This window comes from Agrobacterium sp. 10MFCol1.1, from assembly GCF_000381165.1.
Lineage (GTDB): Bacteria > Pseudomonadota > Alphaproteobacteria > Rhizobiales > Rhizobiaceae > Agrobacterium > Agrobacterium tumefaciens.
Window position 1 is genome coordinate 1 of sequence record NZ_KB906074.1, and the last position, 227,229, is coordinate 227,229.

Here is a 227,229-nt window from a genome sequence, read left to right on the forward strand (position 1 = left end):
GCCTTTTTGCATTGCGGAACATGAAAACATAAGGAAAACGCCTCGTGCGTCCCTTAAAGGAGACAAATCGCCTTCGGCAATTTGATCCGGAACTATACATCACAGCGTCCCTGTGATGCAGTCGCGATAAATCCAATAGGATTTACGCTGGTCGCGATAAATCCAATAGGGATTTACGCTGGTAACGCGGGGTGGAGCAGCCCGGTAGCTCGTCAGGCTCATAACCTGAAGGCCGCAGGTTCAAATCCTGCCCCCGCAACCATCTTCAAGACTATCAACAACAAAGCCCTCCCATCCCGGAGGGCGCTCTGCGTTTAGCGCCTTGGATACCGCAAATGACTTGCTGGCGGTATAGCCACGTGGGGCTCTGATAGCGTGCAGCGGTCGATCCTGCTCGCGGAGCACTCTGCAACTATCTAACGATTGGTTCTGAAGATCACGTTCTGTTTTGGCGTATCCCAGTGAAAAACGAGGGCGCAAATCCAGAGTTGCTCGCGCCAATTCAAACCCCCATAGTTTAGCTTTTCTAAACAAAAACCCATCTGTGGCGGGATTGTCTCTCTTTGTTGACGCGCAAATAATGAGATTTGTCAGAGGGATAAATTGAGGTGAGGCCTTGGGGCTGCAAATTGGTGAAGACCAAATTGCCAGCGAGTTTTTGAGGAAGTTCTGCCTCCCGCGAAAACCTTTGATCGTCTGCAGGTTGACGCAAGCCTTGAGCGATCTCACGGGGAGAGCTCTCGAGGCGATCTGTAGATTTCCGGATATTGAAATCATCAGGACAAGCAAATCATGACGACCCGCCTGGATCCACGTTTTCGCCCGTTCGAGGTAAAGCGCAAGGTGCGCGAGAGTGCCACGATCACGTCATTTTACCTCACGCCTGTCGATCCTGCGGATTGGTGTACTTTTGAGGCGGGCCAGTTTCTGACGATCCAGATACCGCATCCCGAAGGCAAAGAACCGCTTGTCCGGAATTACACGGTTTCGTCAGGACCAAATGAGATCGGGGTCTATCGTATTACCGTGAAACGGGAGGCCGCTTTAGCGCCCGATATGGCCGATGGTCTTGTTTCGTGCTGGCTCCATGACGCCGTAGAAGAGGGTGCGGTTATCCATATTGACAGGCCGCGTGGTGCCTTCAAACTCGACAAGGCCAGTCAGCGACCGGTTATTCTCTTGTCCGGTGGCGTCGGGCTGACACCTACGATTTCCATGTTGAAGGTCCTGGTTGCGGAAAGCGATCGGCCCGTTTGGTTCGTCCATGCCTGCGACGGGGCTGCTACCCATGCGCTGCGTGAAGAAGTGCGGGTGCTCGCTGAACAGCGCAGCAACGTCCATATTCATTACTGTTATCGTTTTCCGACCGACGAGGATGCCAATGCCGGGCTATTCCATTCCGCCGGTTTCATCACGCGGGAGACCTTGCAGTCGTTTCTGCCGCTGGACGATTACGAAGTCTATATGTGCGGACCACCGCCGTTCATGCAGGCGATGTATGACCTGCTCCTCTCCCTCGGCTTGGAGAAAAGCAAGATTGCCTACGAGTTTTTCGGGCCTGCCTCCCTGCTTTCGCCTTCGCAGCCGAAGAAGGGAGCAAACCTCAGCCTCCCTGTTGCTCCGGTGGCGTCAGAGTCTGAGTACTCCGGCGTCGAGATCGTTCTTGGAAAGTCAAATGCCAGATTCGAGTGGGATTCAGCCTCGGAATCCATCCTGAGCTTTCTGGAGAGCCGGGGTATTGAGCCAGCATTCTCCTGTCGCGCGGGTGTCTGCGGCAGCTGTGTCCAAAACCTTGTGTCCGGCGACGTTGAATATGTGGAAGAGCCGCTGGATGACGTGCCGTCCGGGCAGATTCTCCTCTGTTGTTCCAAGCCCGTGAGTTCAGTCGTACTCGACCTCTGAAACCAGATTCCAGCGTTTATCCAAATCAGCGAGATCAACCCATGGCCGATACACTCAGACTCAACCCGCACGTTGCTGAACTCCCGCCTTATAATGCTGGAATGAATATCGCCGTTGCGCGAAGCAAGACGGGTTTGACCGATATTGCGGCCCTTGCCAGCAATGAGAATCCATATGGTTGCTCTCCGAAGGTAACCGCTGCGCTGGCCAGTCTCGACCCTTCACGCTATGCGGATCCTGCCTGTGTGATCTTGCGTGATGCGCTTAGTCGAAAGCTCGGCGTTGCCGGAAACCGGATTGTCATTGGAAACGGCTCCGAAGAGATGATCGCTGCCGTTTGTCGCGCGGTCCTGCGTCCGGATGCTAACGTGGTCGCGATGATACCTGGTTTCGGCCTTCACGAAATCGAGCCCAGAGCAAATGGTGCGAAAATCATCAAGATACCGATGACGAAGGATCTTCGGTTCGATCTTGAGGCGATGACGACCGCATTGCGCGAAAAGCCATCGATATTCTTCATCTCCTCGCCTTCCAATCCCGTGGGCCCTGCGTTGCGACAGGATCAGCTCTCAGGCCTCATTGCAGCTGTCCCGAAAGAGACGTTGCTTGTTTTCGACGAAGCCTATTTCGAATTCTGCGATGGGAATACGCCAGATGGGCTTAAGATACTGGCTGACAGCGCAATCTCCTGGGTCGTGCTCAGAACCTTCTCGAAGGCCTATGGGCTGGCTGGGTTGCGCGTCGGATATGCCGTGGCTTCCGATGAGCGGCTGGCACAGGCCATGTCATCTGCAAAAACACCGTTCAACGTCAATGCAGCCGCGCAATTGGCCGCAGTTGCCGCGCTCGATGACGAAAACTGGATGCGGGTTTCAGTCGAAAGCGTCGTCAAGGAGCGCAGGCGCATGGCTGCGGCAATCGCCTCGCTTGATCTTTTCGTTCCGGACTCTCAGACGAATTTTCTTTTCATCGATGTTGGTTGCGACAGTTCGATCGCTTTCGATCATTTCCTGTCCCATGGCGTCATCGTCAAACCCTGGAAAGAACCGGAGTTCGCCAGCTTCATTCGTGTGACCGTCGGGCTTCCTGCGGAAAACGACCGTTTTCTCGAAGCGTTACGCTCACTCAAAGATAAGCTTCCTGAGGCAAAAGTCGCGTCATGATCGAACACAATACCGCCTCAACACGGGATTTGTCCGCCGCGTTTCTCAATGAAATCGACCAGATTATCGGCCTGTCGAACCTGAAACGCGGTGATGCCGTTGCCAATCTCGATTATGGCGTAACGCCTGCGAATTTCGGTGCGGATGCGGTTGCTTTCCCTTCATCTCCGCACGAGGTTGCGTCGATCATAAAAACTGCGGTTGCCCATGGTATATCGGTTGTACCACAGGGTGGCCGAACCGGGCTTGTTGGCGGGGGTGTGTCCGTCCCCGGTCAAATCGTGGTGTCGACCGCCCGGCTGAACCGGATCGTGGAAATCTATCCAGATGAGCGGGTTGCCGTTGTGGAGGCGGGCGTTACGCTTCAAGCGTTGCAGGCGGCCGCATCGGAGCATCGTCTCGAGCCAGGCATCGACTTGCCATCGCGTGGTTCTGCCACGATTGGCGGAATGGTCTCGACCAATGCCGGCGGGATTTCTGCCTTTCGATATGGGGTGATGCGACATCGCGTGCTCGGACTGGAAGTCGTATTGCCTGATGGCTCGATATATTCCGACCTGACACGCGTGGTGAAGAACGCCGCAGGATACGATCTGAAGCATCTCTTCATCGGGGCCGAGGGTACGCTTGGTATTGTGACCAGGGTTGCCATCAAGCTTGAACCTGTTCCCGCAGCAACCGCCACCGCACTTTTTGGGCTTCCCTCCGTTGAAGCGGCTCTTGAGGCAACCAGGCTGGGGTTGTCCGTGAGGTATGGCCACATGTGTGCGGCGGAAGCGATCTGGAATTCGTTTTTCGCCCTGACGGCGGGCGAGCACCTTTGGTCGGCGGCAGATTATGCCCCTGACTATCCCGTCAACCTCATCATGTCTCTGGGCGGCGGTGACGAGGAACAGCTTCAGATGGAGCTCGGCCGGATTTACGAGGAGCTGTATGAAACCTATCCGAACGTGTCCGCTGTCGTCGCAACATCGAAGGCGCAGGAAGCAGAGTTGTGGCGTCTGAGGGAGGACACGGACCTTATCTATCGCAGATATCCGGCTGCGCCGTCCTTTGACGTCTCCGTCCCCTTGTCGCAGATCGGAGAATATGTGGCTCGCTGCGTACCGGAGCTTCGGTCAATCGATCCTCTCCTCGATCCCTACCTCTTCGGCCACATTGCCGATGGCAATCTTCACATTGTTCTCAATGCAGCCGGGGCAGCTCTGACGCCCGCCAAGATTGCTGCCATCGAATCCGTTCTCTACCGCGACCTGGCGCAATCGGGTGGTTCGTTCTCGGCGGAACATGGGATCGGCTCCAAACGCATTCATTCGTTGCGAGAGACAGCGAACCCGGTAAAATTTGCCCTGATGACGCAGATCAAGGCCGCAATCGATGGCGGATGCACTCTTAACCCCGGCAAAGTCACCGGCTGACATGACAACGCCGCGCTCTTTAGGCGCGCGGCGCTGACACGACATAGGCGACTACGTTTCAGTTCGCCAGAACGCCATTTTTTGGCTGTCCAAGTGGCGATATAGTCCATCAATGCGGATGACAGGCAGTCGTAAGGTTCGAGACTACTGGCCTTCAGCGCGCTTCGTGTCGCATCAGATGTGCCTCAAGCATGCGGATGAGCATGACGAGGGTGAGGTTGATGACGAGGTAGATGGCACCGGCCAGGGCGAAAACCTCGAAAATCGCGAATGTCTGGCTCATCAGGCGCTTTGCATATCCCGTGATCTCGAGAACCGTGATTGTCGAGGCAAGGCTCGTACCCTTGACGACGAGGATCAGCTCATTGCCGTAAGCAGGCAGAGCCTGGCGAATGGCGAGCGGGAATTCGATCCGGCGGAAACGCATAAATGGTGACATTCCCGTGGCTTTGGCCGCTTCCTTGAGACCCGCGGGAACCGATAATAATCCGCCTCGCAGAATCTCCGATGTATAGGCGGCTGTGTTGAGCGCCATCGCCATGACCGCGCAGCGCGCACCATCACTAATCACCCACCACGTTATGGCATTGCCTTTGATAAATCCAATTTGGCCAAGCCCGTAGTAAAACAGGAACAGTTGTACAAGCAGCGGCGTACCGCGAAAGACCATGCTGTAATATTTTGCAAACCCGGCAAGGAAACGGTTTTCGGACAGCCGCATGAGCGCAAGACCAAGGCCGAGATTGAAACCGATCGCGACAGATATCGCGGTTATGGTCGCCGTTGTGGAAAGCCCTTTCAAGAGGAAAGGCATCGATGTTTTCAGGAATTCGATATCCATCGCGTTACTTCCTCGCCCTTAGTCTCATCAGGCGTTCGACCCTGTCGAATCCAGCCTGGCTTATGATGGTGATCGCGAAATACACGACGGCTGCGATAAGAAAGAAAATCAGGGGATTGCGGGTGCTACCGGCGCCAACCGAGGCGGCGCGCATCAGTTCCTGCAGCCCGACAACCGATACCAGTGCCGTGTCCTTGATGGTTGTCTGCCAGACATTGTTCATGCCGGGGATGGCAATGCGTAGCATTTGCGGGATGATGATGCGCCTGAAGATGCGGCGCCCGGGAATCCCCAGTGCGCGCGCAGCTTCGATGTGTCCCGTCGGGATGGAAGCCAATGCTCCCCTGATAACCTCGGTCGAGTAGGCGCCTGAAATCGTACCAATGGCAATGATGGCAATGATGAAGGCATATCCGCTGTCCGCAAGGGCAGCATATCCGAAAGCTGTGGCAACCTGTGTCACGAATTGCACGGAAGAAAAGAACAGCAGATAGATGATAAGCAGTTCAGGCACCCCCCGCACGAGAGAGGTATAGGCGTCTACCACAAGTGTCAGCGGGAATATCCGCGCCCACTTGATGACCCCGCACAAGGTTCCGATCAACGCACCGACAAGCATGCTGACCGTACCGACGGCAATCGTTATTGCGGCCCCCTGCAGAATGGCTCTTATCCAACCACCCTGCCAAACTAGGATCAGACTAGACTCCATTGGATTTGCCTTGGTTTTGCTGCGCACTCACTTGCCTTTTTGGCAGCAGGCATCGTCAGCGTCTTCGACCGTGCGCACCCTGTCAGGTTGCGATTGAGTGGTTGCCCCGCACTTCTGGGAAGAGCGGGGCAGGGGTCTTAGTTGCAGGGTCTGGAGATATCCATCTTGAACCACTTCTGGCTCGCTTTGCCGATCGAACCATCCGCGACGAGCTCGCACAGTGCCTTGTCGATCTTCGTCTTCAGCTCGGTGTTCTCCTTGGCAATACCGACGCCGATCCCTTCGCCGAGGGTGGAATCGAATTTGCTCTGAACTTTCACGTCGACAAACTGAAAGTCCTTGCCTTCGGGCTTGGCGAGAAAATCCTGAAGTGCAGAGGCGTCTGCAAATGCTGCCTCAACGCGGCCGCTTGCGAGATCGATCTGCATATTGTCGAGCGTGTCGTAGGTTTTGAGATTGGCATTCGGCACCCGCTTTTCGATGAAATGGGCGTGCGTCGTGCCGGTTTGAACGCCGATCGTCTTGCCGTCCAAGCCCTTCAACAAAGTGTCGATATCCTTGATGCCGGCGAGATCGGACGTCTTGGGAACGAGGAACATGTTTGCCAGCTCAGCATATCCGACCGAAAAATTGATTTCCTTTTTTCGATCCTGGGTAATCGACATCCCGGAGATGATGACGTCGAAGCGCTTCGCCTTGAGGGCAGGGATCAGGCCATCAAAGGCCTGCACGACGAACCGGCACTTCACGGCGAGCTTCGTGCAGAGCAGGTTGCCGACATCGGCGTCGAAGCCGGTTACATTGCCGGCAGCATCGGCCATGCTCCATGGTGGATAGGCACCTTCGGTGCCGATCGACAATTCGCCTTCGGCAGCGTGCGCCGTGCTGACGCCTGCAAGAAGCAGGGCGAGTGACAGGACTTTCAGATTCATATGCGAATTCCCCTATTTGGTTATTTGTTAGGTTTGATTTGCCGGACACAGCGCCGGCACAGCGGATCACGTCATAACGTTCGCGACAGAAACTGACGCAGGCGTTCCGATCGCGGATTGGTGAACAATTCCGCCGGGGTACTCTCTTCCTCCACCTTTCCTTTGTGTAAGAAGAGAATCTTGTGAGATACCTCGCGCGCAAACTGCATTTCATGCGTCACGAGGATCATGGTATTGCCCTCTTCTGCCAGCTGACGGATCACGCGCAGGACCTCTCCCACAAGTTCGGGGTCGAGAGCGGATGTCGGTTCGTCACAGAGGATGACTTTTGGCCGCATGGCCAGTGTTCTTGCGATGGCCGCACGTTGCTGCTGGCCGCCGGAAAGCTGCCCGGGATATTGGGCATGCTTTTCCGACAGTCCCACTTTCTTCAACAACTGATGGGCATGGTCGACTGCATCCTGGCGACGCTCGCCAAGAACATGGACGGGAGCCTCGATGATGTTCTCAAGCACGGACATGTGGGGCCAGAGGTTGAAGTTCTGGAATACCATTCCCACGCGGGCGCGAATTCTTTCGACCTGGCGCATGTCTGCTGGCTGCGAACGGCCATTCGCTCCACCCTTCATTCGTATTTCCTCGCCATCAACGACGATCGTTCCACTGCTGGGCTGTTCAAGCAGGTTTATGCAGCGCAAAAAAGTGCTCTTGCCGGACCCTGACGAGCCGATCATGGAAACGACTTCACCGGGATCGGCACTCAGCCCCACGCCCGACAGGACTTCGTGCGTGCCGAAGCTTTTGTGGAGATCATGAACTTCAACCGCTGGCCGTTCATGGCGTTTGGTGTTGACAGGCACGGCCGGTGGCCAGTCGCTCACCAAAGCCGGAGCGGTTGCGCCCTTTGAATCCTTGGGAGTAACCGAGGCAAGTGCGTTCAGCGCGCGGTCGAAATATCGCAAGCTTGTCCCAAGACAGTTCTGCTGCCATTCGGGATCGTCAGGAATGAACGCCGTTCTCAGCGTCTTCTTGATTTTCTGCCCCAGCGGAGATTCGATATTCCCGAAAAGATGCAGCCAGTTATCGGCCTGCACGGCGTCCATCACCACCGGGCCTTCAAGGGTTCCGCATTCGATTACCAGCGGCAATACGCGGCTCTCGGGCAACGATTTGCAGACCGCTGCTGAAACGTAGCCCGTAGCCGTTGCCGCAATGCCGGTATCGGTCGTTGCGCCCTTGCCGGTCATCACGACCGCGAGTGCGTGCCCATAGGTTTTCCTGCCCCATTCCAGACCGGCATGGTCCTCTTCCGCCACGGATAGCAGTGCGGGATATCCGTAAGGGCCTGCACCGGTGTGAAGATCGAAGACGACGACATCCGACGCGCCACTGACGAAAGTGCTCAAGATATCGTTGAGGGTGCGGTTCGACCATGTCGGGCCGTTGCCGCCATAAAACAGTCCGTCTGGAAAGTCGTATTGGCCTGCTTCGATAATCGCGGCGATCCCGGCGTGACCATTTAAAGCGGCCTTGGCATCTCTCAGCAGTTGATCGGCACGGTCACGATCGGGCCCATCCCATTCGGCGCAGACAAATGCATTATGGAGTGGGGCGTATCGTTCGTTTCGTGGAACGGCTCTCTTCCAGTCAACGAAGTTTCGGTTGAGATCGACATTGTCCTCGTTGACCCGTCGGCTCCATGCTGTTCCCCACGGGTTGATCAGATGGATCATCACCACAGCCGTATCGGGAGGAAGCGGTAAAGGGTTATTTGCGGCAAGCCATTCAGCCTGGCAAGCCGATCCGAATTGCCCCTCAACTCCGTGCGTGCCGGACAAGATGACGAGTTTTTTTGACGCGTTGCGTTCGCCCAGATATGCAACATCCGTGAAAAGGTGCTCTCCACCTGGGCCATGCAATGGATGCTTATATTCGAACAACGCAGCATTCGACCGGCGCGCGGCGGACAGAAAACGTTGCCGCAGCAGATTATAGTCCACCGAATAGAGCTCAGGCTGCCTGATGTGGCGCATCAAGGATACTCCCGATTTGTGGCGGGCGTCGGCTTTTGCCGATCACCAGCTATGTTCCCGGTTATTATTTTTTTGCCATCTCCGCCTGACCATTTGAGCAGGCGAAGACCATATCGTTAGTCATTCCGGCGCAGGCGCTTACTCCGCGGCAGCGACGACATTCATGGTCTCGCTATCGATCATCTGTGAAAGCTTGCGTCTGAACCGCAGCGGTCCGACATCGATCTTCAGATCGAGGTTCGGAGTCTTCTTGTTCGCGATCCCGTGGTGAACCGCCTCCAGCACGACACGGTCTTCCTCGAATGCGCCGCGTACGGATGTTGCGAAGCGCGCTGAAACGTCCGGGTCGTCGGGCGCGAAATTTCGCATCTGAAACCAATAATACTTCGTGCGGTTCTCATCGACTGGCGTCATGAAATTGTAGCTGTCCATCAAGAACGTATTGGCTGGCAATTCGCGGCCTTCGCCGCCGGAGCCTGATGGTGCAAAGATGGCCTTGATGATGGCATTGCTGGGGTAGCGAACCTCGTAATGCTGTTTTCGATCGCATTTCCCCTCAAATTGCAGGAACGGTGCGTAGAAGGGGGCTGGATCTGAATCCAGCATCCAGCGCCAGACGACGACGCCATCGCTTTTCACCGTTGTTTCCAATGGCGTTTCTTCGCAGGCGGAACTGGCGAACGAGCTCTGATGTACCCATGCGACGTGGGATGGGTCCAGCAGATTGTCCGTCATGTAGAGGTAATTGCAGTTGATCGTCATCGACTCGCCGCGATTGACGCCCCAGGACGGATCACCAAAATGTTCGACATGGAAAATCTCTGCGGGATCGGCTTTCGCGGCCTCACCCATCCAGACCCAGACGAGCCCGTAACGTTCCTCCACCGGGTAGGAGCGGACGCAGGCCACATGTGGAATACGCTCTGCACCCGGTACGCGGGTGCAGGCGCCGGAACAGTCGAAGGTCAGTCCGTGATAGCCGCATTCGACGTCGTCGCCCTTGATACGCCCCATGGACAAGGGGAGCTTGCGATGGGGACAGGCATCTTCGAGCGCTGCAAGCTTGCCATTCTGAAGACGATAAAGAACGATATTTTCGCCGAGCATCGTTACGGGTGTCAGGTCTCGTCCGATTTCGTGATCCCAGGTGGCGACGTACCAAGCATTCTTGAGAAACATTTTCTTCCCCCGTTCTCGCTTTAATCGGAACAGTATTTTCCTTGTTGCGATGCGGGACAAGCGGATTTTCGTTGCGTTTTTGTTTAGAAAAACTTAACAAAAAGCATAACTGGAGATACTCTATTGGCTATGCCCCCACTCCATGCCCTGCAAGCTTTCGAAGCCGTAGGACGGTGCGGTACGATGAGCACGGCTGCCAAAGAACTGGGCGTAACACCCAGTGCCATCAGCCAACAGGTGCGCAAGCTTGAGAACCATCTCGGCGTTACGCTCCTCGAACGTATCGGACGCCGTGTGGAACTGACGTCGTGGGGTGTTCTTCTTCACAAGGAAGTCGCCAAAGGCTTCAGCCAGCTCAATCATTCCGTCGATGTTCTCGAACGGGCGCGGAGCCAGACCGGCATCGTGCTGACTGCGCTCAGCTCGGTTGTGAACAAGTGGATCGGCCGCAAGATCTTCGAGTGGCAGGCTCTCTATCCGGAAGCCAATGTCCGTATCATCGGCAAGGATGACGAACCCAGCCTGTCGGGCGGCCAGAGCGATTTTCGCATAACCTATGGAAAGCGGGCAGAGGTGCACGCGCATTTCGTGCCGCTTTATACGGATTGGGTGGTTCCCGCATGTTCGCCGCGTTTGCTCGGGGGACGGACATTATCGGCGCCCGCCGACCTTCTCAAATTCCCTTTGCTCAATATCGAGTGGGAAGCCCATTACAGCCGTCCGCCACAATGGAGCGAGTGGGCGCAGCTGGTTGGCGCGACCGTGAATGAAAAACTCTCGAGCCTGTTTTTCGCGCTGTCGAGCAACGCAATCGACGCTGCGGTCAACGGACACGGCTTCGTGCTGGCTCAGGTCTCGATGATCGAGGACGAGTTGCAGGCCGGTACACTTGTTGTTCCTTTCGACATCCGCCTTCCGCTTCCCGAGAGCTACTATCTGGCATGGGATCGTTCCGTTTTCGATAAGCCCTACGGAAGAGAATTTCATATGTGGGTAATGACGATCGCGAAAAAGCAGTCTGTCGCATCGTCCCCGAACCGCAGTGCGTGACTAAGAGCCTACCGCTCGGGATATCACCTTCTGATGTGTTGATATTCTCCGCGCCAGTACAGAAGTGGCCGGGCATCGTCATGCGTCCTTATCGACCGGACGAGGCCGATCAGGATCACATGGGATCGATGGATGATCGCGTCTTCGAGTTCGCAGTCCAGACTTGCCAGAGCGCCATCCAGCGCAAGGCCGCCTGACGCCATCGTGTGCCAGACGGCGCCATCGTAGCGGCTGGCACCCTTAAGGCCATTAAAACCCGAGAATGAGTGGGCGACGTTTTCCTGACCTTCAGCGACGACGTTGACGCAAAACCGTCTGGCTTTCTCGACGATTTCCCAGGACGAGGATCCACGATTGAGTGCGACCATCACCGTCGGGCCATCCGCAGAAAGTGCTGTGACGGATGTGGCGGTGAAGCCGGTTCGTGTTTCACCCGTGCCTGTCGTGATGACGCAAACGGCACCCGCCAGATTCCGCATGGATGATTTGAAGAGGTCAGCGCCCGGAGACGGCACCTGCATTTTCATCTGGTCCACCATGATCGGCTCCTTCAGATGCGCTCTTTATCGCCTTTGGCGGCCGTGTAACGGTTGGCAGGCATCGAAAGCCCCAGGTTCTCGCGCAGCGTCGATCCTTCATATTCCTCACGAAACAGTCCGCGCCGCCGCAACTCCGGCAAGACAAGGCGGACGAAATCTTCCAGGCTTGCGGGAAGTGTCGGGAACATAAGAATAAAACCGTCGGCGGCACGGGTTTCGAACCACTCTTCCATGTAGTCTGCGATCTGTTTTGGTGTCCCGGTTATTCCGTTTCCGGTGTGGCGTTCTGCGTAGTGGCGGATCAATTGTCCCACTGTCTGTCCTTGTTTGACGAACTCGACGAGCTGGTCAAACATCTTGCGCGAGCCTTTCGGCTCGGCGGGCAGCCGGTCCATCGGAAATGGTTGATCGAGGGGAACGCCACGAAGGTCGGCTTCGAGGAACTCCGAAAGCATCAACCGACCCACGTCCGGATGCAGGCTGTCGATGAGAAAATCGACTTTTGCCTTTGCCTCGGCCTCGGTTTCCCCGACATTGACGACAATTCCCGGCATGACCTTGAGATCGTTGGGATCGCGACCGAATGCCGGCATACGTCCTTTGACGTTCTGGTAGAAAGCCCTGTTGCTCTCGATGTTGGATGCCAGGCTGAAGACGATTTCAGACGTCCGTGCAGCAAGGTTCATTCCGGCCTCGGAGCCTCCGGCCTGAGCAATAACAGGCCGCCCCTGCTCGGAAGGCGCAATGTTGAGGGGGCCGCGCACCTGAAAATGCTTGCCGACATGATTGAGGGTATGGTGCTTGGCCTTGTCATAATAAACGCCGCTTTCGCGATCGAGCAGCAAGGCGTCGCGTTCAAAGCTGTCCCATAGGCCGAACACTACGTCGATGAATTCCTGCGCGCGCTCGTAACGGACGGCGTGAGGATCGAGACCCTGACGATTGAAGTTGTAGCCGGTCTCGTCATGATCGGAGGTGACGACATTCCAGCAGGCGCGTCCCCGGCTCAGCTGATCGATAGACGCGAAAATCCGGGCGACATTGAAGGGTTCATAATAGCTCGTCGATACCGTCGAGACCAAACCCAGTCTTTCCGTCATCACCGAAAGTGCCGAGATGAGAGAAAGCGGTTCGAACCGGTTCTGCTTGGTCGGGCTGCGCGCCAGGGCGTCGGGGTCACCAACGGCAGCCGCAGCGGAATCGGCGAGGAACATGAAATCGAATTTGGCAGCTTCAGAAATTCTGGCCACATTCAACATGTGGCTGAAGTCGGTTGCTGCCGTTACCTTGCTTGCCGGGTGCCGCCATGCGGCTGCATGGAAGCCGAACGTGTAAACAAAGGTCCCGAGCTTGATCTTGTCCTGCCGTTTCGACATCGTTCCCTCTTTTGACTGATACCAATTCTGGTCTCAGGCTATTCGAGGATCAACGCTGCAACAATCGGCCGAAATCTTCTCCGTAGGTTAGAAATACTAACAAGGATTAGTGGCGCGTCTACGCATCAGCCCGAGAGGCTGCGGCGCCACGCAAGGATCACATTCCCGTTGGAAGGCCTGATGATGGCGCTTCACTATAAGTATTCATAAGTCACACTTAAGCCGCTGTTAACCAACATCTGGTCAATTTATTCATATAAGAAGTTGTCTTCGCAGGCGAATTTCGCGCAGGCGCTTCATTTTTATGACCACATGACGCGGTCGTCTTTTCCCAGAAAAATGTTTCCAGATCCGTAGAATTCGTTCGGTGAAAGCCGAGGAGTTCGCGCGTCTATTCGCCCGCAATCCAATGATAGCGAGGACAAGTGCAAATCGTATTGGTCGATGACAGCAAGTCGATTCTTGTTGCCCTGAAAGCGACGGTCCGCGGGCTTCCGGATGTCGGCACCATCGTGGGCTTCACCGATCCCACGGAGGCGTTGGAATTCAGCCGCAACAATGCGGTCGATCTGCTTGTGGTGGATTATACGATGCCGAAATATAACGGCATACAGCTCCTCAAGGCACTGAATACATATGAGCATTTCGCGCATGTGCCTGTCATCATGATCACATCGGAAAGAGGCCGGCCTGTCCTTATCGAAGCGATAGAGAGCGGTGTCACGGAATTCATCCACAAGCCATTTGACCCGGTGGAGCTGAAGGCGCGGGTGCGCAACCTTCTCGCCTTGCGCAAGGCGCAGCGCGATCTTGCCGGACAGGCGCGCAGCCTTGTGGATGAGGTGCGCAAGGCCACCCGGCAACTCGCGGCCCGCGAAGAGGAAATCATCTGGCGCCTGGCGCGGGCCATCGAATTCCGCGACGGCCACACCGGCGACCATATTTCCCGCGTCGCGCAAATCAGCATGCTGATGGCAAAGGATCTCGGCCTCGATGACGAGCATTGCCGCATGATCTATCTCGCGGCACCCTTGCACGATGTCGGCAAGATCGGAATTTCCGACAGCGTGCTGCTGAAGCCGGGTCGCCTGACGCCTGATGAGATCACCGAAATGCGAAAACATGTCGGTATCGGCGTGCAGATTCTCGAAAACGGTTCATCCGATCTGCTGCGCATAGCCGAGGCGATTGCAGGCGGCCATCACGAAAAATGGGATGGAACGGGATATCCGCACGGCTTGTCGGGCGATGGCATTCCGCTGGAAGCCCGTATCGTCGCCATTGCGGACGTCTTTGAGGCTCTCTGCTCCGAGCGTCCTTACAAGAAGGCGTGGTCGACCCAAGAGGCCTATGCGCATGTTGTCGCGCAGAGCGGCAGCCATTTCGATCCCGCTTGCGTCGCGGCGTTCCAGCGCCAATGGACGCTGATCGAGAGGCTCATGACGGGCCACGGCGTTCTGGAGATCGAAGTGCCGAGCCTCGAAACACCGGAAGAACAACCGATCAGGGCGGATGGCGGCATGCAAGCCGCAGCCGTTCGGGAGACTCCCCATGTTTGATGAAACCACGAACGAGACACTGAAGATGCCGCAAGCGCTTTCCATACGGTCGATTGCGTCGGCACACAGTCTTCTTCTCGACCGTCTCAAAGACACCGACAGGCTGGTGGTCGAGGTGCCCAAGGATGCGGATGCGGATTTGAGCTTCGTGCAGCTGATGGAAGCCTCGCGCAATTTCGCGGCGCAGAACAACAAGACGATAACATTGAAAGAGCCGGCTGACGGTCAGGTTTTGCAGACATTGCGGCGGGGCGGTTTCCTGTCGCGGATGGATGAAGCCTCCCGCCAGTTCTGGTTGCATGGAAAGGACATATCATGAGCGCACATATTTTGACGGTCGACGATTCTGCCAGCATTCGCATGACGACGAAGATCGCCCTCACAGGCGCGGGCTACCAGATTACCGAGGCCGCTGATGGGCAGGACGGTCTTGCCAAGGCGAAGGCCGAGAATTTCGACCTCATCGTCACTGATCTCAACATGCCGAACATGAATGGTCTCGAGATGATTGAGGCGCTTCGGCAATCTCCGGCTCATACCGGCATTCCGATCATCTTTTTGACGACGGAATCCGATGCGGACATGAAGGCGCGCGCCAAGGCCGCCGGTGCCACCGGCTGGCTGACCAAGCCCTTCGATGCCGAACATCTGGTCAAGATCGTCAGAAAGGTCCTCGGAAAATGACGACGCTGGACCCTATTCAGGTTTTCAGAACGGAGGCTGCGGAGCTTTTCGAGCAAATCGAGGGTGGCCTTCTCGATCTGCTTCACGATTTGACCGATCAGGATCAGATCGACGCCGTTTTCCGCGGACTGCATACATTGAAGGGGTCCGGGGCAATGTTCGGGTTCGAGGCGCTTGCCGCCTTCACCCACCATTGCGAAACCGCCTTTGACCGGGTGCGCAAGGGCGAGGTTCCGGCAACCAGCGAACTGGTCGCAGCCGTTCTTGAAGCGCAGGATCATATGCAGGCGCTGGTCGACAATCCGCACGGTGTGCAGGGTGATGTTGGAGAGCAGCTGCTCGCCAAGCTTCGTGCGGCAGTCGGCACTCGTGGCGATGGCGGTGTCCTGACACATGTTCCGGCGCAGAATCTCGCCAGGAAGCAGGCAAAGGCAAAAGCTGCCACTTGGGAAATCCGGTTCCGGTTGCCCGTCAATGCCATGGCAAACGGAACCAATCCCCTTGGTCTGCTGGATGAACTGGCCGAACTCGGCGACTGTGAAATCGTTGCCGACACCTCGACGGTGCCGTCTCTCGATGCACTCAATCCGAGCGATCTCCATCTGGGCTGGACAGTCCGGCTGACGACCGAGCAGCCGCAATCGGCAATCGACGACGTTTTCATCTTCGTGATGGATGACATGGAGATCGATATCCGCGCAATCGAAGCGGTTGTCGAAGAAGAGCTCCCCGTTTCCGAAATCCTGCCGGAAGCCAGAAAGGTCGCCGCCGATCCGAAGGGCGGCAAGGCGGCCGAAAACGTACGGGTGCCTGCTGAAAGACTTGACGAGTTGATGGATCGGGTCGGTGAACTCGTCATTGCCCAGTCCCGCCTTTCGCAGCTGGCGGGTAGCAGCGTCGATATTCTTTTGCGCTCTGTTTCAGAGGATGTCGAACGTCTTTCCGGAGAACTTCGCGATACGATGATGGTCCTGCGAATGGTGCCGATCGCCCAGCTTTTTGGTCGGTTCCGCCGTCTGATCCATGACCTGGCGCGGGAAACGGGCAAACAGATCGAGCTGGAGACCGAGGGCGAAGGCACAGAGGTCGACAAGGCGGTGATCGAACGCCTGGCTGATCCACTCGTGCACCTTGTCCGCAACTCCTGCGACCATGGTCTCGAAAAAAGCGATGAGCGTGTGGCGGCCGGCAAACCGGCGACGGGGCGGATCACCCTCATTGCCCGCCAGTCGGGCGGTGATGTGACGATCACCATCCGTGACGATGGCCGTGGCATCGATCGCCAGCGCGTCCGGGCAAAAGCGGAGGCTTCCGGCCTTCTGGCTCCGAACGCGCAGGTCAGCGATCAGGAACTGCTGCAGATGATCTTCCAGCCGGGCTTTTCGACAGCCTCTGAAGTTACCAGTCTTTCCGGCCGTGGTGTCGGCATGGATGTGGTGAAAAAAAGTGTCGAGGCCCTTCGCGGCACGATCAGCGTTACCAGCACGCCGGGCGCGGGTTCGGAAGTTTCGCTGGCGATCCCGTTGACTCTGGCCATCATCGACGGCCTGCTGGTGCGGGTCGGCAATGGTTGCTACGTCATTCCGCTGCCGGCGGTGGAGGAATGCCTGGAACTGTCGCCTGACGACGATATTCGTTCGCGGGGCCGGTCCTTCATTTCATTGCGCGAGAGCCTCGTTCCCTTCATTCGCCTGCGCGAATTGTTCAACACCGGAACCAAGCCGGATCAGTTCCAGAAGATCGTCGTCATTTCCACCGGCTCCGAGCGGGTCGGGCTTGTGGTTGACCAGATCATCGGTGACCACCAGACGGTCATCAAGGCCATGTCGAAACTGCACCATGACGTCGCGACATTCTCCGGCGCGACCATCCTCGGTGACGGCAATGTCGCCCTTATCCTCGATGTCGCACATCTGGTGATGGCGGGGCAACAACAGGAGGCGCGATTGCGGGCCGCGGGATGAACCAGTCTCTCTTGAAGCAGACGGACGAGTTTTGGGGCGTGTCCGACGCCGTGGAAGTTCTGACCTTCAACATCGCGGGCGAGACCTTCGCCATCGAGGCGGTGAAGGTTCGGGAAATTCTGGATCTTCTGCCCGAAACCGCCGTTCCCGGTGCTAAAGCCTTCGTGGCGAGTGTTATCAACTTCCGGGGCAAGGTCATCCCTCTGGCTGATATCCGTCTTGCCTTCGGCATGGAAGCCACCGAGCGAACCATTGATAGCCGTATCGTCGTCATAGAACTGCCGTTTGATGGCGAGCCGGCATTGATCGGCATCAGGACCGATAAGGTCAACGAGGTGACCACGTTCAGCCGGGCAGCCAGCGAACCGCCGCCGAGCGTCGGCATGCGGTGGCGGGCGGATTACATCCATTGCCTCATCAAACGCGGCAGCGAGTTCGTCATTCTTCCAAATCTGACAGCAATTTTCACGGGGCATCGCGAGTCCGGACCGGTTTCGTCCAGCGCGCGTGGCAACGTCATCGAACTTTCCAAGGAGCATTGAGATGCGATTTACAATCAAGATGAAGCTGGCGGTTGCCTTCGGCTTTCTGATCCTGATGCTTGCCGGAACGGCCGGCTACGGCATCTACAGCCTCGGTATCGCCAAGAATGCCATGGACGATGTGGTCGACGGTACTGTCGTGCGCCTCGACAAGGTTCACCAGATGAACGCACTGGCGCTGGCAACCGTCCGGTCGCAGAAGAATATCATCCTTGCTGCTTCGCCGGAGGAAACCCAGCTTTTCAAGGCGGCCGGTAACGAAACTCGCGACCAGTTGACGGCCATGCTGAATGATATGGCAGCCACCGCCAGCGCCGAGACGCGTGCGTTCTGGACGGATCTGCAGGCCATCACCAAGGCTTTCGAGGCCAGTGATGATCACGTCCGGGAACTGGTTGCGCAGGGTAATACGTCGCTCGCCGCGTCGTACTCGTCCGGCAAGGGCCGTGACGCTGCCAATGCCCTGACCGGGAAACTGGGCGAGGGCGTCAAGATGAACCGCGACCGTCTTGAAGAATCGAAGCAATTGGCGGCTGATGACTATGAGCAGACCCGCACCCTGCTGGTCAGTGCATCGGTCGTTGCCGTACTCATCGCCATCGCGACAGCATTCTGGATCGCGCTCGGCATCAGCAGCGGATTGCGCAAGATCATGACCGTGGCTGAGGCGGTTGCGATCGGCGATCTCGATCAGAATGTCGAGATCAAGACCAATGACGAGATAAAGGATCTCGTTGCGCGCATCAACACGATGACGGGCAATCTGCGCAATACCGCAGGCATTGCCGACCGGATTGCTGATGGCGATCTTACCGTCATGCCGAAACCCCTGTCCGACAGGGATACTCTCGGCCTTGCGCTGGAACGGATGGTTGAGCGCCTGCGTGGCATTGTCGCCGATGCGCTTTCCGCTTCCGACAATGTGTCCTCCGGCAGCCAGGAACTGTCGGCCAGCTCTGAACAGCTGAGCCAAGGCGCGACCGAGCAGGCATCGTCTGCCGAAGAGGCTTCGGCCTCGATGGAAGAGATGGCTGCCAACATCAAGCAGAATGCCGACAATGCCGCGCAAACGGAAAAGATCGCGCGTCAGTCGTCCAAGGACGCCGAAGCCAGCGGTGAAGCCGTCAACCGTGCCGTGGTCGCCATGCGCACCATCGCCGAGAAGATTTCCATCGTGCAGGAAATTGCCCGCCAGACCGATCTTCTGGCGCTGAACGCCGCCGTTGAGGCGGCGCGCGCTGGAGAACACGGCAAGGGTTTTGCTGTCGTGGCATCGGAAGTGCGCAAGCTCGCCGAACGCAGCCAGGCTGCTGCCAGCGAGATCAGCTCGCTTTCCGGCGAGACCGTGCAGGTGGCAACCGAAGCGGGCGACATGCTGAACCGTCTGGTGCCGGACATTCGCAAGACTGCCGAGCTGGTCGCCGAAATCTCCGCCGCCTGCCGTGAGCAGGATATCGGCGCCTCCCAGATCAACGAGGCAATCCAGCAGCTTGACAAGGTGACGCAGCAGAACTCCGGCGCTTCGGAGGAAATGTCTGCGACTTCGGAAGAGCTGGCCGCACAGGCCGAAGAGTTGCAGAGCAGTATCGCCTTCTTCAAGGTGGATGCCTCAAGCGTCTCGTCGCGCCCCGCACAGGCTGCACATCGGCCTGCCGCAAAGCCTGCTGCGACGCGTCCGGCGATGAAGCCGGCCCCGGTTCGCAAACCGCAGACGGGCAATACCGTCAGCGCCCAGCAAGCCCGCGTCAAAGGTTTCGCACTGGATATGTCCATGGGCGGTCCCGATGCTGACGACGCGGATTTCCGCGAAAGCGCCTGACCATGACCAGCACATCTTCAGAAGGCCAGTTCGTGACATTCAGCCTCGGTGAGGAGGTCTTTGCGGTATCCGTCGCGGTCGTCCGTGAAATCCTCGACTATGAGGACACGTTCAAGATTCCGCATAGTCCTGAATATCTGCTGGGTCTGAGAGATGTGCGTGGGCAGGGTGTGCCCATCATCGATCTGCGGCTGCGGCTCGGAATGAGCCGCAGCGTGCGGACACCCCATACCCGCGTGCTGGTGCTGGATATTCCGTTCCCATCCCGCACGCTAGCGATAGGTCTCGTAGCGGACAAGGTATTCGAGGTGACGCCGTTCCGTCGCGACCAGATGGAAACCGCACCCGATATCGGCGTTCACTGGAACTCCGACTACATTGCAGGTGTGGTTCGCCGGGAAGGTGATTTCGTCGTCATCATCGATCTTGCAAAGCTTTTCTCGAACGAAGAAAACGCCATTGCCCGGCAGGGCGGCACACCGGTTCAGGCGGCATGAGGAGAGCCCTTTCCGTGGATGCCTCCATTGCTGCCAACTCCGCGCATGATGGCCTGAGTCAGCGGGATTTCCGGCTGCTCGCCGAATACATCTACAATTACAGCGGCATAAAGATGCCGGACAGCAAGCGCACTATGCTGGAAGGGCGTCTGCGCAAGCGTCTTCGCGCCACGGGGCATGCCACCTTCGCTCAATATTGCAATTTCCTCTTCCGCGAAGACGGGCTGGAAGAGGAAGCGATCTACCTGATTGACGTGGTGACGACCAACAAGACGGATTTTTTCCGTGAGCCGAACCATTTCGACTACATGGAGAAATTCGCTTTGCCTGCACTTGCGGGTGAAGGCCATGGGCGTATCCGCGCCTGGAGTTCCGCCTGTTCGACGGGTGCGGAACCCTATACCATGGCGATGGTGCTGGCCGAAGCGGCCGAGAAACAGGTCATCAACAATTTCAGCATCCTTGCGACCGACCTTTCCACTGATGTGCTCAGGAAAGCCCATAGCGGTATCTATGCCCGTGAACTGCTCGAACCGGTTCCGGCCGACATGATGCGCAAATATGTCATGCGGTCGGTCGATGCCGGACGACGGGAGGTTCGTATCGTGCCGCGGCTGCGTTCCAAGATCGGTTTTGCCCGCCTCAACCTCATGGACCCGACCTACCAGATCGGCGATGCGGTGCACCTTCTCTTCTGCCGTAACGTTCTCATCTACTTTGATAAAAAAACGCAGGTGCACGTCCTGACCCAATTGTGCAAGCGCCTGGTGCCGGGCGGTTACCTTTTCATCGGTCATTCCGAAACGATAACCGGTATCGACCTGCCCCTGCGGCAGGTCGCCAATACCGTTTTCAAGAAGCAATAGCGGCAGAGAGCCATGTCGAAAAAAATCCGCGTTCTCATCGTCGACGATTCCGCCAGCGTCCGGCAGACCCTGACGGAGGTTCTCGAAAGCGATCCCGGCATTGAGGTGATCGGGGCCGCTGCCGATCCGTTTGTTGCGGCCAAGCGCATCCAGGAAGAAATTCCCGATGTCATCACGCTTGATGTGGAAATGCCGCGCATGGACGGCATCACCTTCCTGCGCAAGATCATGTCGCAGAAACCGATCCCTGTAGTCATGTGCTCGTCGCTGACCGAGGCCGGATCGGAAACCCTGCTTCAGGCACTGGAGGCGGGGGCGGTCGACATCATCCTCAAGCCGAGGATAGGCGCTGCGGATCATCTGGCGGAGCAGGCCACGCGCATCTGCGAGGTCGTCAAAAGTGCGGCGCACGCCCGCGTCGGCAATGCGCGGGCGGTGCTGCGTTCGGCTGCCGCAAGCGGTCCGCAGGCCAAGCTGACCGCCGATGCCGTGCTGCCGCCGCCTTCGGGCAAGGCCATGGCGCGCACCACTGAAATGGTGGTCTGTGTCGGTGCATCCACCGGCGGCACGGAAGCGTTGCGCGCAATGCTGATGAAGCTGCCGGCCAATTCACCCGGCATCGTGATCGTTCAGCATATGCCGGAAAAATTTACCGCCGCATTTGCAAAACGCCTGAACAGTCTCTGCGATGTCGAGATCAAGGAGGCCGAGGACGGCGATCCGGTGCTGCGCGGCCATGTGCTGATTGCGCCGGGCGACAGACATATGCTGCTGGAGCGGCAGGGTGCACGTTATCGCGTTTCGGTCCGCACCGGGCCACTGGTTTCGCGACACCGGCCTTCGGTGGACGTTCTGTTTCGTTCTTCCGCGCGTGCCGCCGGTGCCAACGCCATGGGCATCATCATGACAGGCATGGGTGATGATGGCGCACGCGGCATGCTGGAAATGCATCAGGCCGGCGCCTTCACGGTGGCACAGGACGAAGCATCCTCTGTTGTCTTCGGCATGCCGAAGGAAGCGATCGCCCATGGCGGTGTCGACAAGGTTCTGCCACTCGACAGGATCGCGCTGGAAATTCAGGCCGAAGACCGCCGCCGCTGATGGCGCGACCCTTTTTTACCCGGCATTAACCAAACTCGCCAATGATGGCGGTAACACCATGCGACAGGTGCGTTCCGCGAGGCATGACCGTCTCCGCCCAGTTTTCCGGATCATGCCATGCCAGTTATCACCTTCGCGAACACCAAGGGCGGCGCCGGGAAAACCACGGCGGTTCTTCTCCTGGCGTCCGACTTGGCGCGGCGCGGATCGCGGGTTTGCGTCATCGATACCGATCCACAGCGCTGGATTTCCCGCTGGCGTGAAAAGGCCGATGCGCGTGTCGATTTTTCAGTCATCACCTATGTGACGGCGGCGACGTTACAGCAGCATGTCATCGACAGCCGCCGTGCATTCGATCATGTCATCATCGACCTGCCCGGTGCGCAATCGCCCCTGCTCGCGACTGCGATCGGTCTCTCCAACCATGTGCTGATACCCGTTCAGGGCAGCACCATGGATGCGCAGGGCGGGGCGCAGGTGCTGGAGCTGCTGCGTTATCTCGATGAAAAGGCGAATATCCGGATCGAACATTCCGTCGTGCTGACCCGCGTCAATCCGCTGGTCACGACCCGCGCGCTTCTGGCCGCACGGGAACTGCTGGCGCAAAGGAATGTACGTGTTCTCGATACGCCGATTTTCGAACGTTCTGCGTTTCGCGATATGTTCGAATTCGATGGATGCCTGCATATGATGAAAGCCGGCCATGTCAGCAATCTCGACAAGGCTCTGCAGAATGCCGAAGCTTTTGCCGCCGAGGTTCTCCGTCTCCTTGAGGCCTCCAGCAAAAAAAGCCCTGGCAAACTGATGCAGGCGGCCTGACGCCGGGAACCCTGCGCAGTAAAAGCGCCCCATCGATCCCGTTTAGATCGAATACGCTCTAGAAAAGCGCGTCGGCAAACAGATCGTCGTCATCTTCGACGGCGGCGGGTGCTTTCTGCCCGGGCGCAAGATCGACCGGCAAGTAGCGAAGATGCACGTCGCGCTCCTGCGCCATCGTGTAGATCTTGTAGATGCGTGTCGAAAACGGCTGGATTTTCTCTGCGAAGCCGGAAATGTCTCCGGCGCCGCCGGCGGCCAGCCCGCTTGCCACGTGATGGCATTCTTTCAGGACATCGCCGAGTTCGCTCTCGAAATCGAGCTTGATCACGGCGGCACTGATGCGGCTGAAAACGGCCTGACCTTCCGTGGCGAGATTCTGCAGACCGGTTTCCATCTGACCCTTGGCGTGGCTTATGGCTTCCAGTGCTTCGCTCAATGGTTCCCGCAGGTCACCGGCGCTCCGGTTCTCAGCCGTCTTCAGATTTGTAATGACGCTTTCGATCCGGTGGAGATCGGCAACGATCGAATCCGCCGGGCTTTCCAGCTTGTCGGCAAAGACCCGCAGCTCGCCGCTGACGACATTGACCGACCGGCCTTCGTCGCCCAGTTTCGAGCAGCGCAGGTTTGAGTTCAGCGCCATATAATGGATTTCAGTCTTGATCGAGCGCAGCACTTCAATGCCGTGCAACAGGTCCTGTGCGGTACCGGTAACGGAAGCGACGACCGCATTGGCATCCGCCATGCCTTCCTGAACGCGCCCGGCCAGATCGCACGCCTTTGCTATGTCCTTCTCAAGCAGCTGCAACGCGCTGCCGCCATCATTGGCAGCATCTTCCACCAGGGTGTCGCGCAGTGAAAGAATGGTTGCGGCATCGTCGGCGAAACTTGAGATGCCTGCAAAGATTTTGCGGCAATCCTGCTGGAAGGTGGTTGCCATCTCGTCGATCTGGGCGCTGACCATCTCGAAAACGGTGTCGTAAAGAGCGTCCATTTCGGCGGAATTTAACGCCTGCGCCTCTTCGGAATTCAGATAATCGCTGAACAGGGCGAGTGTCGTCTGCACATGTTCGACACGTTGGCGGGTGATGTCGCCGATCTGGAGGGAGGACAGCGTTGCCGCTATCTTGCCCTGCACGCCCTGCGCGACGGATTTCACCTTGGCCGCCATGGCCGTCATGGCGCGATGCTGTTCGCCGATGCGACCGGAATTTGTCTTCAAACCTCCGACGATGCCGGGGATCGTTACTTCGAAATCGGCGCCGATGACGGATGAGACGTCGCGCGCTCTGGCAAGCTGCTTGTGCATGAGATCGAGATATTGCGCGAATTTGCCGACTTCAGTACCGCCGAAATGGATGCGCTCGCGGATTTCCTCGGCAAAGGAGGAAAATTCGGCGATGCCTGCGCCGGTAATCTTTACTGTGACCGCAAAGGTTTTCAGGTAACGGATCGTCTCGCGGATATCATCGACATGGCCGTTTGCAGACTTGCAAAGGGAACTCATTTCAACGAAGGCGGCCTGTCGCAACTGTTCGGTTTCCGGCAGGCGGACCATGTCCTCAATGGTCTTTTGCATGTTGGCCACTGCCGCATCCGCGGTATCGCCGTCCATCGAACCCGTCATGCGGTCCAATATGGTGATGAGCTGGTTCAGGATGTCCATGACTGAAACGAGCACGGAGCCGCCTTCGAGAAAGGTCTTCTCGATACGAGACTGTGCGGTTGCAAGGCGCGCGGTCAGGTACGCTTGCGGATCACTGGCTTCAGCTTTTGGTTGATTTTTCACGACGGTACTGTTTCCCATACTCGGATGGCGTGATCCTAGAGAGCAGGAAGAAACGGACAGTGAATATTCTGAGTTGATCGGGAGTTAACAACTCAATTGGTTGACGAATTCCTCTCCCCCTGGAAGGCCTTCTCGGGGCTTATCGAATCTGGAGGTGGTCGGTGCCTACCGGAAAAGTCAGTTGTACCCTTGCGCCATCGCCCGGCATCGAGCTGATATGCGCCTCGCCGCCGCTCTGCCGGACGAAGCCGTAGACCATTGCAAGGCCGAGGCCTGCCCCGCCGTGTTCCTGCCGGGTGGTGAAATAGGGCTCGAAGGCCTTGTCCACCGCCTCGGGCGTCATGCCCACTCCCTCGTCGGTGACCGCGATCACAAGTGCATCCTTCTCGGAAGCGGCGCTGATCGAGATCAGGCCACCATCGGGCATGGCCGCTGCCGCATTCAGGCAAAGGTTGAGGATGGACTGCTCGAGGAGGGCAGGGTCTAGCGCAATCGAGGGAAGATCCTCGTCAATCTCCAGCGCAATCCGGCATTTCGGGCCGACTGCAATCTCAAGGATATCGGCCATGCCGCGCAGCAGGTTTGCGACGTTGATGCAGCTCGGATGAATGGGCTGCTGGCTGCCGATGGTCAGCATGCTGCTGGCCAGAGAACGGCCGCGATCCGCCGCCTTCCGGATACGGGCGATGTGGCGTTTCTGGCGATCGTTGAAACCAGTTTCGCGCTCCAGCAGGCCGAGGCTGCCGGTGATGATGCCGATCATGTTGCCCACTTCATGACTGACCTGATGAGTCATGCGCATGATGCCATCAAGCCTCTGGGCTTTTGCGGCCTCCGCCTCCTGACGATCGAGAGAAGTTACATCCCGGGCGAGCAGCACGATACCGCCATCCGGCTGGCGTGACATCGATACTTCGATCACTCGTTGATCTCCGGTGCGATGGCGCACGACTGCCCGGTCCATCAACTCGCCTCGGCCGCTCTCGAAAGGGAACAGTGCGGGATCGATCTCCGGTATCGGTTCGACAAAACGGCGAAGCGGCAGCTTACGCGACGAGCCGGAACGACCGACAAGTTCTATGATCCGGCGGTTCATGGTGATTGGCCGACCGGTCGGATCGAACAGCGCTATTCCCTCATTCATGTTGCGGAAGGTGGAGCGGATGGTTCGGGCCGCCGCTTCCGCCGTGCGCCGCAGGCGGGAGACACGATCGACGCTGTCATGGAAAGCCCGGAAAGCATCGAGCAGGCGGATCAGTTCCGTCTCCGATCCGGTGTAGGATGGCGGGCCGACATCCTTTTCACCCTTGGCGAGCGCGTTCATGCCGTTGGAAAGCGTCGCGATCCCGCGCGAGACACGCATCACTGATCGAATCGAGAATGTTGCCATGACCAGAACTAGAAGCGAAGCGACTGCGACGATGACCAATAGCCGGCTCAGAGCGTCCGAGGTCGAGATCAGGTCCTCGTTGAGGCTGCGGGCAACCGCATCGCTCTGCGTTTCGGTGACATGGGACAGATCGCGCGACACAATGTGAAGCCGCGACACCGAGGCGCGGATCGCAAACATTTCCAAGAGGTAACGGCTCTGCGCTTCAAAGACCCGCTCATAGGGTTGCAGCTCGGCCACGGGGAGCCGCTCTCCGGGATAACCTTCCTGGCGCGCGGTGGTTTCGGCAACATAGCGGCGGCGCAGTTCACCAAGCTGAAAGAGGCTGTCGGATGCGGATGCGGCCTGCACGATGCCGTTCATCCGCCGGCGCAGTTCGGGATCGGTGATGCCGCGACCCGTGGCAATTTCGCCAAGCGCGGCTGCCGCTTCCGCCTTGTGGCCCTGCGCCGCATCTGCATCCTTTGCCAGATCCAGCGTCTGTGTTCTGATCAATTCAAGGAGTTCGACGATGCGCTCGTTGGCAAAGCCGCGGGCGACCCGATCACCGTTGCCTGGCCCTGTCATCTCCAGCAGGATATCGACCTGCTGGACCACGGACCGGCTTTCGCTGGAGACGCGATAGGGCGAGGCGGCATTCATCAGGAAAGGTGCGCTCGAGACGAGGTCGGAGACCTGCCGCGAAACCAGCGATGCCTTGGCAAGGCTGGAAAAGGCCTGCAGGCCGTAGGCGGCCATTTCATCGCGAGCGCGTTGCAGGCCGTAGATGGCGATGGCGGATAGGCTGAAGACGAGGATGCAGATGAAGACGATCGCAAAGGGCAGGCGAAAGGCGATCGAGGAAAGGAAGGAACGGCTGATCACGGAGAAAGCTCGCCCTCGTCGGTGTGGAGCACATAACCCCTGCCGCGCCGCGTCTTGATGTGACGCGGCAGATCGGGGTTTCGCTCGATCTTGCGCCTCAGCCGCAGCACCAGCACATCGACGTTTCTATCGATATAGCGGTCGCTTTCCGAGCCAAGCCTGTCGAGGATCTGGGAGCGGCTGACGGGCTGGTTGGGCGTTTCGGCCAGAATTTCCAGAAGTGCGAATTCGGCACTTGTCAGCGTTCTGCTGCGATCGGTCAGGCAGACGGCCTGTCGGGCATTGAGATCAATCGCCCAGTCGCTGAGGAGCAATGCCGCCCGGCCGTGGTCGCGCTCACTGTCCTTTTCCTGCTTCAAGGAGGGGATCGTCCGGCGCAGAACGGCCTTGATCCGTGCCGTGAGTTCGATCGGTTCGAAGGGTTTGACGACATAATCGTCGGCCGCTGTTTCCAGGCCGAGAACCCGGTCGGCGGCGCTGCCGGCAGCCGTTACCATGACGATGCCGATATCAACCTTGCTGCGTAGTCTCTGGGCAAAGGTGCGGCCGGAGGTGCCGGGCAAGTTGTGGTCTACGAGCACCAGCTGCATCACGTCCTTCGCCAATATCTCGTCCGCTTCCTCGGCGGAGCGCGCGCAGGTGGGCAGCCAGCCCTCGGCCTCGACGAGGTCCGAGATAAGCTCTGCCATATCCGGATCGTCCTCGACGATCAGAATGCGAACCTTCTGATTAAGCACTGCGTATTCCTCCCGCCATCATCATAGGCGCGGCAGACGCGATCTTCAAAGCCTAGCTGGTTATCCGCCCTGTCATATTTGTAATATCTGTAATCTTGTTCGGAAAGATTGGTAACCATTCTTCGATTGCGGTGCGGTCAGGATGTGACATGCTAATGGCGGAGATTGGAACGGGGAGGTTCCAAGCAGGGAGGCTCAGTTGAGAGCATTGACCGCACTTGCGGCGAGCATGGCCTTATGGCTGTGCGGCGCAGGGCATGGCATGGCCGCGACGAAGTTGAACGTCCTGTGCGGCGTCGACGAGGCTTGGTGCGTGACCATGCAGCGGGCTTTCGAAGCGCGGATGGGGGTCGAGATTTCGATGGTTCGCAAGAGCACCGGCGAAATCCTCGATCAGATTCGTGCCGAACGCGCCCATCCGACTGTCGACGTCTGGTGGGGCGGTACCGGCGACACTCATTTGCAGGCGGGTTCGGAAGGCCTTCTGGAAGAGTATCAGCCCGCCCATCAGCAGGATCTGCTGCCATGGGCGCAGAATTTCAATGCGATGTCGGGATCGAAATCGGCCGGAATCTATGCTGGTGCGCTCGGTTTTGCCTATAATTCGGAACTGCTCGCCAAGAACAATCTGCCGGCCCCGACATGCTGGAAGGATCTGGCGAAGGAGATTTATCGCGGCCATATCCAGACCGGCAACCCGAACTATTCGGGCACGGCCTTCACCATGCTTGCCACGCTTGTCCAGCTCTTTGGCGAGGAGGAGGCTTTCAGTTTCATGGGCAGGCTTAACCAGAATGTGGTGAGTTACACCAAGGTCGGCTCGGCGCCCGTAAAGGCGGCGGCGCGGGGGGAGGTTCTGATCGGGATTTCCTTCATGCATGACGCCGTGACACAGAAGATCGAAGGCTTTCCGCTGGTGATCGTCGCCCCTTGCGAGGGAACCGGTTACGAGATCGGTGCGGTCAGCATCGTCAAGGGCAACCACAACGATGCGCTGGCGCAGGCGTTCGTTGAATTCGCGCTGACCCCGGAAGGACAGGCGACCGGGGCAAAGGCGGGGCAGAACCAGGTGCCATCCAACGCCCGGGCGACATTGCCGCTGACGGCGCCCGATATATCGATGATCAAGATGGTGGATTACGACTTCGCCACCTTTGGCCAACCCGAAGAGCGAAGTCGATTGTTAAGCCGCTTCGACAACGAAATTCACCCGACCCAGTAGGGGTCAGCAATCCAAGACCGAAAAGACAGACAGCGTGGCAGCACAAGATGCCGCGACAGGCAGCGCCATGTTTGTGGACTGCCGAACCATTCAGACGCAAGCTACAGGAGGATAACCATGCGACTGACGATACTTTCCACATTGCTTTTTGCCGGTACGGCACTCGGCACCACATCGGTGCAGGCGGCAGGCGAGCTTAACCTGATATGCTCTGCCGATGTCGTCATCTGCGAACAGATGAAGGGCGATTTCGAAAAGTCGCATGACATCAAGGTCAATATGGTTCGCCTGTCTTCCGGCGAAACTTATGCCAAGGTGCGTGCGGAAGCCCGCAACCCGAAGACCGATATCTGGTGGGCTGGCACCGGCGATCCGCACATGCAGGCGGCCTCCGAAAACCTGACGCTTGAATACAAGTCGCCGATGCTGGATCAGCTGCAGGACTGGGCCGTCAAACAGGCGGAAAGCACCGGTTACAGAACCGTCGGCGTTTATGCCGGCGCGCTGGGCTGGGGTTACAACACCGAAATCTTCAAATCCAAGGGTTACAAGGAGCCGAAGTGCTGGGCCGATCTGCTGGCACCGGAACTGAAGGGCGAAATCCAGATCGCCAATCCCAACTCTTCGGGCACAGCCTATACGGCGCTTGCCTCGCTCGTGCAGATCATGGGCGAAGACCAGGCGATCGATTATCTGAAGAAGCTCAACGCCAACATCTCGCAATATACCAAGTCCGGCTCCGCGCCGGTGAAGGCGGCAGCGCGTGGCGAGACGGCACTCGGCATCGTCTTCATGCATGATGCCGTGGCACAGACAGCGGAAGGTTTCCCCGTCAAGTCCATCGCACCCTGCGAAGGTACCGGCTACGAAATTGGCTCCATGTCGATCATCAAGGGTGCCCGCAACCTCGAAAATGCCAAGACCTGGTACGACTGGGCGCTGAAGCCAGAGGTCCAGTCACGCATGAAGGACGCCAAGTCCTTCCAGCTTCCATCCAACAAGACCGCGGAAGTGCCGAAGGAAGCGCCGAAGTTCGAGGACATCAAGCTCATCGACTACGACTTCAAGACCTATGGCGACCCGGCCAAGCGCAAGGCGCTGCTGGAACGCTGGGACCGCGAGGTCGGTGCAGTCGCAAACTGATCTGAACTCCGGCGATCGGCATCCCGGCTTTTGAAAGCCGGGATGCCCGCCGTTCTTTCATCGGCATGAAATAAGCGAGGTCGGCCATGACACGTGGCAATCGCAGGCTGAACATTGTCCTGGCGCTCGGGGCTTTTGCCCTGGTTTTTCTTCCCTGGTATCGCATTGAAGGCGGCTTCTTCAGCTTCCGCTGGCTGTCTGAGTTTCTCTCTTCCCCCAGCAATGCGCCCGGTGTGCTGCAAATATTGGTTTATGGAAAACCCTGGCTTGCCGGTGCCGGCCTGTTTTTCCTTGCCGGATGCCTTGTCCGCCCGATTGGCGATCCGATGCTGCGGGGCAAGCTGCTTGCGTGGATTGGTGCTGCCGGTCTCGTGGTTCTGATTTTGCAGGGATTGGCGATCGGCTTTACCGGCTGGACATGGAGCGTCAGTGAAAACCTGTTCGGCGTGCTTTCCGATGGCCAGCCCGCCATGGGCGCCGGTGCCGTCGTCATGTCGCTGGTCTTTGTGCTTTTCTTTGCCTTCGGGCTTGCCGAACGCGGCGTGATGAAGGGCGATGCCTTTGTCGTCGGCTCGATTTCCATTCTGGCCTTCCTCGTTACCGTTTTCGTGTTCTATCCGATCGGCAGCATGCTGATCGCATCCGTTCAGGATTTCGATGGCTCCTTTAATGCCGATGGCTTCATCCGCAATATTCAGGATCCCGGCATCTGGAGCCTTGGCTGTGTCACGGGTGAAGAGCGCTGCGGCGTTGCCTGGCGAACGCTCTTCCTCGCCTTGATGACCGCCTTCGGCTCCACAGTGCTTGGGTTGGGTTTCGCGCTGGTCGCCACCCGCACCCGTTTTCCGTTCAAGAAGGGCCTGCGCCTTCTGACGGTTCTGCCGATCATAACGCCGCCTTTCGTCATCGGTCTTGCCCTGACGCTGCTCTTCGGCCGCGCCGGTGTCGTCACTGAATGGCTTTCCTATCTCTTCGGCATCGAACCCGGCCGCTGGCTCTACGGCATGACCGGCATATGGATCGCGCAGGTGCTCTCCTTCACGCCGATATCCTTCCTGGTGCTGATCGGTGTCGTCGAAGGTGTCAGCCCGTCGATGGAGGAGGCGTCGCAAACGCTTCGCGCCGACCGCTGGCGCACCTTCTGGCGCGTGTCGCTGCCGCTGATGAAGCCGGGTCTCGCCAATGCGTTTCTCATCGGCTTCATCGAAAGCATGGCGGATTTCGGCAATCCGCTGGTGCTTGGTGGCACGCATGGGGTGCTGTCGACGGAAATCTTCTTTGCCGTTGTCGGTTCGCAGAACGACCCTTCACGCGCCGCTGTTCTCGCCATTATCCTCCTGTGCTTCACGCTTTCGGCCTTCCTCGCCCAGCGTTTCTGGCTGGCCGGCAAGAACTTCGCCACGGTTACCGGCAAGGGCGACAGCGGCGCGCATATCGCGCTGCCACGCGGCCTGTCCATTGGTGTCCATGCCGTCGTCGTGCCGTGGATGGTCTTCACCATCGTCGTGTACGGCATGATCCTCGTCGGCGGTTTCGTGAAGACCTGGGGTCTGGACAATTCGCTGACGCTCGACCACTACATCCGCGCGTTCTCCGTCAGCTTCTCCAACGGCTCGATCGCCTGGACCGGTGTTGCCTGGAACTCGTTCTGGACGACCATGGAGATCGCGCTGGTGTCGGCGCCGCTGACCGCTGCCGTCGGTCTGCTGACGGCCTATATCATCGTGCGGCAGAAGTTTGCCGGTCGGAACATCTTCGAATTTGCCCTGATGATGAGCTTTGCCATTCCCGGAACGGTCATCGGCGTCAGCTACATCATGGCCTTCAACCTTCCGCCGGTGGAAATGACGGGATCGGCGCTGATCCTGATCGCCTGCTTCGTCTTCCGCAACATGCCGGTCGGCGTGCGCGGCGGCATTGCGGCAATGAGCCAACTCGACAAAAGCCTCGATGAGGCCTCGCTGACGCTGCGCGCCGACAGTTTCCGCACGATCAGGAAAGTGATCCTGCCACTGCTCCGCCCGGCGATCACGGCGGCTCTGGTCTACTCCTTCGTCAGAGCGATTACCTCGATCAGCGCCGTCATCTTCCTCGTCAGCGCCCAGTACAACATGGCGACCTCCTACATCGTCGGTCTCGTCGAAAACGGTGAATACGGTGTGGCCATTGCCTATTCCTCCATGCTGATCGTGGTGATGATCACTGTTATCACCGGCTTCCAGCTCATTGTAGGCGAGCGTCGCCTGCGCCGCGAAAACCGCGTCGCGGGACTGCCGTCCGCGTCCTCCGTTCCTCTCGCTCAGGAGAAAACCGCATGATTTCCGTAAAGCCCGGCTCCGTCACCTTTCAGAATGTCCGCAAGACATTCGGCGCCTTCACCGCCATCCCCGACCTTTCGCTCACCATCGAACCCGGCACGCTGGTGACACTTCTCGGTCCCTCCGGTTGCGGCAAGACGACGACGCTGCGCATGCTGGCGGGGCTCGAACATCCGACGGCCGGTCGCATTCTGATCGGCGACAAGGATGTGACCATGCTGCCGGCCAATGAGCGCGATGTCTCGATGGTTTTCCAGTCCTACGCGCTTTTCCCGCATATGACGGCGCTCGACAATGTCGCTTATGGCCTGCAATCCTCCGGACTGCGCAAGGCGGAAGCACGGGAGAAGGCCGAGGAAGGTCTGAAGCTCGTGGGGCTGGCCGGCATGGGACATCGTCTGCCTGCCGAGCTTTCCGGTGGTCAGCAGCAGCGCGTGGCGGTTGCCCGCGCTCTGGTGCTGGAGCCGCAGGTGCTGCTGCTCGATGAACCCCTTTCCAACCTTGATGCGCGTCTTCGCCGCCGGGTTCGTACTGAAATCCGGGAATTGCAGCAGCGGCTTGGTTTTACCGCTGTTTATGTGACGCATGATCAGGACGAGGCGCTGGCCGTTTCCGACCGGATCATCGTGATGAAGGAAGGCGAGATCGCCCAGTCAGGCGCGCCGCGGGAACTCTACGAGGCGCCGGCTTCTTCCTTCATCGCCGACTTTATGGGCGAGGCGAATGTCGTCGGCTGCGAGGTGGTCAGCCTTGAGGGCGCCGATGCGTTGATCCGCGTTGGGGGGATCGATCACCGTGTTGCGGCACGCAACGCCAAACCTGGCCCGGCAAAGCTTGCGGTTCGTCCGGGTTCGATTTCCATCGCCCAATCGGGCGGGCAGGGACTTGCCGGGCGGGTGCTGCACAGTGCCTATCTCGGCGGTCACGTCGAATATGAAGTCGAGACCGATATCGGCACGCTCTTCATCATCGACCATGCGGTCGAGACCAGTCTGCCGCCCGAAAGCGATGTCACACTCGGGTTCAAGAACCGTGGCATTGCCTTGATCCAGGCCTGAGTTTCAAAGCGTATCGCGGCGGCCCTCTCAAATATCCTTTGCGAGACGCAGCGCATCGTAGATCGCCGCATGTGTATTGCGTGCGGCGACCGCGTCGCCGATGCGGAAGAGCCGGTAGGCACCGCCAGGGTTGCGCTCGACGGTTTGGGCGGAGCCCTCCAGCAAGGCGTCGTAGGATATTTCGCCGAGGTTCCTGGAGCCCGGCTTGAGGTCGAAATAGAGATCGTCCAGCGGCACCGTGCCGTGATTGACGACGATCTGGTCCACGGTCCTTGATTTCGTCACGCCGCCATAATCGCTGCCGACGTGGGCGACGAGCTGGTTGCCGTTTCTTTCCGCCGCTTCCAGCCGATAGGTGACGGTGAAGGTGACGTCGAGTTTTTGCAGTGAGCGCATGTAAGGAACCAGGTTCATCGCCATGACTTCCGGCGCGAAGGCGCGATCCGGGGTCATGATCTCCACTTTTGCGCCCGCCTTTGCGAGAAATTCTGTTGCCTGCAAGCCCGCATGGTCGCCGGCATCGTCGAAAACCAGCACATTCGTTCCCGGCTTGACGTCGCCGGAAATGATATCCCACGAGGAAACGACCAGGTCATTGCCGTTTGAAAGCACATCGGTATGCGGCAATCCGCCGGTGGCGATGATGACGACATCAGGGCTTTCCGAGAGCACCGTGTCCGCTTCCGCCCAGCTGTTGAAATGAAAGGTAACGCCGAGCCTTTCGCACTGGCTCATGCGCCAGTCGATAATGCTGATCATTTCGCGGCGGCGTTCGCTTTGCGCGGTCAGGCGGATCTGGCCGCCCGGATCGTTTGCGGCCTCGAAGACGACGACCTCATGGCCGCGTTCGGCACAGACACGCGCGGCCTCCAGCCCGGCCGGACCGGCGCCGACGATCACGACCTTCAGGCTTTCCGTCGCCTTGGTGATCTCGTGCGGCATCGTTTCTTCGCGGCCTGTCGCCGGATTGTGAATGCAGAAGGCGAGGCCGCCCTGATAGATGCGGTCGAGACAGTAATTGGCGCCAACGCAAGGCCTGATATCGTCCTCCCGCTTTTCCATGATCTTGCGCACGATATGCGGGTCCGTCATGTGGGCGCGGGTCATGCCGACCATATCGACCTTGCCGGAGGCGATGGCGTATCTGGCGGTGGCGACATCCTGGATCTTGGCGGCGTGGAAGGTGGGGAAACTGGTTGCCGCGCGGATTTCGCCTGCGAAGTCCAGATGCGGCGCGTTCGCCATGCCCTGAATGGGAATGACGTCGGTCAGGCCGGGATCGGTGTCGATATGGCCCCTGATAACGTTGAGATAGTCGATCAGGCCGCTATCCCGCAACCGGCGCGAGATTTCGAGGCCTTCCGCCTTTCCGGTGCCGCCTTCAAGACATTCGTCGGCGGTATAGCGAACCCCGAGGATGAAATCGTCGCCGACACGTTCGCGCATCGCCCTGAAGACGTCGAAACAGAAACGCATGCGGTTGTCCAGCGAGCCGCCATAGGGGCCATCCAGCTCGTTGGTCAGCGGCGAGACGAACTGGTCGATGAGATGGCCATAGGCTTCAAGCTCCACCCCGTCCATGCCGCCCGCTTTCATGCGTTCCGCAGCGTCGGCGAAGTCCTTGATGATGCGTTCGATATCCCAATCCTCGATCTTCTTCGGGAAAGCGCGATGCGCGGCTTCCCGCTGGTGGGATGGTGCCAGCACCGGCAGCCAGTCGCCCTTGTCCCAGCGCGTGCGGCGACCGAGATGCGTCAGCTGGATCATGATCGCTGCACCCTCTTCATGCACGGCGTCGGTCATTTCCCTGATCCACGGAACGATTTCATCCTTGTAGGCCAAGAGGTTGTTGAAGACGGGCGGGCTGTCTTTCGAGACGGCTGCGGAGCCTGCCGTCATCGTCATGGCGACGCCGCCCTTTGCCCGCTCGAGCGTATAGGCGCGGTAGCGCCCTTTCGGCATGCCGTCCTCCGGATAGGCGGGTTCATGCGAGGTAACGATGATGCGGTTTCGCAGGGTGAGATGCTTTAGCTGGTAGGGCTGAAGAAGGGGGTCATTCGACATGGCGACCGTGCTCCGAGAACGTTTATGGGAGAAGGCTAAGCGGGAATGTACATAGGTGTCAATTAATAAAACACTTGTGTTTATGCATTCGACATGAGTGGACATTCGCCTTGTCGCGACCAGACCGATTTGCTAGGAAATCATCATGGAAGCGACATTGAACGAGACTGGTTGGCGCGGATCGCAGGAGGGCTGGCTTGAGGCCGCCTACCAGGCGCTTCTCGAATCCGGCGTGGATTCCGTGAAAATCCTGCCGTTGGCGAAAAAACTCGGTCTGTCGCGCACGAGTTTCTACTGGTTCTTCCGGGATCGGGAGGAGTTGCTGGCCGCACTCGTCTCCCGCTGGCGCGAAAAGAATACCGGCAGCATCGTCAGGCAGTCGGAGGCCTATGCGGAGACCCTGGCCGAAGCGATGCTGAATGTCTTCGATTGCTGGCTGGATGCCGGCCTCTTCGACAACAGGTTCGAATTTGCGGTTCGCAGTTGGGCTCTTCAGTCCGATGATATTCTTGCCGAGGTGCGTAAGGCTGATCAGACGAGAATGGATGCACTTTCGCGCATGTTCATGCGTTTTGGCCATTCCGAAAATATGGCGGATGTGCGTGCCCGCACCACGTATCTCGTGCAGATCGGCTATATCTCCATGCAGTCGGAGGAAGATATGGCCGTGCGCATGAAAAGGATCCCGGACTATATTGCGATCTACACCGGTGAGGTGCCGCAGCAGCGCGAGCTTGACCGTTTTTATGCAAGACATGGGTACAGGCCGGGATAAGGCATCCAAGGTGTGACGGTCGATTTGCGTCTGGCAGGAGGGTGAGAGAAGGATAGTCCGGCTCCTTGCCTGCAATGTAGCTGTAACATTCACCGACCAGTGGTGAGGACGGCAAGAATTCACCTTTGGGGAAAAGTCATTGCGAATCCTGCTTCTCGAGGATGAACCGGAAATGGCGCGGGCCATGCTCGAAGCCCTGCGACGGCGTGATGTGCTTGCGGATCATGTCAGGACGATTGCCGATGCCGACGCGCTGGCGCGTGACGGCTCTTACGATGTGCTGGTTCTGGATCGTCGCCTTCCGGATGGTGAAGGGTTGAACCTTGTGTCTTCGCTTCGCAAAGCCAGGCATTCGGTGCCGATCCTCGTTCTGACGGCGCTCGGAAGTGTCGATCACCGCGTTGACGGTCTTGACGCCGGCGCGGATGATTACCTCGCCAAGCCCTTTGCGATCGAGGAATTGCTTGCCCGCCTTCGGGCGCTGCACAGGCGCGGCCCTTCGCTTTCCAGCCAATATGTGAGCTTCGGAAATCTGAGCATTGATCCGAAGAGCAATGAAGTCACGGTTGCCGGTGCCATCATCGAGTTTCGGCGGCGGGAATATCTGGCGCTCGAGGCTCTGATGCGACGTCCGAACCGCATCGTGACGCGTTCCAATCTGGTCGAGGCGGTTTACAACCTGGATGATGAGATCGAATCCAACGCGCTTGACGCCCATATCTCCCGCATCAGGAAGAAGCTCGCGCAGGCCGAAGCCACCGTCGAGATAAGAGCCGTGCGAAACATCGGCTATCTCATCCGGGCGAATATATGAAGCAGGAGCGCAACCGATCCCTGCGGTGGGCGCTGATGAAGCGTCTTTTCGCCTTGCAGGCGTTCTTGCTCGTTCTGTTTGTCATCCTCCTCGTCGGCTGGATCTGGATCATTGATCCACGGCTGGAGGGCGCCAATGAAGAGGCTGTCCGCATCGTTGCGGAAAGCGTGACGAAGGATGGGCAGGGCCGGGCGCAAGTTTTGCCCACGCCCGGATTGGTCGAGCTGAAACAGCGCTATCCGAATCTTTGGTTCTTGGTGCGGGACGCCGATGAAATCGTCCTGCGATATGGAGAAATCCCAGTACCGGCTTTGGCGGCAGTTTTTCCGTCAAGCATCGAAAGGGCGCGTCTGGAAGCGGGGGAAACAGTCCGGGCCACCATGGAAAACCGCGATACGCCCGCCGGGCGGCTGCAATTCATTGCCGGTACGGAAAAAGGCATCCCGAATGACGGCCTCAGCCTATGGATCAGTATGCAGTTAGATCTGGAAAAAGATGCCAACGGCGAGATCCGCTGGCTTACTGTCTTGCCGGGTGTGGGCTTCGTCATTCTTATCGCCGTCGTGCCCATGCTGATCCTGACTGGTATCGCGACATTGATCGTGACCCCGAGGGCGGTCGGCCGTTCACTTGGCGGCCTGATGGAAACGGTCAGCCAGGCGCAATCCATCAATTTCGAGAACCGGTCTGCCCGTATCAATCGTTCCAAGGTGCCCAGCGAAATCATTCCCCTGGTAAATGCCTTCAACGTCGCGCTTTCCAAGTTGGATGAGGGATATAATCGCCGTAACCGCTTTCTTGCCGATGCCGCGCATGAGTTGAGAACGCCGATTGCAATCGCGCGGATCAGGGCCGATCTTTTGCCCGATGACGCGCTGAGCCGACAACTTCGGGCCGATATCGATCGCCTCACACGCGTTGCGCACCAGTTGCTGGAGATGCAGGCGGTCGGCGTGGTGGAATTACCCGCCGAGCGGCAGGACCTGAACATCCTTGTCGAGCGCATCGCGACCGATCTCGCGCCGATTGCGATGGATGCCGGTTACGAGTTCGATTTCGAGCCAAGTGAAGGAGAGGCCGTGTTCACGGTCCAGACTTCGATCATCGAGATGGCGGTCGTCAATCTCGTTCGCAACGCAATCGATCATGGCGGCGGCAAGGGTGCTATCACGATCCGGGTCGGTGCTGCGGGCTTCATTGACGTTTGCGATGAAGGGCCGGGCATCCCCGTCTCGGAACGCGAGCAGGTATTCGAGCCGTTTCACCGCGTCAATACGAACTCGCCAGGAGCCGGCCTCGGGTTGAATCTGGTCCAGAAGGCGGCAGAGATTCATTGCGGACGCGTTGTCTTCCTCGACCTCAATCCCGGTTTTTGCGTCCGGCTGGAAATTCGCTCGGTGGCTTCGAAAGATGCTGCGGCTGATACTGTCTAGCTGACGGGATTTTAAGCGATCAGGCATGTTTCCCCGGCTTTATCACCACCAAGTTCTAGGATGGAAACGGCGTCACGGGTGCCGACTGCTGGAACCAGGGCTATCGGGTTGGCGCCGGCGTCGAACAGAGCTTCGGCGGCGGCCTGTCGGCCAAGTTTGGCGAGCGGCAGGTCGAAGTCCGATCCAAATGATCACGTCATCAAGGCCGGCCTGAACTACCGCTTCTGACCGGCCCATCCGATGAGAAATCCCAGGGAGAACGTTCCAACGAAAACCGCCGCTTCAAGCATCAAAGCGGCGGTCAAAAATCTGGGAGGGCTGAGTTTGAAATCCGGGAACAATCACTCGCATTCGAGTGACGGTTGCCGGAAGCTCGTTACATACCATTCGCCGCCGGAATTGCGTGTGTAGAAAGTGTAGAAGCAGTCTATGCGCTCGACATAACCCGGCGTCTCGGACACTTCGTAACGCTCTCCGCGCCGTGTTGTCCGCACTTCGCCACTTGATGATCCGGCTACAGCCTGTGTCTTGTTCTTCCGCCACTGGTAGGCCTGCTGTCCACCGCCAAGGTTATAGATATTGTCCGGCGGCCCATAGTCTAGCATCACGCTGGTGATGGGTGCGCCGATGTAGCTTTTCATGACTGTCGAGGCGCAGGCCGAAACCAGGATCGATGCTGTGACAAGGGCGAGCGTTGTCAGGTAGGCGGGTGACAATCTCTCGGACATGGGCAATTTTCCTCCGCTGTGGTGAGTTGCCACAGGGATAGGAACCAGCCATTACAAGTACATTGCACGCGAAGGTCGTGACGGGTCAGCGGATCCTTTGGGGATCAGAGACCGGCAATGTTGCGGCCGATGTGGCGCAGGATGCTTTTGAAAAGTTTCACTTCGGCCGGGTCGAGGCCTTCGATCGCGGTCTTTTCGAACATGGCGGCGATTGGCATCAGTTCCTCGGCAAGTTCTTCACCCTTTGGCGTCAGCGTGATGCGCACGATCCGCGCATTGTCGACAGGTCGCTCGCGGCTGACGAGGTTGCGTCTCACGAGCAGGCCAACAAGCCGGGAGAGCGTGGAAATCTCCACCGACACGAGGTCTGAAAGCTCGGTCAGCGTTTTGCTTTCCTGTTGTCTCAGCGTTGCCAGCACACGATACATCGGCAGGGTGATGTCATAGGATGCCAGCCTCAGGGAGAAGCGCTCTCCAAGCCGAACACCTACCCAGTTGAGCAGGTAGGGTACCGAGTCAGTGAACTGATAAGACACAAGCAAAACCCCGTTTTGAGAAACACGTGCGCGGATGACGTGGCGCACCCATCGGCTGTACCGGCATAATCTATCAGTTTCAATAGTTTCGCTCCAGAAGACCGGGGACGGCGAGGCCATATCGCAGCTTCCCCCCGCCATTAAACATTTGCATTGACAAATGTTGCAAATGAAAATATTTAAGAATGCAGGATTTGGGAGGATCTCATGACATCAGCACTGTTTGGCCTGAACAATCTTGCGCCTGAAGGCGTCGGCCAGAATTTCCGCACGACGATGCGCCGTTTTCCGGCGACCGTGACGGTCATCACTGCCTGTGCCACGGGTGATCAGCGCGATCACGGCATGACGGTTACCGCCGTCACCTCGGTTTCGATGGAGCCGCCCTCTCTTCTGGTTTGCCTGAACAACCGCACGTTTCTGCACGAATTGCTGCTCTGCCGGCCCGATTTCATCGTGAATGTACTGACGCAGGACCAGATTGCCTTGTCTGATGCTTTCAGCGGCAAGGTTTCACCGGAGGAGCGTTTCCGCAACGGCGAGTGGCAGCGTCATGACAACGGTGTTCTTTATCTGCCCACGGCCCATGCCGCCATCGCCTGCCGCCGTGTCGCGGCAATGCCATATGGAACGCATACGGTGTTTATCGGACAGGTGGTGTCGGCCGATGTAAGCGAGACGACACGACCGCTGCTTTACGAAAATGCCCAATATTGCGCCGCAAGCCCGGCAGGCCTGTCCGCCTGATATTTCCCGGCTAGACTATTCTCGGAGGAGACAATCATGAACGATATGAGCCATGCGCCGCAGCCGGCGCAAACGAACCCGCATGTCCGCCTCGTCGGTCGCGTTGCCGGTGTAGCGGATCTTTTCCGCTCCAGCGCCCGACAAACAGAGGAGGCGCGCCGCGTTCCCGCCAGTCATATCGCGGCGCTGCGCGGCATCGGCTATTTCGACGTCGTCAAACCGCGGGCTTTCGGTGGGCAGGGCGGTGAATTTGCCGAGCTTGTCGAAGCCAATATCGAGCTTTCGGCGGCCTGCGCGTCGACCGGCTGGGTTGCCGGCCTGCTTTCCGCCCATCAATGGCTGCTGGCGATGTTTCCAGAGAATGCGCAGGCGGATGTCTGGGACGAAAACCCTGACGCGCTTCTGTGTGGTTCCTATGCGCCGGTAAAGATGGCGGAGGCCGCTGACGGCGGTTACCGCCTGAGCGGCAAATGGGCCTTTGCCTCGGGCTGCGAGAATGCCCAATGGTCTCTCTGCGCCGCCATCCTGCCGCCGCAGGGCGAAGGCAGGCCGGTTCCGGCCTTCCTTCTCGTGCCTGCAAGCCAATATGCCATTGAAGACACGTGGCATGTGGTCGGACTGGCCGGCACGGGTTCCAAGACGCTGGTTCTCGATGATGTCTTTGTTCCCAAACATCGGGTTCTGACCTTTCCGGACGCGACCAGCGGCCACACGCCGGGCGGGCGGTTTTATGCGCAGGAAGGTCTCTTCAACATGCCGCTTCTGACCGGCATTCCTTCCTGTCTCGCCTCGACTGGCGTCGGTGCGGCCAAGGGTGCCCTGGCAGCCTATGTCGATCATGTCGGTGGCCGGGTGACCCGCGGTGCGGTGGCGGGCGGCAATAACCGCATGGCGGAATTTCCAACCATCCAGCTGCGTGTCGCGGAAGCCGCTGCGAGCGTGGATGCCGCTTGTGAAATCCTGTTGCGCGACGTTGCGCGGGCTCAGGCACTCTCACAGGCAAGGCTTGAAGGGCGGGCGGAATTTTCGGTGGACGACCGGCTATTGAGCCGTCGCGGCCAGTCCTTTTCGGTCTCTCTGGCGCTGCGCGCCGTGCAGGCACTCAACGATTCCACCGGCGGTGTCGGGCTTGATCTTTCCAATCCGGTCCAGCGGGCCTGGCGGGATGCGAATGCGGTGGGCCGCCATATCAGCATGAACTGGGATGCCGTGGGCACCATGATCGGCCAGAGCATGCTCGGCCTGGAACCCAAGGGCCAATATTGACCGCACATGTGGCGGCAACTGAACAGCGATTTTCGGAGGAAATAACATGCAAGGCAAGGTCGCTCTCGAAGAGCATTTCGCAATCCCGGAAACACTTCAGGATTCGGCCGGGTTCGTGCCCGGTGATTACTGGAAGGAACTGCAGCATCGCCTGCTCGACATTCAGGATACGCGCCTGAAGCTGATGGATGCGCATGGCATCGAAACCATGATCCTGTCGCTGAATGCGCCGGCGGTGCAGGCTATTCCCGACAAGAAGAAGGCGATCGAGATTGCGCGCCGCGCCAATGACGTCCTGGCTGAAGAATGCGCCAAGCGGCCGGACCGCTTCCTCGCCTTCGCAGCCCTGCCGTTGCAGGACCCGGATGCGGCGACCGAGGAGCTTCAGCGCTGCGTCAACGATCTCGGTTTCGTCGGCGCACTCGTCAACGGCTTCAGCCAGGAGGGCGATGGCCAGACACCGCTTTATTACGACCTGCCGCAATATCGTCCATTCTGGGGCGAGGTGGAAAAGCTTGATGTGCCTTTCTATCTGCATCCGCGCAATCCGCTGCCGCAGGATTCCCGCATCTATGACGGCCACCCCTGGCTGCTTGGCCCCACCTGGGCGTTTGCGCAGGAAACGGCGGTTCACGCGCTGCGCCTCATGGCATCAGGCCTGTTCGATGAGCATCCGCGCCTCAACATCATTCTTGGCCATATGGGCGAGGGCCTGCCCTACATGATGTGGCGCATCGACCACCGCAATGCCTGGGTGAAGCTGCCGCCGCGCTATCCGGCCAAGCGCCGTTTCATGGATTATTTCAACGAGAATTTCCACATCACCACCTCTGGCAATTTCCGCACCCAGACCCTGATCGATGCCATTCTGGAAATCGGTGCCGACCGCATCCTGTTCTCCACCGACTGGCCCTTCGAGAACATCGATCATGCCTCCGACTGGTTCAATGCGACGAGCATTGCCGAGGCCGACCGGGTAAAGATCGGCCGCACCAATGCGCGCCGCCTGTTCAAGCTCGACGGAGCCTGAGCCATGCAGCCGTTCGTCTATACGACGGCCCCGGCCCGCATCGTCTTTGGCACGGGTAGCTCCGTGGGGGTGGCGGAGGAAATCCGTCGCCTCGGGCTGTCACGGGCGTTGGTGCTTTCCACACCCCACCAGAAGGGCGATGCGGAGGCTTTGGCCGCCCGGCTTGGCCAATTGGCTGCCGGTGTTTTTTACGATGCGGCCATGCACACGCCGGTCGAGGTGGCGAAAAGGGCGGTCGAGGCTTATCGCGCTGCCGGTGCCGATTGCGTCTTGTCGCTCGGCGGCGGCTCTACCACCGGTCTTGGCAAGGCCATTGCCTTGCGCACCGATGCGCCCCAGATCGTCATTCCAACGACCTATGCCGGTTCTGAGGTGACGCCCATTCTTGGCCAAACGGAAAATGGCGTGAAGACCACCCTGCGCGGTCCGGAAATCCTGCCGGAAGTGGTGATTTACGATGCCGAACTGACACTTGGATTACCGGTTGGCATCAGCATGACCAGCGGGCTAAACGCCATGGCCCATGCGGCAGAGGCGCTTTATGCTCGGGATCGCAATCCCATCGCCAGTATGATGGCGGTGGAAGGGTTGCGGGCGATGATCGAGGCGCTTCCCGGTGTGAGGATGGAGCCGCAAGATACCAAGGCGCGCGAAACGGCGCTTTACGGCGCGTGGCTGTGTGGCACGGTGCTGGGCGCTGTTGGCATGTCGCTGCATCACAAGCTTTGCCACACGCTGGGCGGCAGTCTGGACCTGCCGCATGCGGAAACCCATGCGGTGCTTCTGCCGCATACCATCGCTTATGTGGAACAGGCGGTGCCGGATCAGCTTGCGCCGCTGGCCGCACTTGTCGGTGGCAGGGCAGGGACGGGTCTTTACGATTTTGCCGCCCGGCTCGGCGCGCCGGCAAGCCTTGCAGCAATCGGTGTTGGCGGGGAAGATCTCGACGCTATGGCCGAGCTTGCGACCGCCAATCCTTACTGGTGCCCGCGGCCAGTTGAAAAAACCGCGATCCGCGCCCTGTTGCAACGCGCCTTCGAGGGCGCAAGGCCGGAGTGATCCGGCAAGCAGGGAGCGGCAATGATGGGAGGAGGACATTATGGACATGAAAACGACCGGTGACGACGGCTATTTCGTCGAGGAACGTTCGGCCGAAACCGTGATCGCCCGTATGCGTGATTGTGACGATCCGCGTCTCAAGGAGATCATGGCGGTCGTCACCCGCAAGCTTCACGAGGCGGTGAAAGAGATTGAGCCGACTGAAGAGGAATGGATGAAGGCAATCCATTTTCTGACCGAGGTCGGCCGGATCTGCAATGAATGGCGGCAGGAGTGGATCCTTTTCTCCGATATTCTCGGCGTCTCCATGCTGGTCGATGCGATCAACCACCGCAAGCCGAGCGGCGCGTCGGAATCCACCGTTCTCGGGCCTTTTCATGTGGCCGATGCGCCTGAGATGCCGATGGGCGCCAATATCTGCCTCGACGGCAAGGGCGAGGACATGCTGGTCACCGGCCGCATTCTCGACACCGACGGAGTGCCGGTCGCAGGCGCCCGCATTGACGTCTGGCAGGCCAATGACGAAGGTTTCTACGACGTGCAGCAGAAGGGCATTCAGCCCGATTTCAACCTGCGTGGCGTATTCGTCACCGGTGAGGACGGACGCTACTGGTTCCGGGCGACGAAGCCGAAATATTACCCGATACCGGATGATGGCCCCGTGGGGCAGCTTCTGCGGGCCATGGGGCGTCATCCCTACCGACCAGCGCATCTGCACTACATCGTTGCGGCAGAAGGCTTCACTACGCTCGTCACGCATATTTTCGACCCTGATGATCCTTACATTCGTTCGGATGCAGTTTTCGGTGTGAAGGAAAGCCTGCTGGCCGATTTTCAGCGGGTGGAGGATGCGCAGAGGGCGCAGGAGCTGGGGTTCGCCAACGGCTGGTTCTGGTCGGTGGACCACGATTTCGTGCTCGCCCGATGACCGTCGGTAGCGACCGTCCCCGGCTCTATGTGCGTTTTGCGGAAAGTGATCCCGCTGCCGCTGAGCAAAGGTTGACGCAGATGAGTGCCCACAAGGCTCATTTACGCAACGAAGATGGCGTTCCGGAAGGATTCAGAATTCTCGCATCCGGCCCGATGCAGGCGGAAAGCGGAGGGTCTGCCGCAGCCCTCATCATTGCTGAAGCCCGCTGTATCGAGGACGTCATGGCTTTTAGCGACGCCGACCCTTTTGTCATTCACGGCGTCTATAACCGCATCCGTATTTTGAACTGGACGCCGACTTTGTCGAGGATTTCGGAGCTGGAAGGCGACTGAAATCCACGCCTGCAATAGCTGTTGACGATTGTTAATATTTCAATTGCAATTTTTGCAAACGCAACATTTAATCGAAGGCGGGTGATACCGGCGATATGTGTCTTGACAGGAGCGAGACGCACATCAGGGTGGAGCAAGCCGGGCACCCAGGGAGCAATCGCAGGAACGGGAAGACGTCGATCCATTCCGGGTGGCGCGTTCATGCGTGAAAGGGAGGAATATGTCCACGAACTATATGAGCGCCGCCTCGGTGCGGACGAAGAACCCGGCTGGCGTCATCGCGACATGCGGCCTGATGATCATGTTCGACGGTTACGATCTGGTCGTTTACGGCGCGGTTGCACCGGCGTTGCTGAAAGAAGGTGCATGGGCGCTCAATCCGGCCATGGTCGGGCGGGCTGCCGCCTTGACGCTGGTGGGCATGCTGCTCGGCGCGCTGTTTGCCGGCACCATGGCGGACCGTATCGGCCGCCGGAAGGTCGTTCTCATCAGCCTTGCCGGATTTTCAGCGATGATGATTGCCTCGGCCATGACGCCGAACTTTCTTGCTTTCGAAATCACGCGCTTCTTCGCCGGTCTCGGCCTTGGCGCGCTCCTGCCGACGGTTACCGCGCTCGTGCTGGAATTCTCGCCGCCCAAGCGCAGGGCACAGGCAAACTCCCTGTCGTTCCTCGGTTATCTTATCGGCGGCATCATTTCCGGCCTCATGGGTATTTTGCTTCTGGAGAGCTATGGCTGGAGGCCATTGATGCTGATAGGCGGCCTGCCGCTTATTCTTCTGCCGATCTTCATGCGGTTCCTGCCGGAATCGCCGGAATGGCTGGCAAGCAAGGGCCGGCAGGCAGAGGCAGACGGGATTTGCGACACTTACGGCCTGCAACGCATTACGCCGCATGCCAAGATCCAAAAGGGCGGCGTGGGCGCCCTCTTCTCGGAAGGCCGGCTGCTTTCGACGCTGAATGCCTGGGGCATTCACTTTTGCTCGCTTCTGCTGACCTTCGGCATGGTCAACTGGCTGCCCACCATCATGAACAAAATGGGCTACGACATCAGTTCGGCGCTCAGCTTTTCCATCATGCTCAATGTCGGAGCCGCAATTGGCATTCTCATCGGCGGGCGTTTCGCCGACAAGGGTAACGTTAAAGTGGTTGTGGCCGTCCTTTTTGCCATTGGCGCGGCCTCGATCTGGGCGTTGACGGTAAACAAGGGGCCGTTGCTCTATCTCTTCGTTGCCCTTGCGGGTGCGGGAACGATTGGAACCCAGATTCTTGCCAACGTTCTGGTCGGGCGGCTTTATCCTGTCCATATTCGCGGTACGGGTCTTGGCTTTTCCCTGGCCGTCGGGCGGCTGGGCGGCATCGCCGGTCCGATGATCGGCGGTCTCGTACTGCAACGGGGCCTGGCTCCGGAGTGGAACTTCTACATTTTCGGCTCGGTCGCGCTGGTCGGGCTGGCTTTGACCGTATTGACCCTGCTCTACCGCACTTCAGGCGACGGGCGGGTTTGACTAAGATGATGTTGGCCGCAGGGCAAAACCTGCGGCCAGCACTAATAGATGGTCTAACCTCTGCGGCGGCTGCGGAGTTGCCCCAACGTCGCGAGTGTATTGCCGCTGATGGACGTGCTGCCGCTGCCGAATAGAGCGAGACGCGGATCCGACGTTGCGTTGTTCGCTTCGAATGTCAGCAAAAAGCGATTGACCAGTTTTTCGACCTTCTTGGGGTCCTGCAGGTCCTTTATCTTCAGCTTCTTCTCGATCATCTTTGCCTGCGCATCCACCTTGGAGTTTGCGGTTTCTGCGGGAATTCCAAGGGCGGTGCGGGTGAACTCCGCAAGCGCATTGTCGGCGAGTATGTCGTAAGGATTGGAAATGCTGGCGGCCATGCGCTTGAAATAGAGCGCAAGGCGAACGCCGGAATTTTCTTCGCCGACCCGCTGTTCCAGCGTCTGCCGAACATATTTGTCGCGTGTTTCCATGAGGCTGCGGGTGTTCTGCACGCTCTGGCCGGCTTTCGCGACGATATTCCCCTTGGCGTCGAAATTGAAGGAGCCGGCAAGTGCGCGGAAGCGGGCATCCTTTTCGGTATTGGCGAAGCTTTTTGTGTCCTTGAGGTCGGACTTGAAGATCTTCTTGAGGTAGTCGGTGGTGACCGTTTTGGGGTCGATACGCTGCGCAATCAGCATAAAATCGAGAAGGCGGCGGTCGGAGAGCAATTGATCGACGGTTTCAATCGTTTCCATTTTCTGGCGATAATAGGTGACCTCCTTTTCGCCTTTCTCCCTGACCTTTTTGTCCTTGTCCCAACGGGTAACTTCCTTCAGATAATTTCGCGATATTCGGGTGATCTCGTTTTCCGACTGGGCGAGCCGGGGTGAGCCGATCTTGCCCTCGGCATCAAAGTTGAAAGCCTTGGCCAGCCGCACGAAACGCTCGTCTTTCAAAGTATAAACGTAACTTTTCGGGTCTGACAGATCGCTGGTAAATACCCGTTTCAGCGTGAAGGACGAGGCTTCTTCAGCGGTAATATCGAAGGCCTTCAGGGCGAAGTTTCGAATGATGACCGCGCCCTGCGCGTTCGACAGAAAATCCTCGAGATTTTTCGTCAGGCCGATATAGCGCTGGTAGTTCTTGATTGCCTTTTCGTCCGCTGCTTCGTCCTTGTCATCGTAACGGCTGAAGTAGAGGTTCATCATGGTGTTGAGCTGTTCGGCGGTCTGCGCGACCTTGCCGGTCTTGATCTTGCCATCCGCACCGAAATTGAAGGCGCGTGCCAGATCGACAAGACCTTTGTCCTTCTCCTTATGGATAGGGCTTTTCGGATCATTCGGATCCTGCAAGACGGCCCAGCCGATTTTCTTGTCCGTCTCATCATTGTCGGTCAGATTGAAGCTGACGATGAGCATCGTTCTCAGGCGCGCAAACTGCGTCATCTGGCTGGCCTCGGTGATGGTTTTCATCTTGTCCACGAAATACTCGCGGTTGAGAACAGCTCCGGCCTGCGTCAGGCGGGGATTTGAAAGAACGTAGGTTTCGTTAATCAGTCGCCTCTGCGCAGCCGTCTGCGCCGGCATGCCGTCATCTACGCGACCGTCGTCCCGGAAATTAAACGCGGCCGCCATCTCGAACAGTTTGTTGGCGTCGTTGATACGCTTGTTATATTGGCTGATCAGGTAGTCGATCTTTGCGAGCGCCGGTTTGTCGGTGGACGCGACGCCTGCACGTTCTATGCGCAGATCGGCCGCCTTTGCCTTCCACTCCGGGATCAATGACTTGTAGGTCTTGTTGATGTAGCTATCGGCATTGCTGATATCGCTCGTCAGAACGTTTTTGACGTGCTTGTAGCTGAAGGTCTCGGGGTCGATGCCGAAGGATTTGAAGATATAATCCCGAAGCCGCGTGTTCTTGAAGATATCGTCGACATGCCCGACCTTCTCGATGGCAATGTTGTAAAAACGGGTCTCTTCCTTTAATTCGGCGCCTTCCTGTTCGATCGTAGCGTGATAGGTGGCAATCAACCGGTCCTGCTGGGATTTTGTCTGAACCGATTTTTCCGCTTTGATCGTGCCGAAATCGAAAGAGGCAGCGAAGTCGCGGTATCGCGTATCCTTCAGTTTGTTGGCGAAGCTGTTCGGATCGTTGAGATTGCTTTCCAGCACCTTCTTCATGAAGGCGGTGGCATAGATCATTTCCTCCAGTCCATGTGCCTTCATGGCATAGGAATACAGCCGGAAGTCCTTCAGGAACGCGTCGAGGTTTTTGACCTTGCCGATATTATCCGCATAATATTTGGCGTCGCGCGATACGACGGGGTCGTTCGCGACGCGTTTCAGCGACAATTCCATATCACGGTTGTAAAGAGCGTAAGTCGTATATGCGGGCAGCACCATGTGTCTCCGAAAAAACTATGGCAAAATCTGTGCGTGAACCAGTTATGAAGCGGATAATTGCAGTATAGTCTTGCGCGTAGCTGTATAATTAAAAGTAATATTTAGAATAAATATTTTGTATTATTAAATTAGTTGAGATTTATATTGATTCTTTGCTGCGTGGCTGCGTTCAGATCGCGTGCAGGCAGAAGCGGCCCCAAGCGCCAACGCCAACACCACGCCGGCAGACAAAGGGGAAAGACTTGGCAAAAGCTGAGGGCGGCACATTTGTCCGGGCTGTTGGGACAGACATGCGAAAATACCGCTGGCAGCGTGTTCAGCGCTATCCTGAGGCAAGGCCGGATTAGAGGCTTTTTCTAGGGCAGTTCCGGGTACCGCTACGGGTTCTTGCGGGAGACGGGGGCGATGGTCGCCATCTGCAACAAAGTGCGCTCATTCGTGCGTTTGGCTCGCGCCAATGCATCGTCGCGGTCTTCCGGCAGCGTGTAGGTCATGTAGGACAGCGAGGTTTCGAGGTCGTTATTGTTGTGCCCGAGGATGGCCGCGAAATAGCTGTTCTTGGTGACATGGGGCGGCGCGAAATTGTGATACGCCACCTCCGCATAAAGGTGCCGCAAGCCATAGGGCTTGGGCAGTTCTTCCTTCGGCCAGAGATCCTCGAACAGATTAAAAACCGTGTCCCGAAGCAGCAGGCGGGTTTCCGATGAAAAATCGTCGATCGACATGCCGTGCCACAATTTTCCCTGCCCGCTTTCGCGCAGGCGCTGGTAGGCGGACAGAATGGTTGCGGAGCGTGCAAGGACCGGGATCTCGTAGGTAATCCCGAATTTCGTTCCTTCGCCCTGCTTCGTCTTGGCCTGGCCGTTAAACAGGATGCTCCATTTGGAAACGCCCTTGCCATAGGGGGCGGGTGAAAACTCGGCCTGCGTAAAGACCTCGTAGGGGCGTCGCCCCGTCATGCCAATCAGGCCGATGCCGATCATCAGCGGATCGCTGGACTTGAGACAATCCTCGCAGATCTTCAGCACCTGCCGGTAATTTTCGAACGTAATCAGCGCACCATGCTTATTGGCGATCTTCTCCATCTTGACCCGGCGCGCATCGTCGTACATCGCTGCATCGCCGGTGGCGATCTTCAGCATCGGATGGTCGTCACCGAAGGCTTCGCGGATGGCGTTACGATATTTGGTGATGTAGGAAATGATCGTCGTCTGGGCGCGGCCCTTCATGACGGCGATTTCGGCGTCCCACAAGGCCTGCATCTCTTCTTTCGAGCCCAGGCCGTTCATCGCTGCAATAAAATCCGCGATCCGCAAAAGCACTGTCGGCTTGCGGCCAGCGGTGTTGAACTCCGCCCGTTCGATCTTTTCGACAATGGAGGTCGCCACGCCGGTTTTCGGATAGTCGGCCCGCTCTATATAGGTCTTCAGCCGCTCCCGCAGCTTTTTCATGTTGCAGATGGCAAGCGGGGTGCTCTTTGCGCCAAATTCGGCCTTCAGGGCATAGCGATATTTCATGATGTAAAGTTCGAGCGTCTTTTCCGTGCGGCCATTGTCGAAATGGTAGCGGACCTCTGCGTCCCAAAGATCGCGGATTTTTTTGTTTCGCAACGTCTCGCTGCTTTTCATCGCCTCCCTGACCCGACCGACGAACTGGTCGATGCGTTCCACGAGAACTGGAGTTTTGGTCTTTCGTGCGAGCATGCGGCGGCCCCTGAACCGGTCGGGAAATATAAAATCTATGATTGGCAATCAACAGAAGCATGGTTGCGGAAATGCCATGGATATTCGCTGCCAGCATATTTCTTTTGAATAATAGTTTAATCGATTCCGCAAGTATGGCCGTGATGCGTGGACCCTTCAAGGAAGGTTTGCGAGCCGAGATCGGTAAGTCGGGGAGCCGACATCCTGCCGGCGGCGCTTCAGGTGATTGAATTCTGATGGAAGTACGGGCTTCGGGAATTCTCCCGAAGCCGCAGAGGTTGCGACAGCCTATTTCGGTAGCCGGGTTTTCAGGGAGGTCACGATGCGCTTGGCAAGCCCTTCATAGTCCTCATCGAAATGGTGGCCACCTTCGATGCCGACCGTCTCCACGCCCTTTGCCTTCAGGCCGGGGCAGGGGTCTTCATCCTCTTCCTCCGTGCCATAGACGCATTGCACCAGCTTCGGATCGATCTTGACGATGTCGTCGATGGTCTTGCCGCCCTTGCCTTCGCCGGCAACGCCGAGCCAGCCCTGGACGGAAATCTCGAAATCGACTTCGGTCGAAAGTCCAAGCAGCGTCAGCTGCACGACATGGGATTTCGCGCGTTCGGGCAGGAGATTATAGGTGGCGGGAATGATATCGGCGCCAAAGGAATAGCCGATCAGCACGACGTTTCGAACCTTCCATTCCTTGCGGTAGGTGTCGATGATGCGCGCAAGGTCATTGGCCACTTCCTGCGGCTGTTTTTCTTTCCAGAAGTAACGCAGGGCATCGACGCCGATCACAGGTATCCCCTGCTTTTGCAGCGCGCCGCCGACTTCCTCGTCCAGATCGCGCCAGCCGCCGTCACCGGAATAGATCACCGCCATGGTGTCCATCGCCGGGCTTGTTTCGAGAACCGTGATCGGCAGGCCTAGCGGGCTGCTGGTGTCGCCCGCCGCATCGACCTTGTCGGACAGGGTCTGGGACAAAATCTCATCCGCCTTGCCTGTCACATCTGTCACTTCGATATCGGGATGAAGCTTCACCAGGGCGTTAACGTGGTCGCGGCCCTTCTGATCCGCATCGGGCGTGAACAGAACGCTGACAGGAGCTGGCAGCGGGCCATCGGTCAGGCCATAAACCGTTTCACCGTCCACCTTGTCCTTGGTGGCGGGGGTGCAGAGTATCTTCTCAAGCGGCAGGCCAGCCTTGGGGTCAACCGCGATGGCTTCCTGAACGGTGGAGACCGGGCTTTGCGCGATCATGGCGAGCGCCAGCGTTCCGCCCTTGCCGATGCCGGTGAGGATAGGCTGGCGATAGCTGGCGGTCCCGGCGGTGCGCTGGATCTGCTGCGACAGCGACTCGATGTCCGAGATCATATAGATACACTCGTCATCATCGGCCTCGAGTGCCTTCAGATATTCCTTGAAATCGATGCCGACCACCGCGGCACCCTTTTCCACCAGTGCTTTGGCGCGTTCTTCGTCGGTGCCGGTCCATCCGTCCGCATCGGAAATCAGGAAGACGCTGGCGAGAATTTCACCATCCGGCACCATGATGTGCTCGGCGGGGATCATTCCGGTGTCATAGGCTGGCTTGTCCTGCGAAAAGGCGGCACTGGAAGCAAACAACGGGGAGAGGAACAGGGCGGAAGCGGCAAGGGCTGCCTTCAGCATGCTGTATTTTCTCATTTTCCGATCACTCCTCTGACACCGCCACTGATCAGAACCGTCGCGTCCATCAGCGCCAGAGCGGCGTCTGCGCCATTCTGTACGGCGAGGTAACGCGGTTCCCATTTCGGGTGGAACTTCGTCTTGAACGCACGAAGGCCCTTAAAGTTGTAGAAACGTTCGCCATGTTCGAAAAGCGTGCTGCCAATGCGGTCCCAGACCGGTGCCGCATCGCGCTTCGACATGCCGGACATGGGTGCCATGCCGAGATTGAAGCTCTCATATCCCGCCTCGCGCAGGTGCTGCATGATGCTGACGAAGAGGAAATCCATCGAGCCGCGCGGTGCATCCGGTGAAAAGCGCATGAGATCGACGGTGGCTTCCTTTTTGGTGTCCGTCACCATCAGATTGGCGAAGGCGGTGATCTTGCCATCCTTGCGCAGCACGGCGACGGGCTGGGAGAGAATGTAGTTGGGCTCGAACGCACCAAGAGAAAATCGCTTTTCCCTTGTATTGTGGTGGGTGAGCCAGCCATCCGAGACCTGCTTGAGATCATCCAGAATATCGGCAACATGCGATTGCTCGACAACTTCGAAGGTCAGCCCGTCGCGGGCGCCGCGGCTCAGGGACTGGCGAAGGGTTGCGAGCTTGCCGCCCTTCAATTCGAATGCGGTAAGATCGACCAGCGCCAGTTCGCCAAGCTTGAAGGCACGCAGGCCCGCATCGGCGCAATGGGACAGGAGGAAGGGCGAAATCTGGTAGAAGGCGGCGCGCGCACCCGCCGAACGGGCGGATTCCACGAATTGCCAGACCAGATCGGGAAAATCCTCCTCGTTGCCGACGGGATCGGCGAAGGCTATCCATGACCGGCCCTGAATGCCGTACATGATGAAGGCGCTGCCGCTTTCCGAGAACATCACATGCTTGTCGCCCATGCGCACCAGATTGGCATCGGCCGAATCCTGCTGCATGACGATGTCGGTTGCACGTTCAACGTCTTCCGGCTGGATGGAATCCGGCTTGAAAGTGACCGGCCGCATCAGGCTGAAAATTGCAATGGTGGAGGAAGCAAGCACCAGGCCGAGAAGGGCGCGCAGACCGCGCGGGGCTTCTTCGGAGAACTCGAATTCCCACCACAATGTGTGGCTGTAATCGGTGTCGCGGTAGACGAACAGAAGGATCGTTGCCGCGCCGGCGATGATGACGGCCATAGCAGCGAGCCAGCTCGGTCCCAGCGCCTGTTTGACCAGCGAGGCATGACGGTTGAAGCTGCGCATATTGAGGGCGAGCGCCGCGATAAAGATGCCGAGGAAGATTGCCTCGAAAACGGCGATCGCCTTCACCAGCGACAGGATGAGCGCCAGCGATGCGGCGACAAGGGCAATCCACCACGCCCCATCCAGCCGCTGCCCGAGGCCGCGGGAGGCGACAACGAGGCCAAGGCCGAGAATGCTCGTCAGAAAGTGCGCCGCCTCGATGATCGGCAGTGGCACGAAATTCGACAGGAAATCCAGATTGCTGCCGGGCGTCGGCGTCACGCTCGAAAAGATCAGCATGGTGCCGAGAATGATCGCGAAGGTGGAGAGCAGCGGTGGCGCCAGCCGCACGGCAAGCTGGCTGATATCGGAGACCACCGGCTTGGCCGCGAACTGCTTCATTTCGGAAACGATCATCACCAGAATGGCAACAACCAGCGGCAGGACGTGATAGATGACGCGATAAAGAACGAGGCTTCCGAGCAGCTGATCGACGCTGATCGCGTTGCCGAGCCCGGCTACCATGACCGTTTCGAACACACCGAGACCGGCGGGAACGTGGCTGAGAACGCCAAGGCCAACGGCGGTGGCATAGATCGCGAAGAATGTCGGCCAGCCGAGATGCGTCTCGGGCAGGAGCACGTAAAGCACGGAGGCGGAGGCGGCGATATCAAAGGCTGAGACGAGGAACTGGCGCGAGGAGGTGCGGCTGTCGGGAAGGCGCAGTCGCCATTTGCCGAGCCGGATCGCCTTGCCGTTGCGGCCGACGTAGGCGGTGGTAACGAGAACGGCAATGACGGCGAGCGCTCCGCCCCTTAGAACAGTCGGGTCGAGACCGATGATGGCGGCGATGCGTGGTGCGACGATGAAGGTCGAAAGGGCGCTGACAGACAAAAGCCCCAGCCCGAACGACAGCGTGACGAAGGCGATGACACGGGCGATGTCACCCGGCGAAAGTCCCAGCCTGGAATAGGCGCGAAAGCGTATGGCGCCGCCGCTCAAGGGGCCAAATCCAGCAGTGTTGCCGATGGCGTAAGCGGCAAAAGCGGTGGCCGCCATGGACGGGAAGCGCACCTTTTTGCCGACATATTCGATTGCGTTGGCGTCATAGAAAATCAGCGACAGGAAGCTCAGCGCCGTAAAGACCATTGCAAGAAGAATGGCCGGAAGCGAAGTGTCCAGAAGGGCTGCGATCACATCATCGTACCGCACTTCGGATGTGAGGCGGTAAATCGCAAACGTCATCATCACGAAGATGAGCGTAATGGCGATGGCCGTCAGATAGGGCCGGTTTCTGGCAAAGAAGCTTTCAACCGGGGATTCGGTAATATCGGTCTGTATAATTTCGCTCTTGTCTGCCATTTGCTTTTTCCAGCGCCAGTCCCTTGGTTGGCGAACCACAGGATTGTGTCGCTAATTCGTTTCGGTTGAGGAAATTTGCTTAGCAGAAATGCGTGACGTGTCGATGTGAAGTTTGGCGACAAACCAACGAGATTTTCGCCGTTAAAATGAAAAATGCAACCAAAAAGAGCGATGTTCAAATTTTAGATCAAAAACTCCGTGAATTAAACGTTCCGATTGCTTGGAGGCGATGTTTGATGTGATTAAACGCTTCTTTCAATTGAAGGAAATGCAAAATGAACATGCCTACAAGAATAGTAATTTCGCTGATCGCAGCCCTTTTGGTGGGCGGCGCCTACATGGCTTATGACAAGATGCGGGGCGCCGAATGGGTTGTTTCGCCGCAGCAGATCGCTGATGCGAAGGCCGGCGGGCAGGCCGGATATGAATCGCGTCCGGGAACAGTGACCGTTCTGCCGATCCGTAGCGAGACGGCGGATGTACTGCCGATCAAATGGGCCATTGCTGGTCTGGTCGCAGGCCTGCTGGCGTTTCGGTCCACGGGCAAAAAGAAAGCGGCAAAAGCCTGAGGCCTGCCGCTTCATGTCTCCGGCACGGAAGTCCGGGGAGAATGCCAAAGTCGGGGCGCGTTACGCGCCCCACGTTTTCTCCAGCACGCGTACCCAGTTGCCATGGCAGATCTTGGCGAGTGCGGCGTCGTCATAACCGCCGTTGCGCAGGGCTGTGACCAGCAATTGCAGATCGGCCGCATCCTTCATGGCTGCTGGAATGGTGGTGCCGTCGAAATCCGAGCCGAGTGCGACGTGATCGATGCCGATGCGGTTGACGATATAGTCGACATGGCGGACCAGTTCGCCAAGATCTGTAGCCGGGTTCTTCACGCCGTCCTGGCGCAGGAACAGAACGCCGAAATTGATGCCGGCAAGACCGCCTGTGTCGCGGATAGCGTCCAGCTGGCGGTCCGTCAGGTTGCGGCTGTGGTTGCACAGCGCATAGGTGTTGGAATGGGACGCCACCAGTGGTGCGTCCGAAATCTTCGCGATGTCCCAGAAACCCTGCTCGTTCATGTGCGACAGGTCGACCATGATCTTCAGTTCGTTGCAGGTCTTTACCAGCCGTTTTCCGGCATCGGTGAGGCCGGGGCCGATATCCGGTGTCGACGGGAAGCGGAAGGGAACGCCGTAGGCGAAGATGTTCGGGCGGCTCCAGACCGGGCCGAGCGTGCGAAGGCCAGCCTCGTGGAGAACATGCAGCGCATCCAGATCGGCGCCGATCGCTTCTGCGCCCTCGATATGGAAGACGGAGGCAAAGGCGCCCTCTGCCATCGCGCTGCGGATCTCGGCGGCCGTGCGGCAGACTTTCAGCGCACCGCCTGATTGTTTCTCGGCGCGGAACAGCAGGGCCGCCATGCCAAGCGTCGCCTTCAGCGCGTCCGCTTCAGCCGGTGTCGTGAAGTCGCCGTTCGCGTCCTTCTCCATGCTGGGCGAGGGGACGTAGATGGCGCAGAGGCCACCGGCCAACCCGCCCTTCCTGGCGCGCGGCAGGTCGATGTGGCCGACCGTATCACCCTCGATGAGAAGCGTTTCGGGAGAGGTATTGCCCGATCGCCATAACCGCAGAAGCACGTCGTTGTGGCCGTCGAAGACGGGTACGGTTTTTTCATCGGTCATGGTCATTCACCTTTGGATACGGGCGGGGCGCGGGCGCGCGGTCGTCAGACTTTTGAGAATTGGTAGATGAAAGGTCAAGGTCGGAGCAAATGCAATCCGTGCATAGGCTCTGCCAAATTTGGAATTGGTCGCGCCTCGTTTGCTCGTGGTAATCGCGGGAAAACATAAAAAAAATGACTGGATTGGGGCGAACCCATACCGTTTCCGAAAAATAAGGTCCGAAAGGGGATTTTCGATGATTTCAAGACGCAACCTGCTGATTGCCGGCGCTGCCGTACCGTTCCTGTCCTATGCGCACATTCCGGCATTTGCTGCGACGCCCAAGGATATTCTGGTGGTCGCGCAGCAGCTGGACAACATGACGAGCCTTGATCCGCATGAGGGTTTCGAAGCCGTCGGCGGTGAAATCATGTCCAACATGTACCAGAAGCTGGTGCGGGCGAACCGTGAAGATTCCACCAAGGTCGATCCGGTCATCGCGAAGTCCTGGGAAGCCGATGCGGAAAGCAAGGTTTTCACCTTTGTGATCGGTGACGATGCGACCTTCTCGAGCGGTGCGAAAGTGACCGCGGAAGACGTGGCCTTTTCTCTGCAGCGCGCCATCAAGATGAACAAGAGCCCGGCCTTCATCATCGGCCAGTTCGGCTTCACGCCTGACAATGCCGAAACTACCATCGTTGCCGCCGACGAAAAGACGGTGAAGCTGACGACGGCAAAGCCGACCGCAATCTCGTTCCTGCTCTATTGCCTCTCCGCCAATATCGGCGCGATCGTTGAAAAGAAGGCCGTGCTGGCAAATGCCTCGGGCGAAGACCTCGGCAATGGCTGGCTGCAGAAAAACAGCGCCGGTTCCGGCGATTTCATGTTGCAGGCCTGGAAGCCGAGCGAGAGCGTAGCGCTCACCGTCAACCCGAATGGCCCCTACAAGGGTAACATCAAGCGCGTCATCCTGCGCCATGTCACCGATCCGTCTTCCCAGCTTCTGATGTTGCAGAAGGGCGATATCGACATTGCCCGCGACCTGACCTCGGAACAGCTGCGTACCGTCCAGAACGACGCCAACATCGAGTTGCAGCGCAAGAGCATCGCCTCGCTGGTGCTGATCTCGCTTAATCAGGGCAATGAGAACCTTGCCAAGCCACAGGTCTGGCAGGCCATCAAATGGGCGCTGGACTACAAGGGCATGCAGGAAAACATTGTGCCGCTGACGCACAAGGTTCACCAGAGCTTCGAGCCGGAAGGTTTCCCCGGCGCCGTTAACGACACGCCGTACCAGCGCGATGTCGAAAAGGCCAAGGCGCTGATGGCGGAAGCCGGTCTTGCCGACGGTTTCGAAATCACCATGGATCACTATTCCGCCCAGCCTTACCCGGATCTGGCGCAGGCCATCCAGGCAAATCTTGCCGATATCGGCATCAAGGTGCGTCTGCAATCTGCCGAGAACCGTCAGGTTCTGACCAAGATGCGCGGCCGCGAACACCAGATGGCGCTTTCCGCATGGGGCACGGATTATTTCGATCCGCATTCCAATGCCGATGTCTTCAACATCAACAAGGACAATGGCGACGACGCCAAGTCCAAGCCCTTCCTGTGGCGTTCGCGCTTCAAGAACGACGACTTTGCCGCGAAGGCAGAAGCCGCCCGCGACGAGAAGGACCCGGCAAAGCGCATCGAGCTTTATGAAGCGCTGCAGCGCGAGCACATGGAAAACAGCCCCTTCGTCTTCATGTTCCAGACGACGAAGACGGCCGCGTTCCGCAAGGGCGTTTCCGGCTTTGAACTCGGCGTTCTCTCCGAGGGCAATTCCTACCACGATGCTAAGAAAGCGTAACATTGAACAAGCGCGTCAAAAGCATATCGTCGACACTGAGCAGCGTCATTCTGACGCTGTTCGGGTTGATGGTCATCACCTTCCTGATCGGGCGCGTCATGCCTGTCGATCCTGTCATCGCGGCAGTTGGCGACAACGCGCCTGAAGACGTCATTGTGCGGGTTCGGGCCGAAATGGGCCTGGACCAGCCACTGGTCGTTCAGTTTTTCCACTATGTGTCGCAGGTGCTGCACGGTGATTTCGGCAATTCCATCCTGACCCGCAACCCGGTTTGGATCGATATCAAGCGCGTTTTCCCCGCCACCTTCGAGCTTGCTACGGCAGCACTCATTCTCGCTGCGCTGATCGGCATTCCGCTCGGCGTATGGGCCGCCGTGAAGCAGGGCAAGTTGACGGATCAGATCATCCGCGTCGTCTGCCTTGCCGGCCATTCCGTGCCCGTCTTCATGCTGGCGCTGATTTCGCTGCTGGTATTTTACGCCACGCTTGGCGTCGCACCCGGACCGGGCAGGCAGGACATCATCTATGACGGCATGATCTCGCCGGTCACCGGCCTGATGACGGTCGATACGCTGCTTGCCGGCGACTGGGACGCGTTTTACGACGCCATCGCCCATATGGTGCAGCCCGTCTGCATCCTTGCCTATTTCAGCATGGCCTATATCACCCGCATGACACGCGCCTTCATGATCGATGCGCTGAAGGGCGAATATGTCATTACCGCCCGTGCCAAGGGGCTTTCGGCAATGACCGTCATCTGGGGGCACGCCTTCCCGACGGTTGCCGTACAGCTCGTCACGGTTCTCGCACTCACCTATGCCGGCCTTCTGGAAGGTGCCGTGGTGACGGAAACCGTCTTCAGCTGGCCGGGCCTTGGCCAATATCTCACCGTCTCGCTCATGAACGCGGACATGAACCCTGTCGTCGGAGCGACCCTGTTGATCGGCCTGATCTATGTCGGCCTCAACCTGCTCGCAGACGTACTTTACCGAGTAATGGATCCCCGCGTTCGATGATGTTAGCAACTTTCAGAAACTGGGCTCTGGATGAGACGCCGCATTCCCGCAGGCAGGCTGCCTGGGGAAACCGGTACCGCATCTGGCTGAACCTCAAGTCCAATCCGCTGGCGGTGGTCGGTCTCACGATCATCATCGTCTTCATTGCGCTGTCGCTGCTGGCGCCGTTCATCGCGCCTTACGATCCGGCCGCGCAGAACCTCGGCAACCGCCTTGCCTTCCCGAGTGCCGAGCACTGGTTCGGCACGGATGAGCTGGGTCGCGACATTCTTTCGCGCATTCTTTATGGCGGTCGCGTCACGCTCGGCATGGTCATTGCCGTCGTCGTTCTCGTTGCGCCGATCGGTCTCGCCATCGGCTGCATCGCCGGTTATTTCGGCGGTATCGTCGATACGGTGTTGATGCGGGTGACCGATGTGTTCCTGGCCTTCCCGCGCCTCATCCTGGCGCTTGCCTTCGTCGCGGCGCTGAAGCCTGGTGTCGAAAGCGCCATTCTCGCCATTGCGCTCACCGCCTGGCCGCCCTATGCGCGTCTCGCTCGGGCCGAAACCATGACGGTTCGCGGCAGCGATTTCGTTGCGGCCTACCGGCTGACAGGCGCTTCCGCCTGGCGCATCATCGCCCGTCACATCGCGCCGCTCTGCGTGCCGAGCCTCATCGTGCGCATCACGCTCGACATGAGCTCGATCATCATCACCGCCGCAAGCCTCGGCTTCCTCGGCATGGGCGCGCAGCCGCCTTCGCCGGAATGGGGTGCGATGATTGCGACGGCCAAGCGCTTCATCTTCGAACAATGGTGGGTCGCCACCATTCCGGGCATCGCCATCTTCCTCGTCTCGCTCGCCTTCAACTTCCTTGGCGATGGTCTGCGCGATGTGCTCGACCCGAAGGGACATTGAGCCATGCTGGTCGAAATCGAAAATCTGAAGATCGCGTTCCAGACCCGCACCAGCCGCTTCGAGGCGGTGCGCGGTGTTTCCATGAAGCTCGGAACAGAAAAGCTCGGCATCGTCGGTGAATCCGGTTCGGGCAAGAGCCTCACGGCGCGCGCGCTGATGAAGCTTCTGCCCTCCAATGCTGATATCAGGGCCGACAAGCTCTCCTTCGACGGTATCGACGTGCTTTCCGCCAGTGAAAAGCAGATGCGCCAGATCCGAGGAAAACGGGCAGGTTTCATCCTTCAGGATCCGAAATATTCGCTGAACCCGGTCAAGACCATGGGTGCACAGATCGCGGAAGCCTGGCGCGCCCACAAGGGCGGCAGCAAGCGTGCGGCCATGGAGGCGGCAATCGCTCTGCTCGATCAGGTGAAGATCCGCAATCCGCGCCAGGTCGCTTCGTCCTACGCTCACGAGGTTTCCGGCGGCATGGGCCAGCGTGTCATGATCGCCATGATGCTGGCGCCCGATCCCGAGCTTCTGATCGCCGACGAACCGACGAGTGCTCTCGATGCCACGGTGCAGGCGGAAATCCTGCGGCTGATCGAGGAGCTGGTATCGGAACGCGGCATGGGTCTCATCCTCATCAGCCACGACCTGCCGCTTGTCTCGCATTTCTGCGACCGCGTCGCTGTCATGTATTCCGGCCGGGTGATGGAGGAACTGAAGGCTTCCGAACTCCTGAAAGCCCAGCATCCTTACACGCAGGGTCTCTTGAACTGCATTCCCTCGCTGACGCATCCGCGCGAGCGTCTTCCCGTTCTCAACCGTGATGCAGCGTGGTCCAGCCTATGATCGACGTCGAAAATCTCCGTATCAAGTTCGGCGACCGTGAAGTGGTGAAGGGCGTGTCCTTTTCGGTCGAAAAGGGCGGCAGCTTCGGCATCGTTGGCGAAAGCGGCTCGGGCAAGTCCACCATCCTGCGCGCCATGGCTGGCCTTAATGAAAGCTGGGAAGGCCGCATCGCCTTTGCCGGCAAGGATGCGCCGCTGAAGCGCACGCCGGAATTCTTCCGGCAGGTGCAGATGGTGTTTCAGGACCCCTATGGTTCGCTGCATCCGCGCCAGACCATCGACCGTATCCTCAGCGAATTGCCGTTGGTGCACGGCATGGACAATATCGAAAAACGCATCCAGCAGGCGCTATCGGATGTGGCCCTGCCGCAGGCGGTGCGCTTCCGTTACCCGCACCAGCTCTCCGGCGGCCAGCGTCAGCGCGTGGCGATTGCGCGTGCGTTGATTGCCGATCCGCAGGTCCTGCTGCTCGATGAGCCGACTTCGGCGCTCGATGTTTCGGTGCAGGCGGAAATCCTGAACCTGTTGCAGGATCTGCGGGCGGCGCGCAACCTCACCTATATCCTCGTCAGCCACAATCTGGCTGTTATCGCGCATCTGTGCCCTCAGGTGGGCGTGATGCTGAATGGTGAAATGGTCGAGCAGCTGAATGCAGGCGATCTACGCGAAGGCCGCACGAAACACCCGCATACCGAAGAGTTGCGCAGCCTGAGTATCCGGTTGGAAGAGCCGGCTTGAGCCCCCGTCGCACATAGATCGAGCGGATGCTGCTCGCTTCCTCTCCCCACCGGGGAGAAGGTCGCGGCAGCGGTATGAGGCTTCCCACAGGACCCACGAAGATACGAGACCGAACAATGTCACAGCAATTCGACTGGAACGCCGCTTCGACGCTTGCCGAGAGTTTCGTCTCCCAATGGGCCGGCAACGAGCCAGGCGGAGCGGTGATCGGTTTCGATCTAGATGGTATCCGTTTTGCCCATGCGGGTGGGGTTGAGAGCCTTTCGACGTTTGCGCCGTTCACGCCGAAAAGCGTGGTGCGTTACGCTTCCGTCACCAAACATGCCTTCTGTGCCATGGTGCTTGCCCATTCCGATCTGATCGGGCTTGACGATCCGCTCGGAAAGCATCTGCCGGAGCTGCAATCGCCACTCCGCGACGTCACTGTCGGGCAGGCGCTGGATATGAGCGGCGGGTTGCCGGACACGCGCGAATGCCTCTCGCTGCTTGGTCTTTCCGTCTACACCGAAACGAAGGCCGGCCCGCTTCTCGACTATCTGTCGCGGCTGACCCGGCTGAACTTTCCGGCCGGCAGCGAGGTTTCCTATTCGAATACCGGTTATCGTCTGGTCGAGGCGGCGCTGGAGCGCCATGGCTTCCGTTTTGACGATTTCGTGCAGACGCAAATTGCCGGACCGTTCGGTGTTTTCCTGAAGGCGCCGGACGTCTGGAACGATCCGGTGGACGGATTGGTGCCGGGTTACTGGAAGGCTGAGAGCAACTGGCAACTTTCGGCGGCGGGCCTGCATATTTCCGCTTCCGGCAGTCTTGCCGGCAGTGCCGAAGCGCTGACCCGCTGGCTGCAGGGGCTGATGCGGGGAGAGGGCAGCTTTGCCGGCGTTCTGGACGGGCTTTCCACCGAGCGGCGGCTCGCCGATGGACGGATGAGCGAATATGGTCTCGGCCTGCGCTGGTCACATCTCGGCGACAGACGTTTCGTCGGTCATGGCGGTTCGCATCCCGGCTACAAGACGTACTTCCTTCTCGACCCGGAAAACGGCACGGGTTTCGTCGTGGTATCGAACCGCGAGGATACCAACGGCTTCAAGATTGCGCTGGAAAGCATGGCGGCCCTGACCGGTCTGCCTTTACCCAAACCCGCCGCCAGCTTGCCGGAAGGCCTCTATGTCACCGAAAGCGGACCGTGGTGGCTGGAGATCAAGGGCAGTACCTCGACCTTCATCGATGGCGACGACACGCTTTATGAAGATGCCGATGGCTGGGTGTCATCGCGCTCCGCATCCTCTCCGATGCTTCTGAGGCTCGAGGGCGACGCGATCGTCGGCGAGGCAGGCCACGCCGCTCGTCGGTTCCTGCCGGTTGGCGACCATGCGGTGCCCGATGAGCTTTCCGGATCTTGGCGCTCTACCGAAGGGGCGGAATTTACGATTTCCGGTTCGTCGCTGACCATGGGTATCGGTCCCACGCGCCGCTCCATGCCTTTGACGGCGCTCGGCAATGGTCGCTTCCTCTTCACGCTCTCGGACGGGCCGTGGACGAAGCGCATCTGCCTCAATCAATTGAGCGACAGCCGGATAGAGCTTGTGGCGAGCCGGGCGCGAATGATCGAATATTCAAGAAGCCTTTAAGAGGGTTTCAATCAGCTGCTATTGCTCCTAATAAAGACCCTTGTTCCAGCTAAAGGCCGGTTCAACATCTTTGTGGGAGAACAGGCCCTTGGAAGTCAAATGGCTCGAGGATTTCCTGGCGCTGGCCGGAACGCTCAATTTTTCGAAGGCGGCGGAAGAGCGGCATGTGACGCAATCCGCTTTCAGCCGGAGGATCAAGCAGCTGGAAGCCTGGGTGGGCGCGACGCTGGTCGATCGCGCTTCCTATCCCTCACGACTGACCGAGGCCGGGGTGAAGTTCGTTCCGGTGGCGCAGGAAACCCTGAAGCAGCTTTACCACGCCCGTCGCACCCTGTTGCAGGAAGACGGTGAGGATGCCAGAACAGTGCGGCTGACGGCGCTGCACACGCTGTCTTTCACCTTCTTCCCGGACTGGCTGAAACGGGTGAACGAGAAGGCGGGACCGCTGTTTTCGGTTCTGCGGCCTGATTCCGGCAGCATGGAGGAGAACCTCAATTCGCTGGTGGACGGGCAGAGCGATTTCCTTCTGACCTACGCCCACCCCGAAGTGCCGATGCTGCTCGATGCGCAGACCTTCGAATTCCGCATGCTTGGCGCGGAAAACATCATTCCCGTTTCCGCCCCCACAGAGGACGGCGCACCGCTGCACAGCCTGACGGAAAGCGCGAAAAAACCCTTTGCGTATCTGGATTACGAAAAAGCATCGTTCTTCGGGCCGCTGTTGCGCGATCTCCTGAGTGCGCGCCTGCCGAAATTCGAGCGGGTGCATGAGGGCAGCATGTCGGTGGGGCTGAAAGCCATGGCGATGGCGGGATGGGGTGTTGCCTGGGTGCCGGAAAGCCTGATGCGGCACGAGCTGGATAGCGGCGCGCTGGTGCGTGCCGCCGATCACAGTTTCGATATTGCCGTGGATATCCGGCTTTATCGTTCCAAGGAGAACCGCCGTCCCGTTGTCGAGCGCATATGGGCGGTTCTCGAAGATTGATCCTGGTCAGATCGCGGTGCGGTGGGCGTTTTCGAGATAGAGCGCGCGCAGGCGTTTCACCATCGCGCCTGGTTTGCCATCACCCACCGGCTTGCCATCGATCTTCGTCACCGAAACCACGAAGTTGGAGGCGCTGGTCAGGCAGGCTTCGTCTGCGTTCATCGCCTCTTCCAACGTGAAAGGCCGTTCTTCCAGCGTGAAACCGGCCTCCTTGGCCAGTTGCAGGGCGGCAAGGCGGGTGCAGCCGGGAAGGGTCTTGTTGCTGTTGCCGCGGGTGATGATCTTCCTGTCGCCGGTGATGATATAGGCGGTGGAGGATGCGCCTTCGGTGACGAAACCATCCTCGATCATCCAAGCCTCATCGCAGCCTTCAGCCTTGGCGATGCGTTTTGCCATCACTTGCGGCAGCAGGCAGACGGTCTTGATATCACGGCGCGCCCAGCGCTGGTCGGGAACGGATTTGACCGCAATGCCGGCCTCTTCCACGGCGGTGCCGACGAGTTTCTTGGCCTGCGTGAACATCACCAGCGTCGGCTTCAAATCGGCGGAAAACAGGAAGTTGCGGTCTTCCGCGCCGCGCGTCAGTTGCAGGTAGATCATGCCTTCAACGAGGTTGTTGTCGGCAATCAGGCGACGTTCGGCCTCTACGATTTCCTTTGTTGTGACCGGCAGCGGCACGTCGATTTCGCGGGCGCTGCGTTCCAGCCGCGCCATGTGCAGGTCGCTGTCGATCAGCTTGCCTTCGAGAACGGAGGTGACTTCATAAATGCCGTCGCCGAACAGGAAGCCGCGGTCGAAGATGGAAAGGCGGGCTTCCGCCTCGGGCAGGAATTCGCCGTTGAGGTAAACGATGCGACCGGATTGGCTAGTCATGAAAACTCCGTCTGGAAAAGTCAGGCTGAAAGAAGGGTTTTAAGGGTATCGATGCAAATGGCCTCAACCGTTGCGGCCTTGCCGGTTCCAGCGTTGAAGCCTGATGTCGTTGTTGCCGCGCAGAGCGAATTGAGGATCGCCTCCTCGGTTGCCTCTATTGCGGCTTCGAACAGTGGCGAGATCGCATCGTTGGAAAGCTCAGGAAAATCCGCCACGGCCTTGCGGCGTGCGGGTGTTTTGCGAAGCCGCTCGTTGGTCGAAAATGCCAGCGCGTAATCGCCGGAACCATTGCTCAGTGCCGCACCGGTGCGCGAGAGGCCGCCGAAGCTCCTAGCGGCCAAGCGCTTCAAATTGCGCGACGACAGCGGCGCATCGGTTGCGATGATGATGACAATCGAGCCGTCCTTGTCCTTGTGCTCCGGGCTCACATAGGGTTTGCCGCAGACGAGAAGATGGCCGCCATAATTGGACTGCACGAGAACGCCGAGCGTATAGGCCTCCCCCGCGACGGTGACGATGCGGGATGCGGTTCCGATGCCGCCCTTCATGCCGAAAGCCACCGTGCCGGTTCCAGCACCAACGCCACCCTCGGCCACCGGGCCTGTGACAGCGTTTTTCAGCGCGGCCGAAATTTCCTCGACGGTCGGGCGTCCAGCGCGGATGTCGTTGAGGCGGGAATCGTTGGTCTCTCCGACGACCGCATTGATCGACACCACTTTTTCGTTACCCGGCTGCGCCAGTGTGTGGCGGTTGATCGTCTCGATTGCCCGGCCGGTTGCAAGCGTATTGGTGAGGATGACAGGCGTTTCGAGTTCGCCGAGTTCCTCGATCTGGGTCGAGCCTGCAAACTTGCCGAAACCATTATAGACGGCGAAGGCGGCGGGCACCTTGTCCTGAAAAAGATTGCCGCCATGCGGCAGGATCGCGGTTGCGCCGGTGCGGATCGTGTCGCCTTCGATGACGGTCGAATGGCCGATCGTCACGCCTTCGACATCGGTGATGGCATTGAGCGGGCCGGTCTCGAAATGGCCGGGCGGCAAGCCGATATCGCGCAGTCTCGGGCGGGTCGTCTGATGCATCGGGCGATCACTTTTGCGGAATGCAGGCTCAAGGTGGAACAAGCGCGGCTTGCGAAAAGCTTTGCTCTGACTTGACGTTAGCCTAGTTCGCCGGGAAACGGCATCGCAAAAATGGAATAGTTTTATGCGGGCAATGGATGCGCTCAGAAGGCGCGTAGCGCCGGTCCCCGTTCACGCTCCAGCCATTGCCGCATCGCGTCTTCGGTCTCTTCGCGTGTGGGTGCGCCGATGCGGCCACCGAAGACGGTGCATTTCAGGGCAGCGGCAACGGAGGAGAGCCGGATGGCGGCGCGGCTTTCCATGCCTTCGGCAACTGCAAGCGCAAAGGTGCCGTGGAAAATGTCGCCTGCCGCCAGCGTATCCACCGCCTTGACCTGCATCGTTTCCTGAAAATGGACAGTGGGATCGCCAGCTTCCGTCCACCAGCAGCCTGCCGGTCCGGCGGTGACGGCGATGAAGGTTTGCGGGTAGCGGGCGTGCAGCACCGGCAGCATGTCCTCTACCGTCTCAAGCCCCGTCAGCCGGGCGGCGGCGGGTTCGGAAAAAACGATGTGGGTTGCGGCGGGTGCGAGCTTTTCGAGGGTTTCGACCGGCGCGACGTCGCCGTCGAGAATGGCGTGTTTGCCGAGTGCGCGTGCCACATCAAGAACATCGAGCGCCAGTTCCGGCCAGCGCACATCCACCAGCACGGCGTCGTAAGCGGCGAGGTCCGCTGGTGTGCAGGAGCGCTTTTTCTCATGCAGCCTGTGATCATAAAAAGGCACGATCAGCCGCTCGCCGCGATCATCGATAATGATCGTGGAGAGTGCGGAGCGTGCGCCGGCGGCGACTGTCATGCCTGTGGTGTCGATACCGCTTTCGGCGAGATCGCGCAGGATGCGGGTTCCGGTCTCGTCGTCACCCACCGCACCCCAAAGGCTGGCGCGCCCGCCCATGCGGTGCACCGCATAGGCTGCGCTGGATGCCATGCCCTCAGCGATCTGCAACATTTCGTAGGGCAGGACCTTGCCTTCGCCCTTTGGCATGTCATGGACGCGAAACAGGGTGTCGAGCACGGCTGCACCCACGCACAGCACATGTTTGCGGCTCTCGTGTTGGCTGTCCATGCCCGTCACCCTATGTCTTTGTCTTACGCAATTTTACTCGGCATGCGCCTTAGATGCGCTTGCCGGTTGCCTTGTCGAAAAGGTGAACCATTTCCGGGTCGATGGCGATATGGATCGTATCGCCGAACCTCACGTCCAGCCGCTCACGGAACAGGCAGGCAATCTCGTCGCCCTTGCAGTTCAGCTTGGCATAGATTTCCGAGCCTGTGCCTTCGACCAGTTCGACCCGGCCTTCGATACCGCCGCTTGCTGCACGGATATGTTCCGGGCGCACGCCGTAGACGAGGTCGCGGCCGCCCAGTGCGGCAATATCGCTGTTGGCGGGCAGGGGAAGGCTTAAGCCCTTCACGGTGCGGAACACGCCTTCTTCGACGCGTCCACGAATGAAGTTCATCGCAGGCGAACCGATGAAACCGGCAACAAAGAGGTTGGCCGGCCGGTCATAAAGCTCGAGCGGCGCGCCGATCTGCTCGATCACGCCGTCATGCAGCACCACGATCTTGTCGGCCATGGTCATGGCTTCCACTTGGTCGTGCGTGACGTAGATGGTGGTGGTGCCGATGCGCTGGTGCATGGCCTTGATCTCGCCGCGCATCTGCACGCGCAGCTTGGCGTCGAGGTTTGACAGCGGTTCGTCAAACAGGAAGACCTGCGGATCGCGCACCAGCGCGCGTCCCATGGCTACACGCTGGCGCTGGCCGCCGGAAAGCTGGCGCGGATAACGGTCGAGCAGCTTGTCCAGTCCCAGAATGGCGGCAGCCTTGTCGACCTTGGCCTTGGTTTCGTCGGCGCTCACCTTCTTCAGCTTCAGCGCGAAGCCCATATTATCCTTCACCGTCATGTGCGGATAAAGGGCGTAGTTCTGGAAGACCATGGCGATATCGCGGTCGCGGGCGGGCAGGTTGCTGACCTCGCGTGTGCCGATGTGGATTTCGCCGTCGCTGACTTCCTCAAGCCCCGCAATCATGCGCAGCAGGGTGGATTTGCCGCAGCCGGACGGGCCGACCAGCACGACGAATTCGCCATCCTTGATATCGATATCGATGCCGTGGATGATATTGACCGCGCCGAAGCGCTTCTGGACGTTTAGAATATTGACCGGTGCCATGTTTTTGGTTCCCGTATTTTTAATTGGTTGATTCAGCCGCCCTTGACGGCGCCGGCGGTCAGGCCCGCCACGATCTGTTTCTGCGCGAACATGGTGAGCAGCAGCACCGGCAGCGTCACGATCAGCGCGGCTGCGGCAAGCGGTCCCCAGCTCACCTGTTCGAAGGACAGCATGTTGTAGACCGCCACCGGCAGGGTGCGCGTTTCACGGCTGGCCAGCACGATGCCGAAGACGAAGTTGTTCCACGAGAAGATGACCGCCAGAATGAAGGAGACGACGATGCCGGGCTTGGCAATCGGCAGCGCCACCAGCCGGAACACCTGCCAGGAGGATGCGCCATCGATGCTTGCCGCTTCTTCCAGTTCCTTCGGCGTGGTTTCGAAATAACCGATCATGATCCAGACCACGATCGGAACCGTCACCACGAGATGGATGATGATCTGCGGCCAGAGCGTGCCGAGCAGGTTCAGCCATTGGAACAGCAGGAATAGCGGAATGAGGAAGGAGAGGCCGGGCGTCATACGGGCGATCATGATGACGACAGCCGACTTTTCCGCCTTCAGCCGGGCGATGCCGTAACCGGCAGGCACGCCGATCACCAGCGCCAGAATGGTGGCCGCACCGGTGACGAGCACCGAATTCCAGAAATAGAGGAAGAAATTATTCTCCTCGAACACCTTCACATAGTTCGACCATGCGAAACGCTCGGGGATGAGGATCGGCGGATAGGCGCCGTTGTCGATTTCATATTTCAGCGATAGCGAAATCATCCAGATGAAGAACAGGATGACAGGCGAAATCATCACCAGCGCCACGAAAAACAGGCCGATGCGGTCGAGGTTTTTACGTTTGAGCAATTGGCGAGCCATCAGCGATCCTCCATCTCGTTCCATTGCGCACGCTGGCGCACCATCAAAAGCACAAAGGACAGCGCCACGATGATGATGAAGAAGACGACGGCCATGGCCGAGCCGTAACCGATGTCGTAGTAGGAAAACGCCGTGTTGTAGAGGTAGATGTTGATGGTTTCCGAGGCCGTTCCAGGGCCGCCCTGCGTCATCGCGTAGATGATGTCGAAGCTTTTGACGGCATCGATGGAGCGGATGATGACGGCGATCATCAGGAACGGCGCGATCATCGGCATGGTCAGGTAACGAAACTTCTGCCAGGCGTTGGCACCGTCGATTTCGGCGCTTTCATAGGGTTCGCGGGGTACTGCAGCCAGCCCGCCGAGCACGATCAGCATGACGAGCGGCGTCCATTGCCAGGTTTCCACCAGCACCAGCGAGGGGATGACTGTGGACTGGTTGTAGATCCATTCCAGCGGTCCGATATGGATGAAGGACAAGAGATAGTTCAGAACGCCGAGCTGCGGGTGGAACATCATGGTCCAGACGAGCGCGATGGCGACCGGGGTCGCCATCATCGGCATCACGAACACGCCGCGCAGAAAACCGCGCAGCGGAAACTGCGCATCGAAAACCAGCGCCGCCAATGTTCCCAGAAACAGCGGAGCGACGACCGACAGCACGGTATAGATGAGGGTGTGCCAGAGCGATTCCCAGAACCTCACGTCGCTTGCGAGCCTTATATAGTTATCGAAACCGATAAAGCTCTGCTCCTGTCCGAGCGTCCAGCGATGCACGCTCATCCACAGGGTGAAGACCCACGGAAAAACGATCACCGCCGAGATGACGACAAGTGCCGGTATAACGAAAGGCCAGTAGTTGGGAGCAAGCCTTGCGGGCCTGCTCCTTTCTTTCCGGCTGACGCCTGTTTTGGTGTTTTCGATGCTCACGGAGGCCATTATCCCTCGCTACGCGCCAGAACGGGTGCGAACTGTTCCGTCGCTTTTTTCAGCTCAGCTGCCGGGTCGGCGCCGCCGATCATGTTGGTGAGGCCGACGCCGTAGATGTCGCGGAATTCCGTGACTGGAATGATGACCGGCAGGGCAAGCTGCGAGACCTTGCCGGAACCGACGACCGCATCCAGCCAGGCGGCCGGCATCTTCACGCCCTCACGCACCTTCTGGTCTTCCAGGATGGACTGGCGGAACGGAACGCCTGCACCCGCCTGCAACAGGCGCGCGCCCATGTCGTGCGAAATCGCCCATTGGCAGAAGAGGTAGGCCGCTTCCTTCTTGCTGCTGGCTTCGACGACACCGAGGCCATCGCCGAAGGTGCCGGCCGCCTGTACTGCCGGGCCCTTCGGCATGACACCGTAACCGACCTTGCCGACAACGCGGGATTTTTCCGGGTTTTCGATCGGCGGTGCAAAACCGACGCCATCGAACCACATGCCGATCTTGCCCTGAAGGAAGGCAGACTGCGCTTCGGCCCAGTTGAAGCCGGAAACGCCGGGAGGGGCGGCTTTGGTCATCAAGCGTTGATAGAGTTTCGCGGCCTCGACCGCTTCCTTGGATTCGGTGTCGACCTTTCCGTCCGCGCCGATCGGCTTTGCGCCGTAACCCAGCATCAACGAAGTCCAGACCGGGGTGTTGGCGTTCTTCAGGCCGCGGGCGACGAAACCGTAGGTGTTGGTTGCGGGATCGGTGATCTTTTCCGCTGCCGTCACCAGTTCCTCGAAGGTCTCAGGGTATTTCAGGCCCTTGGCTTCGAAGAGTTCCTTGTTCCAGTAGACGATCCAGTAATCCACCGAGAATGGCAGCGAGCGCAGCACGCCGTCGCTATCCTTGGCAAACAGCATGCCGGCTTCGGCAAAATCCTTTTCGACGAGGGACGGATCGGTCAGCGACGGGTCCTTCAGGAAGCCGCTGATATCGGCCAGCCACTTGCCCTTTTCGAACTGTCGCTTCTGCACGTGGTAGCTCAGATGCACAACGTCGAAGCTTGGCTTGCCGGAGGAAAGCTCGATTACCACCTTCTGGCGCTGCTGCTGTTCAGGCGTTGCTTCGGCATTGACCTTGATGCCGGTCAGTTCCTCGAATTCGCCCAGATATTTGATCAGCGTTTCGCTGCGCGGGCTTTTAACCAGGTTGACTTCAAGCGTGGTGCCGGCGTGTTTTTTCCAGTTCACCGCCGCCGATGCGGAGCGGATGCCGAGCACCGCGCTGCCACCGATCGCTGCCGTGCCTGCCAGAAAGGCGCGACGCGTGGGGTTGAGCAATGAATGCGTCATGTCAGTTCTCCTCCAGTTAGCCGGAAATTCTCCTCACCTCCGGCTTGTTGCTTATTTTCATGCAATTCCGGCCAGGACCTTTCTTCTGCCCTACCGGAATTGCCCTATACTGCCAGCGCCCTGTCCCTTGCGTTGCGGATATGGGCGGTCAGCCGCTCCACGGCGTCTTCGACGGATCGCTTCTCAATGGCTTCGAGAATGGCGAGGTGTTCTTTCATCACCGATTTGACATGGCCTGCGATGCGAAAGCGCTCCTGATTGATGAGGCGCATCTTGATGGAATTGACCCTGTAGGCGTTCGAGATGATCGAATTGCCGAGACTATCGATGAAGGCGTCGTGCATGCCCCAGTCCACCTGCTGCGCGTGCTGGTCCAGCTCCGGCGATTCCCCACCGTTTTCCGTCGCCTCGACGATATCGCGGTGCTGTTTCAACAGCTTGGCGATGGTCTCGTCCGAGGCCGAACGCGTAAAGAGCGCCACGGCCTCCTTCTCGAGAAAGATCCGGAACTGGAACGCCTCGCGGATGAGGTTGATGTCGATATGGGCGACCTGCAATCCCCGCTGCGGCACAGTCTTGATCAGACCTTCCGCCTCAAGCCGTGGAATTGCTTCCCGGATCGCGCCCAGCGGCAGACCCGTCAATTCCACGAGGCGGCGTTGCGAGATGAATTGCCCAGGGCGAACGTCGCGCGAGAGAAGGTGATGCGTAAAGCTTTCATACGCCCGTTCCCGCAATGTCTGTTCGCCGGTATCGTCCATGCTCAACCTTTCAAGGTCTGTTCAGGCGGCCTGTTTGCGAAACAGCGCGTCGAAAGCGCCTTCGATCTGCCGCCGGCCCTCCGGTGAAATGGCAACGAGCGGCGCGCGCACGTCAGACCAGATATTTTCCCCTGTCGTGTGTGATACCAGCACCTTGACGGCGGGCGTAACCGGAAATTTCAGAAGTTCCACAACAAGATCGACGATGCGCGCATCGTCCTTGCCGTCAACGGCCATGGCGCGGACTTCCTGCGTCAGGAAATTGGCAACGCCGGAGATGGCTCCCTGACCGCCCAGGCGAACGCCCTTGGCCAGATCACGCTCATCGCCGATCAGAATGGCGAGATCGCCGTGTTCTTTCAGCAGGCGCTCTGTGTGGCTCCAGTTGCCTGAGGAGTCCTTCACGCCGGTGACGATGCCCGGAAACGCTTGTCTCAGCCGCCCCACCAGTTCGACCGACAATGTTACCATGGTTACGGAAGGGATGTTATAGACGAGAATGTCGCGCGCGCCCTTGCCGATCTTTTCGAAAACCGCCGAGAACCAGGCAAACAGGCCGTCATCGCTGACATTCTTGAAATAGGATGGTGGGGCGAGAAGAATATTGCGGGCACCTGCGTTCAGGGCCTCGGCGGACTGGTCGGCTGCATCCTCGATGGAATCCACGAGAACGCCGGTGACCAGACGGGAAGGCGCAATGCCTGCCTCAATGAAGCGGGAGAGAATGACCTGCCGTTCGCGGCTGCCGACGGAGCATCCCTCGCCGGTGGTGCCGAAGAGTGTCACGCTGTCGCAACCATTTGCAAGGCAACGGCGGGCATGCGCGATCATGGCGTCTGTATCGACGGTTCCGTCAGTTTTGAAAGGGGTCGTCAGTGCTGCCGAAAGGCCGAATTTCTGGGTCAATTAAGATGCTCCTCCAAGATGGCTGCAGATTGATGGCACACTGACATGTTAGTTGTAAAGCGGTAATTACAGAATGATTGTTCGGTAGGCTGGAACGGGGGGAATTGGCTTCTAAAGCTGCCTCAGGATCTTTGTTGCGCCCGGTGGGGCATGGAATGTTTACACCGGTTTACGCGAATGCCATTTTTTAGCGATGCACAGGAAAAATGCTAAAATAAATTTGACTGTTTAAGTAAAGATTTTTATCAGGCAATCTGAATATGGGATAAAGGGAAGCGTCATGACCATTGTGGAGCCATCAGCGCCTGTGGAAGAGATCGAGCAGAGCCGCGTGAAGCGCCTGAGGGCTGCCACGCGTGGCGCGCATGGTGGTCTCGATACCTTCATCATGGCAGCGAAGCCGTTCGAGAGCCGGGAGAACTTCGGCAAATTCGTGGAAACGCAATATCTTTTCCATCGCGACCTCGATGCGTTTTTCTCCAATGAAACGCTTGATGGCCTGCTGCCTGATCTTAAGGGTCGTCGCCGTCTCTCCATGATAGAGCAGGACCTTGCCGATCTGGGACACGCCATTCCTGAAACAAACGAGCCGCGCTTTACCAGCGAAACGCCGTTCGATCTACCTGAGGCCATGGGCTGGCTTTATGTGGTCGAAGGCTCGAACCTCGGCGCGGCTTTCCTTCTTAAAGATGCAGCCAAGCTTGGCCTCACCGAAGAATTCGGCGCGCGCCATCTGGCCGGCGCTCCGGAAGGGCGCGGCCTGCATTGGCGTACCTTTACGGCCGCGCTCGATGAAATTTCGCTGACCATCGAAGAAGAGGAGCGGGTCGTCGCCGGCGCCGAAGCCGCCTTCAGGGCCGTGCATGCCTACGCGCAGCAACGCCTCGGTTGAAGTTTTGGCATAGCTTGTCGCTGGTTGTCTTTACAGCGCTTGAAATGCCTCGTTGCACACTCGTGCTGACCCCGTCTTAGCATCCTCACGCCGTCACCCCGGGCTTGGTCCGGGGTCTATTGCGATCAAGTGTTTGATCGCGCGGGGCTCTATTGGCGGCGCGGACGGGCCGCGGCTGGATACAGGATCAAGTCCGGCGTGACGGAGGAGTGGTTTTCCGCTGTCGTGCAATGCTTCAGAACCATTGTGAGAGCCACTCGTTTCCCGCACATTGCGTTCGATATTTGCCGAATAAACAGGCATATTAATTTACCAAATGATAAAATTTTTATCTTTTGGTAAAAAGAAATTCGCCTCCAAAAAATTATCCAATTGATAAAATTATTTTTTTTCGTCTGGCACGGAACCTGCTACTCTTTCTTCAAATCAGGAAAACGCCTGATGCCAAAAAAAGGGAACAGCAAGATGGAAGTTGGTGTTTTTATACCGATCGGGAATAATGGGTGGCTCCTTTCCGAGAACGCGCCGCAATACAAGCCAAGCTTCGACCTGAACAAGGAAATCACGCTGAAGGCGGAAAAGTACGGCTTCGATTTCGCGCTGTCGATGATCAAGCTGCGCGGCTTTGGCGGCAAGACCGAGTTCTGGGATTATAATCTGGAATCCTTCACCCTAATGGCGGGCCTCGCCGCCGTGACCTCCAAGATCAAGCTGTTCGGCACCGCCGCCACGCTTGTCATGCCGCCGGCCATCGTTGCGCGCATGGCGACGACGATCGATTCCATTTCCGGCGGGCGTTTCGGCATCAACCTTATTACCGGCTGGCAGCGTCCTGAATACAGCCAGATGGGGCTATGGCCGGGCGACGATTATTTCGGTGATCGCTATGAATATCTCGGCGAATATACCTCCGTGCTGAAGGAACTACTGACGGAAGGGCAGTCGGACTTCAAGGGCAAGTTCTTCCAGATGGATGATTGCCGCATGAAGCCGGTGCCGCAGGGGGATGTGAAGCTCATCTGCGCTGGTTCCTCCAATTCCGGCATGGCGTTCTCTGCCAAATTCGCCGATTACAGCTTCTGCTTCGGCGTCGGCGTCAATACGCCAAAGGCTTTTGCACCCACCAATGAGCGACTTCTGGCGGCAACCGAAAAGTCTGGTCGCGAGGTTAAATCCGTCGTGCTGACCATGATCCTCGCGGAAGAAAAATCCGAGGATGCCTGGGCGAAGTGGGAGCATTACAAGGCGGGCGCGGATGAAGACGCGATCAAGTGGCTCGGCCTGCAGAGTTCTGTCGACACCAAGTCCGGCTCCGACACCAATGTCCGGCACATGTCCAATCCCGTCTCGGCCGTCAACATCAACATGGGAACGCTGATTGGCTCCTATGAGGAAGTAGCGGCGATGCTGGATGAAATGAGCGAAGTGCCGGGAACGGGTGGCGTGATGCTGACCTTTGACGATTTTCTCGAAGGCGTCGAAAAATTCGGCAAATATGTACAGCCGCTGATGAAGAGCCGCCAGCATGTGCTGGCCGAACTGGAGGCAGCGGAATGAGTGAAGCCGTCGTGGCGGGTTACAAGGGGCCGGAAAGCCGTTCGGAAAGTGTCACACTTCCCGCAAGGCCGGAGCCGATTACCCTCAAGCCCAGCGAGACCGCCGTTGTCGTGGTCGACATGCAGAACGCCTATTCGACCGAGGGCGGTTATGTCGATCTTGCCGGGTTCGATATTTCCGGCGCCAAGGGCACCATCGCCAACATCAAGAAGACGCTGGATACAGCGCGGGCGGCAGGTGTTCAGGTCATCTATTTCCAGAATGGCTGGGACAAGGATTATGTCGAGGCCGGTGGGCCGGGTTCGCCCAACTGGCACAAGTCCAACGCGCTGAAAACAATGCGCAAAAGGCCTGAATTGCAGGGCCAGCTGTTGGCCAAGGGCACATGGGATTACGCCATTGTCGACGAGCTGCAGCCGCAGCCCGGCGACATTCTGGTGCCGAAGACGCGTTACAGCGGTTTCTTTAACACCAATATGGACAGCGTCCTGCGTGCCCGCGGCATCCGCAATCTGGTGTTCGTCGGCATCGCCACCAATGTCTGCGTCGAAAGCTCGCTGCGCGACGCTTTCCATCTCGAATATTTCGGGGTGATGCTGGAGGATGCCACGCATCATCTGGGCCCGGACTACATCCAGCAGGCGACGGTCTATAATGTCGAGAAATTTTTCGGCTGGGTGGCGACCGTCAATGATTTCTGCGGCGTCATCTCGCAGGCCGCACCCGTCAGGGATTGATCCCCAAACACAAAGAGGAGAATGAAATGCCGAAGAAGATCGTCGTGCCTGCCGGTACAAGCAAACCCATCGCCCCTTTTTCGCCGGGAACCCTTGCCGATGGCGTGGTTTACGTTTCCGGTACGCTGCCGTTCGACAAGGACAATAATGTCGTGCATGTGGGCGATGCCAGCGCCCAGACACGCCATGTTCTGGAAACCATCAAATCCGTTATTGAGACCGCCGGCGGCACGATGGAGGACGTGACGATGAACCACATCTTCATCACCGACTGGGCAAATTACCAGGCCGTGAACACGGTCTATGCCGAATATTTCCCCGGCGACAAGCCCGCGCGTTATTGCATCCAGTGCGGCCTCGTAAAGCCTGACGCGCTGGTGGAAATCGCCACCGTCGCACATATCGGCAAGTAAGGCGAAACGGCAAAATGATGCATTTCGAGGTTCATGGCCGGGCCGAGCCTGAGGCGCCCACTATCCTGCTGTCATCGGGGCTGGGTGGATCGGGCGCCTATTGGGCGCCGCAGATCGAGGCCCTTTCCAGCCATTTCCGGATCGTTACCTATGACCATCGCGGAACTGGCCGGACCGGCGGCGAGGTGCCGGCAGATGGCGGCATATCGGCGATGGCCGATGATGTGCTTGAGATCGTCTCGGCGCTGAACCTCGAAAAATTTCACTTCATGGGCCATGCGCTTGGCGGTCTGATCGGACTCGATATCGCGCTTCGCAAGCCCGGCCTCATCGAAAGGCTTGTTCTTATCAATGCCTGGAGCAAGGCCGATCCGCATTCCGGGCGCTGCTTCGATGTGCGGATCGAGCTTCTGGAAAAATCCGGTGTCGAGGCTTTCGTGAAAGCCCAGCCGCTGTTTCTTTATCCGGCGGCCTGGATGTCAGAGCATCAGGAGCGGCTGGCACGTGACGATGCGCATGGCGTCGCGCATTTTCAGGGCAGGGCGAATGTGCTTCGGCGCATCGCGGCGCTCCGGGCCTTTGATGTCGACGCGCGCCTCGGCGAGATCGGCAATCCGGTTCTGGTAGTGGCAACCAAGGACGATCTTCTGGTGCCCTATACCCGGTCGCTGCGTCTTGCGGAAGGTTTGCCGCAAAGCGAGCTTTGCCTTCTCGATTTCGGAGCGCATGCGGTCAATATCACCGATTCTGACCTTTTCAACGCGCGGCTTTTGCAGTTTCTGCTACCGGCAACACAAACATTCTGACGGGATTTGAGAGTAAAATGACGAGAGCATTGGACGACGCTGCATTGGCAACACTTTTCACCGAGGCACGCACCCACAATGGCTGGATGGACAAGCCGATCGGGGATGAGACGCTGACAGCGCTTTATGACCTGACGAAGATGGGGCCGACCTCGGCCAATTGCTCGCCGGCGCGTTTCGTTTTCGTGCGCAGCCCGGAAGCCAAGGAAAAATTGAGGCCGGCGCTTTCTTCGGGCAATCTGGAAAAGACCATGGCAGCACCCGTCACGGTCATCGCTGCCATCGACAGCGAATTTTACGAGAAGCTGCCGGTGCTGTTTCCCCATGCCGATGCGCGTTCCTGGTTCACCTCCAGTGCGGCGATGGCCGAGGAAACGGCATTCCGCAATGCCACGCTGCAAGCCGGTTATCTCATTCTTGCCGCCCGCGCGCTCGGGCTTGATACCGGAGCCATGTCCGGTTTCGACAAGGGCAAGGTGGATGCCGCATTTTTTGCGGGTACGACGTGGAAATCCAATTTCCTCATCAATCTTGGTTACGGCGATCCGTCGAAGCTGTTCGGCCGCCTGCCGCGACTTGCGTTCGAAGACGCCTGTGTTCTGGCTTGAGGGCCTGTTAAGGAAGGATGGTTTAGATGCGGATGATGTCTCTTGAAAAGGAAGCGGAAATGGAGACGAAGACTGCACAGGAACGCAGCCTCGATTATAGAAATGCCATGGCGCGGCTCGGTGCGGCAGTCAACATCGTCACCACGGACGGTGCGGCAGGCCGTGCGGGATTTGCAGCGACGGCCGTTTGCAGCGTTTCCGACAATCCGCCCACGCTTCTCGTCTGCCTCAACCGCGGCTCTTCCGCTTATAATGTGGTGAAGGGCAATGGCGTCATCTGCGTCAACACGCTTGCTTCCAAGCACGAGGTGCTGAGCACCCTGTTCGGCGGCAAGACACCGGCGGAAGAACGTTTCGCTGCCGGAAGCTGGGGCGTGCTCGAAACCGGCGCGCCTGTTCTGGAAGACGCACTGGTCTCCTTCGATTGCCGCATTCGCGAGGCACATGATGGCGGCACGCACGATATCCTGATCTGCGATGTCGTCGATATGAAGATCAATGAGGGCGACGAAGCACTGATGTATTTCAACCGGCGTTACCGGGTGCTTTGAGAGCGGTCTCTGCGGCCGGTTGATACCCTTAACTCACGATCAGCTATTTGCGCGCCGTCATCCTCGGGCTTGTCCCCAGGATCTGCAACCGGGACAAGCCCGAGGATGACGGCGGAGCTTTCTTTTAACGTCAGTAAGAAGGGCGTTTCCGGTCTCCCGGAAACGCCCTTTTTCATTACTTGATCAGCGGCAAAAGATCGTTGATCGACTTCTTCGCATCGCCGTAGAACATGCGGGTGTTGTCCTTGTAGAACAGCGGGTTCTCGATGCCGGAATAGCCCGTGCCCTGGCCGCGCTTGGAAACGATGACCAGCTTGGATTTCCATACTTCCAGAACCGGCATGCCGGCGATGGGCGAGTTGGGATCGTCCTGTGCCGCCGGGTTGACGATGTCGTTGGAGCCGATGACGATGACGACGTCGGTATTGGGGAAATCGTCGTTGATCTCGTCCATTTCCAGCACGATGTCGTAGGGCACCTTTGCTTCGGCGAGCAGCACGTTCATGTGACCGGGAAGGCGACCCGCAACCGGGTGGATGGCGAAACGCACGGTCTTGCCGTCGGCGCGCAGCTTGCGGGTCAGTTCGGAAACGGCCTGTTGCGCCTGTGCCACCGCCATGCCGTAACCGGGCACGATGATGACGCTGTCAGCGTCGTTCAGCGCTGATGCCACGCCTTCGGCATCTATTGCCACCTGCTCGCCCTCGATTTCCATCGCCGGACCCGTCGTGCCGCCGAAGCCGCCGAGGATGACCGAGATGAAGGAGCGGTTCATGGCCTTGCACATGATGTAGGACAGGATCGCACCCGAGGAGCCGACAAGCGCACCGGTAACGATCAGGAGATCGTTGCCGAGCGTGAAGCCGATGGCGGCCGCCGCCCAGCCGGAATAGCTGTTCAGCATCGAGACGACGACAGGCATGTCTGCGCCGCCGATACCCATAATCAGGTGATAGCCGATGAAGAAGGCGGCAAGCGTCATCAGCACCAGCGTCCATGCGCCAGCACCGTTGCAATACATGATGAGCAGGACGAGCGACAGGATCGCGGCACCGGCATTGAGGACGTGTCCGCCCGGAAGCTTCTTCGCCTTGCCGTCCACCTTGCCGGCAAGCTTGCCGAAGGCGACGACGGAACCGGTGAAGGTGACGGCGCCGATGAAGACGCCGAGGAAGACCTCGACCTTCATGATTGCCAGTTCTACCGGCGTCTTGTGGGCGAGGAGGGCGGAAAAGCCTGTCAACAGGGAACGCGCCGTCTCATCGAGCGAGGCGACGTGCGCTTCCTCGATATGGGCGTTGAAGCCGATGAAGACGGCGGCCAGACCGACAAAGGAGTGAAGTGCTGCAACAAGCTGCGGCATCTCGGTCATCTGCACGCGGTTTGCGACGAAGTAGCCGAGAACGGCGCCACCCGCCAGCATCAGAAGTACGATGAACCAGTTGCCGACATCAGGTCCGAAGACCGTGGCGACAATGGCAAGACCCATGCCTGTTATGCCGTACCAGACGGCGCGCTTGGCGCTTTCCTGCCCGGAAAGACCACCGAGGGAGAGGATGAATAGAACGGCTGCGGCAACATAGGCCGCGGAAACGATACCAATGGTCATTATGTGTCCCCTACACGGCTCAGGACTTCTGGAACATGGCGAGCATGCGCCGTGTCACAAGGAAACCGCCGACGATGTTGATCGTCGCGATCAGGACGGAAAGTGAGGCAAGGATCACCACCAGCCAGTTGCCGGAACCGATCTGCAGCAGCGCGCCGATAATGACGATGCCGGAAATCGCGTTCGTCACCGCCATCAGCGGCGTGTGCAGCGAGTGGCTGACATTCCAGATGACGGAGAAGCCGATAAAGCAAGCGAGCACGAAGACGATGAAATGGCTCATGAAGCTTGCCGGCGCGTAAAGGCCGACGAGAAGCAGGGCCGCCGTACCGATGACGAGCAGACCGACCTGGCTTTTCGTCTGCGCCTTGAACTCGGCCCGTTCCTTGGCGTGCTTTTCCTCAGGCGTAAGCTCTTTTGCTCGTTCCTTGGGTTTCTGCGCGGCGATGGCCTGGATCTTCGGTGGCGGTGGCGGAAAGGTGATGTCGCCCTGATAGGTGACGGTCGCACCGCGGATGACGTCGTCTTCCATGTTGTGAACGACCTTGCCGTCCTTTGCGGGCGTCAGATCGGTCATCATGTGACGGATGTTGGTGGAATAGAGCGTTGAGGCCTGCGTGGCCATGCGGCTCGGGAAATCCGTATAGCCGATGACGATGACGCCATTGTCCGAGACGACGCGCTGGTCGGGCACCGTGAGATCGCAATTGCCGCCGCGCTCGGCGGCGAGGTCGATGATGACCGAACCCGGCTTCATTGCCGCTACCATGTCGGCCAGCCACAGCTTCGGGGCGTCACGGCCGGGGATCAGCGCCGTGGTGATGACGATATCGATCTGCGGTGCCAGCTCGCGGAATTTCTCAAGCTGCTTTTCGCGGAATTCCGGCGAGGAGGGGGCGGCGTAACCGCCGGTCGCTGCGCCATCCTGGCTCTGGTCGGCGAAATCGAGATAGACGAATTCGGCGCCCATGGATTCGATCTGTTCGGCCACTTCCGGGCGCACGTCGAAGGCATAGGTAATGGCGCCGAGCGAGGTTGCCGTGCCGATGGCGGCAAGACCGGCAACCCCGGCACCGATGACCAGCACCTTGGCGGGCGGCACCTTGCCGGCGGCGGTTACCTGACCGGTGAAGAAGCGGCCGAAATTATTGCCGGCCTCGATGACGGCGCGATAGCCGGCGATGTTGGCCATGGAGGACAGCGCGTCCATTTTCTGGGCGCGGGAAATGCGCGGCACCATGTCCATGGCGATGACATTTGCGCCCTTTTCCTTCGCCTGCTCCAGAAGGTCCTTGTTCTGTGCGGGATAGAAGAACGAGATCAGCGTCTTGTCCGAAGACAGGCGATCAATCTCCGACGTTTCCGGCGGACGAACCTTGGCGATGATGTCGGCACCGGTATAAAGCGCATCGGCGCTATCGACGATGGTGACACCGGCTGCGCGATAGGCGTCGTCGGAAAATCCCGCCGCCTTGCCCGCGCCTGTTTCGAGGATGCAATCATATCCGAGTTTCTGCAGGCCTTGCGCGCTGTCGGGCGTCATGCCGACGCGCGCCTCGCCATCATATAATTCCTTAGGCGTCCCGATTTTCAAAATGGCTCTCCCTTTTCCGCACGATACGGCGTCATAGCCTATTTCGAGCGTTTTTGTCTTGTTTTTGGCGGTTTCTACCTGCGGCGGATTGACAGCCTGCGAAAGGCCAGTTCGGGCACTGGCGGTACTGCGGCAATAAAAAACCCGGCGCGTCAGCGCCGGGTCTCTATCGTCGGGAGCGAAACCGCTCACTCCATGGTGTGGATGTCGCGATCCTTGGTTTCCGGCAGGAACAGCAGGCCGATGACCAGTGTGATGCCTGCGAAAACGATCGGGTACCAGAGGCCGTAATAGATATCGCCCTTCGCCGCGCTCATCGCAAAAGCGGTGGCGGGCAGCAGGCCGCCGAACCAGCCGTTGCCGATATGGTAGGGCAGCGACATGCCGGAGTAGCGGATGCGGGTCGGGAACAGTTCGACCAGCAGTGCCGCAATCGGGCCGTAGACCATCGTCACGTAGATCACGAGGACGGTCAGGACCGCGATGATGACGACCCAGTTCACGGCAGCCGGATCGGCGACCATGGCGAAGGTGCCGCCACCGGCAATGCTGTAGACGGCCATTTCCGCCGCTCCGGCGGTCTCGGCCGGCGTCAGCAACTTGTCGGCCACCAGCTTGTCGGTCGCCACCATCTTCTTGTCGGCGGCGCGAACGGCTTCCGCATTGAGGTTGAGTTCCGGGTTGGCGGCAATGAAGGCATCCAGTTTTGCGTCCGGCACCTGTGCTACGCCGCGCACCAGCGGGTAGCCGCCGTCATGCAGCGCGATGTTGACCTGTTTCTGGAAGGCCCTGTCTTTTGCGGCAGCATCCGCACCGGCTGCGATGGCGTCGTAGCTCGCAATGGTGGCGTCGCCGATTTTGACGCTTGCCGGCGTTCCAGCCGCTCCAGCAACGACGTCATAGGGAACGGAGTTGCGTGTCAGGAACGAGGTGGCGATATCGCAGGATGTGGTGAATTTCGCCGTACCTGTCGGGTTGAACTGGAATTTGCAGTCGCCCGGAGCAGCGGTCACGGTGGCGCGAACGCTGGCCTGCGCTTGCGCCAGTGCCGGGTTGCCCGCCCATGTGAGCGCCTTGAACAGCGGGAAGTAGGTCAGCATCGCGAGAACGAGACCCGCCATGATGATCGGCTTGCGGCCGATCTTGTCGGAAAGCCAGCCGAAGAGCACGAAGAAGCCCGTGCCGAGGATGAGGGCCGCCGCGACCATGATGTTGGCCGACTGGCCGTCCACCTTCAGAATGCTCTGCAGGAAGAACAGCGCATAGAACTGGCCCGTATACCAGACGACGGCCTGACCGATGACGGCGCCGACGAGGGCAAGCAGGGCGATCTTTGCGTTTTTCCACTGGCCGAAGGCTTCGCTGAGCGGTGCCTTTGAGGTCTTGCCTTCTTCCTTCATCTTCTTGAAGGCAGGAGATTCGTTCATTTTCAGACGAATCCAGACCGATACGCCAAGCAGCAGAACCGAAACGAGGAAGGGAATACGCCAGCCCCAGGCGGCGAAGGCTTCCTTGCCGAGTGCGAACTGCACGCCGAGAATGACCATCAGCGACAGGAAGAGGCCGAGCGTCGCCGTCGTCTGGATCCATGAGGTGTAATAGCCTCTGCGACCGTTGGGCGCGTGTTCGGCCACATAAGTTGCAGCACCGCCATATTCGCCGCCAAGCGCCAGACCCTGAAGCATGCGCAGGATGATCAGGATGATCGGGGCTGCGATGCCGATCTGCGATGCACCGGGCAGGACGCCGACGAGGAATGTCGAAACGCCCATGATGAGAATGGTGATCAGGAAGGTGTATTTACGGCCGACAATGTCGCCGAGACGCCCGAACACCAGGGCGCCGAAGGGACGCACGAGGAAGCCGGCGGCAAATGCCAGAAGCGCGAAGATGTTACGTGTCGTTTCCGGATATTGGCTGAAGAAGTTCGCGCCGATATAGATCGCGAGCGAGCCGTACAGATAAAAATCGTACCATTCGAAGACTGTTCCGAGAGAAGAGGCGAAAATCACCTTCTTCTCCTCACCCGTCATGGGACGGGCGGCGCCGCTCACGGCTGCTACGTTTGCCATTGTCTGTCCTCCACAGATGTCAAATGAGCGCATTGCAGAGCCCTGTCTCTCCTCCGGACTCCCCCGTAAGGGTGCAATGCGCGTAATGTTAGAGTGACAGAAAATTAACCCCAATGAGAGCGATGCTTTCGGATTATGACTTTAGTCTAATGCATAACGTGCAAAAATGTCGCGAGGTGGCATTTGCGCTTGTGCGCCGGGTCGCTCGCAACGTGCCTTTTTTCTTGACACGAACACCAAACCTTCTAATAGCTTCTCGCGAAGAAGGAGCATCACCTTGCGCAGGCATGTTGCAGACATGATTGTCATGGAAGGACCGGCACAATCCGCCGGCGATGATCCGCGTCTTTCTTATTCTATCCGAATTACGGCCAAAACGACGATTAAAACCGTCTGACGTCTCTGGCCACCGCTCTCTCCCCGGTTTGGCTGGGGATCGAGGAAGCCGCAATGCGATGCGGGTTCCCCACCTCACCCAAAAGAGGAGAGACAGAAAGAGAGCTTGATCATGGGTTTCAAAGTTGCAATTGTAGGCGCCACCGGCAATGTCGGTCGCGAAATGCTCAACATCCTGGCCGAACGTGGTTTTCCGGCAGATGAAGTCGTGCCGCTCGCTTCCTCCCGCTCGCAGGGCACGGAAGTCTCCTATGGCGACCGCACGCTGAAGGTTTCCAACCTCGAAAACTACGATTTTTCCGACACGGATATTTGCCTGATGTCGGCCGGCGGCGAGATTTCCAAGAAGTGGTCGCCGAAGATCGGCCAGCAGGGTTGCGTCGTCATCGATAACTCGTCTGCATGGCGCTACGACCAGGACGTTCCGCTGATCGTTCCGGAAGTCAACGCCGACGCGATCTCGGGCTTCACCCGCAAGAACATCATCGCCAATCCGAATTGCTCCACGGCCCAGCTCGTTGTCGCGCTGAAGCCGCTGCATGACTTTGCCAAGATCAAGCGCGTCGTTGTCTCCACCTACCAGTCCGTTTCCGGCGCTGGCAAGGAAGGCATGGACGAACTGTTCCAGCAGACACGCGCCGTCTTCGTGGCCGATCCGGTCGAAACGAAGAAGTTCACCAAGCGCATCGCCTTCAACGTCATCCCGCATATCGACGTCTTCATGGAAGACGGCTATACCAAGGAAGAATGGAAGGTTCTGGCCGAAACCAAGAAGATGCTCGATCCGAAGATCAAGGTAACCTGCACGGCCGTGCGCGTTCCTGTTTTCATCGGTCATTCGGAATCGGTCAACATCGAGTTCGAAAACGAGATCACCGCCGATCAGGCGCGTGACATCTTGCGCGAAGCGCCGGGTTGCCTCGTGATCGACAAGCATGAAGATGGCGGCTACATCACCCCGGTTGAATCCGCCGGCGAGGATGCGACCTATATTTCGCGTATCCGTGAGGATGCGACTGTTGAAAACGGCCTCAATATCTGGGTTGTTTCGGACAATCTGCGCAAGGGCGCTGCCCTCAATGCCATCCAGATCGCCGAACTCCTGGTCAATCGTGGTCTCATCAAGCCCCGCAAGGCGGCGGCTTGATACGATTTTTTAAGGTTCGTTAAGTATAACCCGTCTGTTCTGTGTGGGGCAGGCGGGTTTTCCAATTGGCTATCATCACGGCCAGTTTATTTGCAGGCCTTGCTGCCAAAAGGCAATTTAGGCGGCCAAAAAGCAATTTGGCACCCGAGCCCCTACAGCAGCGACGTTTTGGTTCTCGGGATAAATTCCCCAAAGGATATCGAAGGCAGATTTTGATGCGGGCAATGAAGGCAATTCTGGCTGGTGTGGCCATGGTCTCGGTTTTGGCGGCGACGCCGGTTGTGGCTGCGCAATGCGGCAACACTTCGGCAGGGTTCGACGCCTGGGTCGGTGCCTTCAAGCAGGAAGCGGCGAGCCGCGGTGTCAGCGCCTCGGTGCTTGATCGTGCCTTCTCCGGCGTCTCCTACAATCAGCCGACCATCCGCGCCGATCGCGGCCAGCACAGCTTCAAGCTGTCCTTCGACCAGTTCATGCAGAAGCGTGGCGGCCAGACGATCATCTCGCGCGGCAAGACCATGAAGAAGAACAATGCGGCTCTCTTCGCCTCGATTGAAAAGGCCTATGGTGTGCCGGCCGGCCCGCTGCTCGCCATCTGGGGCATGGAAACCGGATTTGGCGGCTTCATGGGCAACCAGCACACGCTGTCCGCCGTGGCGACGCTTTCTTTCGACTGCCGCCGTTCGGATTATTTTACCGAGCAGCTTTATGCGGCCCTGAAGCTCGTCGGCAGCGGATCGCTGAACGTTAACGCCAAGGGTGCTGCCCATGGCGAAATCGGCCAGACGCAGTTCCTGCCGTTGAACGTTGTGCGCTACGGCGTGGATTTCGACCGCGACGGACGCATCGATCTCGTCGGCTCGCGCGCCGATGCGCTGGCCTCCACGGCCAACTTCCTTGTCGGCCACGGCTGGCAGCGCGGTGCGGGTTATCAGCAGGGGCAGACGAATTACGCGGCCATTCAGGGCTGGAACGCTGCAAGCGTTTATCAGCAGGCGATTGCGTTTATCGGCAAGGCGATTGACGGCCAATAAGGCCGCTTTATCCCAATTGGAACGTCCACTTCCGTGATGCCGGACTAGTTCCGGCATCCAGTCACGGCGCGTCTGCGCCGTGAAAACAATACTAAGCAATCAAAGACTTGATCGCGCTTGGCCCCGGATCACGTCCGGGGTGACGAAGCTTTGAGAAGGTTTCGACAATCACAGGTCCGGGCGGCGAAAGTCGCCCGTTTTGCCGTCCATCACCCACAATTCGCCGGTCGAGATATCGAACCAGGCACCATGCAGCTTCACCTTGCCAGCGGTTTCCTGCGCCTTGACGAAGGGGAAGCCGCGCAGGTTGGCGATGGAGTTGCGAATGGAAACGCGCTCCAGCGCCGTCTGGCGCTCGGAAGCGGTCATGACGTCGTTGCTCTGGATCTGCTCGGCGGCGGATTTCACCATGTTCATCCACTTGCCGATGAAGTCGCCGGGTGACAGAGGTTCAAGATTGGGGTCGAGTGCGGCCTGAATGCCGCCGCAGCGGCCATGGCCCATGACGACGATGTCCTTCACCTTCAGAACCTGCACGGCATATTCGATGGCGGCTGATGTGGCGTGGTACTGACCGTCAGGCTCAAAGGGCGGCACCATGTTGGCGACGTTCCGCACGACGAAAAGTTCTCCCGGTCCGCAGTCGAAAATCGTTTCCGGCGCCGAACGGGAGTCACAACAGGCAATGAACAGGGTCTGCGGTTTCTGTCCGGTATCAGCCAGAACGCGGTATCTTTCGCGCTCGTCGGCATAGCGGCCGCTCATGAAGTTCTTGTAGCCGTTGAGAAGGTTTTCCGGAAAATCTTTCATCTATCGCAGTACCGTTGTGCTTGGACCAAGATCAAGAGAAGAACTCGGTGCGTTGAAGACCAATCCTTTAGCCGCTATTTGCGCTTGCTGCGCGAAGGATGCAAGAGATGGCGCATCTGCACCATCGCCATGGGTGTGGAGAGACTTGAAGAATCCGTCTCCAGCGTCAATTCGTTCATGTCGCGTTTTTTGGTTCGCGCCAGAATTTCGAACACGCTGGCGGTGGCCAGTTGCAGCGCCTTCTCGTCGTCCATGCCTTCCAGCAGCCGGGCAAGGAACAGCGCCGCCATCAGGTCTCCGAGACCGTTCGGTGCGTCTTCTATGGCGCGGTGTTCCGCCATCAGCGCGTGCCGGCCGCTCAAATAGAGATTTCCCGTGCCGCCCGCCATCATCGACACGGCTGAGGTGACCAGCATTTTCGGCGGGCCGAGTGCGAGCGCGGCATCCATGATGGCATTGTTGGTCTCAAGCTCGGCGCCGCTCATCCAGGCCAGTTCATAACGGTTTGGCGTGGCGACGGTGGCAAGCGGAATGAGGTGATCGCGGATGGCTTCTGCAGTCTCAAGGGGAATGTATAGTCCGCCCAGATCGCCCATGACCGGGTCACAGGCATAAATCAGCGACGGGTTCTTTTCCTTGAGATTGCGGATCAGCCTTGCGACGGAGCGCACCTGCGCCGCGCTGCCGAAATAACCGGTCAGGACAGCCTTGACCTCGCCGATCCATTTGGCGTTTTCGAGGTCGGTCATGGCCTTGTCGAAGTCGTCGTCCTGAAAGCGCATCCGGGTGGACGGGCCATGGCCGGGGTGCCAGGGCAAAACGATTGTGGGCACCGCCCATACCGGATAGCCAAGGGTCTCCAGCGCGAAGACTGCGGCACGGTTGCCGACCGATCCACGCATGACGTGGCTGGAAATGACGATGACGGCGCCCTGGGTATTTTCCTGCATCACGGCCTTCTTGCTTTCAAACGCCACAGAAGCCCGCAAGTGCCCCTGCTCACAGATCAAGATGCGCTCTCATGACATATCGCATCGTCACTTTCCACCGTTAATCCCGCAAGGGTCTATCCCGTAAAACGATGGGCGTCCGGTCTTCTTGGCCTTTCCGGTGCCGGTCCGGTATTGCGGGATCGGCGAACTGCCCTACCTTTTTGTTTACGCATCGGGTTTTCCCAAAACCGCGGTACACTTTTCGGCACGATGCCCTATAGTTGCATCATGCTCGATCTCGTCATCGCCTATTGGCCTCATATCCTTGCCGCTCTTTCCATTTTGATGGGAACCGTGGCGGCCGTACATGCCACGATGACGAAGGAAGAGGTCCGCTCCGCGCTTGGCTGGGTGGGCGTCATCGTTCTGTCGCCGATCGTCGGTGCAGTCATTTATGCGATTGCCGGCATCAACCGGATTCGCCGGTCCAGTATCAGGCAGCAGCGGTCTTTCATGCAGGACGAGATCATGGATCGCGTGGCGCGCCTGGATGCGAGCGGCGAGGTGATTGCCGCGCGGTTCGGACGCCGTTTCGAGGCGATGAAGACGCTCGGCGACCGGGTGACGCGCCACGCACTGACGACCGGTAACCGCATCGAGCCGCTTGTCACCGGCGACGCGGCCTATGCCGCCATGCTTGAAGCGATAGGCGAGGCGAAGCGGTCGATCATCCTCGAAACATATATTTTCGACAATGACAGGATCGGTGCGCGTTTTGTCGCGGCGTTGGAAAGGGCGAAGTTCCGGGGCGTGGAGGTGCGGGTGCTGGTGGATGCGGTGGGCGCGCGCTATTCCGTGCCGAGCATCCTGCCAACGCTCCGGGAAAAAGGCATCGTTGCCGATGTATTCAACGGCAATGTCATCATGGGGCTGCGGCTGCCCTATGCGAATTTGCGCACCCACCGCAAGATCCTCGTGGTGGACGGGCGCCTCGCCTTTAGCGGCGGCATGAATATCCGCGAGGGCTTCACCCTTGAATTCGGCGGCGAAAAACAGGCGCACGACACTCATTTCAAGATCAGCGGGCCGGTTGTCTCTGATTTTTTCTCCATTGCGGCGGAGGACTGGAGGTTCACGACGGGGAAGCTTCTGCACACGCCGGTCTGGGATATCGCCATTCCCGATGGTGTGCCGGGTTCACAGATCGTTGCGCGCGTTTCCTCCTCGGGGCCGGATAAGAGCATAGAGACCAATCACAAGATGCTGATGGGGGCGTTTTCCGTCGCCCGCTCCTCCATTCTCGTCATGTCGCCCTATTTTCTCCCCGATCGGGAGCTTATTTCAGCGCTCATTACCGCAGCGAGGCGGGGAGTCGTGGTGGATATCATCGTGCCGCAAAGCAACAATCTGGTGCTTGTGGACAGGGCGATGACGGCGCAATTCGACCAGATGTTGAAGAATTACTGCCGCATCTGGCGGGCGACAGGGCCCTTCAATCATTCCAAGCTTCTGGTGATCGACGAGCGCTGGAGCTACATCGGTTCTTCCAACCTGGACCCTCGTTCATTGCGGCTGAACTTCGAAGTCGATCTGGAAGTTATGGATGAGGAATTCGCCGCGACCATCGGAAACCGCATCCGGGAAGCACGGGCAACCGCTTTACCCGTGCGACTGAGCGAACTGAATGCGCGGCCATTCGTTGTCCGTTTTGTGGAGCGCGTCCTGTGGCTCGCTTCGCCGTATCTTTAGAGCGCCATGCGTCGGAAACGCTCTAAAACTTTTAATTTGCGCATCGGAGGCGTCGCAGCGTGAAGAAAAACAGTTTGCTGGAGCGTGGAAAAACGGCACTGGCGAAAAACAGCAGCCTGCCCGCCTTCGTCATGCAGTCGCTGCGCGACCGCCACCAACGGAAGAATGCCGGGCAGGTGGAGAGAGATCACTCCTTCCCGGTCATCGCGTCCTACAACGTCCATAAATGCGTCGGACGCGACCGCAGGTTCGACCCTGATCGCACCAGCCGCGTCATTCAGGAAATTGGCGCGGATATCATCGCGCTACAGGAGGCGGACAGCCGTTTCGGCGAGCGCACGGGCCTGCTCGATCTTGCCCGGCTGGAGCGGGAAAGCGGGCTTGTCCCCGTGCCTGTTCTGGCGGGTGTGAAGGCGCATGGATGGCACGGCAATGTCCTGTTGTTCAAGGAAGGTGCGGTGCGGGATGTTCATACGCTGAAATTGCCGGGGCTGGAGCCGCGCGGCGCGCTGGTGGTGGAACTGGATTTGAAAAGCGGTGGCGCACTGCGAATAATCGCCGCGCATTTCGGTCTTTTGAGGCATTCCCGTGCCCAACAGGCGAAGGCGCTTATCGGTCTTCTGGAAGCGCGAAACGAATGCGCGACCATCCTCATGGGAGACCTGAACGAATGGCGTCTCGGCAATGGCTCGTCGCTCAATACTCTGAGAGATGCATTCGGCGCCCTGCCGCCGGCAGTGCCCAGTTTCCCATCCAACCTGCCGGTGCTTGCGCTCGACAGGATCATCGCCAACCGCGAAGGGCTGATCGAGCAGGTGGAAGCGCATGACAGTGCGCTGGCGCGCATTGCCTCGGACCACCTGCCGCTGAAAGCCGCGATAAGGACCGATCTGCTTCCAACCTGATCCTGTGGCAGCATCGGATACGGCGACAGACTTCAGAGCCGCTGCGCTACCGTCAGATGGCTGCGCGAACGGGCCTCCAGCAGAGATTTGCGGATGGCTTCCATCAGCCGTTCACGGTTGTTTCTGGTCTTGCCTCTGTCCAGATTCTGCGCGGCAAGCGCTAGATCCAGACCTTCATGCATTACTATCGAATAGGCAATGGTTGTCGCCCAGTTCTCGTATTCCTGCTCCATCATGTCACCCCTGAACTAAATCATTTAGCCCGAATCACCCTGTTCTTGAAATTACCACAAAATGGAAAGCACAAAATAGCATTGTTCCTATACGTATCTGCTGCCTTATGCGGATATAGTTTATTCGTTCTTTCGTTATTGCGGCGCAACATGTATGTGCTTGCTGCTTAAGTCATTGAAACAGATTCTGTTTCAGGCGATGCACATGGACGTTCCAAGCAACAAAAACGCCGCGCATCGTTAGATGCGCGGCGGGCTTTCGTCGAAGTTTGCGGTGGATTGGATCAGGTCTCAGCCGGCCTTTTCGAGCTTGTAGTCCGAATTGGCAGGTTCTTCCTGTTTGTGCTGGATGAGAGGACGGTTACCCGACAGCTTGCGAACCAGCACGTAGAATACCGGTGTCATGAAGATGCCGAAGAACGTCACCCCGATCATGCCGGAGAACACTGCGACACCCATGGCCGCGCGCATTTCCGCACCCGCACCGGTGGAGATGACCAGAGGCACCACGCCCATGATGAAGGCGAGTGAGGTCATCAGGATCGGGCGGAGGCGCAGGCGACTTGCCTCGACTGCGGCCTGAAGCGGCGTTCGTCCTTCGAATTCCAGCTCGCGGGCGAATTCCACGATCAGGATCGCGTTCTTCGCCGATAGCCCGACAAGGACGACAAGGCCGATCTGCGTAAAGATGTTGTTGTCCCCTCCCGTCAGCCAGACGCCTGTCAATGCGGCGAGAACGCCGAGCGGAACGATCAGAATGATCGCGATCGGCAGGGTCAGGCTTTCATATTGCGCAGCCAATACGAGATAGACGAGCAGCAGCGCCAGCGGGAAGACCACGAGGCTGGAATTACCGGCAAGGATCTGCTGGTAAGTCAGGTCCGTCCATTCGTATTCGATCCCGGCCGGCAGGTTTTCGGCAAGGATTTTCTCGATCGCCGCCTGCGCCTGTCCAGAGGAGAAGCCCGGTGCCGGACCGCCGTTGATATCGGCTGCAAGGAAGCCGTTATATCGGTTTGTGCGCTCCGGTCCTGTTGTTGCATCTACCTTCAACAGCGTGGAAAGCGGGATCATCTGACCGGTGGACGAGCGGACCTTCAGGCGGCCGATATCTTCGGCATGTGCGCGGAATTGCGCATCTGCCTGCACACGCACGCTGTATGTCCGCCCGAAGGCGTTGAAGTCGTTGACATAAAGCGAGCCCAGATAGATCTGCAGCGTCTGGAAGACGTCGCTGACCGAAACACCCAGCTGCTCGGCTTTGGCGCGGTCGAGATCGGCGAAGAGCTGCGGCACGTTGATCTGGAAGCTGGAGAAGATGCCTGCCAGTTCCGGTGTCTGGTATGCCTTGGCGATGACCGCCTTGGCCGCTTCGTCAAGCGTCTGGTAGCCGTAACCGGCACGGTCCTCGATCTGCAGCTTGAAGCCGCCCGTCTGGCCGAGACCGTTAACCGGCGGCGGCGGGAACATGGCGATGAAGGCATCCTGAATGCCGGCAAACTTCTGGTTCAGCTGCATTGCGATGGCACCGCCTGACAGTTCCGGCGTCTTGCGGTTTTCGAAGTCGTCGAGAACTGCAAAGACGATGCCGGAATTGGAGCCGATGGTGAAGCCGTTGATCGACAGGCCGGGGAAGGCAATGGCGTGGCTGACGCCCGGCTGTTGCATGGCGATATCGCTCATCCGCTTGATGACACTTTCCGTGCGGTCAAGGGTTGCGCCGTCCGGAAGCTGGGCGAAGCCGATGAGATATTGCTTGTCCTGCGCCGGTACGAACCCGCTTGGGACCGCGCTGAACATGCCGTAGGTGGCAGCCACCAGCGCCATATAGACGATCATGACGAGGCTTTTGCGCGTTACCAGCCCGCCTACGGTTTTGCCGTACCCATTGGAGGCGGCCCCGAAGGCGCGGTTGAATCCACGGAAGAACCAGCCGAAAATCCGGTCCATGAAGCGGGTCAGCCAGTCTTTCGGTGCGTCGTGCTCTTTCAGCAGCAGGGCCGCAAGAGCGGGTGACAGCGTCAGAGAATTGATCGCCGAAATGACGGTGGAAATCGCGATCGTCAGCGCGAACTGCCGGTAGAACTGGCCGGAAAGGCCGGAGATAAAAGCCAGTGGGACGAAAACGGCGACCAGCACAAGCGCGATTGCTATGATCGGCCCGGAGACTTCGCGCATCGCCTTGTAGGTGGCATCACGCGGAGAAAGCCCGTTTTCGATGTTTCGCTCGACGTTTTCCACCACCACGATGGCGTCATCCACCACGATGCCGATGGCCAGCACGAGGCCGAACAGGGTCAACGCGTTAATGGAGAAACCGAAGGCATACATGACGGCGAAGGTGCCGATGATCGACACCGGAACGGCGATCAGCGGAATGATCGAGGCGCGCCAGGTCTGGAGGAACAGGATGACCACCAGTACCACGAGGCCAACGGCCTCGAGGAGCGTATCAACGACCTTTTCGATGGACGAGCGAACGAACTTCGTCGTGTCGTAGACGATTTCATATTTCACGCCATCAGGCATCGCCAGTTGCAGATTGTCCATTGTCGCGCGGACATTATCGGCGATTTCGATGGAGTTGGAGCCGGGAGCCTGCAATACGGCAATCGCCACGGCCGGTTCGCCGTCGAGCAGCGAGCGCAGCGTATAGTCGGCAGCGCCGAGTTCGATGCGGGCGACGTCGCGAAGACGGGTGATCTGGCCGTTCGCGCCGCTCTTGACGATGATGTTGCCGAATTCCTCCGGAGTCGTCAGACGGCCCTGGGCATTGACGTTGAGCTGCAGGTCGACGCCGTTGGGGCTTGGCGATGCGCCGATGACGCCGGCTGCGGCCTGGACGTTCTGCTGACGGATGGCGTCGGATACGTCGCTGGCGGCGAGATCGTGTTCGGCCACCTTTTGCGGATCCAGCCAGACGCGCATGGAATAGTCACCCGCGCCGAAGACCTGCACCTGACCCACGCCTTCGATACGGGCGAGGCGATCCTTGACGTTCAGCGTCGCATAGTTGCGCAGATAGGTGATGTCATAGGCATCGGTCTTCGACACGAGATTGACGACCATGATGAAGTCGGGCGAGCTTTTGACGGTGGTGATGCCGAGTGCGCGCACTTCCGCGGGCAGGCGCGGTTCGGCCTGCGACACGCGGTTCTGCACCAGCTGCTGCGCCTTGTCCGGGTCGGTGCCCAGCTTGAACGTGACGGTCAGCGTCAGCACGCCGTCCGATGTCGCCTGGCTGCCCATATAGAGCATGTCCTCGACGCCGTTGATCTGTTCTTCAAGCGGCGTGGCGACTGTTTCAGCGATGACGGCAGGGTTCGCACCGGGATAGGTGGCGCGGACGACGACGGATGGCGGCACGACTTCCGGATATTCGGAAATCGGCAGGGCGCGCATGCCGAGAAGGCCTGCGACCACGATCAGGATCGACAGCACGCCGGCGAAGACCGGCCTGTCGACAAAAAATCTGGAAATATTCATATCCAGTCCCCTCTCCGGGTAGATTTGGAAATGCAAGGACCGTTCCGGCGGCATCATGGCCGCCGGTGAGGGCCGGTTCTTTGTGAAATGCGTCTCGCCGGAGGCGGGACGGCGTTATTGCGAGGCGGCGACCTTGTCTTCCGCCTGCGGTGCGATGGTTGCACCGGGGCGAATGCGCTGCAGGCCGTTGACGACGATCGTATCGCCGGCTGCAAGGCCGCTGTCGATGATGCGCTGGCCGTCAGCCGGTGCGCCGGGCTTGATCTGGCGGTAGCTCACCTTGTTTTCGGCATCGACGACAAAGACGAACCGCTTGTCCTGATCCGTGCCGATGGCGCGGTCGCTGATGACTATCCGGTTTTCCGGCTTCGGTTCACCCATGCGCACCCGCACGAACTGGCCGGGAATGAGCCTGCCATCAGGATTTTCGAAGACCGCACGCACACCAATGGTGCCGCTGGCGGAATCGACCTGGTTGTCGATGAGGTGCAGGGTGCCCTTGATCGGCGTGCCTTCATCCGAAAGCGTGCCGATTTCCACCGGGATCTGTTCGAGCGCGGGCAGGGCGTCGGTCGTCTTCGGCAGCTCGGAAAGCGCTTTCGCTACCGTTCCTTCGCTGGCGTTGAAGCTGGCATAGATCGGGTTGACCGAAACCAGCGTCGTCAGGGCAGGCGATGTCGAGCCGGCGGCAACGAGGTTGCCGGCGGTGATTTCGATGCGGCCGACCCTGCCGGAAACCGGTGCAACGATTTCGGTGTAACCAAGATCGAGCTGAGCCGTCGTCAGCGTCGAGCGGGCGGCGCGAAGCTGGGCTTCGGCATCCGCAAACGAGCTTTGCCGCTGGTCGAGATCGCTCTGGGAGATCGTGCGATTGTCGGAAAGCCTGCGGCCACGGTCGAGTTCCGTCTTGGCAAGGCTGACCTTGGCTTCGGCGGAGGCGACCTGGGCTTCAGCACCTGCAACGGCTGCCTGATAGGGGGCCGGATCGATGGTGAAGAGGGGGTCGCCTTCCTTCACCAGCGCGCCTTCGCGGAAATGCACGGCCTTGATCTGGCCAGCGACGCGGGAGCGGATCTGCACGCGGTCGACGGCTTCGAGACGGCCGGAAAATTCTTCCCAGCGCATCACATCGCGGCTTTCCACCTTGGCGACGGTGACTGGGATAGCCGGCGTTTCAGCCGGGGTGGAAGCTGCCGTCGCATCACGGCTGGTGGGCAGGTCGAAAATGAGTGCTGCGGCTGCAACGGACATAGCAAGCCCGATACCGGCGCCCGTCAGGGCCCGGCGCTTTGTGGTCAGCGTCATGGGTCTCTCCTTGGCTCGGATCAGGAGCCGGTCAGTTTCTCTATCTGTGTGTTTTGTCGCAAGGTCCGGGCGTAAAACCGCTACGCACTTTTACTGGACATGCTCAAAATGCGATTTCAGTGTTTTATCTGGTCAACGAAGGTCTTGAACTCCGAACAGACGGATGGGACCCATCCGCCGCCCTTTCCTTGATAAAGCCCCGTCCAGCCAATACCGGCGGGGAAAACATGCTGCCGGACGCTGACACCGGAGGCGATGAGCCTGTCGGCATAACCGACCGTTTCGTCGCGCAGAGGGTCGTCCTCGGCGGTAAAGATCAGCGCCGGCGCCACCCGGTTCAGCCGCGTACACTGGCAGGGCGCGGCATAGGGGTGAAAAAACCCGCAGGCCTTGGCAAGGTAATGGCTCCAGCCATCCGCCCAGCGCTGGCGCATGCCGATCCTGTCCGCATCGCGGAAGGATTCCGTCGTCATCATCGGGTCGATCATGGGCGACAGAAGTATTTGACCGGCAAGCTTGCCCGGCATGCGGTCCCGCGCCTTCAGCGCAAGCCCAGCCGCCACATTGCCACCAGCCTCTTCGCCGGCCACAAACAGCAGCGATTTCGCGCCGCCATAATGCTTGCGGTCCCGGCTCAGGTGATCCAGCGCTTCGAAGGCACAATCGATCACCATCGGAAACTCGTTGCCGGACGACTTGCTATAGTCGGCCTCGACGACGATCGCGCCGCTTTCAGCGAGCGCGCGTGCCACCGGAAGCTCCGGGCAATTGCCGCCCTTTTCAAGAAACGAGCCGCCGCGCAAATAAAGGACCACGGGCGGGTTGGTGCACAGGCCGGCACTTTCATATCGGCGCACGGAAAGCTGGGACGCTGAGCCCCCACAGCCTTCGATATTTTCCCAGTGCGCTTTCATCTGATCCGGTCCCGTGCGCCGCCATCAGCAGCTCACCATATTTGCAAAATCTGAAATTCATATTATTGTTCGGGAGAAAACGATCAAGTACATCAAAATGAAAACACTATTCCAAAAAAACGGATAATAGCGACATGGATCAGCTTTCCGCCATGCGGGTATTCACTCGCGTCGTCGAAACCGGCAATTTCAGCCGCGCCGCGACCGCGCTGAACATGCCCAAAACCACCGTCACCAACATGGTCCAGGCGCTGGAGGCGCATTTACATACCACGCTTCTCAACCGCACAACGCGGCGGGTGATGCTGACGACGGACGGCGCTCTATATTATGAGCGGGCCTCGCAGATTCTGTCGGAAATCGAAGAGCTTGATGGCAGCATGTCCAGCGCGCAGGTGCAGCCGTCTGGCCGGTTGCGGGTGGAAATGGCCGGTGTCTTCGCGGACCTCGTGGTTATTCCACATCTTTGCGAATTTTACCAGCGCTATCCGCAAATCCGGCTCGATCTCGGCGTCGGCGACCGTCTGGTCGATTATATCGCGGAGAATGTCGATTGCGCGCTGCGGGTCGGCACGTTGCGGGATCAATCCCTTATAGCGCGCAAGGTCGGCGAGCTGAAATTCGAAACCTTCGCCTCTCCCCTGTACATCGAGAGTTTCGGCATGCCGCAACAGCCGGAAGATCTCGAAAACGGACATCATTCCGTGGGATATTTCAATGCCACCACTGGCCAGATCATGCCGATCTCATTCGACAACGGGCTTCGCAGCGTCGAGATTACGCCCAACTATGTCGTGTCGGTGAATGACAGCCGCACCTATCTCAACGCCGCGCTGGCGGGCATGGGCATGGTGCAGCTGCCCGTTTTCATGGTCAAGGATGCGCTTGCGCGTGGCGAGCTTGTGCCGGTTCTGCCGGAATGGCGGCGCGAACCGATGCCGATCTATGTGGTCTACCCACAGACGAGGCACGTCACCAACAAGGTCCGTGTTTTCGTGGACTGGCTGGCGAAGATGGTTCACAGCCTCGTCTGAGGCAGCTAGTCACCGCCCGACCTTTGCCGCGACAAAATCGATAAAGGCGCGTACGCGGGCGGCCAGGTGATCATGTCCGGCATAAACGGCGTGGATCACCTCCATGTCGCGCGGATTGTAATCCTCCAGCACCGGCACGAGCAGACCGGCCTCGATATCCGGCTCGACATGAAACTCTCCGACCCTTCCCAGCCCAAGGCCCGTCAGGCACAGCCTACGCATTGCCATGCCGCTGTTGACCGAGGCGTTGCCGGTCACGGGAAGGCGGTAGACCTCTGTCGTGCCGGGATCACGGAAAGGCCATTCGTTGAGGCTGCGACTGAAATTGAAGCTGATGCAATTGTGTTGGGCCAGATCGTGCGGCTTTTCCGGCATGCCATGTTTTTCGATATAGGCAGGGGAGGCGACGATGATCCGTCGGACCTCTTTCAGCTTTCTTGCCTTGAGGGACGAATCCGCCATCCCGCCGGATCGTATCGCTATGTCGGTGCGCTCCTCGATCAGGCTGATGACGCCGTCGGTTAGCGAGATATCCAGTTCGATTTCCGGATAAAGAGATAAAAACTCCGGTGCGAGCGGCAGAAGATACCTTTCGCCGAAGCCCAGCGTGGCGTTGACACGCAATAGCCCCCGCGGCACCACCTTGCCGCCGCCTGCTACGATCTGCTCCGTATCGGCGATGTCGGCCAGAATGCGCCTTGCCCGAGAAAGATAGATTTCCCCCTCCGGCGTCAGCGTCACCACGCGGGTGGAGCGAGCGAGAAGGCGGGTGCCGAGGCGGTCTTCAATGCGGGTGACAAGTTTGCTCACCGCCGAGGGTGAAAGCTTGAGCCTGCGCCCGGCTGCGGAAAAACTCCCCAGCTCGGCTGCCGCGACGAAGACTTCCATTTCTCCGGCCCTGTTGTCCATCGCTGCACCACTTGTGAAATTAATTCAAAGGCCTTTATCCAATCTTGCTGATTATCAAGCAAGTCCCCTTCGCCCATATTGCAATCACACAGTTGATCCAACCGGACAGTACCCGCTGTCCATAACGCCCGCGATCCCGCTCCGGGCGAAGAGGTACTCGTCATGCCATTGGCCATATTTGCCTTGACGATCGCGGCTTACGCGATCGGAACCACGGAGTTTGTCATCGTCGGTCTTTTGCCGACGGTCGCCGCAGATCTCCACATTACCCTGCCGCTTGCCGGCCTTATCGTCAGCGTTTACGCGCTGGGTGTCACTTTCGGTGCGCCGATCCTGACTGCGCTGACCGGCAAGATCGAAAGAAAGCCGCTGCTGCTGGGTCTGATGGCGCTGTTCGTCGTCGGTAATGTCGCAGCCGCCGTGTCGCCAAGCTATGAGACGCTTCTGGTCGCGCGGGTGCTTTCCGCCTTCGCCCATGGCGTGTTCTTCTCCGTTGGCGCCACCATCGCCGCCGATCTCGTGCCGGAAAACCGCCGTGGCTCGGCGATTGCCATGATGTTCATGGGTTTGACCGTCGCCATCGTCACCGGCGTGCCGATCGGTACCTATATCGGGCAGATTTTCGGCTGGCGCGCCACCTTCTGGGCGGTTGCAGGTCTTGGTGTCATCGCCTTTGCCGGTATCGCGGCCCTGTTGCCGGGCACGCTGAAGAAAGCGCCGCCCGCCAGCCTTCTCGATCAGGTGCGGGTGCTGGGTTCCGGCCGACTGCTCATCGTTTTCGCCATGACCGCACTTGGTTACGGCGGCACCTTCGTCGCCTTCACCTTTCTGGCGCCGATCCTTCAGGATGTCACAGGCTTCTCCGAAAAGAGCGTCGGCCTGATCCTTGTGCTCTACGGCATCGCCATTGCCGCCGGTAATATCGGTGGCGGCAAAATCGCCAACCACAATCCGGTCAAGGCGTTGATCGGACTCTTTCTGGCACAAGCCATCGTGCTTCTGGTCTTTTCCTTCACCGCCGTTTCGCCGGTTCTGACCCTGATCACGCTGGTGGCGCTCGGCTTCCTGTCCTTCGCCAACGTTCCCGGCCTGCAGCTTTATGTGGTGCAGCTGGCCAAGGAACACCGCCCCGGCGCTGTCGATGTCGCCTCGGCGCTCAATATCGCCGCCTTCAATCTCGGCATCGCGATTGGTGCGTGGCTTGGCGGTCTGGTGGTGGAATCGCCGATGGGCCTTGCCGCAACCCCGTGGGTTGGCGCCATCCTTGTCGCCATTGCCCTCATTCTCACCCTCTGGAGCGGTGCACTCGACCGTCGCGCCTCGCTCTCGCTGAAGACTGCGTGAGTTTTTCATATAAATCCCGGCCATTGCCTAAGGGCTGGCCGGGCGCACCCTGAAAGGAGAAAATATATGTTTGATGTCACCGCCAACGGCGCATCGATCCCGGCGCTTGGCTTCGGTACCTTCCGTATTCCCGGCCCCGATGTTCTTCGGATCGTTCCGCATGCCCTGAAGGCCGGCTTTCGCCATATCGATACCGCGCAGATTTACGGTAATGAGGCCGAAGTCGGCGAAGCCATTGCCGGTTCCGGCGTGGCACGCAGCGATATCTTCCTGACCACCAAGGTCTGGGTGGAGAACTACAGGCACGACGCCTTTCTTGCCTCCGTCGATGAGAGCCTGAAAAAACTGAAGACCGATTATGTCGATCTCCTGCTTCTGCACTGGCCGAACGAAGCGGTAACGCTGGCCGAGCAGATCGGCGCGCTGAACGCGGTTCGCGACGCCGGAAAGGTTCGCCATATCGGCGTGTCCAACTTCAATACGGCGCTGATGGCTGAGGCGGTCAGTTTGTCAAAGGCACCGATCGCCACCAATCAGATCGAATACCATCCCTATATCGATCAGGATATGGTGATCGCGGCGGCCAAGGCTGCCGGCATGTCGGTGACGGGTTATTACGGTATGGCCGACGGCAAGGTTTTTGCCGATCCGGTTCTAAAGGACATCGCCGCAAGCCGGGGCAAGTCGGTGGCGCAGGTGGTGCTGCGCTGGCTCGTGCAGCAGCAGGGTGTGATTGCGCTTTCGAAGACGGTGAGCGAAGCCCGTGTTGATGAAAACCTTGCGATCTTCGATTTCACGCTGTCGGTCGCTGAGACGGATGCGATCCGCGCTCTTGCTCGACCGGATGGCCGTATCGTCTCGCCGGACGGGCTTGCACCGGTATGGGACGCGGCTGCCTGACAGTTGCCAACGGGTGTGGGTGGAATTCCTCCTGGTGCCGTCACCCGGGTCTAGCCCGGCATGACGGAGGAGCGGTTTTCACTGATATAGATAACCTTAAGACACCCGGATAAGCTATCCGGGTGTCGTCTGAGAGAGTGGATCAGAATTCGCCCCATGTCTGATCTTTCGAGGCCGTGGATACGCCGAGCGCTGCGGCCACCTGGCCGATCATGCGACGCGCCGGGGATGGTCTCGGCTGTGCGTTGTCCGCAACTCGCACCGGCGCTGAAGGCTTATATGCGGTTCTAGCCGTGCTGGTGCTGGCCATTGCGCCATCCAGCTTGAACTGGCCGACGATCTGGCGGAGTTTTTCGGCATCACCGGCAAGCGATGCGCTGGAGGCCGTCGCCCTTTCGACCATCGCGGCATTGTGCTGCGTGACCTGGTCCATCTGGTTCACCGCGCTGTTGACCTCGGCCAACCCGACCGACTGTTCCCTTGCGGATGTCGCGATGGCGTCGAGTTGTGTATTGATGGCGATGACGTGACTTTCAATGATCTTCAGGGCGCCGCCGGTTGCGGTCACGAGTTTCACGCCGTTCTGCACTTCGTCGGCGGAGTTGCGGATAAGCTCCTTGATTTCCTTGGCCGCTTGCGCCGAGCGCTGGGCCAATTCACGCACTTCCTGTGCCACAACCGCAAAGCCCTTGCCTGCCTCGCCCGCACGGGCCGCCTCGACGCCGGCGTTGAGTGCCAGAAGATTGGTCTGGAAGGCAATCTCGTCGATGACGCCTATGATGTTGGAAATCTGGCTTGAAGAGCTTTCTATGCGCTTCATGGCATCGACCGCAGTTGCGACGACCTGACCGGATGTCTGCGCGGATCTGTTGGCCTCGACCGCCACGATCCGCGCCTCCTCAGTCCGTCTGGTCGAATTGCTGACGTTGCTGGTTATCTGGTCGAGCGCTGCGGCTGTTTCTTCCAGCGATGCGGCTTGGGTTTCCGTGCGTTGCGACAGGTCGCTCGCACTCGAACTCAACTCGCGAGAGCCGTTGTCGATCGTGGCCGTTACATCGGCAACGGACAGCAGTGTTTTGCTAAGCTGGTTTACGGCGATATTGAAGTCCGCACGCAGGCTTTCGAATTCTGCGGAGAAAGGCGTTTTCAGCTGGTAGGACAGGTCGCCATTGGCCATATGCTTCAGACCTTCGGCAAGGCCGCTGGTTGCTTCCGCCATTTCGGCGGCGCGCCTGCGATCAATTTCGGCGGTTCTTTGACGCTCTGCCTCGGACTGGTTACGCGCCTGCGCCGCATCTGCTTCCAGCCGGCGGGCCTTTAATTCGTTATCCTTGAAGACCTCAACCGCCTTTGCCATCGTGCCGACCTCGTCGCGCCGGTCCGTTCCCTCGACATTGACGGACAGGTTACCCTCCGCAAGCGTTTGCATGGTGCCGACAAGACCGCGGATCGGCGTGACAAGCCAGCTGCTGATCGCGAAATATCCGATGACGACGACAGTGATGAAGCCGAGGACGACCGCCGCGACGGTAATCATTGCAGTCCGTTGGCTTATGTCGCTCAGATCATCGCTCTGCTTGGCGCTACGGTTCGAAATATCAGTGGCTATCTGCGTAAGTTTCGCGCCGATCTTGGCAAAGACTGGCTGGCACTCGGTGCCAAACGCTTTTTGCGACGCAAGTGCCTCATCCACGGTTGATGCGGTTCGTCCCAGGTGCCAGGCGTTCTTGCACGTCACATCATAGAGCGTCGTCACGTCGTCCTTGAGTACGCGCAGGCGGTTGTCTTCGGGGATATTGGCGATGGCTCCATCCATCGATACCATGAACTTGTCGCGTGTGGCCTTCACCTCAGCTTCGGCAGCGGCATTACCCTGTTCCGTAAAGGCGATCATCATATCGGCCAGAGCCGCACGCCCGTTCAGCAGTTCCTTGTTCGCGAGCGCCAAATTCAAGGCCGCTGCGCTGTCACGAGCAATAAGATCACTATAACTTCCATCGATCGATTTGATCTGTATGGCGGAGTAGGCCGCAATCAGGATTGCACATACGCCGAATAGCGCAAATACCGTCAAAAACTTTCCGACAACGGGAATATTTCTCATCGTTATGGCTCCCACAAGAAAATCGAGCCCTTCATGGGTCATATTTCGGCATCATGCGCTTTTCCGGTGATGATTATACTTACAAATTTAAGAAATAATTATTTATTATTAGTAATTACGTATCTTATAATAAGATACTGTACTCTTATATTAAATAAGAATAGTATTTAATACTGACTAATTCTCATGAGAATCCAAATCGGCTGTCATGTCTTGCACGTCCGCAAACGCCTTCCCGAAGCGAATAAGTTTGGTATCTAGGGCACGGGACTATGGTTGGGCGTCAGATCGGCCCAGAACATGCGGGTAGGCTTCGGTTGAAGGGGAGCTATCTGGGACCGGCGGCAAAATCAGGGCGGTGCCTGTAAGCGCTTTGACATTCCCGACGTTTTCCAGGTAAAACTGGAGCGGGCGAAGGGATTTGAACCCTCGACCCCAACCTTGGCAAGGTTGTGCTCTACCCCTGAGCTACACCCGCTCAAAAACCGCTGGTCCGGGGTAGTTCGCTGGACCGCGGGCCGCCAAAGCGTGGCGACGGGTGCTATATCGCTCAATCGTTTTTGGAATGCAACAGTTTCTTTTGCGGTTTCGGTGGAAATCCGTCTGGCCTGTGGGTTTATTCAAAACGGCCGGGCCGATGCGTCGTAAAAAAGGGTGTTGGCGGGCGAAGGTATTGTTTCAGCTGGCCTTTATTTGGGTTGTAAAAGCACACAACCGGCCGGATGGCCAAAAAATAACCTGTTTACATTTGGTTAAAATCTGATTCGACAAGTGATTCGTTCGGGTGTACAAATTTCATGTCCACAAACAAAGAAACGATACTTGGCATGTCATCATCGGGAGGATGAGCCTTGTCGTATGCAGCTTTTGAAAGAGTCGGCGCACAATTGTCGCCCCAGCAGATCACTGATCTGCAGAATATTTTCGACGGCGTATGTTTCGAGTGCCTTCAAGATCGCTGTAGCCACGTCGCCAACGAGTGCGCGGCGGTTTTGATCCGTAGCGCCCAGCGCGGCATTCTCGATCATGAGATGTTGCGCGACATCGGTCTTGCGGTTTTACGTCGGCACTGATTGCGCCATTTCATAAAAAAAGCGCCCGGGCATCTCGGGCGCTTTCGTGTGTGTGGTGTCGGTAGCCGCGTTGCGGGTCAGCTCTTTTCCTGAACGTGCGCCTCGAGGAACCACAGCGCCTTGTCGAGATCGCGCGAGGCGGCGGTGAAGATATCCGCTGTCGTCGGGTCGCCGGCCTCGTCGGAATCATCGATAGCCTTGCGGATCATGTTGGCCACGTCGCCATAACGGGCGATCAGTTCGTCCAAATGATCGTGGATCTTGTAGATATCGGTCGGATAGGCCTTGAGCTTGGTCGTCGAAGAGACGGATTGCAGGCTACCGAGGGCCGTGCCGCCAAGCTGCACCACGCGTTCGGCAATGGTATCGCCGTGATTGTCGAGCTGGGCGCGGAAGGTGTCGAGAAGTTCGTGCACGGCGATGAATTGCGGACCTTTCAGGTTCCAATGCGCCTGCTTGGTCACCAGTGCAAGGTCGATCACCGAAGCGAGCGATTCGTTCAGAATACCCATCACCGTTGATTTGGCGTTGGAAGGCAGGTCGTTCTTCGTCTTGTGCGTCTTCATCGATGTCTCCTGACGTTGCGGACGGAATGCCGTTTGGCAAAATCTCCGCCGATTAACGCCCTGGCCGGTTGCCCTGTTCCGTCGCTCGGACGGCAATGGCAAAAAACCTCTGCAATCGTCGTATCTCACTCATAAAACAGACAGATGCGTCGACCGTCTATGTCGTTGACACTGATGGTCATGTCGTAGATTTCCCGCAGAACCTCCGGACGGATAATCTGTTCCGCCGGTCCCTGGCGGCAGATTCGGCCATCACGCATGGCGATGATGGTGTCGGAGTACCAGGAGGCGAAGTTGATGTCGTGCAGCACCAGAACCACGGTCTTCTTCAGCTCGTCGGCGGCGCGACGCATGATCTTCATCATGCTTGAGGCGTGTTTCATGTCGAGATTGTTGAGCGGCTCGTCCAGGAGCACATAGTCCGTGTCCTGACACAGAACCATGGCCACGAAGGCGCGCTGACGCTGGCCGCCGGAAAGCTCGTCGAGAAAGCGGCCGGAAAGGGTTTCGAGATGGAGATATTCCAGCGCCCGGTCGATATGGACCTTGTCCTCGATGGTGGGACGGCCCTTCGAATAGGGATAACGTCCAAAACCGACGAGATCGCGCACCGTCAGGCGTGACGAGATGTGGTTGTCTTGCCTGAGGATCGAGAGCCGTTTTGCCAGCGTGTCGGAAGGGGTCTTGGTCACATCCAGCCCGTCCACCGTCACGGTTCCCGCATCCATGGACATCAGCCGTGCCACGATGGAGAGCAGCGTGGATTTTCCCGCCCCGTTCGGCCCGATGATGGAGGTGACGCCGCCTGCCGGAATGGCGACGGAGACGCCATCGACAACAACCGTGTCGCCATAGGATTTGCTGATCTGACTGGCGATGATCATCGCGCACCCCGCTTGAGAATAAGACCGATAAAGACGATGCCGCCCAGAAATTCGATGATGATGGAAAGCGCCGTGTTGAAGGCGAAGATCCGCTCCAGCACCACCTGACCGCCGACCAGGCAGATGATGGCGATGAGGATTGCAGCCGGCAGCACATAGGCATGTTTGCCGTTGCCTGTGAGATAATGGGCCAGCGCCGCAACCAGCAGCCCGAAGAACATGACAGGGCCGACGAGTGCGGTGGAAACGGCAACGAGAACGGAGACCAGCACGAGGATGATCGTCACCGTTCGCTTGTAGTCCACGCCAAGGCTGATGGCCGTTGCGCGGCCGAGCGAAAGAACGTCGAGCGTGTGCAGGAGCCGCAACCCTATAATCGTCACCACGCCGACGATGATGGCTGATACCGCAAGAAGGGTGGGATCGATGGAATTGAAGCTGGCGAACAGCACATCCTGCAGCACCGCATATTCATTGGGGTCCAGCACGCGCTGCATGAAGCCCGAGAGGCTGCGAAAGAACACGCCGAAGACGATGCCGACCAGCACCAGAAGATGCAGGCTGCGTTCCGCGCCGACGAAAAGCCAGCGGTAGAGCAGGGCGGAGAAGGTGACGAGCAGCGCGGTTTCGGCAAGAAACTTCAGTTGCGGATCGATCATCACCACGGTTGCCGAGCCAAACACGAAGATCAGCGCCGTCTGCACCAGCACATAGAGCGAATCGAAACCCATCACCGAAGGGGTGAGAATGCGGTTGGTGGTGACCGTCTGGAACAATACCGTCGAAACGGCGATGGCATAGGCCACCAACAGCAGCGACAGAAGCTTGATGCCGCGAAACGGCAGGATGAAGCTCCAACTGCCCTTTGCACCGAGCGTCATGAAGGCAGCCATGGAGATGAGCGCCAGTGCGAGAAGCATCAGCAGCACGAGTTTCGCGCGCCGGTCGGGATGTCTCTCATGCATGGTGGCGTTTCCGGAGCAGGAGATAGAGGAACAACGCGCTGCCGATGACGCCGACCACGGTTCCGATCGGTATCTCATAGGGCGCGCGCACCGTTCTGCCGATGATGTCGCAGGCAAGAACGAAGACCGCGCCAAGCGTCGCCACCCAGGGCACGGAACGGCGCATATTATCGCCGATCATCAGGCTGACCACATTCGGCACAATCAGGCCGAGAAAAGGGATCATGCCGACGGTCACGACGACGACGGCACTGACCAGCGAGACAATGGTGAGGCCGAGCGCCATTACCCGGCGGTAGTTCAGGCCGAGATTGGTGGTAAAGTCGCGCCCCATGCCTGCCACCGTGAAACGGTCGGCGGCGAGATAGGCGGCGATGGCGAAAACGAAGCCGATCCACAGCAATTCATAGCGGCCACGCAGCACGCCGGAAAAATCCCCGGTCATCCACGCGCCGAGCGATTGCAGCAGATCGAAACGATAGGCGAAGAAAGTGGTGACGGCAGAAATGACGCCGCCCAGCATGATGCCAATCAGCGGCACCAGCAGCACATCGCGCAGCGGCACCTGCCGCAGAATACGCAGGAAAAGTGCGGTTCCAGCCAGCGCGAAAGCGGCCGCCACCAGCATCTTGCCGAAGATCGGCGTTTCCGGGGCAAGCAGGGTGACGGTGAGCAGGCCAAGGCCGGCGGATTCGGTGGTGCCAGCCGTCGAAGGCTCCACGAAGCGGTTGCGCACCAGCATCTGCATGATGAGACCGGCAATCGCCATCGAGCTTCCGGCCAGTATGAGCGCCAGCGTGCGCGGAATGCGGCTGACGAGGAGCACGCGCAGTGCATCCGCGCTCGTATCCGGTGCAAAAAGCGTCGCCAGCGAGACGTTGCTCACGCCGACGAACAGGCTGACGATGGCGAGTGTCAGCGCCAGAAGGAGGGCGAGGATGAGGGACAGGGATTTCACGTCAGTGGTTTTTCGAAAATGGTGATGGCTCGCTTCGACCTCGCAGATTGCCCGGAGGACTGAACCTCTCCTTCGTCATCCTCGGGAGAAGCCCGGGGATGACGTCGCGAAGGCAGTTTTTACGACTTCTTCTCGGACACGGCCTCGTAGACCTGATCAAGCAAGGTGGTGAGCGCCGTATAACCGCTGCTGACGATATAGGCCGCCTGCGGGTCGAGATAGACGATCTGCTTTTTCTTCCAGGCGTTGGTCTGGTGGATCAGTTCGTTGTCCAGCACCTGGGCGGCGGCCTTGCCTGGGTCCGTTGCGCGGCCGATGCCGGCATCGCGGTCAATCACGAACAGCCATTCGGGATTGACCTCTGCCAGATATTCGAAGGACACGACATCGCCCCGGTCGAAGCGGTCGTCGATATCAGGAGCGACCGGCTTGAAGCCGATTTCCGTGTGCAGCCAGCCGGTGCGCGAGCTTGGGCCGTAAACACCGACCTTGCCGGCATTGGTGACGAGGATCATCGCCGTGCCGGAATTCGGCGCGATGGCCTTCAGCTTTGCGACCTTCTCGTCAATGGAGGCGTCGAGCTTCTTTGCTTCTTCCTGCTTGCCGAAGATATCGCCGAGCTTGGTGATATTGGCTTTGACGCTCGCGATGAATTCCTTGGAATCGATCGACATGTCGATGGCGGGGGTGATCTTCGCAACATCGGGATATTTCGCACGCGAACGGCCGCCGACGATGACGAGATCGGCTTCTGCCGCATTGATCGCCTCGTAATCGGGTTCGAACAGCGTGCCGACCTTCAGATATTTGCCATCGGCATATTTTTGGAGATAGGTCGGCAGGTTGGAACCAAGGACACCAGCTGGCTCGACGCCCATCGCATCGAGATTGTCGAGCGAGGGGATATCCAGAACCAGAACCTTTTTCGGCGCGGCTTTCAGAACGGTCTCGCCCTGCGCGTGCTTGATCGTCATTTCCTCAGCGCCTGCGGTCATCGCGCCAAGGCTGAAGGCCGCTGCTGCCAGCAGCCGAACGGGGAAGGTGAAGTTGATGGCCACGGATATGTCCCTTGCAATATGGTTCTTGACCCTGCGGAAGCGGATCCCGCAGGCGTAACTTGATGTTCGCTGTCAGCTTTATTGGCAAGGTATGCGGAAATCAAAAATATGTTTTAGAATGGTTCTGAATTGCCGTGAGCGGGAAATGTGTGTGGCACCGGAAGCAAACCCCGGAGCCACATCAGGGGCCGTATCTTCTTTCAATTCGGCGGCCAGTCGCCGACGATCTCGCGTCTTTCCAGTTTCAGCGACCGGTCAGGCTGGATGCGGTAGGTTTCAATCGCCAGCCGGCCATCGCCCATGACGAATTCGTGGCTGAGCGTGCTGCCGATGGGTGACTTGGTCAATTTGGTATGGGGTTGTCCGCCATAGGTGATGCTGCCCGGAATGGGTTGCACGTCGGGTGCCGCGGTGGCGCAGCCGGCAAGGCCCAGAACCAGCATGATCGCGATCTTGCGCATGTTTTTCTCCTGCGTTGGACAGGAATACTATCACGGCCGTGCCTGCGCCACACATCCCGTTGCCGTGAATAAAAAGGGCCCCGCATCCGGAAGGAGACGGGGCCAGTTGCCTTGGGAGGCTGTTTGTTATCAGTCCTCGTTGGCGGCAAGCTGCGTCAGCACCTCGCCGCGGCCGCGGATGCGCATGATGAGCGGGACGATGAAGGCGGCGGCTGCGACAAGGAACAGGCCGACGGCAATCGGTGAGGTGAGCAGCACGGTCGGGTCGCCCTGGCCGATGGCGAGTGCACGGCGAAGCTGCTGTTCGGCAAGCGGCCCGAGGATGAGGCCGACCACGGCAGGCGCGATCGGATAACCGAAGATGCGCATGATGTAACCAAGGATACCGAAGGCGAGCAGCATGCCGAGTTCGAACACGGACGGGTTGGCGCCGATGGTGCCGAGCGTCGCAAACAGCAGGATGCCGGCATAGAGCCAGGGTTTCGGGATGGTCAGCAGCTTCACCCACAGGCCGATGAGCGGCAGATTGAGCACCAGCAGCATCAGGTTGGCAATGAACAGGCTGGCGATAAGGCCCCAGACCAGCTGCGGATTGGTGGCAAACAGCAACGGGCCGGGCTGAAGACCGAACTGCTGGAAACCGGCGAGCATGATGGCAGCGGTTGCCGTCGTCGGCAGGCCGAGGGTCAGGAGGGGCACGAGCGTACCGGCAGCGGAGGCATTGTTGGCGGCTTCCGGACCGGCAACCCCTTCGATGGCGCCATGGCCGAATTCTTCCGGATGTTTGCTGAGCCGCTTTTCGGTTGCATAGGAAAGGAAAGTGCCGATTTCAGCACCACCGGCAGGCATGGCGCCAATGGGGAAACCGATCAATGTGCCGCGCAACCAGGGCTTCCAGGAACGCGCCCAGTCCTGCGCACTCATCCAGACCGAACCCTTGACGGCTTCGACCTTCTCGTCGCCACTCTGGCCCTGCGCAACGATGAACAGCGTCTCGCCGATGGCGAACATGGCCACCGCAAGCGTCGTCACTTCCACGCCGTCGAGAAGGTCGGGAATGCCGAAGCTCATGCGGGTCTGGCCGGTCAACTGGTCGATACCGACGATGGCGAGCGCGAAGCCGATGAACAGCGAGGTAAGGCCGCGCAGTGCCGAATCTCCGAAAGCCGAGGAGACGGTGACAAAAGCGAGCACCATCAGCGCGAAATATTCGCGCGGGCCGAAAACCAGCGCCAGCTTGACGATATAGGGTGCAACAAAGGCGAGAGCGACGGTGGCGATGAGACCAGCGACGAAGGAGCCGATGGCGGCGGTGGCAAGTGCCGGACCGCCGCGGCCCGCACGGGCCATCTTGTTGCCTTCGAGCGCAGTCACGATCGATGCGCTTTCGCCCGGCGTGTTGAGCAGGATCGAGGTGGTCGATCCGCCATACATGCCGCCATAATAGATGCCGGCGAACATGATGAGCGAACCGGCGGGATCAAGCCGGTATGTAACGGGCAGAAGCAGAGCGACCGTCAGCGCCGGCCCGATGCCGGGCAGAACGCCGACGGCAGTGCCGAGTGTCACGCCGATCAGCGCATAGAGCAGGTTCATGGGTTGGGCAGCAACCTCAAGACCGTGCAGCAGGAATTCAAACGTACTCATGGACAGATGTCCCCCAAATCGAGCAGATGGGCGGGCGGAACGGCTGGCGTTTGCGTCATCGCGCGCCGGCGGTTTCCTGTGATCTCGAATTTTGGCCGGAATGGCTGTTAGAACAACAGCCGCTCCAGAGGCCCGGCAGGCAGAGAAAGTTGCAGCAGCCGCGCAAAGATGATCCAGATGACGAAGCTCAGAGCGATGCCGACGGGGATCGAATACCAGAGCTTGCGTTTGCCGAAGGCGCGCGCCGTAAACGCAAACAGCAGACCGGTAGCGATGGAGAAACCGGCGACGTTCAGCAACAGCATCTGCGCGGCAAGGCCGGCGACGACCCATATGACCGGGGCGACTTCCTGTTTGTCCCGTTCAGGAAAATCACCGCGCCAGGCTTCGATGGCCGTCCAGAGCGCAAGGCCGACAAGACAGAAGGCGATGGCGTAGGGGACCGTTGCCGGACCGACCGGCGAGTAGCCGGTGACGCTGGCGAGACGCGCACTGTCCCAGAAGATCACGCAGGCGATAAGGACGAGGGCTACGGCGATCGCCAGCGCCGCCCAGTCAGGGCGGCGCTCTTGATGTTGTGAAGGGTTGGAACCCTGGCTCATTTTACCAGTCCGATTTCTTTGAGGATGGCGGCGGTGGCGGCGGTGTCCTTGGCAAGCTGCGCCTTGAACTCGTCACCGGAAAGATAGGTATCCATCCAGCTCTTGGTCTTCAGCGTTTCCTGCCACTTTGCGGATTTCGCCAGCTTCTCGATATCGGCGCTGACGGCCTTTTCCTGTTCCGGCGTCAGGCCGGGAGGAGCAGCGACCATGCGCCAGTTCTGCACGACGACGTCGAGGCCGCTTTCCTTGAGCGTCGGCGCGTCAACGCCTTCCAGCTTCTCTTCGCTGGAAACGGCCAGCAGGCGCAACGTGCCCGCCTTGACCTGGCTTTCGAATTCGCCGTAGCTCGAAATGCCGGCTGTTACCTGCGAGCCGAGGATCGAGGCAAGCGCTTCGCCGCCGCCGGAATAGGCGATGTAGTTGATCTTGGTCGGATCGACGCCGGCCGCCTTGGCGATCAGGCCAACAGCGATATGATCGGTGCCGCCGGCCGAGCCGCCGCCCCAGGACACGCTGCCCGGATCTTTTTTGAGCTGGTCGACGAGGTCGCCGATGGTTTTCAGCGGCGAGGATGCCGGAACGACGATTGCTTCATATTCACCGGTCAGGCGGGCGATTGGCGTCACTTCCTTGAGGGTGACGGGCGCCTTGTTGGTGAGGATCGCGCCGACCATCACGTAACCGCCGACGATCAGGGCGTTCGGGTTGCCCTTCTGCTGGCTGGCGAACTGTGCAAGACCGATGGTGCCGCCGGCACCTGGCACGTTCTGCACCTGAACGCTCTTGGAAATGCCTTCTTCCTGCAGCACGGTCTGCAGGGAACGCGCGGTCTGGTCCCAGCCGCCGCCGGGATTGGCCGGCGCGATGATGGTGTAGTCCGCTGCGACCGCCGGAAGCGCGATCACGCCTGCCAGAAATGTGCCGATAAGAAAATGTTTCACTTAGAAAACCCTCCTCAGGATGCCCTTTTTGGGCGTCGTTTTTCGTTTATGCGGAAGGGAGTTTCAGGCCGTGCTTATCCTGACGCTGCCAGGGCAGCGCGGAGCTCTACGGTCCTCAAGATTTCCTCCCGCATCTTCTTCCGCCTCCACGGAATGAAGAAGGATTGCAGAGCATCATAAAAAGCTGTCATCTAACTGACGCACCGCAAGTCCTTGCGCATTTACTCTCTATTAATTTGTGCTTGCCGTCTACTATTGCGAGCGTAGCGCCTCGTTCCACCGCTCGATCAGGCGGCTGCGCTTGACCTGATCCAGATAGACCATCAGGCCCGGGCTGACGGGCACAGGGCGCAATTGTGCGCCGTGGATCGCCTGCATGGTGTTGGCGGTGTTTTCGCCCGCCACGTCAGGGCTGACGGCGGGGATCTGCAATTGCCGGGCCATGATCGTCTGGCCCTCCTTGGACATGAAGAATTCGAGATAGCGGCGGCCGAGCGCCGGGTTGGCGGCGGCTTCCGGCACCAGCCCGATGCGTGACATGACCACGGTATAGTCCTTGGGCAGCACGATACCGACATCGGGATGGCGCGAGGCCCAGTCGGCCGCGTAGGAACCGAGAATATTGTAGCCCAGCACGAAGCGCCCGTCGGAGACACGCTCCAGAATGGCGGATGACGTGGAATAGACCTTCACGCCGGCCGCGCCCATGGCCTTGATGACGCTCCATATATCGCCGAACTGCTCCTGATCGCGCGACATGAACAGGAAGCCGACGCCGGAGCGCTCAATGTCGTAGGTAGCGATGCGGCCATGCACTTCCTTGGCGTGGCGCTCAAGATAATCGACGAATTCGGCACGGGTGGCGGGCGGCTTTTCGGTGGTGAAGCTCGGCTTGTGATACACGAACACCGCCGGCTCGAAGGTCAGCGCATAGGCGGTGTTGCGCCAGTTGGCCCAGGTGGGCCAGCGCGCGCTCATGGCAAGGTCGGAGCGCTGGGCGTAACCGTCATTGCTCAACTTCACCTGCAAATCCATGGCGGATGAAAAGGCGAAATCGGCGGTCTTTTTGCCCGCATCGGTTTCTTTCACGATGCGATCGTAGATTTCGCCGGTCAGCATGTCCTCGTAATGGACGGCGATATCGGGGTTGGCCTTCTGGAAACCCTCGATCATCGGCGTGGCCAGCGGTTCGTCCAGCGAGGAATAAACCACCAGCGTTTCCGCATCCGCCTTGCCTGATGGTGCAGGGAAAACGGCGACTTGTGCAAGCGCCGGTGAGGCCATGCAAAGACAGAGACAGAGAAAAACGGCGATACGCATGGAAAAGATCATGCCGCACGCGCTTGCCATTCACAAGCGCCAAGGGCTTGGATAAGCTCGGCAATGTTGCGGGAGGAAGAATTGCGTATTTTGCTGGTCGAGGACAATCAGGTGCTGTCGGAAGGGCTGTGTGCGCTTCTGCGCGGCAGCGGTTATGCCGTGGATGTCGTTTCAGACGGCGCTTCCGCCGACGCTGCGATTGCGGCGGAAAATTTCGATCTCGTCATTCTCGACCTCAACCTGCCGGAAATGGACGGCATCGAGGTGCTGCGCTCCATGCGCTCGCGCCAGGACAAGGCGGCGGTGCTGATCCTGACGGCGCGTGGCACGCCGGAGGAGAAGGTCAAGGGGCTCGATCTCGGCGCCGACGACTACATGATCAAGCCCTTCGACATCACCGAATTTGAGGCGAGGGTGCGGGTGCTGCTGCGCCGCAATGCCGGCCTGCGCTCGTCTACGCTCGGCTTCGGCAAAGTCCTGTTCGACCTCACATCCCGCACCTTTTCAGCCGATGGGCGCCCGCTCGATATTCCGGCGCGTGAAGTGGCGCTGCTCGAGGTGCTGTTCATGCGGGCGGGCAAGGTGGTTGCCAAGGAGGCGATCGTGCAATCGCTGACCGGTTTCGACGACGAGATATCAGGCAACGCCATCGAGCAATATGTCAGCCGGCTGCGCAAGCGGCTTGCCCCCCACGGGCTGACGGTGAAGACGGCACGTGGCATCGGCTATTATCTGGAAAAGCTGCCGGAGATGGCTGAATGAGACAGGCCGCCTATTCGCTCAGGCGGCGTCTTTTAGGCTGGCTTCTCATCTCCACCGCCATCATCGGCTGCGTTGCGCTCACTGATACCTGGCGCGAGGCGGTCAATACGGCCAATGTCGTCTCCGACCGGGTGCTGTCAGGTTCCGCGCTTGCGATTGCCGAGCGGGTGGTGGTGGCCGAAGACGGCTCGCTGGAGGTCGATATTCCCTATGTTGCGCTGGAAATGCTGACATCGGCGGCGCAGGACCGGGTGTTTTATCGTGTCGACGGGCCAAACGGGCAATTTCTCACCGGTTACCAGAACCTGCCGACGGTGGAGAATCCGGCCGGAGAAACGCCTGCCTATCGCGATGCAGTGTTTCGTGACGAGCCGATCCGCATCGCCGCGATCCGCCGTTTTGCCTCCACCGGCATCAATTCCGTGCCCTTTTCCGTGACGGTGGCTGAAACGACGATCGCCCGCAGCCAGCTTGCGCAGGCCATCATCCTGCGCTCGGCCTTGCGCCTGCTGTTCATGATCGTGGGCGCGGCGATCATTGTCTGGATCGCGGTGACGATTTCGCTCCGGCCGCTTTACCGGCTCAGCGAAGCGATTGCCGAGCGCAGCCCTAACGACCTGCATCCAATCCGGCAATCCGTGCCGGTGGAGGTGGAAAATCTGGTGGAAACGGTCAATTCCTTCATGGTGCGGCTGCAATCGGCGCTCGATGCGCTCAGGCATTTCACCGGTAATGCCAGCCATCAATTGCGCACGCCGCTTGCCATCATCAGCACCCAGCTTGCGCTTTCCGCCCGCGCCGCAAGTCTCGAAGACGCGCAGGCGGCGGCGCGCAAGGGCGGCGCTTCGGTGGCCCATGCCGAACACATCCTCGCCCAACTGCTGCGCATGGCCAATATCGATGCCGCCGGTTCGAGCGAAAAACATGATTTTTCCCAGATCGACCTCGTGGCGGTGGCGCAAAACGTGACGGCAGATTTCGTGCCACGCGCGGCCGACGCCGGTATCGATCTCGGTTTCGAAGGCGAGGGCGAAGCGACAATTCTCGCCGAGCCGCTCCTTATCGGTGAACTGATCGGCAATCTCGTTTCCAATGCCATCAACTACGCGGGGCGTGGTGCGGAAGTCACCGTGCGCGTCGGCAGGCAAGCGGGCGCCGTCTGGCTGGAAGTGGAAGATAACGGCCCCGGCATACCCACGGAAAAACGCGCCATGGTGCGCCAGCGCTTCGCCCGCGGCGAAGCCAACGCCGCCCCCGGCGCCGGCCTCGGCCTTGCGATCATCGAGGAGATCGCCGGGCTGTTCGGCGGGCGACTGACGCTGGAGGACGGCGCGGGAGGGCGGGGCTTAAGGGCCCGGGTGGAGTTTTCCTGAGGCGGCACTGCTGCGCCGTCCCCTTGGATGAGACTCGCGGTCCTATTCGTTCATCTTGTCGATAAGCTGCATCATGATGTCAGCGCAGGCCTTCATCGGCTCGTCATCGGCACATTTGACGTCGATTTTGCGCTCGCCGTCTTCAATCCTGAAATGCGCTGCCTTGGAGGGCGGGGGTGGCATTCTCCTGCCATGCGGGCCGTCCCGCCAGCCTGCTTCCCTCGGACCACCAGGGCCGGGCGGAGGAGGTGGCGGCGGCGCATCCGCCCTTGAACCAGCGTCCGCTGGTCCTGGCGGTGGTGGCGGCTGCTGGGCGAAGCTGGACCCCGCCGCGATGAGAAACGCGGCGCCGGCAATGACGAGTTTTTTCATGTGAGAGACCTCGCTGTTGGGCTACAGTGAAGAAACGGTCACATGGGATGCTCGGTTGCCGGTCGGTAAAAATAATTCCGCGTCGTTTTCGTGGCGTCTTAGCCCATCCGTTCCGAAGCGTAGCTGCCCGGGCTTGGCGGGAAGACTACGGTGCGGTTGCCGTTGATGAAAGTGCGGTGGTGGATGTGGGCATGGATGGCGCGTGCCAGTACCTGGCTTTCCACATCACGGCCAAGAGAGACATAGTCTTCGGCAGATTGGGCATGGGTGACGCGCACCGTGTCCTGCTCGATGATCGGGCCTTCGTCCAGATCGGCGGTGACGTAATGGGCTGTCGCGCCGATCAGCTTTACGCCGCGGTCATACGCCTGCTTGTAGGGGTTGGCGCCCTTGAAGGATGGCAGGAAGGAGTGGTGGATGTTGATGATACGGCCCGACATCTTGCGGCACATGTTATCGGACAGCACCTGCATGTAACGCGCCAGCACCACCAGTTCGGTGCCGCTGGTCTCGATCAGGTCCATCAGCTGCGCTTCGGCCTGCGGCTTGTTTTCCTTCGTTACCTTGATGTGGTGGAAGGGAATATCGTGGTTGACCACCACTTTCTGATATTCGAAATGGTTGGAGACGACGCCGACGATATCGATCGGCAGCGCGCCGATCTTCCAGCGGTAGAGCAGATCGTTGAGGCAATGGCCGAAGCGGGACACCATCAGAAGTGTTTTCATGCGCTGGCCGTCGCTATAGATGCGGGCTTCCATGCCGAATTTTTCCGCCACCGGCTGAAAGCCCTCGGTGATGGCCTGCATCGTCGCGCCTTCTTCGGAAATGAAGGAAACACGCATGAAGAACTTGCCGGTCTCGAGGTCGTCAAACTGCGAACTGTCGACGATGTTGCAGCCCTTTTCCGCCAGATAACCGGAAATCGCGGCGACGATGCCGCGGGTCGATTTGCAGGCTACTGTCAGAACATAGGTTGTCATTCGTTTTCCCTCAAAGACTTTGAACCGGCGCAGTTGGCGCGTTCCATAGCGCAGCTCTGTGGCGGAGCAAAGCGCCAAGACGAGTGCAGCAAAGTCATAAAACGGGAAAAGGGGCCGCGCCGTGCCGGAAGCGACATGGAATGTTCCACGGCCAGCACGGCGGCGGCAGGCGTTGCCGCCTGCCGTTACCGCTCTCAGGCGCGGCGCAGGCGCATGGCCGGGCGGCCGCGGCCGTCGATCAACTCCAGCGTGCCTCGGCGCGGCTCGAGCCGGAAGGAGCGGGCGCCTTCAAGCGCTTCGATGAACTGCCTTTCCTGGCGCATGATGTCAGGAGCGCAGGCCATCTGGGTGGAAATCATCCGGCCGAAATCGACGCGGTTGCGGCTTATCTTCACCTCGCCGCCGATGCCGTTGCAGCCGGCATTGCCGGAAACGCGGCCCTCGCGGGAAATTTCCAGCGTTGCCTCGCGGCGGCCGCGAACCCTTTCGCCACGGATTTCCTGCACCAGCCAGCGCCCCTCAATGCCAGCCTGCGGCTCCGGCCTGCCTGGAGCCGCCGCCACCCGTTCCAGAACGAGATCGGTGTCGTCACGCCCACCGGCCAGAACCGAGTAACGGCGCGTGGTGGTGAAGAGCAGCCGGTCGCCCTCTCGGATTTCGGCGCTGAGCGCATAGGAGCGGCGGCCACGGATGTCGCGGTCGTCATAACGCAAAACGAAGGGTACCGGCACCTGCCCACGCGGGCGTATGGTTGTTTCGGCGATCGTCTGCGAAGGCGCATCCGCCAGCGAGACATCGATGAGGCGTACCGTAACAGTCGCGCCCGGCGGCAGGGCGATCCGCTCGCGATAGGAAACGCTGCCGCGCAGGCTTGCGGGTGCGGCAGCCGCACCGCCCGCTGCAAAAAGCGGTGCAAGCGCGAGGAGCCCTGCGAAATTCCGGCGCGAAAGAAGTGGCTGGCGGTCGTTCATGGTGCTTGCTCCGTGCAGCTGATCGAATTTCAGCGGATGATAAAAAACGGCACTGAACGGGCGATGAACCGGTGAATGTTTCCTCACGAGTGGGGCTGAGCCATCACGGATTGATGAGGAAGGAGGGAGGCCACCACCAGCAGCCTCCCATTCACTTAGCCACGGAAACTGTCCCGCAGCGCTTCGAACTTCGCCAGCTGATCGCCACGCAGTTCCTTGTTTTCGTCGCGACGGACGAAAATCTTGAACATGGCACCGCCGGCGGCATTCATGAACCAGACGGAACAGGAGCGTCGGCCGTGAAAACCGCGATCGACGAAGGTGATGCCGGTGCAATTGTCCTTCTTGATGTGGCCGCCGATGGGGCTGTCACCGTGGATGTTGAACCAGCCGTGGCTTTCGCTGCCCTCTGGCAGGTCGCCCGGCACTTCCAGCACGATATCGCCGGTCTGGACGATCATCAGGACTTCGCCCCAGCCGCGCATCTCGTTCCAGATCGCGTCGAACTGATCGGAACCAGCCGAAACGGCCGCACCTTGCGGCAGGATCGCCAGAACTTCGGCTGATGTCACCTCTGCCTTGGCGGCAATGGCTTCCACGATGCCGTCAGGCTTTTCGGCAAGTGCTGCGGCAGCGCGTGCCTGCCGGTCATCGGTCTTTTGGGCTGCAATGCTCATCGGCGAGCCTCAGGCGGCAATCGAACGGCGTTCGCCATTCTTGTCTTCGTGGATGATGACGTCAAAACCTTCGAAATGCGGGCCGGAAAGATATTCGACCTTGCCACGGTTCTCACCGGCCTTGGCATGGGCGGCACGGAACTGTTCGGACTTGGTCCAGCTCAGGAAATCGTCCTTGGTGGCCCAGACGGTGTGCGAGGCATAGAGCGTATGGTCATCCGCCTTCGGGCCTTTCAGCATGTGAAATTCGATATAGCCCGGCAGCTCGCTCAGGTGCGATTTGCGCTCGCGCCAGATGGATTCAAAGGTATCCTCATAGCCCGGTACGACGCGAAAACGGTTCATTGCGATAAACATGGAAGTCTCCCTTTAAGTTTACAGTTGCAGTCAGGATATCCAGCCAAAGCGTGGATGGAAAGAGGCTGACGATAAAGCGAACAATTTTACTCCACTTATCGATTGCGCCTTCTATAAACATGTGCAAATAACTCAAGTTAAATAAGATGGGCAATCCCGTATCCGCCCGTGCCAGCTTGTGTTTCAGGATAGCGTCATGTTGAATTTAAGCCTTCGCTCGTTCGTTTTCGCCGCCCTCGTGCCCGCCGTCATCGCCGTTGCCGCGCCCGGAGCTAGAGCTTCGGACAAGGGCAATCCGGAGGCGAAACGCATCGTTGCAGTCGGCGGTACGGTAACGGAAATCCTTTATGCGCTTGGCGCGAGCGACCGCATCGTTGCGCGTGACAGCACCAGCAGCTATCCGGCGGACGTGCTGTCCAAGCCCGATATCGGCTATATGCGGGCGCTCTCGTCGGAGGGCATTCTGTCGCAGAAGCCCGATCTCATCCTGTCTGAAGACGGGTCCGGCCCGGCGGATGTCGTTGCCATCCTCAAGGCCAGTGCGGTGCCTTTCGTCACCGTCGATACCCCGCCGAGCGGCGACGCCATCCCCAGGAAGATCGAAGATGTCGGTGCGGCAGTTGGTCTTGCCGACAAGGCAAAGGCATTGGCCGCGGAAACCAAAGCCGGGCTTGATGTGCTCGCCAAGGACGTCTCAGCCGTGCCGGAAAAGAACAGGAAGCGTGTGCTCTTCGTGCTCTCCAGCGCGGGCGGTCGCATCATGGCGGCGGGCAAGGGCACCGAAGCGGCGGCGATCATCGAAATGGCCGGCGGCATCAATGCCGCGCAGGAAATCAGCGGGTACAAGCCGTTGACGGATGAGGCGGTCATCGCCTCCGCGCCCGATGTGGTGCTGACCATGGCGCGCGGCGACCATGCCGGCAAGGCGGATGAGATTTTCGCGCTGCCCGCGTTCCAGTCCACGCCGGCTGCTGCGGAGAAGGCGCTGATCAGCATGGACGGGCTTTACCTCATCGGTTTTGGCCCGCGCACGCCCGCCGCCGGTCGTGAACTGGCGCACAAGCTCTACCCTGATGTGGTGAAGCCGTGAGCCTTGCTGCCTTGAGTTCCACGGAGGGCAGGGTTGCCGGTGACAGATCCCGTCAGGGGGTCGTTACCCTTGCCGTGCTCGTTGGCATCCTGCTGTTTGCCTGCGGCGTGTCGCTCGTCAGCGGGCCCACGGGTGTGGGCATTTCCGAACTCTGGGCCTATCTGACTGGCAGCGCGGATCAACTCGATGCGCGTGATAAAGTCATTCTCGAGGCGGTGCGACTGCCGCGCACGGCGCTCGGCATGTTGATCGGTGCTGGGCTTGGCGTCTCGGGCGCCATGATGCAGGGTCTTTTCCGCAATCCGCTGGCCGATCCCGGCATTGTCGGTGTCACCTCGGGTGCAGCACTTTTTGCGGTTGCGGCCATTTCTCTTGGGGAAGGTGCGCTTGCAACCGTCGCCGTATTTTTCGGCCCGCATTTTCTGCCGCTGATGGCGTTTTTCGGCGGGCTTTTGAATACCTGGCTGCTTTACGTCATTGCCACAAGGGATGGCGCCACCTCCACGACGACGCTTATTCTGGCCGGCATTGCGGTTGCGGCGATCAGCGGTGCGCTGACCGGCCTGATGATTTTTGTGGCCGATGACCGGGCGCTCCGCGACATCACCTTCTGGTCTCTCGGTTCGCTTGGTGGGGCCACCCCTGCCAAGGTTCTCGCCACCTTGCCCTTCATCGTCGTCGTGCTTGCCATCATTCCCTTTGTCGCAAGGGGGCTGGATGCGCTGATCCTTGGCGATGCGGCGGCCTTTCACATGGGCATTCCCGTGCAGCGGCTGAAGCGAGTCGTCATTCTGGCCGTTGCCGCTGCCTGCGGGGCAAGCGTGGCGGCTGCCGGCTCCATCGGTTTTGTCGGGATCGTCGTGCCGCATCTGCTGCGGCTTGCCATTGGCCCATCGCACCGCTTCCTGCTGCCGGCCTCTGCACTTGGCGGGGCCGCACTTCTGCTTCTCGCCGACAGTTTTGCCCGCACGGTTGCGGCACCGGCGGAATTGCCCATCGGTGTGGTCACCGCGCTGATCGGCGCGCCGGTCTTCCTGTTCCTGCTGCTTGGCCGCGGCGGATTTTCCATGCGGAACATGTCATGATCCAGGCCGAAAACCTCACCCTCATCCGCTCCGGCCGCCGTCTGCTCGACGAGGTCTGCGTCGATCTGAAGCCCGGCAAGGTCAATGTCATTATCGGTCCGAACGGTGCCGGCAAATCGACGCTGATGAAGGTTCTGTCCGGCGAGATGCGTGCCGAGGCCGGTTCAGTGACCTATAATGATGTTGCCCTGCCGTTGTTTACGCCGGTTCAGCTTGCGCGCATCCGCGCCGTTCTGCCGCAGAATACCCAGCTTGCCTTTCCTTTCACCGCGCTCGAAATCGTGCGCATGGGCGCTGTCGCGCAAGGGTCGCGCGCGCCGGAAGAGCAGGCCCGCCGGGCGCTCGCCAGGGCGGGGCTTCGCGGGTTCGAGCAGCGCTCCTACAACATGCTGTCTGGCGGCGAGCAGCAGCGCGTGCAATTTGCCCGCGCTCTCGCCCAGGTGCCGCATCCCGTGGAAAACGGCGAGGTGCGGGCTCTCTTTCTCGACGAGCCGACGGCCAGTCTCGATATCGGCCACCAGATCGCGGTGCTGGAAACGGCGCGGGATTTCGCTATTGGCGGCGGTCTCGTGCTTGCCATCCTGCACGATCTCAACCTTGCGGCAGAATTTGCCGATCAACTTATCGTCATGCATGGCGGCCGGGTAACGGCGAGCGGTCCATCGCTGGATACGATCAGCGACGAGACGATTGCAAGGGTCTATGGCATTGGCGGCGTCGTCGGACGTCTGCCGGCGCGGCATATTCCTTATGTGCTGCCGCAGTCGAGGCATCGCTAGAGCATTTCCAGGAAAAGTGGAACCCGGTTTTCCGTCAGGAAATGCGACAAGGCTCTAAAGGTGATGTCGCCTCAGCTTTCCGGCCGGGTGACGATGAAGAGTGCAGAGCCGAGCATGACGGCGGCAACGATTGCCGCGCGCAGAGCCGGCGGGTCGCTCAGGAACCAGAAGGCGGCATAACTCGCACACATGGCCGACAGGGCCGCAATCTTCGCCTTGCGGGCAATTGCGCCGCGTTCGCGCCATTGCCGAAGCGACGGGCCGAATCGGGGGTGGGTCAGAAGCCACGCCTCGAGTTTCGGTGAGGAGCGGGAAAAGCACCAGAGCGCCAGCAGCAGAAATGGCGTGGTGGGCAAAACGGGAAGAAACGCGCCGACGATGCCGGTCGCGACCATAAGCCAGCCAAGACAGAGGTACAGAAGGCGCATGGATATGCCGGTATCATGAGTTCTCTACTCAGGATAGAGCGGCGGGGCGAAATGTGAGGGCCATTTTGACCGGAAAGCCCGCGTGTCCACGTCATGCGCCAACTGTTTCGCCATCACATTTGCCGTGATCGGGCGGTTTCCCCTGCTCCTTAATCCGTCTTTAGGGTTGAAAGCACGGCACTCTGTCTTTATCCCGTTGGTCCGCAATGTCCGGAGCACAACCGGACGACGACGAGATAAGAAGCAGAAGGAAAACACCATGGCCAAGCTGATCCACTCGATGGTCCGGGTGCTGGAAGAAAAGCGTTCGGTGGAGTTTTACAAGCAGGCTTTCGGGCTTGAGATTGCGGAACGTGCCGAGTTCGAAAATTTCACGCTGATCTATCTCAGCAATGCCGAAGGCGATTTCGAGCTGGAGCTGACTGTCAACCGGGGTCGCGAAGTGCCCTATGCGCTGGGTGACGGCTACGGCCATCTCGCGGTCAGCGTTGCCGATGTGGATGCCGAACATCAGCGTTTCATCGAGCTTGGCCTGTCTCCGGGCAAGATCATCGAAGCCGACCATAAAGGTCAGCCTTTCGCGAAATATTTCTTCATTTGCGATCCGGATGGCTACAAGATCGAAGTGCTGCAGCGCGGCAACCGGTTCAAGTAACAAAGAGGCACATCATGGCAGAGGCAGGCGTCAAACTCGAAGACAGCTGGAAACGTGTTCTTTCCACCGAATTCGCCAGCCCCTACATGCAGAAGCTCAAAGATTTCCTGCTTGCCGAAAAAACTGCTGGCAAGCACATCTTTCCCAAGGGTGCCGAATATTTCCGGGCGCTGGATCTGACCCCGCTCGACAGGGTCAAGGTCGTCATTCTGGGGCAGGACCCCTATCATGGGGTTGGCCAGGCACATGGGCTTTGCTTTTCGGTGCAGCCCGGCGTGCGCATTCCGCCCTCGCTCGTCAATATCTACAAGGAATTGCAGAGCGATCTGGGCATCCGCCCCGTCAGTCACGGTTTTCTGGAAAGCTGGGCGAAACAGGGCGTGCTTTTGCTCAACAGCGTGCTGACGGTGGAAGAATCGCGCGCTGCCTCGCATCAGGGGCAGGGCTGGGAAAAGTTCACCGATGCCGTCATCCGCGCCGTCAATGACGAATGCGAGCATGTGGTGTTCCTGCTCTGGGGTTCCTATGCCCAGAAGAAGGCGGCTTTCGTGGACCAGAAAAAACACCTCGTGCTGCGCTCGACGCACCCTTCGCCGCTTTCGGCCCATAACGGCTTTTTCGGCAATGGCCATTTTTCCAAGGCAAACGCCTTCCTGGTATCCCATGGCCGTGAGCCTATCGACTGGCAATTGCCGGAAACTGCTTAAGCAACCTTCCAGCCTCCTCCGTCATGCCGGCTCAAGACGGGCATGACGGGGAGTGCAGCAAACATCTTTACAGCGCAGTCGGGTCCGGTTTAAGAATACTCGACTACAAAGTGAAGGATTTGTGCCCGTGTCTCTCCTGTCTGCAGAAACCTCTGTCTCGCTGCCCGATCCCGCATCGATCGTCGATGCTTTCGAGGATCATTTTTCGGAGCATATGGAGATGGAGCGGGAAGGGACGACGGTGCGTTTCAAGGCGGAATATGGCCATGGCAGCTTCAGCGCCGAAGGTGGCCGGTTCGCCGCCCGGGTAAGCTGCGTTTCGGAACATATATTGACGTCGGTCAAGGCCATGGTGGCTGAGCATATCGTTGAGTTTTCCGGCAAGACGGGACTCGATTTCCGTTGGAGCGGACACGGCGCCTATCAGCGCGAGCTACCCAATCTCTTCGTCGGCAAGGTTGCCCGCGCCTATAATCTGACGCCGCATATGCGCCGTCTCGTGGTGTCCGTCGAAAGCGGTATTGAAAGGCTTGTCACCGGCGGCATGCATGTTCGCCTGCTGCTGGTTCCCGATCAGGCGCGCGCTGCGGTCTGGCCTTACCTCGCGCCCACCGGCGCGATCGTCTGGCCGGCGGGCGACGATCTTCTGACGCGGCGCGTCTATACCATCCGCTCCGGCGATGGCGGCCGCGGTGAGGTGGATATCGATTTCGTCATGCATGAGGGCGATGACATGCCGGGCGCAAATTTTGGCGCGACGGCAAAGCCGGGCGACGTTCTCGGCATCATCGGTCCGAGCGGCACTTGCCCGGAAGCGGAGCGTTACGTCTTTGCCGGCGACGAGACCGCGCTGCCGGTGATGCTGCGCATGGCGGCGGAAATGCCTGTTGGCAAGACGCTCAGTGTCTATGCCGAGATCGACAACGAGGCGGAACGGCAGGAGATCGTCTGCGCCGCCAATGTCGAATGGACATGGCTTTATCGGCGCGGCAAGCCCGCCGGCACATCGGGCCTTATCGAACAGGCGTTGCGCGGCCATGCCTGGACGGGCGAGCATGACGGCCTGCATGTTTTCGTTGCCTGCGAGAAGTCCGAGGCGAGGGCGGCGAAATCCTTCCTCACTGATGAGATCGCCTTCCCCAAGGCATCGCTGCGCGCAGTCGGTTACTGGAGCATGGGCCTCGCCGACGATCATTGAGGCATGCCTCTATCGACTGGGTTGAACAGTCGGTTTTATCGTTCACCAATCGGGAACAATCCGTTCCTGTTGCCGGTCTATGCCCGCAGCACTTCTTACCCCATCTTCACGCCATGAACACGGCTGGCCCGATTAACGGGCCGCCAGGGCGAAAAGGGGTTTATCATGTTGAACCAGATCAAGGGCCTGCACCACGTCACCTCCATGGCCGGTAGTGCGCGCCAGAACAACGGCTTTTTCACCGATACGCTCGGCCTGCGCCGGGTGAAGAAGACGGTCAATTTCGATGCACCGGATGTCTACCATCTCTATTATGGCGATGAGGTCGGCACGCCCGGCTCCGTCATGACCTATTTTCCGTTCCCGCACATTGCCCGTGGTCGTCCCGGCACCGGCGAAGTGGGCACAACGCTGTTTTCCGTCCCGGAAGGCTCGCTCGGCTACTGGAGGGATCGTCTTTCCAAGGCGGGCGTGGACGGTCTGAAGGCTGACGAGGCATTCGGCAACAAGCGCCTGCATTTTGCAGGTCCCGATGGTGATGGTTTCGCGCTGGTCGAGATCAAGGATGATGCCCGTTCGCAGTGGACCGGCAATGGGGTCAGTACGGATCAGGCGATCCACGGTTTTCAGGGCGCCTCCTTGCGCCTTCGTGACGAAGGGGCAACCGCCGAGCTTTTGAAGTTCATGGGTTATGAGGAAGTGGACCGCCAGGATGGCGTGCTGCGTCTCGGCATGCCCGGCGGCAACGGTGCTGATGTCATCGACATCGAAACCATGCCGAACATCTCCGGCGCGCGCCTCGGCGCGGGTTCGGTGCACCACATCGCCTTTGCGGTCGAAAACCGCGAAAAGCAGCTCGAAGTCCGCAAGGCGCTGATGGATACCGGCTATCAGGTGACCCCGGTGATCGACCGCGATTATTTCTGGGCGATCTATTTCCGCACGCCCGGCGGCGTGCTGTTCGAAGTGGCCACCAACGAGCCCGGTTTCGACCGCGACGAGGACACGGCGCATCTCGGCGAGGCGCTGAAGCTGCCGACCCAGCACGCGCATCTGCGCGCCCAGCTGGAAAAGCAGCTGGAGCCGCTGGGTGACGAGAAGGCGGTTTAACCCTATCGGACCTGGCCATCCTTTGGCGAAACGTTTGCCACTCTTTTCTTCTCCCCGTCCGGGGAGAAGACGACACGCTGAAACCTCTCGCTCGACATGTGATGCCCAATGCCTTGCGGCAGAGTGAGTTCGGTATCGCTGCATTTCTCCTTTCAGAAAGGATTATCCAATGACCAAAGACACATATTTCCACAAATCCCGTGCCGGCGTTGCGGGTGCACCGCTTTTCGTCGTGCTGCACGGCACCGGCGGTGATGAAAACCAGTTCTTCGATTTCGGCTCGGGCCTGTTGCCGAATGCCACGATTGTCTCGCCGCTCGGCGATGTCGCCGAACATGGCGCTGCGCGGTTTTTCCGGCGCACGGGTGAGGGCGTTTACGACATGGCCGATCTAGAGCGGGCAACAGCCAAGCTGGCGGATTTCGTCAAAGCCAACCGGGAGCACTATCAGGCTGGTCCGGTTATCGGTCTCGGTTTTTCCAACGGCGCGAATATTCTCGCAAATGTGCTGATCGAACAGGCGGAGCTTTTTGATGCCGCCGTGCTGATGCATCCGCTCATCCCGTTCGAGCCGCAGGCGGCTGCGGCCAAATCCTCGCGCCGGGTGCTGATCACGGCCGGAGAACGCGATCCCATCTGCCCGGTGCCGCTGACGAAGGCGCTGGAAAAGAGCCTGGAAGCGCAGGGCGGCACGGTGAAAACGGTGTGGCATCCGGGCGGGCATGAAATCCGTTCGAACGAGATCGAGGCGGTGCGGGAGTTTCTGGCGCCTTATGGAGGGTAGCTTTCTGCCCGGCCTCCTTCCTCACCGTCATGCCGGATCTAGTCCGGGGTGACGGTGAAGGTAGGTGATCCGCCTTTCCGCATCGCATCCATGCAGAACGATCCTGCTACACCCGCCTCAGCGATATCCGCATTGCTGCAACTGCGCCTCGTAACGCAGCGCCATGTTGGCGGAGCGGCGGGCGGCTTTCTGGACGGCGGAATTGTTGCGCCAGCTTCCCTTGGCGTAACCGGCATGGCCGGAATAATAGGCGAGGTAGAGGTTATAGGGATCGTTCAGCGCAATGCCGTTTTCGCGGCGGCTCTTGGCGTGATACCAGCCGACGAAATGGATCGCGTCGGTGAAATCCGTGCGGCTTGCCGACCAGCGGCCGGTTTCGCGCTTGTAGACTTCCCATGTACCGTCCAGCGCCTGGGCATAACCGTAAGCGGTGGACTGGCGCGTCCAGGGAATGAAGCCGAAGAGTTTGGTGCGCGGCGGGCGGGCATAGGGGCGGAAGGCGGATTCGGTGTAGATCGTTGCCATCATCACCGGCACCGGCACGCCGAACTCCCGTTCGGCTGCCCTCGCGTCACGTCGCCAGTTGTTGAAGAGGCCGTTCCGCTGCTCGAAAATCGCACAGGCATTGGTGACCTGCGACGGTGCGGTTGCGCAACCGGCCAGAACAGTCATCAGTAAAACAACGGCAAATACGCCACGCATCGCGGAACCCTTTCGTTCCGCTATTCTTAAATTGCTAACCATTAACGTCGGGTTTTAAGACAAGGTTAATTCAAATGCCGCCGATCAAGCGCTTGTTAACCCGCTGAAAATTCCTGTGTCCGGGATGCGGCAAAACCATGGGGTAAGTGGCGTTTTTTTCCGGAAATGGCATTGCCGGCATCCCCGCACATCCCCGGTCTCACAAAGCCGCTTATGCTTATCCCATCCCGGTCATCCAGCGTGCGCGCGGCGCAAGGTGGGCGGGGCAGGCGGCCAAAACCGGGGAGTTTCCCGATGTCACGGTTGAGGCGGCCGGCATGTGCTCATCCTCCAAACAGGAACCGGTTTGGCGGGCGGGTCACATGTTGAAGCCGGGGCCGCATCGTCTGCAAAACCCTACTACACCATTTGATACTCCCGCAGCGATGCGGCCCCTTTATCGCTTCTAAGCGTTGCCTCGGTTTCGGGGCGACGGGCGCGGGCTATGTTTCCGGAGAGCCTGCCCCCTGTACAAAAATGAAAACCGATAAAATTGTAGCAATCGGCTTAAAGCGGCTGAAAACAGTGCTGTGCCATTGTGGGATCACAGACAAGGAGCGGACAACCTGCAAGGACGGGGCCGCTGCGGAAAACAGAAATCGAGACCGGCACAAGCCGGCGGATCGTCAAACGGGGTATGAAAATGCTGAAGAAGATTATTGCTGCCGCCATCTGCGGAATTGCCATTGCTTCCATGTCCACTCATGCCGATGCGGCTGGTGCCGCCGGTTTTGCCCGCAGCTTTGCCGCAGCCGAAAAGAGCGCCGTAACACAGATCGGTATTTCGGCGCCCGGCGGTTTTGATGGCTGCGTTCTGTCCGCCGGCCAGTGCGTTTCGACGATTGCCGCGCCGCTGACCGGCGAACGCCGCGATGAACTGCTGCGCGTCAACCGCGATGTGAACGCCACCATGGGCGCACTCGATGATTATTTCTCCGGCTTTTCAGCCGATGTTCCGGCAACGCCTTCGGTAAGCGCCAATGATTGTGGCGATTGTGCCGCGATCAAGCGCACGGCACTGGCCGGTGCCGGCTGGTCTTCCGCAGCACTGCGCCTTGCCTTTTTGCTTGATGATGACGGATCGCTCGAAAAGGTGCTCATTGTGAGCACCGACAAGGGCGATATCGTGCTCGGCAACGCCGCTTTCTCTCCGGTTGAGCGCGAAACCGCGCTCTAACCCGAACTTTTCATGCCTGCCAGACTGCGCCGGTTTTCCAGACCCTTACGGGATCAGGAAGCCGGCGATTTTTTTCGTTCCGCCACGGCAATGCCGGCCAGCGCCATCACCAGCGCCGCGATCTGGTAGGGATGCAGGGTTTCGCTGAGGACGATGACGGAGAGAAGCGTGCCGAAGACGGGGACGAGGTTGATGAAAAGGCCGGCGCGGTTGGCGCCGATCTGCTCCACGCCCTTGATGTACAGGATCTGGGCGATGAGCGACGCGAAGATGGCGGCATAGACCACCAGCACCCAACCCTTCTGATCGGGCCAGACGACGTTGTCGCGTGAGATTTCCCAAAAGACCAGCGGGACTGAGGTTAGGAGGGCGAAAAAGGCTGGGATCGCCATCAGCGTGCGCCAGTCCACGATTGGTTTCCAGCGCAGGATGACGGTGTAGATGGCATAGACCAGCACCGCCAGCAGCATGATGGCGTCGCCGGCATTCATCTCCAGTTGCAGCAGCGAGACCGGATCGCCATGCGAGGCGAGAAGCGCCACGCCGGCAATGGTGAGACAGAAACCGGCGATCTGGCCGAACAGCACGCGAGTGCGGAACAGGATGAAGTTCAGCACGAATATGACCATGGGAATGCCCGCCTGGATGACGGCGGCATTGATGGCGGAGGTGTGCTGAAGCGCGGTATAAAGAAAGACGTTGAAGGCGGTGTAACCGACACTGCCGAGCACGAAGAAGTAAGGCAGGCGTTTTTTCACCACCGGCCAGTCCTTGATGAGCTGCGGCACGGAAATAGCGAAGATGATGGCGACGGCCAAAACCCAGCGCAGGAAGGTAAACGCCATGGGGCTGATGTGGCCGACGGCGAGCTTTCCGGCAACGGTATTGCCACCCCAGCAGAGCGTGGCGATGATGAGGGCGAGATAGGCTTTCGAAGGCACGCTGATGTTTCGCTTCTTCAAGGGGCGGGAAAAGGCTAAGGGGTGAATAGCGGCCTTGTGTCCGCGCTTGTCCCCCCACGGGGCGAGATAATGCGGAATTCGACGTTTTGTCACGGAAAAAGCAAAATTCACCATAAGAAACAGGGTCGCTTTCCGTAAAACAACGCAGTATACATTCGCGGGTTTGGGTTTCCCATCGGGTTATCGGGCGCGCAAGCGCCATGAGCAGGAAAGCAAGAAATGACGAATGTTGTGGTGGTCGGCTCGCAGTGGGGCGACGAAGGCAAAGGCAAGATTGTCGACTGGCTGTCCGAGCGGGCAGATGTCGTCGTGCGGTATCAGGGCGGCCACAATGCCGGCCATACTCTTGTCATCGATGGCATCAGCTACAAGCTTTCGCTTCTTCCTTCCGGCGTCGTGCGTCCGGGCAAGCTCGCCGTCATCGGCAACGGCGTCGTGGTCGATCCGCATGCGCTGATCGCTGAAATCGGCCGTCTGGAAGTGCAGGGCGTAAAGGTTACGCCGGAAAACCTGCGCATTGCAGACAATGCCACGCTCATTCTTTCCCTGCACCGCGAACTTGATGGCATGCGCGAAGACGCCGCCTCCAACAGCGGCACCAAGATCGGCACAACGCGCCGCGGCATCGGCCCGGCCTACGAAGACAAGGTCGGCCGCCGCGCCATCCGCGTCATGGATCTGGCCGACATGGAGGCGCTGTCCGCCAAGGTCGATCGCATCCTGACGCATCACAATGCGCTGCGTCGCGGCTTCGGCGCTGCTGAAGTTTCGCATGAAACCATCATGGAAGAGTTGAGCTCGGTTGCAGAACGCATCCTGCCGTTCAGCGAAACCGTATGGCTGCTGCTCGACAAGAAGCGCCGCGCCGGTGCGCGCATCCTGTTCGAAGGCGCGCAGGGCTCGCTGCTCGATATCGACCACGGCACATACCCCTATGTCACCTCTTCCAACACGGTTGCCGGTCAGGCCGCTGCCGGTTCGGGCATGGGTCCGGGTTCGCTGGGTTATATTCTCGGCATCACCAAAGCCTATACGACCCGCGTTGGCGAAGGTCCTTTCCCGACCGAGCTGCATGACGAAATCGGCCAGTTCCTGGGCGAAAAGGGCCATGAGTTCGGCACTGTCACCGGCCGCAAGCGTCGTTGTGGCTGGTTTGACGCAGCGCTGGTGCGCCAGTCAGTCGCCACCAACGGTATCACCGGCATCGCGCTCACCAAGCTTGACGTTCTCGACGGTCTGGACGAGCTGAAAATCTGCGTCGGTTACAAGCTCGACGGGCAGGAAATCGATCATCTTCCCGCAAGCCAGGGTGCGCAGGCTCGTGTCGAGCCGATCTATGTCACGCTGGAAGGCTGGAAAGAATCTACCGTCGGCGCCCGAAAATGGGCGGATTTGCCTGCTCAGGCAATTAAATATGTCCGTCAGGTGGAAGAACTGATCGGGGCGCCTGTCGCGCTTCTGTCGACAAGTCCGGAGCGTGACGACACCATACTTGTGACTGATCCGTTTGAGGACTAATGTCCTCGGCGATCTAGATTCATAAACCATATCGGGCCGGTACGTCGCCGGTCACGACGAGAAAGTGCTTATGGCGGATTTTGTAGCAGTCATTCGCAAGGCCGTGGATGGCTTGGCGAACAATACTCCCGAAAACCGGGCGAAGGTTTACGACAAGGCGCGCAGTGCGGTTGTGCGCCAGCTCGAGAATATGAAGCCACGTCCGCCGGAAGAATTGTTGCGCCGGCAGATCGCCAAGCTGGACGCCGCCATAGCCGAGGTGGACAGTGAATATGCCGAGGCCTTGCCGGCACTGGAGGAGGATGATGCTTTCTCCCCCGTGGCGGAAGAGGCGGATGCTGTCTATCATCCGCAGGACGTTGCCGAAGAGCCTGCCGTTCATGCCGCCGAGCGGTACGAGCCGGTGGAGGAAGAGCCTGCTCCGCTTGTGCCCGCACATTCGGAGCCGGTTTATCCTGTCCAGCCAGAGCCGGTTTATGAAGAACCGGCCCGCGAAGAGGAGCCTCTCCCCGAGGAACCCGTCGCCGCTTTAATCCCGCATGAGGAGCAGCATTACGGCGCGCGTGAGCCGGAGGAGCTTTACGACGCACCCGAACCGGCCCGTGTCGCGCCGGTTCATGAAGCCGGTCCTCACGAGGAAGCCGGTACCTATTTCACCCGCGCGCATGAAGAGCCGGCCTATCAGCCGGAGGACGAGCGCGTTGATGATGTCGCGCCTGAAGTGGCGGCCCCCCATGCCGATGATTCCGTGCCGCCCCATTGGGCGCAGCCGGTTGACGAGGATGACTGGCGCAAGCTCGAAGAAGCGCAGGACGAGGATGTTCGCCCGGCTGCCGAGGCCGAAGTGCGCCACGAGAGGGACGACCATTCCGCCGTCGCCGGTTATTCCGCGCAGCACTATCAGGCCCCGGATGTCAGCTTCGAGCCTGAGCGGCGCGACGGGAACGAGCATACCGGTTACCGCGCTGCTGCCGATCACGATCCGATTTTTGGCGGGCACGACGATTTTTCCGAACCCCGGCAGACCGAAGACACGGCCCCGAAAAAGGCTGCCGTCGTCGAGGACTTCTCGTCCTATTTCGAGGACACGGATCTCGCGATCCCGCCGAAGGCCACGCCTGCGTTGCCGCGCGCCGATAACGATCCCTTCGATGACCGTGCGTCCAAGGACAACAAGGAGCGCACGCCCTGGGACGATCTGGACGAGCTGATCGGTTATGACGGCGCATCATCTTCCAGCCGGGCAACGACGAACGAAATGCCCGCTCTCGGTGCTGGTGCCGCGACGCCCGCTTACATGGTCAAGAAGAAGCCGCGCCGGAATTATGCCTCGCTGGTACTTGCGCTTGTGGGCGCCGGGCTTCTTGCCGGTGGTGGTTATGCGCTCTGGTTGAACCGTGATGCGCTGAACGACATGGTCGGCGGCCTGGTGCAATCGGCACAGAAGGATGGCGGCACCCAGACGCCTCCAGCCAATACGGCGCAAACGCCGACATCCACACCGCCAGCTGCCCAGCAGCCGCCCGCCAGCGGGCAGCAGCCGACGACAAGCCCCACCAACCATCAGGCGCAGCCGCATGCCGATGACGGGTCCGTCACCGGCACGAAGTTCACCCAGCGGCTTCTGGCCGACGGGACCGAGCGCGACGAGGGGCCGGCGCCGGGCGCCAATGGCCAGCCCGTCACGGCGGAGGGCCAGTCGGTCTATGAGCAGAATGTTGCGCCGCCGCCTGCAGGCGAGGCTCCGGCCAATACGGCTGCGGGTACTCCGGCTGGTACGCCGCCGGCACAGCCGCCTGCTGCGGCCGCTGCCGCCACGGGCGACCGCATGTTCCTCTACGAGGAAGTGCTGGGCCAGACGGTTCCGACCGCCATTCAGGGCAGCGTTTCCTGGTCCTTGCAGCAGGAAAACGACAATGAGGGTCGTCCGTCCGCAACGGTGCAGGGCCAGATCACGGTTCCTGGCCGTGGCCTCAGCGCGCTCATCACCTTCAAGCGCAACACCGATCCTTCGCTTCCGGCAAGCCATCTGATCGAGATCGTCTTCTCGGTTTCGCCCGGTTTCGAAGGCGGCGCGATCGACAGCGTCCAGCGTATCGCGATGAAGAGCACGGAGCAGGATCGTGGTAATGCCCTGATCGCGGTTCCGGCAAAGATCACCGACGATTTCCACATGATCGCGCTTAACGACTTCCCGGATGCGATGAAGACCAATCTGGAGCTATTGAAGAGCCGCAACTGGATCGACATCCCGGTTTCCTACCGCAACGGCCGCCGTGCGCTTCTGACCTTGCAAAAGGGCAATGACGGCATCGCCGCCTTCGACACGGCGCTACGCGAATGGGCGGCTGCAAAGCCCGCGACCGGTCAGTGATTGGTGGGGGATCGGCTAAAGCCGGTCCCCTCATTTCTTCCTTATGTCTTGCAAATAAAAAGCCCGCAGATCTCGCGATCTGCGGGCTTAGAAATTTACTGGCAAAGAATCTCACTCTCTCGTCACGCCGGACACCAAGGGGAGTGAGATGGGATGGCAGTCGAGCCAATTACTCCGTAGTCATCCTCGGGACAGGCCCGAGTATGACGTGGCCGATCAGTTCAGCCCCACTCTCTTAAAAAGACCGAGCCTTACGCATCCACCACGCGCAGCGCGCGGGCGGCTTCGAGGGCTTCCTTCTGCACCGCTTCCTGAACCTTCTCGAAGGCGCGAACCTCGATCTGGCGCACGCGTTCGCGGCTGATATCGAACTCGGATGAGAGTTCTTCCAGCGTTACCGGGTCTTCGGCAAGGCGGCGGGCCTCGAAGATGCGGCGTTCACGATCGTTCAGCACGCCCATGGCCTTGGCCAGCATGCGGCGGCGGGTTTCCAGCTCGTCCTGCTCGATCAGCACGGCTTCCTGGCTTTCATGGTCGTCCACCAGCCAGTCCTGCCATTGGCCGGATTCGCCTTCGGATGCCTTGATAGGCGCATTCAGCGATGCGTCGCCATGCAGGCGGCGGTTCATCGAGATCACTTCTTCCTCGGAAACCTGCAGCTTGGTGGCGATTTCCTTGACGTGTTCCGGCTTCAGATCGCCATCGTCGATCGCCTGGATACGGCCTTTCAGCCGGCGCAGGTTGAAGAACAGGCGTTTCTGGTTGGCAGTCGTACCCATCTTCACCAGCGACCACGAACGCAGGATATATTCCTGGATCGAAGCCTTGATCCACCACATGGCGTAGGTGGCGAGACGGAAACCGCGTTCCGGATCAAACTTCTTCACCGCCTGCATCAGGCCGACATTGCCTTCGGACACGACTTCGCCAATCGGCAGGCCGTAACCGCGGTAACCCATGGCAATCTTGGCAACAAGGCGCAGGTGGCTGGTGACGAGCTTGTGAGCGGCGTCGCGGTCGCCATGCTCGGCGTAACGCTTGCCAAGCATGTACTCTTCCTGCGGCTCCAGCATCGGGAATTTACGGATTTCGTCGAGATATCTATTGAGACCGGCTTCGCCGGCCGTAATTGTAGGCAAACTATTGCGGGCCATAAAGCACCCCCTTATCTATGGTCTGGAACGGCACCCTCATCGATTGGCGATTACTCGCCCAAGGCACACCGCTAGTGGCGGGTCGTTACCGACCCCGCACGAACCCATGTAACAAATATGTATGCACCCGCCGCGTTTCAAGCGAACACAGCGTTCACACATGCGTTATGTCCCGGCGACACCTTCTTTGACCTGTTTAACTTTCGAACGGTAAATTCGTTCCGAAAAACCACCGAGACCGGAGCGCACCATCAACTCATACATGACCCGCCGGCGGGTGGGGTTGTGCAGGCGAACGACCCGGGAGCCGAGAAACTCCGTTTCGACATGATCGAGTGTCTGCAAGTCGGGGCCAGAGGCAATCGCGTCCGCGTAGACAGCGTGAAATTCCCGGCGGCAGACATAGGTCTTGTATTTCGTCATGGCGAAGCAGGCGAGGCTGTGGCCGTGGGTGCGCAGAAAATCGGCGACGCCAACGGTCACTTCCGGCCATGCGGGGTTGAAGGTATCGTCGAAGACGATGACGCCGTGCGGGGCGATCACCTCCAGCGCCAGTTTCGCGTCCGCCAGCACATGGTGCAGGTGGTGCCCGCCGTCGATGCTGAAGAACCTGACGGGACCAGTCCGCGACGTAATATCGGTGGGTGCGAGCCGGGTGCTGTCGCCCTTGATGATCAAGTCCTCATCCATCGCAAAACCCAACCGCCTGCCGTTTTCCATCAGGCGGTCATATTGGTCGAGGCTTCCGTCCGAGGGTGGGTCGAGTTCGAACAGGTCGACGCCCAGAACCTTTTCCTGCGGCTGTGCGAATTTGCGCAGCAGAAAATAGGAGCGGCCATAATAGACGCCGATCTCCGCCATGCCGCCCTTCAGGCCGTCCCTTGTCTGCGCCTGCAGCAGCGCCTTGAAGACAAGCGCGTCGGGTGGGTCGATATAGCCTTCGACGCTTCGTAATTCCTGAAAGATAAACTGGCGTTCATCGGTGTTCATGCGCGATAGATCCCGTCGTCATGCCGGTTCCGTTCAGCTCTGCGGATAAAACGGCGTTCCTTGCAACGTCTGTCTTTCGGCAAGCCCGAGGTCCGGCCACGGCATTCGCGGTGACGATTTCAAGCTTTCCGGGGTTCGAAGAGGTGCGACGATTGAAGCGGAATTGGGGCGGTCTACAAGAAAGACCATGTGGGGAATATCGCTATCCGCTAATCTCTTTTTATTTTCCGTGGCTTCCGGCAAGATGCACGGCGTGGTTTTTTTGACCTCGCCGTGCGGCATTTTCAGCTCCGCAGGGCGATGAGCAGTTCTTCCATATCATCAGGCATGTCTGTTTCGAATTCCATCACCTCGCCGGTGCGGGGGTGTTCGAAGGCCAGGAGATAGGCATGCAGCGCCTGTCGCGGAAAGCGGTTGACGGTGCTTCTTGCCGGTTCCTCAAGCAGGTTCGCCTTGGTGCGGAAGGCAGCGCCATATTCGGGGTCGCCGATCAGCGGATGGCCGATATGGGCCATGTGCACGCGGATCTGATGGGTGCGGCCGGTTTCCAGGCGGCACTCCACCATCGAGGCGAGGCAGGACGCATCCGCCTTTTCATGGAAACGTTCCATAACCTCGTAATGGGTGATCGCCTCGCGGGCATCGTCCGTGTCCTCGCGCTTGACGGCGCGTTTGGTGCGGTCGGCGCCGCGGCCTAGTGCGGCGTCAATGGTGCCGCGCAGCGTGCGCGGTCGGCCCCAGACGACGGCCTTGTAGGCGCGTTCCAGCGGGCCGGTGCGGCCGTGATCGGCAAATTGCGCGGCGAGATGGCGGTGTGCATTGTCGTTTTTCGCCACGACCATGACGCCGGAGGTTTCCTTGTCCAGCCGATGCACGATGCCGGGGCGCTTCACGCCGCCAATGCCGGAGAGGCTGTCGCCGCAATGATAGATGAGGGCGTTGACCAGCGTTCCGGTCCAGTTGCCGGCGCCGGGATGCACGACGAGACCGGCGGGTTTGACGAGCACGATCAGGTCGTCGTCCTCATATTCCACATCGAGCGGGATATCCTCGCCCTTGGGTTCGGGGTCTTCCGGCTCCGGCATGACGATCTCGACGCGGTCGTGCGGGTGCACCTTCTTTTTCGGCTCGGTCACCGGCGTGCCGTTCAATAAAACGGCACCCTGCTCGATCAGGGCTTTCAGGCGGCTGCGCGACAGATCGCCGCCAACTTCGCCCGCCAGCCACACATCGATGCGGCCTTCGGCGTCTTCGCCGGCAATCAGGACTTTCCTTGCGTCTCCGCCTTGTTTAAAGGGGTCGTTCATTCTTATTTTTCCGATCAATCAGCATTCTAGGGAACCCGATGACGCACATCGAGCAAGACGAACAGGAAGACAAGCCGCTTGATCCGGCCATGGATAAAGTTCGCCGCAAGATGATCCGTTTGCAGATCGTGTCGGGCTCCGTGATGTTCATCAGCCTTATGGCTGTGTTCGGCGCGGTTGTCTACAAGGCGGTAGGACCATCGAAAACCGTTGTAACGCAGAGCGTACCGCAAAATCTGGCGGTTCCCACCGGCAACGGACCGCTTGCCGTGACCGCCAGCCTGCCGCAGGGCTTTACAATCGACAATGTCAGCTATTCCGGCGGTGACATGCTGTTTTACGGCAAGCTTGCCAACGGCACTCGCAAGGCGCTGGTCTTCAACGTCGCGGCCGGCCGGTTTCTCGCCGATGTGACGGTCGATGCCCAGTGAGGATATTGATCCGGCGGGCGCGCATGCGCTTCCGGACGGTCGGGCTCTGATCCCGGTCGAAGACCCGGCCGATCCGCGCATTGCCGCCTTTCGCGATATTCGCGAGCGTGATCTCACCGGTCGCCAGGGCCGTTTCATCGCGGAAGGCACGGTTGTGTTGCGCATGTTGGCCGCCGCCCACAAGGCGGGTGGTGCCTTTGCGGCGGAAAGCATTCTCATCCTCAAGAACCGGCTTTCCGGCGTCGCGGATATCCTTGCCGATTTTCCGCCCGATGTGCCGGTCTATGTGGCGGAAGCGCCGGTGCTGGATGGCATTGTCGGTTTTCACCTGCATCGCGGCATTCTGGCGCTCGGCCGCCGGGTGCGTGACATTACGCTGGACGGGTTGACGGACGCGCTTCCCGCCTCGTCGCTGGTGCTGGTGGGCTGCGGCATTTCCAACCACGACAATTTGGGTGCGATGTTCCGCAACGCCGCGGCCTTTTATGCCGATGCGGTGTTTCTGGACGAGACTTCATGCGATCCGCTCTATCGCAAGGCGCTCCGGGTGTCCGTCGGTTCCGTTCTCTCGGTTCCCTATCATCGCGGCGGTGGTGCGGTGCAGATGCTGGAGCGGCTTTCGCAGGCCGGTTTTGCGATCTGGAGCCTTTCGCCGAATGGCGAGACCGAGATTCGCGATATTCCACGTTCGGAGCGCATGGCGCTGGTCATCGGCACGGAAGGCGAGGGGTTGCCGCAATCGGTACTGTCTCGGTTCCATACCGCCCGGATTGCGCAGTCGCCGCAATTGGACAGTTTGAATGCGGGGACGGCTTCGGGGCTGGCGCTTTATCAGATGGCGGGGGCGATAGGGCGGGTTTAGGTTTACCCTTTGCGCGTGGGGCTTACCCCCCTCTGCCCTGCCGGGCATAAGGGGGTGAGCCGCATACGCAAAGGCGTAGAGGTATCAACCCTTCCGCTTCTCCATCAACACACTCGCCCGCTTCGCAAGGCTCTCACGGCCGGTCGAGGCGGCGGCTTTCGCAAGCAGCCCCGGGATCGGCGATTTCTCGCCCTCCTGCGCTGCGGTGAGCGCGATCATCTGGGCGGCGATGCGGGCGATTTCGCGACGGATCGGTTCGTCGTTGCCGGTGCCGCGCACATTCAGCAGGCGTTCGGTGAGTGCCGTTCCCTGATTGCGGATATCCTCGATCTCCTGCTCCAGACCTTCCGGCGGCGGCACTGCCGGTTCGAGGGCGGTTGAGACCGGTGGAATGTCTGCCGCGACCACGGGCGCGATTTCGGGCAGGACGGGCGCCTTCTGCGGCTGGCTTGCGGTTTCCCCGTTCAGTACGGCGGGGTTGGGCAGACGAATGATCATGTCGTCGGCGCGGCCGCCGGTTGCGGCAAGCTGTTCCTTCAGGCGGGCAACCTCCTGATTGCGCAGGGTCAGCATGGTGTCGAGATCGGCATTTTTTGCCATGACACTGGCGATCTGTTCTTCCAGCCGGGTGACCTTGCGGCTTTCGCGCGCAACCGCCGTCATGGCCTCCTTGTTGCGGGCAGCGACATCCTGCAATTCGCGGGTCGCCGTTTCGCCCTCCTTGCGGAAACGCGAGGCGGTCTGTTTTGCCTGCTCGGCCTCCAGATCGCGGGTGGCGGCGAGGATTTTCGAATCATCCAGCTCGCGGGTCAGATTGGTGAGGCGAGCGGTGATCTCAGACATCTGGCCGGCACGCGCATTTGCGGCCTGTTCCTGCTCCAGAAGGTTTGCCTGTATTGCGCTCGCGCGTTCCTCGCTGGCGTCGAGGGCGCCTCGCAATTCGCCGATTTCCAGCGTCAATTCCTCGATTTTCAGCAAAAGGCCGCGGTTCTGCTCGCCGAGGCGATAGGCGTCGCTGGATGCTGCCTCGTTGGCGAGGCGGAGCGAGGTGTTCTTTTCCCGTTCGGTGTCCAGTTCCTGACGAACCTTGGCGTTTTCGGCGGCATATAGCGCGCGTGCCATATCCTTCTGGGCGCGAACTTCCTGGGGGCTGATGGGCATTGTCGCGCGCAGCCGGTTTTCCGTATAGGCAACGATGCGGCGATGGATCGCGGGCGCGATCAGCAAGGCCAGCAGGGTTGCGGTGAGAAAACCCAATCCGAAAAGAATGGCATATTCAATCACGCGAGACAGTCTCCGAAACTCAGATACGCGCGCATTCGGAAAGAGGAGCGCGAGAGCACGTTACGCTATTATTGCAACCGTTGGGAGGGGTATCGCCAAGGCAATTGCGCGGGGAGCCGCAAGAGTGCCTCCCCATCTCAGCGTCAGAAGGGGTTCCAGGTCGGTTCCTGGGTAAGCTTCAGGTAGCCGACATTGATGCCGAGGCGCGCGCCGATGCCGGTGCGAATGGGTGCCAGCGTGACATCGCTGCTTTTCAGATAAGTCATGCCGACGCCGGCGACGATGAAGGCGGAGCCGCTGACGCCGCCGTAACGGCGATAAAGCGAATCGACCGAAGGCAGGTTGTAGACCAGCATCATGGCGCGGGTGCCCTGGCCGCCGTAATCGAGGCCGAGCGACGGGCCTTGCCAGAAGACGGGATGCTGGCCGGCATTCTTGGTATAAAGCGTGCCTTCGCCATAGGTGAGGCCCGCGACGAAAGCGCCGGAGCCTTCCTGCCCCAGAATATAACCGTTCGGAAGACCGTATTGCTGGAAGGCGCGTTCCACCACCTTGGCGAGGCCGCCGGTGGTTTCACCGAAGAATCCGTGGCCTGCATCCACGACTTCCTGAAAAGAATATTGATCGCTGTTCTGGGCCGAGGCCGGTGCGACCCACATCAAAAGGCTGGCAAGGAGCGCAAAAATCTTTCCCAGTCCGAGGCGTGCAATGGTGCGGGTTTTCGTAAGGCGCATCGTCATGTCCGTCCGTCTGTTCGTTGGTGCATCAGCCCGAAAATCCGAATCGATTTTCGGCAGGGCCCATGCGAAGATTCAAAGTTCCAGAGCATCCTTTATACGTCCGAACGGACGCAGGGCGCTCCAGGGTGGCCTGTTAAGGCATTTGGCATTTTGAAACCATCCTATTAACAATCGGTTTACCAAATATGGTGTCATTATGGCTTAACAATTTCCACACCGTCCGCGCCTCCCTTGCGCAGGAGAGAATTTTATGACGAGCAAACTCAATATCACGCTGTCCGGTCCCGATCTGGCAGCTCTTCTGTGCAGTCGTGTGTGCCATGACGTGATCTCTCCTGTCGGCGCCATCAATAACGGCCTCGAATTGCTGGACGAGGGCGGCACCGATGACGATGCGCTGGATCTCATCCGCACATCAGCTCTTAACGCTTCCGTGCGGCTGAAGTTCGCCCGCCTTGCTTTCGGCGCGTCCGGCTCCGCTGGCGCTTCGATCGATACCGGCGAGGCTGAAAAAGCCGCCAAGGATTTCGCTGCCGCCGAAAAGAAGGCCGAAGTGACCTGGAACGGCCCACGCGCCATCGTCGCGAAAAATCGTGTCAAACTTTTGCTCAACCTCTTTCTCGTGTCCTACAGCGCGATCCCGCGCGGTGGTAATGTGGATGTGGTGCTGGAAGATCCGGAGGGTGACGCCAAATTCGAAATCACCGTCAAGGGCAAGATGATGCGCATTCCGGCCAAATTCGCCGAGATCTACGAAGGCAGGCTGGAAGAGGCGGTCGACGCCCATTCCGTGCAGCCCTATTACACGCTGCTTCTGGCGGAGGAGGCCGATATGGCCGTGGAATACAAGGTGCATGAGGATCGCATCGTGTTTACCGCAAAGACGGTTGCCGCGTGATCGTTCAGTTGCAGAGGTAGTTTTGCGAAAGGGCCGGGTAGCGTTTTCCGACGCGCCGGCCTTTTTTGCTTTTGGGGAAGAGGTTCATGACACGTCTGACAACCGCGCGCCTCGTCCTGCGGCCGCACGTCATCAAGGATGAAGCGCTTTATTGTGCGTTCTGGAGCGCGGATGTCCGGCCCATCGAAGGGGTCACATCGATTACGCCGCTGGACCCCGAAATCGCCTTTGCCCGTCTTTTGCGCTTCATCGGCCATTGGTCGGTCTTCGGCTTCGGTCCCTTTGTCGTGGAGGAGGCAAGCTCCGGGCGTATCGTCGGCGAGGTGGGCTTTGCCCATATGCGCCGTGGAAACGGCACCGATTTCGATGGCGTGCCAGAAGCGATGTGGAAAATCGATGCTGATCTGAACGGCAAGGGCGTCGCGACCGAGGCGGTGGCGGCGGCAACAGGGTGGTTTGATCGCAGCGGAATTTCGCAGCGGACCGTCTGCATGATTGATCCACTCAACACCCCCTCGCTCGTCATCGCCGCCCGTTTCGGCTTCCGCCTGTTTCGCGATTCGACATTCCGGGGCAATCCCATCCGGCTTTTCGAGCGGGTGGTGGGGGTTTAGTACTGCGCATTCCCACCGTGCCGTCTCAATCGCGTTTCAGGGCGTCCTGAAACCTGTTCGAGGTCTCGGACGGTGCCGGTTTGAACCAAGGGTTGATCCAAGATCAATTTTTGGAGCTTCACATGCGCTATTTTCTTGTGGTTGCCATCGCCATCCTCTTCACCGCTGCGCCCGTGATGGCGGAGAACGCCATTGGTTTCAGACAGCTGGAATTGCCCGATGATTCGGGCACGCGAACGCTGAACCTGTCATTGTGGTATCCGTCCGCACCATCGGGAAAAACTGAGACAGTGGGCGAAAACGCTGCCTTTTATGGTCTCGAGGTTCAAGCTGATGCGTCGTTTCTGGCCGGTTCCCGTCCTCTGGTGTTGCTGTCACACGGATTTGGCGGAAGCTGGCGCAATCTGAACTGGATCGCCGGTGAGCTTGTTCAGCAGGGTTATATCGTGGTCGCGCCGGATCACGCGGGCGAATCATTCACTGAAGAGACTGCGATGGAGATCGTGCCGTTATGGGAACGCCCGCGCGACATCAGCCGAACGTTGACGGCGTTGCTCGATAACGATCAACTCGCTGGAAAAATCGACAGGGCACGCATCGCGGTCATCGGCCATTCTCTCGGAGGCTGGACCGCTATGGAGCTGACTGGCGCCCGCTACAGCGCCGATCTCGCTCTAAAAGACTGCAATGCGGAGAAGGTTCTGCCGCAATGCAAGGCACCACGGTTGCTGGCCAAGGTCGGAATCGTTAACGGTGGCAAGGCCGATCCATGCCTTTCGATGGATTTGCGCGATGCTCGCATCCGCGCGGTGATTGCGCTCGACGCTGGCCCGGCTGCCGGTTTCCTGCCGGAAACGCTGAAACGTGTCGATGTACCGGTTCTGGTTCTGGCCGCCGGTGTGGAAACGCCCGAGATTGCCGCCATCAAGGCTGATTCGGAATATATCGCCCGCAATCTGCCAAAGGCGACCACGGTTTACCGCGAAATACCGGATGCCAGCCATTTCAGCTTCATGCAGACATGCAAGCCAAACGGCGAAAAAATCGTCGAGGAGCTTTCACCGGGGGAAGGTTTCGTCTGCCGTGACGGCGGTGGCAGGGACCGCCTGGCAATCCACCGGCAGATCGCGGAGGCGATTGTCGGCTTCCTGAACGTGGAAATGCATTAAGACAGGTGTTCGGAACGTCTCGATGAACCGTTGCGCGACGTCCCGATCCTTCAGGTCACTTTTTGCGGATGATACCGATAGGCAAGGTCTTCGGGATCAGACCGTGGTGCCAATGGGTCGATAACACCGCCGAGGCGCTGTGCAACTGCTGCGGATTTGCTGTTGCGCGGCGAGACATAGCTGACCAGCGTCTGCAATTTCAGGGTCTCGAATGCCCAGTCGCGCAGTGCAGAGGCCGCTTCCGCAGCATAACCGTGGCCTTCCTGGCCGCCATAAAGCAGCCAGCCCAGTTCCTTTTCGGGGAATAGCGGGCCGTGATTGATGCCGACCTGGCCGATACATTGCCCAGTTTCGCCAAGTTCGATCATCAGCGCCCCGTGGCCGAAAAAATGCCAGTTGGCGAGATCGTGACAAAAAACGCCCCAGGTTGACGGCAGGTCATATGGTCCGCCGACGCCGATGGAGCGGGTTGACGCCATAAAGTCTCTATAGGCGGGGAAATCCGCCATGATCTGCGGGCGCAAAATCAGGCGTTCCGTTCTGAGGGTGGGGATAGAATGGTCCATGGCACTATCCAATCATGAAATCGCAACAAAAAACCCGCTGTCGCCAGCGGGTCTTTTGAAAACTGCCATATCCTGAAGGGGATCAGGCGGTTTCGAGAAATTCCGTGGCTCCATCAGGCTCGCGCAGGACATAACCGCGGCCCCAGACGGTTTCGATGTAGTTTGCGCCGCCTGCGGCATTTGCGAGCTTCTTGCGCAGCTTGCAGATGAAGACGTCGATGATCTTCAGTTCCGGTTCGTCCATGCCGCCATAAAGGTGGTTCAGGAACATTTCCTTGGTCAGCGTCGTGCCCTTGCGCAGCGAAAGCAGCTCAAGCATCTGATATTCCTTGCCGGTCAGGTGAACGCGCTGGCCGCCCACTTCAACCGTCTTGGCATCGAGATTGACGATCAGCTCGCCGGTGGAGATGACCGATTGCGCATGGCCCTTGGAACGGCGGACGATTGCGTGAATACGGGCAACAAGCTCGTCCTTGTGGAACGGCTTCGTCATGTAGTCGTCTGCGCCGAAGCCGAGACCACGAACCTTGTCCTCGATACCGGCCATGCCGGAGAGGATGAGGATGGGTGTCTTGACCTTGGAAAGGCGCAAGGTTCTCAAGACCTCGTAACCCGACATGTCGGGCAGGTTGAGATCGAGAAGAATAATGTCGTAATCGTAGAGTTTACCGAGGTCCACGCCTTCCTCGCCGAGGTCGGTCGTGTAGACGTTAAAACTTTCCGACTTGAGCATCAGTTCGATGCTCTGCGCGGTTGCGCTGTCGTCTTCAATAAGTAGAACCCGCATAATTATCCCCTTTGCCGCCCGCAGATTGGTAAATCATTGCCTCGCGCGATGCGGATCCAGACGTTGCCTGATTTGCAGGCTGCCACCAAATGGTTAACAAATTCTAATTGCCTTTGGCAAGGTGTATCGAATTTATTAAGCAAAGTTGGCATTTCGCTGTTTTTGCACGTGAATCCACCATCGCCAAAATTGAAGCTTAACGTGAGGATATCTCGCTAAGTGATTCAATCGACTCTTACATCGTCGGGCCCGTTTTTTTGGACCTGGCATTTACCGACCCTTAAATGATCGTGTTTATCATTAACGATGCCCGTAAACGAAAGGTTAACGGCGGCGTTTTTTTATTAACGCCGGGTAACTTTTGGGAATCATTCCGGCACAACGGGTTAACCGGGCCGGTTGAGCGGGCGGGTTAAACGGGCCGATCGAGGGGGCATAGTGCCTTTTTGATCCGGGTCTCGCTATCCATGGAGTATTGCGTATGAAGTCGCGTGACAGCCTGGTTCGCCTGAAAGAATTTCAGGTTAACGAAAAACGCCGGCAACTTAGCCAGTTGCAGCAGATGATGTCCGAGTTTGAGCGGATGGCAAAGGAACTGGTGCATCAGATATCGCTGGAAGAGAGCAAGTCCGGCATTACCGATCCGACCCACTTCGCATATCCGACCTTCGCCAAGGCCGCGCGTCAGCGTGCGGACAATCTTCAGGTCTCGATCCGGGAGCTGAAGACCCAGCAGGAAGCCGCAGAGGCTTCTCTGGAAGAGGTGCAGGCCGAATATGAAAAGGCGGCGGCACTGGAAAACCGCGACGGAGCGATCCGCGCCCGCGCCTAGGTATTGGCGCAAGATCATATAAGGATCGTCCTCATTGACGGCTGCCGGTGGATCAGGAGGCGGCTTTCAATGACCGGATGCCCATGCTTTTTTCTGGAAGGCCGCCTCTCGTTGGCGGCCTTTTGCTTTGGTGCACCGCAGCGCCTTGCCCGGCTGGTTTCTTGCGGGGCAGGGATGGAGGGAATCCCTGCGTTTTCGATTGTCCGGGGCCAGGGAAAGGCGTAATTTGGTGAAGTTCCGACCAAGAGCCGGAGGCTTGTCCCACGCGCGCCCTGCGCGGACGCGGGTGGGCCAGAAGCGGGGAGGAAACAAATGGCCCGCCAATATATCGATTGCCGCGAATTCCCGAGCGACAGCAAATGCTCGATCGCTATCTCAGCCGATACGCCGGAGGAGCTCATGGAAGCGGCGGTTCAACATGCCGTGGCAGTGCATGGCGCCGAGGATACGCCGGAATTTCGGGCCGAAGTTCGAAGGAGCATACATGCAGGAACACCGCCGCTGAAGGTGGCGTGATTGCTGGCAGCCTGAAAATTATCCGTCGACATGCCGGGCCTGATCCGGCATCCAGCCGACGCGCGTCTGCGCGGCGGAAGATTCCCTTAAGCTCAAGGATTTGAGCTGGCTGGACCCCGGCTCCTGGCCGGGGTGACGGAGCGTGTGGGCTCCGCTTTCGCTAAAAAACAAACTTGAGGTTTGTCCCAAGCCTCAGCCCGTCTGGCTAGTTACCCCTTGATAACATCTGCCCAGTCAGGGTGGCGTAGCGTCTGAGCCTTGAAGAAAGGGCAGAGCGGAATGATTTTCCAGCCGCCCTTGCGAGCTTCATCGATCGCGTGGGCCGCGAGCGCCTGGCCGACACCCTTGCCCCGCAGTGCATCGGGCACGCCGGTATGGTCGATGATGATGAGGGAAGGGGAGGTGCGCGAATAGGTCATCTCGGCCTTGTGGCCGTCGATGGTTGCCGAATATTCGCCGCGCGATCCGGTTTCGCTTGTCTTGATATCCATGATCTCTGCCTTCGCATTGCTTTTCGTTTTTTCCACTGTAACGGCCTGCGCCTGAATTGAAACAGCGGGATAGCGAACGCAGTGGACACAAACCGGTGAGAGTCACCGGCTGTGTCTGGCAATTTTCAGGGGAAATCCAAAATCAAACCGAAAGCCCCGTCGATGCGACGGGGCGTTTTGGAAGTTCGGTTTGGGCGCGTTGCCGCGCCGGCGCACTGGTTTAGTGGCGATATTGCTGAATGCGCGTGGTGCGCAGGCCGGCAAGGCCATGATCGGCAATCGACGACTGCCAAGACAGGAATTCTTCGACGGTGAGCGTGTAACGCTCGCAGGCTTCCTCAAGGCTCAGCAGTCCTCCGCGCACGGCGGCGACGACCTCTGCCTTTCTGCGAATAACCCATCGACGGGTATTTGACGGCGGAAGATCCGCAATCGTCAGAGGGCTGCCATCGGGGCCGATGACATATTTAACTCGTGGGCGTATCATTTCGGTCATTGGACACTCTATACAAACTCAAGACCATATGACGGGAACTTTAGCCCCGTACCTTTAAAAATTGCCTAAGCAGTTCGTGACAATTTATTAAGAATTTGAACGGTTTCGCCCGATCTGTTCGAGTCGCCTTATTTTGTCGGGAAAAAATTTTTCCAAAAATCGTGTTTTTTATCGTCCATCGGTTGTTTTCCTCACAGCGCCGCAAGCGAAAGGCACGTTTTCCCGCTGCCGTGGGCGAATTCCGCGGTTCCCTCATGCAACAGCCGCAGGCGATCGCCGGCATTGAGGGGCAGGATAAGGGTCGTCGACTGCGAGGTGCCGGCATTGGAGGCGTTGCCCGCTACAGTGAGGCCGCCAGCCGCGCCGTTGACGGCAAGCAAAACCCGGTGCCCGGATGAGGACACCACGGCAAGCGACAGGGTGGCCAGATAGAGACCTTTCACGGGAACGACGAGTTCCCTTCCGCCGTCTGTGCCGACCGCGTCGCCGAGAACGAAACCACCCTCATCGATGAAGAGCATTGAAAACCCCGAAGCCGAGCCGTTGGCCGGCCTCGTCGTGCCCGAAGGCAGGCTGGCCAGAACCACGGGCCGGTTCGGCATCGTGACCCTGCCGTCGCCGCTGCATAAAAGGGCCGTTTGCCAGGAAATGCCGTCGGCGCTGGTCTTGATCGAAAAACCGTCATTGCCTGCAAGGCCCATTTCCGCCCGGCCGCTCCAGCCGGACTGGAACAGCAGCGAGGCGGTATCGGCCTTTGCCGCCTTGTTGATCGCCATGCGGTGGTCGCCGTTCTCTTCTGTGTGGGTGAAGAGGCTGGCGGGGGCGGCAAGCGCCAGAAGGTTGGTGGTATCGGCCTGTGTGCCAATGCCAAGCCTTTCGAGGGTCGCCGCGGCAGGCAGCGGCACGTCCCGCCATGCGCTGTCCCGTAGGACGCGATGTTTACCCTCGCTGGCAAACCATGCCGTCCAGCCGGGTTGCGGCGCTATCAGCAGCCATGCACCGTCCTGCCGGAAGGCAAGCTTCCCGCCCTTGCCCGCCCAGTCGCCAGCGGCGTCAAGCGAGAGCAGGAAGCAGTCTCCCTCCGGCGCATTGTCGGGCGGGGCGGCGACCACGTCCTTGACGACCAGCTGGACGATCGCGTCCAGCCGCTGCAGCGCCTCATTGTGGGTGACGTGTTTCTGTGCCTGCGAGGGCAGGATATAAGGAAGTCTAAGTCTCGCCGTCTGTTCAGTCATGATGTCTCTTCCGCGCTCCGTGGCTGTTCGCCGGCGATTGTGATGCGGCGGGGCGGGGCGGGGATGAGCGGGGATGAAATTATTTTCCGAGATACCGGTTCAACGCCGGTATGATCGATATGGAGGAACTGATTTTGGGGCTCGGCGTATGCGGCTTACCCCCCTCTGCCCTGCCGGGCATCTCCCCCACAAGGGTGGAGATCGGCAAGCGGCTTTACCGTCGCTTCATTCTCAAACATTGAGATCTGCGAGACCTTGCCACGATTCGATCTCCCCACCTGTGGGGGAGATGCCCGGCAGGGCAGAGGGGGGTAAGCCGCAGACACCGAAGCGAACGCCTAAAAACGCCTGATCACCGAAGGAGGTCTAGCGGTCTCCTCGCAGGCTTATGTCGCAATTTCCACCGTCGCTGCCATTGCGCCCTCGGCAATGAAATCCGGGTTGGCGAGTGCATCTTCACCATCGCCTCTCACCTCATAGGCAAGCAGCCGCCCCTCGCAATCCAGCGTTCTGCCGCCGGCGGCGCGCAGTACGGCGTCGCCTGCCGCCGTATCCCACATCATGGTGCGGCTGAAGCGGGGATAGATATCGGCAGCACCTTCCGCCAGCATGCAGAATTTCAGTGAGGAACCGACGGAAATGCAGTCTTTCAGGCCGTGTTCGGCCACGAAGGCTTCCGTTTTCGCGGTACAGTGCGAGCGGCTGATCAGCGCCACGGGGGAGGCGCCGCGCTGGCGTGCGCGGATGGGGTGGCGCGCGAGGATCGCGCCTTCGCCTGATATTGCGAGCTTTTCGGCGCTGTTGTCCTTGCCGGTCCAGGCCTGGCCGCGGCAGGGGGCGTAAACCACGCCTGCAACCGGCACGCCGTTTCTGATCAGGGCGATATTGACGGTGAAATCATCCTTGCCGGAAATGAATTCCTTGGTCCCATCCAGCGGATCGACCAGAAAAAATTCCGTGCCTGTCTCCGGCAGAATGCCGTTCGAGACCGCTTCTTCGGCAATGACCGGGATTTCGGGAAAATGCGCAGCCAGTGCCTGCAGAATGATCACCTCCGCCCGCTGGTCTGCCTCGGTCACGGGTGAGCAATCGTCCTTGTACGATACGTGTGGCCCGGCGCGATGGACCGCCATGATTGCCTGCCCGGCGTCCAGCGCCGCTTTCGTCAATATGTCGATCATCTTGTTGCCGTTGCCATTTCGTGCCGGGGATCCTTTGCCCCTCTATTTCGCTACTCTTTTGCCCGCCACCCGTCAAACAATGCGTCAGGCAACACTGAAATAAGCATTCGAACGCCAATTTTTTAGCACTTACTGCCGAAATCCTGGCTATTCTGATCGGGAAAACGGCAACGAATGTGGAAATTCCAAATTTTGTGCAGGATCGCCCGTTTTTGACTTCACATTTTTAGCGAACACGATATGCATTTTGCAGGTGGGGGCTAATCGAAAAGGTTCCCCCTATAATTAACATAAACGAGGCGTGGCTCATTAGAGGTCATGCCCAGGGGAAAGACATGGAGTATTTTATCCAGCAGCTCATCAACGGGCTGACTCTTGGATCGATCTACGGCCTCATCGCAATTGGCTATACGATGGTCTACGGCATCATCGGCATGATCAACTTCGCCCATGGCGATATTTTCATGCTTGGCGGTTTCGCCGCGCTGATCGTTTTTCTGATGGCAACATCGTTTTTTGCCGGTATTCCGGTGGCGCTTCTTCTGATTTTGATGATGGTCGTCGCCATGCTGATGACCGGCCTGTGGAACTGGGTGATCGAGCGCGTGGCCTACCGTCCGCTCAGAGGCTCGTTCCGCCTTGCGCCGCTGATCACCGCCATCGGCATGTCGATCGCGCTGTCCAACTTCATCCAGGTGACACAGGGTCCGCGTAACAAGCCGATCCCGTCAATGGTGACGGACAGTTACCATTTCGGCTCCATCACCGTCTCGCTGAAGCAGTTCATCATCATGGCGGTGACATCGGTGCTGCTGTTCGCCTTCTGGTACATCGTCAACAAGACTCCGCTCGGCCGGGCGCAGCGCGCCACGGAACAGGACCGCAAGATGGCGGCCCTTCTGGGTGTGGATGTCGACAAGACGATCTCGATCACCTTCATCATGGGTGCCGCACTCGCGGCGGTCGCCGGTACGATGTATCTGATGTATTACGGTGTCGCATCGTTCAACGATGGCTTCATTCCGGGTGTCAAGGCGTTTACCGCAGCGGTTCTCGGCGGTATCGGTTCGCTTCCGGGTGCCGTTCTCGGCGGCCTCCTGATCGGCCTCATCGAATCTCTCTGGTCCGCCTATTTCTCCATTGCCTACAAGGACGTCGCGGCATTCGGCATCCTGGCTTTCGTGCTGATCTTCAAGCCGACCGGTATTCTCGGTCGTCCGGAAGTCGAGAAGGTGTGATCCCATGACCAATATCGCTTCCGAAAACGACACTTCCAGCCCGAGCCTGATGGCAACGGCGGTGAAGGAAGGCATCTTTGCGGGCATCGTCTCGCTCGGCATGTTCATTCTTTACGTCGGTATCGTCACCTATCAGGATATCAACAACCAGCTTATCTGGGGCACCCGCTGGGGTCTTCTGTCGATCTTCGTCGGCGTCGCCGCCATCGGCCGTTTCCTGATGGTCGGCTTCATCCGGCCGTCGATGGATCGCCGCAAGCTTGCCAAGGCCAAAAGCGGCATTCTGGAAATCTCCGAGGAAAAAGGCTTTTTCCACAAGCACTTCCTGAAGCTCGCGCTTGTCCTGCTGCTGCTTTATCCCGTCGTCGCCGTGCAGCTGTTCGGTTTTCAGGGCTCGCTGAAATTCGTCGACAATTTCGGCATCCAGATCCTGATCTATGTGATGCTGGCGTGGGGCCTCAACATCGTCGTTGGCCTCGCGGGCCTGCTCGATCTCGGTTATGTGGCCTTCTATGCGGTGGGCGCCTATTCCTACGCGCTGCTGTCAAGCCATCTCGGCCTGTCCTTCTGGGTGCTTCTGCCGGTGGCCGGCATTCTCGCGGGCTTCTGGGGCATCATTCTCGGCTTCCCGGTGCTCAGACTTCGTGGCGACTATCTTGCCATCGTCACGCTCGCCTTCGGTGAAATCATTCGTCTCGTGCTGTTGAACTGGACGGATGTGACCAAGGGCACCTTCGGCATTTCCGGCATCGCCAAGGCGTCTATCTTCGGCATCTGGTCCTTCGATGTCGGCGCGCCGAACAATTTCGCCAAGGCCTTCGGCCTGACGATGTCGTCGGCCTATTACAAGATCTTCCTGTTCTACGTGATCCTGCTTCTGTGCATGCTGACGGCTTACGTCACCATCAAGCTGCGCCGCATGCCGATCGGCCGGGCGTGGGAAGCTTTGCGTGAAGACGAAATCGCCTGCCGTTCGCTCGGCATCGATACCGTCATCACCAAGCTTACCGCTTTTGCGACAGGCGCGATGTTTGGCGGTTTCGCCGGCTCGTTCTTCGCCGCCCGTCAGGGTTTCGTATCGCCGGAAAGCTTCGTCTTCCTGGAATCGGCCGTCATCCTTGCCATTGTCGTTCTCGGCGGCATGGGTTCGCTCACGGGCATCGCCATTGCCGCCCTCGTCATGGTCGGCGGCACGGAGCTGCTGCGCGAAATGGAATTCCTGAAGCATGTCTTCGGGCCTGATTTCACGCCGGAACTCTACCGCATGCTGCTGTTCGGTCTCGCCATGGTCATCGTCATGCTGTTCAAGCCGCGCGGCTTTGTCGGCTCACGAGAACCGACGGCCTTCCTCAGGGAACGCAAGGCCGTCTCCGGCAGCTTTACCAAGGAAGGTCACGGTTGATGGCTTCCGGAACGACAAACATGACACCCAATCTAACTGGCGATACGATCCTCAAGGTCGAACATCTCTCGATGCGGTTTGGCGGCCTGATGGCCATCAATGACTTCTCCTTCGAGGCGAAGCGTGGCGAGATCACGGCGCTGATCGGCCCGAACGGTGCTGGAAAGACCACGGTTTTCAACTGCATCACCGGCTTCTACAAGCCGACGATGGGCATGATCACCATGCGTCAGCAAAACGGCGAGGCGCATCTTCTGGAGCGCCTGCCGGATTTCGAGATCACCAAGAAGGCGAAGGTGGCGCGTACCTTCCAGAACATCCGCCTGTTTTCGGGTCTGACGGTTCTGGAAAACCTGCTGGTGGCGCAGCACAATGCGCTTATGAAGGCATCGGGCTACACCATTCTCGGTCTTCTCGGCCTGCCCGCCTACAAGAGGGCGGTCAACAGTTCGATCGATAAGGCCAAATACTGGCTGGACAAGGCCGATCTGACCGACCGCGCCGACGACCCGGCCGGCGATCTGCCCTATGGCGCGCAGCGCCGTCTGGAAATTGCCCGCGCAATGTGCACGGGGCCGGAACTTCTGTGCCTTGATGAACCGGCGGCCGGTCTCAACCCGAAGGAATCGCTGGCGCTCAATGCGCTGCTGCGCGGTATCCGCGACGAAGGCACGTCGCTGCTTCTTATCGAGCACGACATGTCGGTGGTGATGCAGATTTCCGATCACGTCGTGGTTCTCGAATACGGCCAGAAGATTTCCGACGGTTCGCCGGACCATGTGAAGAACGACCCGAAGGTCATCGCCGCCTATCTGGGTGTCGAGGATGATGAAGTGGAAGACGTGATTGCGGAAGAACTCGACGGAGGAGTGGCCTGATGTCCGGTGAACCGCTTCTCAAAGTACAGGGTGTCGAAACCTACTACGGTAACATCCGGGCCTTGGCCGGTGTCGATGTCGAGGTCAACAAGGGCGAGATCGTCAGCCTTATCGGCGCCAACGGCGCCGGCAAATCGACACTGATGATGACCATCTGCGGCAGCCCGCAGGCGCGCACTGGCCAGGTGACGTTCGACGGCGAAGACATTACCCGCCTGCCGACGCACCTCATCGCCCGCAAGCGTATTGCCCAGTCACCCGAGGGCCGCCGGATTTTCCCGCGCATGACGGTGCTGGAAAACCTGCAGATGGGGGCCAATCTCGACAACCTCAAATATTTCAAAGAGGACGTCGAGAAGATTTTCGTCATGTTCCCGCGGCTGAAAGAACGTCAGAGCCAGCGTGGCGGTACGCTTTCCGGCGGCGAGCAGCAGATGCTCTCCATCGGCCGCGCGCTGATGGCACGGCCGAAACTGCTGCTTCTCGACGAACCGTCGCTGGGCCTTGCCCCGCTGATCGTCAAGGGCATCTTCGAGGCCATCAAGAAGCTCAACCAGGAAGAGGGCCTGACCGTCTTCCTGGTTGAGCAGAACGCCTTTGCGGCACTGAAGCTTTCCGACCGCGCCTATGTGATGGTCAACGGCAAGGTGACGATGAGCGGTTCGGGCAGGGAATTGCTGGCTGATCCGCAGGTACGCGCAGCCTATCTCGAAGGCGGCCGGCACTGAAAGATTTTACTTGCGCCGGAAATTTTGCGGCGCAAGATAACGAACCGCCGCCGGCCGTTTTCGAAGGGGAAATGGCCGGTGGCAAACAATAAAATGCCCGCCGGAAAAACGGCGGGACGACAACAAGGCAGGGCCGGACATTTGCATCCCGGCGCTGATGGGGAAAGAAGATGCAGGGCCTTTTATTCGAGACCGATAGCGGCGTGCGTTATATTCTGCGCGCACTGGTTGTTCTTCTTGGTTTCTGGACGGCGTGGCGCACGGGCAGATCTGTCGCCGATGGCTGGGGCGATTTCCCGCGTGTGGTGATTTATACGCTGGCTTTGGGGCTCGTGATGCGGTTTCTGCATTTCGCGCTTTTCAACGGGCCGTTCATCAACGGCTTCTACTACGTGTTTGACGTCGTTCTTCTTCTGGCTTTTTCCAGCATCGGTTTCCGCATGCGCAGGACGAGCCAGATGGTCAATAACTACTATTGGCTCTACGATCGGACGTCGGCATTTTCATATAAAAAGAAAGATTGACAGCCGGATTCCTCCGGCTGCACGATACTCGCGTGAGTGGAACGTTACCTGTTCGGTTAAGGTGGGTACTGAACAGGTCCTGGTAGTCAACCCATCCAAAGGAACTGGGAGTATAGTAATGAAGAAGTCTCTTCTTTCCGCCGTTGCGCTGACCGCCATGGTCGCCTTCAGCGGTTCGGCCTGGGCCGATATCGTGATCGCTGTCGGCGGCCCGCTGACAGGCCCGAACGCCGCATTTGGCGCTCAGCTTCAGAAGGGTGCTGAACAGGCTGCGAAGGATATCAATGCTGCAGGCGGCATCAACGGCGAGCAGATCAAGATCGTTCTCGGCGATGACGTTTCCGACCCGAAGCAGGGTATCTCGGTTGCCAACAAATTCGTTGCTGATGGCGTGAAGTTCGTCGTCGGTCACTTCAACTCCGGCGTCTCCATTCCGGCTTCCGAAGTTTATGCCGAAAACGGCATTCTCGAAGTAACGCCTGCTGCGACCAACCCCGTTTTCACCGAGCGTGGCCTGTGGAACACCTTCCGTACCTGCGGTCGTGACGACCAGCAGGGTGGCATTGCCGGCAAATATCTGGCCGACCACTACAAGGACGCCAAGATCGCCATCATTCACGACAAGACCCCCTATGGTCAGGGCCTTGCCGACGAAACCAAGAAGGCAGCCAATGCGGCCGGCCTGACGGAAGCCATGTATGAAGGCGTCAATGTCGGCGACAAGGACTTCTCCGCACTGATCTCCAAGATGAAGGAAGCCGGCGTTTCCGTTATCTACTGGGGTGGCCTGCACACCGAAGCCGGTCTGATCATCCGCCAGTCGGCTGACCAGGGTCTGAAGGCGAAGCTCATCTCGGGCGACGGTATCGTTTCGAACGAACTTGCCTCCATCGCCGGCGACGCCGTCGAAGGCACGCTGAACACCTTCGGTCCCGATCCGACGCTGCGTCCTGAAAACAAGGAACTGGTAGAGAAGTTCAAGGCCGCCGGCTTCAACCCGGAAGCCTACACGCTCTACTCCTACGCCGCCCTGCAGGCGATTGCCGGTGCTGCCAAGGCTGCCGGTTCCGTTGAGCCGGAAAAGGTTGCCGAAGCTCTGAAGAAGGGCACCTTCCCGACCGCACTCGGCGATATCTCCTTCGACGAGAAGGGCGACCCGAAGCTTCCCGGTTACGTCATGTACGAGTGGAAGAAGGGCCCGGACGGCAAGTTCACCTACATCCAGCAGGGGACGTAAGTCTTACTGGACTGCAATATGGAGGCCCGGTCGCAAGACCGGGCCTTCTGCTTTCTGGTGCGGGGCATTTCCGGCGTCAGCACCCAGCCAGCCCAAGTCCTTGGGCTAAAACACTTTCCGAGCCGCACGTCAGACGGATTCCGTCTCAAAGACGGTATGACGGTATGGGAAAGGCTCGAAACACTTGGCTCCGATCGCACCTTCAGCCAGCTTCAGCCGCGAGCCTCTCCAGCACAATATCGGCACGTTCCGTGACGGGGGCTTTCGGCAGTACAATCGTCTCATAATCCAGACGGGCATAGTCGTGCATCAGGCGTTGATATTCCTCCACTGCCACCTCGAAACCGTGCTTGCGCTCGCTGTCGCCTCGGTAGATCTCCGGCCAGGGCGGGGTGAGGAAGACCAGCGGGTTGTAGCGGTGCGTGCGCCGCAGCGTTTCGATGAATCCATCGCCGCTAATATGATGAAGTGCTGAGGCGGCGTCGATCAGGCCTCGGTCGAAGAAGACGAAGCCTTCCGCTGGCGCCTTTTGCCGGTCCTCCAGCGCCATGGCGATCGCCCGGCGGGCAAAGGCTTCCAGGTCGATCCAGGGGAGGGCGGTGCCGTTATTTCTCGTTTCCTCAATCACGATGCGCCGCCCCGGTTCCTCGACGGTCGCGAAACCGCGGTGAGCAAGCTCGGCAAGCAGGGTTGATTTGCCGCCGCCGGAGCAGCCGGAAAGAATAATGAAATGGTCCATGGGAACCTCCCTGCGCGGGGTTTGGGTTGGATGGAAGGTGATGTTTTTTGGGGGGACTTGGATTGCGGCGTTGCCGCTTGTTTCTTTTCCTCGAGGGGAGAAGAAATACGCTGCACTCGCTCGGCGAATAAGTCGATGCTCTATGCTTAAGCGGAAAATATATGTTTTTCCAACCGTGTCACATCAGATGCAGCTGTCACCCCTGATGCAAAATATGCGCGGCCTTGACGGCGGCGGAGGCGCGGTTTTCGACACCGAGTTTGACGTAAATCTGTTCCAGATGTTTGTTTACGGTTCTGGCGGAAAGGCCGAGAATATCGCCGATATCGCGGTTGGATTTGCCTTTGGCAATCCACAGCAGAACTTCCGATTCGCGCGTTGTCAGGGCAAAGTGGTCCTTCAGCAGGTGGTCGTCGGATTTCTCGTTGGCGGCTGTCAGACGGAAGAGATATTCGTCCGGTCCCATTGCGCCGAGGAAGGAGAGCTGCAAAGCGGGCCGCCCGGCCTCGGTGATCGTCAGCGGTGCATCGCGGGCGGAATCCACCGTTGTCCTGTCGGCCAGCCAGCCGGAAATATGGGCAACGACGATCTCCAGCCCATCATCACGGCCGGTGGCGGCGTTGACCAGCCGGGTTGCCTGTGGTGTGGACCAGTGGATCGCGCCGTTGGCGCGCACGGCAAGCAGGTGGCGTCCGGCGGCATCAAGCGCCACGCGGGCGCTCTGCGCCGAGCGGGCATTGGAGAGATGCACACGGATACGGGCGCGCAGCTCATCGATGTTGATCGGCTTGGTCAGATAGTCGACACCGCCGGATTCGAGCGCCCGCACCACATGTTCGGTTTCCGTCAGCCCGGTCATGAAGATGACAGGCACCTGGGCCACGGCGGCGTTGGCCTTCAGGCGGCGGCAGGTTTCGAAACCGTCCATGGCCGGCATGACCGCATCGAGCAGGATGATATCGGGCGTGATGCGTTCGGCAATGTTGAGCGCGGCCTGACCGGATGTGGCGATCAGCGCCGAAAAGCCTGACTGTTCCAGCGCATCGGTGAGGAACCCCAGCGCTTCCGGGCTGTCATCCACCAGCAATACAATGTCTCTCGGCAGTGCTGCGCCTTGCCCGCTCATGCCTTGCCGTCTCCCCTGTCGCTCTCTTCAAACCGCTTTAGAAAATGGGCGTAACCGGCCAGATCGAAGGCCTGCACATAGGTGCCAAGCTCTTGCGTGAAGGGCAGGTTGTTGGTGTTGCGGGCGAGATCTGCGAGTTTTGCCTCTATGCCGCGTATGTAGCCTATTTCGCCGAGCCTCTGCAAATCCTTGATATGAATCGCGCCGGGATGAACGATCTGCGCCGGCGGCTGGGGGATGGGTGCCGGGGGAAGGTCGGTATCGTAAATCCATTTCAGGCCGAGATGCACCGCAAGCCTGTCGCACAGGTGGCGGATGTCGACCGGCTTGGCGATGGCGTCGTTGTGATTGTCTTCTCCGGCACCCGCTACGGTGCCGTCACCGATATTGGCCGAGAGCATGATGAGCGGAGCTGTCTGCCCTGCTTCACGCAACTTTGTCACAAGCTGCCAGCCGGACATTCCGGGCATGGAGATATCGATGAGGAAGAGGTCGGGCTGCACGCCTTCGATGAGTGTCAGGCATTCCGGTCCGCTCTGGGCGGTCAGCACCACGAAATCGAGCGGCGAAAGCACCTGCCGCATCAGCTCGCGGTGATCCTCGTTATCATCAACCACCACGATGGTGCGGCGTGGGCCCGAATAGGAGCGAATGGTCTTTTCCGGCGCAGGTGCGGTACTTGGCCGGTGCACAGCCGACAGCATGAGACGGACGCGGAAGGTGGAGCCGTTGTCCTTTTCGCTGGAGACGGAAATCTCGCCGCCCAGTGTGTTGGTCAGAAGCCTCGTGATGGTGAGGCCGAGGCCAAGGCCCGGCATGGGGCGCACGCTTTCGGCCTCGCCGCGCTGGAAAGGCTCGTAGATGCGGGCAAGATCTTTTTCGGCAATGCCGCGCCCGGTATCCGACACCGTGAAGCTCGCCACCTGGCTGCGATAGGCGACATCGAAGGTGACGCTGCCCTCGTCGGTGAACTTGATGGCGTTGGAGAGCAGGTTGACGAGGATCTGGCGCAGACGCTTTTCATCCGTGCGGACATATTGCGGCAGGGAATGGGCGCGTTCATGCCGGAATTCCAGACCCTTGGCCTGCGCCTGCGGGCGGAACATATCGACGATCTGGTCGAGGAAATCCTGAATATTGATCTCGTTGGAATAGACCTGCAGGCGGCCAGCCTCGATCTTGGAAATATCCAGAAGCCCGTCGATCAGGCCGGAGAGATGGTCGGCGGAACGGCGGATGACCTTGATGGCCGATTGCCGCGGCGCGGGAATGGTCTCATCGCGTTCGAGGATCTGGGCGTAGCCCAAAACAGCGTTGAGCGGCGTGCGCAATTCGTGGCTGAGGCCGACCACGTAGCGGCTCTTGGCGCGGTTGGCGGCCTCAGCCGTTTCCTTGGCGTCCTGAAGGGCGGCGTCGGTCTTCTTGTGTGCGGCGATTTCCTTCAACAGCAGCGTGTTCTGGCGTGAGGATTCCTCTTCCGCAACCACCCGGCTGTCATGGGCAAGAACCAGAAACCAGCAGACGATGCCGGCAATGACGGCAAAGACGAAAAATACGATGAGGATGGTGCGGTTGACCACGTCAGCCGTTGCCGGCGAGGCGGTGCCGACCTGATGGGCGATGAGCGCCAATATGCCGCCAATGGCGGTGACGGCGATGGCCGCCGCCATGCCATAACGTCCGAGCCGTGTGGCGAGTTTTGCAACCAGTTGGTGGGGCAGGAAAGATTTTGCGACCGTCGCGACCTGATAATTGAGCTTGGCCTTCGGCTTGCACATGTCATGGCAGCGGCTGTCCAGCGAGCAGCAGAGCGAACAGATCGGCGCCGCATAGGCTGGACACCATGCCATGTCTTCCGGCTCGAACGCGTGTTCGCAGATGGAGCAGGTGATGGCGCTCAGCTCGCGCCATTTCTGGCGCGGCTTGCGGGCCAGATAGAATTTGCCCTTCGTGCCCCAGGCGATCAGCGGCGAGGCTATGAAGGCGACGATGAGGGTGAGATAGGGCGCAAGCGAGGCAGCGAGTGCGCCGAAGGTGCCGAAATGCGCCATCAGCGCAATGGTGGCCGAAAGCGCCATGGAGCCGACGCCGACGGGATTGATATCGTAGAGATGGGCGCGCTTGAACTCGATGCCCGGTGGGGCAAGGCCGAGCGGCTTGTTGATGAACAGATCGGCCGAGATGGTGCAGAGCCAGGCCATGGCGACGATGGAAAAAATGCCGAGCGTTTCTTCCAGCAGGCGATAGATGCCGAGTTCCATCAACAGCAGCGCGATCACCACGTTGAAGACCAGCCAGACGACGCGGCCGGGGTGGCTGTGGGTGAGGCGGGAAAAGAAGTTGGACCAGGCGAGCGAGCCCGCATAGGCGTTCATGACGTTGATCTTCAGCTGCGAGACCACCACGAAGGCGACCATCAGCAGCATGGCCGCCGTATGGTTGGGGATCATGTAGCCGAAGGCGGTGAGATACATCTGGGCGGGATCGGCGGCGCGGTCCACCGAGACGCCGGAACTGAAGGTCAAGACCACGAGGAAGGAACCGGCCAGCAGCTTCGGCACGCCCACGACGACCCAGCCAGCACCGGCCAGAAAGACCGCGATGCGATGGCGCAGGCGGCTCTGTCCCTCGGCGGGCAGGAAGCGCAGGAAATCCACCTGTTCGCCGATCTGTGACATCAGCGCGAGGATGACGGCAGACGCCGCGCCGAATTCCACCAGATTGAAATGGGCCACGGTGCCCGGCGGACCGGAGGCGTGATGAATGCCGGAAAACGCCCGCCACAGGTCGTATTTTTCCCAGTCCATCAAAGCGATGAAGATGAAGGGCAATACGTTCAGCACGATCCAGAAGGGCTGGGTAATGATCTGGAAACGGCTGATGAGGCGCACGCCGTGGGTGACGAGCGGAATGACCATGACGGCAGAGATGATGTAGCCGATCCACAGGGGAATGCCGAGCGCCAGCTCCAGCGCGCCGGACATGATCGACGCCTCTATGGCGAAGAGCATGAAGGTGAAGGCGGCGTAGATCAGCGAGGTGATGGTGGAGCCGATGTAACCGAAGCTCGCGCCGCGTGTCAGGAGATCGATATCGACGCCGTGACGGATGGCGTAACGGCTGATCGGCAGGCCGACGGCAAGCATGGCAATGGCCGCGACGATGATGGCGTAAAAGGCGTTGGTGGTGCCGTATGACAGCGTGATCGCGCCGCCGATGGCTTCCAGTGCCAGAAAGGAAATAGCGCCGATGGCGGTGTGGGAGATGCGGTTGGACGAAAATTGCCGGGCGCTTTTAGCGGTGAAGCGCAGCGCATAATCTTCCAGCGTCTGGTTGGCGACCCAGCGGTTATATTCGCGCCTGACGGGGATGATGCGTTGCCGTGCGGCCATGCCTAGGATCCAGCCCCTTTCCGCAAAAGGTGTTTTGCCATTCTCACAGCCGCACCGACATGCCGCCATCCACCGTCAGCACATGGCCGTTGACGAAGGAGGACGCGTCGCTGGCCAGAAACAGGGCGGCACCGGCGATTTCATCCGGCCTGCCCCAGCGTTCCAGCGGCACGCGCAGTTTGGCAAAGGCGACCATGTCAGGGTTTTCGGCAAGGGCCGCATTGGTTTCCGTGGCGAACATGCCGGGTGCAATGGCGTTGCTGGTGATGCCGCGCGCACCATATTCGACAGCGATTGCGCGCATCAGCCCTGTCAGCCCCTGCTTGGCAACGGGATAGATCGCATCGCCCGGCCTGACGATGTGGCCGAGAATGGAGGTGATGGTGATGATGCGGCCGTAACTGTTGGTATTCATGGCTTGCGCGGCATCTCGCGACAGCGAGACGGAGGAGGTGAGGTCGGTGCGGATAAGCTCCAGCACGTCCTCGTCGCTGAATTCGGAAAGTGGGCGGCGGTCGCGTGCGCCGACATTGTTGACGAGGATATCGAGATGGCCGAATTCGTCCATGATGCGGTGGACGAGGGCAGTTCCGGCGGCGGTATCGGCAATGTCGAAAGCGGCATAATCGGCTTTTCCGCCGGCTTGCCGAAGTATGCCTGCTGCCTGTTCCAGCGCCTCGGCGTTACGGCCGGTCAGCCACACATGGGCGCCAGCCTCGGCAAAGGCCCTGGCGATTTCGAAACCGAGGCCGCGGCCGCTGCCGGTGATGATGGCGATGCGGTTTTCGAGAGAGAATTTTTTGAGAATGCCCATCGCTCACCTTCTTGCTTTAGAGCATCGGACCGAAAACCGTGTCGCGGTTTCGGAAAAGCCGATGCGGTTGGTCAAAGCCACGCAACGTCTTCGAGTTTGCGCATAGGCAAGAGTATTCCACGCAGGGCAGAGGGCGAAAGGTCGCCTGTCCGGTCCGGCCGTTCGGTGGACATAAAAATGGCGTCGCCCGGTTGCGGGCGACGCCATGTCTTGGGTTATCAGGCAGCAGCCGACTTTGCGAGCGGCACTTCTGCAATCGTCTTCAGAACGACGGAAGCGATCTGGTAAGGGCAGCCCTGCGAGTTCGGACGACGGTCTTCGAGGTAACCACGGTAACCGTTGTTGACGAAGGAGTGCGGAACGCGGATCGAGGCGCCACGGTCGGCAACGCCGTAGGAGAACTTGTTCCACGGAGCGGTTTCGTGCTTGCCGGTCAGGCGCAGGTGGTTGTCCGGACCGTAAACGTCGATATGCTCCTGCCAGTTCTTGGCGAAAGCTGCCATGAGGGCTTCGAAATACTCCTTGCCGCCAACTTCACGCATGAACTTGGTGGAGAAGTTGCAATGCATGCCCGAACCGTTCCAGTCGGTATCGCCGAGCGGCTTGCAATGGAATTCGACGTCGATGCCGTACTGTTCGCAAAGACGCAGCAGCAGGTAACGGGCGATCCAGATCTGGTCGGCGGCGCGCTTGGAGCCCTTGCCGAATACCTGGAATTCCCACTGGCCCTTGGCCACTTCGGCATTGATGCCTTCGTGGTTGATGCCGGCTTCGAGGCAGAGGTCGAGATGTTCTTCAACGATTTCGCGGGCAACCGAGCCGACGTTCTTGAAGCCGACGCCGGTGTAATACGGACCCTGCGGAGCCGGATAACCCTGCTCGGGGAAGCCGAGCGGGCGGCCGTCCTGGTAGAAGAAATATTCCTGTTCGAAGCCGAACCATGCGTCCTCGTCGTCGAGGATGGTCGCGCGGCTGTTCGATGCATGCGGGGTGACGCCGTCAGGCATCATGACTTCGCACATGACCAGTACGCCGTTGGTGCGGGCCGGATCGGGATAGATCGCGACGGGCTTCAGCACGCAATCCGAAGAGTGGCCTTCGGCCTGCTGTGTGGACGAGCCATCAAAACCCCAAAGCGGCAGCTGCTCGAGCGTCGGGAATTCATCGAATTCCTTGACCTGTGTCTTGCCGCGCAGGTTGGGGACCGGCTTATAACCGTCAAGCCAGATGTACTCGAGTTTGAACTTAGTCATTACGAACCTCTCATAGGTAACAATGCGAAGCCTTGAGGCTTGCCGTGGCTTTCGCCACCGGAAGCACATTCGCGTTCAAGGGCTGGCCATATAGATGCATGCCGCGTGCCAGATTGGCGATGTTTTGCGAATTCTTCGAAAAATCTTTCAGGCATGCTCAGGGCCGAGGGGGCCCATATGGCCATTAACCGCTCATGCTGCACTGCGGCAGGTAAATCGAACCCTAATGTTTCGTCAGTGATTCCTAACAGATAGCGGGTGGCATCGCTCAAAATGCCCTGTTGCGGTGCAATGTTTTCGATTGCGAACGACGGATCGGCATTTGCCCCAAAAACCGGCGCTTCCGGAATGGTTTTTCTTGCTGAATGACCATTTAATGCCTATATTTTTCGCAACGTGATTTTTTTTTAATCAGATGGAGCTAAACCAGAGCTAACGGGTTTGCTTCACAACCAAAGTGCTTCGATGCAAACAAAGTGAGATGTTCGATATGGCAACTGGCTTTCATCGTGAAACGGCAACGATCTTTCAATTTCCGGTCGGCGGACGCGCGGGGCTCTCAAAGTTCCGTAACATCGGGCTGAGCGATCTGGAGCGCGAGGCACGTCAGCCGCATGTCGATTTCGGCTCCTGGTATCATGACGATGCGATCCGCGACGAAGAGCGGGAAGACAAGCCGCACGCCTGATGTGAAGCGTCGCTGATCGTTTCTTCTCCCCTGCCGGGGAGAAGGTGGCGCGAAGCGCCGGATAAAGGGACGACTTCTCAGTCTGTCTCCGACCTCGCACCCTCGACCCGCGCCGCTCTCGTCTTGCCTGCCGGAGAAGAAGCAAGTTGAAACGCCAAGTTTCACATCGATTGCCCCGGCCGGATTTCCCTCTCCCCAACACTCCCTGCAGCTTTCGCCACCCCGCCTACGTCAATTGACGTATACGGTTTCTCGCCCGCGAGATCGATAGTCCTTTCCAGCAGCGGTCAACGATGCCGCTGAAGCCCCATGAGGGCTAAACAAGGAGAGGGGTTCTTCCGATGACATTCCGCAAGACGCTTAGCGCCGCGCTGCTCGGCGCAATCATGTCCACCACCGCCTTCCATGGCGCATTTGCCGCCGACGATACGATCAAGGTAGGCGTGCTGCATTCTCTTTCCGGCACCATGGCGATTTCAGAGACGACGCTGAAGGATGCCATGCTGATGCTCATCGACGAGCAGAACAAGAAGGGCGGCGTTCTCGGCAAGAAGCTCGAAGCCGTCGTGGTCGACCCGGCCTCCGACTGGCCGCTGTTTGCCGAAAAGGCCCGCCAGCTGATTTCGCAGGACAAGGTCGCGGCCGTTTTCGGTTGCTGGACATCTTCGTCGCGCAAATCCGTGCTGCCGGTTTTCGAAGAACTGAATTCCCTGCTGTTCTACCCGGTGCAGTATGAGGGTGAAGAATCCTCCCGCAACATCGTCTACACGGGTGCAGCGCCTAACCAGCAAGCCATTCCGGCCGTCGATTATCTCGCCAAGACCGAAGGCGTCGAGCGCTGGGTTCTGGCAGGTACCGACTATGTCTACCCGCAGACCACAAACAAGATCCTGAAGGCCTACCTGATGTCGAAGGGCGTCAAGGAAGAGGACATCATGATCAACTACACGCCGTTCGGCCAGTCCGACTGGCAGACGATCGTGTCCGACATCAAGAAGTTCGGCTCGGCCGGCAAGAAGACCGCCGTTGTCTCCACCATCAATGGTGACGCCAACGTGCCCTTCTACAAGGAGCTTGCGAACCAGGGCATCAAGGCCGAGGACATTCCGGTCGTCGCCTTCTCGGTCGGTGAAGAAGAGCTTGCCGGTCTCGATACCGCGCCGCTGGTCGGCCACCTTGCCGCCTGGAACTACTTCCAGTCTGTCGATACCGAGGTCAACGCCGAATTCATCAAAACCTGGCATGCGTTTACCAAGAACGACAAGCGCGTGACGAACGACCCGATGGAAGCCGCCTATATCGGTTTCAACGCCTGGGTTAAGGCTGTCGAAACCGCAGGTACGACCGATACGGACGCAGTTCTTGACAGCATCATCGGCGTTTCCGTGCCGAACCTTTCTGGCGGTTACTCCACCGTCATGCCGAACCACCACATCACCAAGCCGGTGCTGATCGGTGAAATCCAGGCCGATGGTCAGTTCGAAATCGTGCAGCAGACGCCACAGGTCGTGGGTGACGAATGGTCGGATTATCTGCCTGACTCGAAGGATCTGATTTCGGATTGGCGCAAGCCGATGTCCTGCGGCAACTTCAACGTTGCGACCGGTAAGTGCGGCGGCAAGGGTAGCTGATAAGGAAACGAACGCCGCCCCTCTTTGGAGGGGCGGATTGTTTACAAACTGAGCCAGAATTACCCCCCTCTGTCCTGCCGGACATCTCCCCCTCAAGGGGGGAGATCGGCAAGATGCTCTCCCGCCATTTCATCCTTGAACGTCGAGATGGACGGGACCTTGCCACGGGTCGATCTCTCCCCTTGAGGGGGAGATGCCCGGCAGGGCAGAGGGGGGTGAAGCCGCATATTCAGGTCGTGCCACACGCAACCGCAGAGTCGCAAACCGCTCCAAGGAACCCGACATGACGATCCGATCTTTTCTCGGAGCCATCTTCCTCTGGCTCACCCTGGGGATCGCCGCCCAGTCCCTCGCGCAGAGCGATCCGAAGGCGCTGATCGACCAGCTCGGCACGGCTGACTTCAAGCAGGCCGAAACATTGATCGGCCAGATTGCTGCCACCGGCGACGCGCGGGTGGTGCCGGCGCTTGAGGCTTTTGCATCAGGCGATCTTTACGTGCGAAAGGCCGACAATCTGGTGTTCATGACCAAGCCGTCGGGTTCCAATTTCACGCTCATCGATCCGCTGACCGGCGAAAGCGCTGGCGAAGCGCCGAAGGCGGCGGTTACCAAGATCAGGGTCAACAACAATCTGCGTCGCGTCATCCGCGCCGCGATGGGCGGCCTGACGTTGCTCAGTCCGGAACGCTCGGTGCGGCTTTCCGCCGCCGATGCGGTTCTGAAAGCCCCCAGTGCCGAAAATCTGGAATTGCTGGAAGCGGCCATATCCAAGGAAGCCGACAAAGAGGTGCGGACGCGGATGGAGGAGGCGCGGGCTGTCTCGCTGCTCTCTTCCGACCGCCCCCTCGAGGTGAAGAAAGAAGCGATCGCCACCATCAAGGCGCTTGGCGGGCGCGATGCGATCAGCATTCTGATGGCGGCGACGCCCACGGTTGATCCGAGCCTGAAGCCGGATGTGGACGAGGCGATTTCGAGCATCGAGAGTTCCCTTGCCATCTGGGACTACGCGCAGAACATCTGGTACGGCCTGTCGCTCGGTTCCGTGCTGCTGCTGGCCGCCATCGGACTTGCCATCACCTTCGGCGTCATGGGCATCATCAATATGGCGCATGGCGAGATGGTGATGATCGGCGCTTACTCCACCTTCATGGTGCAGGAGCTGATCCGCAGCCATTTCCCCGGCCTGTTCGACTGGTCACTGGCGATTGCCCTGCCGGCCGCCTTTCTGGTCACAGCCTGCGTCGGCCTCATCATGGAGCGCGGAGTCATCCGCTATCTCTACGGGCGACCGCTGGAAACGCTGCTCGCCACCTGGGGTATCTCGCTGATCCTGCAACAGGGCGTGCGTTCCATCTTCGGCCCGACCAACCGTGAGGTCGGCAGCCCGAGCTGGATGTCCGGCTCCTTCAGCGTCGGTTACCTCAATTTCACCTGGAACCGCGTGTGGATCGTCTGTTTCTCGCTTTCCGTCTTCTTCGCGCTGCTGGTGCTTTTGAAGCGCTCCGCCTTCGGCTTGCAGATGCGCGCTGTGACCCAGAACCGCCGCATGGCCTCTTCCATGGGCATCCGCACGCCCTGGGTGGATGCCTTCACCTTCGCGCTCGGTTCCGGCGTTGCCGGCCTTGCCGGGGTAGCGCTGTCGCAGATCGACAATGTCTCGCCCAATCTCGGCCAGAGCTACATCATCGACAGTTTCATGGTGGTGGTATTCGGCGGGGTCGGCAATCTCTGGGGAACGCTCGTGGGTGCGCTGTCGCTCGGCGTGCTCAACAAGTTCCTTGAGCCGACGGTGGGCGCCGTGCTCGGCAAGATCCTCGTGCTCGTTCTCATCATCCTGTTCATCCAGAAGCGGCCACGTGGTCTCTTCGCACTCAAGGGAAGGGCGATCGAAGCATGATTACCGGCTTCCTCCTGCGCGCGCTCGATCGGCGCATTTCCATCGCCATCGGCATCATCCTGGCCATCGCCGTGCTGGTGCCCGCCTCCAATCTGCTGTTGCCGGCTGACAGCGCGTTCCGCATCCCGACCTACATCATGTCGATGCTCGGCAAATATCTGGCCTACGCGCTGCTGGCGCTGGCGCTTGATCTGGTCTGGGGATATTGCGGCATTCTCTCGCTCGGCCACGCCGCCTTCTTCGCGCTCGGCGGTTATGCCATGGGCATGTATCTGATGCGGCAGATCGGCACGCGTGGTGTTTACGGCCATCCTGTGCTGCCTGACTTCATGGTGTTCCTCAACTGGAAGGAACTGCCGTGGTTCTGGCACGGCTTCGACATGTTCTGGTTTGCAGCACTGATGGTGCTGGTGGTGCCCGGCCTGCTCGCCTTCGTGTTCGGCTGGTTCGCCTTCCGCTCTCGCGTCAACGGCGTCTACCTCTCCATCATCACGCAGGCCATGACCTACGCCCTGCTGCTTGCCTTCTTCCGCAATGACATGGGTTTTGGCGGCAACAATGGTCTCACCGATTTCAAGGATATTCTCGGCTTTTCCGTGCAGGCGGATGGCACCCGTGCCGTGCTGTTTGCGATGACGGCCGTGATGCTGGCGCTTTCGCTGCTGATTGCATCCGGCATCGTCAATTCCAAATTCGGCAAGGTGCTGGTGGGCGTGCGCGATGCCGAAAGCCGGGTGCGCTTCCTCGGTTTCCGGGTGGAAAACATCAAGCTCTTTACCTTCGTCGTCTCGGCCATGATGGCGGGCATTGCCGGTGCGCTGTTCGTGCCGCAGGTGGGCATCATCAATCCCGGCGAATTCTCCCCCGCCAACTCCATCGAGGTGGTGGTTTGGACCGCAGTCGGCGGGCGCGGCACGCTGATCGGGCCGATCATCGGCGCGCTGCTGGTCAATGGCGGCAAGAGCTATTTCACCGGTGCTTTCCCCGAATTCTGGCTGTTTGCGCTGGGTGGGCTGTTCATCGCGGTGACGCTGTTCTTCCCCAAGGGCATCGTCGGCACCGTGCAGCATTATCTGGTCGGCCGGCGCGAAAAGCGTGTTGCGCGGGCGGCAAGTGCGGCCGGACAACCGGGCAATGACAGTGCTGCAACAGCGGCGCAACAGGCGGCGGAGTGAGGCTGATATGAACACGGTTTCCGAAAACAGAACCAAAAGCCTGCTTTATCTCGACGGTGTTTCCGTTTCCTTCGACGGGTTCAGGGCGCTCAATTCCCTGTCCTTCGTGGTTGAGCCGGGCGAGCTGCGGGCCATCATCGGTCCGAATGGCGCCGGCAAGACGACGATGATGGATATCATCACCGGCAAGACCCGGCCGGATACCGGCACGGTGCTGTTCGAAGACAGCATCGACCTCACGAAAAAGGACGAGGCGGACATTGCCCAGCTGGGCATCGGGCGTAAATTCCAGAAGCCAACGGTGTTTGAAAGCCATACCGTCTGGGACAATCTGGAACTGGCGTTGAACCGCAAACGCGGCGTCTTCGCCACGCTGTTCTACAGGCTGACGGCGGAGGACAAGGCGCGTATCGAGGAAATCCTCGCCACCGTGCGTCTCAGCCACCGCCGCGGCGATCTCGCGGCCAACCTCTCGCACGGCCAGAAACAGTGGCTGGAAATCGGCATGCTGCTCGCGCAGGAGCCGAAGCTGCTTCTGGTGGACGAGCCGGTGGCCGGCATGACGGACGCGGAGACAGCCGAAACCGCCGTGCTTCTGAAGGAAATCGCCAAGACCCGCTCGGTCGTGGTGGTGGAGCACGACATGGGCTTCATCCGCGAGCTGGGCGTGAAGGTGACGTGTCTTGCCGAGGGCTCGGTGCTGGCTGAAGGGTCGATCGATTTTGTGTCCAGCGATCCGAAGGTGATCGAGAATTATCTGGGACGGTGATGGAAGCGTCTGCGGCTTTACCCCCCCTCTGCCCTGCCGGGCATCTCCCCCACAAGGGGGGAGATCGGCAAGCGGCTAACACCCTGCCCCAAGACCAGTAGGCGATGGGACGAGCGGGAACGGCATCTGATCTCCCTCCGTGTGGGGGAGATGCCCGGCAGGGCAGAGGGGGGTAGCGCCGCCCACCAAAGCATCAATGGAGTTGCACCATGCTGAACGTCGAAAACATCAACCTCCACTATGGCGCAGCCCAAGCCCTGCGGGGCGTGTCGCTGAAAGCGGAGATGGGCAAGATCACCTGTGTTCTCGGCCGAAACGGCGTGGGCAAAAGCTCGTTGTTGCGCGCGGTCACCGGCCAGCATGCCATCAGTGGCGGGTCGATCAGCTTTGAAGGGGCGGCACTGGATGGGCTTGCGCCTTACCACCGGGCCAAGCGCGGCGTCGGCTACGTGCCACAGGGGCGTGAAATCTTTCCGCTGCTCAGCGTGCAGGAAAACCTTGAAAGCGGTTATGCGCCGCTGCCGCGCAAGGAGCGTTTCATTCCCGACGATATTTTCAGCCTGTTTCCGGTGCTGCAATCCATGCTGGGCAGACGCGGCGGCGACCTGTCCGGTGGCCAGCAACAGCAGCTCGCCATCGGCCGGGCGCTGGTGACGCGGCCGAAAATCCTCGTTCTCGATGAGCCGACCGAAGGCATTCAGCCGTCGATCATCAAGGATATCGGCCGCGCAATCAAATATCTCAGGGATTCCACCGGTATGGCGATCCTGCTGGTCGAGCAATATCTGGATTTCTGCCGTGAGCTTGCCGACTATGTCTACATCATGGACCGGGGCGAAATTGTGCATGAGGGGCTTGCCGAAACGCTGGATACGCCCGAGGCGCGTCGCCATCTGACAGTATAAATCGAGACTAGAAGCCACGCACGCCGATCACGGCGTGCAAACGGCCGATTAATATTTTGAAAGTCTATGCGTGTCTGCATGGCTTTTATGCGCAATTTTAGCATTTCATTGAATAAACGCCTGTGATATTGGCAGCGGAAATGCTGCATGCGAGACACAGACGAAGTCTATTCGCACGCGGCGATAGTTGATCCCTTACATTCCACGCGCGTCCGACGTATCGTCGGGGAAACCGTGCCCAATAAAGGCGTGTCAATGCATCAAGACTTTGCCCTTGGCCGGGCTGCCCGGCTGTTCCGCTCCGCCCGCACCCTGTTTCTGGGTCTTGCGATCTGCGCGAGCGCGAGTGTCGCAGCGTCGGCCTCGACCTGCGGTCAGCTTGCTCAACCCGGCGTGGAACCGGGCAGGCATGATTTTTCCATTCTTTCCAGTGGTCAGAAACGCGAAGGCGTTTATTTCGTTCCATCCGCCTATGACGGAAAAAAACCGGTGCCTGTGGTGTTCGATTTCCACGGCTCCAACAGCAATCCGCACGGACAGCTGAACCGCAGCGGCTGGGACAAGCTTGCCGAGCGCGACGGCCTGATGGTGGTGGCGCTGGCGGGCAGCCTCAATGGCGAATTGCCCGGCACCCATGCCTGGAATGTTCCTGGTGTTACCACCCGTCCCGGCGGGCTGGATGAGGTAAGCTTCATTCGCGATGCAATTGCCATGGTGAAAGGCAAGTTCTGCGTGGATGAGGAGCGCTTTTACGGTTCCGGTTATTCCGGCGGCGGGCGCATGCTGTCGCAATTCATCTGCAATGGTAGCGCGGATTTCACCGCTGCCGGCTTCGTTGCATCGTTGCGCGCGGGTTATCCGCTGGAGACCGAGGGCAAATGGGGACCGGATGCGGCAAGCTGCAAGCCGGCGCGGCCGATGTCGATCATCGCCTTTGCGGGTCTGAAGGATCCGGCCAATCCCTATCAGGGCGGTGGCAAGTCCTACTGGCAATATGGCGGCGAGACGGCGCTGAAACGCTGGGCGGAAATGGACGGCTGCAAGGGCGGCGCGAAAACCAGACCGGGCGAGAGTTTCACCGTCAATTCCTATGACGTCTGTAAGGGCGGGGCACGTATCCAGTCCTATGTCATTGACAATTGGGACCATGCCTGGCCGCGCGCCACCATGAAGGCGGAAGTGCTGGCAGCGTCGGCGGTCCTTACCCGCAAGCCGGGTGGCGAGCAGACGCCGAAGGCGGAACCTGCCGTGGAGCGCAAGATGCCCACAGGCGAAGTGACGCGCACGGTTGATGCGGCGGAAAGAATGTGGGATTTCTTCCGCAACACGGAAGGACAGATGGTGGTGGATGCCGTCGTCAAAAAAGATTGCGGCGCCAAGGCCGGGTCCGCTTCCGCAACCGTTTCGGAGACCGCGTGCAGCCAGAACAGCAAGCCATCCGCCCTTCCGGTCTCGAAGACGGCGAACCTGCCCGGCAGCAGCGCGCCCGTGGCAGAGGACGCATTGTAACCAAGGCTGTCGAAGGGCGCAGCCGGCTGGACCAATTGTTCCAGGAAGGTTGCGCCAAGATCCGCCTGCCGGATACGTTTTCCAACGAGATCGAGGCCATCCTCATCAACTCCTCCGGCGGATTGACCGGCGGAGATGAAATGGAATGGCAGGCTGTTGCCGGGGCCGGCACCTCGCTGGTGGTGACGACGCAGGCCTGCGAGAAGGTCTACAAGGCATCCTCCGGAACCGCCACCGTCACCGCCCGCGTTTCCGCAGGGCCGGGCGCCCGGTTGCACTGGCTGCCGCAGGAAACCATTCTTTTCGACCGGGCGTCGCTGACCCGCAGGCTGGAAGCCGATCTCGACGCAACCTCCGAATTCATCGCCGTCGAAGCCGTGCTGCTCGGGCGTCAGGCCATGGGCGAAGCGATGCAGCATGGCCTGTTCCGGGATCGCTGGCGCATTCGCCATGGCGGCCGGCTGGTACATGCCGAAGAGCTGCTGCTTGCGGGAGAAGTGGCGGAGCTGACTGCAAAACCGGCGGTGCTTGCCGGGCAGGTGGCCTTTGCCACGCTTCTCTATATCGGGCCTCTGGCCGAGGCGCTTTTGCCTAAAATCCGGGCTATTGCCGGGGAAAGCGGCGGCGCCAGCGAATGGCAGGGCAAGCTTGTCGTGCGCGTGTCCGCCGCGGACGGCTTCTCCCTTAGAAAAATACTTTTTCCGATCATTTCGCTCTTGCGAAACGGCGCGCCAGTGCCGAAAGTCTGGAATCTGTAAAGCTCCGGATCGCCCGCGACAGGCGACCTTCCGGGGTCTGTCAAACAAGTCGGATCAGCCCCCGAAACACTGTGTTTTGCGGGGCAGGTGCGAAAGCTGCGGGACGACGATGAACCTTACTCCGAGAGAAAAAGACAAGCTGCTGATTTCCATGGCCGCCATGGTGGCGCGCCGCCGGCTGGAACGTGGCGTGAAGCTGAATTACCCGGAAGCGATTGCGCTGATTACCGATTTCGTTGTCGAGGGCGCCCGCGATGGTCGCGCGGTGGCCGACCTGATGGAAGCCGGCGCGCATGTCATTTCCCGCGATCAGGTTATGGAAGGCATCGCCGACATGATCCATGATGTGCAGGTGGAAGCAACATTTCCCGACGGCACCAAGCTTGTGACCGTTCACGAACCGATACGCTGAGGGGACGATATGGCGCTGGAGCTTCGGCCCAATTGCGAATGCTGCGACCGTGATCTTGCCCCCGACAGCCGGGATGCGATGATCTGCTCGTTCGAATGCACCTTTTGCGCCGATTGCGCGACCGATGTGCTCAAAGGCGCCTGCCCGAATTGCGGCGGCGAGCTGGTTCGCAGGCCCATCCGCCCGGCGGCCAAAATCGTCAACAATCCGGCATCGAAGACACGGGTGCTGAAGGCTGAAGGCTGCGCGGCAGCCACCGCTGCTTGAGAGAGACAAAGGGGAGCACCATGAAACCAGGCGAAATCATTGCCGCAGAGGGCACCATCGAACTCAATGCCGGCCAGCCGACGGTGACGATCGAGGTGGCCAATACCGGTGACCGGCCGGTTCAGGTGGGCAGCCATTACCATTTCTTCGAGACCAATGCGGGTCTTGTCTTCGACCGCGATAAGGTGCGCGGCATGCGTCTCGACATTCCGGCTGGTACTGCGGTTCGTTTTGAACCCGGCCAGAAGCGGGAAGTGACGCTGGTGCCGCTTTCCGGCAAGCGTGAGGTTTACGGGTTTCGTCAACAGATCATGGGGAGGTTATGAGATGGCGACGGCACATTATCACGGAAGTTGCCAATGCGGCGACGTGAGCTTCGAGGTCGATGCCGATCTCGACCACACGGTCGTGTGCAATTGCTCGCGCTGCAAGCGCTTGGGCTCGACGCTTGCCTTTGCGCCGCGCGAAAAATTCACCCTGCTTTCCGGCGACGACAAGCTGACGGAATATCTCTTCAACAAGCACAAGATCCATCATCTGTTCTGCTCCACCTGCGGCATTGAGAGTTTTGCCTATGCCGATGGGCCGGATGGGACGCCGATGGTGGCGGTGAATACCAATTGCCTTGATGGTGTCGATCCGCGTGCGCTGAAGCCACAGGCTTTCGATGGCGCGGCTGCCTGAGTGATGGCCATGACTTTGAAAAAATTCTGTTTCGGTGCGGCTGTCCTGCTGTCTCTTGCGGCGTCTTCCGCATTTGCCGATGACGCGCCCGATTGCACCTCGCCGCAAACGCAGGCCGATATGACAATCTGCGCCGGCAAGGATTACGAAAAGGCCGACAAGCAGTTGAACGCCGCCTACCAGAAGGTCCGCAAGCAGCTTGCCGAGCGTGACAAGACGGCAGACGAGAGCGGCAAGGGTGCCGTTGATGCATTGGTTGCCGCCCAGCGTGCCTGGGTGGCGTTTCGCGATGCCAATTGTGATGCCTTCGGGTTTCAGGCGCGTGGCGGCACGATGGAGCCGATGCTGGTTTCCTCATGCCTGGCCGATATGAGCAACAAGCGCGCTGATGAATTGCGCCAGTTGTCCGAAGGTTTCTGAACGGTATGGGGCGGCGGATCATGATTGTCGGAAACGGAGAAATGCCGCAGGGCGTGGCTGATCTCATCGACCTTTCCGACATTGTCATCCGCTTCAACGATTGCCGTTCGCTGGGCGCTGGCGGCAGCCGCACGGATGTGGTGGCCGTTTGCAACACCGGCCGGCCCGGCCGCGAGATGAGCGAAGGGGCCGCGTGGCGCGACAATGACGGGGTGCAGCAGGCTTCCGCTATCTGGTCGGTGCGCGATCCCGCGAAATTTTCGCAGATGGAGCCGGATATCCGCGCTCGCTGGCCCGAACTGACCGATTTTTGCGCCGATTATACCTCCGGTTTTGCAGCATTAGCCGAAGAGACCGGCAAGAGCCACCTCGTCATTCCGCGCGGGGTGCATGAGCGGCTTGATCACGCATTGCAGGTCTATGCGCCGGCCCCTTACGTCTGCCCGAGCACCGGGCTTCTTGCCATCGCCCATGTTCTGGAGACCGTGAGCGGCGGCGATGACGAGGTGGCGATTGCGGGCTTTGGTCATCACGGCTGGAACGGGCATCCGTTTGCCGCCGAAAAACAGCTTGTAGAGGCCCTCACACACGAGGGCCGGCTGACACGAATTTCTCCCATATCGATTTTCTCCGCGTCCGAAGGAGCCTGAACCCATGCCTTACAAGATTTCCCGCGCCGCCTATGCCGGCATGTTCGGCCCGACCGTCGGCGACAAGGTGCGTCTTGCCGATACCGAACTCTTCATCGAGATCGAGAAGGACTACACGACCTATGGCGAGGAAGTGAAATTCGGCGGTGGCAAGGTCATTCGCGACGGCATGGGCCAGAGCCAGGCGACGCGGGCCGAAGGCGCTGTCGATACCGTCATCACCAACGTCGTCATCGTCGACCATAGCGGCATTTACAAGGCGGATGTGGGCCTGAAGAACGGGCGCATCCACGCCATCGGCAAGGCGGGCAACCCCGATACGCAGCCGGGCGTGACAATCATTGTCGGCCCTTCGACAGAGGCGATTGCCGGCGAAGGCAAGATTCTGACTGCCGGCGGCATGGATGCACATATCCACTTCATCTGCCCGCAGCAGATCGAGGAAGCGCTGATGAGCGGCGTTACCTGCATGCTGGGCGGCGGTTCCGGCCCCGCGCATGGCACGCTTGCCACCACCTGCACCGGCGCGTGGCACATCGAGCGGATGATCGAGAGCTTCGACGCTTTCCCGATGAACCTCGCATTGGCGGGCAAGGGCAATGCTTCGTTGCCCGCGCCGCTGGAAGAGATGATCCTTGCCGGTGCCTCATCGCTGAAGCTGCACGAGGACTGGGGCACGACGCCCGCCGCCATCGACAATTGCCTGACGGTGGCTGACGAATATGACGTGCAGGTGATGATCCACACCGATACGCTGAACGAGAGCGGTTTCGTGGAAGACACGGTTGCCGCCATCAAGGGCCGTACCATCCATGCCTTCCACACCGAAGGGGCAGGCGGCGGCCATGCGCCTGATATCATCAAGGTCTGCGGCAATCCGAACGTCATCCCGTCTTCCACCAACCCGACGCGGCCCTACACCATCAATACACTGGCCGAACATCTGGATATGCTGATGGTGTGCCACCACCTGTCGTCGTCCATCCCTGAGGATATCGCGTTCGCCGAAAGCCGCATCCGCAAGGAAACCATCGCGGCGGAGGATATTCTCCACGATATCGGCGCGTTCTCGATCATTTCCTCCGACAGCCAGGCCATGGGCCGTGTCGGTGAAGTGGCGATCCGCACCTGGCAGACAGCTGACAAGATGAAGCGCCAGCGCGGCCGTCTGAAGGACGAGACCGGCGAAAACGACAATTTCCGCGTCCGCCGTTACATCGCCAAATATACCATCAACCCGGCCATCGCGCAGGGCGTCAGCCATGAGATCGGCTCCATCGAAGTCGGCAAGCGTGCCGATCTGGTGTTGTGGAACCCGGCATTCTTCGGCGTGAAGCCGGAAATGGTGTTGCTCGGCGGTTCCATCGCCGCGGCACCGATGGGCGATCCGAATGCCTCCATTCCAACGCCGCAGCCGATGCATTACCGCCCGATGTTTGCCGCCTATGGCAAGCTGCGCACCAATTCCTCGGTTACATTTGTCAGTCAGGCGTCGCTGGATGCCGGCATTGCAGGGCGTCTTGGTGTTGCCAAGAAGCTGATGGCGGTGAAGAACGTGCGCGGCGGTATTTCCAAGGCCTCGATGATCCACAATTCGCTGACCCCGCATATCGAGGTTGACCCGGAAACGTATGAGGTGCGCGCCGATGGCGAGCTTCTGACCTGTGAACCGGCGACGGTGCTGCCGATGGCGCAGCGTTATTTCCTGTTCTGACGGCGTTTCGTGGTGAGATTTATCACAAGGTGGATCGGCGGTGGCCTGCTGCTGATCATCCTGCTTCTTGTGCTCGGCACCGTCGTGCCGCGACCCTTTTTTGCCGATGAAACAAGCGGCGTGAGGGATCGCGAGATATTGCTGTTATCCAATCCGATCCATACCGATATCGCCCTGCCTGTTGATGACGATCTGCGTCGGGTCTTTTCCGAATTGCAGGAGGGCGGTATCGCGGTCAACCATCCGGCTGCTGCCTATCTGGTGTTCGGCTGGGGTGGCCGGTCGTTTTACATACAGACGCCGACATGGGCCGACCTGAAGCCGATGCCAGTCGTGCGCTCTCTGACACTCGACCAGTCTGTGATGCATGTGGATGTGACTGGGGATTTTCCCGCCGACCTTGCCGGGGTGAAGCGCCTTCGCATTTCCGAAGCGGGATATCAGCGACTTGTGGCGGGCATTCGTGCGAGCTTCCTGCGGGACAATGACAAAGTTCAGCTTATACCCGGTGCTTCCTACAGCCTGACGGATGGATTTTTCGAGGCGAATGGCTGGTTCAATGCGCTGGCCGGCTGCAACACGTGGTCTGCCGCCATGCTGCGGCAAGCCGGCATTCGCACCGGCTGGTGGACACCGTTGCCGCCACTGTTGCGCTGGTCGGTAGCGCTGCACAATTGATCTTCCCGCGGTGCGACGTTTCGTTGATTTGACGTCTGGTAATCCGATTTTTATGCTGCACCGCAGCGCATCTTGCGCTAAAGAAACGGCAAAAGAATTCCGTGCGGATCGGTCCCAAGCGATCCGTGCAAAACGCCAGAAAATTGAAGACAGATCAGGAGACAAGACATGCTCGGCAAAAAAGTGCCCGCCGTTACCTTCCGCACGCGTGTTCGCGACGAGGCCGTTGGTGGCCCCAACCCTTTCCGTTGGCAGGACATGACCTCCGACGACTACTTCAAGGGCAAAAAGGTCGTTCTTTTCTCGCTGCCCGGCGCTTTCACGCCGACTTGCTCGACCTACCAGCTTCCCGATTTCGAAAAGCTCGCGGGCGAATTCCGCGCGCTCGGCGTCGATGAAATCTATTGCCTGTCGGTCAACGACGCCTTCGTGATGAATGCCTGGGCAAAGGGCCAGAACCTCGAAAACGTCAAGGTCATTCCTGACGGTTCGGGCGAGTTCACCCGCAAGATGGGCATGCTGGTCGCCAAGGACAATCTCGGTTTCGGCATGCGCTCCTGGCGTTACGCCGCCGTCATCAACGACGGTCTGGTGGAGCAGTGGTTTGAGGAAGAGGGCTATTGCGACAATAGCGATACCGACCCTTACGGCGTTTCCTCGCCGCAGAACATTCTGGAAAACCTGAAGAGCCGCGCTGCGGCCTGATTGCGGTTTGCTTTTTTTGACAAGGCCCGGCAGCGATGCCGGGCTTTTTCGTTTTCCGAGACGCGTTCGACCTGAAAACACGCCTTGAAATCGGCCTGGCTATCCGTCAACAATCGGAACCCCAAGACTGTTTCTGAAATGGATCATCCCATGCTGCGCGTCACGTCCTATCACCCCGCCGGAACTCCAGCCGACGAACCTTCCGGTTATGTCACTCTCGCGCATGACCAGCGGCATCTGCGCCGCAAACTTCTGCATTTGCAGAATGACGAGATGGTGATGTTGGATTTGAAGGAAGCTGTGCTGTTTGCCCATGGCGACCTGCTGGTGGTGGAGAACGGTGATCTGGTGGAGGTTCGCGCTGCGGACGAAAAGCTGTTCGAAATCAAGGCGAAGGACCGTCTTCACCTGATCGAGCTTGCCTGGCATCTGGGCAACCGGCACCTTTCGGCGCAGATCGAGGAGGAGCGTATTCTCATCCTGCGTGACCACGTGATCCGCGCCATGCTGGAAGGCCTTGGCGCCACAGTGCGTGATGTGGAAGAACCTTTCCAGCCGGCGCGCGGTGCTTACCACGCCCATGGCGGCCATTCCCACGGTCACGGTCACGGGCACGGGCATGACCATGGTCACCATCACGACCATGGCTGAAACATGAGCGAAGATCGCGGCGTTGCCGCGCTGCTGCGGCTCATGGCCTGGATGTCGCCGGCCTTTCCTGTCGGCGGCTTTTCCTATTCTGGCGGCCTTGAAAAGGCGGTGGAGGACCGGCGCGTCAGTGATGCCGCCGGCCTTTACGGCTGGGTGGAGGTGCTTCTGCGTTCCGGCAGTCTGTGGAACGATGCGGTATTTCTGGCTGATGCCTGGCGTAATGGAACGGACGCCGTCGCCCTGAGTGAAGCGGCGGATCTGGCTCGCGCGCTCGCCGGTTCTGCGGAGCGCTACCGCGAGACGGTGCTCCTCGGCGATGCCTTCGTTGCCGCCGCCGGCGCCTGGCCGAACGCGGTTCTTGAGCTGTTGCCGAAAGAGGTTCCTTATCCTGTTGCCATAGGTGCGGTGGCGGCAGGGCATGGCGTGCCGCTTCGGGAAACGGTTGCCGCATTCCTGCATGCCGGTGTCTCGCAGATCGTCTCCGCCGGTATCCGCCTCGGCGTCGCGGGGCAGAAGGATGGCGTTGCCATTCTCGCTGCAAGCGAGGCGACAATCGGCGAAATGGCGGCACGGGCCGTGCAATCCACGCTCGACGATCTCGGCAGCGCCACTGTTATCGCCGACACCGCGACCATGCGGCACGAGATGCAGGGAACGCGGCTTTTCCGCTCCTGAATATCTCGCCGCAATGCAGCATTGCCGCCCTTGAAGCGGTCGTGCGAAGCGTTATGGTGGGACAACATCAAAGCATATTGAAGGGAACATGGTTGTGACATCGGGCATGAAATCGGGCAACGGTCCGCTGCGCGTCGGCATTGGCGGGCCGGTCGGTTCCGGCAAGACCGCGCTGACGGAAAAGCTTTGCAAGGCGATGAGCGCCGATTACTCCGTCGCCGTCGTTACCAACGATATCTACACCAAGGAAGATGCGGAAGCGCTGGTGCGCATGCAGGCGCTGCCGTCCGAGCGTATCGTTGGAGTGGAGACGGGCGGATGTCCGCATACCGCCATCCGTGAGGATGCGACGATCAATCTGCAGGCGATTGCCGGTCTCAATGCGCGCTTTCCCGATCTCGATGTTGTCTTCATCGAATCCGGTGGCGACAATCTTGCGGCGACTTTCTCGCCCGATCTTGCCGATATCACCATCTATGTGATCTCCGTCTGTCAGGGCGAGGAAATTCCGCGCAAGGGCGGGCCGGGCATCACCCGCTCGGACCTGCTGGTCATCAACAAGAAAGACCTTGCCCCTTACGTCGGCGCTGATCTGACGGTGATGGACAGTGATGCCACCCGCATGCGCAATGCCATGCCTTTCGTCTTTACTGACATGAAGCGCGGCGAGGGTGTCGATCGCATCGTCGGTTTCCTGAAAGAGCAGGGCGGTCTCTGAGACATGACCACGCCCCTCCGTTTTGGTCCCTATGACGTTTCCCGTTTTGTCGATGGTGTCTACAAGGCGCCTGTCGGCCACCTCATCCACCGGCAGGGCGCGGATGCGCTGGCGGCGGCGCTTGCCGGGCATGAGGGCGAAACGGTGGATATGGACGTCAACTGTTTTGTGCTGTCAGGGCCTGATGGTATTTCGCTGATAGACACCGGTTGCGGCACGGCCTGGGGGCCGACCTACGGCCATGCCCGTGCGGGGATGATTGCCGCTGGGATCCAGCCTGATGATGTCAGCCGTGTTATCCTCACCCATATTCACGGCGACCATGCGCTGGGACTTATCGAAGGCGACCGGCCTTATTTTCCCAATGCGGACATATGGGTGCCCGAGGCCGATCTTGCCTTTTTCACCAGCGAGGATGCGCGCAAGACATTGCCGGCAGCGAGGCAGGGCGCCTTCGATATTGCCGCCCGGCTGCTCGACATTTGTGGGGCCATGCTGCGGCCAATCCCAACTGGCAGGATTGCCGAGGGTATGGAAGCCATCGCCATGCCCGGCCATACGCCTGGCCATACCGGCTATCTCATCGGTAATGGCGATGACCGGCTGTTATTGTGGGGCGATGTGCTGCATGTTAGCGCGTTGCAGGCGGACGATCCGGGTATCGGTTTCGTCTATGATATCGATTCCGAAACTGCATACTCGACACGTCTCGATGCGCTGGCCCAGGTTGCCGATCACGGCTGGCTGGTTTCCGGCGGCCATCTTGGTGGGTTTTTCCGCGTCGAGCGAAAGGGCGATCGCTTCCGCTTCGTGCCGCAGCCGGTCTGATATCCTGCTCGACAAAAAATTAGAGGACGGGATACCCGTAGGCGTCCCGTCCTCTTCCTCTCCCCGGTACTTCTTCAAATCTGCTTCAGCGCCGCGACATCATTGACCTGCACGATGCGGCCGCGAACGGTGACGCCCGCCTTTTTCAGTGCGGAGAAAGCGCGCGACAGCGCTTCCGGCGCAAGGCCGAGCTTGCCGGCGAGCAGGCTTTTCTGGAACGGCAGACGCAGCGAAAAGGACGTAGCGTCGCGCGGTCCCTGATTGATCAGGTAATGGGCAACGCGTTGCGGCGCGGTTTGCAGCCGGTCGTTGGCAATGCAATCCATGGTGCCGAGCAGGCTGTTGGAGAGGCAGCGCATCACGGCCTTGGCGATTGCCGGTTCCTGATCCACAAGGCTGCGGATTCTTGCCAGCTCGAAACGCGCCACGGTGCAGCTTTCCGCCGCCTGCGCGCTGTAACGATAGCTGTCGCTGCCGAAGATCAGGCATTCGTTGAAGGTATCGCCCGGACCGCTGACACGCACATCCGCCTCGCGCCCGTGCCTGTCCAGCCGGTAAAGGCGGACATAGCCCGACAGCACGCAGTAGAAATATTGCGCTGCCTCGCCCTCCTTGAAGAGCACATGGCGGGCATTGAGATTGGTGACGGTCGCCGCCTCCATCAGTTTCAACGCCGCCGCTTCATCCGCAATCCCTATCAGGGGCACGCGCAGCAGAATGTTCCTGTCCCTGTTGCTCAGCTTTACGGTCTTGTTCACGTCCATCCGGCTCCCGCTCAAACCTTTTGCCGGGTTGTCCGAAGCGATACGAAACCGGGGATGTTCCTTTTCCCTCACGCCTATCTGAAAAGAGCTCATCGCATTATCCTTCGACCGGCAATTCCCGATGCGAGGGAGATTAGCAGTTCACCTGAAAAGCGAATTGATTTCGATCAAATGGGTTTGGCGTTGGTGTGCGTGGAGCAGGGAAATGTGGAGCGAGTGGGTGCGACCTATCTCTTCTCCCCTACGTGGAGAAGAAGCCAGCCGCAACGCAGTCGCGACCAAGCAAACTCACCACAAAAGGAAACGCCGGGCACTGGACCCGGCGTTTCAACTTTCACTCGGCAGCGAGCGGCGGCAACCGCAATATATTGCTGCCCTTGTCACCGGATTTTTCACCGGAGCCTTTTTCCATGCCGGCGACGCGCGCTTCCAGCGAGGAGAGCGCCAGGCTGTTTTCGCGGGCGATCTCCGAGAGTTTTTCGTTGGAGAGCGACTCTTCCTCCTCTTCCTTCTTGCCGACGAAGCGGCCGAAGAGGTGGGCGAGCAGGCGCGACAGGTCATCCATGATCAGGAAGAAGGCGGGGACCACGATCAGGGACAGCACCGTGGAGACGATGATGCCACCGATCACCGCAATCGCCATCGGCGCGCGGAAGGAGCCGCCTTCGCCGACGCCAAGTGCCGAGGGCAACATGCCCGCCGACATGGCGATGGAGGTCATGATGATCGGGCGGGCGCGCTTGCGGCCGGCCTCGACCATGGCATGCACCCGTTCCATGCCGTGCCGGCGCATTTCAATGGCGAAGTCCACCAGCAGGATGGCGTTTTTCGTCACGATACCCATCAGCATCAGAATGCCGATGAGAACGGGCATGGAAAGCGCGTTCTGCGTGATGATGAGCGCCACAGCCACGCCGCCAATGGCGAGCGGCAGTGAGAACAGGATGGTGAAGGGCTGGATGATATCCTTGAACAGAAGGATAAGCACCACCAGCACCAGAAGCAGGCCGAGCAGCATGGCGTTGACGAAGCCCTGTTGCATTTCGCCCTGCACCTTGGCATCGCCGCTTTCGGCAAGGCGAACGCTTGCCGGCAGTTCGGTTTCCGAAACGATCCGCTTGTACTCCGCCGTAGACGTATCGAGCGCTGTGCCGAACGGTACATCGGAGCCGATGGAGACGACGCGGTTACGGTCGTTGCGCTTGATCGAGCTTGGACCTTCCGAATAGTCGATATCGGCAACACTGTAGAGCGGCACCAGCGAACCGGATGCGGTCTTGACCTTCAGCGCGCGGATGGTGGCGAGGTCACGGCGGGTATCGATAGATGCCTGCACGCGGATCGGGATCTGCCGGTCGTCCAGCGAGATTTTCGTCAACTGTGCGTCGATGTCACCGATGGTGGCGACACGCACCGTCTGCGAAATCTGCTGCGGCGTGATTCCGAGGCGGGCGATCTCGTCCTTGCGCGGGCGGATTTGCAGTTCAGGACGGGGAAGCGCTCCCTCCGAGCTGACATTGGCAAGGATGGGCGAGGCGCGCAGGCGGCTTTCGAGAATGCCGACGGCGTCGTTCAGATCCTTCTCGTTGGACGAGAGGAAGTTGAAGCTCAGTTCGCGTTCCGCGCGGTCGTTCAGCTTGATGATGCGTACATCCGGAATGCTGTGGACCTTGGCGAAGATATCCCGCTCAACATCCCACTGCGGACGGACACGGCCCTTTTCCTCGATCTTCGGAAGATATTGGCCGACAAGCGGAAGCGAGCCGAGACCCTTGTTGACAAGGGTTTTCAGCAGCGAATGGTCGATATGCTGGAGAATGACGTTGACGGTGGCGCGGCGAAGCTCCAGATCGCCCTTGGGCGAGGCGCCGCCGAGGATGAAGACGCTTTCCACACCGTTGATATCGCGGATGGCGTGGAAGATTTCGGTCGTCGTCCGGTCTGTCTCGTCCAGCGTTGCATTGGGCGGCAGTTCCACCGAAAGCGTTACGCGCGAGGCGTCGTCCGGTGGCAGGAAGCTGCCCGGCACCTGGCTTAGAAGCATGACGGAAGCAATGAGGAAGCCGATGGCGCCGACCAGCGTCAGGTAACGCGCCCACCATTTGGAGGTGGTGGCGGAAACCATGCGCGTATAGGCTTTCATCAGCCAGCCGTCATTGTCGGCATGGTCATCCATCGCGTCTTCGGCGCGCATCAGGTAGGCGGCCATCAAGGGCGTGATGAGACGGGCGACCGCCAGCGAGAAGAACACCGAGAAGGCGACCGTCAGACCGAACTGGATGAAGTACTGGCCGGGAATGCCTGGCATGAACGACACGGGTACGAAGACGGCGATGATGGTGAAGCTGGTGGCGATGACGGCAAGGCCGATTTCGTCTGCGGCTTCCAGCGAGGCGCGATACGGCGTCTTGCCCATCTTGATGTGGCGGGCGATGTTCTCGATTTCCACGATGGCGTCGTCCACGAGAATACCCGTGGCGAGCGTCAATGCGAGGAAGCTGACGAGGTTGAGCGAGAAGCCCATGATGTCCATGATCCAGAATGTCGGGATCGCGGAGAGCGGCAGGGCCACGGCGGCAATCAGGGTAGCGCGCCAGTTCCTGAGGAACAGCAGAACCACGATGACGGCGAGGACCGCGCCTTCGATCAGCGTATCGAGCGCTGCCGTATAGTTGCCATAGGTGAAGTAGACGGCGTCATCGACCATCTGGATCGCGACGTCGGGATGGTCCTTGCGGACCTGATCGAGGCTTTCGGCCACGGTTTTGGCGACCGAAACCTCGCTGGCGCCCTTGGAGCGGAACACCGCAAAGGTAACGGCGGGGTTGCCGTTGAAGCGCGAGAAGGACTTCTGCTCCTCATAGGTGTCCGTGACGGTGCCGAGTTCGGCGAGCTTTACGAAACGGCCATTGGAGAGCGCGATGGTGGTGTTGGCAAGCTGGGTGACATCGCGGGTGTCGCCGAGCGTGCGGATCGTCTGTTCGTTGCCGCCAACCTGGCCGCGGCCGGAGCCAAGGTCGATATTGGTGCCGCGCAGCTGGCCGTTCACTTCGCTTGCGGTGATGCCGTAGGCGTCGAGCTTTTCGGGGCTGAGCGAAACGCGCACTTCGCGGTCGGCGCCGCCATAACGGTCGACCTTGCCGATGCCGGACTTGCCCTGTAGCGAACGCTTGATGGTGTCATCCACGAACCAGGACAGTTCTTCCAGCGTCATGTTCGGCGAGGAGACGGCAAAGGTCTGGATTGCCTGGCCTTCCACGTCGATCTTGCTGACAACAGGCACTTCGATGTCGGATGGCAGATCGCTGCGGATCTTGTCGATAGCGTCCTTGACGTCCTGAACCGCCTCTTCCGTCGGCTTTTCGATGCGGAAGACGACGGTTGTCAGGGATTGTCCGTCGGTGACGGTCGACTGGATTTCGTCGACGCCGCTAATGGCGGCGACAGCGTCTTCGATCTCCTTCGTCACCTGCATTTCCAGCTCGGACGGCGAAGCGCCGCTCTGGGTCACGGTGACGGCAACGACGGGAACGTCGATATTGGGAAAACGGGTGATCGGCAGGGCGTTGAAGGCCTGGATGCCGAGGAACATCAAAAGCGCGAAGCCGAGAAGCGGCGCAATCGGGTTACGGATTGACCATGCGGAGAAGTTCATTTCATTCCCTCAGTCAGTTGGACGCAGCCGTCTGGGCTTCCACCGGTCTTATCCGGTCACCATCACGCACGAATGCTCCAGCTTTCTCGACAACCTTGTCACCAGCGGCAAGTCCGCTGACAATCTCGATGAAACCGCTGTCTTCAATGCCGGTCTCGATCTTCACCTGCTTGACGATGTCGCCTTCCACCTTGCGGGTGGTCGAGCCTTCACGCCCGGAGGTGACGGCCGAAAGCGGCAGCGCAAGCGCGTTCGTCTCTTTTACGATGATCTCCGCGCTGGCATACATGCCCGACCGTGCCGGGCTGTCCGTCGGCAGCACAACATGCACGGAACCAAGGCGCGTGGCCGGATCGACGGTCGGCGAAACGAGACGCACCTTGCCCTCAATTTTTTTGGCTCCGCCGGCAACCGTCAAGAAAGCTTTCTGGCCGGCCTTCACCCGCTGGATGTCGGTCTCGGAAAGATCGGCGACGAGCTCGATCGCGCCGTCCTTGATGATCGTGAAAAGCGGGTTTCCCGCACCGCTGGCGATGGCGCCGACCTTGGCATTCTTGGCGGAAACGATACCGGTGACGGGGGTTTTCACACCCGTGCGCGTCAGTTTCAGATTGATGTCGTCAATCTGCGCGTCCACGACCTTGATGTCTGCCTCTCCGGCGGAAACGGTCTGTTTGGCGGCATCAAGGCGTGCCTGCGCAACCTGGGCAGCGGCCTCGGTTTTTTCCGTCTCGGAGACGGAACCGGAACCGCTCTGGCCGAGCTTGGCGGCGCGGTCGCGCTGGCGAAGGGCATCGGCCTTGTTGGCCTCAGCCTCCAGAACCTGCGCCTTGGATTGCGCAACGGCGGCCTGCGCCTTGGCCCTGTTGGCCTCAAGCTGGCTTTTTTGCAGGAGAAGACTGTCCGAGGAAAGCACGGCCAGAACCGCATTGGCCTCGACCCTGTCGCCGATATCGACGTTCAGTTCGTCGATCGACAGGCCGTCGACCAGCGGCTGTACATAAATTTCGTCCACGGGCCTGATGGTACCGGTGGCGATGATGCGGTCCACGAGATCGCGTGTTGCGGCGTGCGCGACGATGATGGAAGGCAGGTTCTGCTGTTTGACCGGTTCCGGCACTTCTCCCTCGGCCACGGCCGAAAATGGCAGGGCCGTTGCGGAAAGAAGAAGGAAAACAAAGCGGTTAAACGTGACTTTATGCTGCATGTGTCTTGGCTCGCGCAATATTCGATCGCATGTCCTTCAGCCTGAAGGCGTGTTTTAAAAGGTCATGCGGCAACGAATGTGAAACAAGGGATCACAATACTTCCTTCTCGATCCTCCCGATTCAAACGCCCCTCAACGCGAATCTTAAGCACCTTTGCCTCGTGCTTTTTTACAAGATCAAATTCGGCAGTCTTGTTGGCGGGGACTCTAATTGTTGTTGCTATACAAATCAATCCGCATAGCCTCGAGGGTTGATATACATTTTTGTATATGGCCGAGTGTTGTAATTCATCAAACGGGTCACCAGCGAGCAAAAAAACGCGCGGTGATGGCCGCGCGTTTCCATGTTTTCGGCGTCGACGTGACTATTTCAGCGCCGCATCGGTGATTTCAGTGGTGTAGGCGCCTGTCGGCTCCTTGGTTATGACGGGATCGGAACCGCCGCCGAGCAGCGTCTTGACGGTGCGCTCGTAATCCGCCTTGTCCAGCGCGCCCTTCGAGCCGGCGGTCAGCTTGGCGACTTCGCCCATCATGCGCTTCTGGTGCTTTTCGGTCTGGGCGCCGGAGGCGTCATTTTCAAGAACGATACCTGCTGCATCGTCAGGGTGTTCTTCCGCCCACTTCCAGCCCTTCATGGAAGCGCGGACGAATTTGACCATGTCTTGCTTGAACTTGGCGTCCTTCAGCTTGTCTTCGAGAACGTAGAGCCCGTCCTCCAGCGTTGCGACGCCTTCGTCCTCATATTTGAACGTGACGAGTTCCTCCGGCTTGATGCCGGCATCAATGACCTGCCAGTATTCATTATAGGTCATGGTGGAAATGCAGGCGGCCTGCTTTTGCAGCAGCGGATCGACGTTGAAACCCTGCTTGAGGACGGTGACGCCATCCGCGCCGCCGGTGGTCGGGATTTTCAGGTGCGCCATCCACGACAGGAACGGATATTCATTGCCGAAGAACCAGACGCCGAGCGTCTTGCCCTTGAAATCTTCCGGCTTGGTAATGCCGGTTTCCTTGAGGCAGGTCAGCATCATGCCTGACGTTTTGAACGGCTGGGCAATGTTGACGAGCGGCACGCCCTTTTCGCGGGTGGCGAGTGCCGATGGCATCCAGTCGACGATCACATCCGCGCCACCGCCGGCCAGAACCTGCGCAGGCGCAATATCCGGTCCGCCCGGCTTGATATCGACATCGAGGCCTTCGGCTTCATAAAAGCCCTTGTCCTTGGCGACGTAATAACCGGCGAACTGCGCCTGGGTGACCCATTTCAGCTGCAGGGTGATCTTGTCGGCAGCCTGAGCCTCAAATGCGCTCAGAAGTGACGCGCCGGCAAGAAGAATGGAGGCAAGTTTCATTTTCATCGCTGTTCCCTTTTTCGTTATTTACGTTCGTCCCCCACGGACGGACGGATGCCAGAAGGTGACGGCGCGCTCGATGAGCGCCACCAGACCATAAAATCCTGAGCCTGCGAGCGCCGCCACGGCAATTTCTGCCCAGACCATATCGACATTGCTGCGGCCCATTTCCGCCGAGATGCGAAAACCCATGCCGACGATGGGCGTGCCGAAGAATTCCGCGACGATGGCGCCGATCAGCGCCAGTGTGGAATTGATCTTCAGGGCGTTGAAGATGAAGGGCCAGGCGGCGGGCAGGCGCAGTTTCAGCAATGTCTGCCCCCAGCCTGCGGCATAGGTGCGCATCAGGTCGCGTTCCATGTGGCTGGAGGCAGCAAGCCCTTGAACCGTGTTCACCAGCATCGGGAAAAACGTCATGATGACGACGACAGCCACTTTCGACTGCCAGTCGAAACCGAACCACATGACCATGATGGGAGCGATGCCGACGACCGGCAGGGCGGAGACGAAATTGCCGATGGGCAGAAGCCCGCGTTGCAGGAAAGGCGAGCGGTCGATGAGGATGGCGACGATGAAACCGAGGCCGCAGCCGAGCACATAACCCGTCAGCACCGATTTGAGGAAGGTCTGGCGGAAATCCGCCCAGAGGATCGGTAGCGAGCCGAGAAGGCGGGCGAGGATGGCGCTCGGGGCAGGCAACAGGATGGGTGGGACGGAGAAGCCGCGCACCACACCTTCCCAAAGCGCGAGAATGGCCAGCCCGAAGAGAAGCGGTACGGCCATGCGGCTCATTCGCTTTGCCGACTGTGATGCGAAGGTGTGGCGCACCAGCCATTCGTTGGAGGCCCAGGCGGCAAGCCAGAACAGGATTGCGCCAATAAACCAGACGGGATTTGTCATGGCCGCGCTCCCATTCTTTTGAGGACGGCAGCGTGGGCGATGCCGATGATCGATACCAGAATGGCGGCCACACCGGCGGCCATGAACAGCGCTGCCCATATCTGCACGGTCTGGCCGTAATAGGAGCCGGAGAGCAGACGCGCGCCGAGACCGGCGACGGCGCCCGTCGGCAATTCGCCGACGATGGCCCCGACCAGCGCAATCGCGATGGCGATCTTCAGCGAGGTGAAGAGATAGGGCAGGGCAGACGGCCAGCGCAGCTTCCAGAAGATTTGTGCGGGCGAGGCATTATAGGTGTGCATCAGGTCCAGCTGGATGGTTTCGGGGCTTCTGAGGCCCTTCACCATGCCGACGACAATCGGGAAGAACGAGAGATAGGTGGAAATCAGCGCCTTGGGCAACAGCCCGGAAATGCCGATGGAATTCAGGACGACGATGATCATCGGCGCGACGGCAAGGATTGGAATGGTCTGGCTGGCGATGATCCACGGCATGACCGAGCGGTCCATGGCACGATTGTGGATGATGGAGACGGCAAGCAGGATGCCGAGCACCGCGCCGATGGCGAAACCGAGGAGCGTGGCCGAAAGCGTGACGCCCGCGTGATAAACGAGGCTGCGCTTGGAGGTGATCGCCTTGTTGACGGTGGTGTCCCACAGTTCCGCGATGATCTGGTGCGGGGCGGGGAGAACCGGGCGCTCCTGTGCGAAGGTTTGCGGCAGAAGCTCCATGAAGCTCGGCGTCTGGCCGGCGCGGTTTGCCTGATCGCGGACGAAGGGCATGTTGAGGTAGATGACGCAAAGGTGCCAGACGATGAGGATGGCGAGGAGGACGGTGAGGATGGGGAGGACGCGGTGGCGGAGGAGGGTCATCGGGTTGCCCTCGGTTGATGGGGGGTAATGCTGGCGCTGACCTCACCCCTCATAGCTATGCCCCGCCTTCAATCCCTCACGCACGCGATGCGCAATTGCCAGAAATTCCGGCGTCTCCCTGATCTCAAGCGGCCTTTCCCTTGGCAGCGTGGATTCGATGATATCCGTCACCCGGCCGGGCCGTGGTGACATAACGACGATCTTGGTCGAGAGATAAACGGCTTCCGGGATGGAGTGGGTGACGAAGCAGATGGTCTTGCCGGTCGTATCCCACAGTTTCAGCAACTGTTCGTTCAGATGGTCGCGGACGATCTCGTCCAGCGCGCCGAAGGGTTCGTCCATCAACAGCAGGTCGGCATCGAAGGCCAGCGCGCGGGCGATGGAGGCGCGCTGCTGCATGCCGCCGGAAAGCTGCCATGGGTATTTCTTGCTGAAACCGCTGAGATTGACGAGATCGAGCGTGCGGTCGATGCGCTCCCTCTGTTCGGCCTTCGTATAGCCCATGATTTCGAGCGGCAGTGCAATGTTCTTTTCGATGGTCCGCCAGGGATAGAGTGCGGCGGCCTGAAAGACATAGCCGTAGGACCGGTCCTTGCGGGCGTTTTCCGGCGTGGTGCCATTGACGGTGATATCGCCGGATGTGTGCTTTTCGAGATCGGCAATCACCCGCAGGAACGTGGTCTTACCGCAGCCGGAAGGGCCGATGAAGGAGACGAACTCGCCCTTGCCCATTTCCAGATCGACATTGGAAAGCGCGTGCACCGGGCCATCGCCGGTTTCGAAGGTGAGGCCGAGATTTCTGGCGGAAACGACGGAATAGGACGAGGCTTGGTTCATCGTGGCTTGTTTCCACTCTCCGTCAGGGCTGCGCGTGCCAGCGGCAGCATACGTGTTTCCGTGAGTTTGGCGATCGGCAGATTGGAGGCCGCATCCAGATCGAGCCAGCGCACCTCCTCTATCTCGGCCTGCGGGGTAACGTCGATATTCAGTTGGGCGACGAAGGCATGGGCCACGACCTCCGCCCCTGTCTCATTGGCGGCCTCCTCCCGAAAGATGCCCTCATATCGCGCGGCATTTTCAGGAAGCGTGAGGCCGATTTCCTCGGCAAGTTCACGGTGAAGCGCCTGCTCAGGCGTTTCACCCGGATCGATCTTGCCGCCCGGCTGCATGAATTGCGTGGTGCCGCGCTTGCGCACGACAAGCATTTGCCGCCGCGCATTCAGGAGAACGGCGGCAGCGATGACGATTTCGCGTTTCGGATCGGTGCTCAAGGTCATACACCCGATGCCGGTATACCGCTGCGTTCCACCTTGCGTGGCGCGACGAGCTCTTTCCATGTGGACAGCGCCTTGCTGACGGCGGGATAGGGATCACGGGCGACGAACGTGCCGTGACCTTCCTGCGTCTTGACCGTGCTTTCCTCGATGCTGACGATGCCGCGCGACAGGGTGAAGCGCGGCAGGCCCTTGACCTTCTGTCCTTCGAACACGTTGTAATCGATGGCCGATTGCTGGTTTTCCGCGCGGATGGTCTTTTCCCGCGCCGGGTCCCAGACGACGATATCGGCATCGCTGCCGACGAGGATCGCGCCCTTTTTCGGATAGATGTTGAGAATCTTCGCAATGTTGGTGGAGGTGACGGCGACGAATTCGTTCATCGTCAGCCGGCCGGTCGCCACGCCATGGGTCCAGAGCAGCGGCATGCGATCTTCCAGCCCGCCGGTGCCATTGGGGATCTTGCGGAAGTCACCGAGGCCGAAGCGCTTCTGGTCGGTGGTGAAGGCGCAATGGTCGGTCGCCACGCATTGCAGCGAGCCGGAGGCGAGACCCGCCCAGAGGCTATCCTGATGCTGGCGGTTGCGGAAGGGTGGCGACATGACCCGGCGGGCAGCATGGTCCCAGTCGGCATTGGCATATTCGCTTTCGTCGAGGATGAGATGCTGGATCAGCGGTTCGCCATAAACGCGCATGCCGTTCTGACGCGCACGGCGGATGGCTTCATGTGCCTGCTCGCAGGATGTATGAACGACATAAAGCGGCGCACCGGCCATATCGGCAATGATGATGGCGCGGTTGGTGGCCTCACCTTCGACGGAGGGCGGCCGTGAATAGGCATGCGCTTCCGGCCCGACATTGCCTTCCGCCATCAGCTTTTCCTGCATCTGCGCAACGATATCGCCGTTTTCCGCATGCACGAAGGGAATGGCGCCAAGCTCGGCGCAGCGCGAGAAGGAGGCGAACATCTCGTCGTCATTCACCATCAACGCGCCCTTGTAGGCCATGAAGTGCTTGAACGAATTGATGCCCTTTTCCTGAACCACAGTCTTCATCTCGTTGAAGACCTGCTCGCCCCACCAGGTAACGGCCATGTGGAAAGAATAATCGCAGTTGGCGCGCGTTGCCTTGTTGTCCCATCTTTGCAGGGCATCGAGCAGCGACTGGCCGGGATCGGGCAGACAAAAATCCACCACCATGGTCGTGCCGCCGGCAAGGGCGGCACGCGTGCCACTCTCGAAATCATCGGCGGAATATGTGCCCATGAAGGGCATTTCCAGATGCACATGCGGATCGATGCCGCCGGGCATGACGTAACATCCCGTGGCATCGAGCACTGTGCCGCCGGTCAGATCGGGTCCGATCTCTGTGATCTTGCCGCCTTCGATTTTAACATCGGCCTTGTAGGTCAGGTCGGCGGTGACGATGGTGCCGTTCTTGATAATGGTGGCGGTCATTGCACGATCTCCGCAGTTTCCAGCACCGCATGCAGCAGCACGTCGCAGCCCGCGGCGGCCCATTCGGAGGAGATGTCTTCGGCTTCATTGTGGGAAAGACCGTCCACGCAGGGGCAGAAGATCATGGTGGAGGGGGCAACCCTTGCCGTCCAGCAAGCATCATGGCCAGCGCCGGAAATGATGTCCATATGGCTGTAGCCCAGCTTTTCGGCAGCAGCGCGCACGCGGCCCACCAGCACTGGATCGAACGTGACGGGATCGAAATGGCCGATGGCCTCGATTGAGCAGCCGACGCCGAGTTCTTCGGCGATAACTGGCACCTCGCGTTCGAAGATGGCGCGCATGTTGTCGAGTTTCGCCTGCGAGGGGGTTCTGAGGTCGATGGTGAAAACCACCTTGCCGGGCAGCACATTGCGGGAATTGGGCGTGAAGATCATCTGGCCGACGCCGGCGACGGCGCCCGGCTGGTGGGCCATCGCCACTTCCTGCACCTTTTCGAGGATGCGGGCGGCGGCGAGGCCAGCATTGACGCGCATGGCCATCGGCGTCGAGCCGGTATGCGCCTCCTTGCCTGTCAGCGTCACTTCCAGCCACCACAGGCCCTGACCATGGGTAACGACGCCGATCTGCTTGCCTTCCGCCTCGAGGATAGGCCCCTGTTCGATATGATATTCGAAATAGGCGTGCATCTTGCGGGCGCCCACCTCTTCCTCACCCAGCCAGCCGATGCGCTTCAGCTCGTCGCCATAGGTCTTGCCGTCGGTATCGGTGCGGCTATAGGCGTAATCGAGATCGTGAATGCCGGCGAAGACGCCGGAAGCCAGCATGGCCGGGGCAAAGCGCGCGCCTTCCTCATTGGACCAGTTGGTAACGACAACAGGGTGTTTCGTCTTTATGTTGAGATCGTTCAGGCTTCGCACGACTTCCAGTCCAGCCAGCACACCGAGAACGCCATCGAACTTGCCGCCGGTTGGCTGGGTGTCGAGATGGCTGCCGATGTAGACCGGCAGTGCATCCGGGTCCTCGCCGGGGCGGGTGGCGAACATCGTGCCCATCTTGTCGACGCCCATCGTGAGGCCGGCCGCTTCGCACCAGCTCTTGAACAGGCTGCGGCCTTCAGCATCTTCATCCGTCAGCGTGCGGCGATTATTGCCGCCGGCAATGCCGGGGCCGATTTTCGCCATGTCAATCAGACTGTCCCACAGACGGTCGCCATTGACCGTCAAGTTCTTACCCGCTGCCATGAAGTGTCGTCCTCACCTGTTTTGTTTTTATCGAAGCAAAGCTTGTGCCGTTCCCGTTTTTGCCGGTTAAGATAACAGCCATTGCCTTGTGATGGCGATGGTGGATAAATTGACCGGCTGGTAAACATTGCAAATTCGCCATGACGTCAGCAAGGGATTTTCGTGACGAATCGCACTAATTTTGCCTAAACTGTACGCGTCGATTATTTTTTAAGCATACTGTAGCGGCAATTGCATCGAAAAGAAACACAGAGAGCAGAGTATGGCCATACCGCGCGCAGCGAAAACACAGAAGCGGACCCGCATTCAGGAAGAAAAGCAGGAAGCGATTCTTGAGGCCGCGCTGAGTGTGTTTTCCACCAACGGCTTTCGCGGTTCAACCATCGACCAGATTGCCGAGGCGGCCGGCATGTCGAAACCGAACGTACTTTATTATTTCCGCACCAAGGAGGCGATGCATCGCGCGTTGATCGAGCGGGTGCTGGATACCTGGCTGGATCCGCTCAGGGCTTTCGATGCCGAGGGCAATCCTGAAAGCGAAATCCGCTCCTATATTCGCCGCAAACTGGAAATGTCGCGCGATTTTCCGCGCGAGAGCCGCCTGTTTGCCAATGAAATTCTGCAGGGCGCGCCCCATATCGAGGATGAGCTGAAGGGTCCGCTGAAGCAACTGGTGGATGAAAAGGCGGAGGTAATCCGCGTCTGGATCAAGGCCGGAAGGATGGCGAAATGCGATCCCTATCACCTGATTTTCTCGATCTGGTCGACCACGCAGCACTATGCGGATTTCGACGTGCAGGTGCGGGCCGTGCTGGGCGACAAGAACGGTGGCGAAGGCCGGTTTGAGGATGCAGCCCGGCACCTGGAGCAGCTTTTCATGGGCGGATTGAAGATCAACAACTGATCTGGTGAGGTTATCGCGAATATGTGATCGATTCTTTATGTCAAAACATGAGGAAAATTATCACCTTTATACTTTACTCCAAAACTCATCTTTATTATGGTGCCGGCATCCCGAACGTCGGGGCATGAAAAAATCAACCGGCAGGTGAGGGAATGGCACGCAAGGAAAAGAAGAAAGCCGAACGCGGCGGCAAGCAGGGCAAGGGCGCGCCTCAACCTGAAAAGGATGTGGCCGAACAGCAGCTTTCCGGTCCGAAGAGCTTTCTTTATGTTGGCGGCCGTGACTGTCAGGTTGCTCATCTTCGCCAGATCGCCAGCAATTTCGGCGCCGAGCTTATCCATCACGATGGCGGATTGCGTGAGGCGGTCTCGCGTATCGACACTGTTCTTCCGTCCGTCGACTGCGTTTTCTGCCCTATCGACTGTATCAGCCACGATGCGTGTCTGCGGGTGAAGTCCGGTTGCAAGAAATTCGGCAAGACGTTCATTCCGCTGCGCAATGGCAGCAAATCCAGTCTGGAGCGGGCGCTGCAGACGATGAATGAACGGACCTTAAACGATGAGCGACGAGCGCAATAATTTCAAGGATGCAGAGCAGGCGGTGGCTGAGGCCTGCCGCGTGGAGCTGCACAAGATGGCAGGCCAGTGCGCCGATCCGGCCCTTACGGAGATGTATGAAGTCGTCGGAGAACGCGAGCGGCGCAACCGCGCCGCAGCTGACGGCGGCAATGTGCTGGCTTTTCCCTATCTGCGCACCCGCCAGCCGGGCGAAAAGCCGTTCTTCGAGATCGGTGACGCGGCTCAACGTGGCGGCAACATCCTGTCGTTTCGCTGGAAACGGCGTTGATGCCGATTTAGCCCCTCGGCTTCAAAAATGCACCGGCGCAGAGCACCAGCCATCCCGCGATCATGCCGAGGCCACCCAAGGGAGCCGCGTAGGGAAACAGGCTGTGACCGGAAAAATGTCTGGTGACGAGATCACCAACAAAAACCGCCGTGCCGAAGCCAAGAATCAGCCCTGCCGGAATGGCGGTTCTGATGCGATCCGCGCCGATATGCAGTGCCACAAGCACTGGCGCATGGGCGAGCGCCATGGTCGAGGCGTTGCCAAGCATATAGGTTTCGCCGGTATGGGTGGCGGCGGCGGCAAGCATGACGCCGGCAGCACCCAAAAGGCTGCCCAGCAGCAAAATCAAGGCGCGCAATCTTTCCGTCGTCATGGGTTATTCGCTTCCTGATTTTGCATGTGAAAGGCCAGCCGCTCCACGGGTCCCCAGATGATGTCCCGGAGCTTTGCGTTCTCGATGGTCTCGTCCATCGCGCGGCGAAAGCAGAGCAGCCATTCGTCCCGCTCGGCGGGTCCGATAGGGGCCACGAAATGACGCCTGCGCAACATCGGGTGGCCGTGTTTTTCGACATAGACCGGCGGTCCGCCAAGATATCCGGTCAGATAATCGTAGAACTTGCTTTCGCTGCCGGAAAGATCGGCTGGATGGATGGCGCGGCAATGCGCCGCCTCTGGCAGGGTGTCCATCAATTCGTAGAAGCGCCGGGTCAGTGCTCTGACTGTGGCATCGCCGCCGATCGCTTCATAAAGGGTAATGGTCTCGCCGCTCACATCCCGCCTCCTTGAACCCTGCGGCCCTTATCGCTTTCCGGAGCGGGAAGAGCAACAGGCAAAGACGGGATGCGACATTTGCGACACTGGGACATTCATGGTGGCCGTCCGCTTCAAGCATTCAGCGCCATCCACTCATCCAAAGTTGCGGATGAGATCGAGGCCCTTGCTGAGCAGCGTTTCGGCTTCGTCCTGATTGGCGGCCTCGACGTAGCAGCGCATTTCCGGAGCATTGCCGGAAGGGCGGAAATGGATGGTGCTGCCGTCTGTCAGCGCCACGCGCAGGCCGTCAATGTCGCTCAGCGCCTTGACCTTGCCCACGGGGGCGAGGAAGGTTTCGAGATTATCCCGCGAGGCGCGCAGATGCGTCATCAGGGCAGCGCTCTTTTCCTGTGCGAAGTTTTCCAGACGATCGGCAGCCGCGACCGGCAGGTTATAGGCGGCGGCAATCTGCGATAGCGGCTTTTTCTGCTCGGCGGAGAGAAGCAATACGGCGAGGATGGGCAGGAAGCTGTCCCGCGTCGGAAGGGGCGATAGCGGTTTGCCGTTCAATGTGAAGGTGGAGGCTGTCAGAAGGCCGCCATTGGCCTCGAAACCCATGACGCCGTTGTTTCCTTCGGCAAGGGCCTGTGCCATGCCGGCGATCACGAAAGGCGAACCGACCCTGGTGCGGATGACCTTGAACGAACCGCTCGCCTCAATGCCTGAATTGGAGGTGACGGGGGTGACGACCACGCCGGCATCGAGAAAATTCGCCGTAATCAATCCGATCAGGTCGCCGCGCAGCGGCACGCCGTTTTCATCGGCAAGCAGGGGCCGGTCGCCGTCACCATCGGCGGAAACGATGGCATCGAGGCCGTGTTCCGGCGCCCATTTTTTGAGAAGCTCCAGCGTTTCAGGGGAGACCGCCTCGGTATCGACCGGAATGAAGGTCTCGGAACGGCCGAGCGACACGACATCGGCGCCATAGTGGGCGAGAACGTCGACGAAGAGATCGCGCGCCACCGTGCTGTGCTGGTAAACGCCGATCTTCAGGCCCGACAGCGCCTTTGCCGGCAGGAGTGCGGCATTGCGCTCATAAAAGAGCTCGGCTGCAATTGCGGCATGGTCGTCCGCCGTTGCGGCCTCGTCGTTAATCCCTTCAGCCTCGACTTCGGCTGCGAGTGCGGCGATCGCCGTTTCGTCCTGTTTGTCGATTTCGCCGTCCGGGCGGTAGAACTTGATGCCGTTGCGGTCGGCCGGAATATGCGAACCCGTTATCATCAGCGCGCCGGCCTTGAGGGAAAGTCCGTAAAGCGCCAGTGCCGGTGTCGGGACCGTGCCGCAATCGAGCGGCGTGAGGCCGGCTTTTTTCAGCGCGGCGATACAGGTTGCGGAAACATCCGGGCTCGAATCGCGGAAATCGCGGGCCACGAGAATGGGGTCGCCCGCCTTTGCCTGACCCGATGTGAGAAGGTGCCTTGCAAATGCCGTTGCGTAGACGGCCGAGGCCTTTCCTTTCAGATCGACAGACAGGCCGCGAAGGCCGCTCGTTCCAAATTTCAGGCTCATGCCAAACTCCGTTTCGATAAAATCTTTGAGGTTCAAATGGATAATACAAAAATATAACGCCAGAAAGAACCGTATCGATCCATTCAAGTCAATCATCTCTTTCATGGACGCGGCGAATAGGTGATGATGGCGGGGATGATGCGGGTAACCTAAAATTCACCCGTTATATCTAGACTTGCCGGTTAATAGTGGTTCTGGCGACGATGAAAACCATCTGTTGCAGGCCTTTTTTGTGGTTCGTTCAAGTTGGATTGGCTGATGTACAGGCTTCAAAAGGCGGGACATAAGCAGGCACGTCCGCTGGATGAAAAAGCGGCGCCCGCCGCCAGACCCCACGGTTCCCTGCTGGACGATCTGGTGGATGAGGATGAGGTTTTCGAGCGCACGGTGCTGAAAGAGCATCTTGAGCCGAAGCCGGCGGCTGCCATTGCCGAACCCGCTCCGGCTGAAAAGCCCAAAAGGCCGGCCTCGCCAAGCAACAGTTTCGCGGCCACGCTGCCGGGCCTGAAATACATCGACCGGATCGGTGTGGACGAGGTACTCGGCTGGCTGCGTGCCGGGATCGTCTGGATTGTGCTTGCGATCATTCTCTGCGTCGCCGCTGCACTCGCCTATGCTTATATGACGCCGCCACGTTACACCGCCTATACGGATATCGTCGTCAATCCCTCCAACCTGAATGTCGTCAATGACGGGGTGTTTTCGCCCAACCAGCAGCGCGACACCCAGATTCTCGAAGTGGAGAGCAAGCTGCGCACCGTCACGTCGCGCAACGTGCTGGCGCGGGTGGTGGACGAGCTGAAACTGGATGAGGACCCGGAATTCATATCCCCACCGCCTCTTGCGCGGCTGAAAGCATTTTTTTCACCCAAGCCGGAAGATGGTGACAACAAGGTCGGCGCGCTTCGTTCGCTGGGCGAACGGGTTGCGGCGGAACGGGATCCGCGTTCCTTCGTGGTGACGCTTGCGGTCTGGACCAATGATCCGGACAAATCCGTGACAGTCTCGAAGGCGATGGTGAAGGCTTTCGAAAGCGAGTTGTTCCAGACGACCTCGGACAGCAGCCTGCGTATTGTCGATGATCTCAAGAAGCGGCTTGAGGAAATGCGTCAGAACGTGACGGTTGCGGAAAAGCGTGTCGCCGACTTCCGCCGCGAAAACGGCCTGCAGGAGAATAACGGCCAGCTGGTCAGCAATCTGGCGTCCGGCGAGCTGAATGCGCAGGTTCTTGCCGCGCAGCAGCGCGTCATTCAGGAGGAGTCGCGCCTCAAGCAGATGCAGGCGGCGATTGCCCAGAACCGCACCCAGAGCGACGCGATCTTCGACAGCCAGACCATGAACACCATTCGTGCGCAATACAGCACCTTGCAGCAGCAGATCGGGGCGATGACGCTGACCTACGGCTCCCGCCATCCGCGTCTGGCGACGGCGGGGGCGGAACGCGATATGCTGGAACGCGGCATTGCGGATGAGGCGCAGCGGATTTTGCTAGCGGCCAAGACCAATGTCGCCGAGGCCCGCTCCTCGCTTGATGCCCTGCGGCTGAAGGCGGTTGCGGAACGCGCCAACGTCTTCACCGACAATGAGGCGCAGGTGCGGCTGCGCGATCTGGAGCGAGACGCCAACTCAGCTGCTGCGATCTACGAGACCTATCTCAACCGATCACGCCAGATCGCCGAGCAGCAGACAATCGATTCCACCAATGTGCGGGTGATTTCGCAGCCGGTAGCGCCCAATTCCAGAAGCTGGCCGCCCGGCAAGCTGATCTTCCTGATCGCCGGTGGCGTGGGCGGTCTGTTCCTTGGTCTCGGAATTGCCATCGCACTTGGGCTTTTGGGTTTTCTGCGCCGGACAGATCACGCGGAACGCTACGCCTGAGGGCTGCGACCGCCGATTACTCCTCGGACATCAGGCCGTCATAGACCTCGAGCAGGGCGGCGGCGATGGCGGCACCCAGCGCATTACCCGCATCGCGAATGCCTGTCTCGTCGCCGTCACGGACCGAAACGGCAAGATCGGACGCCTCGTTGGCGACGATTTCCTTTGCCCGTTCGATGGCCCAAAGGCCGAAATCGCCGCGGTTGTCGATCGATATGGTTTCCATGGCCGGGACCTTTTCTGTGGTGTGGTTTCGTCGTCCCTTAACCCATCAGCCGCAAAACCGGAATAGGTGGAGGAGAGGTTGGGGTGGTCACTCAACCCCCGGGCGTATAATTGTTTGATTCAAGCGTCAGATTTATAAGAATATTAATGATAGTTATTCGTAGTGTTTGAAGCCTTATACCTTAATCCTATGCGTGAATATAACAGTGAAACGATGCCTATCTTGGACACCGGACAGAATATGACAGGGAGAGATGTCCCGCATGCGGAAGGGCCTGGCACACACTGGCCGGTTGTTCCGCTTGCGGCTTTGCCCATCACCGATGCGACCATCGAAGAGACGGCGCAGGATTTTATCCTGCGGGCGGAACGTGAACGCGCGGCCGGCGCAAAGCCGTTCTATTCGACATCGGCGAACGGTCAGGTCATCGCACTCTGTCACCAAGACAAGGAATTCGAAGCCCTGCTGCGGCAGGCGGACCAGATTCATGCCGACGGCATGTCGCTGGTGATCTTTTCCCGCCAGTTCTGCGTAAGGGCACTGCGGGAACGTGTGGCGACGACGGATCTCGTTCATGCGGTGGCCCGGAGGGCTGAGGCGACCGGCACGCGGTTCTATTTTCTCGGCGGTTCCGAAGAGGTGAACCGCGCGGCAGTCGAGGAAATGCAAAAGCTCTATCCACGGCTTGTTTTTGCCGGTCGGCGCAATGGTTATTTCAGACCCGGCGACGAGGAGGCGATCCTTGCCGATATCGTCGCATCGCAGACCGATATTCTCTGGGTGGGCTTCGGCATACCGCTGGAGCAACGTTTCGTCGCGCGCAATCTCGACAGGCTTTCCGACATTGCGGTGATCAAGACCTGCGGCGGTCTGTTCGATTTTCTCGCGGGCAAGAATAGCAGGGCGCCACAATGGATGCAGGATATGGGGCTCGAATGGCTCTACAGGGCCATGCTCGAGCCGAGGCGTCTCGGCAAGCGCTACCTGCTGACCAATCCCATCGCCATATATTCGCTGCTGAAGCATCGCTACGGGTTCGGGGCCGGCAAGGTCTGAAATCTGCGCATTCTCATTGATTCTTTACGGAATTGCCCCTGACCGTCCGGCCGGTTCAGGATCGATATCATGTGAGCGGCATCTGCCGGCGCATGCAATCATCATATGGAGTCGCGCTATATGAGGTCGCTCTAACGTATCGGGGTGGAGGTGTCTTTCCGCGGAAAATCGTTGCAAGTGGGCGTAACGGCGGTACACTGAGCGGATATTACATATTTATTCGAATCAGAAATATATTGAGGACAGCGATGGTAATTACGTCCATTTCTCTTTTCGTATATGGGATTGGCACCGTTACTTCTCTTGCCATGACCTATATAGAAGGCGCCCGCCGCGACAAGGATTGGGACTTTTACCGGGTGACCGGTATCATCCTTTGTTTCTTCTGGCCGGTTCTTGTGCCGCTTCTCATTCTTGCAGCCGTTTTTTCGTCATTCGCTTCCCAGAAACGGCATGTGAATGGGATCTCTTTGCGCAGGGAAAAAACCCTGAGCTGAAAAGCTGATATTAACTGCCGGACGAGCCCGCGTTCAGGCCTTTTTCGCCGGCGCCTTATAGGGCGTGAGCGTAATACCGAGGCTCGCCATGACGCGGCCGATGGACATCAGCGGTGGATGCGTGGCGGGCAGCAGCGCACCGGTTTTCAGGAATGCGGAAACGGCGCGGACCAGTGACAGGCACAGGCTGATGACGTTTTTGGCGGCAAGCAGCAGCCCGCCCTTCAGGCCGGGGCGTCGGGCGCGGTCGATGCTGTAATTGATGATGCCGGTTCGGAGCGAGCGCTCCATGATCCAGCGCGGCGCCATGCGGTTTTCCGGCACATATTCGATGATGAGGGCTTGAGCGTTCCAGGCGAATTTGAAACCCGCCTTTCGGCAACGGGTGAAGAAATCCATGTCACCGCCGCCGAGAAAGTTGAACCGTACATCGAATTCCGGCTTTTCCAGCGTTTCGAAAACCCGCCTCGAGATCAGGCAATTGCCGGACCCATGGATTTGATCGACTACGCCGGTGGGCGCCTCGATGGAGCCGAACAGCGGGTGTGCCAGAACCGCCTTGGGTGCGGGCGCATCGAATTCGCGATCGACCGGCCCGCCGACGATATCGACGCCGAAGGATTTTGCGGCAGAGACCATTTCAGCGAGCCAGACGGGCGAGGCCGCTTCGTCGTCATCGATCATCAGAAACCACTGCGCGGATGGATAGCTCTGCCGCGCCGTGCGGAATGCCGTGTTGATGGCGTAACAATTGCCCTGCGTCGGCTCAACCAGCGTCTGGCCCATCATTCCGCTCTCGGCAAAAAAAGCGCGCGCGACGGCCAGCCCCGCCTGGCCCACCCCGTCATTATCGACGACGACGATGGCGAAGGGGAAATCGACCTTCTGGGCTGCCAGCGAGTTCAGCGTTTTCTGCAAACCTGCAGGCCTGCGGAAACTCGGAATGCACACCACCGCTTCCGGCATGATTTCGGACATGGACACTCCTAAATTCCGGCAAGGGCTGCGGCGGAAAACACGACGGCGCGCAGGCTTTGGCGCGGGCGATTGACAAACGTATCGGCAAGCGCCGAAAAGGCCTCGCGATAGCGCCGGGCGCGAAAGGCCTGAGCCACGGTATAGGCATTCATGTGATTTTCGGATTTGCGGCGAAGCCTGCGCAATTCCTGCGGCGCAATGGCGGCGACGATGGCGGGATCGGAAAACACCGCTTCGATCGCCGGTTCGCAATCCCGGAAGGTCAGAAGGCGGTTCATCATCACGCTTGTCCGGTGCACCCGGTAATCCAGCACGTGGCGGCCGGGCAGATAGGCGAAACGGCCGGAGGCAGCCAGCCGGCACCAGCCATACCAGTCTTCCGCATAACGCAATGTCTCGTCGAAACCGCCAAAATCCTGAAAGATGCGGGTTTTGACCAGCATGATGCCGCCATTGACGATGAAGTTTCCGCCCAAAAGCGGCTGGAGGATGAAACCATCAGGTTTTTCCCGCCGTCTGATGAGGTTGCGCCGTCCGATCTTGGCGCCATTCTCGTCAATGCGCTCATAATCACCGTAGACGGCAACGACATCCGGTCCGGAGATGCCGGCGCATAGGGCGGCGATCGCGCCCGGCTTCACGCGGTCGTCGGCATCGAGAAACATCGTCCATTCACCGCGCGCCTGCGACAGGCCGAAATTGCGCACGGCGGAAACGCCCTGCCGTCCCTGCGGCCGGGCCAGCAGTTTTACGCGGGGATCGGCGAAACTTTGCACCTTTTGCGCCGTTGTGTCGGTGGAGCCGTCATCGACGACGAGCACTTCGCAAACGGTTTTCCCCTGAGACAACACGCTTTCGATCGCTTCCACGATGTAACGCTCGCCGTTGCGAACGGGAATGACAATCGAGACGGAAACCAATATTTTTACTCCATCAGGGGCGGGTCAATAATTCTCACACTGAAGTTACTACCGGATTAAGCCGGCTTGCGCCAATTGTGACGTGGTATAGCGTCAGTTAACCTTGCAAATCTTTAATATCCTTTTGGCATGATCAAGATGTTATGTTTTGAGAATTAGAGCGTCGTGCGGCCATTGGGACGCATCAATGACGTTCTGACAGTTGTGATATGCGCATCGTCCCTGTCGAAAATCGCTTTCGATTTTCAGGCCGATGCGCCGGGGTTGTGGAGGCGGGCGAATGCGGATCGGGCGGCGGAATTTTCTGGGTGGTGCTGCAAGCGCGGGCCTGTTGCATGCCATGGCAGGGCAGGGCGTTGCCGCTACCAGGAAAACGTCGACAAAGATTGCCCCTTACGGTGCGGCCATCTATCTGCCGGACCTTACCGCCGATAGCCGCATCGGCGAAGCGGTGGTCAAATATTGCTCGCGCATCACCCCAGTCACAGAGATGAAATGGGAGGTCATGCGGCCTTCGGCAGACGTTTTCGATTTTGCCGCTGCCGATGCGCTTGCGAACTTCGCGCGCCAGAACAAACTCACCATGCATGGTCATCCGCTTATCTGGTACGCTTCCAACGCGCCCTGGCTTGCCAGCATCGGCAGCGGCGCGAAGGTCGAGAAGTTGATGGAAACCCACATCGTCAAGGTGATGGAACGGTACAAGGACGTGATACACAGCTGGGATGTGGTCAATGAACCTATCCCCGACGTGCCCGGCAATGTGCGCTCGCGCCGCGACGCCTGGTATTATGGCGCAGGCCCGGACGCCATCAAAAAGGCCTTTGACATCGCCCATTCCGTCGATCCGAAGGCCCAGCTCGTCCTCAACGAATATGATGTGGAATTTGCGGTCGAGAAATCGCCGGCCAAGCGCGCGGCCTTCCGCAATCTCATTCTCGAGTTGCTAGAGAAAGGCGCTCCGATCAACGCTATCGGCCTGCAGGGGCATCTGCGCGGTGGCTGGCCCATTGCGAAAGACGAGCTTGCCGCCTTTACCAAGGAAATGCGCAGTTATGGTCTTGCCGTTCTGGTGACGGAACTGGATGCGATGGACCAGACGCTTCCCGCCCCGGAAGCCGAGCGCGACATGCTGATAAACGGTCAGGTCCGCGATTTTCTCGAAGCGGCGTGCGAAGGCGGCCCGCTTTCCTCCATCACCACATGGGGCATTTCGGACCAATATACCTGGATCCGCTGGGCCTATCCCCGCCGGGATGGCACCGCGAACCGGCCGCTGCCGCTCGACTGGAGCTTCAACGAAAAACCCATGATGGCCGTCATCAATGAATTCCGGAACCGTGGTGCGTAATTATGACTGCTGAAATGCCGCTTCCTCCCGTACAAAAGGCGCTGCAAATCAATCTGCATCCCTTCGACGCACCGCATGCGGCCCTGACCGTTCCGCATCAGCTGCGGGTCTGGGGCGGGCAGGTGGACCGCATTCTCCTGACGGTGGATACCGGCCAGGTTGGAGCCGGCCGCTACAAGGGCAACGGTTTCGAGGCCGCCAGCAAACGCCTGTTTGACATGCTGGAGGAAATGCAGTCCAACTATCCGCATCTGTATGTGGATATTGCCGACTATAGCGATGCGGCGCGCAGTGCGGTGGCGGAGACGTTCTTTTCGCGCTCGCCGGTTCCTTATCCCGCCAAGGCTTTCGACGGCGGGCCTTTCCATGTTTATTTCCACGGGTTGAAACGTGCCAACGCCCGTTATGTGCTGCATATGGACAGCGACATGATGTTTGGCGGCGGCAGCCAGAGCTGGTTCAACGAAGCCATTGCGCTGCAGAAGGCCAACCCGGACGCGCTCTGCATCACGCCGTTTTCCGGGCCGCCCACCGTGCGCGGCGATCTCGATATCTCCCGCCATGTCGGCATGCCGGGGGTGAAGAACATTCCCGAACCGCGCAAGCTGCCGAGCCGCGTTCCCACATGGCGGTTCGCGACAGTTTCCACCCGCCTGTTCATGATCGACATGGACCGTTTCGCCAAGCGTATCGGCTCGCTCGAACTGCTGAGACCCGACGTCAAACGGCGCATCCGCTCCTATGCCTATAATCAGCAACCGGTCTCAATGCCTGCCGAAGAGGTGCTGAGCGACAATATGATGCGCATCGGCGTATACCGGCTTGATTTTCTCGGCACGGGCAAGGGCATGTATTCGCTGCATCCGCCCTATCGCTCGCCCGAGTTTTACGCGGCGCTGGGCTCCATCGTCGAGCGCATCGAAAAGGGTGACGTTCCCGAAGGCCAGCTCGGAGATTTCGATATCAACGGATCGATGGTAGACTGGTCGAGCGCCCTTGCGGCCAAGACGCGCTCCAAACGTTACGCGAAGGCGCTGCGTCACCTGATTTCAGCGAATGTCCAGCGTTTCACTGGGGCATAGAAGGCTCGGCATTTTCTTCACAACCGGCGCAAGTGCCTTAGAAATCTGTGATGAGCTTGCTCCAGCTTTCCGAACTTAGCCCGCCAATATAGATATCGCCGGCAAGCGCCCGATCCCGGAGGGCTTCATCGCGGGTGGCCATGCAGAAATAACCGCGATGATGGAAGGTCACGTGGTTCTGACGGTAGAGCGCGTTCATGAGAAACGGCTGCGACATGCCGGTGACATGGGCATAGTTCTCATCATCGAAATGGCGGAACAGCGCACCGAGCACGTCGTTTTCGCGACCGGCATCGCAGACGAGGTTCAGCACATAGGCGGTCCGTCCCGCCTGTCCGAAAAACAGGGCAGCGCCGATGATGCGGCCTTCGGCATTTTCGATCGCCAGGCTGCTCAATTCACCAAGGGTGCCGTTGGTTTTACTCATTTCGATCAGCCAGTGGAATTCCTCGTGGGACCATTCCGGGCGGACGGAAAAACGCTCGATCATTGTCAGCGCGTTGCGTCGGAACGTTTCGAAATCCACCGGTCTGACCGTGGTACCGGCAACTTCATTGGGCCTTATGCCCTTTTTCCACGATCGCAGGATACGGTCCACAAATCCAAGTGCCATAAGTCCGGGCCTGGATTTGACTACCTGCGAACGGCGCGGCATGCGCAGGGCAATCGCGCTGAAAGGCTTGAGCGCCTTGTGCCATTGCAGGCTTTCCATCGGCAACATGCTGCCGCCGATCGCAAGCCAATGATCGGCGCTGACGGGGGAGGCCGTGTCTGAAAACAGCATATCGTGTTTCGTCGCGCGCATGCCGCGGGACAGGCGCGCGGCGCCGAGTGCGCCGAGTTTTCCTTTCGACGCGAAAGCACATAACAACCTTGCGGTAATGGGTTTTCCATTCGCGACAAAACGCATGGGGACGGCAAGGATAACGCTGGTAACGCCGCTCTCTCCAGCATCGTAGACAACGCTGCCATATTCGGGATCAAACACAGGACTGCTGAAAAACAATGTTTCGACGTAAGCGCCGAAGTCGAAGTTTCTATCAAGCCCGGTCTTTTTGAACGCGCTGTTGAGCACAACCTCGACAGCCGGAAGATCGTCCCTGCGCATGGGTCGAACGCCGGGCGCAGCTGGCTGAACCGGGCGTTGTGTCGCCCCTTCGTTGTTGCTATCGTCCATATTGGTGTGTATCGGAACGTCCACCGTCGGTTTCCAGCTATTTACGCGTTTATGAAATCAACCATAGGCAGTGTAGATTTTAATATCTTAATATAGGTATAAAACTTGCAATTCTGCGGTACCGTAATATCATCCGGAGAATAAAACGCCTTGTTTCAATCTGTTAGTGGATGCTGCCCGTATTGCGTTAGGTTAACAAAATATACTTAAACAAGCAACTAATGGACGAAATATGGAGCAATTTTGCTGTTATTTTTGAGTTTTGGAATTTAACTTCCAGATGCGAGGGTGGTATCCCTTGTCTACCGATTCCGATTTCCTGAAGAAAAAAGCGGCAAGTCCCGGCGCTATTCCTCCGTGTATTATGGATAACTAAAAAATAGGGTTTTGACGGGATATTCATTTTACCGAGACGAAGCATCGGGTACGATGTGAGAACGTATGGAAAAAGGTAGAGAAAATTACCTGATGGATGCAGCGCATGATGAGCAGGCGAGTGTCGCCTGGCGGAATGCACTGTTTTATGTGACGTTCTTTTATTTCACGGTCGGCTTCTCGCCCTATATCTCGCTTTCCTCGACCTATCTGGGGTCCGCCATGGCGGCCGGGTCCAACCTCCTCAACCAGCTCACCGCGATCATCCTGCTCATCAGTTTCGTGGCGTTCATGGCAAAGGAGCGGTCGTCTTCCATCGTCTTTACGCCGCGTTTGCTGATGCTCGCGATCTTCGGCTGGTATATCTTCACCTCGGTGGTGGGCGGCGCGCCGGTGTTTTCGCTGCGGCGGCTTGCCATGTGCGCCATCATCTGCGTGCTCGCCAGCTGCTTCCTGCAATTGCCGCGCACCGAGCGGCATTTCACCACGCTGCTTGCCACATGCGTGCTGATCATCCTGTTCCTCTGTTATTTCGGCGTTGCTGTCCTGCCGTCGCGGTCGATCCATCAGGCAAGCGATGCGCTGGAGCCGCTCCTCGCAGGCAACTGGCGCGGGGTCTTCCGCCACAAGAACGAGGCAGCCTCGATCATGGCGGTGCTGATGATCGTCGGGATTTATCTGTGCAAGCGCTGGTCCCTTATCGGCGGCCTGGCGGTTCTGTTGCTGTCGTTGATCTTTCTCGTCAAGTCGGGTGGCAAGACCGCGCTCGGCCTGATGCCGATCATCATCGCCACGGGCTGGTTCATCGTGGGCTGGCCAAGATGGCGTTACGCTGTTGTGACCGTGCTTCTGGGAACCTTCGCCGTGGTGATCGTCGGCACGACCGTTGATCCGGTCTTTTCACAGATGCTGACGAAACTGGGGATCGACGCCAGTTTCACCGGCAGAACCGATATCTGGACCGTCTCCATAGATTATATCCGCCAAAGCCCGATCGTCGGATACGGCTACCAGGCCTTCTGGCGCAGCGACACCCTGATGACGAGCTTCACCGAGAACAATACCTGGGCAACGACGGCGCCGGATTCCCACAATGGCTATTTCGACCTTGTGCTTGGCGGCGGCGTGCCAGGTCTTATTCTGGTGCTGACGTGGATTTGTCTGATGCCGCTTCGCGATCTCGGCAAGATGGATGAGGCCACGCGCAAGAGCCCGCTGACGAAGCTCTATGTCGGCGTCTGGCTTTATGTCCTGCTCTACGGCTTTCTCGAAACGATGTTCTTCCTCAGTACCGGTTTCGTCTGGTTTTTCCTCGTCGTTGCCGTGATGGGCCTGCGTTTGCAGGCGAATGCCAGCCTTGTCGAGGATGAGGCGCAGGCGGAACCGCAATTGGCCCTGACTGGCAGTAACGCGGCCAGCGTGGCGAGGCGCATCAGGGGCAAATCGCGCAGATCGTTGCTCGCAGATGATATTTTGAAATGATTTTTCGTTTCAAATGTGTAAAAGAGCCTGATATTGCGCGCGTTTGCAGCGGGTTTCGCTAAACATGCGTGGCTTAAGTCTTTGTTGTTATGCATGTCCTGTCGCAAAACCGCTCCGCATTTTGCTCGACACGCAATGAACCGGATCGGCAAGGTCAATAAATGGCAGATACAGGCGCCTGTGCGCTCGAAGCGGATGACATCCACAAGAGCTTCGGCGCACACGAAGTTTTGAAGGGCGTTTCGCTGAAGGCCCACAAAGGCGATGTCATATCGATCATCGGCTCGTCCGGTTCCGGCAAGAGTACCTTCCTGCGCTGCATCAACTTTCTCGAAACGCCGGATCGCGGCCGGGTCATCGTCAATGGCGAGGAGATCGCCATGAAGATTGGCAGGGACGGCAAGGCTGTGCCGAAAAGCTGGCGGCAAGTGGAAAAGCTGCGGACAGGGCTTGGCATGGTGTTCCAGAATTTCAATCTCTGGGCCCACCGCACCGTTCTGGAAAATGTCATCGAAGCGCCTGTTCACGTTCTCGGCGTCAAGCGGCAGGAGGCGGTGGAAAAGGCCGAAGCCCTGCTGAACAAAGTTGGCCTTTACAACAAGAAAAATGCCTATCCGGCGTTCCTCTCCGGCGGGCAGCAGCAGCGCGCCGCGATTGCGCGCGCGCTCTGCGTGGAGCCGGCGGTGATGCTGTTCGACGAACCCACCTCGGCGCTCGATCCGGAACTTGTGGGCGAGGTGCTGAAGGTCATCCGCGATCTGGCCGAGGAAGGCCGCACAATGTTGCTCGTTACTCACGAGATGCGCTTTGCGCGCGATGTTTCCACCGAGGTGATGTTTCTGCATCAGGGCCGTGTGGAGGAAGCGGGGCCACCGGCGCAGGTGTTCGGCAATCCGGTAAGCGCCCGTTGCAGGGAATTTACCGGCGCGCTGGCGTGATGGCCGTTTCGCTTCGCCGTTTGTTTTAACAGGAGAGACTTTAAATGAAATTCTTCGCCACGCTGCTTGCCGGAACGGCATTTGCGGTTTCCGCCTTCACCGCCAGCGCCGATGTCCGCTTCGGCATCATGAACGAATCCTACCCACCCTTCTTCGCCAAGGATGCCAGCGGCAAGTGGCAGGGCTGGGAAATCGATCTCATGGACGCCGTCTGCGCGGAAATGAAAGAAAAATGCTCGATCGTCGAGCTTTCTTGGGATGGCCTCATCCCGGCTCTGCAGACGAAGAAGTTCGATGTTATCTGGTCGTCCATGTCCAACACGGAAGAACGCGAGAAGGTCATCGATTTCACCAACAAATATTACAACACGCCGAGCAAGCTGATCGGCGCCAAGGATGGCAAGCCGGGTGCGGCGCCGGAAGACGTCAAGGGCAAGACCATCGGTATTCAGGTCGCGACCATCCAGTCCGAATATTACAAGAAATATTTCGCTGCTGTCGCAGACGAAAAGACCTATCAGACGCTGGACGAGGCGTTTCAGGATCTCGCAGCCGGCCGTATCGACTACGTGTTCGGCGACTCGCTCGTTCTCGATGCCTTCGTGAAGAGCGATGCCGGCAAGGATTGCTGCGCCGACATGGGCAACGTTGCGGATGACAAGGAAATCCTCGGCCTTGGCGTTTCCGGCGGCCTGCGCAAGGACGACATCGAACTCAAGAACAAGCTGAACGCTGCTCTCGCCGCCGTTCGCGCCAGCGGGAAGTATGACGAGATCACCAGGAAATACTTCAGCTTCGATATCTACGGTAAGTAATTTCTCCTGACCGGTCACATAAATGGCAAGCCTTGAAACCACGCTGCAACTGCTGTCACCCTATCCTCCGGGATGGGGCGGCACCCTTTTGAAGGGTGCGGCGTCGACGCTTGCCATTTCCGCCGGTGCCTATCTGATCGGCATCGTCATCGGGCTTGCCGGTGCACTTGGCAAGCTCTCCGGCAACAGGCCGCTTGGCCTTCTGCTCAATCTCTACACGACGGCAATCCGCGCCGTTCCCGAACTGATCCTCATCGTCGGGCTTTATTACGCCGGTACTGATGGCCTGAACCGGCTGCTACAACTGGCAGGCCTGCCGCCTTTGGAAGTCAACGGTTTCGTTGCCGCTGTTGCGGTTCTGGGTTTCGTGCAGGGTGCCTATATGACTGAGGTGCTGCGCGGTGCGATCCTTGCCATTCCGAACGGGCAAATCGAGGCGGCCCGCGCCTTCGGCATGTCGCCGGCCTTGCGTTTCCGCCGTGTGGTCTTGCCTGCACTGTTGCCGAACGCCCTGCCGGGCCTTGCCAATCTCTGGCTTGCGGTAACGAAGGATAGCGCGCTGGTGGCGGTTGTCGGTTATCAGGAACTGGCGCTTGCGACACGGCTGGCGGGGGCCAGCACCAAGCAATATTTCCTGTTCTTTCTTGCCGCAGCCCTGCTTTACCTTGCCATTACGCTGGTTTCCAACCTCGTCTTTTCGCTGCTGGAGCGCCGTGTGCGGCGCGGCCAGCCGGCGTTGGCATAAAGGGGAAGCGGCATGGATTTTTCATGGATCGCCAAATATTGGCCGCTGCTTTTGTCCGGTGCCTGGCAAACGCTGGCGCTGCTCGTCATCTCCGTCAGCATTGGTTTTCTTCTCGCTATCGGGCTTGCCTTCGCGCAGGTCAGCGGCGGGCGGGTGACAAAAATTCTGGCGCGCGCCTATTGCACCTTCTTTCGCGGCACACCGCTTCTGATCCAGCTCTGGTTGCTCTATTATGGCGTCGGCTCGTTTCTGCCGATGATCCCCGGCTTACGTCAGAGTTTCATGTGGCCGGTGCTGCGCGAGGGCTTCTTTTTCGCCGCCGTCAGCTTCACACTGAATTACGCGGCCTATGAGGCCGAGGTTCTGCGCGGCGCGTTGCTGGCTGTGCCAAAGGGTGAGCTGGAGGCCGGCCGGGCTTTCGGCATGGGCCGTTTCACCCTTATTCGCCGCATCTGGCTGCCGCGCGCCATCCGCATCGCGCTGCCGACAATTGCGGGCGAGGTGGTGATGCAGCTCAAAGCCACGCCGCTTGCCTTTACCGTGACGGTGATGGACCTCTATGCCGTGGCCTACAAGGTGCGGCAGGACACGCTGCTCGTCTATGAGCCGCTGATCGTCGTCACCGTCTTCTATCTCATTCTCACCGCCATAATTGCCCGCTGTTTCGGTCTCATCGAACAGCAGGTGCCGGTCCGGCGGTAAACCGTTCAAGGAGCATGAACATGGGCACTATCCGTATTCTCGACGGCGGCATGAGCCGCGAATTGCAGCGGCTCGGCGCCGAGCTGAAACAACCGGAATGGTCGGCGCTGGCGCTCATCAATTCACCTGATATCGTGCGGCAGGTGCATCAGGAATTCATCGAGGCCGGTGCCGATGTCGTCACCACCAATTCCTATGCGCTGGTGCCGTTCCATATCGGCGAGGAGCGTTTCCAGAAGGATGGCGCATCGCTGATCGCCCTTTCCGGCAGGCTGGCACGCGAGGCTGCGGACGCCTCCGGCCGCGACGTGCTGGTGGCCGGTTCGCTGCCGCCGATCTTCGGCTCCTATGAGCCGCAGAATTTCGATGCAACGCGGGTACAGGACTATCTGAAGGTGCTGGTCGACAATCTCGCTCCTTCTTTAGATGTCTGGCTGGGTGAGACGCTGAGCCTGATCGCCGAAGGCGAAGCGGTGCGGGAAGCCGTGGCCGCAACCGGCAAACCGTTCTGGATTTCCTTCACGTTGAACGACGATGCGGCCGCGACAGGCGGCGGCGAGCCTGCGCTGCGCTCTGGTGAAACGGTAAAGGCGGCTGCCGAATGGGCCGCGCAATCTGGCGCTGCCGCCCTTCTGTTCAATTGCAGCAAGCCGGAAATCATGAAAGCCGCCGTGGAAACGGCATCCGCCGTCTTTGCGGAAAAGGGCGTTTCGCTTGAGATCGGCGTTTATGCCAATGCCTTCGAAGGTGAACAGGGCGATTCCGCCGCCAATGAAGGTCTGCACGGCACGCGCACCGACCTGACCGACGATGTCTATTCGCGGTTCGCCTGCTCCTGGGCTGATGCCGGCGCAACCATGATCGGCGGCTGCTGCGGCATTGGCGCTGCCCATATCCACACGGTTGCAACGGCATTGCGGCGCGCGGCCGCCTGAAGTCTTCGACAGGCTCCCAGCGACATTGAGTTGAAAGCGGCAGGCTCAACGCCTGCCGCTTTTTTTCGTTGCGGCCATTGACCTCAACTATAGTTGAGGAATTATCAGGGAGTGGAACATTACTGAAGGACGTTCCATGAGCGATAATACACTCTCCATCCGGATCATTTTTGGCAGTGCCCGCAATCCGCGGTTCTGCGATGTCATCGGCAAATGGCTGCAGGACCGGCTGGGCGCATTGCCGGGGATCGAGTTTGCGGTGCTCGACCCGCGCGAACTTGATCTGCCGCAGGGCCACACGCCCGACCGCGCCTCCGTGCGGCAACTTCGTGAAAGCCTTGATGCCGCCGATGCCTTCATCGTCGTCACACCGGAATATAATCGCAGCTACCCCGGCGCGCTGAAGGTCCTGATCGATTCCGCCTATGACGAATGGGGCGCCAAGCCGGTGGCCTTCGTTTCCTATGGCGGGATTTCCGGCGGCCTGCGCGCTGTCGAGCAGCTTCGCCCCGTGTTTGCGGAACTGCATGCCACGACGATCCGCGATGTCGTCAGCTTTGCAAATCCCTGGGACCGTGTCGATGCCGCCGGGCAGTTCGACCCCGGAGCGCCAGCGGCAAGCGCGCTGGAAACGATGATGGGCAAGCTGGGCTGGTGGGCGCATGCGTTGAATAAGGCGCGTTCCGCAACACCCTACAAAGGGGCTTGAGAATGACTGACAATTCCCCGTCGCTGAAACTCACGCTTCTGTTCGTCGCCACACTCACCATCATGGCCGGAACCACGGTTGCGCCCTCGCTGCCCGCCATCGAACAGAGCTTCCTGTCGACGCCGAATGTCGAGATCATGAGCCGCATGGTGCTGACGTTACCATCGGTTTTCGTGGCTCTTTGCGCGCCGGTCGCCGGCGTGCTGGCGGATCGGTTCGGCCGCAAGCGGCTGCTGCTCGGCGCGATCCTGCTTTACAGCCTTTCCGGCATGTCCGGGCTTTTTGCCGATAGTCTTGCGGGCCTGCTCGTTGGCCGGGCCTTTCTGGGGTTTGCGATCGGCGGCATCATGACGATCGGCACGGCGCTGGTGGGCGATTATTTCGAAGGCCCGGCGCGGGAGCGTTATCTCGGCCTGCAACAGGCCTTCACCCAGCTTGGCGGTGTCGTTTTCGTGGTGGCGGGAGGCTTGCTGGCGGATGTTCACTGGCGCGCGCCCTTCGCGGTCTATGCCGTGGCGCTGCTCATTCTGCCGGCGGCACTGTTGTTTTTGCGGGAGCCGGCAAGAAACAATAGCCACGTTAAAAACGGCGGCGAACAGGCTTTTGCGGTCAACTGGTTTCTGGTGGCCGTGCTGGCACTGGCGGTATTTCTCGTCAACGCCCTGTTTTACACCATCCCCTCGCAATTGCCGTTTTTCCTGCGGGAGCTTGGGCTGTTTTCCGGCAGCGTTGCCGGATACGCCATCGGCATCTTCAATCTGGCGGGCGCGCTGATGGCACTCAACTTCGGTCGGTTGGGGGCGCGGATTGGCGTGACCGTTATTCTGGCGGTCGGGCTGGTGTTGATGGCAACGGGTTTTGCGCTGCTTGCCGCGGCAGACGGGTTGGTTTCCATGCTTTCGGCGCTTGCGGTGGTGGGCCTTGGCCTCGGTGCTGTGATGCCGGCTATCATGTCCTCGACGATCATGCTTGCGCCGCTGCGGTTGCGCGGGCGTATTGCCGGCGTCGTTACGGCATCGATGTTTCTCGGGCATTTCATATCGCCGCTGGCAAGCCAGCCTTGGATCGCCCGGTTCGGTTTTGCCGTGACCTATCGCGATATTTCCACGGCGTTCACCGTCATGGCCGGTCTTGCCGTCATGGCTTCCATCATTCAGCGATGGGCGGCGGTGCGAAAGCCACGGTCTTTTGCCCGGGGTGGATGACACGCTCTCTTTGACGTTGTCACTGATCGATGGGGACGGGGGCAACAGCCCTCGTCAATGTTTTGCCGACTGACATTTCCTGTAGCCGGCATGAATATTGTAAGAAAACCAACGAAGCGCGGCTGTGAGACGATCAGCCGTTTTCCGTTCTTTTCCCTCGAAATGTGGCCCGGCGTTTCCGCTTGCTGGCGGACGTGTCATGACGCCCGCAGAATGGTGACCTCTGTGCATTTGCGCGTTAAATGCGTAAAATGGCGCACCCGACAGGATTCGAACCTGTGACCTTTGGAATCGGAATCCAACACTCTATCCAGCTGAGCTACGGGTGCAGCGGTCACGCTTGAATCGCGTGCAGCGGTTGGTTCATACCCCAGCTTTCTTTCCGCATCAATGTCTAAAAATCAAAGATTTACGAAATGGGGCCTGTTTTCCGGTGTGGGGGAGAGCGTGGGTTGCTGTGAGGGCTGCTGTCTGAATGTTTGCGATAGCAGGGCGGTATGTTGTTTGCGGTATTGCGTTTCTTCCTGATAAGACGTTTCCCTTTTAAGTAGTATTTTACGTCTGCATCCAGCGGCTGTCCTGGCACTTTTGTACACAGGCGGGTTGATTGTCGTATTGCCTTTCAAACTAGGCGGGGGAGATGGTTTTTGACCCTAAAAATCGGCGGGTAAATAATCATACTTTTCTTTTGCGCCCGATGGTGATTACGAGACAGGGGTTGTCGCAATGGGTATTAACTGTCAAATTATTATACAATATTAGTATCATCTACATTTATTTGGGATACAGTTTAGTCCTGTTGTCGGTTATCATTCCGGCAGGGTTAAGGAACGAATCAGGCGGGGGATCGGATGGCTTTGCAATTGGCACATAGCAACGGGCCACGGGCGGAAAAGGCCGAAAGCGGCGGCACGCAGGCGGAACATTTAAACTCTATCGACTATGGATTGTTGACGACCGCGATCGGTTATCATTTGAGGCACTCGCAACTTGCCGTGGCAAACGGCTTTTCCGACGTGCTGGCGGAGATGGGATTGCGGCCGGCCGATTTTTCCGTTCTCGTCATCGTCGGCGGCAATCCGGGCCTCAAGCAGAGCGATGTGGCCGAGGCACTTGGCATACAGCGTGCCAATTTCGTCGCGATCGTCGATAGCATGGAAAGCAAGGGATTGCTTGTCCGCCGCAGGTCGGAAGAGGACAGGCGCGTTCATTTCCTCGACATGACGGATGAGGGCAGCAGCCTTCTTGAGCGCCTTTCCGATGCATGGCGTGACCGCGAGGAAAAGCTGATCGACCGGATCGGCGGCAGAAAAGCCCGTGACCAGCTGCTGGCCCTGCTTGGACGCCTGCGGGACTGAGCGGTAGCGGTATCGGTCAAGCCGGTCGGCAATCCCCCTGCCTCTCCCTTTCACGAGGGTCTGATTGGTAGCGGGTCGATTTGCGTTGCAATTTTCCTGCGAAACGGCCAAGACGCCTTGGACGTGCGTACGCCTTTGGCGCTCGTCATGCCGCAACTGCGCAATGTTCTGGAAAGGCCCGAAACGGGAACGCCATGCTGATTATCGATACGAGCCATCCGCTTTATCGCCGCTTGTGGGTCAGATTGCTCATCGTCGGCTTTTGCGCCGCCTGGTCCGTCATCGAATTCGTCAATCGCGAATTTTTCTGGGGAACGGTTGTCGGCGGCGTGGCGGTCTATGCGGCCTATGAGTTGTTGCTGAAGTTCAAGCCCGCCAGCGAGGAGAACGCTGGAGGCAAGGCTGACGCGGCCAGGGACGATTCAGACGAGCCAGTGGAAAGCGCACCCACGGATAGAAACGACGCCGGCTGAGGCGAGCTTTCCGGGCGTAAAACCGCTACCTGCCTCTACTGGAAATGTTCACGGGTTCGCAGCATCCGGATCGCCTGGTCAATCAGGAGATTTGCCGCTGTCATGCGCAGCGTCGCATTGTGCCGGAATTCCGGTCTCACTCCGTCGGGATGATTGAGCCTTGCGAAGGCGCGGCGCTTTTCCGCAAGCGTTGCGGCGGTGTCGGTTTCATGGATGGCCAGTTCTGCTGAAACATCCGCGAGCGAGGTCTTTTCGAGATGGGCCGGCATGGGTTCGGGTTGGGGTTCCGGCTGGGGCTCGGCAAGCGCAACGGGCTCCGGCAGAAAGGCCAGATAGGCGTCGAGACTGGCGTTTCCCGGTTGCGGTGCATCCGGATAGGTATCCACGACGAAGCCAGAGCTGAAACCCACAATACGATGACCGGCGGGCGGCGTCGGCTCCGCGCTTTCGTCTTCTTTTTCCTGTCTCAGTCTTTCAACGACCGACTCGAAGACGGATTGTCCGAAAAGCATGCGGCTATTCCCTGGGCAAGTCCCGATAAATCCGGCCTCTATATACAATGAAGTTGGCGTCTGGCTTGCCTTCCTCAAAAGCCCGTCAGTTTGCGGCTTTCATCCAGAACCAGATCGTAGAGAAGCCGGGCGCTGGGCGGCAAAACGCGGCCTTTGGTGGTGATGATGCTGTATGGCTTGACGACAAGCTCGAAATCCGTCGGCAGGATGCGGGTGCGGCCGATATCGGCCTGCTGACCGGCCACGAACTCGGCCATGTCCTGCGCGATTGGCGCAATTGCATCCGTGTTGCAGATAAGGGCAAGCGTCAGCACCACGGATGGCGTGTTGATGACGTTGCGCGGCATGGCGACGCCGTGAGTGAGGAACACGTCTTCCATCGTTCTGCGCAAAAGCGCGCCGGGCGGCTGGAAGACCCAGTCGTAACCGGACAGATCCTGCAATGTCACGGGCTCGCCGTGGAGCAGGGGGTGGCCCTCGCGAACCACCAGGCAGGCGCGCTCGATGCCAATTTCATGGATGGAGAACAGGCCGGGGTCGAAATCATCGGGGATGCGGCCGATGATGAAATCGTGACGTGCGGCCAGAAGTTCCCGCGCCAGCACGTTGCTACTTTCCACCTGCACGTTGATCTCGATACCGGGATAGGTGTCCATCGCCCGTCTTATGGCGGGCACGACCAGGCTGATTGCCGGCGCGGTGACGGCGCCGATATAAACCGATCCGCCGCTGCCGGATTTCATCTGGTTGAGTTCGCGGCTCGCCTCACGCAGCTCCAGCAATATGGTGCGGGCGCGCCGCGCCAGCGCCTCGCCGAACTTGGTCAGCACCACACCACGCGACGCTCTCTGACAGAGCGGGCTTTTGACGATTGCTTCCATTTCCGAGAGCATGCGCGATGCCGCCGGCTGCGTCATGTTCATGGCGGCGGCGGCAGCGCTGACCTGCCCGTGCTCCTCGATCATGACCAGCATGCGCAGGTGGCTCATCTTCAAGCCGGCGCGCAGCAAAGGGTTGTCTTCGAAGACGAAGAGCGCATCCGCTGTTTGCGTCTGCTCATACACTTTTTGGTTGCTCATTCGCCGGTTTATACCCCTCAATGGTTATTGTATCGATTTAATATATCATAATTGATATACGTAAACTGATTTATTCTATTTGACAGTTATATGGATTCAGAACAATTTGCGGAATGCCGGGGAGGAGCGGCATCTGTTCCATTTCGCAGTTGCGAGATCGGAACGGGCGCAATGCGGCTTCTTCCTCTGATGGCATGAATTTTATGGTGCAACGCAACAAGCGGGTACCAAAGAGGGTTCAAGGGAGAGAGTTAATGAAGTCCATTATTTCGCTGATGGCGGCTTGTGCCATCGGTGCTGCTTCCTTTGCAGCGCCGGCTTTCGCGCAGGACAAGGGTTCTGTCGGTATCGCCATGCCGACAAAGTCTTCCGCGCGCTGGATCGATGACGGCAACAATATCGTCAAGCAGCTGCAGGAAGCCGGTTACACGACCGATCTGCAATACGCCGACGACGATATTCCGAATCAGCTTTCCCAGATCGAAAACATGGTCACCAAGGGCGTTAAGGTCCTCGTGATTGCTTCGATCGACGGCACGACCCTGTCGGACGTTCTGAAGCAGGCTGGTCAGCAGGGCATCAAGGTCATCGCTTATGACCGTCTCATCCGCAACAGCGGCGACGTCAGCTACTACGCCACTTTCGACAACTTCCAGGTTGGCGTTCTGCAGGCAACTTCGATCGTCGACAAGCTTGGCCTGAAGGACGGCAAGGGTCCGTTTAACATCGAGCTGTTCGGCGGTTCTCCTGACGACAACAACGCCTTCTTCTTCTACGATGGCGCGATGTCGGTTCTGAAGCCTTACATCGACAGCGGCAAGCTGGTCGTAAAGTCGGGCCAGATGGGCATGGACAAGGTCGGTACGCTGCGTTGGGATCCGGCAACGGCCCAGGCTCGCATGGATAACCTCCTGTCGGCTTATTACACGGACGCAAAGGTTGACGCTGTTCTGTCGCCCTATGACGGTCTGTCCATCGGCATCATCTCCTCGCTGAAGGGCGTTGGTTATGGCACGAAGGACCAGCCGCTGCCGGTCGTTTCCGGTCAGGACGCTGAAGTTCCGTCGGTCAAGTCGATCATTGCTGGCGAACAGTATTCGACCATCTTCAAGGACACTCGCGAACTCGCGAAGGTTACTGTTGGCATGGTCAACGCCGTTCTGCAGGGCAAAGAGCCTGAGGTGAACGACACCAAGACCTATGAAAATGGCGTCAAGGTTGTTCCGTCCTACCTGCTCAAGCCGGTTGCCGTGACCAAAGACAACTACAAGCAGGTTCTCGTCGACGGTGGTTACTACACCGCAGATCAGCTGAAATAAGCCTGCAACACATGCGGGGATGGCTTGGCGCCGTCCCCGTTTTTCCATAAAAATAAAAACGCCTGAATTAATCGGGCGCTGGATTGCGATATGGCCAATACCATTCTCGAAATGCGGAACATCACCAAGACGTTTCCGGGCGTAAAAGCGCTTGAGAACGTCAACCTTAAGGTAAAGGAAGGTGAGATCCACGCGCTCGTTGGCGAGAACGGCGCTGGAAAGTCGACCTTGATGAAGGTCCTTTCCGGTGTTTATCCCGCTGGCACCTATGAGGGCGAGATCCACTATGAAGGTGCTGTGCGAAATTTTCGCGCCATCAACGACAGCGAAGATATTGGTATCATCATCATTCACCAGGAGCTCGCGCTTGTGCCGCTCCTGTCGATTGCCGAAAATATTTTCCTTGGCAACGAGGTCGCTTCGGGCGGCGTGATCAACTGGCAGCAGACCTTCAACCGTACCCGCGAACTTCTGAAGAAGGTGGGCCTGAAGGAATCGCCGGAGACGCTAATTACGGATATCGGCGTCGGCAAGCAGCAGCTGGTCGAAATCGCCAAGGCGTTGTCGAAGAGCGTGAAGCTTCTCATCCTTGATGAGCCGACCGCCTCGCTCAACGAGAGCGATTCCGAGGCTCTGCTCAACCTTTTGATCGAGTTCCGCAAGCAGGGCATGACGTCGATCATCATCACCCACAAGCTCAACGAAGTGCGCAAGGTGGCCGACCAGATCACCGTGCTGCGCGACGGCATGACGGTGAAGACGCTCGACTGTCATCAGGAAGAAATCAGCGAGGACGTCATCATTCGCAACATGGTGGGACGCGATCTAGAAGATCGTTATCCGCCGCGCGACGTGCCGATCGGCGAGACCATTCTCGAAGTGAAGAACTGGAACGCCTATCACCAGCAGCACCGCGACCGGAAGGTCCTGCACGACATCAACGTCACCGTGCGAAAGGGCGAAGTCGTCGGCATTGCCGGGCTGATGGGGGCAGGGCGCACGGAATTCGCCATGAGCGTGTTCGGCAAGTCCTACGGCCACAAGATCACCGGCGACGTTCTGATCGACGGCAAGCCCGTGGATGTCAGCACCGTGCGCAAGGCAATCGATGCCGGCCTTGCCTATGTGACCGAAGACCGCAAACATCTCGGTCTGGTGCTCAACGACAACATTCTGCACAACACCACGCTTGCCAATCTGGCCGGCGTGTCGAAGGCCAGCGTCATCGACGACATCAAGGAAATGAAGGTGGCGAGCGATTTCCGCACACGCCTTCGCATCCGCTCTTCAGGCATCTTTCAGGAAACGGTCAATCTTTCGGGCGGCAACCAGCAGAAGGTCGTGCTTTCCAAGTGGCTCTTCTCCAATCCTGATGTCCTGATCCTCGACGAGCCGACACGCGGTATCGACGTTGGCGCGAAATACGAAATCTACACCATCATCAACCAGCTCGCTGCCGACGGCAAAGGCGTTCTGATGATCTCATCGGAAATGCCTGAATTGCTCGGCAATTGCGACCGCATCTACGTCATGAACGAAGGCCGCATCGTCGCTGAATTGCCGAAGGGAGAGGCGAGCCAGGAAAGCATCATGCGCGCTATCATGCGCTCAGGGGAGAAGAACTCATGAGTTCGGCAAACACCACAAACGAAGAAAGCAACGTCATCTCGGTCGGGTCGTATATTCGCTCCAATATCCGCGAATACGGCATGCTGATCGCGCTCGTCGCTATCATGGTTTTCTTCCAGTTCTATACCGGCGGCATTCTGTTCCGGCCCGTGAACCTGACCAACCTCATCCTGCAGAACTCGTTCATCGTCATCATGGCGCTTGGCATGCTGCTGGTCATCGTGGCCGGACATATCGACCTTTCGGTCGGTTCCATCGTCGCCTTCGTCGGCGCGATTGCGGCCATATTGACCGTGCAATGGGGCATGAACCCGTTTCTCGCGGCGCTGATTTGTCTTGTCATCGGCGGTATCATCGGTGCTGCCCAGGGTTACTGGATCGCCTATCATCGCATCCCGTCGTTCATCGTGACGCTGGCGGGCATGCTTGTGTTCCGCGGCCTCACGCTTTTTGTGCTCGGCGGCAAGAACATCGGCCCGTTCCCGACGGATTTCCAGATCATCAGCACCGGCTTCCTGCCTGATATCGGTGGCATCGAAGGTCTGAACACGACGTCGATGATCCTGACATTGGTGATTACGGTCGTGCTGTTCTATCTGGCGTGGCGCCGTCGCGTGGTGAACGTGAAGCACGGCATCGACGTGGAGCCGTTCGGTTTCTTCATTGTGCAGAACCTGCTCATCTCAGGCGCTATTCTGTTCCTTGGCTACCAGCTGTCCACCTATCGTGGCCTGCCGAACGTCCTGATCGTGATGCTGGTTCTGATTGCGCTTTACAGCTTCGTGACCCGCCGCACGACCATTGGCCGCCGCGTTTACGCCATGGGCGGCAACGAGAAGGCGACCAAGCTTTCCGGTATCAACACCGAACGCCTGAGCTTCCTAACCTTCGTCAACATGGGTGTACTGGCCGGTCTGGCCGGCATGATCATCGCGACACGCCTCAACTCGGCAACGCCGAAGGCAGGCGTTGGCTTCGAGCTTGATGTGATCGCGGCCTGCTTCATTGGCGGTGCTTCGGCCTCCGGCGGCGTTGGCAAGATCACCGGTGCTGTTATCGGTGCCTTCATCATGGGCGTCATGAACAACGGCATGTCGATCGTCGGCCTCGGCATCGACTTCCAGCAGATGGTCAAGGGCCTCGTGCTGCTCGCTGCCGTGTTCTTCGACGTCTACAACAAGAACAAGGGCTGATTGCCCAGCCAATATAGCAAGTCAAAAAAGTGGCCGGTTTCCGGCCACTTTCATAAGGTGAAGGCGCAACGCGCCGAAGAAGATAAGGCGCGTTGCGCCGCAGGAAGGAAATCCCGTGCTCATTTCACAGATCAAGGATGCCAGTGGCAAAATCACCGTCGCCGTTCGCGAAGAAGGTGGACAGGCGCACGCCGTCAACGGCGCTCAATCGGTTTACGCGCTCGCCATGGAAGCTGCCAATGGTGGCAAGAGCCTTGCCGATGTTGTGTCCGCCCATGGTCTCGGCGATGCCGTCGATCTTGAAACGGCTTACGCTGAAGGTCGCTTTCTGCCGCCGATCACCCATCCCGATCCGGCGCATCTGCATCTGACAGGCACGGGCCTGACCCATCTCGGCTCTGCTGCTACCCGCGACAGCATGCACAAAAAGACCACGGAAGCCGCCGAGGAAAGCCTGACGGATTCCATGAAGATGTTCCGCATGGGTCTGGAAAATGGCAAGCCGAAGGCTGGCGAAAAGGGCGTTCAACCCGAGTGGTTCTACAAGGGCAACGGCTATGTCGCAGCGGCACCCGGTGCTGCTCTCACCTCTCCGTCCTTTGCGCTTGACGGCGGCGAAGAGCCGGAAATGGCCGGCATCTACGTGATCTCCGACAAGGGCGAACCCGTGCGCATCGGCTTTGCCGTGTCGAACGAATTTTCCGACCACGTCACCGAGCGGATCAACTATCTCTACCTCGCCCATTCCAAGTTGCGCCCGGCAAGCTTCGGCCCGGAAATCCGCGTCGGCGTTGCGCCGTCGGATATTCGCGGCACCTCGCGCATCCGTCGTGGCGACAAGGTCATTTTCGAAAAGCCGTTTGTTTCGGGTGAGGACAACATGTCCCACACTTTCGCGAACCTCGAATATCACCACTTCAAATACGGCCTGTTCCGCGCACCTGGTGACGTCCATGTGCACATGTTCGGTACCGCGACGCTCTCTTTTGCGGAGGGCATCAAGCCGGAAGCGGGTGACGTGTTCGAGATCGAGGCCGCTGGTTTCGGCCTGCCGCTGAGGAACCCGCTTGCGGTTAATGCGGAAGAAGAAATCACGGTTCGGCAGATCTGATCTACCGGGGCTGCACGCTAAATGGTTGAGGGAGGGGGTCGCTCAGCGTCCCCCTCTCGACGTCATCCCCGGCTTGTCTTCAGGTGGGACACATCCGCCAAAGCGATAACGCCGCGGTTTTGCCAGTAATCGTCTTGTCTTAGGTGCGTAATGCTGCCGGAAGACGCGGGAAAGCTGACATAACCGACGCTGTCGATCGGCATTTTGATCCATGCCGCGATGACGAAGGTAAGAGCGAAGCCATGGGTAACGATGATCTGCGTGGGGCAAGGACGCGATATAATCGTGTCCACGGCGCGGTACACTCTTTCGGCCAACTCTCGTCTCGTTTCGCCATCAGCAATTCCGCCACGATGATCCATCCGGTCGTGATGGGGGGCCGGTATCTGACGGGCGTCGAGCCATTCCTGCGGCATACCACCCGCCGAACCGTAGCTGATTTCCCGCAGGCCATCCGTGGTTTCAAAAGGGGACTTGAGGTGTTCAGCAATGATTGCCGCAGTCTGGGAGGCCCGCAGAAGATCGGAACTGAAGATTTCGACTGATGCGTTGCCGATCAAGGCCACAAGTTTCTCGGCCGTCGCCTGCGCATCGGCTTTTCCCTTGGGTGTCAGTTCGGTATCATACCAGCCACCAACCTTGTTCTCGACATGATGGACGGACTGGGTGTGCGTGACGACAAAAATGTTCTTCATAGTGTTCTTCCGGGTATCTGGGGCTTACTCGAACCCCCACAGCCTGCCTTCGCCCACCTCCACGGAATTGCCGGCCGGGTCGCGGATGTAGACGGAATAGCTGTCATTCGGCCAGCGGTGATAGTGTTCGATGGGAATTCCAAGCTCCTCGAAGCGGGCTTTCCAGTCGTCCACTTCCGACTTGTCTTTTGCATAAAAACAGAAATGGCCTTGTCCGGTGGCGCCGTGGCGCGGGATCGGATTGTCGGGGGTGGCCGTGCGCGATTGTTGCGGATCGAAGACCAGCAGCATCTGCCGGCCACATTTGAAGAACACGAACTGGCCCGGTAGCCTGCGCACCACCTCCAGCCCGAAGACATCGCGATAAAAGGCCTCGGCGGCGTCGAGATCGTTGGCGTAGATCGCCGTTTCCATAAGGGCGGCTGGCGGTTTCATGGTTCCTCCCCGATGTCTGGCAACGGATATAGCGGACAGTCTATGTTTTCGTGCTGTAGGTCAGCACCGTCAGGTTGTGCTTGCCAACACCACGTTCCAGAACGGTCCAGCCGCAGTTCGTATAATAGGTTTCGAGACGGCGCTGGCAGCACAGGTAGCTGATGTCGTGACCAAGTTCGGCGGCCCGTTGGGTTGCGGCCTGCATCAGCGCCCGGGCGACACCTGAACGTCTGCTGTTTTCCTCCACCCAGAGTGCGGCAACCCATGGCAGATATTGTGGCCGCTCCTCCAGATCGCAATGGATAAGAAAGGCGGAGCCGACGTAACCCTTGTCGTCATGGGCGACGAAGCCGGTCGGCAGGGCATGGGGGTTCACCATGTCTTTCAGATGTTCAGCCACATCGCCGACCTGGAGGCCACTATCCTGCCACCATGCCGTCCAGACCCGTTCCGCAATGATGGGTCCATGGGACTGGCAGTCGCGATAGTCGGAAATACTGTACAAAAAGCCCTCTCCCTGATCGGTTGCTGCGGCGATTTAACCGGTCACGGCGGGCTTTCGCAACCCACAGGTTGTTGAAAGCGGATCAGGGTTTCGTTGCCGTCACATGCAGCCAGTCGGTTGGCAGCTTGTCGTAACCGCTGCCGTGTCGTGCTTCTATTTCCACCCCTGCCCAGGCGAAATGCCCGTACAGGTCCTCAAGCCAGGTTTTCGAAGGATAGTTGTAATAGCGGCCGAACGTGTCGCGGCCTTCCGCTTCTCCGGCCTTGAAGCTGGCGTAAAAAACGCCGCCCTGTTTCAGCGCCGTATGGATGCGGCGGATGATGCCGGAAAGGGCAGGGCGGGGAACATGCAACAGGCAGGCATTTGCCCACACGCCGTCATAAGTCTCCACGTCGCAGATATCTTCGAACAGCAATGTTGCGACGGGAATGCCGAGCCGCGTTTCGGCCGCCTTGGCGATTTCGGGTGTGCCGTCCGTCGGGCGCACATCGAAGCCTGCAGCGAGCATGAATTCACTGTCCTGCCCGCCACCGCACCCCAGTTCGAGGATGGTCGCGCCTTTGGGCAGGCGCGACAGGAATTTTTCCAGATGGGGAAGGTCCGCCGTTTGCCCTCTCGACGTATAGGACCCGGCATTATCCGTATAAAAGCCGATCGTTTCGTCGTCTCTGCCGGCCATTGTCTCAGCTTTGCGATTGGCTCTGCGATTGCTGCACGGTCACCGAAACGTTCAGCGTTTCGCCGGCCGGGCCGATCCGCATGCCCGATATCGGCGCGCAGTCGCGGTAGCAGAGGCCAAGGGCAATGCGTACGTAGCGATCGTCAGGGCAGATATTGTTGGCGGCGTCAAAGCCAACCCAGCCAAGCCCCTGCAGATGCACCTCGGCCCAGGCATGGGTTGCCGTCTGCTCCGCTACGTCTTCCATCATCAGATAACCGGAAACATAGCGGGCGGGCAGGCCCATCAGCCGGGCGGCGGAAATGAGGATATGGGCATGGTCCTGGCAGACGCCCTTGCCGGCTTCGAGTGCCAGTTCGGCGGTGGTTTCGGTGTCGGTCGAACCCGGCACATATTCCACCTTGCTGTTGATCTTCTCCATCAGGTCGTGCAGGCGCTCTAGCTCGCTGTTGCCGGTGCTGGCCTTCGCCAGTTCGCGCACGAGTTTGCCGGGCTTCGTCAGCGGCGTCTCGCGCAGGAAGAGCCATAGCGGCGCACTGCCGGTGTGGGGGCCGACCATGCCGGCCCTGTCTTCGGTTATGACGAGGCCACCAGCCACGACCTTGACCCTGCGTTGCGGGCCTTCGGTCTCGACCAATGCGACACGGTTGCCGAAATGGTCGTCATAGCTCACTTCGACGGTGGCGCCGTCGACCGATACATCCCAGTCCTCCACCGTCTGGCACGGGCCGGTCTGTGGCGTCAGGCGCAGTCGCTGCAATGCATAAGGCATCGGCTCGTCATAGACATATTCGGTCGTATGGGTGATTTTCAGACGCATAAGCTGTCCCCGTCCACGCGCTTACAGATAAAAGCGGTAGCCTTCCATGATTTCCTGCCCCAACTGCCCGTTCCGGTTGACAAATCTCTCCAGAAACTCGTGCAGGCCTTCATCCATGACGCGATCGATCGTCGTCTTGCGCAGACTGTCGCGAATGCTTTCCGCCGTTTCATGCGCCTTGTGCTTTTCACCGTAATCCTCAGCTATGTAATTGAGGTTGCTGGTGATCTTCTCATAGCAATAGGCGAGCGAGCGCGGCATGCGGCCGTTGAGAATGAGGAAGTCGGCGATGTTGGCGGGCTTGTATTCCGCATCGTAGACCCAGCCATAGGAGCGGTGCGCCGAGACCGAGCGCAGGATGGATTCCCATTGGGCATTGTCGAGCGAGGAGCCGACATGCGCCACGGCCGGCAGCAGCACGTAATATTTTACGTCGAGAATGCGGGCGGTGTTGTCGGCGCGCTCGATGAAGGTGCCGATGCGGGAGAAATTATAGAGATCGTTGCGCAGCATCGAGCCGTGGAAGGCGCCGCGCACCAGACCGGCGCGATGCTTGATGACATCGATGGTCTGCGGCAGTTCGGCATGGCTGAGCTTGCGGCCGAGGATGTTCTTCAGCTCGATCCAGAATTCGTTGGTGGCTTCCCATGTCTCGCG

At 59.2% G+C, this 227,229-nt stretch carries 216 protein-coding genes, 3 tRNA genes and 3 pseudogenes (1 of these 222 only partly in view); 121 read left to right on the plus strand and 101 right to left on the minus strand.

What is annotated here, in order from left to right:
• Nucleotides 1-185 precede the first annotated feature (185 nt).
• From F617_RS0108320 to F617_RS0108340, 4 genes are all read left to right on the plus strand, one after another.
• Nucleotides 186-262 (plus strand) — tRNA-Met (locus F617_RS0108320).
• 530 nt (nucleotides 263-792) lie between these two features.
• Nucleotides 793-1,902: a 2Fe-2S iron-sulfur cluster-binding protein gene (locus tag F617_RS0108330; RefSeq protein ID WP_019565026.1), complete on the plus strand. Its 1,110-nt coding sequence runs from the start codon at nucleotides 793-795 to the stop codon at nucleotides 1,900-1,902.
• Between the two features lie 41 nt (nucleotides 1,903-1,943).
• Nucleotides 1,944-3,065, plus strand: a complete 1,122-nt coding sequence (gene hisC, locus F617_RS0108335) for a histidinol-phosphate transaminase (protein ID WP_019565027.1) — start codon at nucleotides 1,944-1,946, stop codon at nucleotides 3,063-3,065.
• Nucleotides 3,062-4,483, plus strand: coding sequence for an FAD-binding oxidoreductase (locus F617_RS0108340; protein ID WP_019565028.1), 1,422 nt, complete (start codon nucleotides 3,062-3,064; stop codon nucleotides 4,481-4,483). Before hisC ends, F617_RS0108340 begins: the two co-directional genes overlap by 4 nt.
• A 58-nt stretch (nucleotides 4,484-4,541) precedes the next feature.
• Here F617_RS0108340 and F617_RS29140 read toward each other — a convergent pair.
• The 6 genes and pseudogenes from F617_RS29140 to F617_RS0108370 form a co-directional block, all read right to left on the minus strand.
• Nucleotides 4,542-4,659, minus strand: a pseudogene (locus F617_RS29140) (aldehyde-activating protein); the annotation flags it as partial.
• Complete coding sequence (locus tag F617_RS0108345; protein ID WP_013636823.1) at nucleotides 4,638-5,324, minus strand: ABC transporter permease; 687 nt, start codon at nucleotides 5,322-5,324, stop codon at nucleotides 4,638-4,640. The gene F617_RS0108345 and the pseudogene F617_RS29140, both read right to left, overlap by 22 nt.
• A gap of 4 nt (nucleotides 5,325-5,328) precedes the next feature.
• A complete protein-coding gene (locus F617_RS0108350; RefSeq protein ID WP_026330734.1) occupies nucleotides 5,329-6,036 on the minus strand; it encodes an ABC transporter permease in 708 nt (235 codons plus the stop codon).
• Between the two features lie 137 nt (nucleotides 6,037-6,173).
• Nucleotides 6,174-6,968: a transporter substrate-binding domain-containing protein gene (locus F617_RS0108355; protein ID WP_003514202.1), complete on the minus strand. Its 795-nt coding sequence runs from the start codon at nucleotides 6,966-6,968 to the stop codon at nucleotides 6,174-6,176.
• Nucleotides 6,969-7,039: 71 nt separating this feature from the next.
• Complete coding sequence (locus F617_RS29095; protein WP_019565030.1) at nucleotides 7,040-9,001, minus strand: DUF2817 domain-containing protein; 1,962 nt, start codon at nucleotides 8,999-9,001, stop codon at nucleotides 7,040-7,042.
• A 138-nt stretch (nucleotides 9,002-9,139) separates the two neighbouring features.
• Nucleotides 9,140-10,180, minus strand: coding sequence for an aromatic ring-hydroxylating dioxygenase subunit alpha (locus F617_RS0108370; RefSeq protein WP_013636820.1), 1,041 nt, complete (start codon nucleotides 10,178-10,180; stop codon nucleotides 9,140-9,142).
• Between the two features lie 129 nt (nucleotides 10,181-10,309).
• Between F617_RS0108370 and F617_RS0108375 the strand changes: the two genes are divergently transcribed.
• The gene (locus tag F617_RS0108375) at nucleotides 10,310-11,230 is read left to right on the plus strand and encodes a LysR family transcriptional regulator (RefSeq protein ID WP_081626688.1); all 921 of its coding nucleotides are present in this window, start codon (nucleotides 10,310-10,312) and stop codon (nucleotides 11,228-11,230) included.
• 23 nt (nucleotides 11,231-11,253) lie between these two features.
• On the opposite strand, the gene F617_RS0108380 is transcribed toward F617_RS0108375, so the two are convergent.
• Both F617_RS0108380 and F617_RS0108385 read right to left on the minus strand, forming a co-directional pair.
• A complete protein-coding gene (locus tag F617_RS0108380; RefSeq protein WP_013636818.1) occupies nucleotides 11,254-11,769 on the minus strand; it encodes a flavin reductase family protein in 516 nt (171 codons plus the stop codon).
• Nucleotides 11,770-11,780: 11 nt separating this feature from the next.
• On the minus strand, nucleotides 11,781-13,145 hold the full coding sequence (locus F617_RS0108385; RefSeq protein ID WP_013636817.1) for an LLM class flavin-dependent oxidoreductase: 1,365 nt from the start codon (nucleotides 13,143-13,145) through the stop codon (nucleotides 11,781-11,783).
• 425 nt (nucleotides 13,146-13,570) lie between these two features.
• On the opposite strand from F617_RS0108385, the gene F617_RS0108390 reads away from it, so the two are divergent.
• The 10 genes from F617_RS0108390 (at nucleotide 13,571) to F617_RS0108435 (ending at nucleotide 22,996) form a co-directional block, all read left to right on the plus strand.
• Nucleotides 13,571-14,704 (plus strand): HD domain-containing phosphohydrolase, encoded by a 1,134-nt coding sequence (locus F617_RS0108390; protein ID WP_026330737.1) that lies wholly within the window; start codon nucleotides 13,571-13,573, stop codon nucleotides 14,702-14,704.
• Nucleotides 14,697-15,023, plus strand: coding sequence for a hypothetical protein (locus F617_RS0108395; protein ID WP_003514190.1), 327 nt, complete (start codon nucleotides 14,697-14,699; stop codon nucleotides 15,021-15,023). The genes F617_RS0108390 and F617_RS0108395 overlap by 8 nt, the downstream gene beginning before the upstream one ends.
• Nucleotides 15,020-15,388, plus strand: coding sequence for a response regulator (locus F617_RS0108400; protein WP_019565033.1), 369 nt, complete (start codon nucleotides 15,020-15,022; stop codon nucleotides 15,386-15,388). Before F617_RS0108395 ends, F617_RS0108400 begins: the two co-directional genes overlap by 4 nt.
• The gene (locus F617_RS0108405) at nucleotides 15,385-17,352 is read left to right on the plus strand and encodes a chemotaxis protein CheA (protein WP_003514186.1); all 1,968 of its coding nucleotides are present in this window, start codon (nucleotides 15,385-15,387) and stop codon (nucleotides 17,350-17,352) included. The genes F617_RS0108400 and F617_RS0108405 overlap by 4 nt, the downstream gene beginning before the upstream one ends.
• The gene (locus F617_RS0108410; protein ID WP_003514184.1) at nucleotides 17,349-17,894 is read left to right on the plus strand and encodes a chemotaxis protein CheW; all 546 of its coding nucleotides are present in this window, start codon (nucleotides 17,349-17,351) and stop codon (nucleotides 17,892-17,894) included. Before F617_RS0108405 ends, F617_RS0108410 begins: the two co-directional genes overlap by 4 nt.
• A 1-nt stretch (nucleotide 17,895) precedes the next feature.
• Nucleotides 17,896-19,713 carry a methyl-accepting chemotaxis protein gene (locus tag F617_RS0108415; protein WP_019565034.1) on the plus strand — a complete coding sequence of 606 codons (1,818 nt, stop codon included), beginning with the start codon at nucleotides 17,896-17,898 and terminating at the stop codon, nucleotides 19,711-19,713.
• A 2-nt stretch (nucleotides 19,714-19,715) separates the two neighbouring features.
• Nucleotides 19,716-20,210, plus strand: coding sequence for a chemotaxis protein CheW (locus F617_RS0108420; protein WP_003514179.1), 495 nt, complete (start codon nucleotides 19,716-19,718; stop codon nucleotides 20,208-20,210).
• Complete coding sequence (locus F617_RS0108425) at nucleotides 20,207-21,076, plus strand: protein-glutamate O-methyltransferase CheR (protein WP_034502023.1); 870 nt, start codon at nucleotides 20,207-20,209, stop codon at nucleotides 21,074-21,076. The genes F617_RS0108420 and F617_RS0108425 overlap by 4 nt, the downstream gene beginning before the upstream one ends.
• A gap of 12 nt (nucleotides 21,077-21,088) precedes the next feature.
• Nucleotides 21,089-22,177 carry a chemotaxis response regulator protein-glutamate methylesterase gene (locus F617_RS0108430; RefSeq protein ID WP_003514176.1) on the plus strand — a complete coding sequence of 363 codons (1,089 nt, stop codon included), beginning with the start codon at nucleotides 21,089-21,091 and terminating at the stop codon, nucleotides 22,175-22,177.
• 117 nt (nucleotides 22,178-22,294) lie between these two features.
• On the plus strand, nucleotides 22,295-22,996 hold the full coding sequence (locus F617_RS0108435; RefSeq protein ID WP_019565036.1) for a ParA family protein: 702 nt from the start codon (nucleotides 22,295-22,297) through the stop codon (nucleotides 22,994-22,996).
• A gap of 58 nt (nucleotides 22,997-23,054) precedes the next feature.
• Here F617_RS0108435 and F617_RS0108440 read toward each other — a convergent pair whose 3' ends face one another.
• The 3 genes from F617_RS0108440 to F617_RS0108450 form a co-directional block, all read right to left on the minus strand.
• Nucleotides 23,055-24,782, minus strand: a complete 1,728-nt coding sequence (locus tag F617_RS0108440; protein ID WP_019565037.1) for a hypothetical protein — start codon at nucleotides 24,780-24,782, stop codon at nucleotides 23,055-23,057.
• A gap of 139 nt (nucleotides 24,783-24,921) precedes the next feature.
• Entirely contained in the window at nucleotides 24,922-27,036 is a 2,115-nt protein-coding gene (locus F617_RS0108445) for a PAS domain-containing sensor histidine kinase (RefSeq protein WP_019565038.1), read from the minus strand.
• Nucleotides 27,033-27,773, minus strand: a complete 741-nt coding sequence (locus F617_RS0108450; protein ID WP_003514167.1) for a response regulator transcription factor — start codon at nucleotides 27,771-27,773, stop codon at nucleotides 27,033-27,035. The genes F617_RS0108445 and F617_RS0108450 overlap by 4 nt, the downstream gene beginning before the upstream one ends.
• A 229-nt stretch (nucleotides 27,774-28,002) precedes the next feature.
• Here F617_RS0108450 and F617_RS0108455 point away from each other — a divergent pair, with 229 nt between their 5' ends.
• From F617_RS0108455 to F617_RS0108470, 4 genes are all read left to right on the plus strand, one after another.
• Nucleotides 28,003-28,995 (plus strand): ABC transporter substrate-binding protein, encoded by a 993-nt coding sequence (locus F617_RS0108455; RefSeq protein ID WP_026330739.1) that lies wholly within the window; start codon nucleotides 28,003-28,005, stop codon nucleotides 28,993-28,995.
• A 117-nt stretch (nucleotides 28,996-29,112) separates the two neighbouring features.
• On the plus strand, nucleotides 29,113-30,138 hold the full coding sequence (locus tag F617_RS0108460) for an ABC transporter substrate-binding protein (RefSeq protein ID WP_003514162.1): 1,026 nt from the start codon (nucleotides 29,113-29,115) through the stop codon (nucleotides 30,136-30,138).
• 86 nt (nucleotides 30,139-30,224) lie between these two features.
• Nucleotides 30,225-32,456: an iron ABC transporter permease gene (locus F617_RS0108465; protein WP_019565040.1), complete on the plus strand. Its 2,232-nt coding sequence runs from the start codon at nucleotides 30,225-30,227 to the stop codon at nucleotides 32,454-32,456.
• Entirely contained in the window at nucleotides 32,453-33,514 is a 1,062-nt protein-coding gene (locus F617_RS0108470; RefSeq protein WP_003514159.1) for an ABC transporter ATP-binding protein, read from the plus strand. The genes F617_RS0108465 and F617_RS0108470 overlap by 4 nt, the downstream gene beginning before the upstream one ends.
• 27 nt (nucleotides 33,515-33,541) lie before the next feature.
• On the opposite strand, the gene F617_RS0108475 is transcribed toward F617_RS0108470, so the two are convergent.
• Entirely contained in the window at nucleotides 33,542-35,578 is a 2,037-nt protein-coding gene (locus F617_RS0108475) for an NADH:flavin oxidoreductase (protein ID WP_019565041.1), read from the minus strand.
• A 145-nt stretch (nucleotides 35,579-35,723) separates the two neighbouring features.
• Between F617_RS0108475 and F617_RS0108480 the strand changes: the two genes are divergently transcribed.
• From F617_RS0108480 to F617_RS28840, 4 genes and pseudogenes are all read left to right on the plus strand, one after another.
• The gene (locus F617_RS0108480; protein WP_013636802.1) at nucleotides 35,724-36,353 is read left to right on the plus strand and encodes a TetR/AcrR family transcriptional regulator; all 630 of its coding nucleotides are present in this window, start codon (nucleotides 35,724-35,726) and stop codon (nucleotides 36,351-36,353) included.
• A gap of 139 nt (nucleotides 36,354-36,492) precedes the next feature.
• Nucleotides 36,493-37,167 (plus strand): response regulator transcription factor, encoded by a 675-nt coding sequence (locus F617_RS0108485; RefSeq protein WP_019565042.1) that lies wholly within the window; start codon nucleotides 36,493-36,495, stop codon nucleotides 37,165-37,167.
• Nucleotides 37,168-37,202: 35 nt separating this feature from the next.
• The gene (locus F617_RS0108490; protein WP_026330740.1) at nucleotides 37,203-38,600 is read left to right on the plus strand and encodes a HAMP domain-containing sensor histidine kinase; all 1,398 of its coding nucleotides are present in this window, start codon (nucleotides 37,203-37,205) and stop codon (nucleotides 38,598-38,600) included.
• 5 nt (nucleotides 38,601-38,605) lie between these two features.
• A pseudogene (locus F617_RS28840) lies at nucleotides 38,606-38,828 on the plus strand (outer membrane protein); the annotation flags it as partial.
• Nucleotides 38,829-38,941: 113 nt separating this feature from the next.
• Here the strand turns inward: F617_RS28840 and F617_RS0108495 are convergent.
• Entirely contained in the window at nucleotides 38,942-39,328 is a 387-nt protein-coding gene (locus tag F617_RS0108495; protein ID WP_019565044.1) for a hypothetical protein, read from the minus strand.
• 104 nt (nucleotides 39,329-39,432) lie between these two features.
• Entirely contained in the window at nucleotides 39,433-39,864 is a 432-nt protein-coding gene (locus F617_RS0108500) for a MarR family winged helix-turn-helix transcriptional regulator (RefSeq protein WP_025594436.1), read from the minus strand.
• Between the two features lie 207 nt (nucleotides 39,865-40,071).
• Here F617_RS0108500 and graD point away from each other — a divergent pair, with 207 nt between their 5' ends.
• The 7 genes from graD to F617_RS0108535 all read left to right on the plus strand — a co-directional run bounded on the left by graD (nucleotide 40,072) and on the right by F617_RS0108535 (nucleotide 46,736).
• A complete protein-coding gene (graD, locus tag F617_RS0108505; protein ID WP_003514147.1) occupies nucleotides 40,072-40,611 on the plus strand; it encodes an FADH(2)-dependent resorcinol hydroxylase reductase component in 540 nt (179 codons plus the stop codon).
• Between the two features lie 36 nt (nucleotides 40,612-40,647).
• Complete coding sequence (gene graA / locus F617_RS0108510) at nucleotides 40,648-41,877, plus strand: FADH(2)-dependent resorcinol hydroxylase oxygenase component (protein WP_019565046.1); 1,230 nt, start codon at nucleotides 40,648-40,650, stop codon at nucleotides 41,875-41,877.
• Between the two features lie 46 nt (nucleotides 41,878-41,923).
• Nucleotides 41,924-42,907 carry a gamma-resorcylate decarboxylase gene (tsdA, locus tag F617_RS0108515; RefSeq protein WP_003514143.1) on the plus strand — a complete coding sequence of 328 codons (984 nt, stop codon included), beginning with the start codon at nucleotides 41,924-41,926 and terminating at the stop codon, nucleotides 42,905-42,907.
• 3 nt (nucleotides 42,908-42,910) lie between these two features.
• Nucleotides 42,911-43,966 (plus strand): maleylacetate reductase, encoded by a 1,056-nt coding sequence (gene graC / locus F617_RS0108520; RefSeq protein ID WP_019565047.1) that lies wholly within the window; start codon nucleotides 42,911-42,913, stop codon nucleotides 43,964-43,966.
• Between the two features lie 40 nt (nucleotides 43,967-44,006).
• Nucleotides 44,007-44,894 (plus strand): hydroxyquinol 1,2-dioxygenase, encoded by an 888-nt coding sequence (gene graB / locus F617_RS0108525; protein ID WP_019565048.1) that lies wholly within the window; start codon nucleotides 44,007-44,009, stop codon nucleotides 44,892-44,894.
• Complete coding sequence (locus F617_RS0108530; RefSeq protein WP_026330741.1) at nucleotides 44,891-45,229, plus strand: YciI family protein; 339 nt, start codon at nucleotides 44,891-44,893, stop codon at nucleotides 45,227-45,229. The genes graB and F617_RS0108530 overlap by 4 nt, the downstream gene beginning before the upstream one ends.
• A 220-nt stretch (nucleotides 45,230-45,449) precedes the next feature.
• A complete protein-coding gene (locus tag F617_RS0108535; RefSeq protein ID WP_013636793.1) occupies nucleotides 45,450-46,736 on the plus strand; it encodes an aromatic acid/H+ symport family MFS transporter in 1,287 nt (428 codons plus the stop codon).
• Between the two features lie 53 nt (nucleotides 46,737-46,789).
• On the opposite strand, the gene F617_RS0108540 is transcribed toward F617_RS0108535, so the two are convergent.
• The 4 genes from F617_RS0108540 to mprF form a co-directional block, all read right to left on the minus strand.
• Nucleotides 46,790-49,117: a DUF1217 domain-containing protein gene (locus F617_RS0108540; protein WP_019565050.1), complete on the minus strand. Its 2,328-nt coding sequence runs from the start codon at nucleotides 49,115-49,117 to the stop codon at nucleotides 46,790-46,792.
• Nucleotides 49,118-49,494: 377 nt separating this feature from the next.
• The gene (locus tag F617_RS0108545) at nucleotides 49,495-50,820 is read right to left on the minus strand and encodes a telomere resolvase (protein WP_019565051.1); all 1,326 of its coding nucleotides are present in this window, start codon (nucleotides 50,818-50,820) and stop codon (nucleotides 49,495-49,497) included.
• 288 nt (nucleotides 50,821-51,108) lie between these two features.
• Nucleotides 51,109-52,479 (minus strand): virulence factor, encoded by a 1,371-nt coding sequence (locus F617_RS0108550; RefSeq protein ID WP_019565052.1) that lies wholly within the window; start codon nucleotides 52,477-52,479, stop codon nucleotides 51,109-51,111.
• A gap of 11 nt (nucleotides 52,480-52,490) precedes the next feature.
• On the minus strand, nucleotides 52,491-55,091 hold the full coding sequence (gene mprF, locus F617_RS0108555; RefSeq protein WP_013636789.1) for a bifunctional lysylphosphatidylglycerol flippase/synthetase MprF: 2,601 nt from the start codon (nucleotides 55,089-55,091) through the stop codon (nucleotides 52,491-52,493).
• A gap of 275 nt (nucleotides 55,092-55,366) precedes the next feature.
• On the opposite strand from mprF, the gene F617_RS0108560 reads away from it, so the two are divergent.
• On the plus strand, nucleotides 55,367-55,660 hold the full coding sequence (locus F617_RS0108560) for a hypothetical protein (RefSeq protein WP_019565053.1): 294 nt from the start codon (nucleotides 55,367-55,369) through the stop codon (nucleotides 55,658-55,660).
• 60 nt (nucleotides 55,661-55,720) lie between these two features.
• On the opposite strand, the gene F617_RS0108565 is transcribed toward F617_RS0108560, so the two are convergent.
• Complete coding sequence (locus F617_RS0108565; RefSeq protein WP_003514123.1) at nucleotides 55,721-56,761, minus strand: dipeptidase; 1,041 nt, start codon at nucleotides 56,759-56,761, stop codon at nucleotides 55,721-55,723.
• 235 nt (nucleotides 56,762-56,996) lie between these two features.
• On the opposite strand from F617_RS0108565, the gene F617_RS0108570 reads away from it, so the two are divergent.
• The 7 genes from F617_RS0108570 (at nucleotide 56,997) to F617_RS0108600 (ending at nucleotide 64,691) form a co-directional block, all read left to right on the plus strand.
• Nucleotides 56,997-58,592 (plus strand): ABC transporter substrate-binding protein, encoded by a 1,596-nt coding sequence (locus tag F617_RS0108570; RefSeq protein ID WP_003514121.1) that lies wholly within the window; start codon nucleotides 56,997-56,999, stop codon nucleotides 58,590-58,592.
• Between the two features lie 2 nt (nucleotides 58,593-58,594).
• Nucleotides 58,595-59,608, plus strand: coding sequence for an ABC transporter permease (locus tag F617_RS0108575; RefSeq protein ID WP_003514118.1), 1,014 nt, complete (start codon nucleotides 58,595-58,597; stop codon nucleotides 59,606-59,608).
• Nucleotides 59,605-60,507 (plus strand): nickel transporter permease, encoded by a 903-nt coding sequence (nikC, locus tag F617_RS0108580; RefSeq protein ID WP_003514116.1) that lies wholly within the window; start codon nucleotides 59,605-59,607, stop codon nucleotides 60,505-60,507. The genes F617_RS0108575 and nikC overlap by 4 nt, the downstream gene beginning before the upstream one ends.
• A gap of 3 nt (nucleotides 60,508-60,510) precedes the next feature.
• On the plus strand, nucleotides 60,511-61,341 hold the full coding sequence (locus tag F617_RS0108585) for an ABC transporter ATP-binding protein (RefSeq protein ID WP_003503986.1): 831 nt from the start codon (nucleotides 60,511-60,513) through the stop codon (nucleotides 61,339-61,341).
• Nucleotides 61,338-62,078, plus strand: a complete 741-nt coding sequence (locus F617_RS0108590; RefSeq protein ID WP_003514115.1) for an ABC transporter ATP-binding protein — start codon at nucleotides 61,338-61,340, stop codon at nucleotides 62,076-62,078. The genes F617_RS0108585 and F617_RS0108590 overlap by 4 nt, the downstream gene beginning before the upstream one ends.
• Before the next feature lie 116 nt (nucleotides 62,079-62,194).
• Nucleotides 62,195-63,706, plus strand: coding sequence for a serine hydrolase (locus tag F617_RS0108595; protein WP_019565055.1), 1,512 nt, complete (start codon nucleotides 62,195-62,197; stop codon nucleotides 63,704-63,706).
• Between the two features lie 88 nt (nucleotides 63,707-63,794).
• Entirely contained in the window at nucleotides 63,795-64,691 is an 897-nt protein-coding gene (locus F617_RS0108600; protein WP_019565056.1) for a LysR substrate-binding domain-containing protein, read from the plus strand.
• A gap of 6 nt (nucleotides 64,692-64,697) precedes the next feature.
• Here the strand turns inward: F617_RS0108600 and F617_RS0108605 are convergent, their stop codons facing one another.
• The 9 genes from F617_RS0108605 to F617_RS0108645 all read right to left on the minus strand — a co-directional run bounded on the left by F617_RS0108605 (nucleotide 64,698) and on the right by F617_RS0108645 (nucleotide 73,662).
• The gene (locus F617_RS0108605) at nucleotides 64,698-65,564 is read right to left on the minus strand and encodes a D-amino-acid transaminase (RefSeq protein ID WP_003514109.1); all 867 of its coding nucleotides are present in this window, start codon (nucleotides 65,562-65,564) and stop codon (nucleotides 64,698-64,700) included.
• Nucleotides 65,565-65,584: 20 nt separating this feature from the next.
• A complete protein-coding gene (locus F617_RS0108610; RefSeq protein WP_019565057.1) occupies nucleotides 65,585-66,643 on the minus strand; it encodes a P1 family peptidase in 1,059 nt (352 codons plus the stop codon).
• A 143-nt stretch (nucleotides 66,644-66,786) separates the two neighbouring features.
• Complete coding sequence (locus tag F617_RS0108615) at nucleotides 66,787-67,749, minus strand: sugar kinase (protein WP_026330743.1); 963 nt, start codon at nucleotides 67,747-67,749, stop codon at nucleotides 66,787-66,789.
• 49 nt (nucleotides 67,750-67,798) lie between these two features.
• Entirely contained in the window at nucleotides 67,799-68,857 is a 1,059-nt protein-coding gene (locus F617_RS0108620) for an ABC transporter ATP-binding protein (protein ID WP_019565059.1), read from the minus strand.
• A gap of 32 nt (nucleotides 68,858-68,889) precedes the next feature.
• Nucleotides 68,890-69,726 carry a carbohydrate ABC transporter permease gene (locus tag F617_RS0108625; RefSeq protein WP_003504003.1) on the minus strand — a complete coding sequence of 279 codons (837 nt, stop codon included), beginning with the start codon at nucleotides 69,724-69,726 and terminating at the stop codon, nucleotides 68,890-68,892.
• Entirely contained in the window at nucleotides 69,726-70,664 is a 939-nt protein-coding gene (locus F617_RS0108630) for a carbohydrate ABC transporter permease (RefSeq protein WP_019565060.1), read from the minus strand. The genes F617_RS0108625 and F617_RS0108630 overlap by 1 nt, the downstream gene beginning before the upstream one ends.
• Entirely contained in the window at nucleotides 70,664-71,995 is a 1,332-nt protein-coding gene (locus F617_RS0108635; RefSeq protein WP_019565061.1) for an ABC transporter substrate-binding protein, read from the minus strand. The genes F617_RS0108630 and F617_RS0108635 overlap by 1 nt, the downstream gene beginning before the upstream one ends.
• Before the next feature lie 104 nt (nucleotides 71,996-72,099).
• Entirely contained in the window at nucleotides 72,100-72,756 is a 657-nt protein-coding gene (locus tag F617_RS0108640) for a GntR family transcriptional regulator (RefSeq protein ID WP_003504009.1), read from the minus strand.
• 21 nt (nucleotides 72,757-72,777) lie between these two features.
• Nucleotides 72,778-73,662 (minus strand): dihydrodipicolinate synthase family protein, encoded by an 885-nt coding sequence (locus tag F617_RS0108645; RefSeq protein WP_003504010.1) that lies wholly within the window; start codon nucleotides 73,660-73,662, stop codon nucleotides 72,778-72,780.
• Between the two features lie 280 nt (nucleotides 73,663-73,942).
• Between F617_RS0108645 and F617_RS0108650 the strand changes: the two genes are divergently transcribed.
• From F617_RS0108650 to rutF, 7 genes are all read left to right on the plus strand, one after another.
• Entirely contained in the window at nucleotides 73,943-74,554 is a 612-nt protein-coding gene (locus F617_RS0108650) for a biliverdin-producing heme oxygenase (protein WP_003514096.1), read from the plus strand.
• Nucleotides 74,555-75,019: 465 nt separating this feature from the next.
• The gene (gene rutA / locus F617_RS0108655; protein ID WP_003504013.1) at nucleotides 75,020-76,111 is read left to right on the plus strand and encodes a pyrimidine utilization protein A; all 1,092 of its coding nucleotides are present in this window, start codon (nucleotides 75,020-75,022) and stop codon (nucleotides 76,109-76,111) included.
• Nucleotides 76,108-76,848 carry a pyrimidine utilization protein B gene (gene rutB / locus F617_RS0108660; protein WP_019565063.1) on the plus strand — a complete coding sequence of 247 codons (741 nt, stop codon included), beginning with the start codon at nucleotides 76,108-76,110 and terminating at the stop codon, nucleotides 76,846-76,848. The genes rutA and rutB overlap by 4 nt, the downstream gene beginning before the upstream one ends.
• Nucleotides 76,849-76,874: 26 nt before the next feature.
• The gene (gene rutC, locus F617_RS0108665; protein WP_003492069.1) at nucleotides 76,875-77,261 is read left to right on the plus strand and encodes a pyrimidine utilization protein C; all 387 of its coding nucleotides are present in this window, start codon (nucleotides 76,875-76,877) and stop codon (nucleotides 77,259-77,261) included.
• A gap of 14 nt (nucleotides 77,262-77,275) precedes the next feature.
• The gene (gene rutD, locus F617_RS0108670) at nucleotides 77,276-78,067 is read left to right on the plus strand and encodes a pyrimidine utilization protein D (RefSeq protein ID WP_013636776.1); all 792 of its coding nucleotides are present in this window, start codon (nucleotides 77,276-77,278) and stop codon (nucleotides 78,065-78,067) included.
• Between the two features lie 17 nt (nucleotides 78,068-78,084).
• Nucleotides 78,085-78,675, plus strand: a complete 591-nt coding sequence (locus tag F617_RS0108675) for a malonic semialdehyde reductase (protein WP_019565064.1) — start codon at nucleotides 78,085-78,087, stop codon at nucleotides 78,673-78,675.
• Between the two features lie 26 nt (nucleotides 78,676-78,701).
• Nucleotides 78,702-79,226, plus strand: coding sequence for an NADH-dependent FMN reductase RutF (gene rutF / locus F617_RS0108680; protein ID WP_013636774.1), 525 nt, complete (start codon nucleotides 78,702-78,704; stop codon nucleotides 79,224-79,226).
• A gap of 175 nt (nucleotides 79,227-79,401) precedes the next feature.
• On the opposite strand, the gene F617_RS0108685 is transcribed toward rutF, so the two are convergent.
• The 3 genes from F617_RS0108685 to F617_RS0108695 all read right to left on the minus strand — a co-directional run bounded on the left by F617_RS0108685 (nucleotide 79,402) and on the right by F617_RS0108695 (nucleotide 84,501).
• Entirely contained in the window at nucleotides 79,402-80,835 is a 1,434-nt protein-coding gene (locus tag F617_RS0108685; RefSeq protein WP_003514086.1) for an NAD(P)(+) transhydrogenase (Re/Si-specific) subunit beta, read from the minus strand.
• 19 nt (nucleotides 80,836-80,854) lie between these two features.
• Nucleotides 80,855-82,429, minus strand: coding sequence for a Re/Si-specific NAD(P)(+) transhydrogenase subunit alpha (locus F617_RS0108690; protein ID WP_003514084.1), 1,575 nt, complete (start codon nucleotides 82,427-82,429; stop codon nucleotides 80,855-80,857).
• Between the two features lie 188 nt (nucleotides 82,430-82,617).
• Complete coding sequence (locus F617_RS0108695; protein ID WP_003514082.1) at nucleotides 82,618-84,501, minus strand: MFS transporter; 1,884 nt, start codon at nucleotides 84,499-84,501, stop codon at nucleotides 82,618-82,620.
• Nucleotides 84,502-85,009: 508 nt separating this feature from the next.
• On the opposite strand from F617_RS0108695, the gene F617_RS0108705 reads away from it, so the two are divergent.
• Nucleotides 85,010-86,044 carry an aspartate-semialdehyde dehydrogenase gene (locus F617_RS0108705; protein WP_003514078.1) on the plus strand — a complete coding sequence of 345 codons (1,035 nt, stop codon included), beginning with the start codon at nucleotides 85,010-85,012 and terminating at the stop codon, nucleotides 86,042-86,044.
• A gap of 215 nt (nucleotides 86,045-86,259) precedes the next feature.
• On the plus strand, nucleotides 86,260-87,075 hold the full coding sequence (locus tag F617_RS0108710) for a lytic transglycosylase domain-containing protein (RefSeq protein WP_003514072.1): 816 nt from the start codon (nucleotides 86,260-86,262) through the stop codon (nucleotides 87,073-87,075).
• A 168-nt stretch (nucleotides 87,076-87,243) separates the two neighbouring features.
• Here F617_RS0108710 and F617_RS0108715 read toward each other — a convergent pair whose 3' ends face one another.
• Nucleotides 87,244-87,885 carry a carbonic anhydrase gene (locus F617_RS0108715; RefSeq protein ID WP_003514071.1) on the minus strand — a complete coding sequence of 214 codons (642 nt, stop codon included), beginning with the start codon at nucleotides 87,883-87,885 and terminating at the stop codon, nucleotides 87,244-87,246.
• 74 nt (nucleotides 87,886-87,959) lie between these two features.
• Nucleotides 87,960-88,835 carry a pyridoxal kinase PdxY gene (pdxY, locus tag F617_RS0108720; RefSeq protein WP_026330745.1) on the minus strand — a complete coding sequence of 292 codons (876 nt, stop codon included), beginning with the start codon at nucleotides 88,833-88,835 and terminating at the stop codon, nucleotides 87,960-87,962.
• 270 nt (nucleotides 88,836-89,105) lie between these two features.
• Here pdxY and F617_RS0108725 point away from each other — a divergent pair, with 270 nt between their 5' ends.
• On the plus strand, nucleotides 89,106-90,566 hold the full coding sequence (locus F617_RS0108725) for a phosphatidylserine/phosphatidylglycerophosphate/cardiolipin synthase family protein (protein WP_026330746.1): 1,461 nt from the start codon (nucleotides 89,106-89,108) through the stop codon (nucleotides 90,564-90,566).
• Nucleotides 90,567-90,625: 59 nt separating this feature from the next.
• Nucleotides 90,626-91,471, plus strand: a complete 846-nt coding sequence (locus F617_RS0108730) for an endonuclease/exonuclease/phosphatase family protein (protein ID WP_013636769.1) — start codon at nucleotides 90,626-90,628, stop codon at nucleotides 91,469-91,471.
• A gap of 32 nt (nucleotides 91,472-91,503) precedes the next feature.
• Here F617_RS0108730 and F617_RS0108735 read toward each other — a convergent pair whose 3' ends face one another.
• From F617_RS0108735 to F617_RS0108750, 4 genes are all read right to left on the minus strand, one after another.
• A complete protein-coding gene (locus F617_RS0108735) occupies nucleotides 91,504-91,707 on the minus strand; it encodes a hypothetical protein (protein WP_019565071.1) in 204 nt (67 codons plus the stop codon).
• A gap of 288 nt (nucleotides 91,708-91,995) precedes the next feature.
• Nucleotides 91,996-95,190 carry an efflux RND transporter permease subunit gene (locus F617_RS0108740; RefSeq protein ID WP_019565072.1) on the minus strand — a complete coding sequence of 1,065 codons (3,195 nt, stop codon included), beginning with the start codon at nucleotides 95,188-95,190 and terminating at the stop codon, nucleotides 91,996-91,998.
• 114 nt (nucleotides 95,191-95,304) lie between these two features.
• A complete protein-coding gene (locus tag F617_RS0108745) occupies nucleotides 95,305-96,495 on the minus strand; it encodes an efflux RND transporter periplasmic adaptor subunit (RefSeq protein WP_013636766.1) in 1,191 nt (396 codons plus the stop codon).
• A gap of 116 nt (nucleotides 96,496-96,611) precedes the next feature.
• Nucleotides 96,612-97,409 (minus strand): alpha/beta hydrolase fold domain-containing protein, encoded by a 798-nt coding sequence (locus F617_RS0108750; protein ID WP_013636765.1) that lies wholly within the window; start codon nucleotides 97,407-97,409, stop codon nucleotides 96,612-96,614.
• Between the two features lie 134 nt (nucleotides 97,410-97,543).
• Between F617_RS0108750 and F617_RS0108755 the strand changes: the two genes are divergently transcribed.
• A complete protein-coding gene (locus F617_RS0108755) occupies nucleotides 97,544-98,443 on the plus strand; it encodes a LysR family transcriptional regulator (RefSeq protein ID WP_003514057.1) in 900 nt (299 codons plus the stop codon).
• A 9-nt stretch (nucleotides 98,444-98,452) separates the two neighbouring features.
• Here F617_RS0108755 and F617_RS0108760 read toward each other — a convergent pair whose 3' ends face one another.
• Complete coding sequence (locus F617_RS0108760; protein WP_026330747.1) at nucleotides 98,453-99,352, minus strand: LysR family transcriptional regulator; 900 nt, start codon at nucleotides 99,350-99,352, stop codon at nucleotides 98,453-98,455.
• Between the two features lie 162 nt (nucleotides 99,353-99,514).
• Between F617_RS0108760 and F617_RS0108765 the strand changes: the two genes are divergently transcribed.
• The gene (locus F617_RS0108765) at nucleotides 99,515-100,696 is read left to right on the plus strand and encodes an MFS transporter (protein ID WP_019565074.1); all 1,182 of its coding nucleotides are present in this window, start codon (nucleotides 99,515-99,517) and stop codon (nucleotides 100,694-100,696) included.
• Nucleotides 100,697-100,762: 66 nt separating this feature from the next.
• Nucleotides 100,763-101,596: an aldo/keto reductase gene (locus F617_RS0108770; protein ID WP_019565075.1), complete on the plus strand. Its 834-nt coding sequence runs from the start codon at nucleotides 100,763-100,765 to the stop codon at nucleotides 101,594-101,596.
• A gap of 142 nt (nucleotides 101,597-101,738) precedes the next feature.
• Here F617_RS0108770 and F617_RS0108775 read toward each other — a convergent pair whose 3' ends face one another.
• Nucleotides 101,739-103,700, minus strand: coding sequence for a methyl-accepting chemotaxis protein (locus tag F617_RS0108775; protein WP_026330748.1), 1,962 nt, complete (start codon nucleotides 103,698-103,700; stop codon nucleotides 101,739-101,741).
• Between the two features lie 403 nt (nucleotides 103,701-104,103).
• A tRNA-Gly gene (locus F617_RS0108780) sits at nucleotides 104,104-104,178 on the minus strand.
• A 373-nt stretch (nucleotides 104,179-104,551) separates the two neighbouring features.
• On the opposite strand from F617_RS0108780, the gene F617_RS0108785 reads away from it, so the two are divergent.
• The gene (locus F617_RS0108785; RefSeq protein WP_013636760.1) at nucleotides 104,552-104,773 is read left to right on the plus strand and encodes a hypothetical protein; all 222 of its coding nucleotides are present in this window, start codon (nucleotides 104,552-104,554) and stop codon (nucleotides 104,771-104,773) included.
• 77 nt (nucleotides 104,774-104,850) lie between these two features.
• Here the strand turns inward: F617_RS0108785 and dps are convergent, their stop codons facing one another.
• The 10 genes from dps to F617_RS0108835 form a co-directional block, all read right to left on the minus strand.
• The gene (gene dps, locus F617_RS0108790; RefSeq protein WP_003514046.1) at nucleotides 104,851-105,339 is read right to left on the minus strand and encodes a DNA starvation/stationary phase protection protein Dps; all 489 of its coding nucleotides are present in this window, start codon (nucleotides 105,337-105,339) and stop codon (nucleotides 104,851-104,853) included.
• 125 nt (nucleotides 105,340-105,464) lie between these two features.
• Nucleotides 105,465-106,223 carry an ABC transporter ATP-binding protein gene (locus tag F617_RS0108795; RefSeq protein WP_019565077.1) on the minus strand — a complete coding sequence of 253 codons (759 nt, stop codon included), beginning with the start codon at nucleotides 106,221-106,223 and terminating at the stop codon, nucleotides 105,465-105,467.
• A complete protein-coding gene (locus F617_RS0108800; RefSeq protein WP_019565078.1) occupies nucleotides 106,220-107,188 on the minus strand; it encodes an iron chelate uptake ABC transporter family permease subunit in 969 nt (322 codons plus the stop codon). The genes F617_RS0108795 and F617_RS0108800 overlap by 4 nt, the downstream gene beginning before the upstream one ends.
• Entirely contained in the window at nucleotides 107,181-108,146 is a 966-nt protein-coding gene (locus F617_RS0108805) for an ABC transporter permease (RefSeq protein ID WP_013636757.1), read from the minus strand. Before F617_RS0108805 ends, F617_RS0108800 begins: the two co-directional genes overlap by 8 nt.
• 119 nt (nucleotides 108,147-108,265) lie before the next feature.
• Nucleotides 108,266-109,204 carry a siderophore ABC transporter substrate-binding protein gene (locus F617_RS0108810; protein ID WP_013636756.1) on the minus strand — a complete coding sequence of 313 codons (939 nt, stop codon included), beginning with the start codon at nucleotides 109,202-109,204 and terminating at the stop codon, nucleotides 108,266-108,268.
• Between the two features lie 200 nt (nucleotides 109,205-109,404).
• Complete coding sequence (locus tag F617_RS0108815) at nucleotides 109,405-109,665, minus strand: hypothetical protein (protein WP_003514037.1); 261 nt, start codon at nucleotides 109,663-109,665, stop codon at nucleotides 109,405-109,407.
• A 129-nt stretch (nucleotides 109,666-109,794) separates the two neighbouring features.
• Nucleotides 109,795-111,312 carry a tripartite tricarboxylate transporter permease gene (locus F617_RS0108820; protein WP_003514036.1) on the minus strand — a complete coding sequence of 506 codons (1,518 nt, stop codon included), beginning with the start codon at nucleotides 111,310-111,312 and terminating at the stop codon, nucleotides 109,795-109,797.
• Nucleotides 111,313-111,419: 107 nt separating this feature from the next.
• Nucleotides 111,420-111,914, minus strand: a complete 495-nt coding sequence (locus tag F617_RS0108825) for a tripartite tricarboxylate transporter TctB family protein (protein WP_019565079.1) — start codon at nucleotides 111,912-111,914, stop codon at nucleotides 111,420-111,422.
• Complete coding sequence (locus F617_RS0108830) at nucleotides 111,911-112,855, minus strand: tripartite tricarboxylate transporter substrate binding protein (protein WP_019565080.1); 945 nt, start codon at nucleotides 112,853-112,855, stop codon at nucleotides 111,911-111,913. Before F617_RS0108830 ends, F617_RS0108825 begins: the two co-directional genes overlap by 4 nt.
• 252 nt (nucleotides 112,856-113,107) lie before the next feature.
• Nucleotides 113,108-114,187, minus strand: coding sequence for an ABC transporter substrate-binding protein (locus F617_RS0108835; protein ID WP_019565081.1), 1,080 nt, complete (start codon nucleotides 114,185-114,187; stop codon nucleotides 113,108-113,110).
• A 69-nt stretch (nucleotides 114,188-114,256) separates the two neighbouring features.
• On the opposite strand from F617_RS0108835, the gene F617_RS0108840 reads away from it, so the two are divergent.
• Together F617_RS0108840 and F617_RS0108845 are read left to right on the plus strand one after the other, a co-directional pair.
• Entirely contained in the window at nucleotides 114,257-114,937 is a 681-nt protein-coding gene (locus F617_RS0108840; RefSeq protein ID WP_025594373.1) for a response regulator transcription factor, read from the plus strand.
• Nucleotides 114,934-116,310 (plus strand): sensor histidine kinase, encoded by a 1,377-nt coding sequence (locus tag F617_RS0108845; protein ID WP_019565082.1) that lies wholly within the window; start codon nucleotides 114,934-114,936, stop codon nucleotides 116,308-116,310. Before F617_RS0108840 ends, F617_RS0108845 begins: the two co-directional genes overlap by 4 nt.
• Before the next feature lie 42 nt (nucleotides 116,311-116,352).
• Here F617_RS0108845 and F617_RS0108850 read toward each other — a convergent pair whose 3' ends face one another.
• The 5 genes from F617_RS0108850 to F617_RS0108870 all read right to left on the minus strand — a co-directional run bounded on the left by F617_RS0108850 (nucleotide 116,353) and on the right by F617_RS0108870 (nucleotide 119,670).
• A complete protein-coding gene (locus F617_RS0108850) occupies nucleotides 116,353-116,682 on the minus strand; it encodes a hypothetical protein (RefSeq protein WP_026330749.1) in 330 nt (109 codons plus the stop codon).
• Between the two features lie 98 nt (nucleotides 116,683-116,780).
• Entirely contained in the window at nucleotides 116,781-117,665 is an 885-nt protein-coding gene (gene purU, locus F617_RS0108855; RefSeq protein WP_003514019.1) for a formyltetrahydrofolate deformylase, read from the minus strand.
• 194 nt (nucleotides 117,666-117,859) lie between these two features.
• The gene (locus F617_RS0108860) at nucleotides 117,860-118,636 is read right to left on the minus strand and encodes a YbaY family lipoprotein (protein WP_019565084.1); all 777 of its coding nucleotides are present in this window, start codon (nucleotides 118,634-118,636) and stop codon (nucleotides 117,860-117,862) included.
• A 155-nt stretch (nucleotides 118,637-118,791) separates the two neighbouring features.
• Nucleotides 118,792-119,313, minus strand: coding sequence for a heme utilization cystosolic carrier protein HutX (gene hutX / locus F617_RS0108865; protein WP_019565085.1), 522 nt, complete (start codon nucleotides 119,311-119,313; stop codon nucleotides 118,792-118,794).
• Nucleotides 119,314-119,322: 9 nt separating this feature from the next.
• Nucleotides 119,323-119,670: an antibiotic biosynthesis monooxygenase gene (locus F617_RS0108870; protein WP_003514016.1), complete on the minus strand. Its 348-nt coding sequence runs from the start codon at nucleotides 119,668-119,670 to the stop codon at nucleotides 119,323-119,325.
• A gap of 196 nt (nucleotides 119,671-119,866) precedes the next feature.
• Between F617_RS0108870 and F617_RS0108875 the strand changes: the two genes are divergently transcribed.
• Genes F617_RS0108875 through F617_RS0108885 form a run of 3 tightly spaced genes read left to right on the plus strand, consistent with a single transcriptional unit; the run spans nucleotide 119,867 to nucleotide 122,624 of the window.
• Nucleotides 119,867-120,760 (plus strand): hemin ABC transporter substrate-binding protein, encoded by an 894-nt coding sequence (locus F617_RS0108875; RefSeq protein ID WP_003514008.1) that lies wholly within the window; start codon nucleotides 119,867-119,869, stop codon nucleotides 120,758-120,760.
• A complete protein-coding gene (locus F617_RS0108880) occupies nucleotides 120,757-121,845 on the plus strand; it encodes an iron ABC transporter permease (protein ID WP_019565086.1) in 1,089 nt (362 codons plus the stop codon). The genes F617_RS0108875 and F617_RS0108880 overlap by 4 nt, the downstream gene beginning before the upstream one ends.
• Entirely contained in the window at nucleotides 121,842-122,624 is a 783-nt protein-coding gene (locus F617_RS0108885) for a heme ABC transporter ATP-binding protein (RefSeq protein ID WP_019565087.1), read from the plus strand. Before F617_RS0108880 ends, F617_RS0108885 begins: the two co-directional genes overlap by 4 nt.
• A gap of 71 nt (nucleotides 122,625-122,695) precedes the next feature.
• Here F617_RS0108885 and F617_RS0108890 read toward each other — a convergent pair whose 3' ends face one another.
• The gene (locus tag F617_RS0108890; protein WP_003514002.1) at nucleotides 122,696-123,052 is read right to left on the minus strand and encodes a YbaN family protein; all 357 of its coding nucleotides are present in this window, start codon (nucleotides 123,050-123,052) and stop codon (nucleotides 122,696-122,698) included.
• A 259-nt stretch (nucleotides 123,053-123,311) separates the two neighbouring features.
• Between F617_RS0108890 and F617_RS0108895 the strand changes: the two genes are divergently transcribed.
• The 5 genes from F617_RS0108895 (at nucleotide 123,312) to F617_RS0108915 (ending at nucleotide 127,506) form a co-directional block, all read left to right on the plus strand.
• Nucleotides 123,312-123,707 (plus strand): VOC family protein, encoded by a 396-nt coding sequence (locus F617_RS0108895; RefSeq protein WP_003514001.1) that lies wholly within the window; start codon nucleotides 123,312-123,314, stop codon nucleotides 123,705-123,707.
• Nucleotides 123,708-123,721: 14 nt separating this feature from the next.
• Nucleotides 123,722-124,414 carry a uracil-DNA glycosylase gene (gene ung, locus F617_RS0108900; RefSeq protein ID WP_019565088.1) on the plus strand — a complete coding sequence of 231 codons (693 nt, stop codon included), beginning with the start codon at nucleotides 123,722-123,724 and terminating at the stop codon, nucleotides 124,412-124,414.
• Nucleotides 124,415-124,535: 121 nt separating this feature from the next.
• Entirely contained in the window at nucleotides 124,536-125,612 is a 1,077-nt protein-coding gene (locus F617_RS0108905; protein ID WP_026330750.1) for a siderophore-interacting protein, read from the plus strand.
• A 165-nt stretch (nucleotides 125,613-125,777) separates the two neighbouring features.
• On the plus strand, nucleotides 125,778-126,722 hold the full coding sequence (locus F617_RS0108910; protein WP_019565090.1) for a VOC family protein: 945 nt from the start codon (nucleotides 125,778-125,780) through the stop codon (nucleotides 126,720-126,722).
• 169 nt (nucleotides 126,723-126,891) lie between these two features.
• Nucleotides 126,892-127,506 carry an alpha/beta hydrolase gene (locus F617_RS0108915; protein WP_019565091.1) on the plus strand — a complete coding sequence of 205 codons (615 nt, stop codon included), beginning with the start codon at nucleotides 126,892-126,894 and terminating at the stop codon, nucleotides 127,504-127,506.
• A 117-nt stretch (nucleotides 127,507-127,623) separates the two neighbouring features.
• On the opposite strand, the gene F617_RS0108920 is transcribed toward F617_RS0108915, so the two are convergent.
• Nucleotides 127,624-128,208 (minus strand): transglycosylase SLT domain-containing protein, encoded by a 585-nt coding sequence (locus tag F617_RS0108920; protein WP_013636743.1) that lies wholly within the window; start codon nucleotides 128,206-128,208, stop codon nucleotides 127,624-127,626.
• Nucleotides 128,209-128,890: 682 nt separating this feature from the next.
• Here F617_RS0108920 and F617_RS0108925 point away from each other — a divergent pair.
• The gene (locus F617_RS0108925; RefSeq protein WP_026330751.1) at nucleotides 128,891-129,424 is read left to right on the plus strand and encodes a transglutaminase-like cysteine peptidase; all 534 of its coding nucleotides are present in this window, start codon (nucleotides 128,891-128,893) and stop codon (nucleotides 129,422-129,424) included.
• 53 nt (nucleotides 129,425-129,477) lie between these two features.
• On the opposite strand, the gene F617_RS0108930 is transcribed toward F617_RS0108925, so the two are convergent.
• The gene (locus tag F617_RS0108930) at nucleotides 129,478-130,365 is read right to left on the minus strand and encodes a DMT family transporter (RefSeq protein WP_026330752.1); all 888 of its coding nucleotides are present in this window, start codon (nucleotides 130,363-130,365) and stop codon (nucleotides 129,478-129,480) included.
• A gap of 240 nt (nucleotides 130,366-130,605) precedes the next feature.
• Here F617_RS0108930 and F617_RS0108935 point away from each other — a divergent pair, with 240 nt between their 5' ends.
• Nucleotides 130,606-131,904: an adenylosuccinate synthase gene (locus F617_RS0108935; RefSeq protein ID WP_003513983.1), complete on the plus strand. Its 1,299-nt coding sequence runs from the start codon at nucleotides 130,606-130,608 to the stop codon at nucleotides 131,902-131,904.
• A 70-nt stretch (nucleotides 131,905-131,974) separates the two neighbouring features.
• A complete protein-coding gene (locus F617_RS0108940) occupies nucleotides 131,975-134,278 on the plus strand; it encodes a hypothetical protein (RefSeq protein ID WP_019565094.1) in 2,304 nt (767 codons plus the stop codon).
• A 251-nt stretch (nucleotides 134,279-134,529) separates the two neighbouring features.
• On the opposite strand, the gene rpoH is transcribed toward F617_RS0108940, so the two are convergent.
• The 4 genes from rpoH to F617_RS0108960 form a co-directional block, all read right to left on the minus strand.
• On the minus strand, nucleotides 134,530-135,432 hold the full coding sequence (gene rpoH, locus F617_RS0108945) for an RNA polymerase sigma factor RpoH (protein WP_003491840.1): 903 nt from the start codon (nucleotides 135,430-135,432) through the stop codon (nucleotides 134,530-134,532).
• A 165-nt stretch (nucleotides 135,433-135,597) separates the two neighbouring features.
• Nucleotides 135,598-136,422 carry a class I SAM-dependent methyltransferase gene (locus F617_RS0108950; RefSeq protein WP_013636738.1) on the minus strand — a complete coding sequence of 275 codons (825 nt, stop codon included), beginning with the start codon at nucleotides 136,420-136,422 and terminating at the stop codon, nucleotides 135,598-135,600.
• 33 nt (nucleotides 136,423-136,455) lie between these two features.
• Nucleotides 136,456-136,704 (minus strand): hypothetical protein, encoded by a 249-nt coding sequence (locus F617_RS0108955; protein ID WP_019565095.1) that lies wholly within the window; start codon nucleotides 136,702-136,704, stop codon nucleotides 136,456-136,458.
• Between the two features lie 2 nt (nucleotides 136,705-136,706).
• Nucleotides 136,707-137,729, minus strand: a complete 1,023-nt coding sequence (locus F617_RS0108960; protein ID WP_003513979.1) for an RluA family pseudouridine synthase — start codon at nucleotides 137,727-137,729, stop codon at nucleotides 136,707-136,709.
• A gap of 38 nt (nucleotides 137,730-137,767) precedes the next feature.
• Here F617_RS0108960 and F617_RS0108965 point away from each other — a divergent pair, with 38 nt between their 5' ends.
• Nucleotides 137,768-138,160 (plus strand): hypothetical protein, encoded by a 393-nt coding sequence (locus tag F617_RS0108965; RefSeq protein WP_003513978.1) that lies wholly within the window; start codon nucleotides 137,768-137,770, stop codon nucleotides 138,158-138,160.
• On the plus strand, nucleotides 138,150-139,022 hold the full coding sequence (locus F617_RS0108970) for an RNA methyltransferase (RefSeq protein WP_019565096.1): 873 nt from the start codon (nucleotides 138,150-138,152) through the stop codon (nucleotides 139,020-139,022). The genes F617_RS0108965 and F617_RS0108970 overlap by 11 nt, the downstream gene beginning before the upstream one ends.
• 84 nt (nucleotides 139,023-139,106) lie before the next feature.
• On the opposite strand, the gene F617_RS0108975 is transcribed toward F617_RS0108970, so the two are convergent.
• Together F617_RS0108975 and F617_RS0108980 are read right to left on the minus strand one after the other, a co-directional pair.
• A complete protein-coding gene (locus tag F617_RS0108975) occupies nucleotides 139,107-140,306 on the minus strand; it encodes a hypothetical protein (RefSeq protein ID WP_019565097.1) in 1,200 nt (399 codons plus the stop codon).
• Between the two features lie 143 nt (nucleotides 140,307-140,449).
• Nucleotides 140,450-141,046 (minus strand): EipA family protein, encoded by a 597-nt coding sequence (locus F617_RS0108980; RefSeq protein ID WP_019565098.1) that lies wholly within the window; start codon nucleotides 141,044-141,046, stop codon nucleotides 140,450-140,452.
• Between the two features lie 250 nt (nucleotides 141,047-141,296).
• On the opposite strand from F617_RS0108980, the gene chpT reads away from it, so the two are divergent.
• The 3 genes from chpT to F617_RS0108995 all read left to right on the plus strand — a co-directional run bounded on the left by chpT (nucleotide 141,297) and on the right by F617_RS0108995 (nucleotide 143,727).
• Nucleotides 141,297-141,944 (plus strand): histidine phosphotransferase ChpT, encoded by a 648-nt coding sequence (chpT, locus tag F617_RS0108985; protein ID WP_003513974.1) that lies wholly within the window; start codon nucleotides 141,297-141,299, stop codon nucleotides 141,942-141,944.
• An 86-nt stretch (nucleotides 141,945-142,030) separates the two neighbouring features.
• Entirely contained in the window at nucleotides 142,031-142,558 is a 528-nt protein-coding gene (locus F617_RS0108990; RefSeq protein WP_019565099.1) for a GNAT family N-acetyltransferase, read from the plus strand.
• A gap of 122 nt (nucleotides 142,559-142,680) precedes the next feature.
• Complete coding sequence (locus tag F617_RS0108995; protein ID WP_019565100.1) at nucleotides 142,681-143,727, plus strand: alpha/beta fold hydrolase; 1,047 nt, start codon at nucleotides 142,681-142,683, stop codon at nucleotides 143,725-143,727.
• Nucleotides 143,728-143,777: 50 nt separating this feature from the next.
• On the opposite strand, the gene F617_RS0109000 is transcribed toward F617_RS0108995, so the two are convergent.
• Together F617_RS0109000 and ctrA are read right to left on the minus strand one after the other, a co-directional pair.
• Complete coding sequence (locus tag F617_RS0109000; RefSeq protein ID WP_019565101.1) at nucleotides 143,778-144,293, minus strand: GNAT family N-acetyltransferase; 516 nt, start codon at nucleotides 144,291-144,293, stop codon at nucleotides 143,778-143,780.
• Between the two features lie 82 nt (nucleotides 144,294-144,375).
• Nucleotides 144,376-145,080, minus strand: coding sequence for a response regulator transcription factor CtrA (gene ctrA / locus F617_RS0109005; RefSeq protein WP_003491823.1), 705 nt, complete (start codon nucleotides 145,078-145,080; stop codon nucleotides 144,376-144,378).
• Nucleotides 145,081-145,561: 481 nt separating this feature from the next.
• Here ctrA and F617_RS0109010 point away from each other — a divergent pair, with 481 nt between their 5' ends.
• Together F617_RS0109010 and F617_RS0109015 are read left to right on the plus strand one after the other, a co-directional pair.
• Entirely contained in the window at nucleotides 145,562-145,912 is a 351-nt protein-coding gene (locus F617_RS0109010; protein WP_013636730.1) for a flagellar export protein FliJ, read from the plus strand.
• A 312-nt stretch (nucleotides 145,913-146,224) separates the two neighbouring features.
• On the plus strand, nucleotides 146,225-146,428 hold the full coding sequence (locus tag F617_RS0109015) for a DUF1059 domain-containing protein (protein WP_003513967.1): 204 nt from the start codon (nucleotides 146,225-146,227) through the stop codon (nucleotides 146,426-146,428).
• A gap of 209 nt (nucleotides 146,429-146,637) precedes the next feature.
• On the opposite strand, the gene F617_RS0109020 is transcribed toward F617_RS0109015, so the two are convergent.
• From F617_RS0109020 to cysQ, 4 genes are all read right to left on the minus strand, one after another.
• Nucleotides 146,638-146,919 (minus strand): GNAT family N-acetyltransferase, encoded by a 282-nt coding sequence (locus tag F617_RS0109020; RefSeq protein ID WP_026330753.1) that lies wholly within the window; start codon nucleotides 146,917-146,919, stop codon nucleotides 146,638-146,640.
• A gap of 220 nt (nucleotides 146,920-147,139) precedes the next feature.
• Nucleotides 147,140-147,415 carry a DUF1153 domain-containing protein gene (locus F617_RS0109025; RefSeq protein WP_003513963.1) on the minus strand — a complete coding sequence of 92 codons (276 nt, stop codon included), beginning with the start codon at nucleotides 147,413-147,415 and terminating at the stop codon, nucleotides 147,140-147,142.
• A 191-nt stretch (nucleotides 147,416-147,606) separates the two neighbouring features.
• The gene (locus tag F617_RS0109030) at nucleotides 147,607-148,650 is read right to left on the minus strand and encodes a DUF2793 domain-containing protein (RefSeq protein ID WP_019565103.1); all 1,044 of its coding nucleotides are present in this window, start codon (nucleotides 148,648-148,650) and stop codon (nucleotides 147,607-147,609) included.
• A gap of 386 nt (nucleotides 148,651-149,036) precedes the next feature.
• A complete protein-coding gene (gene cysQ, locus F617_RS0109040) occupies nucleotides 149,037-149,831 on the minus strand; it encodes a 3'(2'),5'-bisphosphate nucleotidase CysQ (protein ID WP_003513960.1) in 795 nt (264 codons plus the stop codon).
• 335 nt (nucleotides 149,832-150,166) lie between these two features.
• Here cysQ and F617_RS0109045 point away from each other — a divergent pair, with 335 nt between their 5' ends.
• The 6 genes from F617_RS0109045 (at nucleotide 150,167) to F617_RS0109070 (ending at nucleotide 155,838) form a co-directional block, all read left to right on the plus strand.
• Nucleotides 150,167-151,069 carry a branched-chain amino acid ABC transporter permease gene (locus tag F617_RS0109045; RefSeq protein ID WP_019565105.1) on the plus strand — a complete coding sequence of 301 codons (903 nt, stop codon included), beginning with the start codon at nucleotides 150,167-150,169 and terminating at the stop codon, nucleotides 151,067-151,069.
• A 49-nt stretch (nucleotides 151,070-151,118) separates the two neighbouring features.
• Complete coding sequence (gene livM, locus F617_RS0109050) at nucleotides 151,119-152,471, plus strand: high-affinity branched-chain amino acid ABC transporter permease LivM (protein WP_370647612.1); 1,353 nt, start codon at nucleotides 151,119-151,121, stop codon at nucleotides 152,469-152,471.
• Nucleotides 152,471-153,349 carry an ABC transporter ATP-binding protein gene (locus tag F617_RS0109055; RefSeq protein WP_019565106.1) on the plus strand — a complete coding sequence of 293 codons (879 nt, stop codon included), beginning with the start codon at nucleotides 152,471-152,473 and terminating at the stop codon, nucleotides 153,347-153,349. Before livM ends, F617_RS0109055 begins: the two co-directional genes overlap by 1 nt.
• Complete coding sequence (locus F617_RS0109060) at nucleotides 153,349-154,077, plus strand: ABC transporter ATP-binding protein (RefSeq protein ID WP_003513939.1); 729 nt, start codon at nucleotides 153,349-153,351, stop codon at nucleotides 154,075-154,077. Before F617_RS0109055 ends, F617_RS0109060 begins: the two co-directional genes overlap by 1 nt.
• 170 nt (nucleotides 154,078-154,247) lie before the next feature.
• Nucleotides 154,248-154,601: a DUF6867 family protein gene (locus tag F617_RS0109065; RefSeq protein ID WP_003513938.1), complete on the plus strand. Its 354-nt coding sequence runs from the start codon at nucleotides 154,248-154,250 to the stop codon at nucleotides 154,599-154,601.
• Between the two features lie 118 nt (nucleotides 154,602-154,719).
• Nucleotides 154,720-155,838 carry a branched-chain amino acid ABC transporter substrate-binding protein gene (locus F617_RS0109070; protein ID WP_003513936.1) on the plus strand — a complete coding sequence of 373 codons (1,119 nt, stop codon included), beginning with the start codon at nucleotides 154,720-154,722 and terminating at the stop codon, nucleotides 155,836-155,838.
• A 202-nt stretch (nucleotides 155,839-156,040) separates the two neighbouring features.
• On the opposite strand, the gene F617_RS0109075 is transcribed toward F617_RS0109070, so the two are convergent.
• The 5 genes from F617_RS0109075 to F617_RS0109095 form a co-directional block, all read right to left on the minus strand.
• A complete protein-coding gene (locus tag F617_RS0109075) occupies nucleotides 156,041-156,577 on the minus strand; it encodes an AAA family ATPase (RefSeq protein ID WP_019565107.1) in 537 nt (178 codons plus the stop codon).
• Nucleotides 156,578-156,773: 196 nt separating this feature from the next.
• Nucleotides 156,774-157,703, minus strand: a complete 930-nt coding sequence (locus tag F617_RS0109080; RefSeq protein ID WP_013636721.1) for a response regulator — start codon at nucleotides 157,701-157,703, stop codon at nucleotides 156,774-156,776.
• Nucleotides 157,700-161,095, minus strand: coding sequence for an ATP-binding protein (locus tag F617_RS0109085; protein WP_019565108.1), 3,396 nt, complete (start codon nucleotides 161,093-161,095; stop codon nucleotides 157,700-157,702). Before F617_RS0109085 ends, F617_RS0109080 begins: the two co-directional genes overlap by 4 nt.
• Nucleotides 161,096-161,138: 43 nt before the next feature.
• Complete coding sequence (locus tag F617_RS0109090; RefSeq protein ID WP_003513928.1) at nucleotides 161,139-161,909, minus strand: SDR family oxidoreductase; 771 nt, start codon at nucleotides 161,907-161,909, stop codon at nucleotides 161,139-161,141.
• Between the two features lie 218 nt (nucleotides 161,910-162,127).
• Complete coding sequence (locus F617_RS0109095; RefSeq protein ID WP_003510168.1) at nucleotides 162,128-163,162, minus strand: glutamine synthetase beta-grasp domain-containing protein; 1,035 nt, start codon at nucleotides 163,160-163,162, stop codon at nucleotides 162,128-162,130.
• Nucleotides 163,163-163,643: 481 nt separating this feature from the next.
• Here F617_RS0109095 and F617_RS0109100 point away from each other — a divergent pair, with 481 nt between their 5' ends.
• The 21 genes from F617_RS0109100 to F617_RS0109200 all read left to right on the plus strand — a co-directional run bounded on the left by F617_RS0109100 (nucleotide 163,644) and on the right by F617_RS0109200 (nucleotide 180,896).
• Nucleotides 163,644-163,850 carry a DUF2735 domain-containing protein gene (locus F617_RS0109100; protein ID WP_019565109.1) on the plus strand — a complete coding sequence of 69 codons (207 nt, stop codon included), beginning with the start codon at nucleotides 163,644-163,646 and terminating at the stop codon, nucleotides 163,848-163,850.
• Nucleotides 163,851-164,191: 341 nt separating this feature from the next.
• Nucleotides 164,192-165,481, plus strand: a complete 1,290-nt coding sequence (gene urtA / locus F617_RS0109105) for an urea ABC transporter substrate-binding protein (protein WP_003513924.1) — start codon at nucleotides 164,192-164,194, stop codon at nucleotides 165,479-165,481.
• 283 nt (nucleotides 165,482-165,764) lie between these two features.
• On the plus strand, nucleotides 165,765-167,378 hold the full coding sequence (gene urtB, locus F617_RS0109110) for an urea ABC transporter permease subunit UrtB (protein ID WP_026330754.1): 1,614 nt from the start codon (nucleotides 165,765-165,767) through the stop codon (nucleotides 167,376-167,378).
• On the plus strand, nucleotides 167,375-168,553 hold the full coding sequence (gene urtC / locus F617_RS0109115; RefSeq protein WP_003513919.1) for an urea ABC transporter permease subunit UrtC: 1,179 nt from the start codon (nucleotides 167,375-167,377) through the stop codon (nucleotides 168,551-168,553). The genes urtB and urtC overlap by 4 nt, the downstream gene beginning before the upstream one ends.
• Nucleotides 168,554-168,560: 7 nt before the next feature.
• Entirely contained in the window at nucleotides 168,561-169,322 is a 762-nt protein-coding gene (urtD, locus tag F617_RS0109120) for an urea ABC transporter ATP-binding protein UrtD (protein ID WP_003513917.1), read from the plus strand.
• Nucleotides 169,323-169,531: 209 nt separating this feature from the next.
• Nucleotides 169,532-170,227 carry an urea ABC transporter ATP-binding subunit UrtE gene (gene urtE / locus F617_RS0109125; RefSeq protein ID WP_003513916.1) on the plus strand — a complete coding sequence of 232 codons (696 nt, stop codon included), beginning with the start codon at nucleotides 169,532-169,534 and terminating at the stop codon, nucleotides 170,225-170,227.
• 255 nt (nucleotides 170,228-170,482) lie between these two features.
• Nucleotides 170,483-171,736 (plus strand): PHB depolymerase family esterase, encoded by a 1,254-nt coding sequence (locus F617_RS26935; RefSeq protein ID WP_019565111.1) that lies wholly within the window; start codon nucleotides 170,483-170,485, stop codon nucleotides 171,734-171,736.
• Nucleotides 171,643-172,494, plus strand: coding sequence for an urease accessory protein UreD (locus F617_RS0109135; RefSeq protein WP_003513912.1), 852 nt, complete (start codon nucleotides 171,643-171,645; stop codon nucleotides 172,492-172,494). Before F617_RS26935 ends, F617_RS0109135 begins: the two co-directional genes overlap by 94 nt.
• A gap of 109 nt (nucleotides 172,495-172,603) precedes the next feature.
• The gene (locus F617_RS0109140; protein ID WP_003513909.1) at nucleotides 172,604-172,906 is read left to right on the plus strand and encodes an urease subunit gamma; all 303 of its coding nucleotides are present in this window, start codon (nucleotides 172,604-172,606) and stop codon (nucleotides 172,904-172,906) included.
• A 9-nt stretch (nucleotides 172,907-172,915) separates the two neighbouring features.
• Nucleotides 172,916-173,173, plus strand: coding sequence for a DUF1272 domain-containing protein (locus tag F617_RS0109145; protein ID WP_019565113.1), 258 nt, complete (start codon nucleotides 172,916-172,918; stop codon nucleotides 173,171-173,173).
• 20 nt (nucleotides 173,174-173,193) lie between these two features.
• Nucleotides 173,194-173,499, plus strand: coding sequence for an urease subunit beta (locus tag F617_RS0109150; RefSeq protein ID WP_003491734.1), 306 nt, complete (start codon nucleotides 173,194-173,196; stop codon nucleotides 173,497-173,499).
• A 1-nt stretch (nucleotide 173,500) separates the two neighbouring features.
• Nucleotides 173,501-173,857, plus strand: coding sequence for a GFA family protein (locus F617_RS0109155; protein WP_003513905.1), 357 nt, complete (start codon nucleotides 173,501-173,503; stop codon nucleotides 173,855-173,857).
• Nucleotides 173,858-173,866: 9 nt separating this feature from the next.
• Nucleotides 173,867-174,277 carry a lysozyme inhibitor LprI family protein gene (locus tag F617_RS0109160; protein WP_003513903.1) on the plus strand — a complete coding sequence of 137 codons (411 nt, stop codon included), beginning with the start codon at nucleotides 173,867-173,869 and terminating at the stop codon, nucleotides 174,275-174,277.
• Nucleotides 174,278-174,282: 5 nt separating this feature from the next.
• On the plus strand, nucleotides 174,283-174,927 hold the full coding sequence (locus tag F617_RS0109165; protein ID WP_026330755.1) for a hypothetical protein: 645 nt from the start codon (nucleotides 174,283-174,285) through the stop codon (nucleotides 174,925-174,927).
• Between the two features lie 4 nt (nucleotides 174,928-174,931).
• Nucleotides 174,932-176,641, plus strand: coding sequence for an urease subunit alpha (gene ureC, locus F617_RS0109170; protein WP_019565116.1), 1,710 nt, complete (start codon nucleotides 174,932-174,934; stop codon nucleotides 176,639-176,641).
• A gap of 9 nt (nucleotides 176,642-176,650) precedes the next feature.
• Nucleotides 176,651-177,319 carry a TIGR02117 family protein gene (locus F617_RS0109175; protein ID WP_019565117.1) on the plus strand — a complete coding sequence of 223 codons (669 nt, stop codon included), beginning with the start codon at nucleotides 176,651-176,653 and terminating at the stop codon, nucleotides 177,317-177,319.
• Between the two features lie 168 nt (nucleotides 177,320-177,487).
• Complete coding sequence (locus F617_RS0109180) at nucleotides 177,488-178,024, plus strand: peroxiredoxin (RefSeq protein ID WP_013636710.1); 537 nt, start codon at nucleotides 177,488-177,490, stop codon at nucleotides 178,022-178,024.
• A 150-nt stretch (nucleotides 178,025-178,174) separates the two neighbouring features.
• Nucleotides 178,175-178,675, plus strand: coding sequence for an urease accessory protein UreE (ureE, locus tag F617_RS0109185; protein WP_026330756.1), 501 nt, complete (start codon nucleotides 178,175-178,177; stop codon nucleotides 178,673-178,675).
• Nucleotides 178,676-178,678: 3 nt separating this feature from the next.
• Nucleotides 178,679-179,350: an urease accessory protein UreF gene (locus F617_RS0109190; RefSeq protein WP_019565119.1), complete on the plus strand. Its 672-nt coding sequence runs from the start codon at nucleotides 178,679-178,681 to the stop codon at nucleotides 179,348-179,350.
• 106 nt (nucleotides 179,351-179,456) lie between these two features.
• Nucleotides 179,457-180,068: an urease accessory protein UreG gene (gene ureG, locus F617_RS0109195; RefSeq protein ID WP_013636707.1), complete on the plus strand. Its 612-nt coding sequence runs from the start codon at nucleotides 179,457-179,459 to the stop codon at nucleotides 180,066-180,068.
• Between the two features lie 3 nt (nucleotides 180,069-180,071).
• Entirely contained in the window at nucleotides 180,072-180,896 is an 825-nt protein-coding gene (locus tag F617_RS0109200; protein ID WP_019565121.1) for an MBL fold metallo-hydrolase, read from the plus strand.
• Between the two features lie 74 nt (nucleotides 180,897-180,970).
• Here F617_RS0109200 and F617_RS0109205 read toward each other — a convergent pair whose 3' ends face one another.
• The 10 genes from F617_RS0109205 to F617_RS0109250 form a co-directional block, all read right to left on the minus strand.
• Nucleotides 180,971-181,660 (minus strand): Crp/Fnr family transcriptional regulator, encoded by a 690-nt coding sequence (locus F617_RS0109205; RefSeq protein ID WP_019565122.1) that lies wholly within the window; start codon nucleotides 181,658-181,660, stop codon nucleotides 180,971-180,973.
• A 334-nt stretch (nucleotides 181,661-181,994) separates the two neighbouring features.
• Entirely contained in the window at nucleotides 181,995-185,315 is a 3,321-nt protein-coding gene (locus F617_RS0109210; RefSeq protein WP_019565123.1) for an efflux RND transporter permease subunit, read from the minus strand.
• 13 nt (nucleotides 185,316-185,328) lie between these two features.
• Nucleotides 185,329-186,522: an efflux RND transporter periplasmic adaptor subunit gene (locus tag F617_RS0109215; protein ID WP_003513881.1), complete on the minus strand. Its 1,194-nt coding sequence runs from the start codon at nucleotides 186,520-186,522 to the stop codon at nucleotides 185,329-185,331.
• Between the two features lie 365 nt (nucleotides 186,523-186,887).
• Entirely contained in the window at nucleotides 186,888-187,880 is a 993-nt protein-coding gene (locus F617_RS0109220) for an ABC transporter substrate-binding protein (protein WP_019565124.1), read from the minus strand.
• A 21-nt stretch (nucleotides 187,881-187,901) separates the two neighbouring features.
• Nucleotides 187,902-188,774: an ABC transporter permease gene (locus F617_RS0109225; RefSeq protein ID WP_003513877.1), complete on the minus strand. Its 873-nt coding sequence runs from the start codon at nucleotides 188,772-188,774 to the stop codon at nucleotides 187,902-187,904.
• Nucleotides 188,771-189,646, minus strand: a complete 876-nt coding sequence (locus F617_RS0109230) for an ABC transporter permease (protein ID WP_019565125.1) — start codon at nucleotides 189,644-189,646, stop codon at nucleotides 188,771-188,773. The genes F617_RS0109225 and F617_RS0109230 overlap by 4 nt, the downstream gene beginning before the upstream one ends.
• A 42-nt stretch (nucleotides 189,647-189,688) precedes the next feature.
• Nucleotides 189,689-190,483 (minus strand): ABC transporter ATP-binding protein, encoded by a 795-nt coding sequence (locus tag F617_RS0109235; RefSeq protein ID WP_019565126.1) that lies wholly within the window; start codon nucleotides 190,481-190,483, stop codon nucleotides 189,689-189,691.
• Nucleotides 190,480-190,923, minus strand: coding sequence for an NUDIX domain-containing protein (locus tag F617_RS0109240; RefSeq protein ID WP_019565127.1), 444 nt, complete (start codon nucleotides 190,921-190,923; stop codon nucleotides 190,480-190,482). Before F617_RS0109240 ends, F617_RS0109235 begins: the two co-directional genes overlap by 4 nt.
• On the minus strand, nucleotides 190,920-192,377 hold the full coding sequence (gene hydA / locus F617_RS0109245; protein ID WP_013636700.1) for a dihydropyrimidinase: 1,458 nt from the start codon (nucleotides 192,375-192,377) through the stop codon (nucleotides 190,920-190,922). Before hydA ends, F617_RS0109240 begins: the two co-directional genes overlap by 4 nt.
• Nucleotides 192,374-193,621, minus strand: coding sequence for a Zn-dependent hydrolase (locus F617_RS0109250; protein WP_019565128.1), 1,248 nt, complete (start codon nucleotides 193,619-193,621; stop codon nucleotides 192,374-192,376). Before F617_RS0109250 ends, hydA begins: the two co-directional genes overlap by 4 nt.
• 262 nt (nucleotides 193,622-193,883) lie before the next feature.
• On the opposite strand from F617_RS0109250, the gene F617_RS0109255 reads away from it, so the two are divergent.
• The 3 genes and pseudogenes from F617_RS0109255 (at nucleotide 193,884) to F617_RS0109265 (ending at nucleotide 195,371) form a co-directional block, all read left to right on the plus strand.
• Nucleotides 193,884-194,525, plus strand: a complete 642-nt coding sequence (locus tag F617_RS0109255) for a TetR family transcriptional regulator C-terminal domain-containing protein (protein WP_003513869.1) — start codon at nucleotides 193,884-193,886, stop codon at nucleotides 194,523-194,525.
• Between the two features lie 254 nt (nucleotides 194,526-194,779).
• Nucleotides 194,780-195,103: pseudogene (locus tag F617_RS0109260) on the plus strand (DUF2325 domain-containing protein); the annotation flags it as partial.
• On the plus strand, nucleotides 195,084-195,371 hold the full coding sequence (locus tag F617_RS0109265) for a hypothetical protein (protein WP_019565129.1): 288 nt from the start codon (nucleotides 195,084-195,086) through the stop codon (nucleotides 195,369-195,371). The pseudogene F617_RS0109260 and the gene F617_RS0109265, both read left to right, overlap by 20 nt.
• 7 nt (nucleotides 195,372-195,378) lie before the next feature.
• Here the strand turns inward: F617_RS0109265 and F617_RS0109270 are convergent, their stop codons facing one another.
• The 3 genes from F617_RS0109270 to uppO all read right to left on the minus strand — a co-directional run bounded on the left by F617_RS0109270 (nucleotide 195,379) and on the right by uppO (nucleotide 197,693).
• Entirely contained in the window at nucleotides 195,379-195,744 is a 366-nt protein-coding gene (locus tag F617_RS0109270) for a DUF423 domain-containing protein (RefSeq protein WP_019565130.1), read from the minus strand.
• The gene (locus F617_RS0109275) at nucleotides 195,741-196,142 is read right to left on the minus strand and encodes a group II truncated hemoglobin (RefSeq protein ID WP_013636696.1); all 402 of its coding nucleotides are present in this window, start codon (nucleotides 196,140-196,142) and stop codon (nucleotides 195,741-195,743) included. The genes F617_RS0109270 and F617_RS0109275 overlap by 4 nt, the downstream gene beginning before the upstream one ends.
• Nucleotides 196,143-196,277: 135 nt before the next feature.
• Entirely contained in the window at nucleotides 196,278-197,693 is a 1,416-nt protein-coding gene (gene uppO / locus F617_RS0109280) for a polysaccharide biosynthesis phosphomannomutase UppO (protein ID WP_026330757.1), read from the minus strand.
• A 258-nt stretch (nucleotides 197,694-197,951) separates the two neighbouring features.
• On the opposite strand from uppO, the gene uppM reads away from it, so the two are divergent.
• Complete coding sequence (gene uppM / locus F617_RS0109285; RefSeq protein ID WP_019565132.1) at nucleotides 197,952-199,571, plus strand: polysaccharide biosynthesis protein UppM; 1,620 nt, start codon at nucleotides 197,952-197,954, stop codon at nucleotides 199,569-199,571.
• 16 nt (nucleotides 199,572-199,587) lie between these two features.
• Here the strand turns inward: uppM and F617_RS28675 are convergent, their stop codons facing one another.
• Complete coding sequence (locus tag F617_RS28675) at nucleotides 199,588-199,797, minus strand: hypothetical protein (RefSeq protein ID WP_003513853.1); 210 nt, start codon at nucleotides 199,795-199,797, stop codon at nucleotides 199,588-199,590.
• 240 nt (nucleotides 199,798-200,037) lie between these two features.
• On the opposite strand from F617_RS28675, the gene uppL reads away from it, so the two are divergent.
• The gene (uppL, locus tag F617_RS0109295) at nucleotides 200,038-200,853 is read left to right on the plus strand and encodes a polysaccharide biosynthesis UDP-hexose transferase UppL (RefSeq protein WP_034502051.1); all 816 of its coding nucleotides are present in this window, start codon (nucleotides 200,038-200,040) and stop codon (nucleotides 200,851-200,853) included.
• A 530-nt stretch (nucleotides 200,854-201,383) separates the two neighbouring features.
• Here uppL and uppJ read toward each other — a convergent pair.
• A complete protein-coding gene (uppJ, locus tag F617_RS0109305; RefSeq protein ID WP_019565133.1) occupies nucleotides 201,384-202,328 on the minus strand; it encodes a polysaccharide biosynthesis UDP-hexose transferase UppJ in 945 nt (314 codons plus the stop codon).
• Nucleotides 202,329-202,336: 8 nt separating this feature from the next.
• Nucleotides 202,337-203,248, minus strand: a complete 912-nt coding sequence (gene uppH / locus F617_RS0109310) for a polysaccharide biosynthesis endo-1,4-beta-xylanase UppH (protein WP_013636689.1) — start codon at nucleotides 203,246-203,248, stop codon at nucleotides 202,337-202,339.
• A 280-nt stretch (nucleotides 203,249-203,528) separates the two neighbouring features.
• On the opposite strand from uppH, the gene uppI reads away from it, so the two are divergent.
• Together uppI and uppG are read left to right on the plus strand one after the other, a co-directional pair.
• Complete coding sequence (gene uppI, locus F617_RS0109315) at nucleotides 203,529-204,599, plus strand: polysaccharide biosynthesis UDP-hexose transferase UppI (RefSeq protein WP_003513843.1); 1,071 nt, start codon at nucleotides 203,529-203,531, stop codon at nucleotides 204,597-204,599.
• Nucleotides 204,600-204,601: 2 nt separating this feature from the next.
• Nucleotides 204,602-205,681 carry a polysaccharide biosynthesis glycosyltransferase UppG gene (uppG, locus tag F617_RS0109320; protein WP_019565134.1) on the plus strand — a complete coding sequence of 360 codons (1,080 nt, stop codon included), beginning with the start codon at nucleotides 204,602-204,604 and terminating at the stop codon, nucleotides 205,679-205,681.
• A 37-nt stretch (nucleotides 205,682-205,718) separates the two neighbouring features.
• Here the strand turns inward: uppG and F617_RS0109325 are convergent, their stop codons facing one another.
• Nucleotides 205,719-206,789: a hypothetical protein gene (locus F617_RS0109325; protein WP_026330759.1), complete on the minus strand. Its 1,071-nt coding sequence runs from the start codon at nucleotides 206,787-206,789 to the stop codon at nucleotides 205,719-205,721.
• A 510-nt stretch (nucleotides 206,790-207,299) separates the two neighbouring features.
• Between F617_RS0109325 and uppW the strand changes: the two genes are divergently transcribed.
• From uppW to F617_RS0109365, 8 genes are all read left to right on the plus strand, one after another.
• Nucleotides 207,300-208,715, plus strand: coding sequence for a Wzy-type polysaccharide biosynthesis protein UppW (gene uppW / locus F617_RS0109330; protein ID WP_019565136.1), 1,416 nt, complete (start codon nucleotides 207,300-207,302; stop codon nucleotides 208,713-208,715).
• A gap of 161 nt (nucleotides 208,716-208,876) precedes the next feature.
• Nucleotides 208,877-209,653, plus strand: a complete 777-nt coding sequence (locus F617_RS0109335; protein ID WP_019565137.1) for an ABC transporter ATP-binding protein — start codon at nucleotides 208,877-208,879, stop codon at nucleotides 209,651-209,653.
• A 44-nt stretch (nucleotides 209,654-209,697) separates the two neighbouring features.
• On the plus strand, nucleotides 209,698-210,468 hold the full coding sequence (locus tag F617_RS0109340) for a transporter substrate-binding domain-containing protein (RefSeq protein WP_019565138.1): 771 nt from the start codon (nucleotides 209,698-209,700) through the stop codon (nucleotides 210,466-210,468).
• Between the two features lie 22 nt (nucleotides 210,469-210,490).
• Nucleotides 210,491-211,213, plus strand: coding sequence for an ABC transporter permease (locus F617_RS0109345; protein ID WP_013636682.1), 723 nt, complete (start codon nucleotides 210,491-210,493; stop codon nucleotides 211,211-211,213).
• A gap of 12 nt (nucleotides 211,214-211,225) precedes the next feature.
• Nucleotides 211,226-211,915 carry an ABC transporter permease gene (locus tag F617_RS0109350; RefSeq protein WP_013636681.1) on the plus strand — a complete coding sequence of 230 codons (690 nt, stop codon included), beginning with the start codon at nucleotides 211,226-211,228 and terminating at the stop codon, nucleotides 211,913-211,915.
• A 20-nt stretch (nucleotides 211,916-211,935) separates the two neighbouring features.
• The gene (locus F617_RS0109355) at nucleotides 211,936-212,850 is read left to right on the plus strand and encodes a homocysteine S-methyltransferase family protein (protein ID WP_019565139.1); all 915 of its coding nucleotides are present in this window, start codon (nucleotides 211,936-211,938) and stop codon (nucleotides 212,848-212,850) included.
• A gap of 136 nt (nucleotides 212,851-212,986) precedes the next feature.
• A complete protein-coding gene (locus tag F617_RS0109360) occupies nucleotides 212,987-213,559 on the plus strand; it encodes an NADPH-dependent FMN reductase (RefSeq protein ID WP_019565140.1) in 573 nt (190 codons plus the stop codon).
• 2 nt (nucleotides 213,560-213,561) lie between these two features.
• Nucleotides 213,562-214,764: an MFS transporter gene (locus F617_RS0109365; protein WP_019565141.1), complete on the plus strand. Its 1,203-nt coding sequence runs from the start codon at nucleotides 213,562-213,564 to the stop codon at nucleotides 214,762-214,764.
• 252 nt (nucleotides 214,765-215,016) lie between these two features.
• On the opposite strand, the gene F617_RS0109370 is transcribed toward F617_RS0109365, so the two are convergent.
• Nucleotides 215,017-215,093: transfer RNA gene (locus F617_RS0109370), tRNA-Arg, on the minus strand.
• A 522-nt stretch (nucleotides 215,094-215,615) separates the two neighbouring features.
• On the opposite strand from F617_RS0109370, the gene F617_RS0109375 reads away from it, so the two are divergent.
• Nucleotides 215,616-216,122, plus strand: coding sequence for a MarR family winged helix-turn-helix transcriptional regulator (locus tag F617_RS0109375; protein ID WP_019565142.1), 507 nt, complete (start codon nucleotides 215,616-215,618; stop codon nucleotides 216,120-216,122).
• 194 nt (nucleotides 216,123-216,316) lie between these two features.
• Nucleotides 216,317-216,595, plus strand: coding sequence for a hypothetical protein (locus F617_RS0109380; RefSeq protein WP_019565143.1), 279 nt, complete (start codon nucleotides 216,317-216,319; stop codon nucleotides 216,593-216,595).
• Nucleotides 216,596-216,630: 35 nt separating this feature from the next.
• Here the strand turns inward: F617_RS0109380 and F617_RS0109385 are convergent, their stop codons facing one another.
• Nucleotides 216,631-217,107 (minus strand): hypothetical protein, encoded by a 477-nt coding sequence (locus F617_RS0109385; RefSeq protein WP_019565144.1) that lies wholly within the window; start codon nucleotides 217,105-217,107, stop codon nucleotides 216,631-216,633.
• A gap of 74 nt (nucleotides 217,108-217,181) precedes the next feature.
• Nucleotides 217,182-218,186: a LysR family transcriptional regulator gene (locus tag F617_RS0109390; RefSeq protein ID WP_003513718.1), complete on the minus strand. Its 1,005-nt coding sequence runs from the start codon at nucleotides 218,184-218,186 to the stop codon at nucleotides 217,182-217,184.
• A 254-nt stretch (nucleotides 218,187-218,440) separates the two neighbouring features.
• On the opposite strand from F617_RS0109390, the gene chvE reads away from it, so the two are divergent.
• The 4 genes from chvE to araD1 all read left to right on the plus strand — a co-directional run bounded on the left by chvE (nucleotide 218,441) and on the right by araD1 (nucleotide 223,438).
• Nucleotides 218,441-219,505 (plus strand): sugar ABC transporter substrate-binding protein ChvE, encoded by a 1,065-nt coding sequence (gene chvE, locus F617_RS0109395; protein WP_003513717.1) that lies wholly within the window; start codon nucleotides 218,441-218,443, stop codon nucleotides 219,503-219,505.
• A gap of 90 nt (nucleotides 219,506-219,595) precedes the next feature.
• Entirely contained in the window at nucleotides 219,596-221,134 is a 1,539-nt protein-coding gene (gguA, locus tag F617_RS0109400) for a sugar ABC transporter ATP-binding protein GguA (protein ID WP_003513716.1), read from the plus strand.
• The gene (gguB, locus tag F617_RS0109405) at nucleotides 221,131-222,327 is read left to right on the plus strand and encodes a sugar ABC transporter permease GguB (RefSeq protein ID WP_003513714.1); all 1,197 of its coding nucleotides are present in this window, start codon (nucleotides 221,131-221,133) and stop codon (nucleotides 222,325-222,327) included. The genes gguA and gguB overlap by 4 nt, the downstream gene beginning before the upstream one ends.
• Before the next feature lie 115 nt (nucleotides 222,328-222,442).
• Entirely contained in the window at nucleotides 222,443-223,438 is a 996-nt protein-coding gene (araD1, locus tag F617_RS0109410; RefSeq protein ID WP_019565145.1) for a 2-keto-3-deoxy-L-arabinonate dehydratase AraD1, read from the plus strand.
• Nucleotides 223,439-223,500: 62 nt separating this feature from the next.
• Here the strand turns inward: araD1 and F617_RS0109415 are convergent, their stop codons facing one another.
• The 6 genes from F617_RS0109415 to F617_RS0109440 all read right to left on the minus strand — a co-directional run.
• Nucleotides 223,501-224,133, minus strand: coding sequence for a histidine phosphatase family protein (locus tag F617_RS0109415; RefSeq protein WP_003513710.1), 633 nt, complete (start codon nucleotides 224,131-224,133; stop codon nucleotides 223,501-223,503).
• A 24-nt stretch (nucleotides 224,134-224,157) separates the two neighbouring features.
• Complete coding sequence (locus F617_RS0109420) at nucleotides 224,158-224,568, minus strand: VOC family protein (protein WP_019565146.1); 411 nt, start codon at nucleotides 224,566-224,568, stop codon at nucleotides 224,158-224,160.
• Between the two features lie 40 nt (nucleotides 224,569-224,608).
• Nucleotides 224,609-225,073, minus strand: a complete 465-nt coding sequence (locus F617_RS0109425) for a GNAT family N-acetyltransferase (protein ID WP_019565147.1) — start codon at nucleotides 225,071-225,073, stop codon at nucleotides 224,609-224,611.
• A gap of 82 nt (nucleotides 225,074-225,155) precedes the next feature.
• Nucleotides 225,156-225,752 carry a bifunctional 2-polyprenyl-6-hydroxyphenol methylase/3-demethylubiquinol 3-O-methyltransferase UbiG gene (locus F617_RS0109430; RefSeq protein ID WP_019565148.1) on the minus strand — a complete coding sequence of 199 codons (597 nt, stop codon included), beginning with the start codon at nucleotides 225,750-225,752 and terminating at the stop codon, nucleotides 225,156-225,158.
• 4 nt (nucleotides 225,753-225,756) lie between these two features.
• Nucleotides 225,757-226,572 carry a transglutaminase family protein gene (locus F617_RS0109435; RefSeq protein WP_003513702.1) on the minus strand — a complete coding sequence of 272 codons (816 nt, stop codon included), beginning with the start codon at nucleotides 226,570-226,572 and terminating at the stop codon, nucleotides 225,757-225,759.
• 21 nt (nucleotides 226,573-226,593) lie between these two features.
• Nucleotides 226,594-227,229 carry the 3' portion of an alpha-E domain-containing protein gene (locus tag F617_RS0109440; protein ID WP_003513700.1) on the minus strand. The gene runs 306 nt beyond the window's last position, so only the last 636 of its 942 coding nucleotides appear in the window; the start codon falls outside the window, past its right edge; it ends in the stop codon at nucleotides 226,594-226,596.

Coding starts and splice junctions, on each gene's coding strand:
- F617_RS0108330 (WP_019565026.1), top strand. CDS start 793: ATGACGACCCGCCTGGATCCACGTTTTCGCCCGTTCGAGGTAAAGCGC.
- hisC (WP_019565027.1), top strand. CDS start 1,944: ATGGCCGATACACTCAGACTCAACCCGCACGTTGCTGAACTCCCGCCT.
- F617_RS0108340 (WP_019565028.1), top strand. CDS start 3,062: ATGATCGAACACAATACCGCCTCAACACGGGATTTGTCCGCCGCGTTT.
- F617_RS0108345 (WP_013636823.1), bottom strand. CDS start 5,324: ATGGATATCGAATTCCTGAAAACATCGATGCCTTTCCTCTTGAAAGGG.
- F617_RS0108350 (WP_026330734.1), bottom strand. CDS start 6,036: ATGGAGTCTAGTCTGATCCTAGTTTGGCAGGGTGGTTGGATAAGAGCC.
- F617_RS0108355 (WP_003514202.1), bottom strand. CDS start 6,968: ATGAATCTGAAAGTCCTGTCACTCGCCCTGCTTCTTGCAGGCGTCAGC.
- F617_RS29095 (WP_019565030.1), bottom strand. CDS start 9,001: ATGCGCCACATCAGGCAGCCTGAGCTCTATTCGGTGGACTATAATCTG.
- F617_RS0108370 (WP_013636820.1), bottom strand. CDS start 10,180: ATGTTTCTCAAGAATGCTTGGTACGTCGCCACCTGGGATCACGAAATC.
- F617_RS0108375 (WP_081626688.1), top strand. CDS start 10,310: ATGCCCCCACTCCATGCCCTGCAAGCTTTCGAAGCCGTAGGACGGTGC.
- F617_RS0108380 (WP_013636818.1), bottom strand. CDS start 11,769: ATGGTGGACCAGATGAAAATGCAGGTGCCGTCTCCGGGCGCTGACCTC.
- F617_RS0108385 (WP_013636817.1), bottom strand. CDS start 13,145: ATGTCGAAACGGCAGGACAAGATCAAGCTCGGGACCTTTGTTTACACG.
- F617_RS0108395 (WP_003514190.1), top strand. CDS start 14,697: ATGTTTGATGAAACCACGAACGAGACACTGAAGATGCCGCAAGCGCTT.
- F617_RS0108400 (WP_019565033.1), top strand. CDS start 15,020: ATGAGCGCACATATTTTGACGGTCGACGATTCTGCCAGCATTCGCATG.
- F617_RS0108405 (WP_003514186.1), top strand. CDS start 15,385: ATGACGACGCTGGACCCTATTCAGGTTTTCAGAACGGAGGCTGCGGAG.
- F617_RS0108410 (WP_003514184.1), top strand. CDS start 17,349: ATGAACCAGTCTCTCTTGAAGCAGACGGACGAGTTTTGGGGCGTGTCC.
- F617_RS0108415 (WP_019565034.1), top strand. CDS start 17,896: ATGCGATTTACAATCAAGATGAAGCTGGCGGTTGCCTTCGGCTTTCTG.
- F617_RS0108420 (WP_003514179.1), top strand. CDS start 19,716: ATGACCAGCACATCTTCAGAAGGCCAGTTCGTGACATTCAGCCTCGGT.
- F617_RS0108425 (WP_034502023.1), top strand. CDS start 20,207: ATGAGGAGAGCCCTTTCCGTGGATGCCTCCATTGCTGCCAACTCCGCG.
- F617_RS0108430 (WP_003514176.1), top strand. CDS start 21,089: ATGTCGAAAAAAATCCGCGTTCTCATCGTCGACGATTCCGCCAGCGTC.
- F617_RS0108435 (WP_019565036.1), top strand. CDS start 22,295: ATGCCAGTTATCACCTTCGCGAACACCAAGGGCGGCGCCGGGAAAACC.
- F617_RS0108455 (WP_026330739.1), top strand. CDS start 28,003: ATGGCCTTATGGCTGTGCGGCGCAGGGCATGGCATGGCCGCGACGAAG.
- F617_RS0108460 (WP_003514162.1), top strand. CDS start 29,113: ATGCGACTGACGATACTTTCCACATTGCTTTTTGCCGGTACGGCACTC.
- F617_RS0108465 (WP_019565040.1), top strand. CDS start 30,225: ATGACACGTGGCAATCGCAGGCTGAACATTGTCCTGGCGCTCGGGGCT.
- F617_RS0108470 (WP_003514159.1), top strand. CDS start 32,453: ATGATTTCCGTAAAGCCCGGCTCCGTCACCTTTCAGAATGTCCGCAAG.
- F617_RS0108475 (WP_019565041.1), bottom strand. CDS start 35,578: ATGTCGAATGACCCCCTTCTTCAGCCCTACCAGCTAAAGCATCTCACC.
- F617_RS0108480 (WP_013636802.1), top strand. CDS start 35,724: ATGGAAGCGACATTGAACGAGACTGGTTGGCGCGGATCGCAGGAGGGC.
- F617_RS0108490 (WP_026330740.1), top strand. CDS start 37,203: ATGAAGCGTCTTTTCGCCTTGCAGGCGTTCTTGCTCGTTCTGTTTGTC.
- F617_RS0108495 (WP_019565044.1), bottom strand. CDS start 39,328: ATGTCCGAGAGATTGTCACCCGCCTACCTGACAACGCTCGCCCTTGTC.
- graD (WP_003514147.1), top strand. CDS start 40,072: ATGACATCAGCACTGTTTGGCCTGAACAATCTTGCGCCTGAAGGCGTC.
- graA (WP_019565046.1), top strand. CDS start 40,648: ATGAACGATATGAGCCATGCGCCGCAGCCGGCGCAAACGAACCCGCAT.
- tsdA (WP_003514143.1), top strand. CDS start 41,924: ATGCAAGGCAAGGTCGCTCTCGAAGAGCATTTCGCAATCCCGGAAACA.
- graC (WP_019565047.1), top strand. CDS start 42,911: ATGCAGCCGTTCGTCTATACGACGGCCCCGGCCCGCATCGTCTTTGGC.
- graB (WP_019565048.1), top strand. CDS start 44,007: ATGGACATGAAAACGACCGGTGACGACGGCTATTTCGTCGAGGAACGT.
- F617_RS0108530 (WP_026330741.1), top strand. CDS start 44,891: ATGACCGTCGGTAGCGACCGTCCCCGGCTCTATGTGCGTTTTGCGGAA.
- F617_RS0108535 (WP_013636793.1), top strand. CDS start 45,450: ATGTCCACGAACTATATGAGCGCCGCCTCGGTGCGGACGAAGAACCCG.
- F617_RS0108540 (WP_019565050.1), bottom strand. CDS start 49,117: ATGGTGCTGCCCGCATATACGACTTACGCTCTTTACAACCGTGATATG.
- F617_RS0108545 (WP_019565051.1), bottom strand. CDS start 50,820: ATGCTCGCACGAAAGACCAAAACTCCAGTTCTCGTGGAACGCATCGAC.
- F617_RS0108550 (WP_019565052.1), bottom strand. CDS start 52,479: ATGCTGAAGGCAGCCCTTGCCGCTTCCGCCCTGTTCCTCTCCCCGTTG.
- mprF (WP_013636789.1), bottom strand. CDS start 55,091: ATGGCAGACAAGAGCGAAATTATACAGACCGATATTACCGAATCCCCG.
- F617_RS0108560 (WP_019565053.1), top strand. CDS start 55,367: ATGAACATGCCTACAAGAATAGTAATTTCGCTGATCGCAGCCCTTTTG.
- F617_RS0108565 (WP_003514123.1), bottom strand. CDS start 56,761: ATGACCGATGAAAAAACCGTACCCGTCTTCGACGGCCACAACGACGTG.
- F617_RS0108570 (WP_003514121.1), top strand. CDS start 56,997: ATGATTTCAAGACGCAACCTGCTGATTGCCGGCGCTGCCGTACCGTTC.
- nikC (WP_003514116.1), top strand. CDS start 59,605: ATGATGTTAGCAACTTTCAGAAACTGGGCTCTGGATGAGACGCCGCAT.
- F617_RS0108585 (WP_003503986.1), top strand. CDS start 60,511: ATGCTGGTCGAAATCGAAAATCTGAAGATCGCGTTCCAGACCCGCACC.
- F617_RS0108590 (WP_003514115.1), top strand. CDS start 61,338: ATGATCGACGTCGAAAATCTCCGTATCAAGTTCGGCGACCGTGAAGTG.
- F617_RS0108595 (WP_019565055.1), top strand. CDS start 62,195: ATGTCACAGCAATTCGACTGGAACGCCGCTTCGACGCTTGCCGAGAGT.
- F617_RS0108605 (WP_003514109.1), bottom strand. CDS start 65,564: ATGACTAGCCAATCCGGTCGCATCGTTTACCTCAACGGCGAATTCCTG.
- F617_RS0108610 (WP_019565057.1), bottom strand. CDS start 66,643: ATGCATCAGACGACCCGCCCGAGACTGCGCGATATCGGCTTGCCGCCC.
- F617_RS0108615 (WP_026330743.1), bottom strand. CDS start 67,749: ATGGACAGCCAACACGAGAGCCGCAAACATGTGCTGTGCGTGGGTGCA.
- F617_RS0108620 (WP_019565059.1), bottom strand. CDS start 68,857: ATGGCACCGGTCAATATTCTAAACGTCCAGAAGCGCTTCGGCGCGGTC.
- F617_RS0108625 (WP_003504003.1), bottom strand. CDS start 69,726: ATGGCTCGCCAATTGCTCAAACGTAAAAACCTCGACCGCATCGGCCTG.
- F617_RS0108630 (WP_019565060.1), bottom strand. CDS start 70,664: ATGGCCTCCGTGAGCATCGAAAACACCAAAACAGGCGTCAGCCGGAAA.
- F617_RS0108635 (WP_019565061.1), bottom strand. CDS start 71,995: ATGACGCATTCATTGCTCAACCCCACGCGTCGCGCCTTTCTGGCAGGC.
- F617_RS0108640 (WP_003504009.1), bottom strand. CDS start 72,756: ATGGACGATACCGGCGAACAGACATTGCGGGAACGGGCGTATGAAAGC.
- F617_RS0108650 (WP_003514096.1), top strand. CDS start 73,943: ATGACCATTGTGGAGCCATCAGCGCCTGTGGAAGAGATCGAGCAGAGC.
- rutA (WP_003504013.1), top strand. CDS start 75,020: ATGGAAGTTGGTGTTTTTATACCGATCGGGAATAATGGGTGGCTCCTT.
- rutB (WP_019565063.1), top strand. CDS start 76,108: ATGAGTGAAGCCGTCGTGGCGGGTTACAAGGGGCCGGAAAGCCGTTCG.
- rutC (WP_003492069.1), top strand. CDS start 76,875: ATGCCGAAGAAGATCGTCGTGCCTGCCGGTACAAGCAAACCCATCGCC.
- rutD (WP_013636776.1), top strand. CDS start 77,276: ATGATGCATTTCGAGGTTCATGGCCGGGCCGAGCCTGAGGCGCCCACT.
- F617_RS0108675 (WP_019565064.1), top strand. CDS start 78,085: ATGACGAGAGCATTGGACGACGCTGCATTGGCAACACTTTTCACCGAG.
- rutF (WP_013636774.1), top strand. CDS start 78,702: ATGCGGATGATGTCTCTTGAAAAGGAAGCGGAAATGGAGACGAAGACT.
- F617_RS0108685 (WP_003514086.1), bottom strand. CDS start 80,835: ATGACCATTGGTATCGTTTCCGCGGCCTATGTTGCCGCAGCCGTTCTA.
- F617_RS0108695 (WP_003514082.1), bottom strand. CDS start 84,501: ATGGCAAACGTAGCAGCCGTGAGCGGCGCCGCCCGTCCCATGACGGGT.
- F617_RS0108705 (WP_003514078.1), top strand. CDS start 85,010: ATGGGTTTCAAAGTTGCAATTGTAGGCGCCACCGGCAATGTCGGTCGC.
- F617_RS0108710 (WP_003514072.1), top strand. CDS start 86,260: ATGCGGGCAATGAAGGCAATTCTGGCTGGTGTGGCCATGGTCTCGGTT.
- F617_RS0108715 (WP_003514071.1), bottom strand. CDS start 87,885: ATGAAAGATTTTCCGGAAAACCTTCTCAACGGCTACAAGAACTTCATG.
- pdxY (WP_026330745.1), bottom strand. CDS start 88,835: ATGCAGGAAAATACCCAGGGCGCCGTCATCGTCATTTCCAGCCACGTC.
- F617_RS0108725 (WP_026330746.1), top strand. CDS start 89,106: ATGCTCGATCTCGTCATCGCCTATTGGCCTCATATCCTTGCCGCTCTT.
- F617_RS0108735 (WP_019565071.1), bottom strand. CDS start 91,707: ATGATGGAGCAGGAATACGAGAACTGGGCGACAACCATTGCCTATTCG.
- F617_RS0108740 (WP_019565072.1), bottom strand. CDS start 95,190: ATGAATATTTCCAGATTTTTTGTCGACAGGCCGGTCTTCGCCGGCGTG.
- F617_RS0108745 (WP_013636766.1), bottom strand. CDS start 96,495: ATGACGCTGACCACAAAGCGCCGGGCCCTGACGGGCGCCGGTATCGGG.
- F617_RS0108750 (WP_013636765.1), bottom strand. CDS start 97,409: ATGAAAGCGCACTGGGAAAATATCGAAGGCTGTGGGGGCTCAGCGTCC.
- F617_RS0108755 (WP_003514057.1), top strand. CDS start 97,544: ATGGATCAGCTTTCCGCCATGCGGGTATTCACTCGCGTCGTCGAAACC.
- F617_RS0108760 (WP_026330747.1), bottom strand. CDS start 99,352: ATGGACAACAGGGCCGGAGAAATGGAAGTCTTCGTCGCGGCAGCCGAG.
- F617_RS0108765 (WP_019565074.1), top strand. CDS start 99,515: ATGCCATTGGCCATATTTGCCTTGACGATCGCGGCTTACGCGATCGGA.
- F617_RS0108770 (WP_019565075.1), top strand. CDS start 100,763: ATGTTTGATGTCACCGCCAACGGCGCATCGATCCCGGCGCTTGGCTTC.
- F617_RS0108775 (WP_026330748.1), bottom strand. CDS start 103,700: ATGAGAAATATTCCCGTTGTCGGAAAGTTTTTGACGGTATTTGCGCTA.
- dps (WP_003514046.1), bottom strand. CDS start 105,339: ATGAAGACGCACAAGACGAAGAACGACCTGCCTTCCAACGCCAAATCA.
- F617_RS0108795 (WP_019565077.1), bottom strand. CDS start 106,223: ATGATCATCGCCAGTCAGATCAGCAAATCCTATGGCGACACGGTTGTT.
- F617_RS0108800 (WP_019565078.1), bottom strand. CDS start 107,188: ATGCATGAGAGACATCCCGACCGGCGCGCGAAACTCGTGCTGCTGATG.
- F617_RS0108815 (WP_003514037.1), bottom strand. CDS start 109,665: ATGCGCAAGATCGCGATCATGCTGGTTCTGGGCCTTGCCGGCTGCGCC.
- F617_RS0108820 (WP_003514036.1), bottom strand. CDS start 111,312: ATGAGTACGTTTGAATTCCTGCTGCACGGTCTTGAGGTTGCTGCCCAA.
- F617_RS0108825 (WP_019565079.1), bottom strand. CDS start 111,914: ATGAGCCAGGGTTCCAACCCTTCACAACATCAAGAGCGCCGCCCTGAC.
- F617_RS0108835 (WP_019565081.1), bottom strand. CDS start 114,187: ATGATCTTTTCCATGCGTATCGCCGTTTTTCTCTGTCTCTGTCTTTGC.
- F617_RS0108845 (WP_019565082.1), top strand. CDS start 114,934: ATGAGACAGGCCGCCTATTCGCTCAGGCGGCGTCTTTTAGGCTGGCTT.
- F617_RS0108850 (WP_026330749.1), bottom strand. CDS start 116,682: ATGAAAAAACTCGTCATTGCCGGCGCCGCGTTTCTCATCGCGGCGGGG.
- purU (WP_003514019.1), bottom strand. CDS start 117,665: ATGACAACCTATGTTCTGACAGTAGCCTGCAAATCGACCCGCGGCATC.
- F617_RS0108860 (WP_019565084.1), bottom strand. CDS start 118,636: ATGAACGACCGCCAGCCACTTCTTTCGCGCCGGAATTTCGCAGGGCTC.
- hutX (WP_019565085.1), bottom strand. CDS start 119,313: ATGAGCATTGCAGCCCAAAAGACCGATGACCGGCAGGCACGCGCTGCC.
- F617_RS0108870 (WP_003514016.1), bottom strand. CDS start 119,670: ATGTTTATCGCAATGAACCGTTTTCGCGTCGTACCGGGCTATGAGGAT.
- F617_RS0108875 (WP_003514008.1), top strand. CDS start 119,867: ATGTTGAATTTAAGCCTTCGCTCGTTCGTTTTCGCCGCCCTCGTGCCC.
- F617_RS0108885 (WP_019565087.1), top strand. CDS start 121,842: ATGATCCAGGCCGAAAACCTCACCCTCATCCGCTCCGGCCGCCGTCTG.
- F617_RS0108890 (WP_003514002.1), bottom strand. CDS start 123,052: ATGCGCCTTCTGTACCTCTGTCTTGGCTGGCTTATGGTCGCGACCGGC.
- F617_RS0108895 (WP_003514001.1), top strand. CDS start 123,312: ATGGCCAAGCTGATCCACTCGATGGTCCGGGTGCTGGAAGAAAAGCGT.
- ung (WP_019565088.1), top strand. CDS start 123,722: ATGGCAGAGGCAGGCGTCAAACTCGAAGACAGCTGGAAACGTGTTCTT.
- F617_RS0108910 (WP_019565090.1), top strand. CDS start 125,778: ATGTTGAACCAGATCAAGGGCCTGCACCACGTCACCTCCATGGCCGGT.
- F617_RS0108915 (WP_019565091.1), top strand. CDS start 126,892: ATGACCAAAGACACATATTTCCACAAATCCCGTGCCGGCGTTGCGGGT.
- F617_RS0108920 (WP_013636743.1), bottom strand. CDS start 128,208: ATGCGTGGCGTATTTGCCGTTGTTTTACTGATGACTGTTCTGGCCGGT.
- F617_RS0108925 (WP_026330751.1), top strand. CDS start 128,891: ATGCTGAAGAAGATTATTGCTGCCGCCATCTGCGGAATTGCCATTGCT.
- F617_RS0108935 (WP_003513983.1), top strand. CDS start 130,606: ATGACGAATGTTGTGGTGGTCGGCTCGCAGTGGGGCGACGAAGGCAAA.
- F617_RS0108940 (WP_019565094.1), top strand. CDS start 131,975: ATGGCGGATTTTGTAGCAGTCATTCGCAAGGCCGTGGATGGCTTGGCG.
- rpoH (WP_003491840.1), bottom strand. CDS start 135,432: ATGGCCCGCAATAGTTTGCCTACAATTACGGCCGGCGAAGCCGGTCTC.
- F617_RS0108950 (WP_013636738.1), bottom strand. CDS start 136,422: ATGAACACCGATGAACGCCAGTTTATCTTTCAGGAATTACGAAGCGTC.
- F617_RS0108955 (WP_019565095.1), bottom strand. CDS start 136,704: ATGCCGCACGGCGAGGTCAAAAAAACCACGCCGTGCATCTTGCCGGAA.
- F617_RS0108960 (WP_003513979.1), bottom strand. CDS start 137,729: ATGAACGACCCCTTTAAACAAGGCGGAGACGCAAGGAAAGTCCTGATT.
- F617_RS0108965 (WP_003513978.1), top strand. CDS start 137,768: ATGACGCACATCGAGCAAGACGAACAGGAAGACAAGCCGCTTGATCCG.
- F617_RS0108970 (WP_019565096.1), top strand. CDS start 138,150: ATGCCCAGTGAGGATATTGATCCGGCGGGCGCGCATGCGCTTCCGGAC.
- F617_RS0108980 (WP_019565098.1), bottom strand. CDS start 141,046: ATGACGATGCGCCTTACGAAAACCCGCACCATTGCACGCCTCGGACTG.
- chpT (WP_003513974.1), top strand. CDS start 141,297: ATGACGAGCAAACTCAATATCACGCTGTCCGGTCCCGATCTGGCAGCT.
- F617_RS0108990 (WP_019565099.1), top strand. CDS start 142,031: ATGACACGTCTGACAACCGCGCGCCTCGTCCTGCGGCCGCACGTCATC.
- F617_RS0108995 (WP_019565100.1), top strand. CDS start 142,681: ATGCGCTATTTTCTTGTGGTTGCCATCGCCATCCTCTTCACCGCTGCG.
- F617_RS0109000 (WP_019565101.1), bottom strand. CDS start 144,293: ATGGACCATTCTATCCCCACCCTCAGAACGGAACGCCTGATTTTGCGC.
- ctrA (WP_003491823.1), bottom strand. CDS start 145,080: ATGCGGGTTCTACTTATTGAAGACGACAGCGCAACCGCGCAGAGCATC.
- F617_RS0109010 (WP_013636730.1), top strand. CDS start 145,562: ATGAAGTCGCGTGACAGCCTGGTTCGCCTGAAAGAATTTCAGGTTAAC.
- F617_RS0109015 (WP_003513967.1), top strand. CDS start 146,225: ATGGCCCGCCAATATATCGATTGCCGCGAATTCCCGAGCGACAGCAAA.
- F617_RS0109020 (WP_026330753.1), bottom strand. CDS start 146,919: ATGGATATCAAGACAAGCGAAACCGGATCGCGCGGCGAATATTCGGCA.
- F617_RS0109025 (WP_003513963.1), bottom strand. CDS start 147,415: ATGACCGAAATGATACGCCCACGAGTTAAATATGTCATCGGCCCCGAT.
- F617_RS0109030 (WP_019565103.1), bottom strand. CDS start 148,650: ATGACTGAACAGACGGCGAGACTTAGACTTCCTTATATCCTGCCCTCG.
- cysQ (WP_003513960.1), bottom strand. CDS start 149,831: ATGATCGACATATTGACGAAAGCGGCGCTGGACGCCGGGCAGGCAATC.
- F617_RS0109045 (WP_019565105.1), top strand. CDS start 150,167: ATGGAGTATTTTATCCAGCAGCTCATCAACGGGCTGACTCTTGGATCG.
- livM (WP_370647612.1), top strand. CDS start 151,119: ATGGCAACGGCGGTGAAGGAAGGCATCTTTGCGGGCATCGTCTCGCTC.
- F617_RS0109055 (WP_019565106.1), top strand. CDS start 152,471: ATGGCTTCCGGAACGACAAACATGACACCCAATCTAACTGGCGATACG.
- F617_RS0109060 (WP_003513939.1), top strand. CDS start 153,349: ATGTCCGGTGAACCGCTTCTCAAAGTACAGGGTGTCGAAACCTACTAC.
- F617_RS0109065 (WP_003513938.1), top strand. CDS start 154,248: ATGCAGGGCCTTTTATTCGAGACCGATAGCGGCGTGCGTTATATTCTG.
- F617_RS0109070 (WP_003513936.1), top strand. CDS start 154,720: ATGAAGAAGTCTCTTCTTTCCGCCGTTGCGCTGACCGCCATGGTCGCC.
- F617_RS0109075 (WP_019565107.1), bottom strand. CDS start 156,577: ATGGACCATTTCATTATTCTTTCCGGCTGCTCCGGCGGCGGCAAATCA.
- F617_RS0109080 (WP_013636721.1), bottom strand. CDS start 157,703: ATGAGCGGGCAAGGCGCAGCACTGCCGAGAGACATTGTATTGCTGGTG.
- F617_RS0109085 (WP_019565108.1), bottom strand. CDS start 161,095: ATGGCCGCACGGCAACGCATCATCCCCGTCAGGCGCGAATATAACCGC.
- F617_RS0109090 (WP_003513928.1), bottom strand. CDS start 161,909: ATGGGCATTCTCAAAAAATTCTCTCTCGAAAACCGCATCGCCATCATC.
- F617_RS0109095 (WP_003510168.1), bottom strand. CDS start 163,162: ATGACTAAGTTCAAACTCGAGTACATCTGGCTTGACGGTTATAAGCCG.
- F617_RS0109100 (WP_019565109.1), top strand. CDS start 163,644: ATGTTCGATATGGCAACTGGCTTTCATCGTGAAACGGCAACGATCTTT.
- urtA (WP_003513924.1), top strand. CDS start 164,192: ATGACATTCCGCAAGACGCTTAGCGCCGCGCTGCTCGGCGCAATCATG.
- urtB (WP_026330754.1), top strand. CDS start 165,765: ATGACGATCCGATCTTTTCTCGGAGCCATCTTCCTCTGGCTCACCCTG.
- urtC (WP_003513919.1), top strand. CDS start 167,375: ATGATTACCGGCTTCCTCCTGCGCGCGCTCGATCGGCGCATTTCCATC.
- urtD (WP_003513917.1), top strand. CDS start 168,561: ATGAACACGGTTTCCGAAAACAGAACCAAAAGCCTGCTTTATCTCGAC.
- urtE (WP_003513916.1), top strand. CDS start 169,532: ATGCTGAACGTCGAAAACATCAACCTCCACTATGGCGCAGCCCAAGCC.
- F617_RS26935 (WP_019565111.1), top strand. CDS start 170,483: ATGCATCAAGACTTTGCCCTTGGCCGGGCTGCCCGGCTGTTCCGCTCC.
- F617_RS0109140 (WP_003513909.1), top strand. CDS start 172,604: ATGAACCTTACTCCGAGAGAAAAAGACAAGCTGCTGATTTCCATGGCC.
- F617_RS0109145 (WP_019565113.1), top strand. CDS start 172,916: ATGGCGCTGGAGCTTCGGCCCAATTGCGAATGCTGCGACCGTGATCTT.
- F617_RS0109150 (WP_003491734.1), top strand. CDS start 173,194: ATGAAACCAGGCGAAATCATTGCCGCAGAGGGCACCATCGAACTCAAT.
- F617_RS0109155 (WP_003513905.1), top strand. CDS start 173,501: ATGGCGACGGCACATTATCACGGAAGTTGCCAATGCGGCGACGTGAGC.
- F617_RS0109160 (WP_003513903.1), top strand. CDS start 173,867: ATGACTTTGAAAAAATTCTGTTTCGGTGCGGCTGTCCTGCTGTCTCTT.
- F617_RS0109165 (WP_026330755.1), top strand. CDS start 174,283: ATGGGGCGGCGGATCATGATTGTCGGAAACGGAGAAATGCCGCAGGGC.
- ureC (WP_019565116.1), top strand. CDS start 174,932: ATGCCTTACAAGATTTCCCGCGCCGCCTATGCCGGCATGTTCGGCCCG.
- F617_RS0109180 (WP_013636710.1), top strand. CDS start 177,488: ATGCTCGGCAAAAAAGTGCCCGCCGTTACCTTCCGCACGCGTGTTCGC.
- ureE (WP_026330756.1), top strand. CDS start 178,175: ATGCTGCGCGTCACGTCCTATCACCCCGCCGGAACTCCAGCCGACGAA.
- F617_RS0109190 (WP_019565119.1), top strand. CDS start 178,679: ATGAGCGAAGATCGCGGCGTTGCCGCGCTGCTGCGGCTCATGGCCTGG.
- ureG (WP_013636707.1), top strand. CDS start 179,457: ATGAAATCGGGCAACGGTCCGCTGCGCGTCGGCATTGGCGGGCCGGTC.
- F617_RS0109200 (WP_019565121.1), top strand. CDS start 180,072: ATGACCACGCCCCTCCGTTTTGGTCCCTATGACGTTTCCCGTTTTGTC.
- F617_RS0109205 (WP_019565122.1), bottom strand. CDS start 181,660: ATGGACGTGAACAAGACCGTAAAGCTGAGCAACAGGGACAGGAACATT.
- F617_RS0109210 (WP_019565123.1), bottom strand. CDS start 185,315: ATGAACTTCTCCGCATGGTCAATCCGTAACCCGATTGCGCCGCTTCTC.
- F617_RS0109215 (WP_003513881.1), bottom strand. CDS start 186,522: ATGCAGCATAAAGTCACGTTTAACCGCTTTGTTTTCCTTCTTCTTTCC.
- F617_RS0109220 (WP_019565124.1), bottom strand. CDS start 187,880: ATGAAAATGAAACTTGCCTCCATTCTTCTTGCCGGCGCGTCACTTCTG.
- F617_RS0109225 (WP_003513877.1), bottom strand. CDS start 188,774: ATGACAAATCCCGTCTGGTTTATTGGCGCAATCCTGTTCTGGCTTGCC.
- F617_RS0109230 (WP_019565125.1), bottom strand. CDS start 189,646: ATGACCCTCCTCCGCCACCGCGTCCTCCCCATCCTCACCGTCCTCCTC.
- F617_RS0109235 (WP_019565126.1), bottom strand. CDS start 190,483: ATGAACCAAGCCTCGTCCTATTCCGTCGTTTCCGCCAGAAATCTCGGC.
- F617_RS0109240 (WP_019565127.1), bottom strand. CDS start 190,923: ATGACCTTGAGCACCGATCCGAAACGCGAAATCGTCATCGCTGCCGCC.
- hydA (WP_013636700.1), bottom strand. CDS start 192,377: ATGACCGCCACCATTATCAAGAACGGCACCATCGTCACCGCCGACCTG.
- F617_RS0109250 (WP_019565128.1), bottom strand. CDS start 193,621: ATGGCAGCGGGTAAGAACTTGACGGTCAATGGCGACCGTCTGTGGGAC.
- F617_RS0109255 (WP_003513869.1), top strand. CDS start 193,884: ATGGCCATACCGCGCGCAGCGAAAACACAGAAGCGGACCCGCATTCAG.
- F617_RS0109265 (WP_019565129.1), top strand. CDS start 195,084: ATGAGCGACGAGCGCAATAATTTCAAGGATGCAGAGCAGGCGGTGGCT.
- F617_RS0109270 (WP_019565130.1), bottom strand. CDS start 195,744: ATGACGACGGAAAGATTGCGCGCCTTGATTTTGCTGCTGGGCAGCCTT.
- uppO (WP_026330757.1), bottom strand. CDS start 197,693: ATGAGCCTGAAATTTGGAACGAGCGGCCTTCGCGGCCTGTCTGTCGAT.
- uppM (WP_019565132.1), top strand. CDS start 197,952: ATGTACAGGCTTCAAAAGGCGGGACATAAGCAGGCACGTCCGCTGGAT.
- F617_RS28675 (WP_003513853.1), bottom strand. CDS start 199,797: ATGGAAACCATATCGATCGACAACCGCGGCGATTTCGGCCTTTGGGCC.
- uppL (WP_034502051.1), top strand. CDS start 200,038: ATGACAGGGAGAGATGTCCCGCATGCGGAAGGGCCTGGCACACACTGG.
- uppJ (WP_019565133.1), bottom strand. CDS start 202,328: ATGTCCGAAATCATGCCGGAAGCGGTGGTGTGCATTCCGAGTTTCCGC.
- uppI (WP_003513843.1), top strand. CDS start 203,529: ATGCGGATCGGGCGGCGGAATTTTCTGGGTGGTGCTGCAAGCGCGGGC.
- uppG (WP_019565134.1), top strand. CDS start 204,602: ATGACTGCTGAAATGCCGCTTCCTCCCGTACAAAAGGCGCTGCAAATC.
- F617_RS0109325 (WP_026330759.1), bottom strand. CDS start 206,789: ATGCGCAGGGACGATCTTCCGGCTGTCGAGGTTGTGCTCAACAGCGCG.
- uppW (WP_019565136.1), top strand. CDS start 207,300: ATGGAAAAAGGTAGAGAAAATTACCTGATGGATGCAGCGCATGATGAG.
- F617_RS0109335 (WP_019565137.1), top strand. CDS start 208,877: ATGGCAGATACAGGCGCCTGTGCGCTCGAAGCGGATGACATCCACAAG.
- F617_RS0109340 (WP_019565138.1), top strand. CDS start 209,698: ATGAAATTCTTCGCCACGCTGCTTGCCGGAACGGCATTTGCGGTTTCC.
- F617_RS0109345 (WP_013636682.1), top strand. CDS start 210,491: ATGGCAAGCCTTGAAACCACGCTGCAACTGCTGTCACCCTATCCTCCG.
- F617_RS0109350 (WP_013636681.1), top strand. CDS start 211,226: ATGGATTTTTCATGGATCGCCAAATATTGGCCGCTGCTTTTGTCCGGT.
- F617_RS0109355 (WP_019565139.1), top strand. CDS start 211,936: ATGGGCACTATCCGTATTCTCGACGGCGGCATGAGCCGCGAATTGCAG.
- F617_RS0109360 (WP_019565140.1), top strand. CDS start 212,987: ATGAGCGATAATACACTCTCCATCCGGATCATTTTTGGCAGTGCCCGC.
- F617_RS0109365 (WP_019565141.1), top strand. CDS start 213,562: ATGACTGACAATTCCCCGTCGCTGAAACTCACGCTTCTGTTCGTCGCC.
- F617_RS0109375 (WP_019565142.1), top strand. CDS start 215,616: ATGGCTTTGCAATTGGCACATAGCAACGGGCCACGGGCGGAAAAGGCC.
- F617_RS0109380 (WP_019565143.1), top strand. CDS start 216,317: ATGCTGATTATCGATACGAGCCATCCGCTTTATCGCCGCTTGTGGGTC.
- F617_RS0109385 (WP_019565144.1), bottom strand. CDS start 217,107: ATGCTTTTCGGACAATCCGTCTTCGAGTCGGTCGTTGAAAGACTGAGA.
- F617_RS0109390 (WP_003513718.1), bottom strand. CDS start 218,186: ATGAGCAACCAAAAAGTGTATGAGCAGACGCAAACAGCGGATGCGCTC.
- chvE (WP_003513717.1), top strand. CDS start 218,441: ATGAAGTCCATTATTTCGCTGATGGCGGCTTGTGCCATCGGTGCTGCT.
- gguA (WP_003513716.1), top strand. CDS start 219,596: ATGGCCAATACCATTCTCGAAATGCGGAACATCACCAAGACGTTTCCG.
- gguB (WP_003513714.1), top strand. CDS start 221,131: ATGAGTTCGGCAAACACCACAAACGAAGAAAGCAACGTCATCTCGGTC.
- F617_RS0109415 (WP_003513710.1), bottom strand. CDS start 224,133: ATGAAGAACATTTTTGTCGTCACGCACACCCAGTCCGTCCATCATGTC.
- F617_RS0109420 (WP_019565146.1), bottom strand. CDS start 224,568: ATGAAACCGCCAGCCGCCCTTATGGAAACGGCGATCTACGCCAACGAT.
- F617_RS0109430 (WP_019565148.1), bottom strand. CDS start 225,752: ATGGCCGGCAGAGACGACGAAACGATCGGCTTTTATACGGATAATGCC.
- F617_RS0109435 (WP_003513702.1), bottom strand. CDS start 226,572: ATGCGTCTGAAAATCACCCATACGACCGAATATGTCTATGACGAGCCG.